Here is a 230,686-nt window from a genome sequence, read left to right as displayed (position 1 = left end):
GATATCACTTGGTGCTGTAAATCCTAAGTCCCCATATAAGGTAGAGTTGAAGTATACGTCTTCAGGGTACACGTACAGGTCGCCTTGTCTAATGCGTAAAATGACAGCTGTTTTGTTGCTGCTTTTGTCTTTCAGGGTTTCTTTCGCTTGTTTGAGGTCTTTCTGATAATCAGAAATGATGTTTTTCGCTTCTTCACTTTTTCCAGTAAGTGTACCGAGCAATAAAAGATTGCTTTCCCAGTCAGAAGAGACATGGGATACTGGGATCGTTGTTTGGACTTTATCCAATTTTTTGATTGTTGCAGGTGGAAACTTTGTTGATCCGAGTATCACGTCTGGTTTTAGTTTTAAGATTTTTTCTAGATTCGGTTCTGTTTTTTCACCGATGCCTTCTGTTTTCGCTGTGATGTCTTTAAATAATTCAGGGAATGCGCCGCCTACTGTAGAAGCACCAATAGGCTCGATATCAAGTAATTTTGCATCTTCCATTGATTCTAGGCTTCCAGCAATGACAATTCGTTTCACTGGCGTTTTGAGTTTGTACGTTTGATCTAAGTAATTGATGCTTGTTTCTGCTATTTCAGCTGACTTGCTTTTGGTTGTGTTTGAAGCAGGTTTATTTTCTGCAGCACCACAGGCAGCTGTGGTGATCGTCATGATACAAAGGATAAGCAATGCTAACCATTTTTTCATTTGTTTTCTCCTTTAACTGATAATTGTTCTCAATTAAAGATTGTATTAGGCTTTTGTCCTTTTATCCATAGACAATTCTCTGTCAAATGATGGACTTTTTACGGAAAAAAAAGATAAAAGGTCCTGAATGACTCGTTGATGACTGGCTGCTGTGTATTCACGCCAAGGGTCAGATGCTAGTGGATAGACTGCTTGCTGCGTCACAGCTTTGAGATTTTGCCAATCTTCCTGTTGCTTTAACTTTTGATAAAAAGCAAGGGTTTTTGGCTCCTTATGCAAGTAGAGGAAGATGGCGTCTGGATCTAGCTGTTGTATGGAGCGAATGGTGATTTTCTTTTCTATTAGCTGTCCATCATTCTGAAAAGCTGGCAGAAGACCAATATCATGAAAAATCACTTCTGACATGGTGCGATTTACAGACAAGTAGAGTTGATCTTGAAAGATGCGAAGAGGCAGGACGGTTTTTGGTGGATGATCAAAAAGGCATGTCTTTTTCGCCTGAATGACGAGCTCCTCATAATGAATCAACCATTCTTCTGCTTCCTTCGCTTCGTTTAGGAACATAGCTGTTTGTCTGAATTGAGTGCGCCAATCCAATTGGGTGAATGGAACAAAGTGAACAGGACAGATGGTTTTCAACACTTGTTTTTCTTCTTCTGTCACATGATCATTGGCAATGATCAGCTCAGGTGTTGTTTCCTTTAATTGCTGTAAATTGGATTCAGCGTGCTCGTTGATCCGATGTGCACTCAGGTGAATCGGGATTTCTTCTGCATGATGCTCAAAATCATGTGCTGTCCATTTAGGATGAAGAGGGGCAGCATACGGGATGATATGAATGGGTGTGAGCTGACCGAGTATGGAATGGCCATAGGCTGCAATTTTCCGCTGACGGCTTTTCATATAAGTAGAAGGGGTCATGCCCGTTTTTTTCTTAAAGATGCGGCTAAAGTAATAGGGATCTTGATAGCCGATTTCCAGTGCAATGTCTTTGAGCTTTGCGTTGCCTTTTGCCATTAACTGTTTGGCTCTAGCCATCCTTTTCTTGGTGATATAATCAGTGACACTCACATTAAAATGCTTTTTAAATAGCTCACTGTAATGATTGGCGCTGATGCCAGCCATTTGAGATAGACTTGTAAGGCTGAGGGGTTCTTCGGAATGTTGATCAATATATTGTTTTGTTTTGAAAAGGGCATGTGTCGTGTCACAAATATCTTCATTATGCAGTGTGAAAAGCTGCAGGATGAGCTGTTGAAAAAGGGTTTGGCTTCTAAAAAAGCTAACGGATTCATGTCTTTTCCATTCCTCTGTCATTTCGGACAGTAAAGAATGAATTTGTTCAATTGAGCTAATATCGATAAATTGCCATACATTCAGTAAAGACCGGGCATGTTCAGTTGATACTTCTTCTAGGTGTTGACCTTGCGGCGTGAACATTTGAAAGCGAAGCAGATAGAGCTCGTGTTTTTGATAAGGCTTTGTTTTTAACATAAATGTCTCATCAGACAGAATTGTATAGAGTGTTAAATTTTTCAATCGCCATTTTTGATCGTTCAGCGTGAGTAAGCCGCTGCTGCTTATGCTAATGAGGAGGCAAAATGTATCTGATAATTGCTGCTCCTTATGCGGAAGCTCTGCATTCTTTACTTTTTCAGCAAATGTCAATCGATAGATGAATTGTTCGGCATTTGCCATTGTACGTAATTGATTGTTTCCCATGAAACCACCTGATCTCTTATTTGTTGATAAACATTCTCAATTAAATTGTAGCAGAAAGAGCGGAATGATGGTGATGTTTATTCTGTCAAAAAAGCACCCTGAGTCAGATCAGGGCGCGATGATTTAGTCTGTTTTTCCATGTGCTAGCACAGGTTCTTTTGTTAAGCTTAATGGCTGTAAGTCCTGCCAGTGTGTCTGGATATAATCGATGCAGGCATTTCTAGTGTCTTCACCAAAGACCTTTTCCCACCCATCTGGCACTGGTGCAAATGATGGCCAAAGTGAATGCTGTCCTTGTTCATTGACAAGCACAAGAAATACACCGTCTTCACGATCAAAGGGATTTGTCATTTGTCATCTCTCCTTTATTCTTAGTGCTTTTGTTTGACCCGATGCAGAGCGTTGTCTAAGATGACACCAATTTCTGCTAGGGGTTTAGGCTGGCACATGTCTTTGTGCCGGCAATGAATGTCGTGCTGTTCAATGGTTCCGTTGATATAAGGTGCCCATGCTTCGGGATCAATTGGTGTAAACCAATCTGGGATAATGGTAGATCTAAAGAATAATATGTCCCCATGATAAGTTTTTGGCTGATATTCTCCGAGCAATCGAACTGAATTGACATAGGTTTCCTTTAGATTTCTAATGGCATCTTCACTTAAGCTTGCTAGTGCACTGCCGTCTTTCTTCAAGATGTCGACAGCACTTTTCATCGTGAGCGGTTCACCTGTTAAGGTATCTGGATCATAACCGCCAAGTGCAAGAAGAGCGATTAGTGCTTCTTCTTCATCGGGTGCTTCTTTAATCGGTAAGAAATGGTTTGGATAGGCATCAAGCATCGCAACGAGAGCGATTTCTTCACCTTGCTGCTGGAGCTGTGTAGCCATTGCCTGTACAACGTTTCCACCAAGTGACCAGCCAAGAAGATGATAAGGACCTTTTGGTTGAATCGTTCGGATATGCTTGATATAATCCGCAGCCATATCATCTAATGTGTACGGGTAGTCATCTTTTCTTGCAATGCCTCGTGCTTGTAATCCATAAATTGGGATGTCTTTCTCTAATGTATTCAAGAGACCTGCATAGCACCAGCTAAGGCCACCAGCTGGGTGAACACAGAAGAGAGGATATCTTTCTCCATTTGTTCGTAGCGGCAGCAGGATTTCTAGTGCGTTTTCATCACTTCCGGTTTCTAGTTTCTCTGCCAAACTTGCAACGTTTGGTGCTTCAAACAACGTTCCGATGCTTAGTTTGACACCAAGTGCATCACGAATGCGGCTGATTAAACGAACCGCAAGTAATGAGTGCCCGCCAATATCAAAAAAGCGATCGTCAATGCTGATTTTTGGCAAATCAAGCACCTCTTCAAAGAGGTGGCATAGAACTTCCTCTTTCGGGTTTCTTGGACCGCGGCCATCCGTCTGCTGTATGTGCAATTGAGGTGCCGGAAGTGATTTTTGATCAAGCTTCCCGTTTGCTGTAAGTGGCATCGTATCAATCTGTACATAAGCCGCAGGCACCATGTAATCAGGAAGACTGGCTGACGCAAAATGGCGAAGATTCTCTGTATCGAAACGGTCTTCTTCAGTTGTGACGATGTATGCGACTAATCGTTTGTCGCCAGGCTGATCCTCTCGCATAATCACGGCAACTTGTGCAACTGCATCGTGGCGTGATAGAACGGCTTCGATTTCTCCAAGTTCAATTCTAAACCCGCGTATTTTAATTTGATGATCAGCTCTGCCAATGTAATCAAGTGCCCCTTCTTCTGTCCAGCGAGCGAGGTCGCCAGTTCGATACATCCTTGTGCCAGGTGCTCCATAAGGATCGGCAGGGAATCGATCTGATGTCAGGTCAGGCCTGCCTAGATAACCTCTTGCCAAACCAGCTCCAGCTACATACATTTCACCTGTCGTCCCAGGTGGAACAGGCTGTAGGTATTCATCTAGTACGTACACGCGTAAATCAGGAATCGGTTCGCCTATTAAGCTGCTGGATTTCTTTGCGATCAGGTCTCGATTGAGTACATTGTACGTAACGTGTACGGTGGTTTCTGTAATGCCGTACATGTTAATTAGCTTTGGCTTGCAGTCTGAGTGACGGCTGTACCAATCTTCTAATCTGCTAAGCTCTAATGCTTCACCGCCAAAGATGACATAGCGGAGTGATAATGCTTGACCAAGTGTTTGTTGTTCCTTGTCTATCTGCATGAGCTGATAGAAGGCAGAAGGTGTTTGATTAAGCACAGTCACACCTTCATCGACTAGAAGCTGCAGCATCTCTTCTGGAGAACGAGAGATGGTATGAGGAACAATGACAAGCCGACCGCCATATAAAAGGGGTCCCCATATTTCCCAAACTGAAAAGTCAAAGGCATACGAATGGAACATTGTCCAAACATCCTCTTCATCGAAATGGAACCAATGTTCAGTAGATGTCAGAAGACGTATGACATTTTGGTGTGGGATGACCACTCCTTTTGGTTTTCCTGTAGATCCGGATGTATAAATAATATAGGCCGGATGCAGAGGAGATAGCGGCTCAAGTCTGTCTATATCAGCCGGATTGTGATTTGGCGTCATCTGTAATTGATCATTTGTTTCTTTTTCGTCTAACAAAATCAAATCGCAATCAGCAGGGAGATGCAATGCAGCTGCTTTTGTTGTGATGCTGCAAACTGGTTTGGCATCTTGTATCATGTATGCCAGCCTGTCTACTGGATAATCAGGATCAAGCGGAACATAGGCTGCGCCTGCTTTATGAACGGCTAATAGGCTGACGAGCATATCGATTGATCTAGGCAGGGCAAGTGCAACGAACTGTTCTGGTCCAACGCCTCTTTCTATTAATAAATGAGCAAGACGATTGGCTTTGTTGTTTAACTCTTCATAGGTAAGCTGCCTCTTGCCATCCGTTACTGCCACTCGATCAGGATATTGCTGCACCGTTTTTTCAAATAAGGTCGGGAGACGATGTGCTTGGTCTAACTGAGCGAATGTCTTTTTGTCAGGTAGAAATCTTTGCCGCTCTTTATCTGATAAAATGTTCACTTGACCAATCGGCAGATGTGGGCGCTCAGCTACCTCTGTTAAAAAGCGCTTCATTCTGGCAGCGATTGCTTGAATGGTACTTTGTTTAAATACATCTGTGCTGAATTCAAACAATCCTGTTAATCCTGCTGCTGAACCAGTTTCAGTTCTTTGTTCTGTTAATTCGATGGTTAGATCAAATTTAGCTGATCCTACTGGTTTCACGTAGAGATCTGAGTCAAGTTGTGTCAGCTTCATTTCCGCCTTCGGTGTATTTTGGAAGGCAAGCATGACCTGGAACAATGGATTGCGTGATCTGGAGCGGGTTGGATTTAGAATTTCCACTAGCCGTTCAAATGGCAGATCCTGATGCTCATAGGCTGCTAAGTCAACGTCTCGCACTCGCTTCAATAGCTCACTAAAGGTTGGATTACCAGCTGTATTTGTACGTAATACTAGTGTATTCACAAACAATCCCACAATGTCGTCAAGTGCATCGTCATTCCGCCCAGCAATTGGACTGCCAATAGGGATATCTGTTCCCGCCCCAAGACGTGTCAGTAATGCTGCAAGTGATGCTTGAAGCACCATGAACAAGCTCACCTGATGCTGCTTTGCAAGTTCAAGGAGCAGCTGGTGTAAAGCGGGCTCAATCGTAAAGTCGATCGTAGCACCGTTGAAGCTTCCTTCCTGTGGACGCGGGTAGTCATAGGGAAGCTCCAGTTCTTCAGGCAGGTCATGTAAGGCACCTGTCCAATAGGTAAGCTGCTTGGCAAATAGACTATCCGTCTCTTCTTCACTGCCCAACAGCTTCTGCTGCCAAATAGCATAGTCAGCATATTGAACAGGTTCGGCTGGCAAGGAGATTGATTTTCCTTGTATACGGGCTTCGTAAGCAGCAGCTAAGTCTCGTGTCAATGGTGCAAGTGACCAGCCGTCACCAGCGATATGATGCAGCAATAGAAGCAGCACGGATCGATTTGCATCAAGTATGAATAATTCAGCTCGAAGTGCAGGTTCTTCTTCAATATTAAAGCTATAGCGAATGGCTTCGTTTAACTGATGATCAATTTGTTGATCACTTGAACCTGTGACGTGGAGTTCAGGCTGAACACTTTTCGGGTGTAAAATAACCTGTCTTGGCATGCCGTTCTTATTTGGAAAGATGGTTCTAAGGGTTTCATGTTTTTCAGTGATATCTGCTAAAGCACCAATGAGAGCTTTTTGATCTAATGTACCTGTCAGCTGAATGACAAGTGGAATATTGTAAGTTGGACTTGGCCCTTCAAGGCAATGAAGGAACCAGAGCCGTTTCTGAGCAAAGGATAACGGAATCTCATCTGGCCTTTTTTCTACCTGAAGCGGCGGCCGAATGTCCTTTGCTTTATCTAAGTGCTGTGCAAGCTCAGCGACTCGAGGTGATTCAAAAATGGTGCTCATGCTTAAGTCTGCACCGAATGTATCGCGTATACGTCGAAGCAGACGAGCGGCAAGTAAAGAATGCCCGCCTAAATCAAAGAAACTATCATCTATGCCAATTTGAGATACGCCAAGGGTTTCTGCAAATAAACTACATAACATGTCTTCTTGGGGTGTTCTAGGTGTACGCTCAGAACTAACTAAAGACATATTTGGCACTGGCAATGCTTTGCGATCGATTTTGCCGTTTGGTGTAAGTGGCAGTTCCGGCAAAAAGACAACAGCAGAAGGCACCATGTAGTCTGGAAGTAACGCAGCCACAAACTGCCTAAGCTCTGAAGGGTGAAGAGAAGAGTCGTCTGTCAGCACAACATACGCACAAAGCAGCTGTTGTCCAGGTTGATCCTCCCGAACGATAACGGACGTATGCTTTATGGCTGGGTGCTGCATAATGACTGTCTCAATTTCACCTAGTTCAATACGGAAGCCGCGAATTTTAATTTGATGATCAGCACGGCTAATATAATCAATCGAGCCATTCTCACGCCATCTGGCTAAATCACCAGTGCGATACATTCTCTTGCCTTTTGTGCCGAATGGATCAGCGACAAATCGTTCAGCCGTTAAGTCATAACGTCCAAGATATCCTCTGGATACTCCTTCACCTGCGATATAAAGTTCACCGATTGATCCTGCTGGGACTGGGTTTAGTCCTTCATCTAAAATGTAAATGCTCGTATTCCAAATGGGTTTGCCAATCGCCGGTCCACTATTCTCTCGATGTGCTGTGACATTTTCCATGGTAGACCAGATCGTCGTTTCTGTAGGTCCGTACAAATTGGTAATGTCGCATTGAAGAGATTGTAATGTGTGCAAAAGGGAGGCAGGGAGTGCTTCTCCTCCAACAAGAACACGCATACCTGTTATCACGTCAGGGTAATCATCTGCTAACGCATACCACAACGTTGGTGTTGCCTGCATGATTGTGACATGATGAGAACGAATCATGTCTGAAAGCTTTGCTGGTTCTTGTATTGTTTCTTTTTTTGCTAATAATATAGCGGCACCATGTAAAAGCGGGAGGAACATTTCCAGCCCGGAAATATCAAAGGCAATGGTCGTTACCGCTAAAAGCTGGTCCCCTTGATCTAATAAAAATGAATCTTGCATGGACAATATAAAGTTGATCACATTTCTCTTTGTTACAACAACACCCTTTGGTTTACCTGTCGATCCTGACGTGTAGAGGATGTAAGCCGGGTGATGCGGGGAGCCTTCGTTCCAAGTCGGATTAAGGCGCGGACTGCCAGCTATCTCCTGATGAGTAGTTGCATCATCCAGTTGAATGATGTGTGAATGGTCAAAACGATCTGCTGTCTCTTTGACTGTGAGCAAGCACGCCGGTTTGGCATCTTCTAGCATATAGGCGACACGATCGTTAGGATAATCAGGGTCTAGTGGCAGATAGGCGGCCCCTGTTTTGACGACGGCTAATAGACTTACGACCATATCGATGGACCGAGGCAGAGCCATTGCGACAAATTGTTCTGGTCCAATGCCGCGCTTTTTCAAATAATGAGCTAATTGATTAGCCCGCTGATTCAACTCTTCGTAGGTCAAAGTGATTTCGTCAAACTGTAATGCTTTTGCTTGTGGGGTTTTGCTGACTTGTTTTTCAAATAGTTCTCGTAAAGATTCTTTTGGTAATTCTCGTTTTGTATCATTCCAGTGCTTGAGAATGTTCTCTTTTTCTTCAGACAAAAGAAGGTTGAATTGACTGATTGTCTGATCTTGCTCTAGTCCGGTTATTTCCTCCAGCAATTGAAGAAAACGCTGCTGATGAGCGTCAATTGTTTGCTCTTTGTAAACGGCAGGGTTTGCATCAAAGTCGATTTGAAATCCGTTCCCATCTGCGCGGTCGTATATGTTGATCGATATATCATCTACGGGTCCTGCTGAAAGATTATGTGCTTGACCAATGCTCTGATCGAACTTGAGATCATAATCAAATGGCATGATATTGATCTGCGGGCCGAATAATCGTTGATTTCTTCCGATGAGTTTAAAGTCTCTCCGCATGTCTTCATGACGATATCTTTGATGAGGACGAATGGCTTTCAGTTCATCAGATACTTGGTGAACAAGTGCTGAGAGCGTCATTTCTGGTTTGCATGTTAAACGAAGCGGTACCAGGTTCATGACCATTCCGGGTGTTTGCAAGGCGCACGATCCAAGGCGCATCATAACAGGTAATCCTAAAACAATATCATGTGCACCCGTCATACGATGCATATATAGAGCGGATGCCGCAAGAATCATTTCATGCCACGTACCACCGAAAAATTGAGCATTTTTTTTCATTTTGCTTACCTTTTCGGCATCGCAGCTAGCCGTTTTGCGGATAAAATGATCCGACGTTCTTGGGGCAAGCTCAGCAAGACTGACAATTTCAGGTTGATCAGCAAAGCGATTTTTCCAAAAAACTCGATCATCTTCATACCGATTGGACTGTTGATAGGTGATCTCCTCTTGGACTACGTCAAGTAAGGCTCCAAATGTTTGAGGAGGCACAGAAGTCCCTTTCGATAGGGCTGAATAGATCTCAGCAACACGACGTGCAATGAGCGAAAAGGCGAATCCATCAATGGCAATGTGATGAATGCGCTGATACCAGATAAAACGGTCGTCAGCAAGTTGAAAAAGTATTTCACGGAATAATACATCTTTCTCTAAAGAGACTGGTGTTGCAAGGTCTGTCTTCATCCATGCTTTAGCCGCATCAAACGGCTGTTTTTCATTTTGTAAATTGATATATTGAAATGGAATCTCTTTCTTAGATATCAACCATTGCTTTGGACCGTCAGTATCCTCAACGAAGCGCATATACAAGGAATCTGCTTCTATAACAGTCTTTCTAATGGCTGCTTCAAAGTGTACGGGATCAATTGGACCTTTAATATCTATATACTCAGCTGTATTGAAAATAGGATTAGATGGATCAAGCTGCTGCGCATACCAAATGCCTGATTGGGCACCGGTTAGTGGGAATGAATCGACTGACTGGATCGACAAGGGTCTATACCTCCTTTACAAGTAATCGATATTTGGGATAGATGGCTGTTTTTCTGGGAAGAGAAGAGTCCGCCAAGACGTGAGCGTTGGATTTGCTGCAAGCTCAACGAAATTGACTGTTGCCCCTTGCTGTCTCCATTTTTCCGCTAGACTCATCATTCTAATTGAATCAAGGCCAAGGTAGACGAGATTCTCATCAAGCGGTATTTCATTTGGATTGATTTGGAGATACTCAGCTACTTGGTGAACGATGGTATCAAAGGATAGGTCATCTTCTGCTTCCTGTCCTGTTAAACGACGAATGATTTGATTGGTCGTTGTGGTCACCGCACAGCGTTCAGCTGCATAGGTCATTGCCATTTTGTGATGCTTAAGTGAAAAGTCAGCAACGGCATCGGCGACAAAAAAGGTTTCAATATCGAGCATGAATGCTTCTGCGGCTGTTAGCATACAGCCAATATGTGCATATACGCCAGTAATGATCAGTTGATCACGTCCGCCTTCGTGAAGAAGATCTAAAAAGTTGGATTTTTTGAATGCGCTATAACGCCATTTTGTCAGCATTGTATCTGCTTCAGATGGAGCAAGCTGATCAATGATTTTTGTCAATGCTTCATCATCACCAAGTCCAGGCCCCCAAAAATCTGTTAATAAGGCACGATCCTTCGGGTCTTGGTCACCAGGTTGAGCTGTATAGACGACAGGAATGCCAAGTTCTTTGCATGTATCACGTAATTGTTCAATATGTTGCACTAACTCTGTGATCGGTGATGTATCTTGTTGAAATGCATTTAAAAAATATTGCTGCATGTCATGTATCAGCAGGACAGCACGCTTCGGATCAGGGATCCAGTTCACTTTATTTTCGGGTAAATCTTGTATGCTTGGCATTGGATACGCAGGAATAGTAGGGATTGCCATGGTTTTCACTCCTCTTTTTTTATACGTTGGCAGTATGGATTGAAGCTAATTCTCTTAATGCTTTTTTGCTGACTTTGCCTACACCTGTTTGTGGGAACGCATCGATCCATTCAATGCGGTCGGGAATTTTATAGGCAGCGAGCCCGCGTTCTCTTAGAAATGACTTTAAGGCGTGTGGTGCTGGCTTGTTGTTTCCTTTCGCAATAACAAAGGCACATGAGCGTTCGCCAAGAAACGGATCTGGCATGGACACCATGGCGGCATCATGAATGTCAGGATGCGCAAGTAAATGATTTTCAACTTCTTCAGCGGCAACCTTTTCGCCGCCACGATTGATTTGATCCTTGTCTCTGCCTTCTACTACCACATTTCCTTCTTTTGTTAATCGCACGATGTCACCTGTTCTGTAAAAGCCATCGGGTGTAAATGCTTTCTTGTTTTGTTCATCGGCTTTATAGTAGCCGCGAATCGTATAAGGTCCTCTTGTTAAAAGGTGTCCAGCCACTTCATTCGGGACGGGCTTGTCCTCATCATCTACCACTAGTACTTCATCATATTCAGACATTGGACGACCTTGTGTATGGATAATGACATGTTCAGGATCATCCAATCTGGTATAGTTGACCAGACCTTCTGCCATGCCAAAAACTTGCTGTAACTTACACCCAAGGGCAGGCATCACTCGTTTTGCTGCCTCGGCGCTTAATTTAGCACCACCGACTTGTAAGACCTCAAGACTCGATAAGTCATCTGATCGATGTGGAGCGGCTTCTAGCCAGATCAATGCAATAGGCGGAACGACTGCGGTAATTGTTGCCCGTTCTTTTTCAATGAGTGGAAAGACGACATCAGGACTTGATCCAGGTGCAAGAACGACTCTTCCACCTGCGTATAACGTCCCAAGGACTCCAGGCGAGCTTAATGGATAGTTGTGCGCAACTGGAAGTGTAGCTAAATACACACTATCTTTTGTGAGCTCGCACACCTCATTGCTTTTCCAAAGACTATACATATAGTCATCATGTGTACGAGGTATGAGCTTAGAAAGGCCTGTGCTGCCTCCTGATAACTGAAGAAATGCAATATCACTTGCCTCTACATGAATTTGAGGATCAAGTGCTGGGTCCTTGCGCAGATCATCCAAGTCAAGGAATTCCTCAGCCTTCCCTGCAACAATGACATGAGGGAATGAGGGAAGCTTTTCTTTCACTTGACGTGCGAGTGATCGATAATCAAAGCCATCATGGATATCTGGTATGACATATGCGTCTGCTTCGGCAAAATCAATAAAATAAGTGATTTCGCTGCTTCTATGAGATGGCAGTGAGAAGACGGGTAAAGCACCGATTCGAAATAAAGCGAAAATGACTTCAAAAAAAGCAGGAATGTTAGGAAGCTGCACGACAACTCGACTGCCCTTTTGAATTCCAAGCTGATGGAAACCGGCGGCAAGACTGCTGACGCGCTCATCAAGTTCTTGGTAGCTCATGTGCGTATCAGCGTATGTAATCGCAGTTTTATTCCTTAACGATACGGCACGTTCACGAAGCATACCGCCAAAGGTTTCTCCACGCCAACAGCCGTTTTCACGGTAGCGTTTTGCAAATTCTTCTGGCCATGTAGGTGGTTGAACAAACATGTCTTTGTCATCTCCTATGTATTTTTATAGCTGATAGATGCCCATCGCACGAAGCATCGTGTTAAATTTTGCAGATGTTTCGGCTAGCTCTTCTTCTGCTTTAGATCCTTTGACCACTCCTGCACCAGCAAAGAGGCGAAGGGATTGACCCTCAGCTTCTGCACAACGAATGGTGACAATCCAATCACCATCACCATTTGCATCTGCCCAGCCGATCATTCCTGTGAAAAATCCTCGATCGAAGGGTTCAATCGCTTGGATTGCTTCACGTGCATCTGCTGTAGGTGTTCCGCATACTGCGGGTGTTGGATGAAGGCTCAGCGCTAAATCAATTGAGGATACACTGGAATCTGCTAATTCACCTTTTACGACAGTAGATAAATGCCACATCGTTTCTGTTTGTATGACGGATGGTGATACAGGCACATCTAACTTACTACAGTAAGGAGTAAGCGCTTTAGTGACAGCGTCGACAACCACTGCATGCTCGTGTAAATCCTTCGCTGAAGTAAGGAGTTCATCGTGACGGCGCTGGTCTTCTACTGGATCTGAACTACGCGGCCGAGAACCAGCGAGTGGATTGGAAATCACAGATGAACCCGTTTTTGAAAGAAGCAGCTCAGGACTTGCCCCAAGAAGTGTGCGCTTTTGGGGAGATTTCGGATCAGCTACATTTGCAGCAAACGTATAGCCAGTCGTATTGTGACGAGCCAGCCGTTCGAGTATTGCTTTCGTATGAATGTCTTGATTTGATTTGAGATGGAGAGATCGAGAAATGACGATTTTGCTAAGCTCTCCTTTTTCAATTTTAGCTAACCCTTCGTTCACACCATTCATGTAGACTTCAGGAGAAGGGACAGGTGTCACCTCATAGGATGGCGATGTCACTTCCGATTCCTCATCACCTTGATGAAATTCGAGTGGGTCACTAAACTGTACATGGATTGGCACATTTAAACGAACGGGTTGCGCCGGATCAAACGGAACAGCACCAGCAATAATTGGTGATTGAATACCAGCTTGTTTGGCAGTGTCAAATACGTGCGCTACCCTTTTGGAGAGTTCATTGAGCTGATTGGTTTCAATATGCTGGAAAATCCCTTCTGCAAGTATTGTACGTTTAGGGGAAGCAAGGAAAAAAGCGCCTGGCTGATAGTCTTGAATCAACTGTACTTTTTCTTCTGACGGCAATAATGAATGTTTCATGAAAAGGCCTCCTTTTTGATGAAATGCTAGATTCCGAGTGTTGCGCCACCATCAATCGTGAGATTCTGCATCGTAATATGACTGGATTGTTCAGACGCAAAGAAGATGACTGCATCAGCGATGTTTTGAGGATCAGCGATTTTTTGTAATGGAATACCGGTTTTATACGTCTCTAATGACCCTTTGATCACATGGTCTGCTCCTTGTTCATCAGACCATAAAGCCCATTGCATAGGTGTTGCGGTAGAGCCAGGAGAGACAACATTGCATCTGATTCCATAGTCTGCCAGCTCTAATCCAAGCGTTTTTGTAAAGGAAGTAGCTGCTGCCTTTGAAGCGGCATAGGCAGCCATGTTCATTCTAGGAATGGCACCTGCGTTAGAGCTGACGGTCACAATGACCCCTGCTGATCTTTTCATCATGTATTTGGAGACAGCTTGTGATACATAAAAGACACCATGTGTGTTGACTGCGAAGGTTTGTTGCCAGTCCTCTGCACTAAGCTGGTCAATGGAACTGATTCGAAGAATGCCTGCTACATTGACTAGTAAATAAATGGGTCCAAGCTGTTTTTCAATTTGTTTGACAATGTGCTGAACAGATGCTTGATCGGTAATGTCACCTGGATAGGCAAAGGCACGTAAGCCTTCATCATTCATTTGATGGACGGTGCTTTGAAGCTGATCTTCATTTGCGTCAACTGCTGCAATGATCGCACCTTCATCGGCTAGTCTTTTTGCGACTGCTTGTCCGATACCTTGCCCTGCGCCTGTGACAAGGGCAATCTTTTGAGATAGACCACTATGTTTCATACGTTCACTACCTTTCTTTCATGTCTGTGGTTGTTAAAAGATCATCATGATAGAGCGCAAAACGAAAAGCGTAATTCATCAGCACCGGTAAAACGGACGTATGTCCTTCTTCAGGGAACTCGTGATAAGCCGTATGTAAGCCATATGAGGATAAAGGCAGCATACGATTTGCTAGTGACTTTGCATGAGCATTCATTTGACATGGATGATGTTTTTCTAACTCACCTACACCTACAAGCAGCCTGACATTCATAGGCACCTGACGTATGCGGTTGGTGAATTGGTGTTCTTTTTCTAGAAATAATTTTTTGTTCCAGTGGATAGAAGGACTGCCTGCAATATATGTCTGATAAGCATCAGGGTGCTCAAATAGTGTGTGTAATACAAAAAGACCGCCAAGAGAATGCCCAAAAAGTGTTTGACGACTCTTGTTGATCGGAAAGCGTTGCTCGATATAAGGCTTCACAGTCTTTTCTAAAAAAGAAAAGAAAGCAGAGGCCCCGCCATATGTATGGATGGAGAAGTCTTTTCTTTTGCCCCCGATGGAAGCGTCAGGGCTGGTAAGAGTGAGATCATAATGCCTGAGCGGATGATAGGGCGCATCTGTCTGATAGCCAATTCCAACAATGATGGCAGGTACAACACCTGTTTTTTCAGGTCTTCTTGACTGTAAACGAATGGCTTCGACCATTGTGCCAAAAAGTGAATTCCCATCAAGCACGTACATGACTGGAAAACCAGCCGCTGGAGGAGTAGTATTCGGTTTAAATATAAAAAGTCTGTATGGGTGTGCTGTGATATCTAGTTGCTCCGTCTCGGGTATAAAAAAAGGACGGCTTTCTCCGAAAAATGAATCCTCAGTACCCATTCCTTCAGGGCGTTTGGACATATGTGACAAATCTCCTTCCTCAAATTCGACTCTCATACGATGATAAAAGCAGGCTTGTAGCTATGGGATGAGTGTAGTACTTGAAGAATGGCTCCTCCAAATGAAAATGATTCTCAACTATCCGCAAACAAATGATAATGGTTATCAATTATGAAGTCAAATGTTCATCAAGTTGTGTACTTGGTTTTTTTATTCTAATATTCAGAAAATAAAGGACTAACTCACTAACAAATGATTTGAAATAGGGAATATCGGACCTTGTCATTTAAAAATAGGAGAAATGTCAAAAGACCTTGACTGCCTCGGGATTTTTACATTTTCTTCTGTTTGATACAGGAATAAATATGGGTTTTTCTTCTTGAAATGATTTTAAGGAAAAATAAGTCTATAGACTCACTTGTATTTTTAGGGAGATTGAGGAGGATTTTGCGAAAAGTAGATGGTCTCATATCTCAAAACTGATTCAATAGTATGTACAGCTTTTTTAAGAGTGGCGAATGATAACAATTAAAAAAAGTAAGGGATGTACCCTTACTTTTTAATTCTGTAAACACCATTCAATTAGAATCCATCTGTGACATCATATTCGTAACGGATATCGGCTTTGACATTGCTCATAGTAGATCTCGCTGTAGCCTTTGCGTTGTACTTAAAGCTCCATTTTTGCGCGACTTTTAATTGATCTTCAAGAGAAATACGGTAAGAACCACTTGTTGCAGATGAAAAAATGGATTCGTTCCAAATCTTGTTTTCATCAGCCATCAGCTTGTGTGTGACATTTCCTTGGTTAGGCGATTGTGTACTCGTTGTTGAAATTGATTTAACGATTGCACTTCGGGGAATAGCCGTATGATTAGTTAAATCCATTGTAATGACAGAAGAATCAACTCCTAAAAAATTCAAAGAAGTATTCCCCAAGTTGGTAGCGGCCCCCGTAAAGTTGAATGTCCCATTTCCAGATTTAATTCGATCTTGAATGGAAACAGTAAAGTACATATTCCCTGTATATGTACCACGGGTCACTTTTACAAAATAAGTTTCTGAAGTTGAAGTAACGTCACCAGTATTAGCAAAAATAAATGGTGTAATTGAATCAGGATTTATAACCTCGGACCCTGTCATAGATTGTTTTGAATTATACACTTCTATTTTCATACCTGTATAATTCTTATCATATGAGCTTCGCACATAAACCCTTTCACCCTTATTGATCGTGAACTGATAATAAGCTTCATTTTCACCTTCAGGTAAGATTGTCGTATCTGGACGACTATATTTCCAATATCCCATTAAGCTTGCTGTGTTAGGATTGTTATTCCCCGTAATTGCTGCTTCTGCTGAATTAGGTGCAAAAAAACTAGTAACAAGCACTAATAATAATGCAGGTAATAAAAAACGTTTGAATATAGTATTTGGCATATTTTAACCCTCCTTGTAATAATTACTATATCGGATCAAAACTAACAAATTTTAACTGAATTGCCGATATATTTAATAATCACTAATTTTTCAAAAAGGAGAATCAAAATGAATATTAATACGTCATACAGGGCAGCTACTTCAAACACTCATAAAGAAACAGATTCTAAAAACCAATCGACTATTAAAAGCACAAACGAGACGATGACCGAAGCAGATAAACGAATGAAGATACTTGATGAGAAATATCAAAAAATTAATGAACAAAATAAAAGATTCAATGATCCTCAAGACCACATATATAATAAGTATAGAAATCCATACTCCTCTTATTTCAGAAGTGATCTAACCAAGTCTGAAAGAGAAGCTGCGTACACTATGGAAATGAGTTGGGCAAGGAATAATAAGGGTGGGCAATATGACTTTAATGACGCCATCTTCCGTAACGAAAAACGGTACGATCCTACTCAAGAAAGCGTAGAAAAGAAAATATTCAATCGACAAAAGGTCAACGAACAATTGCAAGATTTATTCTCTAAAAACGGTATAACCATTCCTAAAAACACAAATTTAACTTTTACCATTGACCCAAATCATTTCAAATTAGTGGTGAGTGGATCAACAGATGAATCGCTAACCAAACAAATAGAAGACCTATTAAATACAAGCAACAATACAAGAGAATTATTTTTTCATATTATGAAAAGTAGAAATGATGATTCTACTCAATTCACGCCTGATTCTCTTGCAAAGTTCCATCTTGTGAATCAAATCAAAACGGTGACAGGCTACAATTTAAAGGATTTAAGCATTGTAAATGGTCAATTTGTAACGGATAAAGGAACGAATATTTTTGATATATACAAAGAAGATCTCCTGAAAAATCCATACACAGCAGAACATGCACGAATTGCCGCTTCACATTACGGAGCACAGCTGTTTGATCTAGCGAAAAACGGGTTTGATTCTATTCCCGATTTGGTGTTATCAATTGGTTATCAAAACGGGTCTTTGCATGACATTGGACAAAAAGAAAATTATGGAGTGAAGAAAACGATAGATTAATAACATGTGAACGGCAACAGATACAAATCCCATTAGCGGTAATGAAGGACTCTATAACAACTTATGTTACAGAGTCTTTTCTATTGAAATGCGTTAGTTGGCTGTTCAACGAAACATCCTCATGGTAATTTTGACTATAGTCGATGTTTTTCACTTTTTTATTGATGAAAATGTTAAAATGATGAGTAGCGTATTTTTTTATGAAAGGACGGTGCTTGGCATGACGGAACTTCTCGATGACCGGCTGCCGCCGCAAAATATAGAAGCCGAGCAGGCCGTATTAGGTGCTGTTTTTTTAGAACCATCTGCGCTCACGCTCGCTTCTGAGGTATTAATTCCAGAGGATTTCTATAGAATGTCGCATCAAAAGATTTACAATGCGATGCTTGTACTTGGTGATAGAGGGGAACCGGTCGATCTTGTTACGGTGACTTCTGAACTGGCCAATACAGATTTACTAGAAGAGGTAGGCGGGATTTCGTATTTAACCGATATTGCGAACTCTGTCCCAACTGCCGCAAACATTGAATACTATGCAAAAATTGTAGAAGAGAAATCAATTTTAAGACGTCTGATCCGCACGGCGACAACCATTGCACAGGATGGGTACACGCGTGAGGATGAAGTAGAGGATCTGTTGAGTGATGCTGAAAAGACCATTATGGAAGTGGCGCAGCGTAAAAACTCAGGAGCCTTCCAAAACATTAAGGACGTGCTTGTTCAGACATATGATAATATTGAACAGCTTCATAACCGAAAAGGCGATATCACAGGGATTCCAACAGGTTTCTCAGAGCTTGACCGGATGACAGCTGGATTCCAGCGAAATGACTTAATCATTGTCGCGGCTCGTCCATCAGTAGGGAAAACGGCTTTCGCATTGAACATCGCACAGAATGTTGCGACCAAAACGGACGAAAGTGTCGCCATCTTTAGTTTAGAGATGGGAGCTGAGCAGCTAGTGATGCGTATGCTTTGTGCAGAAGGGAATATCAATGCACAGAACCTAAGAACCGGTAATCTGACAGAAGAGGACTGGGGCAAGCTGACAATGGCGATGGGCTCGCTATCAAATAGTGGGATTTTCATTGATGATACACCAGGAATTAGAGTAAGTGAAATTCGCTCAAAATGCCGCCGTTTGAAGCAAGAAAACGGTCTTGGCATGATTCTGATTGACTACTTACAGCTCATTCAAGGGAGCGGACGATCAAGCGATAACCGTCAGCAAGAGGTGTCTGAAATCTCTCGGGCATTGAAATCGCTGGCAAGGGAGCTTGAAGTTCCAGTTATTGCTTTGTCTCAGCTTTCACGTGGAGTAGAGCAGCGTCAGGACAAACGCCCGATGATGTCAGATATTCGTGAATCAGGAAGTATCGAGCAGGATGCCGATATCGTGGCATTCCTTTATCGTGATGATTACTATGACAAAGAATCAGAGAATAAGAACATTATTGAAATCATCATTGCCAAACAGCGTAACGGCCCAGTTGGTACAGTATCACTGGCGTTCGTCAAAGAATATAACAAATTCGTCAACCTGGAAAGAAGATTTGACGATGCGGGTGTTCCGCCCGGTGCTTAAAGCCCAGCTCAAGAAGCTGGGCTTTTTTTGATCAATCTACATCGAAAGAATGATTGAAAAACGATCGAAATGAGGAGGAGAGAAAGAGAGAGAAATCGTATACTAAAAGGAGAAAAGGAGTGATGACTGATGAAATTTCAACAGTTCGAAGCCGCTCAATTACGCATCGCACGCCCAACAGTCAACATGGAAGAGGTTGTGTCCTTTTATGAAGAAGGCTTAGGACTCAAACGAATAGGTTCGTTTGATCAGCATGAAGGATATGATGGAGTCATGCTGGGGCTTCCTCATCAGCATGTTCATTTAGAAATCACGAAGCATGAAGAAGAAGAAAGCCTGCCCGCCCCGCATCCAGAACAGCTTCTTGTGTTCTATATTCCAGATGCTGAGGAATTCAGGCAAATGAAAGAGAGATTGCTCTCATTTGGCGGACGGCAAGTCACCTCTACAAATCCATATTGGGAACGTGGAGGAGCAACCATTGAAGATCCAGATGGGTATCGCATTGTGCTCATGAACACAGATGGAATCACCCCCGTTTAAAAAAAAGACTCCCATGCCCGGGAGTCTTTTCTGTTATGAACGAGGTGTGACACGCAGTTTCAGCTCTTTCAGTCCATACATGCTGCTGCTTGTCATCGGAACGTAAGAGAGGAGCTCTAGCGCCTCATATCGTTCTATTAAAAACTTTATAGCTGTACATGCTTCAAGACGTGCCAGTGGTGCGCCAAGACAGAAATGGATACCGTGCCCGAAACCAATATGAGGATTAGGGTGGCGGTGTATATCATATTCATGTGCGTTTGAAAATTGACGCTCATCTCGGTTGGCGGAAGCAAGAAACACAATCACATTGTCTCCCTTTTTCAACACTTTACCTCCAAGCTCTGTGTCTTTTGTGACATAGCGGACGATCGCAGGAGCTGGTGCACGAAAACGGACGGCCTCTTCCACCGCACGTGGGATGAGTTCAGGTGATTGGGAGAGCGCTTCATACGCACCCGGCTGTTCTAACAAGCTGAAAATCATATTGGAGATCAAGTTGGTGGTTGTTTCGTTGCCTGCTAAAAGAAGAAGATTACAGAATGGTATTAGTTCATCCGCTGACAGTTTTTCTCCATTCTCCTCCGCTTGAATGATGAGGGAAATCAAATCATCACCGAGATTGTGACGTTTCTTTTCAATGGTGTCTGCAAAAAACGCCATCATGTCAGCTTCTCCTTTGTCACGTGTTTTCTGCCATTCAGCTACATCTTCCTCGTTTTCGCTTTTAGGCATGCTGACGAGAATATCTGACCATTCTTTAAAGGATTGTTTATGCTCTGATGGCACACCTAAAAGCTCTGCAATGACAATGACAGGAAGTGGATAAGAGATGTCTTGCACTAGGTCTATCTCTTTTTTTCCTTCTATTTGTGCCATGAGTTCATCCATTAATTCTTGAATACGAGGCTCCCACAATTTCATGACTCGAGGGGTAAAGGCTTTGCTGACAATGGAGCGGATGCGAGTGTGATTGGGAGGATCCATCATCACCATTGTTTTCATCAGTGAATGCTTCCGTTGGTTTTTAGGAGGCTGACTCGAAAAGGTATCTTTATCGATTGTCACACGCTTTGCTTCCTCATAGGTGAATACGCTCCACGTTCGGCTGGCTTCGTCAAAATGAACAGGTGATGTCTGGCGCATGTTGGCATACCAATCAAATGGGTGATACGGGTCCTGCTTGTTCTTTCCTCTTAATAACGTTTTTTGCACGGCACTTGGGGTTGTTGTTTCCATGATCATCACTCCTTATAGGTTGTCAGATGATTCCTTTTTTTCATTGTGTTAGATTAAAGTTAATTCATCAGCCTGGAGGATTCAACCAACAGAAAAGCGAAATCTGTTGAAGAAAATAGGAAGGGGAGAGCGGCTTGTGGCGGACTGCTACAGAGGGGATAAGCGCGCAACGGAATCAAAGCAGCAATTAAGAAAAGCATTATTTCAGTTATTAAGTGAGAAAGAATGGGGGAAGATTTCTGTACAGGATTTTACAAAAGTGGCAGGTATCCACCGCACGACCTTTTATCAACATTATGAGGATAAATTTGATCTTGCCCAGCAGGTGATGGATGAGATGTTTGATGTGATGAAATGTGCCATTTTTGCGCCTGTACAAGAAGATGATTTGGAAAAAGAGCATGCGGCATATGTATATATTTTTCGATTTTATCAGCATTTGCAGGAACATGAAGAGGAGTATCAAATTCTCTGGAAACGAGGGAGAGAGCTCAATATTCATGAAACGGTTCGTGCTTTTTTTGAAGAAAGCTTTTCTTTGGGGGTAGAGGGGGTTGCAGGCTCAAAGCCCGATCCGCATCTCGTTCCTATCGACATGCAGAAGCAATTCGTTATTTCTGCTTACGTTGGAACAGCTGAATGGTGGCTGAGGACAGGGCGACCGTACTCACCTGATTTTATGGCAAGCTCGATGATTCATTTAATTGAAAATCAATAGAAAGTAAGAACAATCAAAAACGTTGGTTTTACTCAAAATCTCCCTTTTTAAGCGCTGAAGAAGTGAGTAAAGCGCTTTTTCTCATATTTAAAACGAACAAAATTTGATTTCGAGATATTAATGTTCGGATTTCACGTTGACTTTTTCGTTTTGCATTGATAAAATAAATGTGTTTGAAAGAGATAACGTTTTGAAAGGTTAACGGAGGTGCACGATATGTCTTCAGTAGTCGTAGTAGGTACGCAGTGGGGTGACGAAGGGAAAGGGAAAATTACCGATTTCCTTTCAGAAAATGCAGAGGTGATTGCCCGTTATCAAGGGGGAAACAATGCAGGTCACACGATCAAATTTGATGGAGTGACTTACAAGCTACACCTCATTCCGTCCGGTATTTTTTATCAAGAGAAAACTTGTGTCATCGGTAATGGAATGGTGGTTGATCCTAAAGCGTTGGTCACTGAGCTTGCGTATCTTCACGAACGGAATGTGAGTACAGATAACCTCAGAATCAGCAATAGAGCCCATGTGATTTTACCTTACCATTTAAAATTGGACGAGGTAGAAGAAGAGCGGAAAGGGGCTAACAAGATCGGTACGACGAAAAAAGGAATCGGACCAGCTTATATGGACAAAGCAGCTCGTATCGGTATCCGTGTCGCAGATCTATTAGATCGTGAAGTATTTGAAGAGAAGCTTGCGCGTAATCTAGAAGAGAAAAATCGTCTTTTAGAGAAAATGTACGACGCAGAAGGCTTCAAGATTGAAGATATTTTAGACGAGTATTATGAATATGGCCAGCAAGTGAAAAAATATGTCGTGGACACATCTGTTGTCTTGAATGACGCACTAGATGAAGGCCGCCGCGTGCTATTTGAAGGAGCACAAGGTGTTATGCTTGATATCGATCAAGGGACATATCCATTTGTTACGTCATCTAACCCAGTGGCTGGGGGAGTGACGATTGGTTCTGGTGTAGGACCAACAAAGATTCAACATGTGGTCGGCGTGTCAAAAGCGTACACAACACGTGTTGGAGATGGCCCATTCCCGACAGAACTCCATGATGAAATTGGTGATCAAATCCGTGAGGTTGGCCGTGAATACGGTACAACAACTGGACGCCCGCGCCGTGTTGGCTGGTTTGACAGTGTGGTTGTCCGCCATGCTCGCCGTGTGAGCGGGATTACAGATCTATCTCTTAACTCAATTGATGTATTGACAGGGATTGAAACATTGAAAATCTGTGTCGCTTATAAATTGAACGGAGAAATCACAGAAGAATTCCCAGCAAGTCTAAAGGAACTAGCGAAATGTGAGCCTGTCTACGAAGAAATGCCAGGATGGACAGAGGATATTACAGGCGTGAAGAATTTAAGCGAACTGCCTGAAAATGCCCGTCATTATTTAGAGCGTATTTCACAATTAACAGGTATTCCACTTTCCATTTTCTCAGTCGGACCAGATCGTTCCCAAACGAACGTTGTCCGCAGCGTGTACCGTCCATAATCATAGACTGATCAAACACCAGTAAAATTGCACATTTTACTGGTGTTTTTTTGTTTAAATATTTCTTAATTTCAGTAGAACAGGCTTCCGGTCATTACCAAAATATGATAACTGTATAGGGGGAAGGAGCGTTCTAGTGAAAGAAAGAATAAGATTATTAGATATTTTAAGAGGTTTCGCCATATTAGGCACATTGGGAACGAACGTCTGGTTTTTTGCGTATGCAGGGGATACCTTTGCGACAGATCAGATTGCAGATGAATATGAGAATGGCAGTTTTCTAGAAAGCCTTGTTTCCATGTTCGTCTACGGGAAAATGCTATCGCTGCTCACGATTATGTTTGGTGTAGGGCTAGAGCTGAAATATCAGCAGGCGAAAAGAAAAAATACGCCTTGGCCGGGTACATATTTGTGGATTCTTTTATTCTTATTTATTGAAGGCTTTGTCCATTTTGCACTTGTGATGGAATATGATGTACTCATGAGTTACGCTGTCACCGGTCTGCTTGTGGCATTTATTGTACGAGGAGGGAGCAAACGAATCAAAAGAGGCATGATCTTCTCTGGAGTCATTCATCTGCTTGTTCTGTCCTGTCTGATGGTGTTCGCCCTCTCTGAAATGGAAACAGCATCGTATGATCAAGGTAGTGAACCCGCGCTGGAAGAGCAGCTGCCAGAGACATGGATCTCGCAAGTTCAAGAACGATTACAACACTTTTTCATGTACCGGGTGGAAGCGATCTTTATCATTCCAATGAACACATTTTTGTTTTTATTAGGTGTGCGGATGATGAGAGCCGGTGTATTTTATGCAAATGAATGCGGGCAGTCTCTACGGAAAAGATTATTTCGAATCGGTCTATGGGTGGGGTTGCCGCTGAATGCACTTGTCTTCGTTCCGAACGAACTAGTGGAATTCGTGGTTCGCTATGCGTTTTCGCCATTCCTTTCTCTTTTCTATATCGCTATTATTGCGAAGCTCCTGGCTCACACAGAGTCATGGTTCATGTGGAATTGGTTCGAATATGTAGGGAAAATGGCGCTTAGCTGTTACATCCTGCAAAATGTCATCTGCTCGGTTCTTTTTTATAGCTGGGGATTGGGTCTTGGCGGACAAATCAACGCCCCTCTTATCGTATTGTCATGGCTGCTTATTTCTCTTCTGCAAATCGCCATATCAGCATTTTGTCTAAAGCTTTGGAGAATTGGTCCAATGGAATATATTCGTTCGCGGGCACTTCGCCGGGTGACGATGAAGAAAGCAGTATAAAGGGGAATCGTTACAATGTTTTTCAAAAAAAGTACGCAAAGAGAACAAGCGAATGCACATAAAGCAGCAGTGGCGGCATTTATTTTTTATCTTCTCGCATTAGGAGGACATGCGCTGTACTCTTATGTCCAGGATGATAAACCGCCCGTCACCTTTGTCATTCTCATGTCGGGTCTTCTTGTGTTTTTTGCCGCAGACCGGTTATATCATAAAAGGAATTCATAAAAAAAGCCCTCGTCTTGAGGGCTTTTTTCTTATTTCACGCTTTTATATTGACCTTTTAAGTTTTTGCGGATGTACTGAATGATTTTGCGCAGTTCGTTGGCATGCGGTCTGCCAAACGGACTTGTTTGTCTTTGCTGATAGAGGACTTGGCCCTTTTCGTTTAGTAAGAAATAGGCAGGTTCCCCGTGTACTCCGTGATCTTCATAAGGAGCATCTTCTCCATGATAGTGGACTTCATATGCTTTTATGGAAGTGAGGTCCTTGTCAGACATGATTGGGAAGGATAGTCCTTCTTTATCCGCAAATTCCTTCAAGTCATCAGAATGATCCGTTGAAATCGCCATTAAGTGGATATCCTTGTCTTGAAAGTATGATTGCTGCTGTTCAAGCTCTTTCAATTCTTCTACACATACCGGGCACCATGAGCCTCTAAAGAAGACGATGAGGTGCCAGCTTTGATGCTCCTCTAAATGTTTGTGAAAATCAATATGTTCGCCCTGAATGGTTGGGAGTGAAAAATTGGGCATTTTATCTCCTAATTTGAATGAACTCATACTGCTTCCTCCTTTTTCAATCACAATGTCACTTGTTTCATGTATAACCAATTTCGGGCGGTCTAAAACGTTTCTATGTGCTTGAATAGGCAGAGGTCATGAAAAGAGGCAGTGAAAATGAAGGCGGTTGCAAGCAGAAGGGATTTGGCAGGAGATTTCAAATCCGACACTTTTTTTTAAAAAATGTCGAAAAACGTATTGCCATATGTAATTACTCTATGATATTATAAATCTCGTTGTTGCAAAGGTCTCTGAAACTTGTTAGGATGCGATGTTCCAGCTTTTTTAAAGCGATTGGTTTGACGCAGTACAACTTCTTCAGAATTACTTTTCACAAACCGAGAGCCATTAGCTCAGTTGGTAGAGCATCTGACTTTTAATCAGAGGGTCGAAGGTTCGAGTCCTTCATGGCTCACCATGTATTGGCCCGTTGGTCAAGCGGTTAAGACACCGCCCTTTCACGGCGGTAACACGGGTTCGAATCCCGTACGGGTCATTGATTTACTTTAGCGTTAAGCTAATTTTTCCTCACTTGCTTGGAAGAGCACCACGATTGCTTTTTCGGGCAAGTTACTGAGGTCCGGTAGTTCAGTTGGTTAGAATGCCTGCCTGTCACGCAGGAGGTCGCGGGTTCGAGTCCCGTCCGGACCGCCATTTATATTTATTCATCTTTTTGATGATGGCTCGGTAGCTCAGTTGGTAGAGCAACGGACTGAAAATCCGTGTGTCGGCGGTTCGATTCCGTCCCGAGCCACTTCCAAACGCATCTGCAATCGCAGGTGCGTTTTTCTTATGAAAAGAAGGCATAAAAAGGGAGAAGCCGGACCTAGGTAGGGCCCGGCTCCATAAGAAGAAGACGTTACATCTATATAGACGATCTATGACTGGAAAAGTTTCAATAAAAAAGGAAAAAAACCATCATTTTTTTGAGCGTCGTCTTCTTATCCAACGATTGCTAGAAAAGAAAGCCGTTATTATTTTTATCTTTGCCACGTAAAACGTTATAATAGACAGTGAGCCTTTTTTGCTCAAATGAAAAAGGTCTGATGAGACATGCAAAAATGAATGACATAGATGCTAAAAATGCAGGAGGAAATCACAATGGAAAAAAAGATTCTTGTCGTAGACGATGAAAAACCGATTGCTGATATATTGGAGTTTAACTTAAGGAAAGAGGGCTATGAGGTTCATTGTGCATATGACGGAAATGAAGCCCTTGAAATGGTAGAAGAAATCCAACCAGACATTATTCTGCTCGACATTATGCTGCCAAACAAAGATGGCGTTGAGGTATGCCGTGAAGTGAGAAAGAAATATGATATGCCGATTATCATGCTGACGGCAAAAGACTCTGAAATTGATAAAGTCATCGGTCTTGAGCTTGGCGCAGATGATTATGTGACGAAGCCATTTAGCACGCGCGAGCTGCTTGCCCGTGTGAAAGCGAATTTAAGAAGGCAAATTGCTACGCCGCAGACAGAGGAAGAATCTGAATCAAATGATATTGAAGTTGGATCACTTGTCATTTATCCAGATGCGTATGTGGTGTCTAAGCGTGAGGAAACGATTGAATTGACGCACCGTGAGTTCGAATTGCTTCATTACTTAGCGAAACATATCGGACAAGTCATGACACGTGAGCACTTGCTGCAAACCGTATGGGGCTACGATTACTTTGGGGATGTCCGGACAGTAGACGTCACCGTCCGCCGTCTTCGTGAGAAAATTGAAGACAACCCTAGCCACCCAAGCTGGATCGTGACAAGACGAGGCGTCGGCTATTATTTAAGAAACCCAGAGCAGGACTAAGATTCTTATGAATAAAGTAGGTTTTTTTCGCTCGATTCACTTTAAATTGACCTTGATTTACGTGCTGCTGATCATCGTTGCCATGCAGATCATTGGCGTGTACTTTGTGAAGCAGCTAGAGCAGTCCTTAATTAATTCATATGATAATTCCTTGAATCAGCGAATCTACTCGTTATCGTATTACCTAGAACAAGATTCATCGAAAAGTAAGGCAGAATTAAAAGAGGATGCTCAAAAGATATTAAACGACTTTAATAACAAAGATGAGTCTAATGAAATTTCTGAAGTCAGCTATATTGACGAAAGCAGAGAGGTGATTGCCTCTGTGAATAACGGCAGTCAGGAGATTGCCGGCAAGAAAATCACAGATCAAATCATTAGCCGGATTTTCGCAGTAGGCAAAGACTATGAAAAGAAATTCTATGACCCAGAATCAAATAAACGGGTGCGTATTTCTGCGACAGCCGTGAAAAATGAAAACCAAGAAACTGTCGGTGTGATTTATGTTGTGTCTTCGATGGAGAGCGTGTTTAACCAAATGCGAACCATTAACACCATTTTGGCGACGGGGACACTGATCGCCCTTGGGACGACCGCACTACTTGGGATTTTCATCTTTAGAACCATCACTCATCCTATTTCGGATATGAGGAAGCAAGCGATTGAACTCGCCAAAGGGAACTTTTCCAGGAAGGTTCGAAAGTATGGACATGACGAAATTGGCCAGCTTGCGACAACCTTTAACCATCTGACGAGAGAGCTGGAGGAAGCGCAGCTGATGACAGAGGGAGAGCGGAAGAAACTTTCTTCTGTCATTGCCTATATGACAGATGGCGTCATCGCTACGAATCAAAACGGTGCGATTATTCTATTAAACAGCCCAGCATTAGAGCTGTTAAATGTTTCACGTGAAACAGCACTAGAGATGCCGATTACGTCCTTACTGGGCCTCGAGGACACGCATACCTTTGAAGATTTAGTCGAAAATCAAGATTCCATGCTGCTAGAAATCGAACGCGAAGATCAGCTGTCTGTTTTGCGTGTGAATTTCTCAGTGATTCAGAAAGAGCACGGAAAGATTGATGGTTTAATTGCGGTTATTTACGACGTCACAGAGCAGGAGAAAATTGATGCAGAACGCCGTGAATTCGTTGCGAACGTATCACATGAGCTGCGCACCCCGCTGACGACGATGCGAAGCTATCTTGAGGCGCTGGCTGAAGGTGCAATTGGTGATAAAGAGCTTGCACCAAGGTTCCTCAGTGTCACGCAAAATGAAACAGAGCGCATGATTCGGCTTGTCAACGACCTGCTGCAGCTGTCTAAGTTCGACAGCAAGGATTATCAATTCAACCGTGAGTGGACGAATTTTATCAGATTTATCTCATTGGTCATTGATCGTTTTGAAATGACAAAGGAGCAGCATGTCGAGTTTATCCGCAATCTTCCGCAGCGTGAAATATATGTGGAAATTGATCAAGATAAAATCACACAAGTGCTCGATAATATCATTTCCAATGCCATGAAATACTCTCCAGAGGGTGGACATATCACGTTTACCGTTGATCTGGATGAGGAGAAGGGCCTTGTATTATTCAGCGTCAAAGACGAAGGAATCGGTATTCCTAAGAAGGATATGGATAAAATCTTTGAACGTTTTTATCGAGTGGATAAGGCGAGAACAAGAAAACTTGGCGGAACCGGCCTAGGCCTTGCGATTGCAAAAGAAATGGTTCAGGCTCATGGCGGAGATATTTGGGCTGACAGCATTGAAGGGAAAGGAACAACAGTGACCTTTACCCTTCCGTACAATGAAGAACAAGAGGATGATTGGGATGAAGCGTGAGACCTTTAAAACCATAATATTGACAATCCTAATTGCGATCAGTCTTGTGTTTACGTGGAATATTTGGATGTTCCAGCCCGTCATGCAGGACCAGGCAGATGCCGGCACTAAGGTCGTGGAAACGAAGAAGATTTCAAGCGACGAGCCGCGGAGCCTCATTGATGTCGTGAAGCCGCGCGAGATGTTCATCCATTCAAATGGGGAGCATTTGAAAGTGGATCAAAAGGAACTCTTTCAAAACTTCTGGAATGATGTGAGCCTTTGGGATGTGAAAGAGATTTCGGATGTGTCAGATCAATATTCGGAGCAGAAATTTAAGAATTTCTTCTATGGAAACGGAGGACAGGGGAAGACATTGGATCTTGTGTTCAATGACCCGATTCCGATTGATATTTTCCAAGCGCTGTTTAAATGGCCGAACAAGTCCATTGAATACAACTCGTTTGATCGGATGATTGTGCCGTTCTCCCAGCAGGATAAGGCCAATAAGAAAGTTTATTTGGTTTCATACAGCAAGGAAACGGTGCTTGAGCTGACAATAGAGTCCGCTAACTATCGAAATCTCATGGACAGTATCGCAGCTGCTCAAAACGAGATGCCGCGCTACGATCTCTATACATTCTCAGCGAATTCGAAACGAGATTTCCTCCTTCCGAGAAAGCAAAAGCAGCTTGAAGCGAAAATGTTCTTTATCGAAACGATTAAGACAAGCAAATTCAAGGACGCTCTGTTTACGGACCCGAGTCTAGTCGGTGAGGAGTCTAATTTAAACCGGACGGTGTACACAGATGGCACAAGTCGTCTTGAAGCCAATCAAAAAGACCACCGCATCCAATATCAGCACCGCAATATCAATTCCAGCACCGTTTTCCAAACGGGCGATTTGATCAAGCGAAGTGTGAAATATTTCAATGATACGGGGAGCTTTACCGATGACTATCAATACTTTGGCATCAATAGCAACCAGCAGCTTTCCTTTAATATGTTTATGGATGGTCTGCCGATCGTCAACAGTACAAAGCATCCATTTGGGATGACCTCTCTTGAAGTACAGTGGGCGAATGATGACATCTTGAATTACAAGCGTCCAAACTATATTCTAGGCAACAAAGCAAGTCAGAGTGAACAGGTCAAACTGATGAATGGGACAGAGCTGAAAGACTTAATCGTCAAGCAGACGAAATATGATGACCTTGAAAAAATTGAACAAATTTTTCCGGCCTATCAGGCTGCTTCCACTCCATCAGATCAAGATCAAGCGATGTTTGTCTGGCTGGAGCCAGTATGGTGCATGAAATACAACGGCAAAACCGTGATTCTATCGCATGATTTGTTGACAGAGGGGAGCGAGAATCATGGAGTGGAATAAGACCAAAACGATCTTTATCCTAGCCTTTCTCGTTCTCGATATCTTTCTGGGTTTTCAATACTTTGAAAAACGATCAACCGATCATTTTGCGATTATCGAAAAAACGGATACGCTGGAAGAAATGAAGGCAGACGGGATCAAATATGGCAATCTATCAGATGAAGCGAAGATTGGCTACCGCATTACAGCTGAAAAGAAGCAATATACGAAAAAGGATGTCGACGAATTAGCTGATCAAAAGGCGAAAAGCACATTCCCGAAAACAGACAAAGATGATCCTGTCACGCTGCTTGAAATGACCTTCAATAAACCAGTGGCCTTGCCGAAAAAAGATATGAAAACAGCGGCGGCAAACCTGGTGAACCAGCGTTTGCTAGATGGGAAGAATTATAAGCTGTGGAGTATTGATGAAGAGGCAGGGAAAATCGTCTTTTTCCAAACGTATAAAGGGAAATACATTTTCCAAGAGGGGCTTGATGACTCCGAAACCATCGGAAAAATCACCCTAGATCTAAATGATAAAAACGAGGTCGTATCGTATCAGCAGTCGATGGTGATATCGATTAATGAAGTGAGAAAAGAAACCCTTGTCCCAGCGCTTGAAACCGTGAAGGACTTATATACGCAAAACATGCTGAGCCAAAACACGACCGTGAAAAAAGTAGAACTGGGCTACTATACGCAATACCCAGGTGCAAGCACGCAGGTCATGGTGCCTGTATGGCGAGTCGAGCTTGAGGGCGTATCAACTGGTTCAAAGAAAAAGACAGAAGAAGAATATTTGATCAATGCCATTGATGGCTCAACACTTGATCATATAGAGAAAGATGACAAATCTTCAATGGAGTGAGAGAACATGAGCTTGCAGTTCAGTGTACTAGCGAGCGGAAGTACGGGGAACGCTTTTTATTTAGAAACAGACGAGCATGCTTTTCTTGTAGATGCGGGTTTAAGCGGCAAACAGATGGTTGAGCTGCTTGGTCAAATCGATCGCAAGCCTGAAGACTTGGACGGCATTTTTGTGACACACGAGCACTCAGATCATATTAAAGGGCTCGGTGTCATGGCAAGAAAGTACAAGCTTCCTGTCTATGCAAATGCGAAAACATGGAAGGCGATGGAGTCTCATATCGGAAAGATTGATACAGAGCAGAAATTCCATTTTGATATGGAAACCGTCCAATCCTTCGGCGGTCTCGATGTTGAGTCCTTTGGCGTCTCACATGATGCGGCTGAGCCCATGTTTTACGTGTTCCATTATGGCGGGCGCAAACTTGCCCTAATGACGGATACAGGCTATGTGAGTGACCGTATGAAAGGGATCATTCAGTCAGCCAATACATTTGTATTTGAGAGCAATCATGATGTCGGTATGCTGCAAATGGGCCGATACCCGTGGAGTATTAAGCGTAGAATTTTGAGCGATGTCGGACATGTTTCAAATGAAGATGCCGCTCTTGCGATGACAGATGTCATTGGAGATGCCACCTCACGCATTTACTTGGCTCACTTGAGTCAAGACAACAACATGAAGGATTTAGCCCGTATGGCGGTCCAACAAACGCTTGAGATGAAAGGCTTTGTTGTCGGGGATGGCTTTGATTTATATGATACGGACCCGAAAAAGGCAACCCCGCTTTGCGCCGTATGATTTTTACAATCGGATGATTAAGATAAGAGCTTCTTACCAACACTATATACATCATCTATTCACTGAAAGGAAGGAAACATAGTGGATTATCGCGATGTAGAGTGGAAGCCGAGACGAAGCAGAAAAGGATATTTCCTATCTGGTCTGATCGGCGTATTGGTAGGAGCTTTTTTAATGGGATTCTTTTTCCCCTATGTATCAGGTCAGAGCGGCAGTCCCTTTGGGTGGCAGCAGAACGGAGATGGGCAAGCAGCACAGGGTCCTTTAAAGACCATCAATGTGAACGTCAATGATGCGGTCACAAAAGTCGTATCTCATATGTCGGATACGGTTGTCGGCGTCATTAATATCCAAAAGTCGAGCTTTTGGGAAGAAGGCGGAGAGGCAGGCAGCGGGTCAGGTGTGATTTATAAGAAAAAGGGTGACACCTTTTATATCGTGACCAACCATCACGTCATCAAAGGTGCCAACCAGCTTGAAGTGAGTCTTCAGGATGGGACAAGAATTGGCGCCAACCTTGTCGGAAGCGATCAGCTCATGGATTTAGCGGTTCTCACCGTTAAAAGTGATAAGATCAAGCAAACCGCTGCCTTTGGAAATTCAGATCATGTGAAGCCCGGTGAGCCAGTGATCGCCATTGGAAATCCATTAGGGCTTGAATTCGCAGGCTCTGTCACACAAGGTGTCATTTCAGGAACGGAACGTGCGATTCCTGTAGACTCGAATGGAGACGGACAGGCGGATTGGAATGCGGAGGTACTGCAAACAGATGCCGCCATCAATCCAGGTAACAGCGGTGGTGCCTTGATCAATATGGACGGAAAAGTGATCGGCATCAATTCAATGAAGATTGCTGAATCAGAGGTAGAAGGCATCGGGCTGTCTATCCCGGCGAATCTTGTCATCCCTGTTATAGAGGATTTAGAGCGCTACGGAGAGGTGAAGCGTCCGTATCTAGGTGTTGGCATGAAGTCTTTAGCAGATATTGCGAGCTATCACTGGGAGGAAACGTTAAAGCTACCGTCTAAAATCACATCAGGCGTTGTCGTGATGAGTGTCGAGCCTTTGTCTCCAGCAGGAAAAGCGGGGCTAAATGAACTGGATGTCGTCACCTCCTTTGATGGCAAGAGTGTACAGAATATCGTAGACCTTCGTAAGTATTTATATCAAAAGAAAGTCGGCGACAAGGTAAAGGTGCAGTTTTACCGAAGTGGAAAGAAAAAATCAGTAGAGATCAAACTTTCTCAAACCGACCGATTCGGCGGATAACCAGTTCCTTGATGGGACTGGTTTTTTTTGCATGCTCATCATATGATGGAGGAAAGGGGGCGATACGATTGGTTACATTACAGCCAATGTCACAGACGGATTACGATGTATTGATGGAGAAGGCCATTCAGAGGTACGCAGAAGAAAAGGTACTTGCAGGGACTTGGGGAAAGGAAGAATCACTTGCAAACGCCGAAGAACAATTTGATCGGCTGCTTCCTGAAGGACTGCAGACAGAGCATCATGAGCTATGGAATCTCTTGAATGGGGAGGAAGCGATTGGCTGGGTTTGGCTTTGTTATGACCCCAATCACCCGCAGAAGGAAGGATTCATTTATAACTTTTTCTTATTCGAAGCTTATCGAGGGAAAGGCTTTGCAAAGCAGGCCATTGCTGCATTAGAGAAGCAGGCAAAGTCATTAGGAGTGCAGAAACTCTCGCTGCATGTCTTTGCTCATAATCAAATTGCCCGTTCATTGTATGAGAAGACGGGATTTGAAGAAACCGGAATCTATATGAGTAAACCTTTATCATAAAGAAGAAGCACCGTGCGGGATCGCATACGGTGCTTTTTTATGAGGAGCTCATGGCATCCTGAGCCGTGACTCTGTATAAATCAACTTTGCATTTCACGAAAGCGCGGATGATTGATGGAACTTGAGCTTCTGAACGAATCAACAATGAGGTCTCGTCATCACTGATCACAAGATCTGTTCCCACAGTTTGTAAGTACTGCGTGAGAACAGGCTTCACCTCATCATCAATCCACGCATGCTTGAAGGTTGCACGTATGTTTGAGGATGTGATGGTTTTCTCTTGAGGGAGTGTATGGGGGGACACTAATTTTCCTTCAGAAATAAAAGCAGTTTTGGTACAAATACTATTTGTGAACCTTGGGCGGTCAGCCGTTAAAAAGACGGTTTTCCCTTCATGTTTTAACGTGTCAATGACCTGCTGGATGTGCAAGATCGAATCTGCGTCAATATCGGCAAAAGGCTCGTCGAGTAAAATAAATTCGGGCCGATGGGCGATGGCCTGCGCCATGCCGAGCCGTTTCTTCATACCGGGTGTGAAGGAACCGACCTTTTCCTGCTGATAGTGATCCAAGCCGACAAATTCGAGCAGTTCTTCATAATCACTCGTTTTCTGGCGCGTACCGGTGATTTTTGATAAGTAGGCAATATGTTCAAGTGCCGTCAGCCCTTCATATAAATCCGTATATTCAGGCAGAACACCGATATGCTGTCTCACCTTTTTTAATGAAGGCATATCCATCATCGTAAACGTCCCAGAGGTTGGCCGGGAAATTCCCGTAATGATATTGAAGAACGTTGTCTTACCAGAACCCTTCGGTCCAATGAGTCCGAAGATATCGCCTTGATTGACATCAAGGGTGATGTGATCTATTGCGACTTTTGTCCTGTATTTTTTTGTGAGTTCTTTTGTATATAGCATTTAGACATCCCTCCTTTGAAATAGGAGTGCTGTTCCAAGGAGTAATACAACGGTTAATGCTGTATTCAAGAGTATATAGGTCAGCGGTTCACTCAAGCGCGCATAATAATAAGGCGTGATATATTGGAACCAATGAATCAATCGTTCTGAAGAAAGAACAGATATCATACTGACGATCGGGAAAAGAAAGGAAAACAACATCCCAACAAACATAGATTTCTGCGGGGTTGGAAAGAGCATGGACAAAAATAAAGCACATGAGATACCGACACTGATGAAGGTTAAGATTTTTAACGCATCAGAGAACAGAAAACGATGTGAAATCACCATATTCAGTACGTAGGTCGTCATAATACAGCTAAGCCAAAACAGCATCAGTCCAAGATATTTCCCGATAATAATGTTCAAACGGGTGGTTTTACTGACGAGAAAACGAATGGTTTTCAAATGGATTTCTCTGCTTAAAATATCGTGAGACAATAAGAAAATAAGGAAGAAACCAAATAGAGACATCACCAGTTCATTCCCAATGGAATAAGGATCCTTTGCCTGCTCCCATTTGTCCTGATGAGCAGCAATAAACGGTAGAGTTGAAACAAAAGTAGATAAAATGAAAATAATAACAATTGTTAAAATAGATTTTGTGCTTTTGAAGAGCTGCTTAAACTCATTCATACAGATGGTCCACACACGCTGTACCTCCCTTCATCTTTATTATACCGCTAGAAAGGAAAGACACCATATCTCGCTCTTTAACATTTGCTTAAATTTTATAAAAAAGAAGACTCTTCCAGAACAGTTAACTCATTTTTTAAAATGTTCAGAAAAATATCTTGATTTATCAAAAAACATCATGTATGATAGCTTTAATTCAAGATAGTTAAACAGGCAATGACGAGAGAAAGTACAATCATCAATTTTTCCACAGAGAGCTTCGGCAGCTGAAAAGAAGCAAAAATAATGATTCGAAAAATGGTCTCTGAGCCTCGTGCTGAACATATCCATGATATTAGTAGGACACGACGAGAGTTGGTACTCGTTATCAAAACCACAGTATATGAGCCAAATTGGAGCTTTGTACTTGTAGAGGCTGTTTAGCGCGAGCAAACAGTAAATAAAGGTGGTACCACGAGACAAATACCTCGTCCTTATGATTCAAAGATAAGGATGGGGTATTTTTTATTGTCCACTTTTTTCATACAAATGTTCAAATGTTCCACGTGAAACACCACATCCATTTTTTCAAATGAAAGGGAGATTGACATGAGTGAACATGCATTGGTTTTACAATCAGATTTCGGCATTGATGATGGAGCGGTCAGCGCCATGTACGGAGTGGCAAATACGGTCAGCAGTAGCATCCGCCTTTTTGATTTAACACACAATATACCGCAATATGACATTTGGGAGGCATCTTACCGCCTGCTCCAAACCGTCACATACTGGCCGGAAGAGACGGTATTCGTATCCGTCGTTGACCCAGGGGTTGGGTCAGAAAGAAAGAGTCTTGTCGTCAAAACCACAAGCTCGCACTACATTATTACCCCAGATAACGGAACACTCACACACGTCGCACAGGATATAGGCATTGTAGAAGCACGTTATTTAGATGAAACCATTAACCGGCTGCCGAAGTCGGGAAAATCACATACATTCCATGGGAGAGACATTTACGCGTATACAGGGGCGAGAATTGCTTCAGGAGTGATTTCTTTTGAAGAGGTTGGGCCAAAGGCGAATATTGATGAAATTATTCACCTTCCAGTCGTACAGGCTTATGCGAAAGAAGAAGTAATCACAGGAACAATTGATATTTTAGACGTGCGGTTCGGAAACCTATGGACAAACATTCATCACACGCTATTTGAACAGCTTTCAATCAATTATGGGGATGCAATAGAAGTTACCATTGCCAACGGGCCAAAAAATGTGTATAAAAATATCATGACCTATGGACGATCTTTTGCCGATTTAAAGGTAGGCGAACCACTCGTATATGTCAATTCACTCGATCATTTAGGCGTGGCGATCAATCAAGGGTCATTTGCAAAGGCTTATAATATCGGGACAGGCACAGGCTGGCGCCTTTCGATTCGCAAAGCTCCGCGCATTATATACGAATAAGAGGAGGATAACATCATGGCAGGTAAACAACTTTCAACGAAAACTGTCGTTGCCATCGGAATTGGCGCAGCCGTCTTTGTGATTTTAGGACGCTTCGTCTCCATTCCAACTGGGATTCCGAATACACAAATTGAGACATCGTATGCATTTCTTGCATTAATGGCCGTGCTATTTGGTCCTGTTGCAGGCGCGCTGATTGGGTTTATTGGTCATCTTATTAAAGATGCTACTACATTCGGTCCTTGGTGGAGCTGGATTATCGTTTCAGGTGTTGTTGGGTTATTGATCGGATTCATTTCAAACCGTTTAAAAGTAGAAGAGGGCGACTTTGGCTGGAAAAAAATCACGCTCTTCAACGCCGTACAAGCAGGCGCACAGGCATTGGGCTGGTTTGTCATTGCCCCAGTACTCGACATTGTGATCTATGCAGAACCTGCGAACAAAGTATTTGTTCAAGGCATCGTGGCAGGAATCTCAAACATCATTACAGTCGGTGTACTAGGAACCATCATCATTGCAGCTTATGCAAAAACGAGAAGCAAAAGCGGCAGTCTATCGAAAGAAACATCATGAAGCAAGGTGGAACACATAAATGAAGAAACCGATGATTCAATTCGAACATTTCGGATTCCAATATCACAGTCAGGCAGAACCGACATTGAAAGATATCAACCTGACCATCTATGAAGGCGAAAAAGTCCTCATCGCAGGCCCGTCTGGTTCGGGAAAAAGCACACTAGCCCATTGCATCAATGGGCTAGTTCCTGCGTCTTATAAAGGTTCTATGGAAGGAAGTCTTCACATCGGCGGGAAAAATGCAGAGAAAGAGAACATTTTCTCCCTTTCACAGCTTGTCGGAACGGTGCTTCAGGACCCTGATGGACAATTCATTGGGCTGACCGTTGGAGAAGATATCGCGTTTACGCTTGAAAATGATCAAGTCACACGCGAAGAAATGAAAACACGTGTCGAGGAAGCAGCAAGATTAACAGAGGTAGACGGCAAGCTGGCATCGTCCGTGCATGAGCTGTCAGGCGGACAAAAACAACGTGTCGCCATTGCGGGCGTACTTGTTAACGAAGTCGACATTTTGTTATTTGACGAACCACTCGCAAGCCTTGACCCCGCAACAGGCAAAGAAGTGATCGACCTTATTGACCGACTACAAAAACAAACGAAAAAAACCGTCGTGATGGTCGAGCACCGATTAGAGGACGTTCTTTTCCGCCAAGTCGACCGCATCATCGTCGTTAATGACGGCACGATTGCAGCAGACATGACACCAGATGAATTGCTCGCCTCAAATGTATTAGAAGCGGCGTATTTACGTGAGCCTTTATATGTGAGAGCGATGAAATATGCAGGAATTCCGATTGAAGCAGGAGATAAAATCGCTAATTTACAGCATCTCACCTTAAATGACGAGGCAAAAGAGAAAATCGAGCAATGGATGGAAGCATCTGAGCCGTCAGTCGAGCAGAATGCAGCGCAGGATTTACTAGAAGTGCGTGAGCTGAGCTTTGACTATCCGACAAGACCAAACACGCTGAACAACATCTCTTTTACCGTCAAAAAAGGAGAAATGATCAGCATCGCTGGAGCCAATGGGGCAGGCAAGACGACACTATCCAAGGTGCTCTGTGCATTTGAAAAGCCAACGAAGGGGTCCATTCTTTTAAATGGTGATGACATCACAGGAGATACGATCAAACAGCGCTCCGAACGAATCGGTGTCGTTATGCAAAATCCAAATCAAATGATTTCTAAACAAATGATTTTTGATGAAGTCGCATTTGGTCTCGTTTTAAGAGGCGTAAAGGAAGAAGACATCAAGGAACGGGTGGAGCGAGTCTTAAAAGTATGCGGTTTATACCCATTTCGGAACTGGCCGATTTCTGCTCTCAGCTTTGGACAGAAAAAGCGCGTCACGATCGCATCAATTCTTGTATTAGAACCAGAAATCATTATTTTAGATGAGCCAACCGCCGGACAGGATTTTAGACATTACACAGAGATGATGACGTTTTTAGAGCAATTAAATCAGCAGGGTGTCACGATTTTGATGATCACCCATGATATGCACTTGATGCTTGAATACACAACAAGAACCATTGTCATTTCAGATGGAGAAAAAATCGCAGATGATACACCAGCCAAAGTGCTGACAGATCAGCTGCTTGTTCAAAGGGCGAGCTTAAAGGAAACGTCGCTGTATGAACTAGCGCTGAAAGCAGACTGGCCGAATCCAAATGAACTCGTGGATCGCTTCATTGAGGTTGATAGAAAGGAACGAATGAAATGGCTGTAGACATGCTGTCCTATATCGATCGCCCGTCGCCGATTCACCGGCTGACTGGTGCAACCAAACTCATTTTCTTTATCCTCTGGTCGTCCGCAGCGATGCTCACGTATGATACAGGGGTATTAGTGTTTATGCTAGTTGCCAGTATCGTGTTCTTTCAGCTATCAAACGTACGATTTCGTGATATCTCCTTTGTAGTAATCGTCTTGGCGATTTTCCTTGTCATCAACAACATTGCCATTTACATCTTTGCACCCCAGCAAGGCGTCGCGATTTACGGAGCAAAGCATGAGCTGTTTCACATTGCAGGCTGGTACAACGTCACACTTGAACAGCTTTTCTATCAATTGAACATCACACTGAAATACATGACCGTGATGCCAGCAGCGCTTTTATTTATCGTGACAACAAATCCAAGTGAATTCGCCTCATCGCTCAGCAGAATCGGGGTCAGCTACCGGATTTCGTATGCGGTAGCGATTGCTCTGCGCTACATTCCAGATATTCAGCGTGATTTTCGAACGATTGCCATTTCTCAGCAAGCTAGAGGCATTGATTTATCGAAGAATGAAAAACTGGGAAAACGAATTAAAAATGCGCTGTCGATTGTGATGCCGCTGATTTTTTCCAGCTTAGAGCGGATAGAGACGATTAGCAATGCGATGGAGCTGCGCGGGTTTGGAAAGCATAAAAAACGCACATGGTTTACGGCGAAAGACTTTCAAAAAGCAGATTATGTGGCGTTATTGTTTGTTGGCGTGGTGCTGATCGTGTCGCTTGTGATTACATTTGTTAGAGGAACGAGATTTTATAATCCTTTTCTATAGAAGGAAGCCTTCACAGGAGTGGAGGCTTTTTTATTTGGTTTGTGGATAAAAGATGTGGAAAATGGTAAAAGACTATTAACATGTGAATAAATCGGTTATATTGAACAATGAGCGAAACACTTGTGAATAACCAAACAACATATTGGAGGAATTAGAAACTTATGAACAAATCACTTTATGCTTGTGCAGAACATATAGAAACCGTACTAGACATGTACATAGATGATCACGAAACACCGCCAGAATTCAGAAAAATCGAACATACACACAGCTTATCCACAACCTGTGAATTGTGCGATGAACCTGCAATATATATAGTGGGGAACGAATGATCGGACACAAAATACACAAATTTTATCCACAATTGTTGATAACTTATATGAATAACTTGTTCTTAAGGTGGGGATGACCTGTGAATATATCAATTATCACAGTAGGAAAATTAAAAGAGAAATATTTAAAGCAAGGCATAGCCGAATACACAAAACGATTACAGGCTTACGCAAAAATCGAGATCATTGAGCTCGCGGACGAAAAAGCACCCGAGAATCTTAGTGATCAAGACATGAAAATCATCAAAGACAAAGAAGGAGAACGCATCCTAAGCAAAATCAACCCAGACGCCCACGTCATCGCCCTCGCCATCGAAGGAAAAATGAAAAGTTCCGAAGAATTAGCCGATACAATAGATAAGCTGGCAACATACGGAAAAAGCAAAGTATGTTTCGTCATAGGCGGATCACTTGGATTAAGTGATGCTGTGATGCAGCGGGCGAATGAGAAACTGTCGTTTTCGAAGATGACGTTTCCGCATCAGTTGATGAGGTTGGTGCTGGTGGAGCAGGTTTATCGGGCGTTTCGGATTGTGCGGGGGGAGCCGTATCACAAGTAATATTATACAAAAAGTGGATTTTGTGTATAATAATACAAAGGGGTGATATCTTGCAAAATACAAAAAGAAATATTTTCGGTATTGAACTATTAGAACAGATTGATTTAAGTTGTAATGAAAAAGAATTAAAAAAAATAATGGTAGAGTATTCTTTAGAAATAGAAGAAATTACACAAATGCAAGATGACTTAATAGAAAAAGAACTTTCAAATTTTAAGGATAAAGAGACAGAACAATTTGAAGTTTACTTAAAAAATTTAACATATATAAAGCAGTCTTACTTTATTATGTTAAAAGAACCAGAAATTAATTCAAATAAATATGAATTAGAATATTTAAAAGATATTAAAATAGAAGAAATAATTGACTTAGAACAAGAATTAGATGATGGGAAATTGATTTTAGATTACAGCAAAATAAACAATTTAGTAAATATAAGGAAAGAAGAAGAAGAAAAATGGAAAGAGTATAATATTCCGCATACACTTTCCGAAATGCTGGGCATAAATAAAGATGAGATTATATATATAAATAAACTTAGCGAATATATTGACTTTGTCTCGAAACTAGAACCTGCTGAAAACTATGTCTCAAGAGGACAAAAAAACTGTACAAACAAATTAATCCCCTCATTACATAGAAGGTATACAAAGGATTTTGAAATATATGCAGATAAGTATGAGAGTGCTTTTAAACAAAAAATTGTATTTTATGATAGAGATATTATAGGGAAGTCAAAAGAAGCATTAAGAGCGGAAGGCCAACATTTTGGCTTACCTACAGAGTATTTAGACTTTACTGAAGCACACTTGATTTCCTTATTATTTGCAATTGAAGACTATGAATATAGGGAACATCATTCTATAGTATACTTTATTGACGCTCTCTCTTATAATGATGACACAATTAATAGGAAAGAGAAATTAATAGATTACTCCGATACTAACGTGGTAGATGGTTTGAATAAATTTTCTGCCAGGTCATATTTTATTAAATTAGGTAATTCAAATGAAAGAATTCATTTTCAAAAAGGGTGTTTTTTAAAAGTATCTACACAAGATAGAGAAGATTTTGAGAGAAGATTATTTGAGTTTGGAAAAATTGTAATAATAAATAAAGAAGCGAAGAAAAATATGTTGAAAGAGCTTTTTAATCTTGGTATTACTTTTGAAAATATTTATCCTGATAAAGATAATGTAGTTAAATCTATAAACTTTCAACACGAGATGATGAAGGGGGATGATATTTGATGATGAGCTCTAAATTTAAAGAGTCCATGAGAAATATAAAATCAAATAGACCGTTAATATCGGTTCAAGATATCGTTACATTTATTGAAAAGGGAGAAAAGTATCTAAAATTAGATGTCTTAACTGAACAAGAAGAGATAGAGATATTACATGGAATTGTTTTAAGTCCAGATTATCAACGTAAATATCGTTCTTCCATTCGAGAAGAGAGCTCAATTATTGAATCACTATTGATTGGAATACCAATACCAGAAGTTTTTCTGGTTATTTCTGGTGAAAATGATGCCCAAATTAGACATGTAATGGACGGACAACATCGTTTAAATGCGATTTTTAGATATATAAATAATAAATTTCCATTGAAAAATCTGGAGATAATAGGGGAAAATCCAGCATATGATAATAAAAAATTTTCTGAGTTAGATAAAAAAGATAAAATTAAAATCTTAGGGAGTCATTTATCAATTCTAGAATTTGAAAGCTTTGAAGATCCAGAAGTAGAGATAGAATTATTTAAAAGATATAATAGAAACACAAAACCTTTAGAAATACAAGAAATTGAAATGGCAACTTACTTTTCAGAAACGAGTAAATTTATAAGTAACTTTATTAATTCTTTGATTGAGGATAGTGAGGATAATCTATTTCATTTCGATAATTTAAGAGAGATGAAATTACTGAAACTTTATAATATTACGAAAGGTAGGAACGATAAGCAAAAAAATCACCAAGAAATATGTATAATATTTAGTGTTCTAGAAAAGGGGTTACAAGAAAATATAAGGGATGGAATTACTGCTTCGAAAGTCTTTTTAGAGAGAAAATCCAAATTTTTCAAAAAAAATGAAGATGAAGACTTAATAGAAATGAGAGAAAGATTTGATGATTTTAATGAACTAATTATAAAGATATCAAATGAAGTAGAATTTCCATTTTCAATGAGTATGGTTTCAGATAAAAAAGAAAGACAGAGTAAGTTTATAGTAGGGGTATCTATTATACTAGCAGCAATATATTATTATTTTGAAATTAATCTTAATGATAAAAAGCTTGTAGACGATATTAAAACAATAATTTCATTTTCCCCTATAGCTGACATAGAATATAAAGCCTCATCAACTAATATGAAGAATATAATGAAATATTTATTTATAGATAATAAGATACAAAAAAGAGAGTTTTCTTCATTAATTTTAAAACAAAGCAAAAAAACAGAAATTGAGAATTTTATTAGAAGTAATATTGAAAAGAATATTAAATAGGAAAATGAAAATCTTTTTAATTCTAATGGCAATTGTTACGCTTAAAAGTCTACTTATAAAATTTATAAGTAGACTTTTTTGTTATCATCCATAATAATTATACGCTTGAATAAAAAATTGGGATTGCATGTAAAAGCGTATCAAAATAGCGAAATCTACAAGACAAAAGCGATATTGAAAAGCAAACTTTTGAATATCTCAACATTAAAGAAGAACAACAAGAAGCCCGCGAGATCGCAAAGGAACATAAAGCCCTCGCGAACCGTCCTTGGTATGAAAAACGCTCAATTATGGTGGAAATATCGTGAATGAACTGACAGGTGTGAACGATGCAAAACGTGCCGCGACAGGCGTTGATCTAATCACGGGCGAGGAACTCACCGCAGACCAGCGAGTCGTGGCAGGAGGCATGGCAGCAGGTTATATTCCTATCGTCGGCTGGGCAGGACGCATTTTCAAAGGCGGAAAGGCCGTCTATAAAACAACCCAAGCCACATCAGCCGCAGTCAAGGCGGTCGATATCTACAAGACATCTCAAAAATCTTTTGACGCCCTCAAAACATCTCAAAAAGGTTTATATGGCCTCACTGCCACCAAGGGCTTCAGCGAAGCGATCACAGGCCGAGACATGTTTGGAAACAAGATCTCCAAAGAACAGCAGGAAGCCAGTATGAATGCGGCGCTTGGAATGCTTTTGCCGTTTGGGACGAAAGGGTTTCAGGGGAAGATGGGGACTAAGGGTACAAATTGGATTCAAACAGGTAGTAGGGAAATTTCAATCGATGATTATCTAAAACAACTTGATAGAACAGAAGAAATGTATGCTAATTTTAGAAAATCTAAAATTGATGTTCAGTTAATTTCTAAAAATACAGGAATGACTAAAGAAAGAGTTCAAAGAATTAAAGAGCATTTATTTATTAAGGAACACATACAGGAGCATGGTGTTGGACGCTCTTTGACTCTGATTATGAAATTGCACAGGCATGGGGTAGACTACAAAAAGGAAGTTATAATAAGAATGATATTGCACTATTAAATCATGAAATATTTGAATCAAAGTTCGAGGGCATTTTTAAAACTAATTATAGGACAACACATGATAAAACAGTAGAGTCTGGTTGTCCTTGGTATCATTTAAAGGAGGAATGAAGATGGCTTCATACGTCTTGCTACTAAAAGAATTTGAAAGTAAAGATGTAGTCATATATAGATTTGGTCCAAATGAAAATAGTATGGGGAAAATTGAATTGAATAAATTGACGAGAAAAGTTTCAGAAATAGAAGCTTACCAGATGAGAATATTGCCACAAAATTTTATTTTGATAGAGCTGCTCAAAGATTAGCAGTTTGCCTAATCAGAGAGGGAGGAGTATTCCCAGAAAGAACTGCTTTTGAGTCATAAAAAAGGTTTAACCAAAACTCATATATCAAGAAATAATAAGATGAGATACATGAGTGATTTACAATACCATGCATATTTTCTCGAGAGTCATGAGTTCCATGTTTCACGGCAGGAGGTCATGAACAGTGGCATTAAATATTCTACGAAGTCAAATCATAGATATAGTAATGGTGGAAGAGTGAAATTAGAGATAACAGAAAACTTAAGACCTTCTAATATCCCTAAATGGATTAATTTCAAAGAAGCAATAGGCGCTGATATAATCAATCGTTTTTCCGAGTCTTTTTGTTTCCCTATATTTACGGACAAGATATTTGTATTTGATAGTGAAATTTCACTTTCTATTTATGATCAAGCATTTTATGAAGATATGAAAGAGTTTGATGAGGAAGCTTTAAATTTTGACACTGGAGAAACGCTTGATTATTGGATTGAGCAGTACTGGAAAAGTATGATCCCACTCAAAGATTATTTGAGAAAAAGGCTTTATCCAAAGCCAGAGGTATTAATATTTGAACCTGTACCGAAGGAAATCATTAGTTTTTGTGAAGAGTGATAAGCAATTTCTAATTTAAATGTAGTTCTAGAGAGTTTCTAACATAAAATAATATTTTAAGAACCTTGGTAGAGGTTGGTCTCCACCAAGGTTTTTTAATAACCTCATTTAAAGGCATCACGGTGCCGTACCATAGGAAGAAGGAAAATAGAAAGTTGTAAGGAATCTCCAACAACACATGTTGACATATCGTTATTTATCGATATAATGGTTTGTATGGAGCCAATAGAAGTTTTCAAAGCCTTATCCAATGAATCCAGATTGCAAATTTTACAATGGCTAAAGGAACCTGATCGTCATTTTACACCCCATGAAGGGATTGATATGAATACTACAGGGGTATGTGTTAGTCAAATAACAGATAAATTGAAAATGACGCAATCAACAGCATCTCAATACCTTTCAATTTTACTACGAGCTGGATTAATTACGACAGAGCGTATAGGTAAATACACGTATTATAAAAGAGATGAAAATGCCATAAAAAAAATTGCTAAGATTCTAGAAAAAAATATTTAATAAATGAACTGAATTCATACATCAGAATTCAGTTTCATTTATTAAATACACATCGACTTATCGTAATATGTTTTTTTGTCCATACATATTAACAATTCTAGATATGTAAATGTATTATATATAAGGAGTGATCTACAATGTCAAACACTGTAAAGATTTACATTTTAGCTATTGTAAGTTTTTTAGTTGGTACATCAGAGTATATCATCTCTGGTATTTTGGATAATATTTCTGAATCATTAGGAATTACAATAGCTGCAGCTGGCCAGTTAATTACGATTTTTTCTCTTGTGTATGCCATCTTCACCCCAGTATTAATGGCTTTAACATCGGGAATGAATAAACGCAAGTTAATGTTATTTTCACTTAGCGTTTTTATTCTAGGTAATATTCTGGCATTCGTCCTCCCTGGGTATCAATTATTTATTGTGTCAAGAATTATTATGGCTCTTGGAGCGGGGATGGTCGTAGTTACTGCATTAACAATAGCTGAAAAAATTGCACCAAAAGGTAAGCAAGGTACCGCTATTGCTACAGTAGTAATGGGATTTACAGCATCATTGATCATTGGAGTCCCACTGGGCAGAATGACTAGTGATTTCTTTGGTTGGAAAGCTGTATTTGGAGGAATAGCCTTACTCGGATTATTAGCTATGGCTATAATTTCTCTTACGATTCCAAAAATCCAAGGGGATAAACCTGTACCTTTAATTCAACAACTCGCTCTTTTTAAAAAACCAAAAGTAGTGTTGGGATTAGCCATCACCTTTTTCTGGCTTGGTGGTTATTCAATTGCCTATACCTATCTATCCCCTTACCTTTTAAATATATCAGGTGTAAGCAGCAAATTGCTGAGTGGAGTTCTTCTCATATTCGGGATTGCTAGTCTAGTTGGGTCAAAGTTTGGTGGATTTAGTACCGATCGATGGGGTGTGAATTTTACTCTGATTAGTGGAATGACATTACATGTCATCATGCTCATATTGCTCTCACTAGTTACGCATTCTTATGTTGGAGTATTGCTCATTTTAATATTATGGTCATTTGCTGCATGGTCTTCTGGCCCGACTCAACAATATCACTTAGCTAAAATGGAGCCAGAGTCATCAGGTATACTATTAGGTCTCAATCAGTCAATGATGCAATTGGCGATGGCTGCAGGTGCAGCTATTGGAGGTATCTTTGTAGAGAAAGTTTCTCTATCTTCCGTTACTTGGGTAGGGGCTTTAGGCGTTGCAATCGCGATCATTGTCACAATATTGGCTTCACGTGCTACTTCGAGTAATGAAATTCGATATACTTAATCATAAACAGCAGAACGTTGGGAAAAATCGTGATTCAATTTAAAATATAATGACAGAAAGTAGGAAGCACCTATGCACTCAATTAAAAAAACAGGTCAGAGTTTTTGGTACATCACACCAGTATCACTCACCGACCGCCCCATCCTAGGTATGGTCGTAGGCAATAACAAAACATTAATGATCGATGCCGGCAACTCGGAAGATCATGCGAACTATTTTATCCAGAAAACTTTAAAATACGAGAACGCCAAGCCTGATATGGTGGTCCTCACGCATTGGCATTGGGATCATATTTTTGGTCTGCCGGCGCTGTCTGATGCGGTTTCAATTGCTTCTGCAAAAACCAGAAAGGAAATGGAGAAGCTTCTTCCGTTTTCTTGGTCAGATGAGGCGATTGATGATCGGGTGAGGGAAGGAACGGAGATTGAGTTCTGCGCGAAGGCGATAAAAGAAGAATATAAGAAACATCGAGATATTCAGGTCGTTTTACCGGATGTCACGTTTGACCGTCGGATGGAAATTGATCTTGGCGGGGTCACTTGTGTTGTGCAGCATGTTGGGGGCGATCATGCGGCAGATTCAGTGATCGTGTATGTGAAAGAAGAGAAAATCCTGTTTCTTGCTGATTGCATTTATCCGAAAATGTACGCCGAAAAAGTACATTATACGGTGAAAGAAATCTTGTGTCTTTTAGATGAGTTAGATGCTTTTGATGCAGATACGTATATTCCTTCACATCAAAGACCGTGGACAAAAGAGGAGTTTCGTCAGGAAAGAGACAAGCTTCGGATGATGGCGAAATACACTGATCTTTATGGTGGAGATCGACAGAGAATCGTGAATGAATATCAAGCACATGTGAACAGAGAACTGAAAGAAGATGAGTTAGAGACGATCGTTTATTTTGTAAATGGTTATGAAGGATTGGCAGAGGGATAAACCTCTGTTTTTTTTATTTTCATAGCTCGTCCTTTTCCTCGAGTTTATATCAAGTTTATATACGAGCGATATACTCGAACCGGTAAGAAAAGGAGGAGAACAATGGATGAATGTATTTAGATCATTTATTGATAAAATGTCTACAAAAAAAGGAGCTTGGCTGACTGTTATCATTTGGCTTGTTCTCATGATCGGGTTGAGTGCTGGGCCTAAACTGGGCGATTATAAAGTGAGCAATTTTCAATCTTTACCTAGTGATGCTCAGTCCATCGTGACCCAAAAGAAGTTAGATCAGTATTTCCCGAGTGACAAAGGGACACCGGGATTATATGTGTTCCATCATCCTAATGGAAAGCTAGCTATTCAAGATGTAAAAACAATCATAAAAGGAATCAAAGAGGCAAAAATTCAGGGGATTGAAGAAATTGTCGATGTGTCCGCATTGCCTCCTCAAGCGTTATCCGCATTTTTATCAGAAGATCAATCGACCATGATTGTGCCAATGAATTTGAAAGCCGGATTAGGCAATGCTGATTATGCAAAGATTAATGATGAGACAACAGAAGTCGGTACAAACATAGCGAAGGGGCTAGATGCTGATTTTTATATTACCGGCCCAGCTGGTATAGCAGGGGATACGGTGAAGCTGTTTGAATCTGCCGATTTGAAGCTGTTATTCGCCACGGTTGCGATCATATTGTTTTTATTAATCGCCATTTATCGTTCCCCGTTATTAGCGATCATCCCATTATTTGCAACGGTGATTGTCTATCAAGTGGTGAATCAAGTCGTGGCTTTACTTGGCGTCGGTGGACTTGAAATCAATAACTCGACCACTTCCATTATGAGCATTTTATTATTTGCGGCTGTGATTGATTATTCATTGTTTGTTTTCTCTCGCTATCGTGAAGAGTTGAATCATGATGAAAATCAATTTGAAGCGATGAAAGTAGCGATGCGTGCAACGGCAAAACCCGTATTATTTGCAGGCGGTACAGTATTCGCGGCAATGATCATTTTATTTGTGGCAGATTTCCGTGATTATCAAAACTTTGCTCCAATCTTCGGTGCTGCGATGGTGATCATTATGATGGCTTCTGTCACACTGATCCCAGCATTATTTGCGTTATTTGGCCGTAAAGCATTTTGGCCGAAAGTGCCCAAATATGGTGAAGCGAGAGAAGTGAAACATGGCATTTGGGGGCCTATTGCAAAGTTTGTTGTTCGAAAACCAGGATTGATTGGCGGTGCTGTCTTACTGTTTTTACTTGTGACAGGGGCGAATGTTTTCAATTTACATTATGAATTTAACTCAGTGAAAAATTTCCCGAAGGATTTACCTTCTCGTGTCGCATTTGAAATCGTCGAGGATCAATTTAATAAAGGAGATCTAGCCCAGACAACGGTGCTAGTGACCGGTCAAAACCTATCTCAGGAACATTTACAAGAAATCTCTTCTCATTTCTCAGAAAATGACCAAATAGGGTCGGCTCGTCCTTCGGGAGTTACCAAAGATGGAGAGCATGGCAAAATGACGATATCATTGAAGGTGAATCCATACAGTATAGAGGCCATTGAATTTTTAAAAGAATTCCGTACAGATCAATCCACGTATCGTTTATCAGATGGTCAAGAGGTTCAGCTATCTTTTGCGGGCACAACGGCTAAATTAGTGGATGAACAACAAGTGAATCAATCAGATATTCAAAAGATTGTTTTGCTGGAAACGTTACTCATTCTTCTCTTGTTACTCGTTCTGACACGCTCGATCAAAATGTCGATTTATATGATGGCGACGATTTTAATCTCCTTTGTATCTGCTTTAGGGTTAGGCATTTTCTTAGTCGATGTATTATTTGGCTATGATGCCATTTCCACTCGTGCCCCTGTGTATGCTTTTATCTTTTTAGTGGCTTTAGGAATTGACTATAATATCATCCTTGTGAGCCGTTTCTTAGAAGAACGTAAAACGTTACACGTCAAAGCTGCATTAGAAGTGGCGATACGAAACACAGGAGGGGTCATTTCTTCAGCGGGAATCATTCTTGCCGCGACGTTTGCCGCATTAATGACCATGCCCATTACAGACTTATTTATCTTTGGATTTATTGTCGCTATTGGGATTATCATCGATACATTCTTAGTTCGAGGAATGTTGCTGCCGTCGCTTATATTATTCTTTGAAAAAGACAAAGCTAAGGTGATAAAGGAGGAAGGTTAATTGCATGTATTGGTCGTGGATGATGATGAAGCCATTTTGCAATTAGTGTCCATCCATTTAGAGCAGGCAGGATATCACGTGACAAAAGCAAGCAATGCTGAGGCAGCGCTTGCTTTTTTGCAACATCAATCATTTGATCTCATGATTATTGATGTGATGATGCCTGGAATGGATGGCTTTCAGCTGGCTAGCATTGTGATCAAACAATATGAACTGCCTGTCATTATGCTGACAGCGAAAGGACAAATTGAAGATAAACAGCAAGGATTTGAACAAGGGATTGATGATTATATCGTCAAACCATTTGAAACGAAAGAACTGCTATTCCGTGTAAATGCCATTTTACGACGATATCGTAAATCCATAGAAGCTTTAACAACTGCGGGGAATATTCAGATTGATACGAACCGTTGGGAATTAATGATTGAGAATCAGCAATATATTTGGCCCATGCGGGAATTAGAAATCCTCCATTATCTGCTGCAGCGGGCAAACCGCAATGTGAGCCGCTGGGATTTAATTGATGACATTTGGGGGGATACGTTAGAACAACCCGAATTCACATTAAACACTCACATTAATCGCATTCGTGAGAGATTAAAAAGAGCTAAAGCGAATGTTGAAATTGTGACAATTCGTGGTTTTGGCTATCAACTAGAGGTAAAAGAATGAGACTACAACAACGATTTATGTTATATACGTGTTTGATTGTTTGTATCAGCATCTTTGTTGGGTTTATTTGTTCGAATCTGATTTACAATGCCTTTGTAAAAGAGCAATTAAATGATCGTTATTTAGTGATTGCGGAGCAGTTAGCGAAACAAATCAAAGAACACGAAATCACATTACAGGCATCTTCTGATTTTCTGCAAACCATGAGCGATCTAGGGTATCAAATTGCATTGGTTAAAGAAGATGGAGAAATGCGGATGTTTGGGGAACCCTTTAAAACGACACAATGGAATGACCAAATGCACGCCTTATTTGAAGGCGGAAAAGCGTACAATGGGATCAAATCCTTTAAAAATTCATATTTAATCATGAGTCATTTCGCAAATGATATAGAAAATACAGTGGGAACGAAAATAGAAATTGAAGGGGAAGAATGGGGATTATTTTTACGTCCGAATAATATTAGCCTTTTCACAGAATTTCATTTGATTATATTTGGGTTTATATTCGCCGTATTTATTAGCAGCATCATTGGCATTTTATTGATGTCTCGAAAGGTCACCCAATCCCTTTCAGAATTGACCAGCGCCACGCAAGAGATGGCCAACCATAACTTCCAGTACCCATTGATGATTAATCGAAAAGATGAAATTGGGCAGCTTGCCGATAGCTTTCGGATGATGCAGCAGAAGCTAGAGAATACAGATCAAGCGAGAAAGAAATTCGTGAATAACGTCTCGCACGATTTCCAATCGCCGCTGCTCAATATCGGGGGGTATTCTGAATTACTGGATGGGGAGCTTTCGTCAAGCGAAGGGAAAAAATACAATTACATTATTCAAACAGAAGCGAAGCGATTATCAAACTTAACGAAACAACTTCTCATTCTTACCTCAATTGATCAAGGGACATATCCAACGAATAAACAGCTAGTCAGGATCGATGATCAACTTCATCAAGTGGTTCATTCAATGCTATGGCGGATAGAAGAGAAGGGGTTAGAAATTAAAATCGATTTACAGCCTGTCACTGTATATGCTGACCGTACATTGCTGATCAACGTATGGGAGAACTTAATTGGCAATGCGATTAAATACAACAAAGAGTACGGAGAGATCAGTATTCATTGTGAAGAAAATGAATCAGAAGCGGTCGTGAAGATCAGAGATACGGGGATTGGAATAGAAGAAGAGACATTGGAAAAAATATTTGAACGATTCTACAGGGTAGATCAAGCCCGAAATAAAGAAGGGATGGGGCTAGGATTATCGATTGTACAAGAAGTTCTCTCTTATCACGATGCTTCTATTGAGGTAGAAAGCAATGCGGAAGGAACGACTTTTACGACGTTTTTTCCAAAGGAGTAGTTAGTGAAGAATAGTCTCATTTGCGGTGTGTCAAATGAGACTTTTAAATGTCTATGGCAAGCCTACAACATCTTCTGAATCACGAACTGTAACAGACATGTTTTTAGCATTAATCATAATGACACAATCCCACGTTGGCTTCATTTGCAGTTCATCATTCTCATCAATACGGATAATCCCTTTAAATTCAACAGTCTGTTCTAGAAAGACCATTTTCTTTTCTGTATCATCTTTGACAGCTGTTAAATGTTCAGGATAGTGAACTGCCCAATCATAAAAAGTGATTTTCTTCATAGTTCCTCCTGCTTTTTTCATTCGTACACTTCTCCGAATACTTCTTCTGTTTGCCGGATTGTTAGAGTTTTGTTGGTTGGATCGATTGTAATGACACAATCCCAAGTAGGTTTGATTTGTAGCTCGTTGTTTTCATCTATCCAGATCACACCGTTTAATTCAATGGATGGTTCTAAAATGACCATCTTCTTTTCATGATGATCTGTTATTGCCGTTAAGTCTGCTTGTAATTGAATGGTCCAGTCAAAAAACGCTATTTTTTTCATGAGGTCTCCTCTCAATTTTGTTTATATTTCCATTATAACTTGCATGAGTTTCGACATGTTATTTGATCATTCTATTTTTTGGTATAATTAGATGTAAATAAAGAATGGATAAATGACTGATAAAAGTTTGAATTTAATCGGAGGTACGTATGAAGCAACTATACATGAAGCAGAAAGTATTTAGTCTAAGCGGCAGGTTTACAGTAAAGGATCAGCAGGAGAACGATGTGTATGTGGTCGAAGGCAGTTTTATGAAGGTACCGAAGACGTTTACCATTCTGAATACAGAACGAGAAGAAATTGCTGTAATTACGAAGAAAATGTTTAGCTTTTTGCCGAAGTTTTTAATAGAAGTTGGTGGTCAAGAGGTATTGACAATCAAAAAAGAGTTTACGTTCTTTAAAGCAAAATATTCAATTGATGCAGCGGGTATAGAAGTGCAAGGTAACTGGTGGGATATGAATTTCCAGGTGCTGCAGAATGGCGAAGTGATCGGCCAGGTGAAGAAGGAATGGTTTACTTGGGGTGATAGTTATAAGGTTGATATTTTGAAAGAAGAGATGGAGCCTGTGATGATTGCGCTCGTTGTTGCAATTGATTGTGTGAAGGCTGATGAAGCAGCGTCTAGGTCTTCGTCGTCGACAACGATGAATAATTAATTGGAGGGCTAAAAAATTGGCCAATCTCACCCGCATTTTAAGATTAAGAGATGCAGAAATATGGGAGTATGAATTTCTCGATAATCAAGACATCATCATTTATTTCTCCATTACAGATGTGAATAGAAAAGCAACAATTCACGATAATCCGCTAGCTACCCAATCAGAATTGGATGAAAGAGATAATTACCTTTCAATTGATATTCATAGTCATGTGGATCTTAAAAAAACGATTGAAGGAGATGCATTTGAGGATTTTATCACGGAGATTTCTTTTTTAGTAGAACATATGCATGATTTTCACAATGCTCATGTTTTTATGAAAATGCATGTTCATGACAACATCGATTTAACTGATTTTCAGTTAGAGGAAGATGAAGACTTGCATGGAGATGAAAAAGAACAACTTTATACATTTAAACATTTATGGATTAAGCAGACATGCTTTCAACTAATAGAACAACAGTTAAATCGAAAAATCAAAGAAATATCTAACAGTAGATTTTGCCAAGATCTAATATAAGTTTGTGAGGTGACCAAACTGATCACATTCCAATACAAAGTATTTCTAACAGTCGTCGAGTGCGGCAGTTTTACAAAAGCCGGGGAGAAGCTTGGACTAACGCAGTCTGGAGTCAGTCATAATATTGCGAAGCTTGAGTCAGAGTTAGGGGTTGTGCTGCTTCGGCGAAATCGAAACGGGTTGTCGTTAACGGACGCAGGTGAGCGGGTGATGCCGCATCTTCGGCAAATCATTCATCATGCGTCATTGCTTGAGCAGGAGGCGGCGTTGATTCAAGGGATGGAAGTGGGAAATATCAAGATCGGAACGTTTTCTAGTTTTTCTTCAAAAATGCTTCCGCAGCTGATTCACCGTTTTACCAAAGTGTATCCCAATATCCAAGTAGAGTTATATGAAGGTGGTTATGAGGAGATTGAGGAATGGATTGCATCTGGTACGATTGATGTTGGTTTTTTAACGCAGCCATCGAGAGAATTCGAAACCATTCCACTTTTCCAGGATGAATTGGTGGTGCTCATGCAAGAGGCTCATCGCTTTAATACGAAGAAAGTGATAGAAGTTGACTCGTTCCATGATGAGGCATTCATTATGCCAAAAGCGGGCTGTGACCTGCTCATTAAGAAATTATTAAAAGAAAGAGGCGTGAAGCCTCATGTTTTGTTTGAAATAGGAGACAACAATACGCTCATTTCTATGGTTCAAGAGGGACTTGGAGTGACCATTATTCCGACGTTAATTTTGCCGCAACAGATGTCTCATACGAAAGTGATTCCACTTGAGAAAAGCGTATATCGTGAGATCAACTTGGCGTTCAAATCATTCAAAGCGGCATCCCCATCGGCTATAAGATGGATCGAAGTGGTCAAAGATCATTTTAAGTAGAATCAGCTTGAACAGGATGTCTCCCATTCAAGCTGATGGCTTATAAGGTCAACACGCCGCGAATAGTGATAACCGCCGCGCCTGCCACTTTGATCACAGGCTTTGATTCATTCGGAATGACCGTGATACGAAGGATGCCAGATCTGCCGATGGCATCCCCTTGGGCAATGTGTAGGAGAGTGGTTTCTTGCTGAGAAATGATACCTTCCAAATAAAGATAGCCAGCCAATGCTCCGTTTGCTGCCCCTGTCACCGGATCTTCGGGTATCCCAATCCCAGGTGCAAAATCCCTCGTGTAAAGATCAACCTCTTTTGTGGTGTGAAATGAATAAAGGTGAGTCGTTGTGATATTTTGTTCTTTATTCATTTTCCCTAAAGCGGCTAAGTTCGGTGCCGCTTGATCGATGTCTTGCTGGTGCTTCATTGGAACGAGTAGATGCCAGTTTCCGGTGTTTGCTAATTTGATAGGATACGATGGATCAATGCGGTCACAGCTGATACCAAGCATGTCACTAAGCTCTTCTAAATCGATTATAAAATCCCGCGTTTTCGGTGTCACCTGCGTCATTTCCACATCGATGACTTTGCCATTTTCTTCGTGCCACACAACAGGAACCTTGCCAATCTTCGTTTCTAACACGACCCCTGTTTTCTCTTTTGCCAGTCCAAGCTCCGTCGCCAAAAGCCAAGTCAATCCAACAGTCGCATGCCCGCAGAAATTAACCTCTTCCGTCGGTGTAAAGTATTTGACGCGATAATCGGCTTCCTTATCATGGGCAGGAAGCAAGAAGACGGATTCCGGTAAATTCAACTCCTTGGCAATGCTCTGCATCTCATCCTCCGTTAAAAGATCACCATCCAACACGACCCCAGCAGCATTTCCTCCAAATTTCTCAGTTGTAAACGCATCGACATGGTACACCCTAACATCTCTCATATAATGAATCCCCCTATACATTCTTGTTACGTTTATCATAAGTTTGATTAATGCATTCGTAAAATGAATCTTTTTGATACTTTAAATCGGAGGTGTTTATGTAAGAGAATGAAATTTACAGTATCTATTAAAATAGTAATTAGATAAGTCTTTAGTCACGCTATTAACTCTTGTGCCTACTTTGGATAAAATGTATAATATTTGTATATTAAAACATTAATAGGAAAAGAGGATAACTTTATGAAAATAGTCCTGAAAATAGCAGCTTCTATTCTCTGTATGATGATGTTAACTTTCAATATACAGGAAAATGTGAGTGCCGCAGAGGGTGGAACGAAAACAACGATTGATCGTTATCAATATGGTGATAATTATCTAACAGGTAAAACAGCGCCAAACGCAATCGTTGCATTCGTAGATTGGGGTGTTCCGAGTAACTGGAAATCTAAATATATGCACTACGCAAAAGCAGATAGTAACGGAAACTTTAAGTTGTTTTCTCAGAACTTTAGTTCAGGCCAAACGGTGGAGTTAGATACGTATGACCAAAATGGGACAAAGCTTTCTTCAAACAAAGTGTATGTTTTCAAGGAATCGTTTACCTCATTAGATCCGATATATGATACTTCTCACGAGCTAACTGGAAAAACAGTGAAGAACACAAAAATAGAGGTCATGAATGATGGCAAAGTGATTGCATCAGGCACATTCAATGATGACATTCATTTAAAGCTGCCTGCCCTATATGCAGGCACATTTCTAACAGTGAAAATGACGACTGGCAGCAATATCGACGTTTACAAAAAAATTGTTAATCCTAAGAAAATCTCACTTATTCCTACGACGAAATGGTCTAAATCAGTGAAAGGCCAAACGGGAATTCCTTATGCAAAGATCGTCTTTAAAAATCAAAAATCAAGTGACATCATTCAATCGATGACTGCAGATGGTGATGGCAACTTTGAATTGAGTGTGGACAAAAACACAATAAAAGCATTGGATCAAAGTAAATTTCAAGTGATGGAACCCTCTTTTGATAATGCTTTATATGAGACCACTTTCCGACTTAGATCAACAGCTCCGACTCTTGATCCATTTACTCAGCTTTCCACTTCAGTAGCTGGGACCGCAACTCCTAAAAGTATGATCAATATTTTAGATGGAGAGGGAAGAGTCATTGGGGAAGGTCAGACAAACCCTAATGGACACTATGATGTTCCTGTTTCAAAATTAATCGGTGGTGACTTAATCACAGTCAAGTCGTTCATGGCAGATAACCCGAATGAAACGGATCAATCTCAGGAAGATGTACAGAAAGTTTTTGTGGAAGAAATTGATGATTCAAGTGATACGATTAATGGTATCAGTACGTTTGGTGATCAAGCTGTTGTAGAGGTGCAAACTGATAACACAATAAGAGCTATGTCGAAACTCAGCTCAAGCATAACGAAAAAGAAATATGGACCGTTTGCCATTACACCGGGGAAAAACTTCAAATTAAAAACAGGAAAATTAACAAAAGGATCTAAAGTGATCATCACGTTGCAAAGTGGGAAGAGAAAGGTTGCCCTGCCAGCTGTTACCGTTAAAAAAGTCATCACATCTCCACTTCTATCATCTCAAGTGAAGGTGACAAACAACAAAGGAAAAAACGATACGGTGACGATAAAAGGAATCAAAAAACAATCCGTCATTAAAATCTTTAAACAAGCTTCTGGTGGAAAAGCAATTGCTCAACAAACTGCATCTAGCTCGAACATGACGATTTCCTTGAAACAATTAGGCCAAACAAATGGAACACTTTATATTAGTATGAAAGAGCCTGGTTTAAAAGAGGGCAATCGAGTACCAATCCGTTATCAGGGTGAAAAATCAGATGTTTTAAAAGCCAATCAAGTCAAAATCAATAATCTTAAAAATAAAAAAGACGTCATTACAGTGAGTAAGATCAAGAAAAAAGATGTCATCAAAGTTTACTCAACAAATGGAAAACTACTTGCCACATCAAAACCAGCGAACAGTTCCTCTATCAAATTGTACGTTAAACAAGTAGGGGCTAAGAGCGGCAAAGTGTATGTGACGCGTAGCGGAGATAAGATGCTGGAAAGCGGAAAGCAAGCCATTTCTTTTAAAGGTGAACCCTCTGCTGCGCTAAAAAGCAATCAAATCAAAATCGTGAACAACAAGAAGAAAAAAGACGTTGTCACGATCAGTCAATTAGCGAAACAAGATGTTGTCAAAATCTATCATTCATCAGGGAAGCTGATTGGAAAATCAACGGCTTCTAAAGACAAGGCTGTGAAAGTCACTTTTAAACAACTAGGTGCCAAGGGTGGAAAGCTTTACTTCACCGTCACTGGGAAAGGCATGTCGGAAAGTAGTAAGACAGTAAAGAAGTTTCAGGCTGAAAAGTAGAGTGTTCAATCGCCATTCATTTAGGGTGGCGATTTTTTAAATAGCTAAATGCTAAAAATTTCGATAGGAGCGTGTTTTTTTGAAGAAAATAAAGTATATTACCCTGATATCTGTCATTTTTTTGTGTATGTGGTCAACTACTGTTCAGGCTCAATCAGGATATTTCAACACGTATACAACGTATTCTGCAATGTCTGGTTCTGGGTTTTACACTTCTATGCAAGGGATGGCTGTAGATCGTAATAATAATACGATTTATTCTGCAAAAATAAATACGTCAAACCATCTGACGCAATTGTACGCGACAAAAATGAACAACTCGTCCAGCAAAAGAATGTTTAAGCTCCTTAAAAACTCTGACATCAACAGTACTATCAATGATTTAGGACATGCGAATGACCTAGCTGTGAAAGCTCAAAAAGGTGATGAACAAGTTAGCTTATATGTAGCGCCGATGACCGATGGTGTAAAGTATGTAAAAAAATAGTGAAGTTAAGTGTGAACACGAAGAAAAATACGTACAAAGTGGCTAAATCCTATGTCCTGCAGTACCAAGGGGCGAATTTATCAATTAGCGGCATCACATATTCTGTTGGAACCGATAAGTTTATTGTAAGGTCTGGCAATCGCTTTTTTATTGGGAATTTCAATGACAAGAAAGGGCAGTTTGAATATGAGGCAACATTTGCATTAAATTATACAAAAGCTGTCGTAAACCAATCAGTGGTTGATGTGTCCAAATACATTCTTCAAGGAATCTCATTCTATCAAGGAACATTATATGTACCTTTATCTAAACCGGATACTAACGGAGGAGCTTCTAATGTGAGTGTTATTCTCACATATCCGCTAAATATTAATCAAATGATCAAAGAGCAAAAGGAGACACCTACAAAGGATTTTTCAAAAGAATTGTTTACGAGAAAAGATCTTTCATTCCGAATTACGAGCAGTGCATTTACTCTTTTTGAAATAGAAGCTGTCGATTTTGATGACGGAACATTATATTTTAATACGAATCGTGGAAAAAAAGGAACACAAGAAGATATGATAGCAACGTTTAATGACTATAACTATTACAAATAAAATGTCCACTTTAAAAGACCCCTCAGCTATGAGGGGTCTTTTCCAACCATCACCCATAATAATTATTCGCTTGAATAAAAAATTGGGATTGCATGTAGTTATATGTAATTTTAGAGAAGTCGAAAGGCTGGCCGTTTGTGAGATGAAAGACGGTTTCGACGCGGAGAGCGGGATCGTCTTGTTTAAGGCCGAGGTGTTTTGCTTCGGTTTCATTCAGTTTGCCTACTTGCAAGTACATATCGGAAAAGCCGACTTTGAGCCCAAGGCCTTCACTGATAAATTTAAAAACAGAATCGGCGGCAATTTCTGTGTTGAGATAGGGAATGATGGTTTTTCTGTAATAGGATTCTTCTAGACATAAGGTTTGTCCATTGATGTAACGGATGCGTTTGAGGTAAAAAACATCCTCATCTTGTTCAATATTCAAATTAAGCGCTGCTTCTTCGGGCGGTTTGGTGGTGTCTAGCTTTAAAACCTCTGAAGTCAGTTGAAATTCCTCTAAATCTTTTTTAAACCCTTGGTTGGATAAAAGGCTAATGTAGCCTTTGCGCCTGTGTCTTCGAACAAAGATACCACTGCCCCTCACTTGATAGATAATTCCTTTTCTTTCGAGTAAGTCTAATGATTTGATAATGGTGCTTTTGCTCACAGCAAATTGGCTCATGAGGGTTTCGAGTACAGGAAGCTTGTCCCCTTGCTGCAGCTCATGGGTGACAATATATTTTTCAATATCGCTCGCAATTTGTTGATACTTTAACATAGCCATTCCTCTTTGTTTTCACGATTTATTGTCTTAGATTATAGCACATACCAATTTTTCTTTGATATGTTAATTGAAATTATATATGTATTGATAAATTGTACCGGTATAATTATAATATACATATACTAGTAGTGTTACAGCCAACGGACGTCATGATCACAATTGTGAAATAGGAGGAATAGATAATGACATTACCAAAAGATTTTCTATGGGGCGGGGCATTAGCTGCACATCAATTCGAAGGTGGATGGAATGAAGCAGGGAAAGGTCCAAGTGTTGTGGATGTAATGACAGCTGGTGCCCACGGAGTACCGAGACAAATGACGGAGACGATAGAAGACAGCAAATTTTATCCGAACCATGAAGCAATCGATTTCTACCATCGTTACAAGGAAGATATCGCGATGTTTGCTGAAATGGGGTTAAAATGCCTGCGTACATCGATCGGCTGGAGCCGAATTTTCCCAAAGGGGGATGAAGCGGAACCGAATGAAGCAGGTTTACAATTCTATGATGATGTATTCGATGAACTTCTCAAGCATGGCATCGAGCCTGTGATTACACTGTCCCACTTTGAGATGCCGCTTCACTTGGCAAGAGAATACGGCGGATTCAGAAGCCGAAAAGTTGCTGAATACTTCACGAAATTCGCAGAAGTGTGCTTCAATCGATACAAGGACAAAGTCACATACTGGATGACATTTAATGAAATCAATAACAAAATGGATGTCAACAACCCACTGTTCCTTTGGACAAATTCAGGGGTATCAGTCAAAGAAGGCGAAAATGCCAAAGAAGTCATGTATCAAGCAGGACACCATGAATTACTTGCAAGTGCATGGGCAGTAGCCAAAGGAAAAGAAATCAATCCTGCTTTTCAAATTGGTGCAATGGTATCTCATGTGCCAATCTATCCATATTCCTCAAATCCAGAGGATGTCATGCTTGCTGAAGAATATATGAGACAACGCTATTTCTTCCCAGATGTACAAGTTCGGGGCTACTATCCGAGCTATGCACTGAAAGAATTCGAACGCGAAGGCTATCATATTCCGTTTGAGGAAGGCGATGAAGAAAGCTTAAGAAAAGGGAAAGTAGATTATCTTGGCTTTAGCTACTACATGTCGACAACGGTTAAAAGTGATGCGGTGTCTGATAACGACGGAGACATTGTCAACGGAGCCCTTCCGCATGGTGTAGATAATCCTTATATTAAATCAAGCGACTGGGGCTGGTCCATTGACCCGACAGGCTTAAGATATACGTTGAATCGTTTTTACGATCGTTATCAAATCCCGCTCTTCATTGTTGAAAATGGGTTTGGTGCCATTGATCAAGTGGAGGAAGACGGTTCCATTCATGATCCAGAACGAATACAATATCTCGCTTCTCATATCGAAGCACTGAAAAAAGCCATCGAATACGACGGTGTTGACCTGATTGGCTACACACCTTGGGGTATCATTGACATCGTGTCATTCACAACAGGCGAAATGAAAAAACGCTACGGCATGATCTATGTTGACCGCGACAACGAAGGCAACGGTTCAATGAAGAGACTCAAAAAAGATTCGTTTACTTGGTACCAAAACGTCATTGCCACGAATGGTGAAGAAGTGTAATAAAGAAAATAATAGAAGCCCGGATGAGCGTGGTATATGCTTGTTCGGGTTTTTGCACTCTTTCGGAAAAACTGGTGTGTATATCCTTTTGTTCACTAGAAATAAGTCTTATAATTTAGTAAGAAAGAAGAAGAGTGGAATGGGAGAGATCGTAAATGATGAAATGGTGGATGGTTCGTGCAGGCGACCAGAATGATTTAATTCCGATGTGGGAAGAGAAAGGCTTAGCATCAATCGGTTGGCCGAAATTAGGTAATCCAAAACAATATCAAACAAAGCAAGAGATGAATGCTCGAGCTGATGTCATCTTCGCCGAGAACAAACCTTTTACAAGAAGAAGCTGGGTTAGTCAGGTATGGAGGTTTAGTAGAGAAATTCAAAAGGGAGATCGGATTATTACATACATAAAAGAAAGCCGTGAATATCGAGTTGGTACGGTGACTGCTCCACATTTTTTTGATGAAGCTGCAGGAGATAAAATGTACCCAAATCATATTCAAGTCAACTGGGAACCAATCGCAGTGAAACGAGATTCTCTCAGCCAATCAGCTAAAAACAGCCTCGGTTCTATATCAACTGTTTTTCGTGTAGATGATTGGGGGGAAGAAATTGAACACCTACTGAAAAACCCTACTTCTATACCAGCATCCGAAGATGAAACCGAAGAAGATGAAATTATTGAAGATTTAGTTAGCAAAGCAACTGTGATGATTGCAGATAAGGTGGATAAATTAGACCCGTGGAAGATGCAAGACTTAGTCGGGGGCCTATTGCAAGCTATGTCATACAATGTTCGTGTGAGTCCAAAAGGTCCTGACGGCGGTGTAGATGTATTAGCTTATAAAGATGCATTTGGGTTTGAAAAACCTATTATTAAGGTACAAGTCAAGCATCGAAAAACTTCAGCCAGTGCACCAGAAGTGCAACAATTATTAGGAGCCAATCCCATGAATGCAAATAGTTTATTTGTTTCTACTGGCGGATTTACCTCTCATGCCAAAGCTGTTGCGAAGCATAATGAAGTTCATCTATTGGACTTAGAAGAACTCGTCAATCTTATTGTACATTGGTATGAGGACATGCCAACAGAGACAAGATCTTTATTACCTTTGAAGAAAGTGTATGTGCCAGAGTGATTTTTTATTGTTTAAGTTTTATTAATGCCTGAATACAAAGAAAAAAGAGAGTAATAGCGACAAAATAGTTCATTGGATTGTGAAGGATATTCATGTTCAAGGATATTTGAAGAAGAATCCAAAGGACGAATATTACCATAACAACAGGAATGATTTTTTTATACATATGGATACTCCTTTTGAGAGTGGTTTGTTTTTAGTTAGCATTGTCTCATATTGGTGCAGAGGTTGAAAAGAGATAAAGAAATGAATAGGTTTCATTATATGATTTGGTATAATTGATCTATAAAAACGTTAAATGGTAGATAAAGAATAGGAGTTGTTGTAATGAATCACACTCTGCAAATGGGAGCCAATACCGTACTAAACTCTCCAAAGGGGCAGGTATCCATCAGCTATGAAGTATCATCTGACATTGATATTTCTTTAACGGCGTTTCTTTTAACAGATTCGGATCAGGTTGAAGGAGATCATGGCATTATTTTTTACAATCAACCAGAGAGCGCTTCTGGTGCAGCGGCACTTCTGCCAGTAGAGGTATCAGGTCAATTGAAAAGGCATCAATTGAATTTTGATATGAGCAAAGTGCCTGCTGGAATCACAAAAATGGCTATTACATTAACAGAAGATCAAGGAACGGGCTTTTCTCAAGTGAAGCATTTGCAAGCAGAAATTCGAACAGTCGACGAGGTGTTTTATCTAACACCAGTAAACTTTACAAATGAAAAGGGCATTGTCGTAGTGGAGCTGTATATAAGAAAAGGTGATACGAAGGCACGATCAATCTGGCGTGGTTTCGATTCTGGGTTGGAAGGCCTATGCAAGCTTTATGGTGTGGAGGTTGAACCAGATGAACAGGAGATTTCTACACCTCCAATGGCTCCTGAAAAACAACCAATTGATGATTCTGCTCAAATGAAGGCAACGGCTAAAGAGAAAGCTGTTGCACCTATCAGTTTAGAAAAAGTTCAGGGCAAAATTAGTCTAGACAAAGGTCACAAACCGATCATAATTGAGAAAACGCCTGAGATCACAGCGACAGTATCTTGGGAGTCTGGCACCGATTATGATATTTATGCATTGGTCTACACAAAGTCAGGAAAGCAAGTGGATGTGGCTATGTTTGGTGCGAAAGGAATTCCTGCTCTCAAAAGTTACGGCAACGGAGCTGTTGAGCATATGGGAGATGTCGGTAGAGACCATGAATCAATGAAAACAGAAGTTATTAAACTTCGTTTAAATGATGATATCCTAGCTGTCGTTCCAGTTGTTTATTCTGCTCAATCAAACGGGACAGGTTCTTTTTATAGATATAGAGTATCTATGAGTATCGATAATCATCAAGGAACATCTGTGACGATTCATTCCAAACATGCCAATGACAATGATCGTATTTATTCTTGTGTGCCAGGTATGCTTCAAAATACAAATGATGGTGTAATCATCCGCCCACTTGAACTTTACAGCAAACCAAACTCTGAGCGCAGACCGAAATTAAAAATGAAGTCTTCTAATGAAATTGAGGTATTGTTGGATAAAGGCCCTGTCAATGATTATAAATAAAACGGATGTATGGCTAGCTCAAAAAAGGTGATTTCTATGAATAATAACCCCCAAAAAATTGAAACGCTAAAAAGAAGAAGCAGAAGAAAGCACTTAATGAACGAATTAAGCTATATGACACTACCAGAAAACGCATTTTTAGATATCGAAGAAAATCAACTGTTTTGTCAAAAGGTTTTTACTTTCCTTCAATCAAGAGAATATAAAATTCAAATACATGGAAACCACTACCGAGAGCGTCTCAATTCCCTCAAATTTAAGCAATTCACTATCATTACTTTTCACATTCATATAAAATAAGAGCAGTGAAAAATTGAAGAAATGCTTGATACATGAAGGGCATGTAAGCTGCGAGCTGCATGACATGATGAGATGTATGAACGTGAAGGCTGTAAAGCTGTTCTTCCTCACACATGAGATCTTATAAGCGGTCACTTCATTGCGATGGTGTTGAGGGGTGTGTCAGGATGAGGAATCCGTATGTGAGAACGGCTTCTAGTCTGTATATTAATTACTTTTTATTAGGTATGGTCAATATAATTTTGGCTTCCAATATGCCATTTTTAATCAAACAGTTAGATACCAATAGTGCAGGAATTAGTTATATGATTTCGGCGCTTGGCATTGGCAGGGTACTTACGTATGGTTTATCGGGCGTGCTGTCAGATCGTTTTGGGCGGAAGCCGGTCATTTTGGTTTCGGGTGTGCTCATGGCGGTGTTCCTGATCGGAATTCCATTGTCTCCGAATTATCAAATTGCGTTTGCGTTTGCGATTTTGGCAGGAGTCGCGAATTCAGCGATGGATGCTGGGACATATCCTGCATTAATGGAGGCTTTCCCGCAAAACTCGGGATCTGCGAATGTGATGGTGAAGGCCTTTATATCAATTGGGGCAACCATTTTGCCACTCGCGATTTTCTTTTTGGCAGAGCATGGTTTGTTTTATGGAATGGCATTTTTTGTTCCTGCTCTGATCTACCTTGTGAATGTTTTGATGCTGTGGACCTTGCCATTTCCGAATCATCGCAAGGTAGAACAAGTCCAGGTAACGGACCATGACGGACTTCCACGCTTCTCGACAGAGCCTACATTTTGGAGAGAAGGGATCGCACTCATTGTGATCAGCTTTACGTCAAATGGGTTATATGCTTTGCCGCAAATTTGGCTTCCTACGTACGGTGAGGCTATATTGGGGATGGCATCGGGCAGTGCTGTGAAACTGCTCAGTTACTATAGCATGGGCGGGCTGCTGTCTGTCGTGATGCTCGCATTTCTGTTGCGCCGTTTTGTCCGTCCGGTCACTGTGCTGCTGATCTATCCAATCATTACACTTGTTTCCATTTGTGTGCTCTTGGTCGTGAAATCCCCAGTCATCGGAACCGTCAATGCGTTTGTATTGGGATTTTCAACAGCAGGAGTCTTTCAGTTGACGTTAACTGTGATGGCTGAATTCTTCTGGAAAAACAAAGGGACGATGACAGGGATTATCTCCACGGCGGGCGGCGTGTCGGCTATCGTCATCCCAGTTGTAACAGGTTTAATTCAGAGTCACTCGTCCATTTTACAAATCTTTATGTTCGATGCAGTGGTGGCTGTTGCGGCCATTATCGGCGCATTGTATATCCTGTATCGATACCGCCAAATCATGGTACATGATTAAAAAAAGACGACCTCCGTTCAGGGAAGTCGTCTTTCTTTTGTATTAGAATCGGTCATTTTCAAAAAGAATTTGTTTTACTTGATCAACTGGCATATCTTCACCAGTAAAGAGTTTGTAAGCAAGTGCACCTTGCCATAGCATCATTCCAAGACCATTAATGGTTTTGGCGCCAGCTTCCTGTGCTTGCGCAAGTAGCTTTGTTTTTTGCGGGTTGTATACGACATCTGTCACAATCAAATCTTCACGAAGTACATCAAGTGTATCATCGATAATGCTGAGTTGATCTAGTGGTTTCATGCCAAGGCTTGTCCCATTTGCTAGAATCGCGCTTTCTGCTACTTCACGGCGGAACGCGTCTTTGTCTTCAAGTGGGAAAATGTTTGCTTTGACACCGAAAGATTTCATTTCGTTGTTGATATAATTTACATTTTCTTCTGCTTGAACAAAGTATTGATCATTACGAGCGAAAATACTAATTTCACGAATGCCAGATTGTGCAAGCTGAATCGCAATCGGAGTCGCCGCACCGCCAGAGCCAACGAGAGTGACCTTTTTACCGGCTAATTCAACGCCATGTTCAATCAAGTTTCTCACATACCCAAGACCGTCTGTGTTGTAACCGATGAGCTTACCATCCTTGTTGACAACGGTATTGCTTGCACGTGTGTATCTTGCAGAATCGTCTAGTTCGTCTAAGTAATCTAGTACTTTCATTTTGTTCGGCATAGAGACGTTAAATCCAGCTGCACCCATTGCTTTCATACCGTATACGGCTGCTTCTAGTTCATCGTTCCCTACTTCAAATGCGAGATAAGCATAGTTGATCCCTGTTAGTGTATAGCCAAGGTTATGCATCCGTGGTGAAAGGCTGTGCCCGATTGGTGTAGCAAGAAGACCGACTAATTTTGTTTTCCCATCAATATTTCGTTCATGTATGTTTGTCATGATTGACATCTCCTTAATTATCTAAATAATTTTTTCATGCGTCCAAGAACAAAGACCGCTAGCAATACGCTCATAACCGCAATGATCATATCGAAAAATAACGTCATTTTAATATCGTACGTGCTGACCAATCCACTTGTAATGAGCGGCACGAGAATAAACGCGGAGCTTGCCGCAATGTTGACGTAGGATGAAGCCGTTGCTTTGTTTGTCGGGAATAGTTTCATCATAATACTCATCGCCAGCTGGAAGATTCCCGCTGTAAATAGCCCTAAGAAAAAAGTGCTGATAATGACAATGCTGTATGCTTCGATTTGGAAAAGTGAAAGCATTGCAAGGAACGCCCCAATTGGATAAATGATCGCTACCATAATCGGTGAAATGAATTTATCTAAGACGATCGATAGCAAGAGAACAGATACCAGTGCACCGATACTAAAATAAGATAGAAGCTGTGTGGCTTGTTCTGTGCCAAGTCCGATTAATTTTAACCCGAGCTGCGGAAGCCATGTCTGCCATACGACAAATAATGCAGTTGACGTGAATCCCATGAGTACAACAGCTAAGCCTTCGCCAAGCATTTTTGGTTCTTCTTTCAGCTGCTCCTGTACTGGAAGAGCGTCTTGTGAAGAAACTTGCTTATGGTTCGGGAAGGGCATAAAGATTAAGTAAATCCCAACAAGTAAATAAAGAAGTCCTAGTCCAAAGAACGCCCAGCCCCAAAAGATGTCATGTGCCACTAGGAACGCCAAGATAAATGGAAGAACAGTCGCACCAATGGATACAGACGCCTTCACTAAAACAGACGCCGAACTTGCTTTCTTCGGAAATGACTCTGTCAAAGCAGGATAGGTTCCTGAATCAAGCAGTGAATTTGCAATACCTGCTGAAATCGCAAGGATGAATGCCAGTGTATAACTCGTTGTCGTTGGAATACCGATTAAGAATAATAAGTAAAGAAAATTTCCTGTAATAATGACAGGCTTACGTCCCCAACTGTCGGCTAACCGGCCTGAGAAAAAGAGAGCAATGAGTTTACCAATTCCGATCGCCGATACAAGCAAGCTGATTTTCGGAATATCTACATGGTAACGTTCAGATAAGCTGTCCATGTTAGAAGCTACAATAATATTGATCATGCCAAGCATGAAGTAGTTTAAATACATTCCAAGTGATGATTTAATATAAGGATTTTTCATGTTCCCACTCCTATATTTGAAACCCCTTTAAGGTTAAATTCTTTGTATACCCTTTGATATTTCCTTACATGTACATAAGTCCATCACAACACCCCTTGTGTGATTGATGAGTAAAATAATGAATATTCATCTGTTCTTCAATTAAGTACATCGTTCTACTAAAATACAAAAAATGATACCAGTCATAATTAGAAAACGACACTTCATGATTTGATCAGAATCATAAAAAATCAATTTCTCCTGTTTTTCAATAGAAATAACGATAAGATGAAATAGGTATAACGATATACTAAAAGAAGCAACGTGATAAATATACTCCTGTGTTTTAAATGTGTCAAGTTTATGACTTTGTGATTTAAAAAAAGAAAAATGAAACAAAGAAATCATTGACTTGATCAATAAAAAGAGAGAATTGCTGCATGCAATTCTCTCTTTCATCATGAGGGAGCGGTTTCTCTAATATGAAGTTGAGGCTTTAAGATCAATCTCTGCAGTTCTTCATCCTGTTCGTTCATTTTATGATATAAAAGGTTCGCTGCTTTTACCCCGATGGATCGGGGGAAGGAGGAAACAGTGGTGAGCGGCGGATGGTACATCTCCGCTTCAGGAACATTATCGAATCCAACCACATCGATATCTTCACCAGGCTTAATGTCCCGTGCTGACAGTTCTTGAATGACCCCAAATGCGACTAGATCGCTAAAACAAAAAATAGCAGTAGGAGGCTCAGGCTGATCAAGCACTTGGCCAAGTGCTTCTTTCCCGCCTTCACGAGTAGGTTCTATGTCAATAATAAGAGAATCATCAATCGTCAGATTTTCTTCGTCATGGGCTTTTTTGAAACCTTTCATCCGCTCAATCCAAGTCGATGAGGTCTTGATGCCGCCTAAGAAGGCGATACGCCGATGCCCCTTTTGAAGAAGATGATGAACCGCCATCCAAGCACCTTGTTCATAATCAACACCGACATAGTCACATTGCACATCTGATAATTCACGATTTGCCAGTACTTTTGGGGTGCGAATTTGATTTAATTGTTTGACCGTTCGTGCAGAGCTTTTTGAAGCTGGGTTTAAAATAATTCCGCCCACTCGGTGCTCTACCATTGTGGAAATGAGCCGCTCCTGTTTATCGACACTGTCAAAGGTCGTACCAAGTAGAACAGTATAGCCCAGTGACTCAAGTGTGGTTTGCACGCCAATTAAAAACTCAGAAATAAAGGTGTTAGAAATATCCGTGACAATCACGCCAACGATATTTGAGCTTTTTGACCGCATGTTGGCAGCAACGCGGTCGTATACGTATCCTAAGTCCTCCATGGATTGCAGTACTTTTTTTCGAGTGGCTTCAGAGATTCTAGGATTATTTCGAACAACAAGTGATGCCGTTGAAGTCGAAACACCGGCATGCTTGGCGACTTCCTGTAATGTGACACGCTGTTTGTTCATTTTTTTCATTTGTTTTCACCAACTTCCATGGATTGCCTAACTTTGTTCTTGATCAAGAGGGATTTCTCCATCAAACGAGCCGAACATCTTTTGATTTATTATACATGAATCAAGGGGGATTGATGAAGTGAAGTTATATGGCTGCCACCGTCACTCATAAAAGATTTCCATTGACAGCTTTCTTTTAGAGGCGTAAAATATGAAATTATTCAGAAATAGCAACATTTTAAGTAAATAACGAAGGCTATGATTGCTGTGGGTCACACTATAGCAGGAGCAGCTTCTGGAGAGACCGCATGTATGTGCGGCGCCGAAGGGTTCACAATCTCAGGCAAAAGGACAGAAGAGTACGAAATATTGTATTTGTAATGCATGGATGAAGCCGTGTATTGCTTTTCTCTATTTTGCTATTCTTTTATGACCGTGAGATTGGAGCGCATCCAATCTCTTTTTTTATGGACTTTTTGAGAGTTCATTATTTCAGTATAAGATCGTGTCGTAGGAGGGCGTTAGCATTGGAACAACAAGAATTAAAACGAGATTTATCAAACCGCCATGTTCAGTTGATTGCAATTGGCGGAACCATTGGAACTGGGCTGTTTTTAGGCTCTGGAAAGGCCATTCAATTGGCAGGTCCATCGATCATTTTTGCTTATTTAATTGTCGGAATGGCGATCTTTTTCGTCATGAGGGCACTTGGTGAACTACTCTTATCGAAGACAGGCTATCAGTCATTAACCGATATTGCAGAGGATTACCTTGGTCCGTGGGCATCCTTTGTGACAGGGTGGACGTATTGGTTTTGCTGGATTATGACCGCGATGGCGGATGTTATTGCGGTCGGAGTGTATGTGCAGTATTGGTTTGACATCCCGCAATGGATTCCTGCTATCATTTGTTTGTTGATTTTACTAGGGTTTAATTTATTAACGGTGAAGCTTTTCGGAGAAATGGAATTTTGGTTTGCACTCATTAAAGTGATTACGATTCTATTGCTGATCGGAGTTGGAATTGTCCTTTTAATCATTGGTTTCCAAACAGATGCAGGGCCGGTGACGGTAACGAATCTTTGGTCACACGGCGGACTATTCCCGCATGGTGTCACAGGCTTCTTACTGTCATTCCAAATGGTCATCTTTGCGTATGTGGGAGTGGAACTGGTCGGTGTGTCCGCAGCAGAAACAGCCAATCCGCAAAAAAACATCCCATCTGCGATTAATAAAATTCCATTAAGAATTCTCTTTTTCTATGTGGGCGCCATTTTTGTCTTACTGTGTATCAATCCATGGACTGAACTCAGTGCATCAGAAAGTCCTTTTGTGAAAACCTTTGGGCTGATTGGAATTCCAGTAGCAGCGGGACTCATTAATTTTGTTGTCTTGACGTCTGCGGCTTCGGCTTGTAATAGCGGTATGTTCTCAACGAGCCGAATTTTGTATAATCTCAGTCATCAAAAACAGGGCCCATCTTCCTTTGGCCGCCTGAACAAGCACGCTGTTCCAAGTAATGCACTATTCGTTTCAACGATTGTAGTTTCGGTCGGTGCTCTTTTAAGCAAGCTGATTCCAGAACAAGCCTTTGGTATTGTCACAACCATCAGCGCCATTTGTTTCATTTGGGTATGGAGTATAATTCTAATTTGCCATTTGAAATATAAAAAAACAAAGCCTGAACTGCATGCAGCATCTACCTTTAAAGCACCGTTCACACCTTTTGTAAACATTTGTGTTCTTGTCCTTTTTGCTGCCATTCTTGTGATCATGCTGTTTGCGGATGCAACACGTCCGGCGCTCTTGTTAACACCGGTTTGGTTTGGTTTCTTATTATTGATTTATGCACGAAAGAAACGCCGTGCGTCATAATGGACAGAAAAAAGCACAGCCTTTGTATTAGGCTGTGCTTTTTGTTTATTTAACGATTTCTAATCCTGAACATATAATTTGCATTCAAAATAATTAAAACAAGTCCAATCACGATGATTGAAAAGAGCTGAGAGTGATTGGCTCCAAGGGAATACACGATTAGAATAAACATGGCACCGGTCAATAAGATGTTCATCATTTGATACGTGTGAAACAATCCGCCAAGCATCACATGCTTTTCACCTTCGTCGGAAATAGCAAGCAGTTTTTTACTATAATCTTTGTCAGAAGGGCTTGGGAGATTGCGATTAGGGTAGACAAGTTTTAGAACGGATATCGCTACGTAAGAACTGATAATGGTGACGATAAATATAGCAATATTGACGAGAATCAGCCAAATAGGCTGTTCGGTGACGATAGCCATACCGATGGCAATAATGGATAAAATGGTACTCACCGTATTGGCTAAAGTCGAATCAGTAAAGGTGCGATACTGTTTTACTTCGAGTTCATCCTCTTCATCTCCAGATACCGAAAGTGATACTCTTTTCTTCATACGTGAAATCCCTGAAAAACAATAAACAATCAATACAATCGTCAAGCCGCTGATGACAAGAGTCGCTTCAAATGCAACATCAAGAAGGGTCATCTCAAATTCAGCTGCAAGCAGACAGTAAGCACCGAGAAAGCCAAGGAGAGCACCTAAGAGCATTTTGTATACAGTTTTCATGATAGTTCATCCTCCTCGAATAGAAAAATACGTTCAATGGGTTCCTGAAAAATTCGTGAAAGCTTAACAGCGAGCAAGAGAGATGGCATTAGTTCATCTCGCTCCATTAAGCTGATGGTCTGACGAGAAACTTTTGCACGATTGGCAAGCTCAGTTTGGTTCAAACCATCACGCGCACGAAGCTCTTTTAATCGATTTTTCATTCTGTCACCTCAATTTGATCTGAATCTTTCTTTGATTGTAAAGCATATTATTCAATTTGACAAGTAAAGTTGTCAAATTGATAAAAATAATTGTCAGAAAGATCATCTTTCTTCAAAAGATGAACCATGATACGCTAAAAGAAAGAGAAACAGAAAATAGGTGATGCCCGTGTTCATTGACCAATTAAAAAATGACTTACATCAATCTCAACCGTTATTTATTGGAGAAGAAACAGCGTTCAAAGCTGCAGTCCTTGTCCCTTTGGTGCAAGTAAACGGAGAATGGCATATTTTATTTGAGGTGCGATCGCTCATTATGAGAAAACAGCCTGGCGATATTAGCTTCCCAGGAGGCAAACTCGACGGCGGCGAAACCGCACAAGAAGCTGCACTGCGGGAAACATATGAAGAACTAGGGATTCCGCCCGAATCCGTCAAGGTGTTAGGACAGCTCAGTCCTTATATTGCCTCTCCATCCTTTGTGGTATATCCATTTGTCGGAATCATTGATGAACAGCAGGTCAAACATTCCTTTAATCAAGAAGAAGTAGAGGAGACCTTTACTGTGCCTCTATCATGGCTCATCCAATACGAACCGTACTTACACCATGTATCGGTGCAGCCAACACCAGGAGAGGACTTTCCTTATGAAAAAATCATGAATGGAGAAAAATACAGCTGGGGGAGTCGTTCGATTGAGGAGTGGTTTTATGATTACGATCGTTACACCATTTGGGGGTTAACTGCCCGCATATTAAAACATTTTGTGATGGTTGCAAAAAGAAATTCCTAGAGAATCAGCTCTAGGAATTTGTTGTAGAAAGGCGTTCTTTTGCGGTTTCTTTTCCTTTCCCTTTTCCAATTAGGATGGGCGCTTTAGCTTGGCTCAATCCATATGAAGGCATGTTCACGTAGATAGATTCATATGAGCCGGCTTGAATTTGATACGTTTCATGATAAATTCCGACAGCGTCATTATTTCGTGCTCTTTGGTTAAATCCTTTCCAAGCAGCCAAATGCTTCTCCATCTTGGCGTAGGCAAGGAGGTCCTCTGTTGATTTCCAATATTGGATCATGGTGGTGGTGCGTAAACCGAAGTAATTTTCTGTCCCTAGAAAACCAAGTTCTTCTTGATGTGTATAAAGTTCTTTGATCATCCCCGGCATCGCCTTAAATACTGGCAGCCATTGATGGACAGCCCAGCGTTTATTGATTCTCATTCCGATAATGAACACAACAATCGGCTCAGAATTGTCTGTTGTATACCTGCCAGCACGTATATTTTTTTTCACTTGTTCACCCTTCTTTCTTCATCGATTCACAGGTCTCCACGCACCAATCAATTCCGGCCTGCGCCACTTTCTTTCCGTAATCTAACGTATACAGCCAATACTTCGCATCAGCTTCATCTGGATACAGCTCTTGAATGTTTTGTTCAATCGCAACATATGTCTCATAACGGATACGGAGCTGCCTCTCATAATCCTGTAAAAGCACCAATTTTTTCTCAAACGAAAGATATTGACCAAAGAATAACTTTAATAACACTTCATTTCGTTCTGATGGTACTTGATCGAGCGGCTGCGCCAGCCATTGCCTCAACGTGTCCAGCCCTTTTTCAGTCAGATGATACTCCCGCTTGTCTGAGCGCCCAGTTGTAGAAGCGGGTGAAACCTTCGCAAGCCCTTCCTCGACTATTAACTTTAAAGCTGGATAAATTTGTCCATAACTAATTTTCCAAAAGTGATGCAAGCTCCTATCAATTAATTGCTTCACTTCATACCCAGACTTACAATCTGTCGTTAAAATCCCCAAAATCGCATACGTCGTATCATTGTATTTTTTCATTGATCAACACACCTATCTAAAAGATATATCATTTAGATATATAATAAACGATGTATAACTGCAGATACAAGAGGTATGAGAAAAAAATAAATGCTAGAAAGGAGGTGAAGAGATCACTGATTGGTTAATCAATAAGATGAATCCTTCATATAGAGTGAACGATCATAGTTTGGGGGGGGACATATGAGTAAATCAAAAATCTGGATCATGACTATTCTGGCGGTACTACTGATTGGTGGAGGCGGCTGGATAGCCTATCAAGCAATCGCAAAAAAGAGTGGTTTGAATCATCCCTACGCCTTTGCATATAAGACTCATGATCGTGTGAACTGGTTCAAGGTAACGGAAAGAAACGGAAAAGTAACAGGTCATCTGAATGAAACCATTTTAGAGGAAAATCCGAAAAGGCATTATGATCCCAATATGTTTATCAACAAATATCAATTAACTGGGAAATCAATTGAAAACGGTTACGAATTTTATGTGAAGCAAGGGAAAGAAACGGTCACATATGAAGTTCACCTTGCCGAAAAGGATCTTTCTGTGAAAAAACAAGGTGAAAAGCACAGCATCACATACAAAGCAGTTGATCAAAAAAACCTACGTGCTGTTCAACAGGACATTCATACTCGATATGAGAAACTGATGGATGACACGGAAAATAGATTTCATGATTATGTACGAAACTTCATTAAGAAAGTAACAGGCGCTTATGGTTATCTGTATACGGCAGAGGATGGTTCGTACCAACTATTTCTAAAAGTAAAACGAATGTATATGCAGTCTGAATGGGCAGGTTCTTTTCTAATGAGAAAGACCCCAGGAGATGGTGGTGAACCTTATAAAGAAACGAAACATACAGCTGGTGGAGTTTCAGATGGGATGATGTTTGATTTGAGTACTTATCCTGCAATTGAAAAGGGTTTTATTTTAGGTGAAACTGACCGAGACGCAACATACATTAAATTTCCTTTTAAAATGGCAGGCGGGACAATAGAATTTAAAGCGGTCACGAAAGAGGAATATCAAGAACAAACAGAAGAATTCAAAAAGAAGGCGAAAGAATTGCAAAAGTAGATCGTGTTGGAACAGATGAATGTTGTGAATGGCATTTCAGGGCGATCAGAATTTAGTTGAATATCTAAATAGGGATCATGAAGGTTTTTTAAATCATATATTAGTGGAGGTACGTATGAGTAAATTGAAAATGTGGGTCGTGTCTATCCTGGCAGTACTCATCTTAGGTGGAGGCGGCTGGACAGCATATCAAGCAATCGCACAAAAGAATTCATTGAATCATTCCTATGCATTTGCGTATAAAACGAAGGATAGCATGAGCTGGTTTAAGGTATCTGAGAGCAAAGGGAAAGTAACAGGGCATTTGAATGAAAAGTATATAGAAGAAGAAAGATGGTATCCGCATATCTATAAAAAACAATTTGTCGTATCCGGCAGTTCAAAAGAAAATGGGTATGAATTCAGAGTCACACAAGGTAAAGAAACGATCGTATACGATGTTCATTTTTCAGGAAAAAACCTTTCAGTGAAAAAACAAGGCGAAAAGAAAAGCACGATTTATAAGGCAATCAATCAAAAAAAGCTAGAGAAATATCATAAAGATATCCAAAAACAATATGATTATCTATTTGATACCGCGGAAGATAGGTTTTATGATAGTATGAGAAACTTCAAGGAGAAAGTGGCAAAGGTATATGGCTTTCTCTATACGGCAAAGGACAAACAATTATTTTTACAGGTGAAAACGATGCATATGGAACTTGGATGGTCCGGCTTCCTTCTAATCACAACTGTTCCCGGAGAAGAGTGTAAGCCTTATAAAGAAATGAGATTAGAAGTCATGGGTGATACGGATGGAAGAACTTTTGTAATGGGCCATGAGCCTTCAATTGAAGATGGGATCATTCAAGGTTCCACTGATCGAGATGTAAAATCAATCAAACTTCCATTTAAAATGACAGGCGGTACCGTAGAGTTAAAAGCGGTTACGAAACAGGAATACCAAAAACAAGCGAAAGCATTCAAAAAGCAGGCAGAAGAAAGAAAAAAATAGATGATGGAAACCAGATGAGTAAACTTATCTGGTTTTTATAATGGAGATAGTTCTTAGTGATGATAAAAGGATATCGATGTATAAACAAGCGAGAAAGGTTGTTTTAACTAAATCAAAGAAAATCAATTTAGGTATATAGACCTTAATAAATTTCTGAAAAATAAATGTTGACGCTTTCATATAATCAATATATACTAAAATCAAATCCAATATAAATAAATTAGACATGTGACTGGTCATGCAGGCAGGATCTAAAAACGATGAATTTCTTTAATTTGTCGTTTTAGGTCCTTTTTTTATTGCCAAAATATAGGTCTCATGTATGAGGAAAAGGGGGAGGAAAAATGAATTATACACAAGTTGCCAAAGACGTTTTACAGCATGTAGGTGGTAAAGAAAACATTGCGCACCTTGAGCACTGTTCAACTAGACTTCGCTTCACGCTAATTGATCAGAAAAAAGCAGATGTACCAGCACTAGAAAAAACACCAGGTGTCATAGCTGTCAGAATGTCAGGACAATGCCAAGTGGTGATTGGGAATGACGTGATTGAAGTGTATCAAGAGGTAACAAGTCTAATGGGTGGCAGCTCATCGGGGCAAGTCGTGCCATCAAATCAGCCAAAAGAAAAAAGAAAAATAGGCACAGTTCTGTTAGATTTCATTGTCGGTGTCTTCCAGCCGCTTGTTCCAGCTATCGCAGGCGGAGGGATTTTAAAATCATTTCTTCTCCTTTTCTCTCTATTAGGCTGGATGGATGCAAAGGGTCAAACCTATCAAATATTGAACATGGTAGGGGACGCGCCGCTTTACTTCCTGCCTTTACTAGTCGCTGTAACGACGGCGAATAAACTAAAGGTGAACCCACTGGTCGCATTATCAGCAGTCGGTGCGCTTCTTCTTCCGAACATGACGGCTATGCTTACTGAAGGTGCGCAATTGCTGTCATTCGACGTGAAAAATATAGCTTATGCGTATCAAGTGTTCCCAGCAATCCTTTCTGTATTGCTATACGCTCAAATGGAAAAATTCTTTACACGATTTTCACCAAAACCAATTCGGATTTTCTTTGTTCCAATGATGTCATTGGTCATTACTGTACCAATTACATTACTTCTATTAGGACCGATTGGTTTTACAGCAGGACAGGGTTTTTCATCCATCATTCTCGCAATGTTTAATACAGTAGGCTGGGTAGCTGTCGCGATTTTAGCAGCAGTCCTCCCATTCATGGTCGCATCAGGTATGCACAAAGCAATGGTCCCTTATGCAGTCACAACGATGGGAACCCTTGGGAAAGAAGCACTTTATTTACCTGCATCACTTGCACATAATATTGCGGAAAGTGGAGCGTGTTTCGCTGTAGCACTACGCACAAAAGACAAGGTACTCAGATCAACAGCCATTTCGGCAGGGATTTCAGCATTTTTTGGTATCACAGAGCCTGCTTTGTATGGTGTGACACTTCAAAATAAGCGAGTTCTTGGAAGTGTCATGATTGGTTCGTTTGTTGGCGGGATCTTCATTGGATTAGTTGGTATACAAGCCTTTGTACTTGTTGGCCCTGGATTAGCAAGTATGTCAATGTTTATATCAGATGAGCTCCCACGAAATCTAATGTTTGCTGTCATTGGAGCAATCATTTCCTTTATTGTCGCTTTTATCGCTGCTTTTGTATTAGGTAAGGATAAAACAGTAGTAGAAGAAAAGAAAAATGACCAAGCTGCATTTGCTGAACAAATTGGAGCGGGTGAAACATTCAAAAGTCCTGTGATTGGTCAAATGATCTCTCTATCTGAAGTGAAAGATGATATTTTCTCTTCAAAGGTCATGGGAGACGGGATTGCCATTGTCCCTTCAGAAGGTGCGCTTTACGCACCAGTAGATGGTGAAGTGACCATGCTGTTCGAAACAAATCATGCACTTGGTATGAAAACGGACCAAGGGGTTGAAGTATTATTCCACATTGGCCTTGATACCGTTCAACTGGAAGGACAGTATTTTCATCCAAAAGTGCAGGCAGGGGAACGTGTTCAAGCAGGAGATTTACTGATTGAATTTGATGTAGAAAAAATCATAGCAGCAGGTTATGATCCAGTTACACTTGCTGTCATCACAAATACAGATCAATATGAAATAAAGGTACAGCCATTACAAGAGGTCAATCGTCAAGATACATTGATGGTTGTCACACAATTAGGAGGCTAAACAGATGACAACAATTAAAGGTTTTCCAAAAGGATTTTTATGGGGCGGCGCCATTGCCGCCAACCAAGCAGAAGGCGCTTGGAATATAGATGGAAAGGGACCATCAGTTGCAGATATTGCAATGTATCGTTCCAATTTAAGTGTAGAAGATTATGAAGGACATCTTGCTGTGACTTCTGAAAATATAGATCGTGCAATAAAAGACCCAGACGATAAAAAGTACCCTAAACGCAGAGGGGTTGATTTCTATCATCACTATAAAGAGGATTTGGCTCTATTTGCTGAAATGGGCTTTAAAACACTTCGCATTTCTATTGCGTGGAGCCGGATCTTCCCTACTGGAGAAGAAGCTGAACCAAATGAAAAAGGGCTGCAATTTTATGATCGTGTATTTGCCGAAATGAAAAAACTCAATATAGAACCGATTGTGACACTCTCTCATTATGAAATGCCTTTAGCCCTTAGTGTGAAATATAACGGCTGGGTGGAAAGAAAAGTGGTCGATCTCTTTGTGAAGTTCGCCAATGTATGTTTCGAACGTTATCAACATGATGTGAAATATTGGCTCACCTTTAATGAAATTGATAGTATTCACCGCCACTCATTCATTACAGCAGGAATTATTCCTGATCGTTGCCCAGAAGGCAAAGTAGAAGAGACGGTGTATCAAGCACTTCATCATCAATTTGTTGCATCTGCTCTTGTCACAGCTGATTGCCATCGTATTATCCCAGGCAGCCAGGTTGGGTGTATGCTGACAAAATTGACAACGTATCCGCATACGTGTCACCCGAATGATGTGGAACAAGCCTTAAAACAAAACTTAGAAAACTATTTCTATGCAGATGTTCAGGTGTTTGGCGAATATCCACCACTGATTACACGGATGCTTGAGAGAAAAAATATTCATATTCATATGGAGGCAGAAGACCTCAACATTCTAAAAGAAAACACAGTCGATTTCATTTCATTTAGCTACTATATGTCTTTAACTGAATCAGCTCAAGAAGGGTTAGAACAGACAGAAGGAAACACGATTCGAGGAGTCAAAAATCCTTACCTGCCTTCAACTGACTGGGGCTGGCAAATTGATCCGGTTGGTCTGAAAATTTCTTTAATTGAACTGTATGATCGCTATCAAAAACCTCTTATCATTGTCGAGAATGGAATGGGCGCAAAGGATGTAGTTGAAAGTGATGGCTCTATCCATGACGACTATCGGATTAACTATTTTAAAGAGCATTTCCGTCAGATGAGAGAAGCGATTGAAGAGGGCGTCGATCTCTTTGGATATACGAGCTGGGGCTCAATTGATATTATTAGTGCAGGTACATCACAAATGTCAAAACGCTATGGCTTTATTCACGTAGATCAAGATGATGATGGAAACGGAACGTTAAAACGATCTCGAAAAGACTCATTTTATTGGTACCAAAAAGTCATTGAGACAAATGGTGAATCGCTTGATTGAACACCACAATCATGAAAACAGGTGATGACGATGTTTAAAATCAAAAAAGTTTTAAACTCGAGTGTGGTCCTGGCTGAAGATCAGAACCAACAGGAGATGGTTTTGTTTGGCCGTGGGATTGGCTACGGACAGAAACCGGGTCAAATGATAGAAGAGAAAAAAGCGGACCAAGTCTTTATGTCAGTCGATAACATGAGAGCAAAGGAATTTCTTCAATTGTTAGATTCAATGCCTCAAGAGTTTATCGATTTAACTCAGCGCATCGTCCAATATGCAGAAAAACGGTTAAATTCAAATCTAAATTCAGGGGTTTATTTTACCTTAATGGATCATTTGAATTTTGCTGTTGAACGACATAAAAAGAATATTAATATTACGAACCGCGTGTACTGGGAAATCAAAAATTACTATACTGAAGAATTTGAAGTAGGGAAGTACGCTCTTGAGTTAGTCAATGATACATTGGGCATACAATTGCCAAAAGAAGAAGCTGCCAATATCGCCTTTCACTTAATCAATGCATTAGGTGAAGAATCCGATTCGAAAGATAGCATGAAATATGCCAAAATGATCGGAAGCATTGTCAATCTTGTGCGCTATACACTGAATATGAAAATGGACCAAGAAAATATTCATTACAGTCGGTTCATTACACATGTGAAGTTCTTTGTAGAGAGGTTTTATGCAAATAAATTACTTTCGGATCAAGAAAATGAGTTGTTTGAACAAATTGCACACTTGTATCCTCAGGCGATGGATGTTGCTTTTAAAATCAAAGATTATATTAAACAGGTGCATAGTATCGTCATTCCTAATGATGAGCTTACTTATCTTGCGGTACATATACACCGCCTCATATCTTATCAGCAATTAAAATAATGGTGGAACCACTTGCCTTGTGATCGGGCAAGTGGTTCTTTGCTGTGATCAATTTTATATTAAGTTCCGATAGGTCGTTCTGTTGTGCCAGAATTCGTCTCATTTAACGAATTGAAAGACACTGTTTGTCCGAAAACGACGATGGTTAATGCGATGATCAATAAACTCATTTTTTTCATTAGAATTCCTCCATTCAAATATAGGATGGTTCATGTGATAGGCTTCCTTCAAAAAGAGATAGGCTTGATGAATGGCACCTAAATCTTCAAAGTGTTTTGCAGCTAGTGCACTTAATTCACAGACACCTTCAGCATCCTTTAATTCTTTTAGAATACTGATTTCCTCGAAACAGGCTTGAGCTTTTTGAGACATATCCTCAGTAAAGTATAGATGGTAAAGCAAATTCATTTTTGCTGTATAGATGGGGCATTTCTCTGATTCATGTTTTTGTTTGACCAATTCGAAGTAATAGAGAGCTTGTGTTCTTTCATCAATAGAGAGCAGCTCTTTGACTAACATAAACATGGTGTGATGGAAATAGCACGATGAGAGGTAGTTTTCATCACTTAGAGCCTTTTCTAGGGCATCGATACATTTTTTCGATTCTCCAGCTTCGGCATACAGAATACTGATATTATGAAAAAGCTGTGAAGTTAGAAAATGATCATTTAGACTGTCAGCGATGTGTAATGCTTTTTTGTAGTAGTTTTCTGCTCTTGTGAAGTCACCAATATCCATATAATTAGCAGCAGCGATGACAATGGCTGTCGCTAGTCTTCTTTCATACCCTTCATGACTTTTGAAAATATCTATAGCATTCTGAATATAGTGAAGAGAAATTAGGCTCTGACGAAGTAGCATATATAAGTTTGCGATTTTCGTATGGAATTCAGCTACTTCTATTTCATCCGGAATGTTTTGCAGTTTTTTCTCGGCAATTTTAAATAGTCCAATGGCTGATGCATAGTCTCTGTTATATGAAGCGTAAAGGGCTTTGTATAGGTAAAAATAGTATTCAATTAAGTCGTTTGTTTTAGAGGGGCAATCTAGCTCTGTCTGTTCATTCAGTTTTTTACCTCTTCGTTCATATATCATGAGTTTATACTTGCCTTCTAGCAATGAATAATACGTCAATACCTCCTGATTCTCTTCCATTTCTTGAAGCAATTGCTTTAATTCTGTGTACATTGCGTTAGCACTTTGTACATCATGTTTGCGAATCGCAATTCGCCAATCATTTAAACGGTTCCCCACCTGTTCAGCAGAAATGATAGCCATGAAATTTCACCTCTTTAAGATCCTTTCACCTGTTTCATAAAAAACGATATCACAATTTTTGGAAAAATATAATCATTTCTGTGAGGTGATTGCCAAGAGGTAATAAAAAGGACCTATGGTCATGTGATGTACGAAATTGTAATGATGATTGAATGTTTTTACAAATAATTAAAATCTTTTTTTAATCGTCTAAAAAAGGAATATATACAATGGGTTTTATGATTATGATCGAAAATATCACTGGTATATTACAAATAAAGAGATTTCAGGTGATCAGTGGTTAAGTTGGAAGGTCGATCTATTAAAGAAAATCAGTTATGATGATGCTAGATCAAATTTGGAATAGAAACTGATAGAAGCAGACAAAATAAATAGCAAGCACAAACACTAGTTTGTCGGAAAGGATGTTGGTATGAAAAAAAGATTTAAAATCTTAAACTGGCAAATCACAGTGATTATGGCGACACTGTTACTTGTTTTATTGACTCTGTATATGTCAAAGAGATATTTTTATAGCAAAGAAATAGAATTGCTGACAGAATCTTGTCAACAAGTAGGCGGCAAAATCATATTAGAAACTAATAGTTTGTCTATGGATTATTCATTTGAGTGCCAGGAAAAGTAAAACAGGCAGAAAGCTGCCTGTTTTATTCCAACTTAAAAACCTAAATCTTGAAGCCATTGATTTAATCTGGTCTCCCGTTTCTCGGCACTTGCCTCATCAAATTTCCCTAAATGTAAGCTGGCTGTTATTTCTCCGTCATTCATAAACATGATTCTTTCAGAACGAAGAGCAACCTTTGGGTCATGTGTGACAAGCAATAGTGTTGCTCCTTCAGAATGGATTTTCGAAAATATATTCATCACATCTTTCGTTGCATGAGAGTTAAGAGCACCTGTTGGTTCATCAGCAAAAAGAATGTCTGGTTCATTCATAAGCGCTCGACAGATAGAGGCTCTTTGAAGCTGACCTCCTGATACTTCTGACAAATATCTATCTGCTAAATGATCAATATCAAGTTTCTCCATTAAATATTTAGCTCGTTCATTCACTTCTTTTCTTGGCTTTTTCTTTGTTAAGTAAGCTGCAGCAATGATGTTATCAAACAGATTAAGGTTTTTTAGTAAGTGGCTGTGTTGAAAGACAAATCCCATATCTGTTAAACGCAGAGCAGTTAACTGTTTATCTGTCATTTCTGATAGTAAATGGCCCTTATATTTGATCTCTCCTGTTGAGGCTGTTTCTATCCCGCTAAGCTGATAAAGCAAGGAGGTTTTCCCGCATCCGGAAGGGCCCATAATCGTCACAAATTCCCCAGGATGTATCGATAAATGGATATCTTTAAGAATGATTAAAGAATCAATTTGCAAAGACAATCGTTTTGTTTCAATCAAGTGTTCCATGTGAAACATCTCCTTATGAAAGTGTATGACGAGTAGTTTGACTAGTAAAAAACGTCTTCAATAACGAAGCGGTTAAAGCTAAGCTGACAATCAACAGTGTGATTGGGTACACAACTGACACCCATTGTGGTGCCAGCCACTGAAGGCTTGATGCCCCTAAGGATGCTCCACCTAAACTCATTAAAGCTGGTCCAATTGTGTGGACAGCGATCGTGCCAATAAAGGTGCCCAAAGAGATAACGACGATAAAACTTGTCATATATTGTACTGTTACATCTTTTTTAGAAAATCCAATCGTTCGTAATAAATGGTTTCGACTTGAATCTTTTGCTTTTAACATATGCAGAAACATGAATAACATCAAACTGGCAGTTCCAAAAGCAGCTAATATAGACAAAAATGCAACGACTTTTACTAAAGATGCTGTGCTGCCGATTGTTTGATGAACGTATTCTTTCATATCTGTCACTTTTGCAGGAGATATCTCTTTTTCAAATACTGTCTTTTTCTCCGCAATTTCTATTCCTTGGTTTAGTTGAATTTGAATGGTTTTCCAAAGGACTGATTGAGGAAAGGGCTGTGTTATTGCTTTTGCTGTTTTCCCACCGTTGGTGACATCCTGATAAATGCCAGTCACAGTTTTTTGAATTTCCTGTCCATTTGTTACGAGAGTAATTTTTTCTCCTATCTTTTTTTGGAGTGAATCTGAACTGAGCACTGATAAGGCAATTTCTTTCTTCTTTATAGGCTGTCGCCCTTGTAAATAGGTGAGAGGAAATGCTGAGAGATTCCCTGTTTCTAAATAGAGTGTTTCTAATGAATTCTCCTTTGATTTTGCCTGAAGAGAGGTTGTTTCATATATGGCTGATGCATGAATATCTCGATCTTCACGGATCATTGATTCTATGTTAATAGTATTTTCTTCTAGATGATTTCCTTGTCGTATATCAATTCGAAGGTCACTTTGACCAGAGCCAAGATATGTGATGAAATCCGGTGATTGTAAGGTGTACCATAGTTGAATAGGCAGCAGCATCAAAAATGTACAAAGGGCGATAATACAAGTAATTGTTGTGTACAACTTCTTTCGTGATAACAGATCTTTTAAACCAAGCCAAATATTGACTGAGATGAACCTGTTTTTCTTGAGATGCAAGGGTATTTGTTTTTTATCATTCGTTGAAATGACGCTGTCTTGAATTGCTTGAGCGGCTGATACTCGGCCAAACTTTCTTAGGACAGTATAGCTGCAAGAAATGATAATCATTGCTATCACAATAGAAACACAAAGCGGGATGAACCAAGAAGTAAAAGAAGGCTGACTCCCCATGTATCGCTGAATATTGGCTGTAAACATATCACCAAATATAGGAGATAATCCATATCCTGCTGTACACCCTATACCAGCAAGGAAGGCATATTTTCCAACGTATAATTGCTTGATTTTTGTTAAAGGAATCCCAAGCACCTTCAATATTCCAATTTCACGTTCGTCCTCTTCTATAGAAGCAGTCATAGCAAGATGAAGAGAGAGAAGAGCTATACCGATGAGCAGCATGCAAACAAGTAGGAGAATGGCGATCACCATTCCATCTGTCAATGCGTTCAGCATACGCAGCAAAGGTAATGTGACAGCTGGCCCTTGTTGTGGAAGCTGTGATGACTGGTAGATTGCTTGAAAGGCATCTGCCTGAGCGGCATCATGCAGTAAAAATTCAATTAAATATTCCTTTTTATGAAACACTTGATTCATTGCGTCCCAATCTTTGTGATGAAGAAGGAATCTTTTCGAACTAACAAGACTAGGGTTCATTTGTGCATCTCGCAAGAATGCTTTAATGCGGAAAGAGAATTGATGAGCCCCTTTCCCAATCAGTAACGTTTCTCCTATTTTCAGATGATACCTTTGCTGAAAGTAGATAGGCACAGCCACTTCACCTTTACTGACAGTGAGCTTTTCATTTTGTTCATTTAAAAGAAAATCAAAATAACGATTTTGTTTTACAAATAAATGATCCATCACACCTGCTTTGGCGGGTTCGTTTCCGAACTTGATATTTGCATGTTCAATTGGAATCATTGGGACGATTTGATGTGCTTTTACCATGGACTGCTTTCTTGAAAATGCCTCAATATCTTTTTCCTTTAGGCTGCCGTCATGCATTTGGACAAAGTCTGGTGCCTTGGCTGAATGGAGCAGATTAGAAATGGAACCATTCAGCTGTACTATCATTTGAGCGGCACTTGTTGCTAGAAATGATGTCATCATAATGCAAATGATTAAACCGATGGAAATGAGACGATGGCGGGTTAAGTCTTTCTTGATAAACGTCAGTCTCATGAGGCTGATTCTCCTTCATGTTGCAGCATATTTTTTGTTAAATAGGCAAGGGCAAACATGAAAGTACTGACTATTAGTACTGTCACATACATGTTTGCTGAAAACGTATTGAACAAGAACCCATACATCATTTGACCAAGCGGGGCAGCACATTGAGAAACCATTGTCAGATTGGCCATCACTTTTCCTAATTGACTATTTGGCGTTTTCTTTTGAACATGTGAAATCACAACGATTGAGATCATTGTAAGCAGCATAGCAATTGGAAGACATCCTGCTAGAAAGAGAAAATAAGCTGGATAAGTGCCAAATTGAAGAGCCATGTTGGATGTTGAGAATGCGACAGGTAGCAAGATGATCGCGATGACGATCAGCCAGCGATATAAAGTAGGGATGCGCCAATGCTTTGCTACAAGTCCAACTAGCAGAGCTCCTGCGATGACAGCGAACTCAATTAAGCCCATGCCTACACCATACATGATGTCACTGCTTTTCATTGTGACCCTTAAAATAATTGGACCACCTACGATAAAAAATGGCGTGAGGATGAAATTTAACATTGCAGCAAGCAACATGGCTCTTTTTAAAAATGGCTGACTGCCAATATAGGAAAATCCTTGTTTCATATCTTTTACGAGCACTTTGCCCATATTTTCCGTTAAGGGGCTAGGGGAGAAGGAGATGTTTAACCGTAAAAGCATGCATGCTGATAGAAAAAACACGATGGCACTGGCACCTATGATGGATTGACTTCCAATCAGTCCGTACAGAACTCCGCCGATAATAGGAGCGAGAACACCTGAAAGTGCCTGCACGCCATTAACGATCCCGTTTGCTTGTTCTAAGTGTTCCTGTTTTACTAACTGTGGAATGCTGGACATCACAGCGGGAGCATAGAACGTGCTCATCACACCAAGAAGCACCATGACCGCTCCGATCATAAAGAGTGAATCATTGCCTGAGAATAACCAAAAATAAAAAGCCAGAATCATGATGCCGGTGAGAACATCAAATAAAATCATCAAGTTCCTTCTGTTATACCGGTCAGCGATTGCGCCTGCTAAGGGGGAAAGAAGGAGCGGGACATTGGATAAAGCGAATAGTAAGGCATATAAGTCAACGCGCTGAGTCATATCCAGCACGTGTAAAGATAGAACAAACCGAATTAAGGAAGACCCAAAAACGGAAATAATCTGTCCGAGCACGAGGTAAATAAAGTCGGATGAACCTCTTTTAGATAATAAAGACATGGGTATCACTCTCCTTTTAGACCGACCGTCAGTCTATAATGTATGCAGGATTGGTATTGAAGTGACCAATCACTGATTGTGTTCATCAAGCTCTCCAGTTAAACGTTTCAGAAGAAAGGAGAAGCTCCCCTTTTCTGCATGTAATGAGGATTCGAGGATATCAATAAAAGCTAGCGCTCGCTGCATACTCTCTTCGGCTGTCCATTGAAAAAGGCCCTCATCAAATATGACCTGTGCAGAAGCAAGAAGGAATTCCACCGTTTCTTGCGGGTAATTTGTTTTAAATGTTCCTTCTTCCACCCCTTGCTGAATGACATCAGCTAAAACGGGTGATAGTTCTTTAATCGCTTTGATTAAGCTTTTTTGGTGCATCTCTGCATTAGAAGGCTGGTGAAATTGTTCAATCATGCCCTGTTTATTGCTTCCTTGCTTTGGCGATTGCGCCATGATGATGCGAAATAGTTTGTCGACGACTGGAAGGTCTGGCTCTGCCGCAATACGCTTTGCCACGATGATATCTGCTTTGATGATCCTGTCAATAATGGCATCCATCACTTCTTCTTTGGATGAAAAGTAATAATAAAAAGTGCCTTTTGCAATGCCAACAGCTTTCAGAATGTCGATAATCGTTGTTTGCTGATAGCCTTTGGTAGAAAAGAGCTCTTCTGATGCGTTTAAGATGTCATTTTTACGTTCCTCAGGATGTTTAACGGTTCTCATAAAGCCATCCTTTCTTTTGACTAGACTGTCGGTCGGTCCTTTGATTTGATTAAACACTTTTCAATGTACCTTTGTCAATGGCTCATTTTTAAACACTTTGCATTTATTGTGCAATGACACTATGTTACATTGAATGAAAACACCTTCAGGAGAGATGCCTCATGCAATTTTTAACCACTGAATTGGCACAAGAAATGGTTGAACGTACGATGCGTATTTTAGATAAAAATATCAATGTAATGAATGCGGATGGTGTCATCATTGGTTCTGGTGAACGAAAAAGGATTGGTCAGAAACATGATGGTGCACGACTTGTGCTCACAAACGGGAACAGTATGGAAATTGACCACGATGCGTCCTTGCACTTAGAAGGAGTAAGACCAGGAATCAATTTGCCCATTTGCTTTCGTGAACAAGTGGTTGGTGTGATTGGCATTACTGGTGAGCCAGAGGACATTCGGCATCATGCCGAGCTGGTGAAAATGGCAGCTGAGCTAGTGTTAGAGCAGTCTTTTCTGCTTGAACGAGTGCAGTGGCGGCAGCGGATAGAGAGTGAGATTGTCAATCAGTTAATTTCTGATTCGGACGTTGGTAATCATCAGCTAAAGAACCGAGCTGCATGGCTGGGAATGGATTTAGATAAGCGCCGAATGGCCATCATTTTTCAGCCAGTTCCATCCTCAGAAGACGCTGTGCATAAAATGATGCATGCAATTCAATACGATAAGAATGCGGATGATTTGCTTGGCATGACTTTTCGTCATGAATTGGTTCTTTTAAGGCAGCCGATTTCTGATCATCATTTAAAGCATGTGGTTGGGCAGCTGCAAAGAACAATGGAAAATGCAGTAGGAGGCCAGGTGCTGGTGGGGATAGGAACTGTCGCAGACGACATAAGCCGGCTGTCATTGTCCTTTGAACACGCTAGAGATTCATTGCGGTTAGGGAAGGCTCTTGATCCGGAGGAAAGTATTTATTTTTTTGAATCTTATCAGCTGGAAAGGCTATTCATCGCTGCAGGAGCTGTTGAAGAAAACGGTAGTTGGGCTGACTTTTACAAGCCATTAACACAAGAAGAGGAGCTTGCCCACACATTAAGAAGTTACATTGAAGAGGGCGGTGATTTACAAAGAATTGTTGATCGTTTATATATTCACCGGAATACATTGAGATATCGTTTAGATAAGATACAAGCTTTGACCGGAAAAGATCCCCGTCATGTAAAACAGTTGATGGAGCTTTATATGGCGCAGTTGATGTATCAATTATCTTGATTGTGCATATGCACAATGAGATGAAGTGATAAATGAAAAAAGTTCATCTAGATTCACAACCCGATTCCGATTAGTAAACGCTTACAATAAAAGAAAGACAATTTTGGGGGGATCGAGGATGAATGGTGATGTGACTGTAAGTACACTGGGAGCCATTATGGCACTGGTTATTGCGATTGTTCTTATTCTAAAAAAAGTATCACCTGCGTATGGCATGCTGGCAGGTGCATTTATAGGCGGTTTAATTGGCGGCGTAGATATTGCTCAGACCGTCAATGTCATGATGGAAGGTGCTAAAGGCATGATTCCGGCTGTCCTTAGAATTATGGCGGCAGGGGTGCTTGCTGGCGTTTTAATTGAATCGGGTGCAGCTTTATCTATCGCTGAGGCGATCGTGAAAAAGCTTGGAGAGGCGAGGGCGTTATTAGCACTGGCACTGGCAACCATGATTTTAACGACAGTGGGCGTTTTTGTAGATGTAGCTGTTATCACGGTAGCGCCTATCGCCCTTGCCATTGCCAAACGGGCAAAGCTGTCAAAAACGGGGATTTTACTCGCCATGATTGGAGGCGGGAAAGCAGGGAATATCATGTCACCGAATCCGAATGCCATTGCCGCTTCTGATGCGTTTGGTGTACCGCTTACTTCAATGATGGCAGCAGGTATCATTCCGGCTATATTTGGCTTAGCTGTCACATATGTGTTAGCCAAAAAGCTTGCTAAGAAAGGAGCGCCTGTACTTGAAGAAGAAGTTAATCAAAGCCAGTTTCAAGTACCTGCCTTTTTACCAGCGGTGGTCGGTCCACTTGTCACCATTTTATTGTTGGCTTTAAGACCGCTTTTTCAAATTAATATAGACCCAATGATCGCCTTACCGATCGGAGGCATTGTAGGCGCTCTTTTCATGAAAAAAGGGAAATTTATTAATGATTATGCGATGTCCGGGCTGAACAAAATGTCGGGTGTAGCGATTATGTTATTAGGGACAGGCACACTAGCAGGAATTGTATCAAATTCTTCCTTAAAAGATGTGTTTATTCAAGCACTTGATGCATCGGGATTACCTCCGTATTTACTTGCACCAGCTTCAGGGATCTTTATGTCTGCCGCCACTGCTTCGACAACAGCAGGAACAGCAGTAGCGAGTGGCGTATTTAGCGGTACGTTACTTGGCCTCGGCGTATCGGCTCTTTCAGGGGCAGCGATGATTCATGCTGGTTCAACTGTGCTTGATCATATGCCGCACGGGAGCTTTTTCCATGCAACAGCAGGAAGTGTTCAAATGGATATCAAAGAGCGGTTGAAGCTCATGCCTTTTGAATCGTTAATTGGTTTGACATTAACCGTCGTATCGACCATTATATTTGGCGTTTTCCAGTTGTTTGGCTGATGACATTTGATAAGAAACGAGGGGCTTTAGGATGAAAATTGTGATTGCACCAGATTCATTTAAAGAAAGTTTATCTGCATATGAGACAGCCTGTGCCATCGAACGGGGATTTCATGCGATTTTGCCAGACGCTGAATATATCAAACTTCCCATGGCAGATGGAGGAGAGGGAACTGTTCAATCGCTAGTTGATGCGACGGGTGGGTACATAATCAATCATGTGGTCACAGGCCCGCTTGGTGACCCCGTCGATGCCTTTTTTGGCATGTTAGGAGACGGTGAGACGGCCGTTATAGAGATGGCCGCAGCCTCTGGGTTACACCTTGTTCCGCAAGAAAAACGCAATCCGTTACTCACGACATCGAGAGGAACTGGGGAATTAATGCTTGCGGCGCTAGATCAAGGAGCAAAGCATGTCATCATTGGGCTTGGCGGAAGTGCAACAAATGATGGCGGCGTTGGGATGATGCAAGGATTAGGTGCAGTTTTTCTTGATCAAGCAGGACAGGAGCTGTCGCCAGGCGTTGGGACCCTTCATCAATTAGCTTCAATTGATCTAACTGGACTTGACCCTAGACTGCAATCCATTCGGCTGGAGGCAGCCTGTGATGTGGATAATCCTTTAACGGGTGAGAGAGGAGCGTCTGCTGTGTTCGGCCCTCAAAAAGGTGCAGATGAACATATGGTTCAAGTGCTAGACAAGAATTTAGCTCATTTTGCTCAAATAGCAGAAAAGCAGTTTAATGTATCTTTTGAAGATGCAGAAGGGGCAGGAGCGGCAGGAGGACTTGGTGCGAGTTTATTAGGCTTTTTACACGCTGATTTGCAGCGAGGCATTGATATTGTGCTGAAGGCAGTACAGTTTAATGATGTCATCAAGGAGGCAGACCTAGTTGTTACTGGTGAAGGCCGAATTGACCAGCAAACCATTTATGGAAAAACCCCAATTGGTGTAGCCAAAGCAGCAAAGCAGTATCACCTGCCTGTGATCGGCATCGCGGGCTCTCTCTCAAAGGATAGTGCAGTCGTACATGAGCATGGCATTGATGCCCTTTTTAGTATCGTTCCAGGTGTCACTTCTCTTTCTGAGGCGATGAGAGATGGGGCTATTCATGTAGAGAGAACCGCTCGAAATATTGCGGCTGTTATATCAATTGGAAAAAATAAGTAAATGATGAAAAATGTTTCCTTTTCTATCACATTCTTTCTATAGAAATGTGGTAAAATTGTATGAAATGAAATAGAAAGTTGGAGGAAACACAAATGTCTAATCTACCAAATTGTCCTTCATGCAGTTCAACGTATACTTATGAGGATGGCAGTCTGCTGGTTTGTCCTGAATGTGCGCATGAATGGTCACTTGAACAAGAACAAGCGGCAGATGAGCAGCTAGTGGTCAAAGATGCGAATGGAAATCTATTAAGTGATGGGGATACGGTCTCTGTCATTAAAGATTTAAAAGTAAAAGGCTCTTCTTCTGTCTTAAAAATAGGCACGAAGGTCAAAGGCATTCGTTTAGTGGAAGGCGATCATAACATTGATTGTAAAATTCCTAGCTTCGGTGCAATGAAGTTAAAATCAGAGTTTGTGAAAAAGGTATAATGAGAGAAAAGAGGCTGTCAGTCAGAAGCCTCTTTTTCTTTATTTATAGGTGAAAGGAATAAACTTAAACAAAATTCCATACATATGTACCTGTTGAAAATAATTCATTTTTAAAAAATCAAGCCTCTTTTCACATAAAAAATGGTTGTTTTCTTAACCCTACCTTAAAAAAGACAGATGATTCACTAAATTTTGGCTCATCCCCTTCACAACTTTTGGGCATTGCTGTACCATATGGAAGTGTTCTTCTATTTTTAACGGATCATGGTGTTTATTTGGAAATAGATGATAGATGATACTTAGACAAAGAAGGAGAGGTAACGTGACGAACGTTTTAGAACTGCATAATGTATCTAGGCATATTCACGGGAAAAAGATCGTTCAAGACTTGAGCTTTTCTGTCCAAGCGGGCGAAGTTTTTGGCTTCTTAGGACCAAACGGCGCAGGGAAAACGACAACCATTCGTATGATGGTCGGTCTTTCTCCAATTACATCTGGTGACATTCTGATTAATGGTCATAGTATTCAATCTTCATATCAGCATGCCATCCAAGATGTTGGTGCCATTATTGAAAACCCAGAAATGTATAATCATTTAACAGCCAGACAAAATCTTGTTCACTTTGCCAGAATGAATGGGAAAGTGGATGAAGGGCGAATTGATGAGCTGCTAGAACTAGTTAGTTTGCAGCATGTGAAACATAAGCGTGTCCGTACGTTTTCATTAGGAATGAAGCAGCGTTTGGGGATTGCTCAGGCATTGATACATAAACCGAAACTGCTAATCTTAGATGAGCCGACCAATGGACTTGATCCAGAGGGAATTCGCATGATACGAGATTACTTGAGAAGGCTTGCAAAGGAAGAAGGGCTAGCTGTCATTGTTTCAAGTCACCTCATGTCAGAGATGGAATTGATGTGTGATCGTTTTGCGATTATCCAAAAAGGCAAGCTGATAGCGATTGAGGATCAGCGTGCAGAGACGAATCAAGACGAATTGGTCAATTATCGAATGAAGGTCGCATCTGGTGAGCTGGAAGAAACACAGAAGCTCATTGGTATATTTGAGGAAGGCACGACTGTAAGAGAAGAGGAGCAGTATTTATTCTTCTCCTTGTCAGAAGAGAAAATGCCGGAATTGATTCGTCATTTAAGCGGCGCGTCCATTCATTTGTACGAAATCAAAATTGAAAAACAAACCTTAGAAGATAAGTTCTTAAGCTTAACAAGTAAAAAGGAGGCAGACGTATGATTCGCCTCATTCAAAACGAGTGGATGAAGATCAGTTATCGTATTGGAACTTGGATTATGGTTGGACTTCTTGTTTTAGGGATGATTGCCACGTTGATCTTTGCGGTTAAGACAAATGACGGAGATCAGGCATCAGGTGATTGGAAGATTGAGCTGCAATCGATCAATAAAGCAAAGAAACAAGAATTGAAAGAGGATAATATAGGATTTTATAAGAGATCTCTTGAAAAGGATATAGCGATCAATGAGTATCGAATCAAGCATGATTTGCCTCCTGCGGATCAATTCGGTAAAAATGCATGGGCTTATGTGAAGATCAATGCTGATTTGCTGCAGCTGGTCGGTGTGTTTGTGATTATCATTGCAGCCACCATTGTCTCGGCTGAATATAAGCATGGTACAATTAAATTATTGTTAATTCGTCCACCATCAAGAATGAAGATTCTCTTATCTAAATACTTTACTGTTCAACTTTATTCTCTATTTCTTATCGCGGTGTTATTTATCCTATCATTTATCTTAGGTGCGATATTCTTTGGACTAAATCATGACTATGTGCATTTGGCTTATCAAAATGGTGAAGTCATTGAGCGGTCTCAGTTTGCAAATATGGTCTCTTATTATTTGGCACATTGTGCTATGTTTGTTGTATTAGGGACACTTTCTTTTGCCATCTCAACGGTATTTAGAAGTGAGGCCATTTCTATCGCGATCAGTGTGTTAGCGTATATTGTTGGAGCATCCATCACAAGCATTTTGATGTTCTTCTTTGATTGGGCGAAATACTTATTGTTTGCCAATGATCCTGCACAATATTTTGCAGACACACCTACTTTTATCGAAGACATGTCTCTAGGATTCTCACTAATCGTCCTAGTCATCTATTGGGCTATTTTCTTAGCCATTGCCTTAATTGTCTTCCAAAAACGAGAAGTGAAAACAGGCAGTTAAATTTTAAAAATTTTTAGGAGGTTTACACATGATTAGTCGTAAAGGTGAAAAAATTATGGGGATTATTAGTATTGTCCTCAATGCCATTGGTGTTGGATTTGGAGCCTTAATCCTCTCGGTAGGTCCATCATTTTATAATGAAATTAATGAAGTGTTACAAGAGGAAGGCGAAACATTACCGATTGAAACGCTTCAAGCTTCAGTCAATGCATTTGGTACGCAGTTTATGGTCGTTTCTGGAATTGCAGCAGTGCTGTCGATTGTCGCTGTGATTCTTTTGAAAACAGACCGCCGTGCCGTGATTTCAGGTGTTCTTTTCTTGGTGTCTGCTGTGACTCTTTTAATTGGAACAATCGGTCTTGCATTCGCTCCAATGGTTCTATTGTTTATCATTGGATTAATGTCTCTTATTAGAAAGCCGAATACAGACATTCACACTAATGAATATCCTTCATAAATAAAAAAGACATGCGTCGCTGTGCGCATGTCTTTTTTTATTTAAATAATGCCTATCAGTTTGGCAACGATCAGTAGAACAATACTGAATCCCCACATCCAGAAGAAAGAGTAGCGAATATGTTTCCCCATATCGACTCCTGCAAGACCGATCGCAAGCCAAACGGCTGGAGCGAGAGGACTGACAAAGGTTCCTATGATGTTTCCGATCATCATGGCATACGCCGCGGAAGTGCCCGTCACACCAACCTCAGATGTGATGGATTCGACAATTGGCAGAAGTGCATAATAATAAGCGTCTGTACTTGTCAGCATATCCAGTGGTACCCCAAACATCCCGACAATGATATGTAAAAATGGAAGCAGGAAAGCAGGTAGAATTTGAATGCTGTCCACAGCAATAGCTTTTAGCATTCCCGTTCCTTCGAGAATGCCTAGAAACGAACCTGCGGAGAAAATAACAGCGGCCATCATGAGTGCACTAGGTGCATGCGCCTTGATTCTCTCCATTTGTACATCCACTTTCGGATAGTTAATTAATAGTGCGAGAGAAAGACCAATCATAAACATATAACTAGCCGGAATCACGTTGAGCACAAGAAGGACAACTACGGCTATAAACAGAATGAAATTCACCCAAATCAAGTGATAACGTTTTAAAGCAGCATCACCTGTCTCGCTAATAGATTGAATAGCCCGGTCCCAATCTGCGCCTTCTAATTGAACAGCAGCGATTTCATTTGCGGCGATTTTGACGCGAATGCGTTTTTCTTCTCTTTTTCCTAAAATAAATGCCATTCCTAATACGAGAACGACCCCAATGAGCTGAATGGGGATGAGCGGCACCCAAAGTTCGGATGGGTCCATGTTCAACACACTTGCTGCCCGTCCTGTGGGGCCAGCCCACGGCACCATATTCGTTAAGCCGGCACTCGTCCCGATCAAAAGCAGCAATAAGTACGGACTCATATGTAATTTTTTATAAAGTGGAAGCAGTGCAGGTACAGTTAATAAAAATGTAGTCGCTCCTGCTCCGTCTAAATGAGCGATGACTCCTATTAGAGCTGTCCCCATCGCAACCGTGACTACATTTCCCCTAGTCAGTTTAATCAGCGTTTTTATTACAGGTTCAAAGAACCCTGTATCTTGTAAAATGCCAAAAAATAAAATGGCGAAAATGAACATGGTCGCCACTGGCAGTACTTTGATAATCCCTTCTTCAAAGAATGTTTGAATGTCATTAATCCCAAATCCTGCGATGAATGCCCCGATTAAAGGCACCATGACCATGGCAACAATCGGACTTGCTTTCCCCCAAATCAGCAATACAACAATCGTTAAAATAATCAACAATCCAACAAACGTTAACATAAGTCCCTCCCCCTACAATAGACCGTTTACATTTTCTTGCTCTTTTTATGACAATGCAGTCCCATATCTGCATTGAAAAAAAGGGTATCAAAAATATGAGTATTAGGCAACCGCTTTCATACCTATAAAATGGTGAAAAAGGATGGGCGAACCAGTATTGGCGCAGGATGAAACATGTCAAAAAATTTAGATAAAATATAAAGGTTCAAGTTTATATTTAAAATACATAAATTTATATAGGTATTTAGATTCACCAAAATGAAAGAAGCGTCCAATGAGTAGACGCCTCTTTCAATCTATTTTTTCATAATAATGTACTCGTAAGGATCAAGGTGAAGCTCTTGAGGCACATGTTGCCCTGTCAGCATATTTTGATAGCTCTCTTCTGAATCTAGTGAAAGGAGCTGCTGTTTTTCCGTGAAATTCATCATAAACACATAGTCCTGCGACCCATCTGTTCGTTTTTGGACACTGACTCCCTCTGGAATCACCGCTGATAGGACGGGCTGTATCTCCATTCCTGTGATGAGATCCTCGTAAAACTCATCATAAAAAATCTGCTCATTTTCGGAAGCCATATAGTATGCCTTTCCATCTCCAAAAGGATGGACAGTCAGGGCTGGCTGTCCTTCGTAGCAGCCATTCTCAAAATGTCCTAACACAGAGGCCGTTTCAGGATGGATGGATTCGCAATATTGCCCGACATGGTAGGTGCGTCCATTTCCTGTGGTCATTAATACGTGTTCATCTGGCATCAATGTGTTGATTTCTTCCGCCCAAATGCCAAGTACATGGCGAAGAGGACCCGGGAAACCGCCGAGGAAACAGAGGTCATTTTCGTCGACCATACCGCTCCAATAGGTTGCGATAAAAATGCCGCCCGCTTTAACAAAGGCTTCAATTTTTTCTGCAACGCCTGGTTTGATCATGTAGAGCATTGGACCAATGAGCACACGATAGGATGAGAAATCCTTTTCCATGCCGACAATGTCAACAGGGATGCCTTTTTTCCAAAAGCTTCGATAATGAGTTTGACAAGCCTCTACATAGCGTTTGTTTGTATTATTTAAGCCTTGCGCATCATCAATGGCCCAGTGGTTTTCCCAATCGTATATGATGGCGACTTCTGGTTGAACGGATGTCCCTGCGATGGGCTGCAGCTGCTCCAGCTGTTTCCCTAGATCAGCGACTTCTTGAAACACGCGCGTATGTTCATGTCCAGAATGATCGACTACGGCGCCATGGAATTTCTCGGAGGCACCTCGTCCTTGGCGCCACTGGAAGTAAAGCACAGAGTCTGATCCGTGGGCAATCGCCTGTATGGCAGAAAGGTGTGCCATGCCTTTGTGTTTGACCTTATTCACTTCATGCCAGTTCACAAGGCTAGGTGTACTCTCCATCACGAGAAATGGCTGACCGTCCTTTAATGAACGATATAAGTCGTGAACGAAGGCTACGTTTGACGCTAATTCAGCGGTTGTTTCTCTGCCGCTATGCCATGCTGGATAACTATCCCATGAAATTACGTCGACCTCTTTTGCAAATTCATGATAATCCAGTCCGAGAAATGGGCGCATATGCGGGTAGTCGCCCATAAAGTTGGTGGTCACTGGGATGTGAGGCGTCAATTCCCGCAGCGGTTCAATTTCATTTTGATAAAAATTGATCGTTTGCGCTGTGACAAAGCGTTTCCAGTCTAGGTTCATTCCGTGAATCATGTGCTCCCCGTGTGGTGCAGGTGATTCGATTTGTGACCAATCACTATACGTGTGGCTCCAAAACCCCGTCCACCATGCTTGGTTTAAAGCTTCAAGGTCATGATTGTACTTGTCTTTCAAATAGCCTCGAAATGCTTCCTGACAGAGATCACAATGACATTCGCCGCCGTACTCATTCGAAATGTGCCACATGATCAGTGCTGGGTGATCTTTGTAGCGTTCAGCGAGCAAACGATTGAGCGTATTCGTTTTTTCTCGATAAACTGGTGAGGTGAAGCAATGATTATGGCGCAGTCCATGTAAATTACGCTGACGGTTCGCTTCGACGCGCAATACCTCAGGATATGCTTGTGACAGCCAAGCAGGCCTAGCTCCGCTTGGTGTTGCAAGAATGGCGTGTGCCCCCTGAGCTGCCAAGCGGTCCATAATGTCATCCAGCCATGCAAAATCATACTGACCTTCTTTTGGCTCTAGCTTACTCCATGCGAAAATGTTGATGGAGAATGTTTGACAATGTGCAAGCTTCATTAATCGAAAATCTTCGTCAATGATTTCTGGCATATGAAGCCATTGATCTGGATTATAATCGCCACCATGCAAAAAGCCTTTCACATTTGGGTGAACGAGTGGGTAACGCTTTCCCATTTTGTCACGTCCTATCCTTTTAATTACGGTGTCATTTGTTTAAATACGTCTAGAGAAGGCAGTGCTTTTCCGTTGAAATCAAACATCGCTTGATTTTCCCAAGCATTTCCGACTGTACCGGTTGTTTGGATATAAGCCAGCCCATATTGACTTGACCACGGGGCACCTTTCGCTGGAATCCAAAGCGGCTCCCAATAAAAGAACCCTTTCCCGCGATTGTTTTTCACTTGTGAAATTTTTTCTGATAGATCTCGTATAAAAGATGCCTGGCCTTGAGGTGAAGCTGGGTAGCCAGCAGTATTGACTGAATCTTGGTTAAATGAGTTTTCTAGGTTGTCGCCATTTGCTGTTGTGAAGCCATAGGCGGTTTCTACCACGATGACGTCTTTGTGATAGCGGGCGCTAATGTCATTCATATTGTTAGTAAGACCGCTAAATTCCCCGTCCCAATACGGGTAGTAAGATAAACCGATCGTATCGAATGAGACGCCTCTTTTGGTGATTTCATCAAACCACCAGCGGGAGGCCCCGTTGTCCCCGCCATGGGCAAGGTGAAGCATGACTTTCATGTTTGAATCGACAGAGCGAACCGCATTTGTTCCCGCTTTTAGCAAAGCAGCAAGCCGGTCAAATTCACCCCCGCCTTCACCCCAGCTTTTGCCGTTCGGCCAGAGCATACCTGAGTTCAATTCGTTTCCAACCTGTACCATGTTCGGCAGTGCATTTTGGGCTCTCATCGTTTTGAGTACATCCCCAGTGTAAGTGCCAACCGCTTTTACCAAATCGTTTTGTGAAAGAGATGCCCATGCTTTCGGTTTGAACTGTTTACCAGGATCGGTCCAGAAATCACTGTAATGAAAATCAAGCAGTACTTTCATATTTTGTGCTTTTGCGCGTTTCGATAAAGCGATGGCTGTATTAAGATCATTTGTCCCGCCATTATAGGCACGACCTTGGTTGTCGTATGGATGGTTCCACAGTCTAATGCGCACATAGTTGACGCCTTTTTCCTTTAATAGCTTGAGCGGGTCCACCTGTGTTCCGTTCTGGTCGAAGTATCTGCCCCCGCTTCTCTCCACCTCCGCAAGCATGGAGATATCGGCTCCTTTAATGAAATCACCTTGCAGTCCATTGATCGGCTGAACGGAAATGGCATCCGCTTTTGCTTCAGGTAAAATCCCTAACCCCATCAAAAAGAAAACGATAACCGTCACAAGCATCCATTTCTTCATCAAATCTCCCCTTATCCTTTTGTCCCACCTTGTGTGAGGCCGGACACAAATTGTTTTTGTAACACAAGGAACAATAAAGCGACTGGAATCGCAATGAGTAAAGCCCCGGCTGCAAAGGTCGTGTAGCTGGCCCCCATTTTGTCTGACACTAGATTGTACAGACCGATCGGGAGTGTATACATTTCGGGTGAGCGGACAATGACACTGGAGATGATGAAATCACCCAGTGGTCCTGTAAATGAGTTGATGGCGACAACCGCCAAAATGGGTTTAGCAAGCGGCATAATAATTTGGATGAAAATTCGGAAATGCCCTGCGCCGTCCATTCTGGCCGATTCATCAAGATCTTTCGGAATCGCATCAAGATAGCCTTTCATTAAATACGTATTCATCGGAATTTGTCCGCCTGCATAAATCAAAATCAGTGCAAGATGGCTGTTAATCAGTCCAAGCATTTGAGCCAAAACGAAAATCGCAATCAGCGCTGAAAATTGAGGAATCATTTGCAGCAGCAAAAAGAGCATCAGCCCATTTTTCCGTCCTTTGAAACGGAATCTAGAAAAGGCATAGCCTGTAAAACTAACAAGAATCAACGTTAACAACATTGTGGCAATACTGATCTTCATGGAGTTCCAATACCATTTTGCATAAAGTGCGCCTTGGCCAAAGAAGAGCTCGGTAAAGTGACTGAACGTTGGATTCTTCGGAAACATACTTGTGCTCATGAGGCTGTTTCCAGGATTAAAGGAAGCACCGATTGTCCAAAGCAGTGGATATAGAATACAAATGGAGGCAATGAAAAGGATAAAATAAGTAATGCTCAGGCGAATGAGCTTGTTTTGTTTTGATCCCATATCACATCATGTCCTCCTCTTTGAATGAATTCGTTCTCTTAAACTGCCAGAGTGCAATGGCGATGACAAAGATTGAAAGTAAAATCGTGACAGCCGCAGCGAGTGCATATTGAGAGGACCGCATTGTGAGTTTATAAATCCAAGATACCAAGATGTCCGTTCCTCCAGCGGTTGACCCCGCAACAGGCGGTCCTCCGCCATTAAATAAGTAGATGATATTAAAGTTGTTAAAGTTAAACGTATATTGTGTGATGAGGATGGGGGCAATGGAATAGAGAACAAGCGGTAACGTGATGGACCGGAATTTCTGAAAAAAATTGGCTCCATCAATGGTCGCAGCCTCATATAAATCCTCGGGAATTGCCTGCAAAACGCCTGTTGTCATAATGAAAACGAAAGGAAATCCAAGCCAAGTCTGCATCGCAATGAGGGCGATTTTGCTCCAAAATGGATCTGTCAGCCATGGTTTTGGATCAATCCCTATCGATGCAAAAAGTGTATTGTTAATGGCCCCGAATGTATCATTGAACAGTCCAGCAAACACCAAAATGGTCACAAAGCCTGGAACAGCCCAAGGAAGAATCAAAATGGTTCTGAAAAACCGTTTTCCCTTTAAATCCTTCTGATTGAGCAGAACCGCTAAAAAGATGCCGAGGGCACATTGAAGGGTCGATGCAGCCAAAGTCCATACGACGGTCCAGCCAAGTACATCAATGAAGGTGTCTCTCCAAATATCAATGGAAAAGATATTTTGAAAGTTCTTGATTCCTACCCAGTCGATCAGATTGGCAGGAGGTGAGTGGTATAAATCATAGTTCGTAAAGGCAAGCGCAAAGCTGAACATAATAGGAAAGACAACAGAAAATAGAAGTAAAAAGAAAGCAGGAGTGCTCATTAAGTAAGGGAAGCCTTGATCGATGAGCTGATGATATTGAGCACGGATGGAATGAAGTGGTACCCCTTGATCCCGTTTCTTTCCATTCATAAAAGCATCACGCATCATGAGTACATAAAAGCCGATACCAAAACCAGCTGTTAACAGCGCAATAATCCCCTTTGCTAAAAGAAAAACAGAGTTGTCACGAGGCAGCATCGTCCCCAGTGTGAACAGTCCCCAGAAGCCAATATTGAATAAATCATAAAATACAATCAAAAAAGCGATGCCGAACAGGAAAAAGAGTGCCCCTTTGCCGTACTGTTTGTTGTATATCTGCCCCATCCCGGGTATAAAGGAGAACATTAGCGCCCGTCTCCGGTGTGTCTTTGATTCCACTGTGTGTGTGCGGTCTAGTTCAAGGTTACCCGTCACGTCTAACACCTACTTCATATGAAATTAGATCAACTACGGGCAGTTTGATAAACTACCGACTACCCGCATTTGATGTTATTTGGAGTGATTTGCTTTAATTTGAGAGTCGATTTGATTGACCGCATCATCAAATGCCTTTTTCACATCTGTACGACCAGTTGCAATGAGACCTAATGCACTGTCAATCGGCTTCCACACCTCTGCCATTTCAGGATTGTTCGGTGTCAGTGTGGCGTATTTCGTTTGTTTTGAAACAGCATCCGCATTCGCGTTTTCCGTAATGATTGGATCTTTCATCAGTTTTTTCACTGGTGGAATTTCCTCTGTCAATTCAAAGCGCTTCTTCGAATTTTTTTCATTCGTGATAAATTCAACAAATTTCTCAGCTAGTTCTTTATTTTTAGAATAAGAGGAGACGTTGTAGCTCTTCACACCTAAGAATGAGCTCATATGTTTTCCGTTAGGGAGTGTTGGCAGCTCGGCCACACCATAGTCAATACCCGCCTCTTTAAATGGACCAAATGACCATGGACCAGAAATGACAGCAGCCGCTTTTTTCTCTGTGAATAAGGAGTTGAGGACGTTGATTCCTTGTTCACCAATGATGCCTTTCGGGAAAAGTCCTTCGCTAAAGAATTTTTGAATGTATTCTCCGCCTTGGATGGCGCCATCATTGTTCAGACCAATGTCATTGACATCATAAGAGCCATCGCTTTTCTGCTTGAAAATATAACCCCCAGATCCGCCTAAAACACTTTGTGCGTAGTAAATTTCATCCCATTTCGCAACAAAACCGTACTTTCCGTCTTTTGTCAGCTTTTTCGAAAGATCATACCAGCCATCAAGTGTCGTTGGTGCCTTTTTGACAAGATCTTTATTATAGAAAAGCACTGTCGTTTCAACGGATTTAGGAAGACCATACAGCTTGCCGTTTACCGTTTGTGATTGAATGGATTCGTCTGTGAAGGAGTTCATCACTTTTTGATCGGGCTTCATTTCCTGTAATAGCCCTTCAGTGACAGCTGATCCAATTTGATCGTGAGGCATCGTGATGACATCTGGACCTGTCCCAGCTGCTCCATCTAGGCGGAGAGCTTCAATTTGGTCGGCATAAGCTTTTTCGACCACTTTGATTTTCACATCATGTTGTTTTTCGAATTCTTTTACAGCGTCTTGAATCCCATCAGATTTTTTGACATCCTCCCACACTAGCAAGGTCTTTGTACCTGTAGATGCTGGCTGTGTTCCGCTTGAATTGTCATCTCCCGGTCCGCAAGCTGAAAGCAGAAGCACAGCAGTCCCAACGACTGCTGATAATGTCGCCCATTTTCCCTTTTTCATTCGTAATCCCCTCTCGTTCTTTTTTCATAGATAATAAGAAAACGCTTTCTTAATGTGAGAATATCAACTTGAGTAAAAAAAGTAAACATGTTTTATTAAATTTATTAAGTAAAATTTTTTACTCATATAGAGAGAAAAGAAGCCCTCCAGATTGGACGGGGCTTCCAGTTGTTTAGATTGTACTTTTTCGAAAGACAGGCTCTGAGGCAATCAGCACAGTTTTCGGTAATGTTCTGCCGTCTACAAGTCTTTCTAACAGTAAATCGACTGCTGTTTCACAAAGCAAAGATGTGTGGATATGATACGTGGTGAGCGGTGGTGATACATATTGAGACACATGAATATCGTTGATACTAAAGACGCTCACGCGGTTCGGCAGAGAAAATCCGCGCTCGTTTAATGCTTGTAAGCAGCCGATGGCAAGAGGATCACTAGCGACACAAAATGCGGATGGCAAGTCATCTCCAAGCTCATCAATCGCCTTCATCATCAGCGCATAACCTTCATCCACTGAGAAATGGTGACCGACATAGACCAATCGCTCATCAAGGACATTGTGAGCCATCATATATTCACGGAAAGTCGTTTCACGAATATCTGGAATATGCATATTCGTATTCAGATCAAGGTCTGTGCCGCCAACAAATCCAATGGATGTATGTTCTTTTTCAATAAAAGAATCGATGATCTTTTCAACAATGCGTTTCAGGTTTGGCTTTACAGAATCAAAACGGTCTTCATCTGGTGACGTATCAATAAAAACGATATGCTGGGTGATCGCATATAATTGGTCAAGCTCTGACTTTTTAAATCGGCCGATGGCAATGATCCCTTCTGTAGAAGGATCAATGGAGTGAAGCCCGTCAGATGGTTTGTAAGCGGTGACATTTAAACTACGAGTATTCGTAAGTTCCTCAATGCCCAGACGGATGGATTTAAAATAAATATCTTCAAGCTCTTCCTTTTCTGTCATCCAATAGAGAAAGGCGATTTTTTTTAATGAATGTTTGAATGTCTTCTTTTGATAGGACAAAGCTTCAGCGGCGGCGTATACTTTCTCGCGTGTTTGATCCGTGACAGATAGGTTGGGGTCTTGGTTCAGTACGCGAGATACAGTCGCAATGGATAATCCGGCTTTTTCAGCAATGTCCTTTATTTTAGCTGCCAAATCAGCACCTCCTATAGAAAATATCTCCTTCTAGTATAGAGTCTTTAAAAAAATTAGTAAATATTTTTATTAAATTGTTTTCAGTAAAGCGCTTCTTTACGCACTGGGAAGGAATTAGTAAGATATATATAAGAAAGGTTTTGGATTAAGATTTCTGATAGGAGAGGGACCGATGTATTACGATGCACTGAAGACATTTGTGACAGTTGTGGAAGAGAAAAACTTTACAAAGGCAGCCCAAAAGCTGCGGATTTCTCAGCCGAGTGTCAGTCTTCATATTAAGAACTTGGAGCAGGAATTCCAGACCGTTCTGCTCAATCGTTCGCCAAAGCAACTAACTGTTACACCAACTGGGGATATGCTGTACCATCGATCAAAACAAATCATTCGTTTATATGAACAGGCGAAGCAGGATATTTATGAGCATCATCATCTGGCAAGAGGGAAGCTGACAATCGGGGCGAGTTTTACCATTGGAGAGTACGTGCTGCCGCAAATATTGGCAGAGTTTCATCAGCTCTATCCGCATGTGGACATTGAGGTGGTCATTGATAACACAGAGGCGATCGCCAGTCATGTCCGCTTATTCCATGTCGACATCGGTTTGATCGAAGGACAGACGAATGACAAAGAATTGACAGTGGAAACTTTTCTAGAAGACGAGCTTTATATCGTCGCACCATTAGATCACTCCTTTGCTAAGAAAAAGGATGTCACGATTGATCAATTGCAAAACGAAACATGGATCACGAGAGAAGAGGGATCAGGTACCGGAGAATACTTACAGCACGTCCTGAAATCAAATGGACTGAAAGCCCGGACATTTGTAACATTTAGCAGCAATCAAGCGATTAAAGAGGCTGTAATTCATGGAATGGGGCTTTCTGTTTTATCTAAATATGTCCTCCAGCGAGGCAGCATTGGGGGGGAATTGGCTGTCCTTTCTGTGAGAGGAATGGATTTCAAACGAAAATTCTCCTATGTCGAGTCACCTATGACAGGGGGAAATAAAAATAAGGAATTGCTTGTTGAATTGTTAAGGAAAGAGAAAAAAGATGCTTCTCCTCGGTAGGAGAAGCATCTTTTTTATAACCCTTTAATGGTGATTTCATCAACTGGAAGGAAGATTTCACCTGTATCTGTGTATTTCATGGCGACCTGATCGCCTTCTTTTAAATAAATGACGAGAGGTTCTTTTTCAGATGACATGGTGTAGCTTTTTCCATCGTCTAGCAGGAAGGTGACGGTTGTATAATCACCGGTCTTTTCTTTATACACTCGTTTGACTTTCCCTGTAGTTTCTTTCTTTTCCTGCTTAGAGGAACTGTTAACGGTACCGCCGCCTTTTTGCAGAGCTGTCTTATAGGCTCTCAGTGCTTCGTTTGGTGTAGAAGCGTACGCAGCGATTTCTGGATTGGCTGCCGACACGATAAAGTAGTTTTGCAGGAATCCATTTGAATCGAGAACCGGCGTGAGCCAACTGGCTTCTCCATAGAAATTATACAGAATCGGCATGCGGCCTTTCCATTTCTTCTCGATGAAACGTTTCTCGATAATTTGCAGAGCGCCTTGAGAATCCATATAGGACGCTTCAAGATTACCGGTATAATAAGTCGCTTTTCCTGTTCGGGCATTTGTCAGGGCATATCCAAGCATCGAATCAACGCCCTCTTTCGGACTTGTGAAATCTGTGAAGTAGTACATATCTCCTTTTGAATCAAATACTGGACTCACATTGGCTTCTGTTCCTTCATCTGAAGGCAGCTTCACATCTGATTTTCCAAACATGCTGTTCCAGAACCCGTGAATATAGTTTCCGAAATAGCTGTTTTGCAGACTAACGGCCTCTGGTGAAACAGCGCCATCAATAAAAGCAGGTACTTGATCTAGCGAATATTTCTTCGTTGCACCTGTTTTGGCATCAACAACGACCACGCCGGAAGCTTTAAAGCCGTTTCGGGCAGAGATAAAATCGCCATACGTACGAATGTAATAAGGCTTTCCATCATCATTGATTTCCAGCTGTGTGTCGCCGTAGAAAATCAAATCAGGGTATTGAAGGCGGATATGCCGCTCAATTTCTTTGTTGAAATAAGAGGAAGGTGTGTAGACCATCTCTGTTTTCACAAACTTTGGATTGGCAGATGAGTCGGTCGCACTTAATGTAAAGTAACCCGGCGTACTCCCTGAACGAATCCATTTAAAGAAATCCGAGAATTCCACTGGGGCGATGTATACATACTCACCGTTGACCTTCTGGATTTGCAGACTGCCAAGCTCATAGTAGCTTGTGTTCGGAACCTGTCCGAACGATTTCTTCATTTTGTTCCGAGCAAATTGAGGCGGTACACTTGCAGGTGTTTCCGTCTCATCAAACGCTTTGATTTCTACCTTTTGTTCCATTTTGGAGACATCAAATTTCTCATTCGCATTGAATAGAAAAGCTGTCGACATATAAACACCGAGCAGTAAGAGAATAAGAAACAGCACGCCTTTGATCTTACGCTCCAATCCAACTGATAAAAAGGCGCCTGCTGCTGTCACAACAAGTCCAATCAACCAGAGGGATGAAGGATTGCGATCCAAATTGGTGATGTAATAGAATACAAAAATTCCGACCATAAACAGTAAAGCAAGGCCTGCAATCCACATAAGCGGAACCTGCTGTTCTGTCCCTTTCTTTCTAACGATTAATCTGAGCGGTGTGAGCAAGAGGGTCAAGACAAGACCGATCACAACCGAAAATAACAAAATATATCCCACAAACAGATCTCCTTTCAAATCAATTACTCTTTTAGTATATACGAGTGAGACGGGGAAAAGATTCATCGAACGGAAGGTTCATCTAAATGCCAATCGAGTCGATGGCGGATTGAACATCTTCTTTCAGTTCGTAAAACTTGAGTCTTTGCTCGATTTTCTCTGTTAAAGCGTCAATGGCTTGTCCTGACATATGCGAATGGATGCGCTTTTGATGTTTATACACTTTGTTCTGAAGTTCATCAATTAGATCTAAAATTTTTCCCGCTTCTTGGCGGTCTTCTGCAAATTCATGTTGCAGCTGATGCCGGATGGCTCTGCTTAGCGCTGTTTTCTGCTCTTCTTTGATCTTTGCTTTCAAAGCAGCCAGTTCTCCTGGTGTCATGTCTTCAGTGCGAAAGTTTGTTTGAGAAAAGACGGAGCTTGATGTATGCGTATCTGTCATTCGTTGCAAAAAACGGTCTGCATCTGTTGGTTGTTTCTTTGAAAATTCCATTCCTCGTTCTCCTTATGAAATGCCCATATTCTTTGCTAGGGCTGTATCTGCATCATGGTATTCTTTCCCTAGCTGGCTCATATCATCTGATATTGAGTCCAGCCACCTTTTTATATTCATCGCGCTATCAATCGCTGTATCATACTCTTTGACGGAATAGAACTCATTCTCAAGTCCCTCCGTTTTTAAATGACGAATCACGGCATCCACATCAGAAGCCGTCAGCTGATCATAGGAACCAAAGCCAACAATCTGTTTGTATCTCGAGCGTACCTGTTCCACAGATTGATCCACTTTGTCATCGAGTTTCTCGATTTTGCGGATAATTTGCTGCATATGGTGCTCGGCATATGTCGAGAATTTACGACCTGTGTTCATGAGAACATGGGACTTGATTAAAATTGCCACCACACTTTGCGGATGAACATTCGACTGACTCAATTGATGTAACATGGCGGCAGTGAGAGAAGGGTTTTTTCTCAACATGTCATCAATGGTTTCAACGGAGCCATCTGATGGAAAGGCATACCGATCTAAGCCATGGCTGCCAGCAAGGGCTTCAAGAAACAAATTTGCATCCAATGAAGGATTAACGCTCATTGCCCGATTGAGGAGATTTTTCATAAATTGGACGGCTTTGGAGGGGTCCTCGGAGTAATCGACGCCTTCAGGTAAAGCGGCATCATACATCACTTTCACACGACCGATTTCTGTCGTATGTCGATTTAAAAGAGAAAGCCCGTCATTGAGATTGATATATTCTGTTAATCTACTGCGGTAATCACCTTTTAATGCTTTGGCTTGGAGGCCATCCGATAGATTGGGGTAAATATTCGGATTCTCAAAGGTGACCCCGCCTTTAATAAAATCATTTTTAACAAGAACATAGGACGCATTCGACCCGCCGAGTGAATGACCTGTCACATACATCTTGGCATTTGGCATTTTCTTATGTATTTCTTTCGCATACCGATCTGCTTGAACCATTTGATTCTCTGTACCATGTTCAAAGGGAATATTTTTAATCAAATACTTTGTATCTGATATCAGCCAATCTTGCACAATCTCATTTGTATAGGTCGTTGTCCCTGTCGCCACCTTCGTCGTGACTTCCTTTGACGTCTGTGACTGACGAAAAGGAGGCGGCTTCGTCAAAATGGTAGAAAGAAGATCATCTGACTCTTTTTTCCATGTTTTTTAATGGTATCTTTATATTGGCCAGCGCCAATCGGTTCTGACCCGCGGTAGGCGATGACTGCGTTTTTGATTTTGGTGAGGTCTTTGCCTTTGTTAGAATTACGATAATCCTCTCTTGAGACTAGGGTTAGAGCGTTAAGACCTTTTTTTGTTTCTAAATGGTCAATGACATACATGGTTTTACCGCTTTTTAAGCGTATATCTTTCGGAAATGTATAATTAGAAATATCATAAGACTCTGACGATATATCATTATAATCTTTATCGCTAAGTTGATTAATTGAGCTCGTATAGGACAATATTTACACTCCTGTAATTTTTATCATAAATATTATATTATAGAGAGAAATAAATATCTATTATAATTTTTTAATAATTAAGTAATTTAGAGATGAATGATAACTTTTAAAAGGTGGAAGATATTTCATATGAAGAAAAAAATCAAACTTTTGATTGTTTTTATTACCCTTATTACTATTATTTCAGTTACATTGTTTCTTTTAAAAGGTAAGCAATCTCAAACAAACGAATCTGGAGGAAAGGTCATCGTGCAAGAAAAAGAGAAAAGTGAACAACAGAAGGCAGAAGAATTCGCAGAGAAAATGAAGCCGAAAATAGAAAAACGTTTGCACAAAATGGATATTCATAATTTTATTGAAACTATATCTTTTAAAAAAGGAGTAACCATTAATCCAATGGGATATATAAGAGTGAGGGGATATGTGAATGGCGAGCCAGAAAGGTTTGAGTTTTCTGCATCATTAGAATATAGATCTAATGAAGTCGGTTCTATGAGCATCTCTTCTGATTTATCAGACCGATTCGAGAATTGGGCTGATTTTGACCCACAAGTGAAAGAAGATTTTTTGAATAGCCTTTCTAAAAAAGAACGTGAACAGTATCTTAAGGATATTGGAGAAAAAGAGTAAAGCAGGTACTCACCTACCTGTTTTTATTTTTGCCAATTTCATAGATAGATTGATTAAAAGTTCATTAAGGAGTTTTTGCTTTTTATGAAAAATACAATGAAGTTTTCTATCATTATTGTGGTCGTTATCATCTCAGTAACTGTGTTCATTGTACAGTACATTAATCAGAGTCTGTCAGATGATGTAGTGCAAGAAAAAAGCGATCAAGAAAAAGCAGAAGAGTTTGCAGAGAAGATGAAACCAAAAATCGAAGAAGATTTACATAAAATAGACATTCACAACTTTATAAAATCTATTACGTTCGAAAAAGATGTGACTATTAATCCCATGGGGGATATTGTTATTAACGGGTATGTGAATGATGAGCCGGTAAAGTACAATTTTTCAGCATCCCTACAATATAGGTCTAAAAAGATAGGTTCAATGAGTTATTCATACGAGTTATCAATTCGATTCAGGGACTGGGAAAAATATAAAGATGAACCGGAATTAAAAGAAAATTTCTTGAAAAGTCTTCCCAAAAAGGAACGCGAACAATATCTGAAAGATGTTGGTGAAAAAGAGTAAAAAACATTCGTTAACCGTTTGTTCTCTAAAATGATGACCAAAGCAATATGCTATCATTCCCCTAACAACACTTTCAAATAAGGGAGAGATTTCAACCATGGCAAATAAAAAGAAATTGATCTTAGATGTAGACACTGGAATTGATGATGCGATTGGGATTTTGCTGGCGGTGAAAAGTGAGCAGTTTGATATGTTGGGGATTACAACGGTGTGTGGGAATGTGTCTGTCGATGCGGCTACATTGAATACGTGTAAAGTGCTTGAGCTGGTTGAGGCAGATGATATTCCTGTCATCAAAGGTGCAGCAACGCCTCTTTTAAGAGCGCCTCATTATGAACATCGGGTGCACGGAGAGGATGGGATTGGCGGTGCTTTAAAGGATGCTCAGCCTATGAAAAAAGCAGATGCTGGTTTTGCGCCTGATTTTATCATCGACCAGGTGATGCAGTATTCGAAGCAGGTTACGCTTGTGTTGACAGGACCTTTAACGAATTTAGCCCTTGCAGTGAAAAAGTGTCCCGAGCTGATTCATCACGTGAAAGAAGTCATTTTTATGGGTGGTGTCGTTGAAGGACAGGGGAATGTCACGCCGGTTGCGGAATTTAATACATATGCAGACCCAGAAGCGGCAAAGTTAGTGCTGAATGCAGGGTACCCTACATTAACTCAAGTGGGATTAGATGTCACGAGACAGGTCTTGCTTACGGATGAAAGAATCGATGCGATTCAGAATGAAACAGTAGCCCATTATATTAGAGAGAGCACAAGCATTTACCGTCAGCGCTATTTTGAGCGGAATGGTGTATGGGCGTGTGCCATGCATGATCCGCTTGCTGTCAGTCTTGCCATTGACAAGCAGCTCGTAAGCATACAGGCCTTTCATGTGGATGTCGAGACGAAGAGTGAGCTTTGTGATGGACAGATGATCTGTGATTTTCAGCATCAATGGGAGAAAGAACGAAACGTTCAAGTGTGTACGGATGTAGATGCTGACGCTTTCTTTGATTTATTGATCAAAACAATGAGCGCTTAAAAAAGAAGTCTGTGCAAACAGGCTTCTTTTTTATAAGATGGGGACATGAGGAAATGTATGCGTTCACATGAATAAGGGAGGAGTGAAGTCAATTGGCTTCTGTTAGTTTAAGTAGTATTGAAAAAATACGAGCAGCAAGCAGAGGGTTGCCGCCAAAGCTGAAAGCAATTGCAGAACATATTACGAGTGAGCCCCGCGACATCATCCATTTGTCTATCGTGGAACTTGCGAAAAAGACCGCAAGCTCAGAGGCAACGATTTTTCGTCTTTGTAAAAGGCTTGGATTTGAGGGCTTTCAAGATTTGAAGATTGCTATTGCCCAGGAAATAGACCAAACAAAGCCTAATTATGTAGATGAAGAAATGAGTCTTGATGATGATATGGCTGTTTTTATGCAAAAGGTTTTTCAGAAGAATATATCTGCATTAAAGGATAGCTTTCAATTATTGAATCCAGGGGATGTAGAAAAGGCCATCCAAATCATTCATGAAGCAAAACGCTTAGAGTTTTATGGGAGTGGTGGGTCTGGCCTCATTGCGACTGACGCTTTTCACAAATTTATGAGGACAGGCATCAACTGTATTGTTCACACAGATTCTCACTTTCAAGCGATGTCTGCTGGTCTTCTTGACCGGCACAGTACAGTGATCGGTATTTCTCATTCTGGACGTAATAAAGATTTGCTTGATGCGATGAAAACTGCAAAGGAAAAAGGAGCCAAAACCATTGGCATTACAAGCTATCAGCGCTCTCCATTGAGCCAGCTTGCAGATGTCACGTTGTATACAGCAACGCAAGAAACGGCTTTTCGAACAGAAGCAATGTCCGCAAGACTTGCTCAGCTGACGGTCATTGACGTTCTATATTTTGCACTTGCTCATTTAAGGCAGCAGGAAACAATAACGAATTTAAAACAAATGCGAGAAACCATTTCACAAAAAAGGGTGTAATGATTCCAAAAATAAATTTTTCTGATAATGAAAAATGCTGATGTGGTAACGATTGTGAGCTTTTTATTGAAAATAATTTTCTTTTCGGTCGTTGAATGTCGAAAAAATTATTTTTATAATGGGATTTAGCAGGCATTCAAAAACTACATATGTGACTTCAAATCAATGATTGGGCGTGATACAGATGAAGGGGAACCAGGCGGTAATTGGTTTGGATATAGGAACAACAAGTACAAAGGCGGTTCTGTTTGGACCTCAGGGGAAGGTATTATCGAAGCATTCAGTTCCTTACGAGCTCATTCAGCCCCAGCCAGCATGGGTTGAGCAGGACCCTGAGAAGATATTAGAAGCCGTCATTGCGAGTGTAAGAGGTGCATTGACGGAAGCAGCATTTGATGAAGAAAATCTTATAGGCATCGGGATCAGTACAGCGATGCATTCCTTAATTGTGATGGATCAGGATGGAAAGACGCTAACGAACAGTATCATTTGGGCAGATAACAGAAGTGCAGAACAAGCGAAACGAATTAAATCAGATATGGATGGCTTCCACATTTATAAAAGGACAGGTACTCCGATTCATCCAATGTCACCGCTTTCAAAAATACGTTGGATGAAAGAAATGGCACCACATGTCTTTAAGAAGGCAGCAAAATTTATTTCGATCAAAGAATATATTCTTTATCATTTCTTCGGTCAGTATGTCGTCGATTATTCAATCGCTTCAGCAACGGGCATGTTTCATTTGGAAACGCTTCAATGGGATGAGAAGGCGCTTCGTATTGCTGGAATTGAAGCCAGTCAACTATCCGAACTTGTCCCAACGACATATCAACTGAGAGGACTTCAGCCAGAGATTGCACTGCGCATGGGCATTAAAGAAGATACACCATTTGTCATTGGTGCGAATGATGGCGTTCTAGCGAATTTAGGTGTGGGCGCGATTGGTCAAGGAGAGGTAGCTGTGACGATTGGGACAAGCGGTGCGGTCCGTACGGTTGTGGACAAACCAATTACAGATGAGCAATCAAGAACGTTCTGCTATGCCCTGACAGATAAGCATTGGGTTGTAGGAGGACCGACCAATAATGGCGGGATCATGCTGAGATGGCTGAAGGATGAATTCGGGTCGTCAGAGGTTGAGGTAGCAAAGCGTCTAGGGGTGGACCCTTACGATCTGATGATGGATATCGCGGAAAAGGTTCCAGCTGGTTCTGAGGGTTTGCTGTTTCTGCCATTTTTATCAGGTGAGCGTGCACCTTATTGGAATCCAAATGCGAGAGGCACCTTCTTTGGAATCGGTCTTCAGCATAAGCGGGAGCATTTTATTAGAGCTGTGTTAGAAGGCGTCATTATGAGTGTTTTCTCGATCGGTGTTGCCTTAAGAGATTTAACCGGTTCAGCAAAGGATGTCAGAGCTTCGGGCGGATTTGCACGATCTCCGCTGTGGCGGCAAATTTTAGCGGATACGATGGGTAGAGAAGTGCTTGTTCCAGAAAGCTACGAGGCGTCAGCACTGGGGGCTGCTGTCCTTGCACTTCATAGTTTAGGTCATATGGAAGAGATAGAAGAGGTTCAAGAGTGGATTCGAATCTCTGCTCGTCATGAACCTAATATGAAGAACAATGAAACTTACATAGAGCTGTTTTATTTATATGAGCGCCTCTACGACAAACTGAAGGATGAATTTGATGTCATTAGTGCGCTGCAATTAAAACAAAATCGTTAAACATCAGGGAAAAGGTGGGAGAACATGCTTTTATTCATTGTGATTGCGGCGATTGTCCTTTTACTCATTCTCATTACAGTTGCTAAGTTGAATCCGTTTGTGAGCTTAATTATTACTTCGATGCTAGTAGGCTTTGCGACGGGGATGGATTTGCAGGAAATCATTCAATCGATTAAAACGGGATTAGGCAATACGTTATCATTGCTGGCTATTGTTCTAGCGCTTGGTACCATGCTTGGGAAAATGATGGCTGAATCAGGGGGAGCAGAGCGAATAGCGCAAACTCTAATCGGGCGGTTTGGGACGAAAAATGTGCATTGGGCAATGATGTTTGTTGCTTTTATCGTGGGGATACCTGTCTTTTTCCAGGTCGGTTTTGTTCTTCTCATTCCTTTACTTTTTACAATTGCCATTGAAACAGGCATCTCGCTCGTGACCATTGGGATCTCGTTAATCGCTGGCCTGTCTGTCGTGCATGGGCTAGTCCCGCCTCATCCAGCGGCAATGGCAGCCGTTGGCATCTATCATGCCAACGTGGGGAAAACCATTTTCTTCTCTATTATTGTGGGATTGCCGACAGCGATTATTGCTGGACCGCTGTATGGTAAGTGGATTGGAAAACGTATACATAAACCCGTTCCGGAGATGCTGAGAAAGCAATTCACTGAACGCAATGAAGATCGAAGACTCCCCGGCTTTGTGAATACGATGTTTACCATATTGGTGCCGGTGATTCTGATGCTTCTTGCCACATTGGCGGACATCATCTTACCAGAGGACAATATGTGGTTTCAGGTATTCAAGTACATCGGAGACCCGATAACAGCATTGCTGATTGCAACGGTTTATTCTTTCTTCAGTCTTGGCTTTATGCAAGGAATGAGCCGTGACCGGGTGCTTTCCTTTAGTAATGAGTGCTTAGGTCCGATCGCTTCCATTTTGCTTGTTATTGGAGCAGGCGGAGCTTTCAACAATGTGCTCATTGATTCGGGTGTTGGTGATTATATTGCAGATTTAGCCAAACACTCGCCGATTTCACCGATTTTGCTTAGCTGGCTGATTGCTGCAGTGATTCGTGTGGCAACAGGATCTGCGACGGTATCCATGATGACGGCAGCAGGTATTGTAGCACCAATTGCTGCAACTATGCCGGATGTGAGCAGGGAGCTGCTTGTGTTAGCAACAGGAGCGGGTTCGTTAATTTTATCTCACGTCAATGATTCTGGTTTTTGGCTGATCAAGGAGTATTTTGGTATGACCATTAAAGAGACGTTTTTGACATGGACGGCTATGGAGACGATCATTTCCGTTAGTGCCATTGCATTTATTATGATGATTAATATGTTTATATAGCGAACAAGCAGTCTGATTCATATGAGTCGGGCTGTTTTTGTGTGTTGTGATACCACTTTCTTCAGATTGGGGTAAAATAATAATATTGAGATGTGGGAGGCGGACACGATCGAACCATTAAAACATGTGTACAATGAATTATTTATCCAAGAATTAGCGGAGAAACTTGCGCAGGCTTCGTCTGGATTTGATGCTGAGCGATTCAAGCGGCTCGTATTTCAAGAGGATTGGCAGCAGCTTGAGTTAAAAGGGCGGATGCGACGAGTCACTGAATCGATGCATGCCTGTCTGCCTCAAAACTATGAGAAGACAATTGAGGTACTGCGTCAGGCAGCCCCGCATTTTTCAGGGCTTAGTGCGCTCGTATTTCCAGACTACGTCGAGACGTACGGCCTTGCAAACTGGGACATCTCGATCAAGGCGCTCGAATTCTTCACACCCTTTTCCACTTCTGAATTTGCCGTTCGGCCATTTCTGATTCAAGATCAGGACAAAATGCTGGCGCAAATGCTCGTATGGTCTCAGGATCAAGATGAGCATTTGCGGAGGCTGGCTAGTGAAGGCTGCAGACCGCGTCTGCCATGGGGCTTATCTGTCCCTTCACTTAAAAAGAATCCTTCGGTCACGCTGCCCATTTTGGAAAACTTGAAGGCTGACCCATCTCGGTATGTGCAAAAAAGTGTAGCGAATCATTTAAATGATATCTCTGCAATTCAGCCAGATTTGATGAAGCAGACGGTTCAAAGCTGGTATGGAACCAACAAACATACAAACTGGATTGTCAAACATGCATCTCGTACCTTACTCAAAAAAGGAGATCCAGCTATTATGGCGTTGTTTGGCTATGGGGACGATCCATCCGTTCAAGTAACGGATTTGAAGATTGTACAAGATCCTATTCGAATCGGAGAGAAAATGACATTTCGTTTTACCCTACAAGCTGATAAGCCGCTAAAGCTGCGTGTAGAGTATGCCATAGACTACGTCAAGGCTCGGGGGACCCGCAATCAGAAGGTATTTAAAATCACAGAGTTTGAAACAGACGCAACGTTACAGAGAGAATTCGTCAGGTCACAGTCTTTTCAAAATATGACGACGAGAAAACATTACGAGGGGACTCATACATTAACAATCATCATCAACGGCATACCGAAAGCGTCTGTTGATTTTGAAGTGACAGAAGACAGCAGTTTATGAAAAAACCCGCCTCAATGGCGGGTTTTAGTGTTTAAGCCTTCTTTTTCATTAAGAATGAAGCGATGATGGCTGCGATTAAGAAACCGATGCTGATAATCGAGCTAGGCAAGTTTTCTTCTCTGAATAGAAACATCACAAAACTCACACTTAACACAAGACCTGCAAATAATGTCAAATACGGAAACAGCCACACTTTGAAATACGGCTCCTGTGGATATTTCGGGCGAAGTTTCAGATGTGCCATGCAAATGCTAATCCAAATAAGTGAAACAGCAAAACCAGGAATAGCCAGCATATAACTGAAAATTTGCTCTGGATATAAGTAAGCAAAGAATGTTCCGATGAGAAGAAACAGAACGGTCACCCATAAACTCAAAATGGGGACGCCTCTTTTGTTGACCTGTGCCAGTTTTTTCGGACCGCCATCTGATTTAGAGAGAGAATGCATCATTCTCGTTGTTCCATAAATGCCAGAATTGGCCGCCGATAGAACCGCTGTAATCAATACAAAATTAATGAAGTGAGAGGCGCCTTGCATACCGGCTGCTGAAAAGACTTGAACAAATGGACTGTTATTTGGATCAATTTGATTCCAAGGAATGAGTCCGCAGATGATCAAAATCGGCAAAGTGTAAAATAAGATAATACGCCACATCATACTTTTAACAACACCAGGTAAGACCTTTTCGGCATCCTTTGTTTCTGTAATGGTCAGCCCGATCAATTCAGAGCCCCCATAAGAGAAAATAACAACTAATAAAGAGGCAAAGATCGCACCCCATCCGTTCGGGACGAAGTTTTGATAGTTGGTGAGTGCCGATGTGCTTTGTTCGTTCGGAATGATCCCAAATAATAGAGCTGCACCAAGAATAATAAACACAATAATAACGAAAATCTTCATTCCAGCGAACCAAAACTCAATTTCACCAAAGTATTTTACATTATTTAAGTTAATTCCGATGACTAAGAGAGAGCAGAGTAAACATAGTGACCATAGCGGCACGTTCGGTAACCAGTATTGAAGCAGGCTGCCTGCCGCAATAATCTCGATGACACACACAGTGAGCCACATGAAACAGTAAACCCAGCCGACAACAAATGAAAAACGTTGACCAAGCGCAATCTGTATCAGGTCGCGAAGGTTATTTCCCGGATAGACAATCGCCATTTCAGCTAAGGCTGCCATTACGATGAGCAATAATAATCCAGCAAATACATAGGAAAAGATAACCCCAGGACCTGCTAAACCGATTGTATCGGCACTTCCTTTAAAGATTCCTGTACCAATGACCCCGCCCAATGCAATCATGCGAATGTGACGCGGTGATAAAAGCTTTTTTAATTCTTGTTGTTCCTGATTCGCGCTCATAACGTTCTCCTTTTTTAAAAATGCTTATGTTCCATTTTCTTTTTTCGAGACGTCAGTGTCAATATAAAAAAAGAGATTTTTCAGACAAAAAAGGCGGTTGATTCTATCAAATGAGCCGTTTTTTTCCATAGATCCATTCATGACCCATCCCCAAAATCTGAAACTTCGTGAAAAAATGAACATTTGCCTTCATTCTGACATAAACAATTTTCAGTTTTTGTCGATATATCTTTTGTATTACTAAAGTCCTAATAAAGAATTGTTTATAACTGTAAAATATTTCAAAAAAGTATGAAGGAATGAAAGGAGTTATGAAAGATGTTTATGAGAAAAGCAAATGATTCATCGTCGGGAACCCTTTTAAATGAGAGCAGTCGATTAGTAGAACGAATTGAGAAGGGAGACCTTTCAGCAAGAATAGATACTGCTGCATTCTCTTCAAGTCAAACGATTGAAGCAGTAGCCCAAATAAATGAAGCTTTGCAAAAGATGCAGGAAGTAAATGAAGATATTCAAATGCGGATGAATTTAGTGACAAAAGCCATTCAAGTTGGTTTATGGGATATGGTCGTGATCGCTGGAGATCCAGTCAATCCAAAAAATGAATTCACATGGACGGATGATTTCCGCAAAATGATCGGCTTTCAAAACGAGCACGATTTTCCGAACGTTTTAGACAGCTGGGCATCTCGAATTCATCCGGATGAACAAGAATATACCCTAAATGCATTCTCTTCGCATTTATCGGATCATTCGGGACGTACACCATATGATATCGAATATCGCTTGAAGTTGAAGAACGGAGATTATCGCTGGTTCAAAGCAACTGGCACGACCATTCGTGATCGAAATGGTGTCCCTCTTCGTGTGGCGGGAGCTCTTTTTGATATTCATGATCAGAAATTGAAAGAAGAAGAACTGCAAGCATTCGTGACGAGATATGACTTAATCAACCGTGCGCTTGTGGAGGCTCCTTGGGACATGGTCGTAGAGGCCGGCGATCCAGTCAACCCGAATAACGAGTTCTGGTGGTCCCCGCAATTCAGAAAAACGCTTGGTTTTACGGACGAAAAGGATTTCCCGAACGTATTAAGCAGCTGGAGCGACCGCCTGCATCCTGAGGATCAAGAAAAAGCTCTCCAAGCTTTTGCAGATCATTTAAATGATCACTCTGGACGCACACCATTTGATATTGATTACAGATTGCAGAGCAAAAATGGCGAGTATCGCTGGTATCATGCCGGTGGTGAAACCATTCGTGATGAAAAAGGTGTTCCTCTTCGTGTGGCTGGAACCATTCGTGACATCACGTTAGAAAAAAACAAAGAGAAAACAGCGAATGAAATGGCTTCACAAGTAGAACAGCTATCAAGTTCAATCAGCGAGATGGTATCAGGCATCAGCTCTGTGACAAACCAAGCGCAAGAGCTTGCTGTCGCACAGGAGCAGTCAACATCTGCTGCCAATTTAGCAAAAAATAGTGCAGATGAGACGAAAAATATTTCTGACTTGATCAAAGAAGTAGCGAACCAAACGAACTTGCTTGGTCTAAATGCTGCGATTGAGGCAGCAAGAGCTGGTGAACAAGGAAGAGGATTCTCAGTCGTTGCAGATGAAGTGCGTAAACTGGCGCTTCACAGTGCCAATGCAACGGAGAATATCGAATCTAGTTTAACGGAAATGAAAACACAAATTGATGAAATTCTTGAAAACATTTCGAACATGACAGCTCTTACACAAACACAGGCTGCTTTAACAGAGCAAGTAAATGCTTCAGTCGATGAAGTGAACCACATGTCTCAGCGCCTAGTTGCCTATTCAAAGAGTATTTAATCATCAAAAACCGCCCTCTCATAGAAGGCGGTTTTTTCATTAAAATTGATCTGCTGGGAAAACAATACCTGCATCTTTTCTTGCGGCATCAAGGACTTTCATGACGGAGAGACTTTCATCAAGCCATGCATAGCACTGTTCATGATTATTTGTTTCAATGATGTGCTGAAAAGCCTCTGCTTCATAAAACAGGCGGTTTGAATTTGTTTGTGCATTGAGTGAGATCACCTGGTCATTCACATGAAGCAGCACTTCCTCGCAGCCATTCGCCCCATTTTTCACATGAATGAAGCCCTTTTCTCCTTGAATCAATGCAAAATTCATGCTGCTTGTATCCTTACTGCCGGCACTTGTCGCAATGAAATCATTGTAGGTGAAAGTTAAAACACCAGATGTATCGATGCCATTTGGGTGACGGTTTGCCTGGTAGCGGACCTGCTCCGGTGATCCGAAGAGATTCATGATGAAATGGACATTATAGATATTAATGTCCATCAATGCTCCTCCTGAGAATTCAGGGTTAAAGACATTTGGCGTTTCGCCGGCTAGCAGCTGATTATATTTGCTTGAATATTGACTATAGTTGCATTGAACCAGTTTGATTTTACCTAATTGATGAAGGTGTTTTTTGATTAAATGATAGTTTGGCATATGAACAGTCGTAATGGCTTCAAATAGGAGAAGCTGCTTTTCCTTTGCGAGTGCGATTAAGGCTTCCAGCTCTTTGACATTAGAGGTGAAAGGCTTTTCGCAAATCACATGTTTTCCGTTTCTTAATGCAGCCGTGGCATGTTCGCTATGTAATCGATTCGGTGATGCAATATAAACGGCTTCAATATTTGGATCTTCTAGCATAGCCGTTAAATCTGTATAAGTCGTTTTTACACCAAATTGGTCTGCGAGCTTCTTTGCCGTTGCTTCCTTTCTTGAATAGACGGCATGACAAGAAGCGCCGTCAAGCTGGTCAATCGCTTGCAAGAAGCTTTCCACAATCACACCTGTTCCAATGGTTGCAATGTTCATTCTATTCAAAACCCCTTCCACTCGTTTGATATCAAGTAAAGCTGTCTCTAGTATAACTGATGTTTGAATTGCACGCGCACTTGGCACCTGGGCGGAGAGGGGCGCCAGCGGCAAACACTGGCACATCTTTGGCAGCCCTTACTTAGCTGATGTTCGCTAATGTTTGTTTTGTTAACAATTGAATGGCAGCTTTCCTCTTCTTTAACTCATGAATGGAGTGTTGAATATCCTCAACCTTTTGTTCGAGCAGCTGTTCAGCTTCTGTCTTTGATTGTTTTTCAAATAGCGATTTGATAATTTCGCGAATTTCTTTGAGTGAGAAATCTAGCTTTCTAGCTTCTGTGATAAAGGATAGCATGAGTACATATTTTTTATCATATAAACGATAGCCATTGTGTGCTCTCTTTGGTTCGGGGAGCACACCCTCATTTTCATAAAAACGAATGGTTTCAATATGTACACCAGACATTTTTGACAATTTACCTCTAGTAAAAGTAATCATTCCCTGCACCTCCTTTCTTTGCTATCCATCATACAATTAGATTTGCTAGTTTCAAAATATTCAGTGGTGAACATTTGTCTTCATTTTCACGTTGGAAAAAGGCAGAAACTCTATTTAAAGCAGGATGAATAGAATACGATATAATAGAGAAGGCTTATGACAATTTTGTTACAGGTGAGAACAAGTAGACAGCGTGATGAAAAAACGATAGGCTAAAATAGGTAAATAGTAATGATATAACCTGTCATCATATAGATGATGGCTCAAAATAGTGCAGCACGTTTTTGCTGAGAAAAGGGGACCAGTGAATGTATAAATTAGTTGCAATTGATATGGATGGTACGTTATTAAATGATCAACATATGGTGCCGGATGAGGTGTTTGAAGCCATTCAACAGGCGAAAGCAGAGGGCGTTAAAATTGTATTATGTACAGGACGGCCTATTGGCGGAGTGAATCGCTATCTAGATGATCTTCAGCTCAATCAAGAGGGAGATTATGTGATTGCCTACAATGGGGCGCTTGTTCAAAACAGTCACACAAATGAAGTAGTGTCAGAACTGACGTTATCCTATGAGGATTTAACTTCTTTATATAAGCTGAGCCGTGAGCTTGATACACCGATGCATTATTTCGATTCCGCTCATTTGTACACACCGAATCGTGATATTAGTGAGTACACAGTACTTGAATCTTATTTAACAAAGCTGCCGCTTAAATATTTACCTGTTGAAGAGGCAGATCCATCAATGAGACTTCCGAAGATGATGTATATTGATCAGCCAGAACGGTTGGAAAAGACGATACAAGCCATTCCATCTGAAGTAAAAGACAAGTACATGATGGTGAAAAGCACAGATTTCTTCCTTGAAATCCTGCATCCTGAAGTTAGTAAAGGGAATGCCGTGAAGCTTCTAGCGAAAGAGCTGGGGATTGCTCGTGAAGAGGTCATGGCCATTGGTGACAATGGGAACGACGTATCGATGCTGGAATTTGCGGGCTGCGGCGTTGCCATGGGAAATGCCATTGATGATGTCAAATCAGTAGCGGATGTTGTGACAAAATCCAATAATGAAGCCGGCGTTGCACATATCCTGCATGAGTTAGTTCTAGGAAAATAAACAAAAAAGCGGTCTACCAGTGAGGTAGCCGCTTTTTTTATATGTGAGAGAAAAAGTAAACAAGCATCCGTCTGTTGCTCAAATTTGTCTTTTGCAGCATCGCCTTCACATGGTCATGGACGGTATGGGTTGAAATAAATAAAGTACTGGCAATTTCCTTTGTAGACTGTCCCTTTAATAAGCAGTCTAGGACGTTCATCTCTCTTTCTGTCAGCTTGTACGTTTTTGCCGCATAAGGAAGAATATCATTGGTTTGGGCTCTCTTGATGTGAATCATGACAGCTTCTTCCTGCCCTGCTGCCTGAGTTAATCGAAATGCTTGAAGAGAGAGGAACAGCCCCGTAGGCAATCGTGTCATACTTGCCGCTGTTTGCTCAATACCGCCGTATAAAAGTTTAGCCCCTAATGCTCTAAACGGGCGCGGCATAATCGCCTTGTCATGGATTTGTTCAAAGGCTTGAAACGTCTGAAGCCAATGAAGACCCGTTTCATTTCCATAAAGAAGGTTGTAATCGTGCGAGAGAATGAGGAAGCCTTGCTGCTCCGCCGCCGCGTCCTCTTCCGTATCTCTTTTCTTGAAAAGTTCATCTCTCAGCTTGGCTGCGAGTCTAGGCGTTTGTTCGATGACCATTCGGATATCTTTTTCTTGAAAAGGTTCCTTGTCCTTTAGACGATAGAGGCTGGCAATGCCCCAGCATTCTCCTTGAATTACAAGAGCTGCCCGCAATTCATCAGACCATCCTTTAGGTAACAAAATGTCTTGGTAGCGCTCACTGTCGAGATATTCCCCGCTTTGGACTAGGCTAGCAGCATGAACAGGGCCTTTGGCTAGAGTCTCATGCTGATGCACGTCCTTTTTTAAGAACTCATTTTGAAACAGCTGGTCATGAATTTCTTCAATCGGTTCATCTGTGAAGGAACCTGTCGAGAGGAGAGTGGCTGGATCAATGGTCGTGATACAAGCGGCATCAAAATCAAGGACGGCAGCAAGTTCGTCCCGAATGTGTTGTCTCAGCTGCTGAAAATGAGTGGCTGGATTGGTCACATGATCTCCTCCTCAAAAATCCCCACTTTTAGGGATCGTGTTTTCTGTTGTCTCTTTTTACAATAAAGATGTCATACCGTTAGTGTACAGGAAACGATGTAAAGCGGAAAGGAACTGAGGAGAAGGATATGAAAGGAAATCAGCATTGGCACGATCCCGTTGCTGAGTCATATGCAGCGACGATTGCCCATAAAGTACCCGGCTATCAGCTATTGCATGAGATGACAATAGACGTATTAGAAACTGAATTAAAGGGGGAGGCTTCCTGCATCCTGACTGTTGGAGCGGGCGGGGGCGAAGAGATCATCAACATGCTTCAAAGAAAGGAAGACTGGCTCATCACAGGGGTCGATCCGTCACCTTCTATGCTGGACATGGCGAAACAGCGAGTTGCACAGCTTCAGTTGGAGGCGTGTGTCACATGGCATGAGGCCTCATTAGATAAAGTTTCAGCTGAAACTGTTTACGATGCAGCGGTGAGCTTGCTTGTCATTCATTTTATAGAAAAGCGCCAGCCCTTTTTAGAGGAGGTTGCCCGCAGGCTTCAACCAGGTGCGCCGTTTGTCTTGGCATTTATACAGGGAGAGTTGAAGTCCCAAGTATTTCAACAGGAGCTTCACATGCTTTCTCTTTTCATGCAGCGACAAGGCCTAGAAAAAGAAGTGTTTACGTCCTTTAAAAACAGGCTGGGACACACGACACACCCTGTTCCCGATGAAGAAATAAAAGAGCATTTAATCAAAGCAGGATTTGAAGACATCAGACCTTATTTTCAGGCAGGAATGATTAAGGGGCTTGTTTGTAAGCGAGGTCGTAGAGAGGCGGATGAGAAATGAGATCACAGGTGATGGTAATAGGCGGCTATGGACATGTTGGACAGCAAATATGTCTTCAGCTAAGCGAAGTGTATCCCGGGCAAATTGTAGCGGCAGGCAGAAGCTATGAGAAGGCAGAGAAATTTTCACGCCAGACAAAAGGGAAAGTTCTTCCCTATCAACTAGATGTCAGTGAGCCGTTATTTTCGGACTGGGTGGATCAAACAAAACTGGTGATCATGTGCCTTGATCAAGAAGATCCGTCATTTGCCGAAACAGTTCTGCGGTCAGGTATTGATTATATAGATATCTCTGCGAAAGGGTCGTACATGGAACAGGTGGCAAAGCTGGATCAGCAGCACACCCGTGCAACGGCTTTACTCAGTGTCGGGCTTGCGCCTGGTCTTACGAACTTATTGGCAGCAAAAGCATCATCTATGCTCTCATCAGTGAATCAAATAGATATAGGGATTATGCTTGGATTGGGTGATCAGCATGGAAAAGCCGCCATTGAATGGACGCTTGACAATGTCCATACTGACTATGTGATTACTAAGCATCATCAGCATAAAAGAGTCAAAAGCTTTACCGGAGGCAAGCGTATAGATTTTGGTGTGAAACTTGGAAAGCGGCAAGCCTATCAGTTCCCTTTCTCTGATCAGCAAACATTGCCTTTGACGCTCAGCGTGCCTTCTGTGACAACAAGGCTTTGTTTTGATTCTCGCGCGGCGACGCGGGCATTTGCCTTCACAAGGAGCCTTGGAATGACGTCCCTCCTCAATGTGCCGAAAATCAAGGAACGTGCTATTTCCATGATTCAATCTGCTCAAATGGGAACAGATCAATATGCAGTGAAAGTGGAGGCGACAGGAATGGAGGGGAACAAGATTCATCAAGCAGCGCTTGGAATAAAAGGGCATGATGAGTCTCAAGCAACAGCTCAAGTCGCCTCTGCTGCGGCACTGCATTTATTGAGCAGGCAGTTTCAGACAGGTGTGTTTCATATCGAACAATTATTTTCATTAGTGTATGAGAATGGTGATTTTGCGTTGGTGGATCAAAAAACGAAGGGAAAGCGTGTGTTAGCGCTGAAAGCCAGCCTTTTAACGGCATAAAAGAAGACTAGCAGGATGCTAGTCTGGGTAACGAGATGAAGACATCTTCACTCTAAGGTATGTGTCAGTTCAAAAGAATAGATCAGTCATGTGGCAGCTTTATTCATGATCTGATTGAAAAACAAGTTGTCCTCAATGTAAATGGCCGAGATTGAAAAAGATTCGAATCGAGGATTGTAGGCTGAACTGATATAATGGTTACATTTTGCAAATAAATCTCAAGTGGGTGTTTACAATTGCTAGATACAGAACAAGATGTAGTGAAGAATTATATAGATTCACCCCAAAAATTGAAAAAATTATTTAAACGAGTATTGTTCGTTGTCAGTCTATCGCAAATATTTGGAGGGGCTGGTATAGCCGCAGGAATTACGGTAGGTGCACTTTTAGCTCAACAAATGCTTGGAACTGAAGCCTATGCAGGAGTCCCAATCGCTTTATTTACTTTGGGGTCAGCTGGGTCAGCTTTCATTGTAGGAAAGCTTTCGCAACGTTATGGACGGCGCATCGGTTTATCGACAGGTTTTGTTGCTGGAGGGCTAGGAGCAATTGGTGTTGTGATTGCAGCTATGATGAATAGTGTCATTATATTATTTGCATCGCTCTTCATTTACGGCGCAGGAACAGCCACAAATTTACAAGCTCGTTATGCTGGGACTGACTTAGCGAATTCTAAACAACGTGCAACTGCAATTAGTATGACAATGGTCATGACAACATTTGGAGCAGTAGCAGGTCCCAATTTAGTTGAAATGATGGGTGAATTTGCAGTATCAATTGGTGTTCCAGCACTTGCGGGTCCCTTTATTTTATCAGCAGCAGCATTTATTGTAGCAGGTCTTGTCCTTTTTATCCTGCTGCGTCCTGATCCGTTAGTCATTGCCCAAAAAATAGCAGCTTACAAAGCAGAGCATGGGCATGGAAATAAACGAGATTCTGCTGATCAAAAAATAGATAGAAAAGGGCTTACAGTAGGTGCCACGGTTATGATTTTAACTCAAATCGTCATGGTTGCACTCATGACCATGACACCGGTGCATATGCAGCATCATGGTCATGGGTTAGCCGAAGTGGGCATTGTGATTGGTTTTCATATAGGTGCGATGTATCTTCCTTCACCTCTCACGGGTGTACTTGTAGATAAACTAGGACGAACAGCTATGAGCATAGCGTCGGGCATCACATTGTTACTTGCTGGTTTATTCGCAGCATTCGCACCAAGTGATTCAATGATTCTATTAATCATTGCTCTGTCTTTACTTGGATTGGGATGGAACTTTGGTTTAATTAGTGGTACTGCTCAAATAGTTGATTCTACAGAACCATCAACCCGGGCAAAAACCCAAGGAACACTCGATGTTTTTGTGGCGTTAGCAGGTGCTTCTGGCGGTGCTCTTTCAGGAATGATCGTTGCGAATACGAGTTATGCTGCATTATCTTTAAGCGGAGGAATTTTATCGTTAATTCTCATACCTGTCATAGTTTGGTCTTTTAAAAGTAAAACATAATGCAGCTCCGAGTGCAGATGCTCCTGCCATCCATCACAAAAAAGACATGCCTCCAATCATGGGAAAGCATGTCTTTTTTTCATCTTCTATTATTAGTAGAGCAATTGCACAAATTTCTTCACAGGATGCTAGTCTTCTTATGATGACGATGACACATCTCCTTTTTTCTTGATGCTCGCTGTAATGAGCTGGGTCAATGTATCAGAGCCTTTTGTTGAAAGGTGAACACCATCAGGCTGAAAATAAGATGGCTGTCCGGTAGCGGCTGAATGCCAATCGACCAGGGTCACATTGGAATGTTGATCGGCTACTCGCTGAATGACGGCATTCACATCATTTTCCCAAGACCTCGGGACTCTCGTGTTCACAAGGAAAATGTGCGCCTTTGAAAATTGCTGAATAAATGTGGTCAATGTGCCCTCAGTAAAATAGCCATTCGTGCCAAGCTCAATAATAACAGCGGCATTAGAATGATTAAATGAAGCATACTGAGGAGCGATGCTGACGGCTTCGTTCATTTGTCTGCCAACCTTTGCATCGATGGTGATTTGTGCATATGCTTTTTCAAGATTCGGCGCTATGTCTAGCATGACGGAATCACCAATAGCAAGGATTTGGTGAAACTGCTTCTGATCTGCTTTCTTCTCGTGTGTTTCTTTCTTTTTCTTCGTTTTTGATTCAGCAGAGTCTCCTGCCTTTTTCGGTGCCGTCTTAATTTGTGTCACTTCCTTGGCATGTGGAGATGTATGGGACGAGCTGGACATGCCAATGGTAAATAAGATTAAAAGAGCTGCAGTGATTCCAAGGAACACTTTATGAGACGTAGACCATTGTTTGAACCCCTTTTTCCAAATAGACCAAGAGGCAAAATATTGTCTGAAGCCAAGCCGGCGAATCGGCTGCTCGATGAAGCGGTAAGAAGCCTCTGCAATGAGTAAAATGGCAATGATCTGCAATGCGACACGCCCTATAGAAGGCTGTCCAATTTCAATGACAGGGGTGGTCAGCACGATGATGGGATAATGCCACAGGTAAATACCATAAGAACGCTTTCCAAGCCAGACGAGTGGCTGATAGGAGAGCCATTTTCCTAGTAGGCTTGCAGGGTGACAGATACACGCAATTAAAATCGCCGCATTCAGACAGAATAAAAGCATGCCGCCTTGATAGAGGAAACCGTCAAATTCGTCCACTGCATAAACACATAGAAGAAAAATCGCAAACGAACCAAAACCAGCGATATGTAAAATACGTTTGCCAACAGGAAGTAGCTTTTTGCTGGACAGTCTTTGCATGGGCCATACAAATGCCAGGCTGCACCCAATCAGAAGTGCAAATGCACGAGTATCTGTTCCATAATAAACCCTGCTTGGGTCCGTATCTGGTGAATAAAGAATCGCCATCCATAAGGCGGAGACAAGTGCAAGGCCAAAGGTGATCATTGGCAGATGGGATCTATTTTTCACCCATTTTAGACCTGCAATCAGTAGTACCGGCCAAATGATATAAAATTGCTCTTCTATCGCCAAAGACCACAAATTTTTCAGTGGAGATACAGCATTGAAGCTATCAAAATAAGACAGCTGATGGAAGATGTACCACCAGTTACTGACATAAAAAAAGGACGATAAGGCATCGCCACGAATGGACAATAGTGCATTCGAGCCCGCAATCGCACACCAGCTGACGGTTAAGAAAATCATCACATATGCAGCAGGAAGAAGCCTTCTGATCCGGCCCATCCAAAATGGCAAAAGCTCTTGATAGCTTAGATCCTGTTTATGTAACAAGATCGTCGTGATCAAGTAACCAGAGATTACAAAAAACAAATCAACGCCAAGAAACCCGCCGCTCGCAGGTCCAATATGTAAGTGATAAGCAATGACCGCCAATACAGCAACGGCTCTTAGCCCATCCAATCCTAATATATAACGTAAACGATTCTCCTTGCTGTTCATGAAAATGAATCCCCCATCAATTGTAAAGAAACCTGTATTTAATAATGGTTACTCATATATTGTATATATAATAGACGTCAACGCATAATATTTAGTTTGAATTTATTCAATAAATTTTTATTGTAAACCAAAATATTAATATATAACATATCTGGTTTTATATTGACTAAAAACCATAATATAGAATAATATATGAAAAAAGGAGTGGTGATGAATCAATAGTTTGATAAAGAGATTTTTGATAATATTAATAGTTCTTTTAATTTATTTTAAGTGCTTTGAATTGCACTCAAAAAATTTAAACTACACTAGTAATATTCATCAACAGATTCCATGGAGCATAAAGTTAACAAAAAAATATGTGGAAAATAATAGGGAAGGAGAAAGTGTACGAATAGCAATAATTGATAGTGGGATAGATGGGACACACCCTGATTTGGTAGGTAAAGTTAAAAAAGGACTTAACACAATTGGTACAGGAGGAGAACAAGAGGACAGTTTAGGGCACGGAACTGCTGTAGCTGGAATAATCACAGCTAATGATAATGAAATTGGACTTGTGGGAATAACACAGAATGTAGAGTTATATCCTGTTAAAATTCTAGATTCAAAAGGCAAGGGTTCAATAAAAAATTTTGTCAAAGCTGTTCAATGGTGTATTGATAATAAAATTGATGTTATCAATGCTAGTTTTGGATTAATGAAAGATGATCCATCTGTTAAGAAGATTATAGACAAAGCAATACAAAGAAACATAATTATAGTAGCTGCTGTTGGTAATAAGTATGGAAGGAAAATGGATTACCCAGCTGCTTATGAGAATGTTTTTTCTGTAACCGCTGTGGATAAGCATAAGAAGGTAGCTGAATTTTCATCTAAAGGAAATTACAATTTTGCTGCTCCTGGTGTAGATATACCAGTTCTAAGACCTCATAACAACTATGCGATTGAAAGTGGCACCTCTTTAGCGAGTGCTCATATTACAGGTGTAGTAAGCTTAATATTACAGTACCGGGAACGTTTTAATATTAATTCTGAAGAAAGTTTAAACCAACAAATATATAAAATCTTAAAAAAATGGTATTGATAAACAGGAAACTCGGAGGTTTAGTTTAGGATGAATAAAATAAGTAAGTTATTCTCAATTGTTATATGTCTATCGCTGGTTATAACTTTGTTTTTCCAATTTCCGAATAAAACAGAGGCTGTTACCACAAAAGATTTTCATGTTTTAGAAGATAGTAATGAAAAATATATAATTTCACAGGAGCAAGACGGAGTAACTGGTATTCTAACTCTAAATAAAGAAACAACAGAAATCAGTTATAAAACTGAAGAAATTAGTAGTGAAGGTGAAAAGGTTTCAAAGGATTATGAAGTTGACTTGCAGACACTTATAAATGATAATTTAGATGTTACGTTTAAAGATACAAAAGATGATAAGAAATATGAAGTGAACTCTGAAGATATTCAAGCATCTTTTGCATTTGTTATTCCTATTGGTATTGCTATTGGTGCAGTTCTATTAGAACATTTATTAGCTTTGGGACTTGCAGTAACAGTAGTAGGTGTTACCTATATTGCTTATTCTGAATTTATAAAAAGGAAAGACAATAAACATAATCACTTTATTGCTTATCGAGACAAAAATAAACCTCATTTGTTTATTGGAAAAGGGATAAGTCGAGCAAACGCTGTAAAAAGATTAGCTCAGAAAAAAGATACATGGTCTACTTCCAAAAGCAATGCACAATCTATTGCTAAAGCAGCCAGTCCGATTGGAAAAGTAATAGGTGCGGAAATTGACAAAAAAGGCAAAAATAAACACTATCACTATCATCCAGTTTATAAATTAAAAGGTAAATATGAAAGAACTGGAGCACATGCTTTTTTTGGCGCTCCTAGATAAGAAATCCAGATAGAGGAGGTTTTCGATGATTGTTCTTAATCGTCAACCAAGAAACAAGGAATACAATGCGCTCATCGATTTATGTTGTGAAGTATGTGATGAATTCCAATTAGTTTTTAGAAAAGATTTAGCTGATTTTGATGATTATCGTGAAATTCTAAATAAACTTTCACCATCTCTTAAAGAAATGAAGGAAGAGTCTGAGTGGGCTACCACGATTCTAGGAGATGGTCAAACAGCTTATGTTTATTATTATTATGCCAATGAACACACAAAAAATTTGTTAAAAGAACTTTCGAACTCTCTATACGGGTGGGTTCACCCTAATTTACTGGAGGATTTATCATTCTTCAAAAATGGAAAAGAGTGGATGGTTTCAAGCTCACATGAAGAGGAGAGCTATATTTTTCCTGAAAACGAAGAAGAAATTGAGAGTTTAAAACAAATCAAAGGTCTTAAATGGACTATACAAGAAGATGATGAATAAGTTATTTTAAAGGCTTTTCCCTAGAAGGGAGAAGTCTTTTTTATTATAAATAACTCTTTTATACTCAAAACCAAAATCCCTGTCATAATAAAAGAAGATGGAAAGGGGATGTGTGAAATGAGAAGACTTGAAAATAATCAATTATTGATTCAAATCAATGAGAGAGGTGCCGAGGTCAGAGAGGTGCTTCACAAGGAAAGTGGACGTCAATATATGTGGTCTGGCGATCCTGCTTACTGGGGCAGGGTGTCGCCTGTCTTATTCCCGATTGTTGGACGATTAAAGAATGACCAATATAAGATAGGTGATCAAACCTATGAGCTCACGCAGCATGGATTCTTGCGTGATGTTGATTTTGATTTACATGAAGAAACGAAACATACAGTGACCTTTCAATATGAATCAAAAGGCCGTCACATCGAGCAGTATCCTTATGAATTTACCGCCCGTATTCGGTACGAGCTATCAGAAAATGGTCTGACGATTTCCTGGGAAATTGATTATGCCGGGGATGACACGATGTATTTCTCCATCGGAGGCCACCCTGCATTCCAAGTCCCGCTTGCTGAAGGAGAGCGCACAGCAGATTACTCTCTGACATTGACGCCTTCTACTGAGCATCTTCCTGTCCAATATGAACTGAAAAATTCACTTGTCAGGGAGAAAGAAAAAAGCATTCAGCTTCAACCAATTCAGCTTCGACCAGAACTTTTTCAGCATGATGCGATGATCTTTAGTCATATCAATCGAGTGTCATTGACGTCTCAGGCAGGTCACGGGCTTGAGGTTGATCTCACTGGTTTTCCGTTCGTTGGTATTTGGTCACCTTATCATCAAGAAAATGGCACAATGGCTCCTTTTGTTTGTATTGAGCCTTGGTACGGTATTGCCGATGTTGAAGGGACGAACGGGCAGTACAAGGAAAAGTTCGGTATTCAAACTTTAGAGAAGAATGAGACCTTCCAAGCCGCCTATACGATTTTCTTTAAATGAACATTTGTGCATGATAGTTTGAACAATTTGTTATGATAGAAGAAAAAAGGAGGCGTACGAATGGATCGGGAGAAACAACAACTGAGTATTGAAGCGGCAAGGCTATATTATTTATCAGATTACAGCCAGCAGGAAATTGCCAAACAGCTCGACCTGTCGAGACCAACTGTATCTCGGCTGCTTCAATATGCAAAGGAGAAGGGGTACGTCCAGATAACGGTAATGGACCCGTTTGAAGACTTGAATGAGCTGTCTTCATTGCTTAAGGAAAAATATGACCTGCTCGAAGCTCATGTGGTATTTTCGCCCAAAGATGATTATCCAACGATCACCGAATACTTGAGCCAATTTGGTGCCGAGTACTTGCAAAACACAGTAAAAGACGGTGATATCGTTGGGGTGAGCTGGGGAACTACCATGTATCAAATTGCCCAAAAGATGCAACCTAAACAGGTCAAAGGTGTAGAAGTTGTCCAGCTGAAGGGTGGGATTAGCCACTCCCATGTGAATACATATTCTGCGGAAACCATCCAGCTGTTTGCCGAGGCCTTTCAAACAGCACCCCGCTATTTGCCGCTTCCTGTTGTATTTGACAGTGCTGCCGTCAAAGAGATGGTTGAACAGGACAGACATATTCAGCGCATCATTGAAATGGGCAAACAGGCGAATATTGCTGTGTTCACTGTTGGAACGGTAAGAGACGAGGCCCTTTTGTTTAGACTTGGTTACTTCCGTGAAGAAGAAAAAGCACTGCTCAAAGCAACCAGCGTTGGCGACATCTGTTCGCGCTTTTATGATCAAGAAGGACGCATTTGCAGCGAAGCGATTAACAACCGTACGATTGGCGTGGAGCTTGATGATTTAAGGGCAAAAGAACGTTCTATTCTTGTTGCTGGTGGACATCGCAAGGTTGCTTCTATCCACGGGGCACTAAGAGGAAAATATGCGAACGTATTGATTATTGATCAGCATACAGCAAAGGCTCTTTTAAATGTCACAAAATAGATGAACAAAATTTCATAACTATGTTTACAATTGTTCATCGGTCATATATGATGAAAGTATCATAAATAAAAGGAAGTGTAAGCATGACGATAGCAAAGCTCATTGATCATACAGCACTAAAACCAGATACATCGAAAGCTGCAATCATGCAGTTACTTGAAGAAGCAAAGACTCATCAGTTCGCATCTGTTTGTGTGAATCCAACATGGGTGTCTCTTGCGGCGAAAGAACTAGCAGGAACAGGCGTTGATGTTTGTACAGTCATCGGTTTCCCACTAGGTGCAAACACAACAGCAGTGAAAGCATTTGAAACAAAGGATGCCATTGAGAACGGTGCAACCGAAGTGGACATGGTCATCAATATCGCGGCATTGAAAGACGGCGAATATGATGCAGTTGAGCAAGATATTCGTGCAGTTGTAGACGCTGCAAAAGGGAAAGCACTTGTGAAAGTCATTATTGAAGCGTGTTTACTCACAGATGAAGAGAAAGTCAAAGCTTGTGAGCTTTCAGTGAAAGCTGGCGCTGATTTTGTGAAAACATCGACTGGATTTAGTACAGGTGGTGCAACTGCTGAGGATATCGCATTAATGCGTAAAACAGTAGGACCTGACATAGGTGTGAAAGCATCAGGCGGCGTGAGAACAAAAGAAGATGTTGATGCAATGCTAGCTGCAGGCGCTACCCGAATTGGTGCGAGTGCAGGTGTTTCTATTATCAAAGGGGATCAATCAGCTCCTTCGAAAGACTATTAATTCATACGATCCTATGGTAGGATAACATTCGTGACTCATAAATAATGAAAAAGTCATATGCGGGAGGATCTCACTTCTGGGGATTTCTTCCGCGCTTTGTTTACGAAATAGGGTTTGTTCCATACAAGCGCATTAATGTAAACGAATTCATTCGAGGAGGAAAAACATGAAATACGTGATTGGTATCATCGGTTTGCTGGTGATTCTCGCCATTGCATGGCTTGCTAGTAACGGCAAAAAACGAGTAAAATTCCGTCCAGTAATTGTCATGATTGTACTGCAATTTATTTTAGGTTATATTCTGCTCAATACAGGTGTTGGGAACTTCCTAGTCGGGGGCTTTGCAAAAGGATTCCAAATGCTTTTAGGCTATGCCGGTGAAGGAATCAACTTCGTATTTGGCGGATTAATGAATGATAAGGCATCAACTTTCTTCATTAACGTCTTACTGCCGATCGTCTTTATTTCAGCATTGATCGGTATTTTGCAGCATTGGCGTATCCTTCCGCTTATCGTACGCGGAATCGGTTATTTGCTCAGCAAAGTAAACGGTATGGGGAAACTAGAATCTTACAACGCAGTAGCGTCTGCAATTTTAGGCCAATCAGAAGTCTTTATTTCCATTAAGAAGCAGCTTGGATTATTACCTCAGCAGCGTCTTTATACATTATGTGCATCCGCAATGTCGACCGTATCGATGTCTATTGTCGGTGCGTACATGCAAATGATTAAACCAGAGTACGTGGTCACAGCACTTGTGCTGAACCTATTTGGTGGATTTATTATTGCGTCTATTATCAATCCATATGAAGTAGCTAAGGACGAAGACATGCTCGAAGTCGTTGAAGAAGAAAAGCAATCCTTCTTTGAAATGCTTGGTGAATATATTATGGATGGTTTCAAAGTAGCGATTGTTGTTGCTGCGATGTTGATTGGATTCGTTGCATTAATTGCCATGATTAATGGAATCTTTACAGCTGTTATCGGTGTTTCTTTCCAAGATGTACTTGGTTATGTATTTGCCCCATTTGCTTTTATTGTTGGTGTACCTTGGAGCGAAGCAGTACAAGCAGGAAGCATTATGGCAACGAAAATGGTTTCCAACGAATTTGTGGCAATGCAAATCCTGTCCGGTGATGCTTTCCATTTCACTGCTCGTACAGAAGCGATCATTTCTGTATTCCTTGTATCATTTGCGAACTTCTCTTCTATCGGTATCATTGCTGGAGCAGTCAAAGGCTTAAACGAAAAGCAAGGAAACGTGGTTGCACGCTTTGGATTAAAGCTTCTATTTGGTGCAACACTTGTCAGCTTCTTAACAGCAGGTGTTGTCGGTTTGATTTACTAATTTAAAAAAAGGAATGGTGAAAACAATGAGAATGGTAGATATCATTGCGAAAAAACGTGACGGAAAAGAATTATCTTCAGAGGAAATTTCTTTCTTTGTCAAAGGATATACGGACGGAACAATTCCTGACTACCAAGCAAGTGCCTTGGCTATGGCGATTTTCTTCCAAGATATGACCGATCAAGAACGTGCTGACTTAACGCTCGCTATGGCGAACTCAGGAGACACGATTGACCTGTCTGCCATTGAGGGCATTAAAGTAGACAAGCACTCAACAGGCGGTGTAGGTGATACAACAACGCTTGTACTTGCTCCTCTTGTGGCTGCACTTGATGTACCTGTTGCGAAAATGTCTGGCCGCGGTCTTGGACATACAGGCGGTACAGTGGATAAGCTTGAAGCGGTAAAAGGCTTCCACGTAGAAATTACAAAAGATGAATTCATCGAGCTCGTGAACCGTCATAAAGTAGCGGTCATTGGTCAATCAGGCAACCTGACACCAGCAGATAAAAAGCTTTATGCCCTTCGTGATGTAACAGGAACCGTTAACTCGATCCCGCTCATTGCAAGCTCGATTATGAGTAAGAAAATTGCTGCTGGCGCAGATGCAATCGTATTAGATGTGAAAACAGGTGCAGGTGCTTTCATGAAAACACCTGAAGACTCTGAGAAGCTTGCAAAAGCCATGGTCCGCATCGGAAACAACGTTGGCAGACAAACGATGGCTGTCATCTCTGATATGTCTCAGCCGTTAGGATTAGCGATTGGAAATTCCCTTGAAGTGAAAGAAGCGATTGACACACTTAAAGGCGAAGGCCCTGAAGACTTAAACGAGCTTGTGCTCACTTTAGGAAGTCAAATGGTCGTTCTTGCGAAAAAAGCAGAAACGCTTGATGAAGCAAGAGAAAAGCTAATTGAAGTCATGAAAAACGGTAAAGCACTTGAGAAATTCAAGGAATTCTTAGAAAACCAAGGTGGAGACGGCTCGATTGTAGATCAACCAGAAAAACTGCCGCAAGCCCCTTACCAAATCGAAGTGCCTGCAAAAGAAGCAGGTGTCGTTGCTGAAATCGTCGCAGACGAAATCGGTGTTGCAGCGATGATTCTTGGAGCAGGGCGTGCAACAAAAGAGGACGATATCGACCTATCTGTTGGTATCATGCTGAACAAAAAAGTCGGCGATCGTGTTGAAAAAGGAGATTCACTCGTGACACTTCATGCAAATCGTGAAGATGTTGCGAATGTCATGGAGAAAATTTATGACAACATCCGCATCGCAGATCATGCTGATGCACCAACTCTCATTCACACGGTGATCACAGAATAAAGAAAAAAGGACAAAAGTGCTTCGTCGCTTTTGTCCTTTTTTTATGTAAGATTTAGGTGGGGATTCCCACCTGTATGGTGTTTAAAAAGGCGGGCGTTCAGCTCGTCTTTTTCTATTGAGATAAAAAATTTCACTTTATGAAACAAACCTCTTGCAATCATGAAATAATGGGTGTATATTAGTTGACGAGTCAATGATTGATATATCAACTAATTGATCTGAATAGAAAAGAGGGGATGGCATTGACTGCATTTTGCTCTGAAGAAGCAGAGGTATTATACCGTTTGCAGTGTGTGAACCGTATGATGGGCGTGAAGTTCGAAGCATGCACGGGCATCAGCCAATCAAGACTAGAGTTGCTCTCACTGTTATTTCAAGCAGACGAAATCAGCCAGTCAGATTTGCAGAAAAAAGTAAATATTGATAGTGCGGCTGTGACGCGTCACTTAAAACAGTTAGAAACAAAAGGAATGGTCACGCGCAGAAGAAAGCCAGAAGATAATCGAGTCACGCTTGTTCGTCTGACAGAAGAAGGCAGAACGAGAATTGAAGCTTCTAAAAAAGAAAAAGAACGATTTATCTCAGAAATGCTTGAAAACGTAAGTGACGAAGAACGAAAGCTTCTCACTGATGTGCTCATCCGAATACAACAAAACATCGAAAAGATTCAAACAACCTAAAGGAGTGTTTCAACATGGCTACAACATTAAAAACAAACGATTTTATGGAAATTATGAAAGGACGCCGCTCCATTCGTAACTATGACCCAGCTGTGAAAATCAGCAAAGAAGAAATGGCAGAGATTCTAGAAGAAGCAACAACTGCACCATCGTCAGTGAATGCACAGCCTTGGCGCTTCATGGTCATTGACAGCCCAGAAGGAAAAGAAAAGCTTGCACCACTTGCAAAATTCAACCAAACACAAGTGGCAACATCATCAGCTGTCATCGCAGTGTTTGCAGATATGAAAAACAATGAATACTTAGAAGAAATTTATTCAAAAGCAGTAGAAAATGGCTACATGCCGCAAGAAGTAAAAGAAAGACAAATTGCTGCATTAACTGCACATTTTGAAGCTCTTCCAGAGCAAGTGAATCGTGAAACGATCTTAATTGACGGTGGACTTGTGTCTATGCAGCTGATGCTTGCTGCTCGTGCTCATGGCTATGATACAAACCCGATTGGCGGATTTGATAAAGAAGTCATCGCTGAAACATTTGGCTGGGATAAAGAACGTTTTGTACCAGTGATGCTGTTATCAATTGGGAAAGCTGCTGACGAAGGTTATGCATCTTACCGCTTACCGATTGAACGCATTACAGAGTGGAAATAATATTTTTTAAAAAGGAGACGATTAGATGATTATTATTCATGCAGGGATGACCATTCATCCAGAAAAAGAAAACGTATTTCTAGAAGAAATCAATGCATTAATGAAAGCTTCACAAGCGGAAGAAGGCAATGTATCCTACAAGCTGTTCAAGGATACAGATAAGGAAAATACCTTCTTAATGGTAGAAGTGTGGAAAGATGACGCTGCGGTTCAGAGTCATAATGCGAGTGCTCATTTCCAAGCTTTCGTCGCGAAGGCAAAAGAATTCTTAGCCGCTCCACTTGACGTTGTTGCCTTTCAAGGCCAGCAACTTTCATAGTAAAACAACAAACACCCTAGGCGGTTATCGTCTAGGGTTCTTTTATTTTCGACACCTTGTTCCACCCATTTCATTCCCGTATTGTGCATTTTCCACAAAGTTTCTGAAAATAAAATGTTTTTCGACTTAAGTATATTGGAATATGCTAGAATTAGATATTATTTATTACCAAATTAGGGAGGAACCAATATGAAAAAAGGGAAATGGACGAGTATTGCACTAACGGCTGTCCTCAGTTTAGGCACATTGGCAGCTTTCAGCACCCCTCTATCTGCCCACACCACAGAGAAATCAACATCCTCAGATGGCGGTCATTATTCAGGTATTCCATTTGACGCAAGTGTCGTGAATGAAGACCGTCTCATCAAAGCCTTGAAAAAACAAGGAAAGATCAAAAAGAATGCCAATGAAGCAGAAACCCAAAAAGCACTAAAGAACTATCTTAAGAAAAAAGAAGAATCTGCTATGAAACAAAGTGCAAGCACTTTAACAGAAGAGCCTGAATTTCTGAAAGAATACAAACAAAAGGTACATAACAAATTAGCTAAAAAGAAAAAGTTAAAGAAGCATAAAGGAAAAGAAAGCAATCATGTAAAACCGGTCAAAAAGGAAAAGTATAAAGGCGAAGTTCGCAATGATAAGGTATTAGTTTTATTAGTAGATTTTAAAGATTATAAGCATAATAGTATTAAAAAAGAAGAGACTGATATGTACTATGACAAGTACGATCAACAGCACTATCAAGACATGCTTTTCGGAAAAAATGGCTACATCGGTCCAGATGGTAAAAGAAAAGTTTCTATGAAGCAATATTATGAAAAGCAGTCTGGCGGCAGTTACACGATCAGTGGAACGGTTGCTGGCTGGTATACTGCGAAGCATGAAGCAGCCTATTATGGCGGGAATGTACCTGATGAATCAGGCAGTGACGGCAGACCGCGTGAATTGGTGAAAGAAGCACTCGAAGCAGCAGCAAAGGACCCGAACATTGATCTCGGTGAATATGATCAATGGGATCGATATGATATGGATGGCGACGGCGTTTATAACGAACCAGACGGCATCATTGACCATCTGATGGTCGTTCATGCTGGCGTAGGTGAAGAAGCAGGCGGCGGACAACTTGGCTCTGATGCGATTTGGTCGCACCGCTGGTCACTTGGTGATGTATTTGAAATTCCAAACACTGAATCTGAAGTCGGACAAGGCGGAAAATTAGGCGCGTTAGATTACACCATTGAGCCTGAAGATGGCGCGGCAGGCGTATTCACACATGAATTCGGACATGATCTTGGTCTTCCTGATGAGTACGATACACAGTACACAGGCGGAGGCGAACCTGTTTCCTACTGGTCGATCATGTCAAGCGGAAGCTGGGCAGGTAAAGTCCCTGGTACGGAACCAACAGGCTTTAGTCCATATGCGAAAGAAATGCTTCAAAACTTGCATGGTGGTAACTGGCTTACTGGACAAACCATTGATGGTAAAACATTAAAGAAAAGCAAAACAGTGCTGATTGATGAAGCAGCAACAAAAGGAACGAACCATGATGCGGTTCGAGTGGATTTACCAGATAAAGAGATTGTGGTCACAAAACCTGCTCAAGGACAAAATGCGTACTTTAGCGGAACGGGTGACAATTTAAATGCGACCATGACGACAACAGGTATCGATTTGTCGAAAGGGAGCAAAGCAGAGCTGACATTTAAAGCATGGTACGATATCGAAGAGGATTATGACTATGCGTATGTAGAAGTTCGTGAAACAGGAACTGATCAGTGGAAGACCATTGCTGGTAACATCACGAACGATCGAAATGAAGCTGGAGCGAACGAAGGCAATGGCATTGATGGAAAATCAGACGGATGGGTAGATGCAGCCTTTGATCTTTCTGCTTATGCAGGGAAGAAAATTGACCTGCAATTCCGCTACACAACCGATGCAGGCTATTCATTGCCTGGGTTATTTGTAGATGATTTAAACATCACTGCAGATGGAACGAAAGTGTGGTCAGATGATGCAGAGGGCACGTCTACTTTCACCTTTAACGGATTCTCGAAATCGAATGGAAAACAATATGCAGCACAATATTATTTACTAGAGTGGCGCTCATATGCTGATGTCGATAAAGGGTTAAAGCATATCAAACGAGGGGCAAGCCTCATGAGCTATAATAACGGTTTGGTCGTGTGGTATGTCGATCAATCCTACAGTGATAACTGGGTAGGAAAACACCCAGGGAACGGTTTCCTTGGGGTAGTAGATGCAGATCAGCAAGTATTGAAGTGGAGTGACGGCTCCATTGCTGCTACAGGTTTCCAAGTACATGATGCCGCATTTTCTTTGAATCCAAGTACGAAGCTCAATATTGATTATACAGCGACAACTGGCTTAACATTGGTAGATCGCTATATTCGCCCGACTCGTACATTTAGTGATAAAAAGAATTATGTGAATCCAAATAATCCAGATGCAGGGCGTGATGTCCCAACATACGGTCTATCCTTTAAAGTTGTTGGACAAAGTAAGGATCGTTCTGTTGGAAAGGTATTAATTTCTAAAAGTAACTAAATAGAAAGCCGGATTCTACCATTGAATCCGGCTTTTTGATGTGATAATAAACTGTTTTTGATGAAAAAGGCGGCTTTTTGGTCGAATGTCTGTTCTTTTTTATTTTGATATCCGAATGAAATCATTATATAATAGAGACTGGAAGGTTTTTCTTTCATACATGGTTCTTTTTAGCTGTTAAAACAAAGGAAAGGATGAGCGTTACCAATGAGTTGTGTCACTGCTAAGCAATTAAAGGTGATAAGAGGGACGATGCAGACTTTTTGCAGCCATTTGGAGTATGATGGTCACGGTAAGCTTCATATCAATACCATCATGGCTTTTATTAAAAAGGAGTTTGGTGTGAGGAAAATGAAAGACATTCCACAAAGCCGCTTTACTGAAGCGCTTGAATTAATACAAGACTTTGATTTATACACGGATAAAATAGAGATTCGTGATCGTCTATCAGAAAGGAATTAACTAAATTGAATATTTTAGCAATAATACTAGTAGGAATTGTCGCATTAGAACACCTTGTCATTATGTTATTAGAAATGTTTTTTATGGAATCAAAGATGGCAAAGAGATCCTTTAAGCTGCCAGAACACTTGCAAAAGGATCCAAATGTAAAAGTGATGTTTGCCAATCAGGGGCTTTATAACGGGTTTTTAGCTGCAGGATTGATTTGGGGGCTCATTCTCGGTTCGAATACTGTTGGATATATGATTCAGCTATTTTTCATTCTTTGTGTGATCATCGCTGCGGTATTTGGCGGTGTGACCTCTAATAAATCAATTATTGTCAAGCAAGGAATACCAGCGCTTCTTGCGTTAATTGCGCTTATCCTAGCAATTTAACCATAAATAAAACCGCTCTAGTGAAGGGCGGTTTTTATCTTTTTCGAAGACCCATCAGACGAATAATGGATGTCAGACATAGTGCAACGGCAACAGCCAAAATAATTTTTCCATACATGACCCCTGTTAAGTTCATCAAAAAGACAGCCAATATGATACAGAGCGTGATGATGATCATCACAATCGAATAGGTTTTCATCTCTTTTCCACTCCTTTAAAAGTCCCCTTACATCCGTGAGGTCTATCCATCTTACTTCATATGATATCACTCAATGACAATTTTACATGAAATTCCCTGCCAATAGAATGTGACATATTGATTAGATTTGATGTCATGCCATAATTTTCAGGAAATCGGGTATACCATAAAGAGTTACATCGAAGTTAAATTGTTTGATATTTAATTGTGCGAAATGTAAAATAGCCACATGATAAATCGAAAGGATGATCAAGGTGAGTAAGAAAGTGTTATTAGTATCGACAAGCAGTTCAGAAATGAACGGACATCCAACAGGCTTATGGCTAGAAGAATTGGCAGAGCCGTTTCATATTTTTAAAGAAAATGAACTAGATGTTCAAATAGTCTCTATTCAAGGTGGAACTGTCCCGATTGATAAAAATTCAATTCCAGAAGGTGTTCCAGCGCAATATGAAGATGTATATGAATTACTTCAAGACACAAAGGCGCTTACAGATGTGAACCCAGCTGATTATGATGGCATCTTCTTTGCGGGAGGACACGGTCCAATGATCGATTTTGCGTCTAATCAACTGGTAGCTGATGCAATCTTAGCTATTTCAAACAAAAATGGTGCAGTCGGAGCTGTTTGTCACGGCGTTTCAGCATTCATTGATGTGAAGGATCAAGATGGAAAATCATTTATCGAAGGTAAAAAAGTGACAGGCTTCACAAACGAAGAAGAGGAAGCTGTTCAGCTGACATCAAAAGTTCCATTTTTACTGGAAACAAAACTTCGTGAGCAAGGGGCAGCGTTTGAAAAAGGAGATGCCTTTGCGCCATTCGCTGTAGTTGACGGACAAATCATTACTGGACAAAACCCAGGGTCTAGTGCAGAAACAGCACGCCTGTTTGTTAAAACCATTTCATAAAGTGATCAAAAAACCAGTCGTAGCAAAAACGGCTGGTTTTTTTGTCATAAAAATTTCCTAAAAAAGTCCAAAAATAGAATAAAACAATGGTAAAATATTCACAGGGTATAAAACCCAATTAAGGAAAAAGGGGATGTTCCTGTGAGAGCAATTTTTGGAAAAATCACTGCAGCTTTATTATCCATTCTACTCGTCACAACAGGTTTATTTTCACCAGCATTAAAAGCAGAAGAAGCACCGAAATCAGATGGGAAATTGTCACCACTGACGGAAAAAGCCATTCAGCAAGTGCAAGACTCGTTTTTGAAACAGGATGAAGGAACCGCTATCCAAAAGAAGCAGCTAAAAAAATCTTTTAAAGTAGATAAGAAAAATGGAATCAGTATCAAACGAAAAGCCGCTAAAGATGGTCAGATGCGTACATCTTCTGTTCGCTCCATTGATGGACTAGCCATCAACCAATCGGTTGTCTTATCAGAAAATGACCCAGTCGATTTATGGTTGTTAAGTACGACTTCACCTCAGGCACTCATCAGCCGAATTACCTCTTCAAATCCCGATTATTTCGTACAATTATTTGTTGTTGATTATGAAACTGGACAAGCTTATCCGACGGACTTGATTCAGCCGGCAGGCAGTCTCCTTGGTTTGACTAATTTACCAGCAGGTGACTACGCATTCGGTATCACAAGTGGTGGAGATTTCGGGGACTCTTACACGTTACAAGTGAATGCAAAAAACCCACCCAATTTCACTGGGGCTGTTTCCCTCTCCTCAACCTTGCAATACTTTGTAGCTGAGTATGCGAATGGGGATGTTTTCGCTAATGGGACTAAAGTGTATAACAAACAATCTAAGACCGCCGATTATAAATGGGAGCGTGTATTTTATTTCTCGTATGACGGAAAATATGATCAGAGAACCCATTCTGTTGAAAGTGTGAAAGTGAAAAGTATTTCTGCACCAGTATCGTACTCTGCTCCTTATGCGAGTTCATCTGAGGCTATTCTCGTCTACTTAGATGTGGAGACGTTATTTATGTATCATGAATCATCGTTTGCTAGCGGGCAATACTACCATAGTAGCTTTGTTGATACACTTGGGAAGACAACGCCAAGGCGTTTAGATATTGATGATATGACAAATTACGGCGATCATATTTTAGCTGTTGATTTGAAAACGGGAAAACCAATTGATTTCTTCAGTGTCCTTAATTTTTACTATGCTGCAGGGATCGAAAAGCTGCCTACGATCAGAACGTTGAATTAAGAAAGGCGGTTGACAGCAAATCTCCACATGTGTAGAGTAAAGATAATTAAATGACAAAAGTCCACTAGGGGAGTCATGTATGACTGAGACAAGAGGAAATCTTGGACCCTTTGAACCTGATCTAGTTTGTACTAGCGGAGGGAAGTGGAGCTGGACCTCGTCTTATTCATGATTGAATTGATAAGAAGGCCGCTCCATTCGGGGTGGCTTTTTCATTTATTCAACTGAAGAAGAGGAGGCTTTTTTTATGACGTTTTCAGCGCAATTAAGAGAAGAAACAGAACCATTATTTGAAGCCATTTATCAGCATCCGTTTGTCAGAGGGCTGGCAGCAGGAAAGCTGGAAAAGGAACAGATCATTCATTACGTCAAACAAGATGCAGAATACTTACATGCTTTTATTAAAATTTATGCAGCGGCTCTTAGCAGATGTGCAGACAAAGAAGATATTTCCTTCTTCCATCAGCAGATTGCGTTTGTACTAGATAGCGAGACACACCCTCATCAAAATCTTTGCCGAGTGGCAGGTGTATCTTATGATGAGCTCCAAGGTGCCCCGCTTGCTCCGAGCGCTCATCACTATATTCATCATATGCTGCAAGTCGCCAAGGAAGGCACGCTTGGGGAAATCATCGCTGTCCTGCTTCCATGCCCTTGGACATATTGGGAAATTGGAAAACGAATGCTCGCAGATGTGCAGCCTGCCCCATCACATCCGTTTAATGATTGGATCACATTTTATGGAGGGTTAACCGACTCTATTACAGTAGAGCTTTGCAAGCGGCTCGATCAGCTGGCGGAAGCAGCAAGTGAGAAAGAAAAGGAAAAAATGAAACAGCACTTTATCTTAAGCTGTCAGCTTGAGTACAAGTTTTGGGACATGGCGTTTACGGTGGAAGAGTGGCCAGTTCCATTGGAGGTGCATTCATCATGACATGGAAGATGAAAGAAGTTGTCCTTGCTGTTATTTTATCCGTTGCATGTGGTGTCATCTATTTAGGGTGGTCCACACTTTACTTACCCATTACAGCACTTGTTGGCCCAGCAGGAGGCAACATCATGTTTGGCATTTGGGTAATTGCCAGTCCAATCGTCGCGTATATCATCCAAAAGCCGGGAGCAGCCCTGATTGCAGAAACAGCCGCTGCCGCTGTGGAATTATTGACAGGCAGCCACTTCGGTCTTTCAGCCCTGCTGATTGGTGTATGCCAAGGACTTGGGGCAGAAATCGCCTTTGCTCTTTTTGGTTATAAACAATATCGCATGTGGACACTGATGCTGTCAGGTGCCTTTGCAGCTGTTGGAGCAATGGCTTACAGCCTCGTCGCAAATGGCTTTGGTTATTACACGCCTCAAGTTTTACTCATCACACTGATGACTCAAATCATTAGCGGAATGATACTGGGCGGATGTTTAGCGAAAGTAGTGGTGGACGCATTATCTAAAACCGGTGTACTAAATCAATATGCCATCATGAAAGAAAAACGAAACAAAGGTGAACAGCATGGATTCATTTCTCGCGTGCAATAATCTCAATGTCCGTTTTTATGAACAGCCTCAGCCCGTTTTGCATCAAATCTCTCTTTCCATTCAAAAAGGAGAAAAGGTGCTTATTTTAGGACCAAGCGGCAGCGGTAAATCCACGCTCATCTCCGTTCTGGCTGGCATCATTCCAGAACATTTAGAAGCTGACATGCAGGGTGAAGTGATATTGCAAAGACATACAGGCGTCATGTTTCAGGACCCTGATTCCCAGTTTTGTATGCATCGCGTCAATGAAGAAATTGCCTTTAGCTTAGAGAACCGCTCCGTCCCTCGTGACGAGATGGATGGCATCATTCAACAGCTCATGCAAAAAGTTCAACTCGATGTCGATCCGAATACAGACATTCACACATTATCTGGCGGCATGAAACAGCGATTGGCGCTTGCTTGTTTACTAGCATTAGAGCCAGATGTGCTGTTCTTTGATGAACCAACCGCACAGCTTGATCCAGCAGGCAGAATGGAGATATTTCAACTTCTACAGCAGCTTGCAACTGATGAGCGGCAAACGATGATTTTTGTAGAGCATGTGTTAGATGGTGTCATCGAATGGATGGACCGGGTGATTTTATTAGACGATCAAGGCAGCATTTTAGCAGATGGTTCTCCAAAAGATGTGCTCGTGACATATGAAAAAGAAATGAAAGAGGCAGGAATTTGGCGGCCGAAATTATTTCCCGAGAAATGGTCTACGATCCTTCAAGATCCATTTCATCCGATGAGTCACACGCTTAAGCAAACCTTTGAAACGAGAAAAGAGCAGCATAAACAAGTGCCGTCGACTGAGCGTGAGACCATCATTCGCTCAGAAGATCTTCAATTAAGCTACGGGAAAAAAAGGATTATGAATGATCTTCAGCTTGATATCAAAGCAGGGGATTGGGTGGCGATCATTGGGGAAAATGGAAGCGGGAAAAGTACATGTCTTAAACATTTGGTTCGTTTAGAGCCTGCGAAAAAAGGCCGTATTTTTTTAAAAGAGACACTCCTAAAAAAGTGGTCTGACCGAGAACTATATGAAAAAGCAGGCTTTGTGTTTCAAAATCCGGAGCTTCAATTCATACAAGATACAGTGTTCGATGAAATTGCATTTGGTGGAAGGCAGCGTAATTGGCCAGAATCCGTTGTGCAAGAAAAAACAATTCAGCTATTGAAAGAGTTCGGTTTAGAAAAACATGCAAAAGCTCATCCTTTCACTTTAAGCTTAGGCCAAAAAAGAAGGTTGAGTGTGGCCACAATGCTCCTTTTTGATCAGGATGTCCTATTGTTAGACGAACCAACTTTCGGACAGGATGAAAGAACAGCGAAGGAATTAATCAGGCGCTTGAAAGAGCGTCAACGCCAAGGTACCACAATTTTAATGGTCACACATGATATGGACCTTGTCGATGAGTGTGCCGATCAAGTGCTTCTTTTTCATCAAGGAAAGCATGTGTATGATGGCACGCCTTATGATTTGTTTTCAAATCAGGAACTTGTCGATGCTTATCAGCTGAGAGCCCCGCTGCATTATCGCTATGTGGCTGAAAGAAAGGACGTGCTGACGATTGCAAAGTAATCACTCCTTTCTTTCCACTGTGAATCCAGTCATCAAATTACTCGCTCATCTGCTTGCAATGTGTTGTCTCATGGCGATATCTGATCCTAAAACAACCTTCATCATCTGGCTGTTTGCACTTTGTGTTGGACTTGTCTTAGGCGGATGGAATTTGAAGTATCTTTTCACAAGGCTTGTCCCTTATCTGCTCTTTTTTATTCTCGTGTTTTGGATGATGGCGGCCTTTGGCAAGGGGGATCATACTGTTTGGAAATGGGCATGGTTTCATATGACAGAGGAGAGTTTAAGAAATGGACTCACCATCGCTCTCAGAATGCTTGGCTTTGTGACATTCGGTCTTTTGTTTACGTCCACAACAGATTTGACAGCATTTATGATGAGCCTCATTCATCAGTGCAAAATGTCGCCAAAATGGGCGTATGGAATGCTTGCTGGCTTCCGGTTTATTCCGTTATTTCAAAGTGAATTAAAGCAAATGAAGGCGGCACATAAAATCAGAGGCTATAAGCAAAAAAACAGCTGGAAAGCCTTTATGCGTTATGCACTGCCACTTTTTACACAGGGCGTACGAAAATCAGAACGTTTGGCCATTGCGATGGAAGCAAGAGGCTTCACGGGTGAGAGGGAGCGGACGTATTATCATGTCATCAGCACTTCATGGATCGACTATATGTATCTTTTGCTCATCGTTATCAGTGTCTTGATATGCATGACCTTTTTTTAAAAACCCCCACATTCTCTTGATAGAATGTGGGCTTTTTATATGTCTTAGATCATTTGATTGATATTAGTACACATTACAGGCTGTAATAGATCTTATAACGAACCGATAAAGAGGATGTACTGAGAAAAAGAGAGGATGAACGTGAGCGAATGTCACAGAAAATTGATAACATAATAGACGCTTTACCAATCATTGGACTAGCTATGAGAGAGCAACTAACCTTTTCTGTTTTAGGGAAAGAGAAGGTTCTTTATTATCAGCAACACGGAAACATTGACCTAGGGTTTAAAGCTGGAGATATCGTAGCTCCAGGATTCGAAAACTTTTCTATGTTGAAAAATGGGAGAGAGCCATCGTTTATTCAAATTCCGAAAGAAGTATACGGGATTCCAATGGATATTGTAGCCGTTCCAATTAAAGATGAAACGGGTCAAGTAGTCGCTGCTTTCTGCGTGGCCTATGACCAGACCAATCAACAACGATTAGATGACATCATGACAGAGAGCAACCAAGCTTCCGAAAAACTAGTCGCAATGGTACAGCAAGTTGCTGCACATTCAGAGGAACTACAAGCGACAAGTGAACAAATTCTACAAAACACGAAAACCACTGTAGAAAATTCCTCTAAAATCAATCAAGTGTCCAATCTTATCAAAGGTATCTCTGATCAAACGAACTTACTTGGACTCAACGCATCAATAGAGGCTGCAAGAGTAGGTGAAGCAGGAGCAGGCTTTGGAGTGGTCGCAACGGAAGTGAGAAAGCTGTCAACTCATGCGAAACAAGCGACGACTGATATTGAAACAGCGTTAAAAGATGTGCAGGGATCGATTAAAGGAATGGAAGAAGAAATAGCACAAATTGTCGCTTCTTCTGAGCATCAAGCAGAGCTTGTAGGCACGTTCACAAAAATTATTGAAGGCCTTCATGAAACAAATGAAACGATGAAATCACTCGCAGAAGACTTAGTGAATTATCAAGTGAAATAAAAAATAGATTGACCAAAACCTCCAAATAAAATGGAGGTTTTTTTCGTTTTAAGGTGGGAAAGTTGTTAGGATATTGACCGATTTATCGCTGACAGGCAGGGTACACTTCTGTATGATAGAAAAAGAGATACTAGTCTGGTCAGTAGACCCATACATAAGGAGGAAGACCATCGTGACACAATCAGCGAAGCTGCAAGAAATCATAGCACCTTACCGTAAAATGTTAGATCAAACTGAACAGCCAACGATTCAACTAAAGATGAAACAAGGAAAAACAAGACCATATGACAGCAAAATTGCAGGTGATCCTTACTTCCCTAAAAACGATGAATATCCAGTTGATGGTGAAGGACACCCTATGAAGCTTTTGGCACAAATTAATTTTGGCCAGCTGCCGAAGCTGAAAGATTATCCAGAAACAGGACTTCTGCAAATTTTTATTTCTGTGCATGATGATCTTTATGGGATGAATATTGACCATAAAACAGAGCAAAAAGATTTTCGGATCAAATTTATTGAGGAACCTTTCTTGGCAGAAGAAGAGTTGTTGACTGATTTTTCTTTTGTGAAAATTCCTGATGATTTTTATTTTCCTGTAACGAAGGAAGGCGCCATTACAGGTGAACGATCAAGTGAAATGATTAGTGTAGGAGATTTCCGCTTTGAGAAAATCACAGGTAAGCGGAGCTGGGACCTATTCGAAGATGTTGAAGGTATTGATGGAGATGAAGCGGATGCTTTGTTAGATGAATTTTATGAAACAGAGAGTGGCTTTGGTCACAAATTGGGTGGATATCCAGGCTTTACACAAGAGGACCCGCGTACCTACGAAGATCAGGAACATACCGTTCTGTTATTACAAATCGACTCAGATGATGAATTGGATATGCTGTGGGGAGATTGCGGAATCGCCAACTTTTTTATCAAACCAGAAGACCTCAAACGAAAAAATTTCGAGAATGTCGTCTATAATTGGGATTGCTCCTGATTTTGTAAAAAACACTCTTTATAGAGTGTTTTTGTGTATGTTTTTAGACTTTTTTGCCCCTATTTCGTCATTTTTGAGAGGTAATATGTCATTCTTTCTAGTTGACCGTATCAAAAAAAAATGTAAAATCATCTTAAAGTCCTCTTTTTTGAAAATAATAATAACATGACATATCAATCAACAATGAGATGCTCGAAAAAGCGGAATGTACTGGGGGGTATCAATTGATCATTTCGAAAGTAATCAATAATAATGTGGTCAGTGCGTATGATGACGAGCAGCATGAGCTGGTCATTATGGGCAGAGGGATCGCTTTTCAAAAGAAAAGTGGAGACCCGATTGACGAAGAACGTATTGAAAAAGTATTTTCCATTCAAAATAAAGATATATCAGAAAAATTCAAAACCCTGCTTTATGATATTCCAATCGAGTATATGCAAGTGTGTGAAGCGATTATTGATCATGCGAGAACAACCCTTAATAAAAATTTGAATGACAGTATCTATGTAACACTGACAGATCATATCACCTTTGCTATTGAACGTCATCAAAAAGGAATGGACATCAAAAATGCCCTACTCTGGGAAATTAAGCGGTTGTACAAAGATGAGTTTATGTGTGGTGTAGAAGCGATTCGGATTATTCAGGACAAGCTTAATATTCATCTTCCTGAGGATGAAGCAGGTTTTATTGCGATGCACATTGTCAATGCAGAGCTCAATGAAGAAATGCCGAACGTAATTCAAATTACTAAACTCATTCAAGATATTTTAAATATCGTTAAGTATCACTTTCAAATTGATTTAGACGAGGAATCATTAAACTATTTCCGTTTTGTCACGCATTTGAAGTTTTTTGGACAGCGTCTGTTTAACGAAACACAAATGGAAAATCAAAATGAATTCCTGTATGAAGTCGTAAAAGAGAAAAACACTGCAGCTTTCCAATGTGCTGAGAAAATTAACGATTATGTTCAAAAAGAACACAACCGAAGTCTCATAGAAGATGAGATGCTATATTTAACTTTGCATATCGACAGAGTGATAAAAAGAAAATAAATTTAAAAAGAAAGCGTTGACATCATAAAATTAACATGATACTTTATAACTATAAACAACATAACCCACAATCTTTTAGGATTGTTACTGGTCAAGCAGGCAAAACCTAAATCATTGTCCCTATCTTTGATAAGGCGTGATTTAGGTTTTTTTGTATCCAAAGACTTATAAAAATTAAATAACGATCAATCGCTATGAAGGATTGTTACTGGTTAAGCAGGCAAAACCTAAATATCGATTAATGTCTGAATCGCTATTTTTCGGACATTAATGGATGTTTAGGTTTTTTCTATATCATGATTTAATCAACGATTGGAGGGTAATACAATGAACCACAAACAAACAGCAAAAGAAGTTCTAGAGCTTGTCGGCGGTGAAAAGAATGTAAAGCAAGTCACGCATTGTATGACAAGACTTCGCTTCAACTTATACGATGAAGGCAAAGCGGATAAAGAGAAGCTGCAATCAACAGACGGGGTCATGGGTGTGAATCAAAGCGGAGGTCAATATCATGTCATTATTGGCAATGATGTTTCAAATGTCTATCAAGCGATGATTGCTGACTCAGGCCTGTCAACAGATGTAAAATCAGGCGGTACAGAAGAAGCGTCAAAACAAAATGTGATATCTAAGCTTTTCGATTTTATCTCTGGTGTCTTCACACCGATTCTTCCAGCCATTGCTGGTGCCGGTATGATCAAAGGGATCTTGGCACTCATGCTTACGTTCCAGTGGATATCGGATAAAAGCAGCACATATGCAATTTTAACAGCTATCGGCGACGGAGCCTTTTACTTCTTACCGATTCTGCTTGCTGTAAGCGTAGCCAAAAAAATTGGCACAAATCAGTATATCGCCGCTGCCATTGCAGCCGCCGCACTGCACCCGCAGTTAACGGCTTTACTAGGCGCAGGAAATACAGAATTTCTAGGGCTACCAGTGGTTGCCGTTGTGTACTCTTCATCGGTCATTCCGATTCTACTCACCATCTGGCTCGGCTCATATGTTGAAAGATTCGCGGAAAAATATAGCCCAAAATCATTGAAGATTATCCTTGTTCCAACGGTCACACTTCTTGTCGTAGTACCAATTATGCTTATTGCAGTAGGACCGCTTGGTGGGATTATCGGAAATGGCCTTTCAGGTGGAATTGATTTATTGTTCAAACATGCAGGTATTTTGGCTGGACTCTTGATCGGTGGCTTCATGTCACCATTGATCATTACGGGCATGCACTATGCACTACTCCCAATTATGATCAACAACATTACGTTAAACGGTTTTGACTTCATTCTTCCAATGATGTTTGTAGCAAATATGGCACAAGCAGGCGCAGCATTCGGTGTCTTCTTAAGATCAAAAAACAAAACATTTAAATCATTGGCGATGTCTACAAGTATCACTGCATTAATGGGTATTACTGAACCTGCTATGTATGGTGTGAACATGCGATTGAAAAAACCGTTCCTTGCAGCCCTCATTGGTGCAGCAGGCGGCGGCGTGTTCATGTCGATCTTTAAAGTAAAATCATATGTGATATCTGGATCAGCAGGTCTCCCGGGTCTCCCGACATTCATTGGCCCAACATTTGTCTACTCTATAATCGGCTTAGTAATTGCCTTTGTCTTAGCAACGATCATGACACTTGTTCTAGGATTCAAAGATGTACCAGTGAAAGATGATACAAAAGCAGACAAACCAGAAGAAAAGAAAGACACAGTAACACTTCAAAATGAAGTGGTACAAAGCCCGCTTGAAGGTCAGCTAAAGCCGCTAAATCAAGTAAATGATGCAACATTCTCTAATGAAATCATGGGTAAAGGTACAGCTATTGTCCCAGCAGTTGGACGTGTAGTAGCTCCATTCAACGGCAAGGTTGAAACCATTTTTCAAACGAAACATGCCATTGGCTTAAAGAGTGACCATGGCACTGAGCTTCTCATTCATGTTGGAATTGATACGGTGAAGCTCGGCGGAAAACATTTCACAAGTCATGTAGAGTCAGGTGATCTTGTTCAAGCAGGAGATGTGCTCGTTGAATTTGATATCGAGGGCATTCAGCAAGAAGGCTATGATGTCACCACACCAATTATTGTGACTAACACAAACGATTTTGCACAAGTTGATGCGAAAACAGAAGGCACGATTTCAGTACAAGAGACACTGCTCACAGTCAGTGTAGAAGAAAATGAGGAGGGCATTCAACATGAACAAGTTAGAAAAAACATTTCCTAAAGGTTTCTTATGGGGCGGCGCTGTTGCGGGCAACCAAATTGAAGGTGCTTATAATAAAGATGGAAAAGGCTTATCGACAGCTGATGTATCACCGCACGGGATTATGCATCCATTCGATGAATCAATGAAAGACTTAAACTTATATCATGATGCGATTGACTTTTACCATCGCTATAAAGAAGATATTGCACTCTTTGCAGAAATGGGATTCAAATGCTTCAGACTCTCTATTTCTTGGCCGCGTATTTTCCCAAATGGCGACGATGCGGAACCAAATGAAGCAGGTCTTGCTTTTTATGACAAAGTATTTGATGAACTGCATAAGCATGGAATTGAACCAGTTGTCACAATTTCTCATTATGAAATGCCGCTTGCACTTGTGAAAAACTACGGCGGTTGGAGAAACCGTAAGCTTGTCGATCTTTATGAAACATATGCGAAAACGTTGTTTACTCGCTTTAAAGACAAAGTGAAGTATTGGATGACCTTTAATGAAATCAACGTCGTGTTACATGCGCCTTTCACTGGCGGTGGACTTGTATTTGAAGAGGGTGATGACGAGAAGAGCATTCAATATCAAGCAGCGCATCACCAATTTGTTGCAAGTGCTTTAGCTGTCAAAGCAGGACACGAAATCATTCCTGATGCGAAAATCGGCTGTATGATTGCAGCGATGACAACTTATCCGTACAGCTCAAGACCAGAAGATATGTTTGCTGCAATGGATCAGGACCGTAAAACATTGTTCTTCTCAGATGTACAGGCAAGAGGCTACTACCCAGGTTACATGAAACGATACTTCCGCGAAAATGGAATTCATATTGAGATCCAAGATGGTGATGAAGACATCCTAAGAAACCATACAGTGGACTATATTGGCTTCAGCTATTACATGAGCTTTGTGACAAGTACAGATCCAGAGGTTCTTGGACAAGTGACTGGCGGTAACCTATTTGAAGGCGTGAAAAACCCTTATCTAGAAGCAAGTGATTGGGGATGGCAAATTGATCCAAAAGGACTTCGTACAACACTAAACCAACTATATGACCGCTACCAAAAACCATTGTTTATCGTAGAAAATGGATTGGGAGCTGTCGATCAAGTAGAAGAAGACGGTTCCATTCAAGACGATTACCGAATTGATTACCTCAGAAGCCATTTGCTAGAGGCGAGAGAAGCCATTGCAGACGGAGTAGACTTGATGGGTTATACAAGCTGGGGCCCAATTGACCTTGTCAGCGCATCAACAGCTGAAATGAAAAAACGCTACGGCTTCATTTATGTCGACCGTGATAACGAAGGAAAAGGTACATTAGATAGAAAGAAAAAGAAAAGCTTTGATTGGTATAAACAAGTGATTGCGACAAATGGTGATCATTTAGATGCATAAAAGAAAAAGGACAAACCGTTTATACTGCGGTTTGTCTTTTTTTCGTCAAGGGGACTATGAAGTCCACACTTGATCTGCAATCTCAATCACATGACGAAGCTTTTCCCATTGCTGCTCTTCTGTTAACAGATTGCCTTCCTCCGTTGAGGCGAACCCGCATTGCGGACTCAAGCAAATCTGGTTAATATCGACGTATTGAGCCGCTTCCGCGATTCGTTTTTTAATCTGTTCAGCCGGCTCAAGCTCACCGTATTTTGAAGTGACAAGCCCTAGTACGATTTGGAGATTTGGGTTTTTCACATAGCGAAGAGGTTCAAAACCGCCAGAACGATCATCGTCGAATTCTAAAAAGAGACCATCCAGATCTAAGCCAGCAAAAATCGTTTCTGCCGCTGCTTCATATCCGCCTTCAGCTGCCCACGTCGATTTAAAGTTACCACGGCAAATGTGCATAGTGATCACCAAATCCTCTGGACGATCAGCAACCGCTTCATTGATTGTCTTTGCAAATGACTCACGCAGTTCATCTTCTTCTCGGCCAAAGGCTTTGATTTGTTCATGCCCTTTTTCAGAAAAGAACACGGCCCATGCTGTATCATCCAGCTGTAGATAACGGCAGCCTGCATCATAAAAAGCACGGATGGCTTTCTTATACGCTTGTGCCACATCATGGTGGAATGCCTCTAGGCTGTCGTATACTCCTTCTTCAAGCTTTCCACGGAAAAAGAGCATATTCGGACTTGGAATCGTCATTTTAGCTGTATGATCACCAGCGATGCTGTGAAGGAATCGATAATCCTCCAGCATTGGATGATCGGTAAAGTCGATCTTGCCCGTTACCTTGATGCCCCGCGCTTTTGTCGTTGTATTGTGGAATTGAATACCTTGATCCGCTTCAAATCCTTCGACTCCATCTAATCCCTCAAGAAAGTCAAAATGCCACCAAGCACGTCTGAACTCTCCATCTGTGACAACCTCTAATCCAATCTCCTTTTGCTTCTCGACAATACGAGTAATTTCTTCATTTTCAATTTGTCGGAGCTGCTCTGCTGTGAGTGTACCGTCTGCTTTTTGCTTGCGTGCTTCCTTGATACGTTCTGAACGAAGTAAACTGCCTACTTGATCTGCGCGAAATGGCGGTTTCGTTGTTTTCTTTCCAATGGTTTGTACTTGTGTCATGCTGAATCCCTTCTTTCTACAGGTTAAAAATCAAATAAAAAAGCTCTTCCTTGGATAAGGAAGAGCATCATATACTGAGAGAACTCTGCCTTATCTTCAAACAAGCATCTGCTTGCTTAAGGAATTAGCACCATTCTGTTCCAAGGAACAGCGGTTGCCGGGTTTCACAGGGCCAGTCCCTCCACCACTCTTAATAAGGTTACCTTTTGATTCAATTTTCTTAATAAACATAATTATTCAACTTTTTCGAGAGAAAGTCAATGGTTTTTACAGTTAATTTTCTACATGAACAAATCAGCGACGAGAACACCTGCTAGTCCGACAAGTGAAAGAACGGTCACCATCAAGGTCCACGTTTTAAAGGTTTGGGCCATAGACAGGTTGAAGTATTCTTTATAAATCCAGAAACCCGCATCATTCACGTGAGAGAACGTAATACTGCCGGCACCTGTTGCGATCACCATTAATTCTGGGCTCACACCTGTCAATCCAATCAAAGGAGCAGAAATGCCTGCCGCTGTGAGACCGGCGACAGTGGCTGATCCTAAAGATACACGAAGGACCGCGGCAATCAGCCAGGTGAGAAGCAGTGGAGAAAGTGTGCTTCCTTGCATGACTCCTGCAATGTATTGATCAACACCGCTATCAATGAGCACCTGTTTAAAGGCGCCGCCACCTGCAATAATTAATAAAATCATTGCAATAGAACCGATAGAATCTGTGATCGATTTCATCACATCCTGCATGCTCTTGCCTCTGCCAAGTCCAAACGTGTAGATAGCAAGAAGCACGGAGATTAACAGTGCAATGGCCGGTTCGCCTAAAAACTCAGCGGTTAGCAGTAATGGAGAGGACGGGAAGAAAATTTCTAAAAATGCTCTGAATGTCATGAGCAGTACAGGCAAAACAGCGGTGAAAATGCTAATGCCGAAGCTTGGCATTTCTTCTTCTGTAAATTCCTTTGGATTAAACAAGTTCTTTGGAATATGTGCGTGTAACTGATCTTGTTTAAATAGCTTCGTAAAGAGAAGTCCGCCTACTAAAACAGCAGGAATCGCTAAAATAATCCCAACTAATAAGGTTTGTCCCATGTTTGCTTGAAAGACATTTGCAATGGCAGTCGGCCCTGGATGAGGAGGGAGGAAGCCATGTGTGGTGATGAGTGCAGCGACGAGGGGCATACCCACATAAAGCACAGGAAGTCTTGCAGCTTGTGCGATCGTAAAGACTAGTGGAATTAAGATAATGAATCCGGTTTCATAAAATAGAGCAATTCCGATGACAAATCCAGTCAGCATCGTTGCCCATTGAATTCTTCCAATACCGAATCGGTCAATGAGTGTCATCGCAATACGCTGAGCTCCGCCAGAATCAGCCATCAATTTACCAAGCATCGCACCAAAACCGAGAACGAGTGCGAGGTGCCCGAGCGTACTGCCGAGTCCTTTTTCGACAGAAGCAATCGCTTCAAGTGGTGACATTCCTTCTAAAACAGCAACAATTAAAGAAACAATAATCAAAGATATGAAAGCGTTTAACTTAAAGACAACCATGAGTAAAAGCAATAATAAAACGCCAAGTCCGATAAACACTAACGACATCATCTTTCCTCCTTTGTGGTGCATAAGGGAGCGCGAAAACACCCCCTATGCTTTATCCTTCAAGTATGTCTACAGCTTCTTTTAACGTATCCCTTGAACCAACATTTCCCGGGAAAATCACATAAGACATAAAAGGGAATTTACTATCTTCGCCTGTTTGCCACACGGGAATCCCTGGTCTGATCTGCCCTGCTACGGTTGCACGTTTCACGTGAAGTCCTCTAGTACCAATATCGCTCGAGGTAATGCCACCTTTGGCAATGAGATACTTAGGACGAATTGTGAGACGCTGGACAATGCTTGTCACAGCATCACTAATTTTTACAGAGAGCTTCAATTCTTCCTCCTGACGATCATTCCCAAGATCAAGCCGTTCTCTTCTTGTATAAACAGCCACAGATTGACCAGATGCTAATAATGCTTCAGTTTGCTGAATCACGCGGTCAATTTCTTGTTGGAATGCTTCAGGCTCTAGCACGAGGTGTGTATTGAATTCAATAAAAGCTACCTCTTTATTTTGTTGAAGCGCCTTTAATTGATCTGTTGTCTTCTTCACATGAGACCCAATCATAATGAGACCACCGTGCGAGCTTTCTTCCTGTATCAAGTCATGTCTTGTTAATAAGGCACGATCCCCTATACCGCCAAGAACTTTTGTAAGTGCCGCCGCACTTCTGAACATGAGTTGCTTTCCTGCTTGAATGGCCTCAATGAGAGCGGTGACAAAGACTTTGACATCGTCATAGTCCACAGCGTTTACAACCACCTTTTTAAAATCGGTCACACTCAAGAGCTGTTTTTTTATTTCATCAATTCGTAAAGCCCGTAGATCATCTAACGAAATGTAGGTGGTGTTCTCTTTCGTGAACAATCCGTCTGACTTTTCTTCAATCCATTCTCCGAGATGAGATGATTGAAAGCCGAATGTGCGGTCTCGTGCAAATTCTGTGTCACCAGCAGGAATGAATTCGTGTCCTTCTTGGACGTAATGAATATTGTTGATCGTCAAGCGTCCACCTTCTTGGAAAAAAGGAAGAAGGATTTCTCCATCGAATTGGCGGGAACTTTGTTGTTCAATCGTGGTTCTGAGTACGTCAGTTTCCAGCGGAAAGTGTCCACGAAGAGTGGAATCTCCTCGGCTGATAATGATGAAATCCTGATCAACCCGTTCCGCTACCTTTACAATGGTTGAAGCGATTGTTTCGTGCACAGCCGCCGTTTCCTTCTCTGTCATACTGCGAGAGTTGGTCAAAATAAAGAACATGCGGCTGTCTTCAAGAAAACCGGCTTCGATGCTTTCTTCTGACCAATCGGTGAAAACAGAGACGCCATGTACGGTTTGAATCCCTGTTGGATCATCATCTAATACAATGACTTTATGATGAAAGCTGTTCAGTGCTTGTTCGTATGCTGATTGAATAATCTTTACATCCGTTTTCGGAAGGGCATTCAGTATGTCAGTGCTTTTCTTCATGACTATCTCATCCTTTCTTCACTTCGACATGAGCCATTTTTTCGTAATATTGAACGATGCCGCCATGGTCAAGCCCAGATTTTCCGTCCGCTTTGAGCGCGTGGAAAATTTCGAGCAGCTGGCTAGAAAGCGGGAGAGGAACGCCGATATCATGAGCAGTTTCCATCACATTGGTTAAATCCTTTAAGTTGATGTCGATACGTCCGCCTGGTTCAAAGTTTCGTTCTAAAATGAGAGGGACCTTTGCATCGAGAACAGCACTTCCTGCCAGCCCACCGCGAATGGCTTCATACATTTTGTCAATGGCAATGCCCGATTTAGCAGCAAGAACGAGCGCCTCGGACATAGCGGCAATATTTAAGTTGACGATGATTTGATTGGCGAGCTTCGCTGTTGTTCCGCTTCCATTTGTGCCAACTAATACAACCTCTGTGCCCATCGCAAGCAGGACATCCTTCACTTGCTCAAAGATGGCTTCTTCGCCGCCAGCCATGATGGCAAGTGTTCCGTCTATTGCCTTCGGTTCTCCGCCGCTGACAGGCGCATCGATAAATTCCACCTGATGCTGTTTTGTAAGAGCAGCTAAAGCTCTAGAAGTAACAGGGGAAATTGAGCTCATATCTACGACAATAGTGCCAGGTTTAGCTGTAGCTAAAATACCATGATCACCTGAAACAACTGCCTCTACATGCTCTCCTTTAGGAAGCATTGTAATAATGATATCGCTTTCAGTAGCGGCATCAGCTGCTGAAACGGCACCTTTTGCTCCGGCTTTTTGTAACGCTTGAATCGCTTCCTCATTTAGATCGAACACAGTCACAGTATGACCGGCTTTTAATAGATTGAGTGCCATAGGCTTTCCCATAATACCTAATCCAATGAATCCAATTTTCTTTGTCACATGGAACGCCTCCTATAGAAAACCCTTACAAAAAGCGCTTTCTTTTTCGTTTGTTAGTATATATACTATCTTTCGTTTTTTATAGTAGTAAATAAACTATTGTTCATTTAATGTACATGACGTGATAGGAATGTGTCAACGGAAAATATGAGAAAAGTCACAAAAAAAGACCGGAATCAGCTCCGGCCTTTTGCGTTCATGTTTTATTTTTAGCTACGGCTAATCGAGATCTTTTCACATTTTCTATGGCATTTGATCCTAGTTCTAAAACAGCGGCAACGTATAGTACATCAATGATCACAAGCTGGTTAATACGGGAGATCATGGAGTCAGATCGATAGGTTGTCTCCCTAGAGGAACTGAGCAGATGAAAGTCAGATCGCTTTGCGAGCTCTGATTTCGGATAGCTGGTGATAGAGGCAACCTTTGCTCCCTTTTCTTTAGCAAATTGCACGGCATCAAGAATTTCTCTACTCTCTCCTGAATGGGAGATCGCAACGATAAAATCGTGTTCCGTGGCGTGAGTTGCAATCATGTTCATCATATGCGGATCACTGCATAGACTCACTTCAAAACCAAGCTGGAGGAACTTATGATAAGCATCCCCAGCAATAAAGCTGGATGCACCGGCTCCGAAGAAGACGGTTTTATGTGCCTGATTCATTTGTTCAATGAATTGCGTGACGGCATGGTCTTCTAATATATGTTTCATGTCTTGAATAGAGTTTGTTGTTAACTCTATGACCTTATGTTTAATGTCAGCTACACTATCGGATGCCTCGATCTCACCGTATATGGACTGGGGTGTATTGGTTGCTATATCCTGTGCGACATGGACACGAAACACTTGGTACGATTCATAGCCAATTTTCCGTAAAAACCGAAAGATCGTCGTTTCACTTGTATTGCATTCAGCAGCGAGTGCACTAATGGAATGAAGCACAACTTTCTGAGGGTTTTCTAAAATGTAATTGGCAATCTTTTTCTGGGTTGGAGACAAACTATGAAACGTCGTCCGAATGTGACTAAAAATATTCTCTTCTATGATAAACACCACACTTCATCTAGCATTCTACATTAAGCATACAGGAACTTATGAAAACGGTAAACAAACCCGAAGTGGAAAAAGGAAGAATAATATGGAAATATTGCTTCTTTTGGTTCTTTTGTCATGGTATACTCAATTGGTAATAGACAAAAATGGGGGTTTTTACTATGACAATGAAAAAAGGCCTAACGATCAGTCTGCTCATTTTTTCACTGATTGTTTCGTTGTTTGCGCCAGTTGGATCTGCGGATGCCAAACAAGCAAAAAAAGCGAAAGTAAGCACACACTATTATAAAAAGAAAAAAACGTTTAAATATGCACAGGTGAAAAACCTAAGTAAGGCGCATATGAAAACCATCAATCGTGATTTAAAAGAAGACATCGCGTTCTCTTATTCTACTTACTTGTTCTTAAAGGACGAAGCGAAAAAGGAAGGCTTTGGGAAGATCACGTACGAAAGATCGTTTAAAACGAAATTTAACAATGGGAAGAAACTCAGTATCTTAAACTATGACTACATGAATGATGGTGGAATGCACGGCGATACGATGGTTTCCAGCATGAACTATGTGCTAACGAAGAAAAAGACAAAGCAAGTGTTCTTGACAGACGTTGTGAAAACAAAGAAAAAGCGTACAAAAGTAAGAGATTATATTTATAACTACACAAAGAAACATAAAAGCAAATTCTATGCGAACCTGAAAAAAAGAGACATTGAAATTAACTACAACACGCAGTATTACTTCACGAAAAAGGGAATTGCTGTTGTCTTCCAACCATATGAGATTTCACCTTACTATGTAGGAATTCCGATGATTCAAGTTCCTGCGAAGGTATATAAATAAAAAAACGACCACTGTATCTGGTCGTTTTTTGCTATTTACTCAATCAAAAAGAGCCCCTTATGAGGCTCTTTTTTTAGATTTATACTTGTTTAGGTGCCTCGTTTAGTGGGTGACGGCGTTTTCCGTTGTAGTGGCGGCGCATACGAAAGATTTCAAACTCCGAAAGCTCTGCGCTTTTTCGTTTTGGTGTGCGGTTATCTTTTTTGAAAGAGAATAGTAAGTAGCAGCAAAGTGAAGCGATAATCAATAAAATCATCATATGACATTCCTCCAATTCATCCTATTCTTTAAGTGTAGACAGGGTGAGTGATGTTTATAACTGAAAATAAGCAGCAAATCGGTTTAGTTCTTAAGGTTTAGATGATCTGCTAATTTAGGTCTAAAATACCGGTTGTTTTTAACTATTATATTTCCAGTTATTGCACTCGTCAAGAAGAATTTTTCTGGGGTTGTCTCTATTAGTACGAATAAGTGTCATAAAAGTTTCAGAAAATTGTAAACTTTTATTAAAAAACCGTTCCCGAACAGGAACGGTTTTAAACATATCTATGCTTTTTCTTCAAATAGACGGGCGATTTCAACGATGACTTCTGTTGCTTTCACCATGTTCTCGACAGAAATAAATTCATATTTACCGTGGAAGTTTTCCCCGCCAGTAAAGATGTTTGGCGTTGGAAGACCTTTATATGAAAGCTGGGAGCCATCTGTACCGCCGCGGATCGGTTCGATCACAGGTGTCACTGAGCGGTTTTCCATTGCTTCATGGGCAATATCCACAATATGTTTCACCGGCTCAATTTTTTCTCTCATATTATAATATTGATCTTGAATTTTGAGATTGATGCTGTTTTCTCCGTAAATGGCTTTTAAGTCATTTGCTATTTTTTCAAATAGTGCTTTGCGATCGTTAAATTTGTCTTTATCAAAATCACGAATAATATATTGCAGCTCTGCTTCTTCAACTTCTCCTACAAACTTCGTGAGATGGAAAAATCCTTCGTAGCCTTCTGTGTATTCCGGAGATTCATCAGAAGGAAGCTTGTTATGGAAGAGCATCCCAATCTTCGCAGCGCTGACCATTTTGTCCTTTGCTGTCCCAGGGTGGACGTTGTTTCCTTTAATGGATACTTTCGCACCTGCTGCATTGAAGCTTTCATATTGCAGCTCCCCGAGCGGTCCTCCGTCAATTGTATACGCATAGGAAGCGCCAAAGGCATCCACATCAAATTTGTGCGGCCCTCTGCCAATCTCTTCATCTGGTGTAAAGGCGACGCGAATTTTTCCATGCTTGATTTCTGGATGCTCGATCAGGTAATGCATGGCAGTCATAATTTCTGCGATACCCGCTTTGTTATCTGCACCAAGCAAGGTTGTGCCATCTGTTGTGATCAGCGTATGTCCTTGATACTTTTGTAAATTTGGAAACTGTGATGGAGATAAAACGATATGTAAATCTTCATTTAAGGTGATGTCGCCGCCTTGATAGTTTTCATGAAGCTGCGGTTTCACATTCTTGCCAGTGAAGTCAGTCGCTGTGTCGATGTGAGCCAGGAAGCCAATAGTGGGTACGTCTTTTTCTGTGTTAGACGGGATCGTTCCCATGACATAGCCGTTTTCATCCATTGTCACTTCTTGAATTCCGATGGACTTCATTTCTTCAACTAGCTGTCTCGCTAAGTTCAACTGTCCTTCAGTCGATGGGCAGCTTTCCTTATCTGCATCCGACTGTGTATCTACCTTCACATAACTTGTGAATCGCTGAATCATTTCTTCTTTCATGTATACGTCACTCCTTTTGTAGAATACGTTCATTTTATCACGTCTTGAATGCGCTTCATAACAAGAAAGGCTTTCTCTGGCAATTAGAGAGGAAAAAGACCTACTTTCATTTTGTGATGTGTTGAATGGTTCTTTAGGGTGATTTTTTTGGGTGTCTTTTTATTTATAATGAGGACATATAAAATCATCCATTTGTACGTTAAATTGGGAGAAAGGGGTGCGAAAGTTGGATTCTAGTCAAACGCTGGCACTCGCTCAAAAGTTTCAGGAAGCAGCTGAGGAGATTCGGCAGTCAAAGCAGTTGCTTGTGAATCGGCTCAAGGCAGTAGGATCAGGCTGGCAGGGAGAAGCAAGGAATAAATTTGATCAAAGCTTTGAGGAAACAACGGCACGCTATGATCAATTCGAAAAGGATTTGCTTGAAACAAGTCAGGAACTGCGCGATGCAGCAGTTAAAATCGAGGAACGGAAAGCTGAAATAGCCAGAATGGAAGAGCTTGAGCGAAAGAGACAAGAAGAACGGAGAGAAAGAAATCGAGAAGGGAGATGATGTGATGGCACGTGACATAGTGGTTGATCCAGATAAGCTGACAGGGCTGGCGAATGATGTTGTAGGCGAACTTTCTGTCATAGAAACGAAGCACCGCGATTTACATAGTGAACTGGATGGTCTCATTTTAGGCTGTGATCCTCGGTATAGAAGCTGTTTTTCAGGCGTCGGGGATGCATGGGGAGCAGGACAAGCGTTGATCAGTAAATTGAGCAGTGATGATATTGCGATTCGTCATGCAAAAGATAAAATGGTCGAAGCGGATGATATTTTACGGAAATTGTACAGTATCTATGATCAATATGGTACACTCACGAGCTTAGCTGGTATTGTGATGATGCAGGCGAAATACTACGGGCTTGGGATGACAACCTTCATTAAAGACAATGGCCGTTATGCAGCGCAGCATTCAAAGCTGCTGCTTGATCTGACCAGCCGGGTAGAAGGAACGAGATTTGACCGACTAGCAAGGATTTGGCTGAGTAAAAAAGAATTATTAAAACGATCAAACTGGTCGATGGCTGATTTGGTTCATAAGAAATTCACAAAATTTTATCCTGACGATACAGTTGCATTCACGAATAGTGTCCGTGACTTTACAAAAGGAAGTATCAATTGGAAGGACACAGCTGCGATCAAGTCTGTTTTGAAAAATGGATCAAGATTCGCCAAAGGAAATGCCATCATTGCAACGGTTGTCACTGGCGCAACAGAAACGGTCGGTTGTGGTTTGAAAATTGCTGAGAACTATGCAGAATTCGGTGATCAGCCAGAAGTCCTTAAGCGTGAAAATGCGAAGGCTGTTGGAAATGCAGTGAACAATACGGTCTTTATTGCTGGCGGGTCTGTCGCAGGTGCCGTTGTCGGAGGAGCTCTTGGAAGCTTTGCGGGACCGATTGGAACCGTCGTTGGAGGAGCCATTGGTTCCGCAGTCGGTGGATTTATAGGAGAAAAAGTCGCCAAGTTGACATCAGGCTTTGCTGAGCAGGTTGCAGTGAAATTAAAGGATCCAATTCATGCGGTCGTGGATAAAGGGAAACAAGCATTCGAGCTGGCGGGTCAAGGTGTGAAAGCAGTTAATGACACCATTGATCAGGCAAATCAGGTGATACATAAAGGGATAGAAAAAACAAAAGAAACCGCAGATTCGCTCATAAAAGGTGCAGGCGATTTCTTTAAGGGTGCATTTTCTTTTGGATAAGGAGAGATCAAGTTGGATCAGCTAAGTCTAAGTATTGAGGAACTCATCTTTAGTTTTTACAGTGAAGGCTATTTTGAACAAGGCATGTCCTTAAAGGAAGCCTATTATCCTGATGTAGAGGACGAGCGCCTAGGGTTTTTATTTGAAATTGCATGTCGCTCTTTGCTCGCAAAAGGTGTACTTGAATTTCGAAACAGACAATATCGTTATAAAGCGGAATACCGTCATTTCATCCAGGCGATGAATGACGCATCTCACACCGTCAAGGCGTCTCGATTTGGGGATGAAGATGAAGAAGTCAGTACCTCCTTTCATACGACACAGATGGGCGTATATGCGCACCATACGCTGTATGATCAACAAGTCCATCAGATTCAAAAACTGAAAGACGACCAGCAGGCAGAGAAGCAAGTGACGGCCTTTTTCAACATAAAGATGAGTGATCACCCTGAATCTGTCATTACTCTGCAAGCAGAGGAATTTGAAAAGCTATTAGAGCAAGCAAGTGAGGCGAATAATGAGTGGCCCTCCTTCCTTCATCGAGCAGAGAACGAAGAACTCGTGCAGGCATTTGTTTCTGATGTACAGAAGAGAAAAGGAAAGATGGACTCCCTAATGAAGGTCGTCTACGACAAAAATAATACGCCTGATGTGGAATCCATGTTATTTGTCATTCCAGGTGAGAAACAGTCGTGGCTTGTGTCGGGAATAAAAGAAAGTGAATTTCGCGTGGAGACGGCTCATAGAGACGGATTACGTTCTATATTCTAATGGAGAAAAGGAGAATGACGCTTGAATCCAAGTGATGTAATAGAAGTGAGAAGCAGGACCTTTCTAAGGGTATGGGCATTCTTAGCAACGGGCGGCTTCGGTATCATCGGTATTTGGCTGTTTTCAGAAGCTCTTACATTTGAATCGAATTATACATTGTTTTTATTTTTAGGCGGATTATTAGGCATTTTCTATGGCTTGATCTCTTTTTTGATGATTCTACCGGCTTTTACGAAGAGGGGAAACGTGATTTTTCGCATTCAGCGCGGAAAAAATGGTGCTGTTCTGCATCGAGAGCGGACGATCCCTTTTCATGATATTCAATCCATTGATATGCGCAGGCATCGGTACAGTGTAAGAGGATTTCTCTTCATGGATGTGCTCATTCGGACAATAGATGGGAAATTGATTAAGATTCCAGCGTACAGTATTTTAGATGAAGAAGTATTCGAGCAAACCGTCAAACAAGAGATCTACCCACATTTAAATCAGGCAGCCCAAGAGAGCTGGAGACAGCAGCATGGTCAGGTCGAAGAATAGATTAACTAGGTAGTATTTTCCAATATTCTAAAGGATGAGGCGCCACTTTTTCGAAAAAATCGTGTATGATGTCAGTAAACACTGAACACTCGGAGAGGTGATGAGAGATGGATAAAGAGATGGTAATCGACCTCGTCACAGAACAAATGGCACGGATTCGAAAAGAAAAGAATTATACGCAGGACCGCATGGCTGAGGTACTTGGTTTATCGAAACGGCATTTGCAGCAGGTTGAAAAAAACAGGCTTCGCCTCAATTGGACGCAAACTGCGGCCGTATGTGCATTATTCAGGGACAGTGACATTTTAAAAGGGACACTTGGGGATGATCCGCTTGAGATTCTGGAAGTTGTGGCACATGATGAATTGCATCTATCGGTGGAACGTACAATCGGCGGAAAGGTTTGGTGGCGGACGTCTATCAAAAAAGGCACATTTCGTCTTCAGCAAAATGTGCTGAGTCAGCATTACCGCATCTTAGATGATGAGAATTATCGCTATTATAGTTCATTTAATAAAGAAGAAGCGAAGCGGCGCTTAGAGGAATTAAGTCAGCTGTCTTCTCCTTATTCTTAAGCAGCTGAAAAAGGAAAGAGAGGCACCCGATTAATAGGGGCCTCTCTTTTCGGTGTTTTATACTTTTAGGGTGTTTTTCGCCCGAATAAAGGCAACAAGCTGTTTGATTTCTTCATCATTTAGGGGAACCCCGTCTACAAGGATTGTTCCTTCTTTTGCTTCCGTCAGTTCAATTTTGATATCAGAGATTTTACGTTGTATCTCTGGCTCGTCCGTTCTACCAAGTAAAAAATCAATGGACGTATCATACAAATCAGCCAGGCGCTTCACTGCTTCAAGCGAAGGTCGTCGGTACCCAGATTCGTAACCGGCATAGGTGCTTTTGGCGATACCTAGGCGATCTGCCGTATGCTGGAGAGACCATTTTTTCTTTTTTCTAAGAGTGGTTAAACGATCGAGTATCATTACATGAACGCTCCTTTATATACAACAACAGTATATCATATTTTGTAATAGAATGTACGCGTTATGCGTAATAATTTCTTGATTAATTCGCGTTATGTGACTATAATGGCAATGAAGGTACGCGTAAAGCGTATATTATAGAATAGCACAAGCTGGCTTATAATATGTGTGACAAACGAAGTAATTTTACTGAAAGAGGTGGACCTGTTGAAGAAATTATTGCTTTTAACCACTGGAGGGACAATTGCATCTGTAGAGAGTGAAAATGGTTTGGCTCCAGGTGTTAAGGCTGAGGACCTTTTAAGCTATTTAAACGAAATTAATGCAGATTACACAATGGACACAAAGTCCCTAATGAGTATAGATAGTACAAATATGCAGCCTGAATACTGGGTGGATATCGCAACAGCCATTTATGAAAATTATGATCAATATGACGGCTTTGTCGTCACGCATGGAACCGATACAATGGCCTATACATCAGCAGCACTATCTTATATGCTGCAAAATCCGGATAAGCCAATTGTCATTACAGGCTCACAAATTCCGATTACGTTCAAGAAAACAGATGCAAAGAAAAACATTACCGATGCCATTCGCTTTGCATGTGACGGCGTAGGCGGCGTGTATGTTGTCTTTGATGGCAGAGTGATTCAAGGGACACGCGCAATCAAATTAAGAACGAAAAGCTATGATGCATTTGAAAGTATTAACTATCCATATATTGCATCGATTGAAAACCATCAAATTGAATACAATAGCAAAGTAAAAAGATCGTCAATGAAACCGCTTAAATTAGACGCATCCTTAAACACCGACGTTTGTCTCTTGAAATTGCACCCAGGTCTAAAGCCTGAATTCTTAGATGCAATCAAAGGTGTATACAAAGGAGTCGTCATCGAAAGCTACGGCAGCGGCGGAATTCCTTTCGAAGGAAGAAACCTTTTAGAGAAAATCAACGAATTGCTCGAAGAAGGCATTTCTGTTGTCATCACAACACAGTGTCTTGAAGAAGGAGAAGACATGAGCGTGTATGAAGTAGGACGCAAAATCAATCAAGAACTAGTGGCACGTTCACGAAACATGAACACAGAGGCCATTGTGCCGAAACTCATGTGGGCACTAGGTAAAACAACAGACCCAAGAGAAGTGAAAAAGATTATGGAAACGCCGATCGCAGAAGATTTAGTGATTTAACTATTCTATAGAAAGCAGGTCATATCAGATGGTTCAAGCAACTTATCGCTATGAGAAGGATTTTCTTGGAGAAAAAGAAATTCTGGCAGACGTGTATTATGGAGTTCAAACCCTTCGTGCAAAGGAAAATTTCCCGATAACTGGATACCGCATGCACGAGGAACTGATTAGAGCCTTTGCCATCGTGAAAAAAGCAGCAGCTCAAGCCAATATGGAGGTTGGGCGTTTATATGAAGGAATTGGAAATGCCATCGTACAAGCTTCTGATGAGGTCATTGAAGGCAAACTGCATGAGTACTTTATTGTAGACCCAATCCAAGGCGGCGCAGGAACGTCGATGAATATGAATGCCAATGAAGTAATTGGAAACAGAGCGCTAGAAATCATGGGACATCAAAAGGGTGAATACATCCATTTAAGCCCAAACACACATGTAAACATGTCACAATCAACGAATGACTCGTTTCCAACAGCGATCCATATTGCTGTATTGAAGCAGTTAGACATTCTGCTTGAGACAATGCAAACGATGCAGGACGTATTCCAAAAGAAAGCGAAAGAATTTGATCATGTGATCAAAATGGGACGTACGCACCTGCAGGATGCTGTTCCAATTCGTTTAGGACAGGAATTTGAAGCTTACAGCCGCGTGCTCAGCCGCGATATTAAGCGGATCAACCAATCAAAACAGCATTTATATGAAGTCAATATGGGGGCAACAGCAGTTGGGACAGGCCTAAACGCAGATCCTCGTTATATTGAGATCGTCGTGAAGAAGCTAGCCGATATTTCTGGTCTTCCACTTGTAGGCGCAGAACATCTTGTGGATGCGACGCAAAATACAGATGCTTACACAGAAGTCTCTGCCGCATTAAAAGTATGCATGATGAACATGTCTAAGATTGCCAATGACCTTCGTCTAATGGCTTCTGGTCCGCGTGCAGGTCTTGCTGAAATTGCATTGCCAGCTCGTCAGCCAGGATCATCCATTATGCCTGGGAAAGTCAATCCAGTCATGGCAGAGCTCATTAACCAAATCGCATTCCAGGTCATTGGGAATGACCACACCATCTGTCTTGCCTCTGAAGCAGGTCAGCTTGAGTTAAATGTGATGGAGCCTGTTTTGGTCTTTAACTTACTTCAATCTATTAGTATAATGAATAACGGATTCCGTTCATTCACAGATCATTGCTTAGTGGACATTGAAGCAAATGAAAAACGTTTGAAAGAATATGTAGAAAAAAGCGCAGGCGTGATCACTGCCGTGAATCCTCATTTAGGCTATGAAGCAGCGGCTAGAATCGCAAGGGAAGCCATTTTGACAGGACAATCGATCAGAGATCTTTGCTTGCAAAATGATGTGTTAACAGAAGAAGAACTTGATATTATTTTGAATCCATTCGAGATGACAAAGCCTGGCATTGCGGGTGCAGAGCTCCTAGAGCGATAATAATATCAAAAATTTTATTTTATTAATATGTAGAATTGCCTGTGAAATAGAGAAAAACAGGCAATTCACTTTCTTTCGAATTGACACACTTTTTTCACAATATTTTGAAAACGCTTAACGCGTACACAAAGGGAGGAAACACAATGAAATCACCACGTCTGCCGTCTATGTTAGAAGTCGTGTCTGTACTTGGCTTGTTTTTAGCAATTGTTTTATCTTTTACTCTTTATTTCAAATTGGATATTCAACTAGCATTGTTTATCTCATGGTTTATGGTTATCGCATTAGGTATTCGATTGGGGCATTCCTATAAGGATCTTCAAAATGCGATCACAAAAGGGATATCGAATGGTTTAGAAGCCATTTTAATCTTAATTGCAGTAGGTGCACTTGTTGGTACATGGATTGCAGGTGGGGTTGTACCTACGTTAATCTATTATGGTTTAGAATTTATTCATCCTAATATCTTCTTATTAGCTACACTTGTCATCTGTGCACTCATGTCCATTGCAACAGGAACCTCTTGGGGGACGGTTGGAACGGCAGGGATTGCGATGATCGCAATTGGTGAAGGGCTAGGTATTCCACTTCCGATCGTGGCAGGTGCCGTCTTATCTGGTGCTTATTTTGGAGATAAATTATCCCCATTATCAGATAGTACAGTGCTCGCTTCCTCTCTTTCAAAAGTGGACGTGCTGGCACATGTTCGAGCGATGATGGTTTTATCCATACCAGCCTTTGTCATTACGGCCATTATGTTTACGGTTACAGGCTTTATGTATGGTGGACGCAACATTGATCAAAATAAGGTAGAATTTTTGAAAAATGCCCTGCATGATACATTTACCATTAACATTTGGATGGTCATCCCAGCAGTAGTGGTTGTATTACTGCTCGTATTTAAGAAACCTTCAATGCCTGTTATTGCCATTGGTGCTCTTTTAGGATCTATTTGGGCGATGGCTTTCCAAGGAATGAATCCAGCAGATGCGATTGGTTCAGCATACAATGGCTTCTCTATTAATTCAGATGTAGATTTCTTAAATACGCTGTTAAATCGTGGTGGTATTGTGAATATGCTTGGATCTTTAGTGGTCATTATTCTCGGGCTTGGGTTTGGTGGCGTACTTGAATATCTAGGAGTTCTAAAAGTGATTGTCTCTACTTTTGAGAAGAAATTATATAATGCAGGAAATGTAACCCTATCTACACTTGTTGTAGCATTCTTTGCCAATATTTTTGGATGTGCAATGTACGTTTCATTAATTCTTACACCGAAAATTATGGAAAAAAGCTACGATAAATTGAAAATAGACAGACGCGTTCTATCTAGAAACGCTGAAGTCGGTGGAACAATGACGTCTGGTATGGTCCCTTGGTCAGATAACGGGATTTATATGGCGGGAATTCTAGGCGTATCCACATTCTCTTATTTACCATTTATGTGGTTGAGCTTTGTTGCCATTGCTCTTGCTATTATTTATGGATATACAGGGAAATTCATCTGGTACGTTAAGAATCCACAAGAATCAGAAGAATCGGCTTCATAAGCCGTTTACAAAAGCCGCTCCTCAACCGAGCGGCTTTTGTTTGTCCTAGGTCTGTGTGACTATATGTGACATATAGCAAATAATTAGGGATTAAGACCTCTTATAAAAGAGGTCTTAAGGGGTAATGAGAAGCAAAATGAAAGCATATTTATCCCATAAAAAGGGTACAAATACCTATTCAAACGTGAGTCTTTGAACCTTATAATAACAATAATGGAAAAAGTGCTATTCACCTTACGCTCGTTTAGATGAAATCTAAGCAGCGTTTTTATTTTTTGTCAGGAGGAGGAACCCATAATGAGCTTATCGGATATGCTGTCTGCCCTAAATGGTGGCATTACAAGTAAAAAAGCAGAAATCGAAGAAAAAATCGCTCGACTGAAAAAGGCGAAAAGTAAGGTCGAACGTGAACAAGATGCGGCAGAAACAGACCTGAAGCAAATCAAGCAGCCAAAGCTTGGGACCTCTTGGAAAGGTGAACGAAGCCAGGATTTCAAATCAGAGCGGAATGAAGCACATGATGCGCTGCAAACGATTGTAAACGATAAGTACCCGCGTTACGTGAGCCGCATCGAATTCAAAATCAGTACGTTGGAAGCCGAACAAGCTGCGTTATCCTTTGCCAGTTCCCTAGCTGGAGACGCCGCACGTCTTGCTGAAAAAGGAGAAGACGCAGTAGAGGACGCCAAACGCTTGATCTCAAAAGCATGGAGCAGCTTATAAGCCCCTTCATGCTGAACAAACCTGGAGGATATCAAGATGGGACAAATTAAATTAAACTACCAAACAGTTATGGATCAACTAGATGAAGTCTCCCAAGCAGTCGAAGCATTAACGATGAAAAAAGCAGCAGATAAAGCAGGTGAAAACAGCCTTGAATTTGTAACCAAGTGGACGGCACGCGAGGCAGAGGTGAACGAAATGGTCTCAAGTTTTAAAGAAGCCTTAACCAAAAATGTCCAGGACACGCGCTCGAATGTGAAAACCTTAAAAGAACAGGACGAAGCGATTGCGGCAAAATAATGGCAATCATTTTTCTAATGGGTTTCATGGTATGATGCGAAATATAGATCTAAGGACTCATATATAAATCGGGATGTAAGACCTTGTATTATTCCTCTTTTCTTCCAAACACGTCACTAAAAGGACACCTTTTCCCTATTTAAGACTGAGGCTTTTCACCTTATACTATACTTAATGAAAGCCAAACGATAGAAATGCCAGGTTTGGAAAAATCAAGTGAGTCGATCGTTTCCAAGGCTCTGATCTGTGCTTTCGTATGAGGTCCGATAGAGGTGGATGACATGAGTTTATCCGAGATGCTACACCATCTGCATATGGGAATTGAAAACAGACGTGCAGAATTTGATGACATGATCTCTCGGTTAAAGACAGCCAAAAGCAATATTCGAACAGAACAAGATCTTGCGCAGTCTGACATAAAGGAAATCAAGAAGCCTGCTCTAGATTCGTCATGGAAAGGTGAGAGAGGAACCGACTTTCATCGCCACCGAAAAGATGCTTATCATGTCATGCATGACATCGTGAACAATGAGTATGAAAAATATATCGCAGAGATTGATCAAAAAATCTTGCACTTTGAATTGAAAAAAATGGAGCTGGCTGTTGCCAGTAACTTTGCCGGAAGAGCCCAGGACGTGATGGAAAAGGGTGAGGATTTTGCACTCGATGTTAAACATCTGATTGAACGGGGCTGGAAGGCTCTTTAAAATAATAAAAACAGCCGTCTCATTAGCGAGCGGCTGTTTTTTTGTTTAGTCACATCCACCACCACTATCCCCGGAATCTCCTCCGCAGGAGGCATCAGAAGCGTGATGAGTATAAGAATCAGTATAGTTACTTGTTGTTGAACTGTGATGTGAAGAACGCTTAGCAGACGTACGCTGATCCTTTGATGTGAATAAATGGGCAATGATTGCTCCTAAAGAAGCCAATATCATCATAATAACAAACATAAAAGAACCCATGATGCATCCCTCCTCTTGTTTTCTATTCATACGAATGAGCCATATCATGGTTCCCGACTTGAAAGAAAAACTGGGCAAAGAGTTCTACTTTCGTTTATGATGATAGGCAAAAGTAAATGCCAAGGGAGGAGAGATCATGCTATCTCTACGTCAGGAGGAGCTTCTGAAACGACTGATGCAAGCGGAACAGGAACTGACTAGTGAAGAAATTGCCCGCATGATTGGCGTCACATCAAGAACGATCCGAACAGATATGAAAGCGCTTAAATCTATTTTAGAAGAATGTGGAGCCGTACTGCATATCAAACGCGGGGCAGGATATACATTGACCGTCGAGGATTATGGGTCTTTTCGTACATTTTTGAAAAAGTCATTGAGAGAAAGAAGCGAAAAAAAGGAACAGATCATTCCCAATCAGCCTGAAGACCGTGTAGCCTTTCTATTGAAAAGGCTGCTTCTATCAGAAGACTATATTAAGTTAGATGCGTTGGCAGAGGAATTATTTGTGAGTGAATCGACAGTGAAAAATGATTTGAAAGCGGTCAGACATTTGTTTTCATTACATGGACTTTCTGTGTCACATCGTCCTAAATATGGACTGCGGCTGACAGGAGATGAAATGAAATTGAGATATTGTATGGCTGAGCATGTGTTTCAGCAAGCGCATGCGAACTCGGCGCTGTTACCTGAAGAAACGTATCAATTGATCCAGGATATCGTGCGTTCACGTACAAAAGCTAGTGGACTTCATCTGTCAGAAATCGGTTTAAGTAATTTAGTCATCCACATCGCCATAGCATGCAAACGAATTGAAGAGAAAAAACTGGTCATGATGCCAGAAACGGAATTAAAAGAGATCCAAGTGCAGCCTGTTTTCCAAGTAGCTCAACAAATGGCAGAGGATATTCGTCATGTCCTAGCAATTGATTGTCCATTATCTGAAATGGCGTATATTGCGATTCACTTGATGGGAGCTAAGATGATGGCTTACGGAGATGCGGGTCATACGCTATTTCACCTTCTAGAAGAAGATCACTTTCGCTTTATCCACCAATTGCTTGCTTATGTAGAGGAGCACATGTCACTTGGTATTCAATTTGATAAAGAATTCATCATTGGATTAAGTCTTCATTTACGTTCCGCTATTCATCGTTTTAGGTACGGTATGAACATTCGTAATCCTTATTTAACGGACATTAAAAGATATTATCCCATTGCATTTGAAGCTGGCGTTTATATGGGTAGATGGCTGAAAGAAAAAGAGGGAATTGAGATTCATGAGGATGAGATTGGGTATTTGGCGCTTCATATTGGGGCTGCAATCGAGCGGACAAAATCACAGCATGTGAAAAAGAGATGCCTGATTGTGTGTGCGACGGGTGTCGCCAGCAGTCAGCTCCTTCTTCATAAGCTGAAAGCAGCTTTTAGCGGAAGGCTGGATATCGCTGGTTCTGCAAGTGTTGGGGAAATTTCTTCGTACGATTTGAGAAGCATTGATTTTATTATTAGTACCATTCCGCTTCAGAACACGTTGCCGGTGCCAGTAATTGATGTACATACGATTCTAAGTGACGATGATATTGTGCGGCTGAAACGGTTTGTGCAGGGTCCGCAGGATACAGGGGTTTTGCGGTATGTAAGTCCGGAGCTGACATATTTTCAGCAAGACCTTCAATCAAGGGAAGAGGTACTGCAATTTTTCGTAAATGTGCTCAAGGAACAGGATCGCATCCCGGAAGAGTTTGAACAATTATTGCTGGAAAGAGAGCAAGTGTCACCGACATCGTTCGGTCATTTAGTTGCGATTCCTCATCCGATTAAGCCAGCAACAGATGACACGTTTTGTGCGATCTGTACGTTGAAAAAACCGGTGTTGTGGGGTGAAAATCGGGTGCAAGTCGTTTGTTTGTTGAGTATCCAGAAGACGTATCAAAAAGAGTTACAGTCACTGTATCAATTTCTTGTACGGCTGACAGAGCGCAAGGAAGTGGTAGAGCAACTCATCAAGGCCGCTTCATTTGAGGAACTGACGGCGGCGCTGCAAGTATTGGAGCATCCAAATGAAAAAACGGGACACCCATTTCCGCATCTGTGAGGAAAAAGATTAGATGTTAATGAAAGCGCTTTTAAAATAACATCAAAGGAGGATGATCACGAGTTTTTGCAAAGGGGGAGACAGATCATGAGCTTTAAGGAGAAAGCGGCAGACGTCATGGGGAATGTGGCTTATCGTATCACGAATCAAAAATATATTATGGCGATTAAACAGGCATTTGTCACATTGATGCCAATCATCATTACAGGGGCTTTTGCTGTATTGGTGGCAAATATGATCATGAGCCCGGAAACAGGGCTTGCTCATTTTGAGATGTTCAGATTTTTAGCGGAGCTTCAGCCAATTATGAAGGCAATCAATTATGCCACGCTGAACTTTTTAACCATTGGGGCTGTGTTCCTCATCGGGATAGAGCTTGGGAAAATCAACGGGCACAAGTCTCTGTTCCCAGGGCTGATGGCATTGATTTCATTTATATCTGTTATTCCAACGACACTTCTTCTTGAAGTGGATGGATCGATGCGTGAAGTTGTAGATGTACTGGCAAGGCAATTTTCCGATCCAAAAAGTTTATTTTTAGGGATGATCATTGCAATCGTATCTGTGGAAATCTTTTGTAAGCTGACCAAGGTGAAATGGCTGCAAATCAAGATGCCGGATTCTGTTCCATCGAATGTGGCAACATCTTTTTCGTCACTTTTTCCTTCGATCATTACGATTACGATCATTAGTTCATTCGGCTTTGCATTTCATCGTTTGACAGGCATTTATTTGCATGAAGCAGTGTATAACGTGGTGCAGCGCCCGCTAGAAAGTGTTGTACAGGGTCTGCCAGGGATTTTAACGTTGATGTTTGTGGCGCAATTTTTCTGGGTGATCGGCATCCATGGCAACCAGATGATCAAACCGATTCGGGAGCCGCTCTTATTAGGATCAATTGCAGTAAATATGACAGCATTTCAAGAAGGAAAAGAGATTCCGAATATCATCACGATGCCATTTTGGGATGTGTATATGAGCATCGGTGGTTCAGGTGTGACCATTGGGCTTTTGATTGCGATTTTTATTGCTGGAAGAAGGGAAGAGATGCGAAGTATTGCCAAGCTCTCATCTGGTCCGGGCCTCTTCAACATCAATGAACCCGTTATTTTTGGCTTGCCTGTCATGTTAAATCCTGTGATGGCAATTCCATTTATCGTTACACCGCTTGTGACAGGAACGATTGGTTACATTGCGACGGCTACAGGGTTTGCTGGAAAAGCCGTCGTGATGGTGCCGTGGACGACACCACCGATTGTGAATGCATGGCTGTCCACCGCCGGCAGCATGGGGGCTGTCATCACACAGCTCATCTGTATTGTGGTCGCAGTCTTCATCTATTTGCCATTTGTTCTCTTGTCTAACCGTAAACCAGAAGCGGCACCAGATTCAGAATAAAAGGAGTGACATGAATGAACATGCAATTCAGGTGGTACGGAGAGGGTGATCCCGTATCACTCGCGCATATACGTCAAATCCCAGGCATGAAAGGCATTGTGAGTGCCGTCTATGATGTGCCAGCTGGTGACCTGTGGCCTGAGGAAAGGATTGCTCATGTAAAAGAACAGATTGAGAAACATGATCTCTCCTTCGAGGTTGTCGAAAGTCTTCCGGTCCATGAAGACATCAAACTCGGTAAACCAAAGAGGGACGTTTATATCAAGCATTATCAAGAAAATATTCGACGATTAGCGAAGCACGGTGTGAAGGTCATTTGTTATAACTTCATGCCTGTCCTCGATTGGACACGAACGCAGCTCGACCTTTCATTGGCTGATCAATCGACGACCCTAGCCTATTTTCAGCATCAACTAGAACATATGGACATAGAGAAAGACCCATTTTCACTGCCAGGATGGGATACCTCTTATACACAGGTGGAAATGAAACAATTGATGGCTGATTACAGGGAATTAGGGGCAGAAAGGCTATTCGAGAACCTGTCTTATTTCTTGCAACATATCATTCCGGTAGCAGAAGAAGAAAAGGTCAACATGGCACTCCATCCAGATGACCCTCCTTGGGATATTTTCGGACTGCCTCGTATTGTCAGTAATGAAAAGCAGTTGGATCGTATTCTTCAGATCGATGGACGCTCCCAGCACGGTTTTACGTTTTGCTCGGGATCACTCGGCTGTCATGCGCAGAACGATGTACCGTCACTTGCACGTAAATATGCGAAAAAAGGACGCATCCACTTTGCCCATTTGCGCAATGTTCTCGTGCATGAAAACGGTGATTTTGAAGAGTCAGCGCACCTTTCATCAGCAGGAAGTCTCGATATGGGGACAATTGTGAAGGCTTTGTATGAAGAGGGATTTGCTGGCTATGTCCGTCCGGATCATGGGCGTATGATCTTTGGCGAGACAGGCAGGCATGGCTACGGTTTATATGATCGGGCGCTTGGGGCTATGTATTTGCAAGGAATTTGGGAAGGACTTCACGTTCAAACGAGGAAAGGAAAGGTGGCGACATGAACAGAATCGAGATTCCAAGAGATTTTATCCTAGGTGCTGCGGCCTCTGCTTGGCAAACGGAGGGATGGAAGGGAAAGGAGGCGCATCAGGATTCGTATATCGATTTATGGTATAAGAATGGGTATCACGTATGGCACGAAGGATATGGGCCGGCTGGTGCGACGAACTTTTACGAGCGCTATCCAGAAGATGTAGCCATCATGAAAGAAATCGGCCTGACTCATTATAGGACATCGATCAATTGGTCGAGATTTTTTATCGATTACGAGAAGGGGATTGTGGATGAGGACTATGCTCGTTACATTGATGATTTGATCAATGAATTAATCGCAGCAGGTGTAGAGCCGATGTTTTGCTTAGAGCATTATGAGCTTCCAGCCGTGCTGCTTGAAAAGTACGATGGATGGTCATCAAAGCATGTCGTCGAGCTGTTTGTTCTCTATGCGGAAAAGGTGTTTAAGCGATATGGAGACAGGGTCAAGCATTGGTTTAGCTTTAATGAACCGATTGTTGTCCAAACACGCGTGTACCTAGATGCTATCCGTTATCCCTTTGAGCAAAATACGAAGAAATGGATGCAGTGGAACTATCATAAAGCACTGGCAACAGCAAAAGTGGTGAAGCTGTTTCGGGAGATGGGATTGAAGGAATCAACAGGTGCAAAAATTGGGGTGATTCTCAATTCAGAAGTGACGTATGCAAGATCCTCTGCTCCGCATGATCAAGAAGCGGCACGGATGTATGATTTGTTTTTCAATCGAGTGTTCTTAGATCCCTCCATCAAAGGGGAGTATCCAGAGGAATTGCTCGATGTGTTGAAAAAGCATGAGATTCTTTTTGATGCGACAGAGGAAGAGCTTCAGGTCATCAAGAATCATACGGTCGATGTCGTCGGGCTCAACTTATACTATCCGCATCGGGTCAAAGCACCGAGTAAGGCGTGGAATGAGATGACGCCATTTCATCCGTCTTATTATTACGATATGTTTGAGCTTCCAGGAAGAAAAATGAATCCATTCAGAGGCTGGGAAATCTATCCGGACATTGTCTATGATATGGGCATGAGAATAAAAGAAGAATACGGAAATATTGAGTGGTTTGTGGCCGAAAACGGCATGGGTGTGGAAAAGGAAGAACGCTTTAAAAGAGAAGACGGTATCATTGATGATCAGTATCGCATTTCCTTTATCAGCCAGCATTTAAAGCGAGCACTTCAAGCAAAAGCAGAAGGCTCAAATTGCACGGGCTATATGCTTTGGGCTTTTACGGATAATGTATCGCCGATGAATGCCTTTAAAAACCGCTACGGATTAGTCGAAATCCAGCTGGAAAATGAACGGAATCGCCAGTTGAAAGCATCAGCATATTGGTACCAGACATTAATTAAAACAAGGGAACTGAAGGTCGAAACAGAAGTCAACTATCGATAGGAGTGTTGGGATATGAAACGAATCATTCTCGCTTGTGCCGCAGGAATGTCGACATCCATTGTAGTGTCCAAAATGAAGGCAGCCGCAGAAGCTAAGGGGCTGGAATATGATATATACGCTATACCTGAAGGGGCTATTGCGGATGAATTAGAAGAGCACGGAGAAGATGTGCAGGTGATTTTACTTGGACCGCAAGTAAGCTTTATGAAAAAGGCAGCAGAAAAAACAGCGGCACCTTACCAAGTACCTGTCGATGTCATCAATGTGAGATTATACGGAACAGCGAACGGAGAAAAAATACTAGAACATGCTCTGAAACTAGCAAATGAATCTTAAGTAATTGGAGGAGAAGCAGATGACGGTATTAGAGGAAATGCAGGGAGCAGCCTTTCAAATCATTGCTCATGCGGGCGAGGCAAGAAGCCATTATGTCGAAGCCATTCGTCTAGCAAGAGCTGATGATTTTGAAAAAGCACAGCAGTTGATTGAAAAAGGGGAGGAAGCGTTTCGAAGCATCCACAACCTTCACTTGTCGCTGATCCAAAAAGAGGCGGCAGGTGAGCAGCTTCCCTTTTCTTTGCTGCTAATACATGCAGAAGATCAAATGCTCACAACAGAGACCATTCATCTGCTTGCCATCGAAATGATTGAAATGTGTAAAAAAATGAACACCCTGTCAAAATAGATATCAGCTAGTAACCAATTTCTGTTATAATCATTCGATAGATAGAGAGAAAGCAGGATTGGTGAATGAAAAAAACATGTATGTTGATGACGGTTGGTCTTTTGGCGCTGCTCATTTCGGGCTGTATGGGAACGAAAGAGCAAACGGAAGGAAACCAGCAGGTGGTCAAAGAGGAAAAGGGTCCATTACAATTAAAAGAAACAGAAGAGATTCAGCAGGCAGAAGCGATAGAGATTGATACACAAAGCTGGATTGAGCAAGAGGAGCCGGTAGAGCTTCCGATTTTGATGTATCACAGCATCTCCAGTGGTAACTCGCTGCGTGTACCAAAGCGCGAGTTTGCGGCTCATATGAAATGGCTGAAGGACAACGACTATGTCACGCTGTCGCCAGAAGAAGCGTACCGCGTCTTCACAACAAATACGAAGCCAAGTGAGAAGTGTGTCCTCATTACATTCGATGATGGATATACCGATAACTATACAAAGGCATTTCCGATTTTAAAGCAGTATGGAATGAAGGCAACGATTTTCATGATTGAGCAATCCATTGACCGTCCGAACCATTTAACGGATGAACAGATGGATGAAATGATAGCAAATGGGCTGTCGATCGAGAGTCATACAATACATCATTTAGAGCTCAATCGTTTATCAAAGGAGCAGCAGAAAGAGGAATTAAAAGGATCAAAGGCATTCTTTGATCAACGTTTTTCTCAGCGTACGCGAATGGTCAGCTATCCTGTCGGGCGCTATAACGAAGACACGCTAAAACTGGCGAAAGAAGCCGGTTATCAAATGGCTGTCACCACTGAACCAGGACATGCGAAAAAGGAACAAGGCATGATGTCCTTGCACCGTGTTCGCATTTCACCGGGACTTTCACCAGAAAGCTTTGGCAGGCTGGTAGAAGGGAATTAACGATAAATGTTTCACATGAAACAATTTACGACAAGTTTCATGGTGATGATGGGTGAATCGACATTGGCGGTTCAAAAGCGAAACAGAACTTTCATGTAAATGGAAGTTCTGTTTTTTTATCATTCATCAAAAAATTCCATATGTGCTTTTTCTTGTTTGTAATAATCGATTCGATCTTTCATGGTACCTGTATGAAACTCAAATTTATGTCCGTCAGGGTCCGTAAAGTAGATCGACTGATGATCTTTTTCATCTCTTGGGCGACCTGGTAAGATGTTGACGTTCAAATGTTTTAGCTTGTTGTGCATGTGATCTATATCCCTTTCATCGATTGAAAAAGCGATGTGTGTGTAAGAGTGCTGGATGTCTTGACGAGGAATGTCCTTTTCCACATTCAGTGCAAGCCATAGCCCATTTAAATCAAAGTAAGCTGTGTTTTTCCCTTTTACTAATAAAGTGGCGTCAAATACTTTTGTGTAAAAATCAATAGAGGTTTCTAAATCAGAAACAGAAAATAACAAATGATTCATTCCTTTTATTGACATCACATTCACCTCAAGCTGTCATTTTAAAAAAGCCTGTAGATGGGGTCTACAAACTTTTTTGTTTATTGATAAACGGGATATCCCGTTATTTTAATATCTTTCCCTAGTGTTTCTACTGAGAGCTGATCGAGTTCAATGGCATCACTCATGAGGCGTATGCCTTCGCCTCCGAAAAAGGAAGGAGAAAGTCTTCCGCCAATGAGTTTGGGTGCCATATAAATGACCAATTTATCTACAAGCTGCTGTTCTAAAAATGAAGCATTGATCTGGCCGCCGCCTTCAATCATGAGGGAGGAGACATTTCTTTCTCCCAGCGTTTGAAGCAATTCTTGCAGGGGCACCCGCGTCTCGCTGTCTGTTACAAAGACGCTGACGCCGGCTGCTTCTAAAGCGTCTCGTTTTTCCTCATCGGCTTGCTTTGTTGTAAAGATCCAAGTAGGTGCCATCTGATCAGTGACGATCTTTGCTGTCAGCGGTGTTGATAGCTTAGAGTCTAAAACAATTCGAATCGGATGATTCCCATTTGGAATCCGTGCAGTTAGTGAAGGGTCGTCATGAATAACCGTTTGAGCACCGACCAAAATCGCATCATTGATACTGCGGATATGATGAGCATCATAACGGGATGTCTCAGATGTAATCCATTTGCTGTCAGACGTAGCAGACGCAATTTTTCCGTCTAAGGTAATACCTGCCTTGAGCGTCACGAAAGGTGTTTTTTTCGTAATAAAATGATTAAACACTTCATTCATGAGAATGGATTCCTGTTCAAGTACGCCTGTAATCACTTGGATGCCAGCATCTTGTAAAATGGCGATTCCGCGGCCAGCGACAAGCGGGTTCGGGTCAAGAGCCGCCACGACAACCGTTTCGACGCCTGCTTTCACAAGTGCCTCCGCACAAGGACCTGTACGGCCATGGTGAGAACAAGGCTCGAGGGTCACATAAATGGTGGCTCCTTTTGCCTTGTCTCCGGCCATTTTAAGTGCATGAATTTCAGCATGTGGTTCACCGGCTTTCATGTGAGCACCGACACCAACAATCTCATTCTCACGCACAATCACAGCCCCGACGAGCGGGTTTGGAGATGTCTGACCTTTCATTGCCCGTGCATTTTCAAGTGCTAGATTCATATATCGCTCATGATGTGGCAATCGTACGCACCTCTTGATCCGCCTTCATGTGACCTGAGCGGTTAATTTTTGTCTGCAAGTATTTTTCATTAAACTCCGAGACATCACCCCAAAGCGGAATACGTCCAGAAAGAGATAAACCTGCATGGCTGATGGCATCTGTCTTTTTCGGATTATTGGTAATGAGTCTGACTGGCTTTGTACGAAGTGTTTGAAGAACCGCAATGGCTTCTTCATATTGACGCGTGTCATCTTCAAAGCCGAGAGCTTCGTTCGCTTCTACTGTATCGTAGCCATTTTCTTGAAGGATATAAGCCATGGCTTTCGTGAAAAGTCCAATGCCGCGGCCTTCATGGTTGGCTAAATAGAACAGGGCACCTGCACCATTGTCCTCAATCATTCGCATGGACTGCTTCAATTGGAATCCGCAGTCGCAGCGCTTGCTTCCAAAAATATCACCAGTATGGCAGATGGAATGCATGCGGATAAGAGCTTCGTCAGCGTGCTCGAAATCTCCATACACTAGCACGCTTGACTGCTGATGATCGGCAAGCTGGCGGGACGAGAGGCTTTCGATTAAAGCTTCATCTGACAATGGCTCTAATCCGTCGTCTTTTAACCATGAATACCAGTTGAACATCACCGTTCTGCCGTCTAAATTCACTGGCAATTTAATGGGTCCAGTGATATATATATACCCGTCTTCTTGCTGTACTCGTTTGATTTTATCTTTTAAAATGGCTGTTTTAAGATCTGTGTGTTTGTCCATATTCTGCACCTTCTTTTTTGTCTGTTTCTTCAATCTGTAAACGAACGAGAACGCCAAATGGATCAACAAATTCGTTACTTTCCCCTATTGTTTTCACTTGAGTGCCTGCTTTTGTTAGGCGCTCAACGACGGACTGTCTGTCTGCTTCTTGTGGGAATACGAGTGTATAGCTTCTAATTCCTGAAAAACGTGGATCAATGGCTCCTTTTCTTCCGCGTCCCCATGCATTAAAGGCAAGGTGGTGATGATAGACGCCACCTGCAATGAATAAGCTTGCTGTGGGAGCCATTCGGATATGAAAACCGAGCGTATTGACATAAAAGGAATCAGCTTCTTCTGGGTTCAGATGGAAATGTAAGTGTCCCATGACTGTCCCAGCTGGAATTCCTTCCCACGTCGTATCAGCGGCTTCTTGCAGGAGACCATCTCCATCAAGAGGTGCATTTCCGCCACCTTTCAGTTCTCCATGCTCACCTACCCAAACGTCCTCAGGGCGATCAGCATATATTTCTACGCCAATGCCGTCAGGGTCACTTAAATAAATGGCTTCACTGAAAAAGTGATCGCTTGCTCCAATTAAAGGATAGCCTTTTTTGATCACATGTGCCAGCCATGTGCCCAGGTTTTTTCTGGTAGGTAATAAAACAGCAAAATGATAAAGGCCTGGCTCATGATCAGGCTTCTCCTTGAGCTGTGCATCTTCTTTTAACAAAAGGATTGGTTCCTTTGCATTGCTTCCAAGAGTGACGGTGGATTCCGTCTGTTCTAATAAAGTAAAACCTAAAATGTCTGTATAAAAAGGCAAAGAACGCTCAAAGCTGGATACATGTAATTCTGTTACACCTAATCTTACCTGCTCTATTGTATTCAAAGCTCGGTCATCTCCTTCATGTTATATGCATCTGCATGTTCAATGGTTTATTGAAAATTGATAAAAATGAATACCTTGTTACTTTTAGTAACTAAACTATATAATAGTTAGTGACTTATTTCAAGTAATTAATTATGTTATAATGAAAAAAAGAGAGAAAAGCGGGAGGGAGTAAGGTATGGCTCAAGTAGATGGCTGTCCAATCACAGATGCCATGGAGATTCTAGGCAAGAAGTGGGTCATTCTCATCATCAATCAGCTTCTGACAGGCCCTAAGCGTTTCTGTCAGCTTGAAAATGAAATGAACATCAGCGGCAGATTATTATCTGAAAGGCTGAAGGATTTAGAGGCTGAAGGACTCGTTGAGAAAAACGTATACCCTGACATTCCAGTACGGATTGAATACGAATTAACAGCGCAAGGGAAGAAAATAGAGCCGATTATTCGTGAAATGTATGCTTGGTCTTTAGAACGTAAAAATAGCAAAAAAGTGGAACATGTTCCTTCCTAATCGATTTCGATCAGTCTGTCTGATCGAAATTTTTTTGTGCGATTTTCCAGAAATCTAAGTCAATAGTATGAAAAATGATGTTGACAATAAATTCACCCATCATATAAGATCAAGAAGAAGAGGGTTCTTTTCCCTGTAATGGAATGGAGGTCATGCCATGGAATCATGAATGGGACAGATTGCCTAAAACACGTGTCAAATCATCATTTAGAAACAGACATCTTTGGCTTTTAAGAAGCAAAGATTTATTTTTTCAACTCAATTGATAATGATTATCATAATCATCTATAAGTGTGTTCAAGCGCTTATGAAGGTTATTTTTTTTATTGTCTGTTGAGAATAATTATCAATATCATTTAGGAGGGTTCACATGAAAGTCATTCGTTCAACATCACACGCATTATTGTTCTTTAGTTTTGTTCTATTATTTGCTCTAGCTCCGATTAGCTCAGCCTCAGCAGCAGGCTTAGCAGATGGTCAACATTCGGCACAATATGTGGTATGGAAGGCAGATAGCGATTCGACTTCAACAGCGAATACGTATTTTGAAAAACCAGCAAAGCTTGTCGTGAAGGATGGAAAAATCAAAGCACAAGTCACGTTAACGAATAGCTCTTGGATCACTAGCTTTAAAACACTTGAACAAGGTGTCTACAAAGATGCGAAGGTGATCAGTACAAACACAGCTGCGAATAAGAGAACAGTAGAATTTAACGTGAACAGCCTGACGGAAGTCGTACCAGCAAAAGTGAGCGTGACTGTACCGGTCATTGGATATACAGGCAATTACGACATCCGTCTCAAGTTTGATGCAGCATCTGTTCAATAAAAAGGGAGGAAATTCGCTTGATGAAAAAAATGATGAGGCTATCAGTCTTCATGACCGCTTTATTATTGGCACTCATGCTGCCTTTTTCAAACGCACAGGCTGCCACGTTAAAGGATGGTACATACTCCGTCAACTATACTGTGCTCAAGGCTGAAGGAAATGCGGTCTCCATGGCAAATGACTACTGGCTGAAGCCAGCAAAAGTGATTGCAAAAAATGGGAAGCTGACAGTACAAATGACCATTAAAAATAGCAGCTGGGTGACGGAATTTAAAGTTCCCGGAAATGGCGGCTATGTCGATACAACGGTTCTCTCAACCAATAAAAAAGCCAACACAAGGATTGTTCAGTTCCAAGCTCAGAGCTTGTCTAAACCAATCAAATCAAAAATTCATGTCACTGTAAAATCTGCTGATTATGATCATGATTATACCATTCAGCTGAAATTTGATGAGAGCAGCATGAAATCACTTTCGTCTAACAGCACAAACAAAACAGCGGGTGAAGCAGAAAAGCAGCAGCCATCAAAAGAATCAACGAAAACATCTGAGTCATCCACGACAAAACAAGAAGAGAATCCTCAAACTGGTGATACAAACCAGACAGGGTGGCTCCTTGTGCTTGCTCTATGCTCAGGCGGATTTTTAGCAAGAAAGTGGATCATTAAGCATTAAGGAAGGAAGTGTCACCATTTGAAACGTCTTTTTCATCTAAAGGCAGCCATTCTGCTCGTTTTATTCAGTTTATTGACTGCATTTCAGATTCCTCAAGGAACGGCACAAGCTGCATCATTTGTTGAAGGTGAATACACGGTCGGATTCACCATTTTAAAAAATGGCAGCACAGAAGCGTCCATGATGGATACGTATACAGAAAAGCCAGCTAAGCTGATTGTGGAAAATGGCAAGACGACTGCCTATGTCACACTGAAGCAAAGCAAAGAGATTACAGATTTCAAGGTTGAACAAAATGGCGCGCTTGTCACCACTGAAACCGTCAGTGAGGATGAAACTGCCAATACACGTGTAATCAAGTTTGATGTTGCCGACTTATCAGCCAAATTAAACGGCTGGGTGAAAATTTACTGGGATTTAGGCGGCCTTATCTATGACGAAGCATATGACGTACAGCTTGCATTCGATCAAAGCAGCCTAACGCTCGTTACACCTGCAAAGCCAGACGATAACGAAACAAAACCAGATGACCAAAATGGCACAAAGCCAGGCGATAGCGAAACAAAACCAGATGACCAAAATGGCACAAAGCCAGACGATAACGAAACAAAGCCGGATGATCAAAATGGCACAAAGCCAGACGATCAGCAGACAACACCAGGCAATAACAATGGCACAAAGCCAGTGGAACCTACGCAAAATCAACTGAAAGATGGCGAGTACCGCATCAATTACAGTGTGCTCAAAGGGGATGAGGATGAGGCATCTCGGATGAACCAATACTTCTCACATCCTGCATCCTTAACCATCAAAAATGGGAAACTAACCATCTCCTTTACGGTGAAGGACGATACATCTGTCGCTTCCTTGAAAACAGAGAAAAACGGTTCTTTTCAAGAAGTGAAGACTGTCAGCACAGATAAAGCAAAGAACACAAGAGTGGTGTCATTTGATGTCGCTGATTTGAAAAAAGCGGTCAAAGGAAAAGTACACGTTGTAGTAGCAGCCGCTCACTATGAGCAAACCTACGATATTCGTTTTCAATTCGATGCAAAGAGTATCTCGCCACTTAAAGGCGGACAGGTAGAGGAAGAAACACCTGCTGCACCAGAAACACCAAAACCAAACACACCATCACCAGGAACAAATAACGGCGGAGCTCCTCAAGAGACGGCTCAGCTTAAAGATGGTGTATACAAGCTTCCTTTCTCAATGAAGAAAGCAGACAAGGATGAGTTTTCTCGTATGAACGATTATGTCGTGAGCCCTGCGACATTGGTTGTGAAAAATGGCCGCCATTTCGTTTCTTATACAGTGAAGAATAGCTCAGCTATCACGTCCTTCCAAGTAGGATCAGGTGGAAAGTTTGAAGAGACGCTTGTTGCAAAAACAGATCAAACATCAGATACACGAGTGATTCAATACGAAGCCAAAAGCTTAAGCACGGCTCAGGCAGCACGCGTGAAAATTGATATTCCAGCTGCGAATTATCATGAGCAGTACGATGTCAAACTTATCTATGACACAAAAGGAATTGCTCTTGGTGAAGGAAGCGGGATTCGATCGATCATCGGAGACGATGAGAGTATCGGCTTTGTCAAAAATCCAAATGATCGCGATTCTCAATCAAATCAACCAAATCAACTTGAGAATTTAGCGCCAGAGGAAACAGGCGCAGAGCAGCTAACATTTACTCCATCAGATGACCAAACCAAGTCTGAGACTGGACAGTTGAATCCAAAAACAGGAGATACCTCTCTTCTTTGGGTGTATATTCTTTTATTCGGCGGGTCATTATTCGTACTCGTCAGAAAGTATCAAACAAGAACAAGATAGATGGTTTAGTTGAAGTGAGATGCGCCGAGATCATCGACGCATCCACTCTCTTTTTTCGAAAGGGGGCTTCTGTTTTTGAAGCATCGAATGTTATGTGCCTTGATCGCTGCCCTTAGTGTGTGCGTGATCTTATCGGGCTGCTCACAGTCAGCTGAAAGCTCAGCAAAAGGCAAAAAAAGCGTAGAATCAAGTGAACGCATTGTGGCAACAACTGTAGCTGCTGTGGAGATCATGGATGCCTTAGAGATCGATCTTGTCGGGGTGCCAACAAGCCAAAAATCCTTGCCAGCTCGTTATAAAAGACTGCCGGAAGTCGGCAATCCAATGAGCCCGGACATGGAAATCATCCAATCACTTCAACCGACAGATGTCCTGTCTGTTACAACCCTTCAATATGATTTAGAGACACCCTTTCAGCAAGCAGGTGTCCCTGCCACATACTTAAATCTCGAGAGCATGGCTAACATGGAGAAGGCGATCACGAAGCTCGGAGACCAGTATGACAGAAAGAAACAAGCCGAGCGCATTGTGTCTGATTTTGAGCAAAAAAAGAAAGACATACAAGAGAAGACGAAGGGAAAACGAAAGCCATCCGTTCTGATTTTGCTTGGTGTACCAGGCAGTTATTTGGTGGCGACAGAGCATTCATATATTGGTGATCTTGTACGTATCGCAGGCGGGGAGAATATTGTCAAAGGTGAGAAAATGGAGTACTTGGCTTCCAATACGGAGTATTTACAAAAAGCCAATCCAGATATCATCCTCCGGGCCGCACATGGGATGCCAGATGAAGTCGTCCGCATGTTTGATCAAGAATTTAAAACAAATGACATTTGGAAGCATTTTCATGCAGTCAAGCAAGACCGAGTGTATGACCTCGAAGAAAGCTTATTTGGGACAACGGGCAATTTAAAAGCAGCTGAAGCATTAGAAGAACTAACGCGTATGCTGTATCCGTTATAACCGGCGAATCTGAATGATAAAAGGACGTTTAAGATGAAAAAAACAGGGATTTTATTTCTGACAGTCAGTGTCTTACTGGTGTGCGTGTTTATTTATTCCGCCATTACTGGGAGCATTCATGTCACCCCGATTGAATTATTGGAAGGGCTCATCACCGGTCAACATGCACAGGTAGAAATCATTAAAGATCTCAGAATTCCTCGCATACTCATTGCCATGTTTACAGGGGCCGCCTTATCTGTCTCCGGTGTACTGCTGCAGTCGGTCATGAGGAATCCATTAGCTGATGCCGGCGTCATTGGAATTTCATCAGGAGCCAGCTTCTTTTCTTTAATGGCAATAACAGCACTTCCTCAATTTTATTTCTACTCTCCTTTATTTTCGGTGTTAGGCGGAGCCATTGCGTGTTTCCTCGTATACGTTCTGTCTTGGAAGGGTGGATTAAGCCCCATCCGTATGATTTTGGTTGGGATCGCCATCAATGCCATGTTTACTGGAATGGCTGAAGCATTTGTGACCATTTGCAGTTATTTCAATATCACGATCAATCAGTCAGGACAGTCGAATCTCACGATGAAAACGTGGGGGGATGTCCGTTTAATCGGAGTCTATGGCGTCGTCGGCCTTGTCGTAGCCCTTTTCTTTAGCAGATGGTGTAACCTCTTGGCTCTTCAGGACAAGACAGCGAAAAATTTAGGATTGCGTGTGACCAGAATGCGCCTTTTGATTTCCATCACAGCTGTATTGCTTGCGGCGGTGACAGCAGCGGTAGCGGGCGTGATTGCCTTTGTCGGTTTGCTTATCCCGCACATTTCAAGAAGACTTGTCGGGTCGGATCACCGGGTACTCATTCCATTTTCTGCGTTAAGCGGGGCGTTGCTGATTCTGACGGCTGATACGCTCGGCAGGACGCTTGTCGCGCCAAATGAAATTCCTGCTTCTACGATCATGGCCGTGATTGGCGGGCCATTTCTGATCTTTTTACTAAGAAGGGGGGATCGTCTCCATGGACATTCGTGAGGTGTCATTCTCATATGACCAGCAGAAGGACATCCTTCAATCGGTCACAACACAGATTGAAAAGGGAAAAATCACAACCATTATCGGTCCGAATGGCTCAGGGAAATCCACATTGCTTTCATTAATGGCGCATAACCATGCGCCAAAAAAAGGGCAGATTCATTTAGATGGCCAAGCGTTGAATGCGTTTAAGCCAAAGGAGCTGGCAAAAAAGCTGGCGGTCGTCCATCAGCAAAACGAAGCACCGCTTGATTTAACGATCGAGAGGGTCGTGGCATTCGGCAGAACGCCGTACCAGACGATGCGAGGTGGAGACAAGGAAGAGGATGAGAGAGCGATAGAGTGGGCACTTTCCAGTACAAAGCTAACGGAAAAACGAAAGGTGCCGCTCGCCTCATTGTCAGGTGGTGAGCGGCAGCGAGTATGGATCGCGATGGCACTTGCGCAAAAAACACCAATCCTTTTCTTAGATGAACCGACAACCTATTTGGATATCTACTATCAATTTGACATTCTTGAGCTGATCCGTGAACTCAATGTCGTACATGGACTAACAATTGTTATGGTACTGCACGACATGAACCAGGCTGTCCGCTACAGTGATGTCATCATTGCGATGAAGAATGGCCGGATTATGAGTGAAGGACAGCCAAGCGATGTGTTAACAGAAGAGAATGTGCGGCACATTTATGATGTGTCTGTCACGATTAAACAGGATGCAGAAACAGGGATGTACATCGTGCCTGTTGGGATATAAGCTGTGCAAAAAGCAGGTGAGACAGTGTGAAAAGAGGAAAACGGGTCTGTCAGCGTGTGCTGACAATCGTCTGTTTAGGTGTATTCATTTATAGTGGTTCGGCCATTGGCTTAGAACTGTTCGGCTATTATCAAAATCGTCAGGTGCTAGCAAAGGCTCAGACGATGTATGGACATGAGCAAGGAATGAATGAAAACCGGGAGTCGGGGACCATTCGTACGTCATTTGATGAACTGCGGAAAGTAAACGATGACATTGTCGGCTGGATCAATATGAAGGACACGATGATCCAGTACCCAATCGTCCAATCTCGCGACAATGCGTTCTACTTAACCCGTAATTACTTAAAAAACGACACCAGGGCAGGCAGTATTTTTATGGATTATCGCAATGATGTCTTGCATGAAAGCCCGAATACTGTGGTGTACGGGCATCGAATGAGGGATGGGTCCATGTTCGCTGGACTCACAAACTATTTAAAAGAGGATTTCTTCGATGAGCATCGGACATTTCAGTACGATACGCTGTATCAAAGCTATGAGGCGGAGATTTTTGCCGTGTATGAAACAACGGTGGACTTTGATTATATACAAACCGATTTTCAAGATCTTGGCGAATATGCGCACTACTTGCAATCTGTGCGAAAAAAATCAATCTACCAAACGAAGACAGACGTGTCCACAGATGACCTTATTCTCACTCTATCGACCTGTGATCATGTGCTTGCACCGAAAAACGGGCGTCTCGTGGTACAGGCAAAGCTAAAGAAAGTTTACTAGAAAAGGAGAGACAGGCGGTTGAAATTTTCACATGTGATCTTCATGGGACTTGTCTTGATGCTTCTCCTCGGCGGATGCAGTCAGGCAGCACCTGTAGAGAAAGGGAGCGGTCAAGGTGCGCTGAAGATTAAGGACTTTGCCGGCAGAACGCTGTCGTTTGAAGAATCCCCTCAGCGCATTGTCTCATTGTCGACTGGAGACATGAGCATCCTATATGCCTTAGGCGGTGAGGTGGTCGGTCGTCCGGCCACCGAATTACCAGACAGCTTACAACAGGCTACATCAGTCCAAACAATTGGTACAACACATCAATTTGATGTAGAGCTCATCACAAGCTTAAAGCCCGATGTTGTACTTGGGAATGAACAATTAAACAGCAAGGACATCTCTACAATAGAAGGAATTGGTTCACAGCTTCTTTTGACAAGTGCCAATTCCGTGAAGGACATCCAGCGCCAAATTACGTTATTCGGAGATTTGCTAGGGAAGCAGCAAAAGGCAAAAGAGCTTAACAAGCAAATCGATCAGCGGAAAAATCAGGTCAAACAGCCTGAGAAAAAAGTGAAGACACTCGTTGTGTACGGGGCACCTGGCACATATATGGCGGCTCTTCCTCAATCCTTAAGCGGAGATTTACTACACATCGCTGGAGGGACGAACATTGCTGAGAATGAACCAGCACTCGAGAAATTCCCTCAATACGCTCAAATCAATGCAGAAAAGGTCATCGAAGCTGATCCTGATCTGATCCTGCTCATGACCCATAGCAATCCTGAAGATGTGAAAGCGGGCTTTATGAGTGAAATGAAACAGAATGCCGCATGGCACGATGTATCAGCCGTCAAACATGGACACGTCGAGATTCTGCCTAGTGATCTATTTGGAACGAATCCAGGCGCAGACGTGATCAGAGCGATTGATGAGCTAGAGAAAAGATTGAAGCGATTGTCATCATGAAAATGAATGCAGAATTAGATTTTCAAAAAAGACAGTCGAGGCGAAGATGGCTGATACCCGGACTATTCATCTCGTTAGTTGTAGGTGCATGCCTAGGGCTTGCATTAGGTTCTGTTCAATTATCACTGCAAGATTTATTCGCTGCTTTGACGGGATCAGGTCAGCCTGTCCATGAGAAAATTGTGATGGATTTACGCCTGCCGCGCGTTCTCATCGGTTTCATCGTTGGGGCCTGTCTCGCGGCATCAGGGGCGATTTTACAAGGAGTCGTCCGAAATCCACTCGCTGACCCTGGCATCATCGGTGTGACGGCTGGCGGCGGATTGGCTGCTGTGCTCAGCATGATTGTGTTTCCGCAATTCACGTATTTGCTGCCAGCCGCTGCTTTCCTTGGCGCTTTATTAGCGGCACTTGTGGTGTATATGCTCTCATTTGATCAAGGGGTTTCACCACTGAAGCTGATTTTGGCGGGAGTGGCAGTCAATGCCCTGCTTGGGGCGGTGATGAATGGGTTTATGGTGCTTTATAGTGAGCGTGTGCAGGCAGTCCTGCCCTTTTTATCAGGAGGATTAAATGGACGGAGCTGGCATCATCTAACCTTCGTGTCGCCTTATGCGCTTGTTGGGCTGTGCCTTTGTTTTTTTGCCATCAAGCCGGCAAATCTTCTTTTACTTGGCGATGAATCAGCTCAGCTGCTCGGTCTCAGAGTAGAGCGCACCCGGTTTTTCTTAATTGCACTGGCGGCACTTTTAGCTGGTGCAGCAGTAAGTGTGAGCGGCCTAATTGGCTTTGTCGGACTGGTCGTTCCTCATTTTATCCGTCTTTTAATTGGAGATGACTATAGGTATCTGCTGCCGATCTCGATGCTGGGCGGAGGCGTGCTTGTGGTTTTTGCAGATACAGCGGCAAGGGTATGGTTTACACCAGTTGAACTGCCTGTCGGTATCCTGCTTGCCTGCATCGGTGCACCTTTCTTCCTCTATTTATTAAAAAAGAAAGGGAGGGGTTAAGGTTGGATGTAATCGCTATGGATGACGTGAGTCTCAGTCAAGGAGGCTTTCAGTTGTCCTCTATATCAGCAGCTGTTCCTAAAGGAAGCGTGACAGGAATTATTGGACCAAATGGATCAGGGAAGTCGACTTTTATCAAAGCAGCCGCACGTCTTACGTCAATCGAAAGCGGCACGATATACATTCACGATATACCGCAAAAAGAGATGACAGCTCAGGAGATTGCAAAGGAAATCGCCGTTCTCATGCAGACGAGAACAGCCATTCCATCTATGACCGTACGGGAGCTGGTCGCACTTGGACGCAGCCCGCATCGTTCGATCTGGAAAAAAAGCTCGAAGACAGATCAAGAAGCGATTGAGTGGGCGCTTGATGTGACCAATAGCCGTATCAATGAAAATAGAATGCTGCATACATTGTCTGGCGGAGAAAGGCAAAAAGCGTATATTGCGATGGCACTCGCTCAGAAGACAGAGACGATTATTCTGGATGAGCCGACGACTTACTTAGATATTGCGCATCAGCTTGATTTACTAGAGCTGCTCAAACAGCTGAATAAGACGCATGGAATCACCATTTTAATGGTTCTTCACGACCTGCAGCAGGCAGCAAAATATTGTGACCGCCTTATTGCGATGAAGCGTGGTCAGGTTTATCAAATAGGGACACCAAAAGAAGTATTAACAGAAAGCTTTTTCAAAGAGGTCTTTGGGATTCAGGCTGAGGTTCACTTAGACGGTGAGCACCCGCTGATTATTCCAATCGCTTCGATCCAACAACAAAAGGGAGATGAACAAAACATGATCATTGTCAACAACCAGGTAAGAGTAGAAAAAGGCAGTGCCGACCACCTCGTCAAGCGTTTTAACAAGCAGGGACAAGTAGAATTCATGGAAGGATTTTTAGGTATGGAAGTATGGGTCACACAGCAGACAACCGATTACGATGAAGTGACCATTCATACACGCTGGAATCGAAAAGAAGACTTTGTGAATTGGACAAAATCTCAGGCATTTGGTGATGCGCATGCTCATGGAAAAGCGAAACCTGAAGGCCTATTAAAAAATAAAATTACGTACTATGAAGTGCAAGTCACTAGACCAGCTTTACAGAAAAAAGCCTAAAAAAGAAACACAGCGCTGCAGCTCACGTGCAGCGCTATTTTTTTACTTTCTGTCACATATTTTTGACAAAGTATTCAAACAACTGACACAATACCATCCAATTTTTAGGTAAAATTTACTTTATTTTTGAAGCGTATGGGTGTAAAGTACAGGTATAAATAACTAACCGAATGAAAAGCAAGAGTAAAATTTCACCGAGTAAATCATTTCAAACAGGCTATTATTTGTGAACCATTGAACAAATAGTGAATATTTTGTGAAGTGATGAGCATAAGCGTTTCCAATCATTCGGCATGTGAAAGTAAGGGAGGATGTAAGGCTGTGAGTGAGCTGTTTTTAGCAAGATTTCAATTTGCTTCAACGACATTATTTCATTTTATTTTTGTTCCTATGTCAATAGGTTTGGTGTTTATCGTTGCATTGATGCAGACCCTTTATGTTGTCAAGAAAAAAGAGATTTATAAAAAAATGGCGAAGTTTTGGGGTCATCTATTCTTACTCAATTTTGCAGTAGGTGTAGTGACAGGGATTCTCCAGGAATTCCAATTTGGGATGAACTGGTCAGATTATTCAAGGTTTGTCGGTGATGTATTTGGTGCACCGCTTGCCATTGAAGCACTGCTTGCCTTTTTCCTTGAATCTACATTTATTGGACTTTGGATATTCGGCTGGGATCGTCTGCCGAAGAAGATTCATTTATTGTGTATTTGGCTTGTTTCCCTTGGTACGATCTTTTCGGCATTTTGGATTTTACTCGCCAACTCATTTATGCAAGAGCCAGTTGGGTTTGTCATTAAAAATGGCCGTGCAGAAATGAATGACTTTGGCGCACTTGTAACAAACCCGCAGCTTTGGGTTGAATTCCCGCACGTTCTGTTTGGTGCGCTTGCTACAGGTGCATTCTTTATTGCAGGAGTTAGTGCCTATAAAATGATCAAAAAACAAGAAATTGCCTTTTTCAAAAAGTCCTTCCAGATTGCCATGGTTCTCGCTTTAATTTCTGGCTTAGGTGTGGCGTTCTCTGGACATGATCAAGCGAAGCACTTAATGGAATCACAGCCGATGAAGATGGCGGCAAGTGAAGCCCTTTGGAAGGATAGTGGAGATCCAGCGGCTTGGACACTATTTGCCAACATTGATACAGATAAAAAAGAAAACTCTGCGGAGATCAATATTCCGTTTGCTTTAAGTTACTTGGCTTATTCGAAGTTTAGTGGAGATGTGCCAGGCATGCTGACACTTCAAAAAGAATATGAAGCAAAGTTTGGTCCTGGAGACTATATTCCGCCAGTAAAAACAACCTTCTGGAGCTTTAGAATTATGGTTGGTGCCGGTATGCTGATGATTTTTGCCAGTATGATTGGCTTGTACTTGAGCTTTAGAAAAAAACTCGAAACGAACAAATGGTTTTTACGTTTCATGGTAGGGATGATTGCATTCCCGTTTATTGCGAACTCAGCTGGCTGGATCATGACTGAAATTGGGCGTCAGCCGTGGACGGTCTTTGGTATGATGACGACGGCTCAATCGATTTCGCCAAACGTATCGTACGGCATGCTGTTATTCTCAGTCATTAGCTTTACGACGATGTATCTGATTCTTGCCATCTTGCTTGCCTACCTATTCATTCGAGAAATTAAAAAAGGTGCACATTCGGAAGAGGATACAGATCAAAAGGATGAAACGGACCTATCTACAGATCCATTTGATGGAGGCGCATATCATGGCATATCTTAACGAGATTTGGTTTATTCTTGTCGCAGTATTGTTTATTGGATTTTTCTTCTTAGAGGGGTTTGATTTTGGTGTTGGGATGTCCATGCAGCTGCTTGGAAAGGATGCGCACGAACGCCGCATTTTAATTAACACGATTGGTCCTTTCTGGGATGCGAATGAGGTCTGGCTGATTACAGCTGGGGGCGCTATTTTCGCTGCTTTCCCTCACTGGTATGCCACGATGTTCAGTGGATACTATATACCGTTTGCGGTTCTCCTCTTAGCACTTATCGGGCGCGGCGTCGCCTTTGAATTCCGAGGGAAGGTTGAGAAAGCCTCTTGGATCAAAGCATGGGACTGGGTCATCTTCTTTGGCAGTCTGCTGCCGCCGTTTTTACTCGGTGTGCTATTCACAAGTATTTTACGCGGGATGCCAATTGATCAAGACATGAACATGTACGCTGGTTTTACGGATTTTGTGAACCTTTATTCAGTGATTGGCGGGTTAGCTGTAACGGTTCTTTGCCTTCTGCACGGATTGATTTTCGTTACACTTCGTACAGAGGGTGATTTAAGAGATCGTGCGAGAAAGCTTGGCAAGCGTGTCCTGCTTATTTCGCTGCCAGTTCTTGTCCTATTTGTTGGTGTATCTATCATGGAGACAGACATTTATACGGTACGCCCGATCATCACCATTCCGTTAACTTTCCTCATTGTGGTTTGTTACGTAGCGGCTCTATTCTTTATGAAAAAGAAACGTGATGGCTGGACATTCCTATTCACAGGTGCAGGCATCATGGTGACAGTGACGATGCTTTTCACTGCATTGTTCCCGCGCGTCATGATTAGTTCAATCAACCATACATTTGATCTGACCATTCAAAACGCTGCATCTGGATCTTATTCACTGACGGTCATGACGATTGTTGCCATTTCTTTGCTGCCCTTTGTGCTTGGGTATCAAATTTGGAGCTATTACGTCTTCCGTAAACGTGTAAGCGGTAAGGAGCCAATGACCTACTAATGGATAAACGTTTGCTTCAATTAAAAGGAATGAGAGGGCTTCTTGCCCTCTTAGGTATTGTGTCACTCATCCAAGGAGCAAGTATTATTTTCCAAGCACAGTGGCTGGCACATGCCATTACTACGCTGTTTGACGGGAAAAGCCTTTCGCAGGCAACGCCTTATGTCCTGCTGTTTCTTGCTGCCTTTCTGGTGCGGCACGGTCTCACCTTGATTCGGGAGAAGGTCATGTTTACCTACTCTTCCCGAATTGGAGCAGACGTCAGAAAACAGCTGTTAGACCAACTCTTTCGTTTAGGTCCTGCTTTCACAAAGAAAAAGGGTACAGGAAAGCTTGTCACATTAGCGATGGAGGGGATTGCTCAATATCGTCAGTATTTACAGCTGTTTTTACCGAAAATGGTGAACATGGCTGTGATACCGGCAATGGTTCTCATCTATGTTTGGACATTAGACGAAACATCTGCCGTCATTTTAATCGTGACGTTGCCGATTTTAATTGTCTTTATGATTTTGCTAGGTCTTGTCGCTCAGCGTAAAGCGGCCAAACAATGGAGATCGTATGAGAAATTATCCAATCATTTCACTGATTCTCTCCGCGGCCTTGAAACGCTTCGTTACTTAGGCATTAGCAAAAAACACTCCCGCAATATTGGAGAAGTGTCAAAGCGATATCGAAAGGCGACCATGAGCACGCTGAAGGTCGCATTTCTTTCATCGTTTGCGCTTGATTTCTTTTCCATGCTGTCGATTGCTACTGTCGCTGTCTTTCTTGGCTTGCGATTAATTGAAGGAGAGCTTCTGTTATTGCCGGCTCTGACGGCGCTCATGCTGGCACCGGAATATTTCCTGCCAGTACGTGAAGTGGGAAATGATTATCATGCCACGCTAAATGGAAAAGAAGCGAATGAGGCGATGCAGGTCATTTTAGAAGAAAAGGGCTTCCGCATGCAGGAGACACAATCAGTGCAGTTGAACGAGTGGAATGAACAATCTGCGCTCACCCTGCAAGATGTGAGTGTCCAGCATGACGAGCATGCCCCTTATTCGATTCAGGATGTAGACCTCACTGTCAAAGGGAAGAAAAAAATCGGGATCATTGGTGCCAGTGGTTCAGGGAAATCGACGTTGACCGATGTGCTCGGCGGCTTTGTTGAACCGACCTCAGGTCAAATCACGCTAAACGGCCAGCCGCTTGTTCATTTACAGATGAAGGAATGGCAAAAGGAAGTCGTCTATATGCCGCAGCACCCTTATTTATTTCACATGACATTAAGAGAAAACATTCGTTTTTATGAGCCGCATGCAACAGATGAAGAAGTGGAAAGAGCTGCCAGTGAAGCTGGCTTATCTCAGCTCGTAGCGCAGCTGCCGAATGGGCTCGATGAGGTCATTGGAGAACAGGGAAGAGGGCTAAGCGGGGGACAGGCACAAAGAATTGCGCTTGCGCGAACGGTGCTGGGCAAGCGGTCCATTATGCTGTTAGATGAACCAACGGCGCATCTCGATATTGAGACAGAGTATGAATTGAAGAAAACAATGCTTCCGCTGTTTGAAGATAAACTTGTGTTCTTAGCGACACATAGGCTCCATTGGATGCCAGCCATGGATGAGATTATTGTCATGGATCAAGGAACGATTGCAGAAATGGGTACACATGAATCATTAATGCAAAGAAAAGGCGTGTATTATCAATTGGTACAGGAGCAAATGGGGGCGGTCACACATGGTAAGTAAAGGCTGGTTTATACCTTATATCAAGGAGAATCAAAAGCTGTTTGCGCTGGTTTTATTTCTAGGGGCAATTGCAGTATTCTCTGCTTCTATGCTGATGTATACGTCAGGATTTCTCATTTCAAAAGCTGCCACAAGACCTGAGAATATACTTATGGTCTACGTCCCAATTGTAGCTGTCCGTACCTTTGGTATTTCGCGCTCAGCTGCCCGCTACGCAGAAAGACTGGCGAGCCACCAGCTCATTTTGACCATGATTGAAAAAATGCGTGTCCGTCTGTATGACATGGCTGAACGAAGTGCGAAACAGACAAAGCTAGGTACAGGTGAAATGCTTGGGCTCTTGTCAGATGATGTTGAGAGACTGCAGGACGCCTATTTAAAAACCATCTTTCCATCCATCGGTGCGCTGCTTTTATATGCCGCATCCATTGGGGCACTTGGTCTATTCTCGTGGCCTTTTGCTGGCTTGATGCTGCTTTATATGGCACTTCTCGTATTTGTTTTTCCATACGTCACAGTGCTAGTGAACCGGGCGAGACAAATTCAAATGAAAAAAGGCAGAAATGAACTGTACAGCCATTTAACAGATGCCGTCATGGGTGTGAGTGACTGGTTGTTTAGCGGCAGGCAGAAAGATTTTGTTGATGAATATGAACAGAAAGAAGCGCAGCTGTTAGCGCTTGAAGCAGCCAAGCACCGATTTATCCGTCTGCGCCAATTTATGGCACAGCTTATCATTGGAGGAGCTGTCGTGCTTGTCGTGTATTGGAGCGGTTCAGTTGTGCAGTCAGGCTCGATGTCACACACCCTGATTGCAGCCTTCGTGCTTGTGCTTTTTCCGTTAACAGAAGCCTTTCTCCCACTCTCAGATGCAGCAGGTGATATTCCAGTCTATCAGCATGCTGTCAGCAGATTACATCATTATGAAAAGCTTTCGTATGAAGGAGAATCTGAGCGCAAGACAGCGGATCAGTCAGCTGTTTCTCAAAATGAAGCTGTTTCTTTTGATCGAGTGTCCTTTGGGTATGATTCGCACCAACACGTGCTAAAGCACCTGTCATTTTCATTGAAGCAAGGAGAATCACTCGCTCTCTTAGGAAAAAGCGGTGCAGGAAAATCGACTATTTTGAAGTTGTTAGAAGGAGCTGTCGTGCCAAATCAAGGAGCTGTCAGTATCCAGGGGAAACCGGTCGAAAGCATTCGAGAGAACGTGTCCACCTATGTGTCAGTACTCAATCAACAGCCGTATTTATTCGATACCTCTGTTTTAAACAATATTCGCTTAGGCTCTCCAAATGCGACAGAGGAGCAAGTAAAAGAAGCAGCGAGACAAGTGCAGCTTCAGGATACAATCGAATCATTGCCAGAGGGGTATCACACCGGTGTGCAGGAGACAGGAATTCGTTTCTCAGGCGGAGAAAGACAACGGATGGCGTTAGCACGGATTTTGCTGCAAAACACCCCGATTGTTGTATTAGATGAACCCACCGTTGGACTTGACCCACGCACAGAGCGTGAGCTGCTTGAAACCATTTTCCGTGTGTTAAAAGGAAAAACGGTCATTTGGATTACCCACCATCTCACTGGCTGTGAGGCATGTGACCGCATTATGTTTATTGAAGATGGACAAATTGAAATGCAGGGGGAGCATCAGGATTTACTGAAAGAAAACCCACGCTATCAAAAATTGTATGAGATGGATCGCCCGTTTTCTACAATATAAATAGATGAAATGACAAGAACGTTCGGACAGAGATTTCTGCCCGAACGTTTTGTGGTTTTAAGGGTTTACTTTTCCGACACCAGCATTTGAGACCACTTCTGATTTGACATTGTTCACGTTAAGCAAAGAGTAGTTATAAGGAGGGTTGTACGTACCTGTAGAAGACGTTGGCAGACTGCCTGAGCTGTTAATATATGAGTTGTTGATGACATGCCATGTACCGACCTGGCGGCTGTCCCAGCTGCCGATCGCATTTTTTGTATTTTCAAATACGTTGTGCTCAATTCTCATTTTTGCGCCCATACGAGAGTTAATCGCAGTTGTATGGATACCTTTATAGTAGTTGTTATACACATGACCTTCCCCAAAGCGCATAGATGGTACACGAGAATTCAGGTTTTCAAAACGGTTGTTGTGGAATGTGATTTTACGGTTGTAGTTGTCGTTATCAGAGCTGCCCATGAGCATCGTTTTCCAGCTGTCATGAACATAGTTCCATGAGAAGGTAATATAGTCGGAGTCATTTTTCACATCAAATAATCCATCATAATCATCTTTACCAGAGTTTAATGTATTGTACAATTCATTATGATCGACCCATACGTTTTTAGAAGCGCCTTCGATTCCGATGGCATCCTTGTCACCGATGTTGCTGTGATGGATTTTCAGGTTGCGGATGATGATGTTATTGGCACGCCATACTTTAATGCCAATTCCATTAAATTCACCTTTCGTGCCTTTGCCGACGATTGAGACATTGTTTGTATCTTTCACATCGATTTTATTGGCAGATGTATTAGAAGGGGTTATCGTCCCGTCGACAACAATTTTTAATTTTTCGTTTGTTCCTTTACTTTTGAGGGCAGCCAATAGTTCATTTCCAGTTTTGACTGTGACGGTTTTACCGCCTTCACCGCCTGTTGTACCGCCATTTAATGTGGAGAATCCTTGTTGATTAAAATTGGCCATAATAGAAGGGCTTTCGGGATACTTTGCTGCCGCTTTTGCCTCCCCATTTGGTGCAAATAATGAAGTCACGAGACCAACCGCTAACACACCAGCTAACATTGGAACTTTTTTCTTCAAAGTCAACATCTCCATTCATTTTTGTTTTGATGTAAACGTTTCCAAAAATAAGCTGCAATTCCACTGCTCCTCCTTTTTTCGCCAGTATCGCCTTTTTCGGAATGTAGGAAGAGCATAGCATGCAAAAAGGTATCATCGGCTAAGAATTGGCGCTGTGTATTCCATGATTTTCTAGAGAACTAAGGCCATGATTATTTTATTTTCATCTAAATGAGACAAGGATCATTGACGATAGGTATTGGGATGACCTAGTGATTATGGGGGGGAGCATCTCCGCTTGACGGAAAATCAGAACGCATCATTTTGTTAGAGACGAAGGAATGTCATAATCATTACATAAGAAAAAACTGGTTATTCAATGCTTCAAATACAACAAGCTAAAAAAATAAAGTCTATTTTGAACGATATCGTCATACGTGTCGTCTCATGAATAAGAGAAGAAAAAGGAAGGAGGGGTGTGTTTGGAGCAGACAGAAGAGACATTATTGATTCAGCGGGCAAAACAGGGGGATGATGCTGCATTTACAGCCCTATATCGTCATCATTATTCCTTTCTTTACCGTTATATAATGAAGCTCACCCTTCAACAAGAGCTTGCAGAAGAAATCATGCAAGAAACGATGCTGAAAGCGTACATGAAACTCTCTTCATTTAGAGGAGATTCCTTATTTTCAACATGGCTCATATCCATTGCATCTAGACAATTTTTGGATCACCAGAAGAAAAGGAAACGTGAACAATTGAGGGAAGGAAAGGCGAATCAAGAGACGATACGTCGTTTTAAATGGGAGGTTCAGCAAAAGGGCTATACATGGCATGAGATGTGGGATGCTCTAAACGAATTGAAGGCTGAGGAGAGAGCACCGATTATTTTGCACTATTATTATGGCTTTACTTATCCAGAGATTGCTTCAATGCTCGGGATGAGAGAAGGCACTGTGAAGTCGAGGGTTCATCATGGATTAAAGAAAATTCGAAAGGAGTGGTCTCAGTGAAGGAAGATCAATTCACAGAACGTTTAAAGGAAGAGTTACAGCAGCTAGATGAACAAATTGAAGTGAAAGAGCCAAGTGAACAGGCTGTCATGATCATGCTGAAGCAGGCGAAGGAACAAGAGAAAAGGCGTTTTAAACAAGAAGTACTGGCGTACGTTCTCATCAGTCTGACCATTCTGGCACTATTTGTCGCTGCCATCACCCATATGCCTATCATCTTCATTCTTCTTCAAGTAGTGAGTGTGCCACTCTGCGTCGTTGTCGGCATCAAGGAATATCAACATATTAAAGGAGGGTCTTCCTTATGAGTCAGACGGAGATGATCATCTTATTGTGCGCATTGCCGTTACTATTTGCGCAGGGCTTTCTTTTATTTATGGATGCAAAGAAAAGAGGACGTTATAAGTGGTTTTGGGGCATTGTCGGTTTAATTAACTTCCCATCGTCTTCTATTTTATATTGGCTTTGTGTCGTGTACCCTGATCGAAAAAAAGAGGAGAAGATCCGAAAAAATTGAGCAGACGGCCTATAAAACTTTAGGCCTTTTTTTCGTGTTGAAGATCAACTAGAAATCATTCATGGTTCATCTAATTGTCAAAGAGTGCGGGATATATAACGTCTAAATCATGATTTCTAGCTCAATAGTCATTCTGTAAGAGATACTTTCTAAAAACGATTGCGGCGGCTGCTTGATCCATCTCAAATCGGCATCATTTTCATCTGTTATCAGTATTGATCAGTTTTTACAAATGGTGTTAAATTAATCTCAATATGCGTTAGAAAATCTAACAGGATAAATGTGTGAAGATATACAAAGGAGGCAGATGAGACATGTTGACCTTAGATCGAGCAGCACAAACAGCACAAAGCTACATCGACCGTGTGTTAGAAGAGGTGGAAAAACGAAATCCTGGTGAGGAGGAATTTCAGCAAGCCGTAAGAGAAATTCTAGAATCACTCGTTCCTGTTTTTGCAAAGCATCCAGAGTATGAAAAACAAGGCATTTTAGAACGACTCATCGAGCCTGAGCGGCTTGTGGTATTTCGCGTACCATGGGTAGACGATGAGGGGAAAGTACAAGTCAATCGGGGATTTAGGGTTCAATTCAATAGTGCCATCGGTCCTTATAAAGGAGGCATTCGTTTCCACCCATCTGTCAATGCAAGCATTATTAAGTTTTTAGGATTTGAACAAATCTTTAAAAACGCACTGACTGGTATGCCGATCGGTGGAGGAAAAGGTGGATCAGATTTTGATCCTAAAGGAAAATCGGATGGAGAAATCATGCGTTTCGTCCAAAGCTTTATGAGTGAACTCAGCCGATATATTGGACCTGATCAAGATGTACCAGCAGGTGATATTGGTGTAGGGGCACGCGAAATTGGCTATATGTTCGGGCAGTACAAGAAAATGCGTGGTGCTTATGAGGCAGGTGTGCTTACAGGAAAAAGCCCTGGATTTGGAGGCAGCTTAGCGAGAAAAGAAGCGACAGGCTATGGATTGGTGTACTTTATGGAAGAAATGTTAAAAGCGCATGGACTTCAATTTGAAGGACGTTCAGTTGTTGTGTCTGGTTCAGGAAATGTGTCTATTTATGCGATGGAGAAGGTCATAGAGCTAGGCGGTAAGGTCGTTGCGTGCAGTGATTCAAGCGGAGCGATTTATGATCCACAAGGCATTTCATTAGAAACAGTGAAACAGCTGAAGGAAGGAAGCAATCAACGAATTGGGGCATACAGAGACATTCACCCGCATGCTGAATTAATTGAAGATTGCGAACAAATTTGGTCTGTTCCTTGTGACATTGCGCTTCCATGTGCAACGCAAAATGAAATATCTGAGATGCAGGCACAGCAGCTTGTGGAAAATGGTGTCATTGCGGTAGGAGAAGGAGCCAATATGCCCTCTACTCTAAAGGCAGTCAAAGTTTTTGAACAGAATGATATTCTTTTTGCGCCGGCAAAAGCGGCGAATGCTGGCGGGGTAGGTGTCTCAGCACTGGAAATGGCGCAAAATAGTGCAAGAATGTCTTGGACTTTTGAGGAAGTAGATGATCAGCTGAAACAAATGATGCAGACGATTTATCGTCAGTGTACAGAGACAGCTGATGAATATGGACACTCTGGAAACTTAATAGTAGGAGCAAATATTGCAGGATTTCGCAAAGTGGCAGATGCGATGATCGCACAAGGCGTGATTTAACTCCTGCTCTCCCGCACCTGTTTATTTCATGACAAGATGGGGAATCTTCTTTGTAAGAATGACAATAAGGAGGCGCGGGAGAAATGAAAAAATGGCTGAAACAAATTTTTAAATGGGCACCTGTGATTTATCCAGTGGTGAGAAAAATATATAAAGAGCGGAAAGCATCTAAACGTCGTAACGTATCAGCCGGATAATCCGGCTTTTTTTTATGCATACATACCGATTGCGCAATGAATGAAAAAAAAAGATAGATTTGAATGATCCAAGTCATGCCTCACTCCGTTAAGTACATAACAAACGGAAAGAGGAGGCAATAACAGATGAACATGAAAAAAGCGATTTTAACCATCCCGCTTAGCGCAGCATTACTATTTCCGGCAGCTCATAGCGCAAGTGCACACGAAGGACATATGCATGGAGAGGCAAAGAAGACATCTTCGTCACAAGAGGTGTCAAACAAAGCAACCGATCTTCGAGCAGCTCTAGACCAGCTGTTTTCAGAGCACGCTTATTTAGCAGTCATCACGATGCAAAAGGGAATTGATGGCAGTAAAGATTTTGATCAAGCAGCGGCAGCGCTAAACGACAACACAAATGATTTATCGGATGCCATCGCCTCTGTGTACGGAAAAAAAGCAGGGAAACAATTTAAAGACATTTGGTCAAGTCATATCGGCTACTTTGTTGACTATGTGCAAGCAACGGCAAAGAAAGATGAAGCAGGTAAAAAGAAAGCCATGAAGCAGCTTGACCAATATCGCATGAAACAAGCCGATATGCTCGATCAAGCAACAGACGGCAGATTGAAAGCTAGCGAACTAGAAGAAGGCTTAAAAATGCACGTCAATGAACTGTTAAAAGCGTTTGATAGCTACACTGAAAAGGATTTTGATACGACCTATGAAACGGTTAGAAAATCTATTCATCATATGTTTGAAGTAGGCAAAGGCGTATCGTGGGCGATCACAGATCAATTTCCTGGGAAATTTGATCACAAATCAGTCGACACACCAGCCGCAGACCTTCGTGAAGATTTAAACTACTTGTTCTCAGAGCATTTGGCGCTTGCGGTCGTTGCTATGCAAAAAGGAAATGATGGCAGCAAGGACTTTGATCAAGCAGCTGCAGCTTTGAACGAAAACACAAATGATTTATCAGATGCGATTGCCTCTGTTTATGGCAAGGATGCAGGAAAACAATTTAAAGACATTTGGTCAAGCCATATCGGTTACTTAGTTGATTATGTCAAAGCGGATGCATCAGGAGACAAAGAAGCGAAAGAAAAAGCTGTGAAAAACTTAGATGCGTATCGAATGAAGCAAGCGAAATTTTTAGATCAAGCGACAGATGGACGTTTGAAGGCAGCAGATTTAGAAGCTGGCTTAAAAATGCATATTGATGAACTGATCAAAACATATACGTCATACCATAATGGCGATTATGATCAGCTTTATCCAACAGTGCGAGAGGCGTACGGTCATATGTTCATGGTTGGACAGGATGTCGCATCAGCAATTGTTGATCAGCATCCTGAAATGTTCAAATCCAAGATGCCTAATGAAATGCCTAAAACAGGTATGGGAGGTACAGCCGGTCCTCTAGGTATGTCATATGAAGCCTTTGCGGGATTAATCGCTAGCTTGATCCTAGCCGGTGGTGCAATGGGTGCGTTCTTCCTTATTCGCCGCAAGACATCAAATTAAGCTCGTAAAAACTAAAGGGGAACGTGCACATTTGTGCCGTTCCTTTCTTTAAAAGGAGGCAGACTGATTTGAAAAGATGGGTGTTTGGTCTTCTGATGCTGCTCACCATCACGGGCTGCGCATCAAAATCAATGGATGATTTGTCATCTGCAAAAACAACCTCATTTCCTGAAAAAATGACAACAAACCAAGCTGCAAAACAGTCTCATGCACAAAACATGTTAAAAGACGAACCGTCCGGTATTGTTCCAGCTGAAATTGCTATTCCAGCGATTGATGTCAAAGCAAAAGTAGAGAAAACCACTTTATCTAAGGATGGCAGTATGGGCGTTCCAAAAAATACGGACAACACAGCTTGGTTTAAAGATGGTCCAAAACCAGGAGATAAAGGGAATGCCGTCATGAATGGTCATGTTGATAATAAATGGGGACCTTCTGTTTTTTATCGACTAAAGGAGCTAAAAAAGGGAAATAAGGTGATCGTGACGTCCTCATCAGGAAAAAAGCGAACCTTTGAAGTCATCAAAGTGCAAAGTTATCCACGTAAAGAAAAGCCACATGCATTTTTCGGGTATGCCTTTACACGGAATCTCAATTTAATCACATGTACAGGGACATTTGATCATGCAGCAGGAACTCACGAAAAAAGATTGGTTGTCTTTACGCAGCTGACCTCTTCATAAAAAAGGCGATGACACGAAGGTGCAGCGCCTTTTTTTCATTTCTTCCAAACGGTCCTACAAAAAGATTCATAGGTCATTAGAAATGGTTTGTTGTATAAATAGGGGCGTTTGTCATATAAATGAGTTGGCAATTTTTATTTCTTTTCAGTAGAATATGAGTAATGAAGAGAACTGCAAGCGTATACAACCTGTCCAGACAAGGCAGATTCTCCACCCTTACATAAGGAGGCCGATCTGATGCTGAGTAAAAGACTGGCGCACATTTTAAGTCAGTTAATGGCAGCGGAGAACCCGCTCACAAGCGCTGCGCTTTCTGTCAGCTTACAAGTGACAAGCCGCACCATTCGTACAGACATCAAGGAACTGAACGACCGTCTCGCTCCTTATCAAGCGTCTGTAATAGCTGTTCGAGGAGCTGGTTATGAGCTGTTGATCAACGATGAGAATGCCTTTCGCCGTTTTATGAAAGAAGAGGTCGAACAGGAAGAGCCGCTGGCTGTTCTGCCGGAGGAGCGTGTTCGGTTTATTTTAAAAAAGCTCCTTCTCGCAGAGTCTTATGTGAAACTGGAAGACTTACAGGAACAGCTGTTTATTAGTAAATCGACGATGAGTAACGATATGAAATGGGTCAAACGCAAGCTTGAGCCTTTTGATCTGAAGCTAGAAGCAAAGCCGAATAAAGGCTGCAGGCTCAAAGGATCGGAGATGAAAATCCGTTATTGTATGTCAGAATATCTATTCAGTGAACGGCGATCTTACCAAACGATGCTGAACACAGCAGTGACCATTTTGCCGAAACATGAATTGGAATTGATTCAGAAAACAATCATTGATTATATCAATAAAGAAAGAATGAATCTATCAGACATTTGCATGAATAATTTAATCGTTCATGTTGCGATTGCCTGCAAGCGGATTAGGCACGGGAACTATGTATCTGTCTTGCCAGAGGAAATCAATGAGATTCCACAGGCAAAGGAATACAAGGTCGCTAAAAAAATAGTGGAATGCCTTGAAGGACTGCTGGACGTTTCTTTTCCACAAGAGGAAATCGTCTATATCGCCATTCATTTATTAGGAACAGCCAAAATGGTACAGTCCTTTTCATCGAGCGGTCAAAAACAAATTGTGGATGATGACACGAGCCGTCTTGTTCAGCTCATGCTGAAAGCCATTGACCAAAAATTGCAGCTGAATTTAGCGGGAGATGCGGAATTGCTGATTGGGCTCAGTCTGCACTTAAAGCCAGCCATGACCCGGTGTAAATATGGGATGAACTTAAGAAATCCGATGCTGGATGAAATAAAGGCGGGGTATCCACTTGCCTTTGAAGCAGGAATTATCGCCAGCCGGGTGATTGAAGAAGAAACGGGTCTATGTATTCATGAGAATGAAATCGGATATATGGCGCTTCATTTTGGTGCGGCTTTAGAACGGAGAAAGATGGAGATTCCACCGAAGCGATGTCTCATCGTCTGTGCGTCTGGTGCAGGAAGTGCAAGACTGCTTCAAGATCGTCTGCGGTCACAATTTGGGTCGAAGCTGACCATTTTAGGCACAGCAGAGCTTTATTCGCTTCCACATGTCTCTTTACATGCGCTTGATTTGATTATTACAACGGTCCCGATTCAGATGGATATATCGATTCCCGTCATACAAGTGAATACGATTTTGGGAGGCGGCGACTTTTTGAAAATTGAAGAAGCCCTGACGAGTGAAACAAGAGTGACATTGGCCTCTCAATATATGAAAAAGGAATTGGTTTTTACAAAACGCGCCTTTCAAACAAAGGAAGAGGTCATCACCTTTCTCACGGAAAAAGTCATCGACATGGGCTTAGCATCAGCAGAGCTTACATCTTCTGTGATGGAAAGAGAAGAGGCTGCTCCCACATCCTTTGGGCATTATACAGCCATTCCGCACCCTATGATGCCGCTGACAGAAGAGACGTTTTGGGCGATATGTACATTAGAAAAACCGATCATATGGGGAGAGAAAAAAGTTCAATTTGTCTGCTTGCTTTGTGTCGAAAAAGAGAATGCAAAAGATTTAAAAGGGATGTACCGTCTGCTGGGCGAGCTTGTGCACAATGTGAAATTCATTCTGCACCTCATCGCCTGTGATACATTTGAAGACATGCTCGATATCATGTATAAAAAGACCCCTTCGTACAAGAATTAACTGTGTGATCTTAACTTTTTCCGCTTCCTAAAGGAAAAAGTATAGGTGTTTATGAAAGCGGTTTCATAATATGATGAATGTGTAAAGAAAAGCTACACACTTTCAAAAGGGGGCGTTTACACATGAACATCTTATTGGTTTGTGCAGCAGGTATGTCAACAAGCTTACTAGTCACAAAAATGGAGAAAAGCGCACAAGAACAAGGAAAAGACTATCGTATTTGGGCAGTATCTGGAGATTCAGCAAAAAATCATATTGATCAAGCCGATGTGCTTTTATTAGGACCACAGGTTCGATATTTATTACCACAAATGAAAAAGCTCGGAGAAGAAAAAGGGATTCCAGTCGACGTCATCAATACCGTGCATTATGGCGTATGTAATGGGGCTGAGGTTTTAAAATCTGCTGAACAGTTAGTGAACGGATAAAGGGGGCGGAAGGGATGAATGGATTCAACCGATTTCTAGAAGAGAAGGTCATGCCGTTTGCAGGGAAGATTGCCGCTCAAAGACATTTACAAGCATTGCGTGACGGAATTGTTTTAACCATGCCTCTCATTATTGTCGGTTCACTGTTTCTCATTTTAGCCAACCTTCCGATCCCAGGATACAGCGATTTTATGGCAAGTATCTTCGGAGCAGAATGGGCCACGAAATTATCCTATCCTGTTAATGCAACCTTTGACATTATGGCACTTGTTGCAACTTTCGGGATTGCCTACAGGCTTGCTGAAAAGTATGCAGTGGATGCCCTATCATCTGGTGCAATCGCTGTTGCAGCATTCCTTTTGGCGACACCATATCAAGTTCCTTTTACACCTGAGGGCTCAACAGAAGCCATCCTAGTAGGTGGGGGAATTCCAGTCACATTGATGGGCAGTAAAGGGTTATTCGTTGCCATGATTATTGCCATGCTTTCAACTGAAATTTACCGATTCATTGTCCAGCGGAATATCGTCATTAAGATGCCTGATGGTGTACCGCCAGCAGTGAGTAAATCGTTTATCGCACTTATTCCAGGTTTTGTGGTCATCACACTGATCTGGGTCGCTAGACTTTTGATTGAGATGACACCATTTGAAAGTATTCATAATATTATCACGGTCTTAATTGGCACACCGCTTTCCATTCTTGGTGGAAGCTTAGGCGGAAGTATTGTCGCCATAGGCGTGCAAATGCTCCTCTGGGCTTGTGGTATTCACGGAGCAACCATTGTCGGCGGCGTCATGGGACCAATTTGGCTCGGTGCGATGGATGAGAACCGTCTTGCATTCCAAGCAGGAGAAGTGCTGCCAAATATCTTCACAGCGCAGTTCTTTGAAATCTTCATCAATGTCGGCGGAAGCGGTGCAACGCTTGCCTTGGTGCTGACGATGATCTTACGTGCCAGAAGTAAACAAATGAAACAGCTTGGCCGACTTGCCATTGGGCCAGCCATCTTTAACATCAACGAACCGATCATTTTCGGAATGCCGATTGTCATGAACCCAATGCTTTTGATTCCGTTTATCCTTACGCCAATCATGATGATCATTACCACATATATCGGAATGAGCACAGGGCTTGTGGCAAAACCGGCGGGGATTGCAGTTCCATGGACGATGCCCCCTATCATTTCAGGCTATCTCGCCACAGGAGGCAAAATCTCTGGCGCTGTCATGCAGCTGATTAACCTGGCGTTGTCATTCGCTTTATACTACCCATTCTTTAGAATGTGGGATAAGCAGAAATTAAAAGAAGAAAGTGAACTAGAAACAAAAGCAACAACTGATGAAAATGTCGTCAGCATGTAATAGAGGGAACAAGGGGGATGCGGCCGATGGAAATGGAACAAATTGTGTTTCAACTCATCTTACACGGCGGGAATGGCAGAAGCTCCGCGATGGAGGCCATTACATGTGCAAAGGAAGGAAACTTTGATGAGGCGAAGCAAAAATTGCAGGAAGCACAAGACGCGTTAAATGAGGCGCATCACGCACAGACAGAGCTGATCCAAGGAGAAATTAGAGGAGAAAAGACCGACATCAGTCTCTTAATGATCCATGCACAGGATCATCTCATGAACGCAATGACTGTTAAGGAGCTTGCGGCGGAAATCATCGAGCTCCATGAAAAAATGAAGCAACTTGGAGGTGTCAATTCATGAAAGATGGAATCAAAATTGTCACAATAGGCGGAGGATCGAGCTATACGCCTGAGCTTGTCGAAGGATTTATCAAACGATATCATGAATTGCCTGTAAAGGAATTATGGCTCGTGGATATTGAAGCGGGTCAGGAAAAGTTAAACATCGTGGGTGCTCTCGCGAAACGCATGGTCGAAAAAGCCGGGCTTCCGATTGAGGTACACCTGACACTCGACCGCAGGGAAGCCCTGAAGGACGCAGATTTTGTGACAACACAATTTCGTGTAGGACTGCTGGAAGCACGGGCAAAGGATGAGAGAATCCCGCTTAAATATGGTGTCATCGGTCAGGAAACGAACGGACCAGGTGGCTTATTTAAAGGTCTTCGAACCATCCCAGTCATTCTAGACATCGTGAAGGATATGGAAGAGCTTTGTCCAGATGCATGGCTTGTGAACTTTACAAATCCAGCCGGCATGGTCACAGAAGCTGTGCTGCGCTACACGAATCTAAAAAAAGTAGTCGGACTATGCAATGTCCCAATTGGGATAAAAATGGGGATTGCCAAGGCGCTTGATGTAAATGTTGAACGGATCGAGGTACAGTTTGCAGGCCTCAATCACATGGTCTATGGATTAGATGTGTATTTAGACGGGGTCAGCATTATGGATCAAGTGCTCGAAGAATTAGGAAATCCGAATAGTCAGTGGTCTATGAAGAACATTGAAGCGAAAGACTGGGAACCTTCTTTTGTGAAAGGCTTAGGGGTCATCCCATGTCCATATCATCGCTATTACTATAAAACAAAAGATATGCTGGAAGAAGAGCAAAAGGCAGCCCAAGAAAAAGGAACAAGAGCAGAGGTAGTCCAGCAGGTTGAGCACGAATTATTTGAGCTCTATAAAGATCCTGATTTATCGATTAAACCACCGCAGCTCGAAAAAAGAGGCGGGGCATATTACAGTGATGCGGCATGTAACTTAATCAGCTCCATCTATAATGATAAGCATGACATCCAACCAGTCAATACAGTAAACAGAGGGGCGATTGCCAGCATTCCGGCTGATTCAGCGGTTGAAGTAAACTGTATCATTACGAAGGACGGACCAAAACCAATTGCGACGGGTGATCTGCCTGTGGCTGTGAGAGGGCTCGTTCAACAAATCAAATCATTCGAGCGTGTGGCAGCAGAAGCGGCAGTCACAGGAGATTACGAGACGGCTCTTGTAGCAATGACGATCAATCCGCTTGTCCCATCTGACGAAATTGCAAAGCAAATTTTAGATGAAATGCTCGAAGCGCATCGTGAATATTTACCGCAATTCTCCAAATCAGTCAAAGCATAAAACAAAATGGCCCCTTTATGGGGTCGTTTTTTTTTCATGGCCCCATATGGAAATTCAAGAAAGAAGTGTATGATAGTAAAAAACAACATGTATGGCTTCAAAGAAGGGACGGTTTGAGTATGGTTGCAATTGGTTTAATGCTTTACGGTTTTGTCGTTCAACCTCTGTTGAGTTATGGCACAGTGGTCTTGTTTTTGTATGGCATCATCGCTTCATTTATTGGTCTTATTCGTCATAGACAGTATGTGTGGATGTATGTTCTTCGCCTGCTCGTTTGTTTTACCATTCCAGTAACCAACCTGTTGATGTATTTCGCAACAATTGGTGGAGATGAAAGAGACTTTGATTTTCAGCCGATGCCGTTTGTTTATTATCTTGTCTTTTTCATAGAAATCATCATCGTCTTTTTACCAGAGATCTTTTTACTAATTGAAAGAAAGCGGAGCATCAAAGGGAAACAGTGGATATATGCAGGGGCGATTGTGGGGGTATCGGTCTTATTTTGGTGCACGATTTGATGGGAGGCTGACTGGACATCTAAGTCTATTTCGCCTTTTTACTGCGTAACCTTTTTCGTCTCACCTTTACAAAAGTAATAGAAAGAACAAAGATAGAAATTCCGAGAAACTTAAATAGAACACGGGTGTGGAACGGTGAATCGTCGAAACCTGTAGCGATGATCATCGATCCGATGCAAATCCCAAAAAACGCTAGTAGATAAGTAAAAAACATACCATCACTCCTTATATGTGTGATTACCATTATAAGGTATATTAGAAAGGTAAATAAACAAAAAAAGAACCCTTCATGAATGAAAGGTTCTTTTACATGCTTAAGCTTGTTTGACGACCGAGTCGACTTCTACTGTCCAGCCGAAGATATCTGGCTGTGTTCCTTTTTGAATACCCGTAATGGCCTCATACAATTTCTTCGATACTTCACCTGTTTGACCATCTTGAATCACATATGGCTGATCGTGATAAATTAATTCCCCGACAGGAGAGATGACGGCCGCCGTTCCAGTTCCAAAGATTTCTTCAAGCTCGCCTGATTGATGTGCTTCAATTAACTCATCAATCGAAATTTTACGCTCTGTCACTGGAATTCCCCAGTGTTTTAATAGCTCAAGTACAGAGTTACGTGTGATGCCTTCTAAAATGCTGCCGTTCAATTCAGGCGTCACGATTTCGCCATTGATTTTAAAGAAGATATTCATACTCCCGACTTCTTCAATGTACTTTTTCTCAACTCCATCAAGCCAAAGAACTTGTGAAAAACCTTTGGTTTCAGCAACTTGCTGTGCCTTGAGGCTTGAAGCGTAGTTTCCAGCTGTTTTGGCATTACCTGTTCCGCCTTTAACGGCACGGACAAATTCGTTTTCAACGGCAATTTTGACCGGATGGATGCCTTCTTTATAGTAAGATCCCACTGGAGATAGGATAATAAGCAGCTTATATGTGCTTGACGGCGCAACGCCTAAATACGGCTCAGTGGAAATAATGAATGGACGGATATACAAGGAAGTGCCCTCTGCATCAGGTACCCAATCCTTATCAATGCGAATGAGTTCATTTAAGCCCTCTAAAACCGTTTCTGTATCAATTTGTGGGATGCACAGGCGGTCATTGGATCTGTTTAAGCGTTCCATATTCTTTTCCGGACGGAATAAGAGAATTTTCTGATCCTCAGAAACATAAGCCTTCAAGCCTTCAAAAACAGATTGCCCATAATGGTAGACCATCGAAGCTGGGTCCATTGGAATGGCTTGATAAGGGATAATTCTTGGATCATACCAGCCTTGATCAATGGAATAATCCATCACAAACATGTGATCTGTGAAGATTTTTCCGAATTCAAGTTGATCAGATTGAGGTTTTGGTTTTTTTGTTGAACTAAGTTCAACGCGGATGGGTTGTTTTGGCATCGTAAATCTCCTTGCTGTTTGATTATTTGAAAATTCTAATAATATGAAATAATTATGATTCTATTCTATACCTTCACAAAATATTAGCAATAGGTTTTCTGGAATTCAGACAAGAAAAATCTGTTAAAGCGCTTTCCTTCTCTCTGCCGTCAGTCTGCCTCATGTCACCCCTTTTTAATAAAGAAATAAAATCCAAATACATTATTAACTGATTAATCTGACAATTTAAAAGCGGATAAATTTCCTGTAAGATATTCTTTCAACCATACACCTTTTGACCAGTACATTGCAAGGGGCATTCTCATATTTTAATCCTCTTTTTTTTAACCGATAAAGAAAGAAGAGAAGCGAAAGGAGCAAACAACAAGATGAAACGAGCGATACCAGGCATTTTCCTTATTTTATTCATGACCGTGATTAGCTTCGGCTGTCAAGCGATGACAGAGGAGGCGGGCGCTAAGCAAAGCACAGCCTATTACGTAGCGACAAACGGAAACGATAAAAACCCAGGAACGAAGCAAAAACCTTTTCGCACGCTGAAAAAGGCATCAAGTATGGCAAAAGCCGGGGCAACTATATACGTGAGAGGCGGTACATACAAAGAAAAATTGATTGTCCGCCATTCAGGTACAAAGAAAGCACCTGTTATCTTTCAAGCTTACGGAAAAGAAAAACCTGTCATTAGCGGGGCTTCACTAAAAGGAAATCAAGCAGATGGTGGTCTTGTCACGATCGATCAAAAAAGTTATATTACCCTCAAAGGGCTGACGGTGGGACATCTCAAGACAAATAAGGAAGATCTGACTCCAGTCGGTATTTTTATCAAAGGAAGCGGGAAAGGCGTCAAACTGCTCAACAACCGAGTGTATGATATTCAGACGACACACAAAAATGGGAATGCGCACGGTATTGCGGTCTATGGAACAAAAGCTCCTGCGGCTATTGAAGACATTGAAATCAAAGGAAACACTGTTGAAAAATTAAAGCTTGGCTTCAGTGAAGCGCTTGTGCTCAATGGGAACGTCAATAAGTTCCGTGTGACACATAACACCGTCCGCCATACTGATAATATAGGGATTGATTTAATTGGTTTTGAAAACGTAGCACCTTCTAAAAAGTACGATCAAGTCAGAAATGGTGTTGTATCAAGAAACAAAGTGTATGAGATTACGAGTGTAGGAAATCCAGCCTATGGCAAAGACATCTCCGCTGGTGGAATTTATGTCGATGGCGGGAAGGACATTGTGATTGATCATAACATCACACATCACAATGACCTTGGGATTGAAGTCACAAGTGAACATAAAGGAAAAATGGCAGATCGTATTCGAATTGAACACAATCAAGTGTATTTGAACCGTTATACAGGCATTTCAATTGGCGGTTATGATAAAAAGCGAGGCGGAACAATAAATACGACGATTTCACATAATATTTTATACAAAAATGACACAGCCGGCTTAGAAGGCGGTCAATTGTTGATGCAATATCAAGCCGTGAACAATCGTATCAAGAGCAATATCATGACAGCGAGTGCCTCGCATTACTTAGTTGTGAATCTTTATGGAGTGAACCAAAAGAATACCTTCGAAAAGAACGTATATGATGACCGCAAAGGTGCGAAGGCATCACAGTGGGTATGGCGCGGGAAATGGATGGAAGGCTACAAAACGTATCTCTCTAAAAGCGGCCAAGATAAAGGATCAGCACACCTCAATCCACAATTTGTGAATGAGAAAAAATATGATTTTCGCCTGAAGAAATCATCACCTGCTAAGAAAATCATCGGAAGTTAAGCATGTCTGAGCCACAAGCTTATTGTTTTAAATTTTCAAAAAAATCATTGACATTGATGTGACATCACATTAAAGTAAAGAAGACATTTCAACTAAAACAAAATTTCATAACGGATCTCTTATCAAGAGAGGCAGAGGGACTGGCCCTATGACGCCCGGCAACCGTTTCTACTATAGAAATTGGTGCTAATTCCTGCAAAGCTGTGACAGCTTTGACAGATAAGAGAGGAAGAATTCCCGATACATGTTTCATGCAACGGTGATCACGCCTCTCTTTCCAAGAGAGGCTTTTTTTCGTCTCTTTTTCAAATGGAAGAACAGTTTACTGGCGTTTTCTCACATTTTTACCTAGTTTTCCGATGTGAAAAATAAAAAACAACTTGAGGAGGAACAGCAATGAAGCGTAAGTATTTTACATCATGTCTTATATTATTAACGGTATTGACCGTCCTATTAACAGGCTGCGGCACTGGATCAAGTGCAGGCTCAAAGGCAAATGCGAACGAAAAGGTCTCCTTTGACAATGTACCGAAGCGATTTGCAAAGGGACAGGGAGCGAAAATTAAAGTCATCCGTAAAATCGGAGGAGATGATCATACAGCACAGTTTTTAGCTGGGACGAAGGCAGAAGGTGAAGCGCTTGGCTTTACGGTAGATGTCTACACCGCAAATGGAGATACAGCGAAGTTCCATGACGCGATCTCTCAGGCGCTGGAAGAAAATTATGATGGCTTTATCATCTCTCATGGGGATGACGAGGCGACCGTCGCTGATGTGAAAAAGATCACATCGAAGGGCATTCCAGTCGTAGCGTTCGATTCAAATCCTAAGCTGAAGGACATCAAAGGAGTCACAGTGACGTCTCAAGATGACGAACAATTAGCGGAAAAATCACTAGATGCACTCGTGTCTGATTTTAAAGGAAAAGCAAATATTGCGTACCTCTGGGTAGATGGATTCCCGCCAATGGTGAGACGGAATAAGGTCTATCAAGAAACGCTCAAACAACATTCAGGGATCAAGGAACTTGACCGCTTTGGTATTGCCTCCTCTGATACGTCTGTTCAAACACAAAATGCAGTGGCAGCGATGCTGAATAAATATCCAAAGGGTAAGCTTGACGCTATTTTTGCCACGTGGGATGCCTTTGCCATTGGCGCAGCAAGAGCGCTAAAGGAAGCAGGAAGAACAGAAGTGAAGATTTATGGGATTGATGTATCAAATGCTGATCTTCAAGAAATGACAGCAAAAGACAGTCCATGGAAGTACACAGTAGCGGTTGATCCGAAGCTTATTGGCGCAGTTGACGTGAGAATTCTTGCGAAGAAAATAGCGGGTGAGAAAACGCCGTCTTCCTATGACCTTGAGGCCTCTCTCATCTCACAAAAACAGCTTCAACAATCAGGAAAAGCCATCAATATGGTCAATCTTGCGGACGAAGTGAAGGGGTTCGGCTCATCGACTGCCTTTGAAGAAGATTGGATGAAGACCTTGAAGAAGCATTATACAAAATAAACACCGTGCACTCTCTTCTATAGAGGGTGTTTCGTTTTTCAGATGATGATCATGAGAAGGAGGACATCCATGACTTCGCCGCTAGTTTGTATGAAACATATTTCGATTGAATTCCCAGGAGTAAAAGCGTTAGATCAAGTAAATTTCACATTAAAAAAAGGGACAGTTCATGCACTGATTGGAGCGAATGGTGCAGGGAAGTCCACGTTAATGAAAGTTCTCTCTGGCGCTCATTCGCACTATGAAGGAAGCATCCAAATCAATGGTCAGGCGGCATCGATTCAAACCCCAAAGGATGCGGCCTCATATGGTGTGCAGACGGTTCATCAAGAAGTGGATACAGCTCTCGTTCCCTACTTAAGTGTTGGTGAGAATATGATGATGCATCAGATTGAGAAAAAAACATTTGTCGACTGGAAAGAGCTGCACCGGAAGGCAGCTCAACGATTAAAAGAACTGGACATCGACATCTCCACAAAACGCTTTGTTAGTGATCTAACCCTTGCGGAAAAACAGCTGGTGCTTATCGCCAAAGCCGTTTCAATCAAATGCAGCATTTTAATTTTAGATGAACCAACAGCTCCGCTAAGTCATACAGAAACAAACAAGTTATTTTCAATGATTGATCGGCTGAAACAGAATGGAACGGGCATTGTGTTTATCTCTCATCGTATGCCTGAAATTTTCACCATCTGTGATGAACTAACAGTGATGCGAAATGGAACCGATGTCGCAGCTCATCTTGTTCAAAATACAAATCCGCAGCAGATCATTGAAGAAATGCTAGGTGCGCCATTAGAGGAGCAATTTCCGCCCCGTACACCTTTGAAGGATGCACCTATTGTCCTTGAAGTGAAGCAGCTAAATGACCAGCATAAATTACGCAACATTCATCTTCATGTGAAAAAGGGAGAAATTCTCGGAATTGCAGGCCTTGTCGGTGCTGGAAAAACAGAATTGTGTAAAGCTCTTTTCGGCGCCTCAGAAAAAAAGACGGGGACTGTAAAGCTTCATGATCAAATCGTTCGCATCACATCGCCTCATCAAGCCGTGAGAGCTGGAATGGCCCTTGTGCCAGAAGAACGGAGAAAGGAAGGGATTCTAACGGAAGAGAGCGTGGGCTGGAACTTAACGGCCGCAAGTCTTCGTTCATTCTCAAGCGTGTTCAGCTTCTTACATCGTTCGAAGGAACAGCGGAAAGCAGACGAAATCGTCAAACGACTTGGTGTCAAAACCCCATCTCTTGAAGCGAAGGTGAAGCATCTATCCGGTGGAAATCAACAGAAGATTGCCATCGGAAAATGGCTGCTTGCTGAAGCGGATGTCTATCTCTTTGATGAACCAACTAAAGGAGTAGATGTTGGAGCGAAAAAAGATATTTTCACGCTGATTGCAGAGCTTGCCGCCCGCGGGAAATCTGTGATTTATGCGTCAAGTGAGCTATCGGAGATTGCAGGTATCGCAGACCGCGTTTATGTGCTGTATGATGGCAGCATTGCCCGGGAAATGACGGCTCCAACGACTGAGGAAGAGCTTTTATATCATTCAACAGGAGGACAATCATGAGTGAACAACAAATTCCAGCCCCTGTACAGCAAACGAAAAAACAGCGGCCATCCTTTCATCTATTTGATTTTTTTTATCGATATGGCACGATCTTAACCATTGCTTTATTGATTGTGGTATTTGCGGCATCGAATCCAGCATTTTTACAAACAGGGAATATCATCAATATTTTACGGTCTATCTCCATTGTGACCATTATTGCGGTGGGTCTTACCATCTCATTGGCAGTCAACGGCTTTGATCTATCAGTCGGATCAATCGCAACGTTATCGAATGCAATCGTGATTTCTATGTTTGTGTGGTTTTCGCAAAACCCGCTGATTGCGATCCTTTCTGCGCTAGCGGCTGCCCTTATTGTTGGTTTACTCAATGCCTTGATGATTGTCAAAATGAAAATTCCAGATATGCTCATGACATTAGCCATGATGTTTATCATTCAAGGTTTGGCTCAAACGTATACGAAAGGGGCGACTATTTCTGAAAACATGGTGCTGCCTGACGGTACATTCTCAACGGGTACAATCCCCGCCTTTTTCAGCAAAATCGGACAGGTGCCATATATCATTCTTTTAATGGCAGTGATTGTGCTATTTGCACATGTTTTCATGACCTACACAAAGCACGGACGATTTATGTACATCATTGGAGGAAATAAGGAAGCGGCTCGATTATCCGGTATTCATGTGAATAAATATAAAATCGCGGCATATCTGCTCTCGGCTTTATTTGCAGCAATTGGTGGTATTGTGCTGGCATCAAGGGTGATGACAGCGGAAATAAATGCGGGCACACCTTATTTAATGGATGGCGTAGCGGCAGCTTTTATCGGTTTTTCCGTCATGGGAGCAGGAAAACCAAATGCATTTGGTACTTTTATTGGGGCTGTACTCATCGGAATTTTGCAAAATGGGCTTGTGATGATGTCTGTCCCTTATTACGCGATGGATATTGTGAAAGGCTCTGTACTCGCGCTTGCGCTGGCGTTGACGTATTACAAACAGCGAGGCTGACGACGTATTTTTTAAAACCTTTCGAGTCTCATCTCCGTCTAGTAAACGGAAAGCGGTGCAGCCGCCGTTTCCCAAAAGGAGATGACAAATAGAAATGAATATGTCAGCAACTCATGTAGAAGATTTGAAAAACGTCATGGAAGACTGGAAAAATGAATTATTAGTATATAAATTTGCATTAGATGAAATGGATACGAAGTTTTCAATCATCAGCCAGGAATATAATTTAATCCATGGGCACAATCCAATAGAGCATACAAAATCACGGATCAAATCCTTTGAAAGCATTGTAAATAAATTAGCAAGAAAAGGATGCGACATCACAACACAATGTGCCAAGGAGTATATTCATGATATCGCAGGTGTCCGCATCATCTGCTCCTTTATTCAAGATATCTATAATATTATGGATGTATTGAGGCAAAGAGAGGATCTGAAAATCCTTGAAGTGAAGGATTATATTCAACATCCAAAACCAAATGGCTACAGAAGTCTTCATTTAATTGTGGAGATCCCTGTGTACTTAACGAATCGTGTGGAACATGTAAAGGTTGAGATTCAGGTGCGGACCATAGCGATGGATTTTTGGGCGAGTCTTGAGCATAAAATCTATTATAAACTGCAAAACGATGTCCCTCATCAGCTAACCGATGAACTGAAGGAAGCGGCTGATATAGCCCATTACTTAGATGAAAAAATGCAAAATATTAAACGAGAAATCGATTAACGCATAAAAAAGAGCAGCTGCGATATTCACAGCTGCTCTTTTTCATGTTTAAGGATTGGTGCCGCGGTCTCTCTTTTGAATGATATCTTGAGATTGTGCAGATTGGCTGTCTTTTTGGATGGAAACGCCAATGGAAACACCTGTTGTTATCAAGAGTGTCAAAATCGCACTTGTGATAAGCCATTTTTTCATCTTACATCACTCCATATCTGTTTTTAAGGACAACGCCTTGTTCGAGAAATAAGTGGATTCTTCATGAAGTCCAAGATCTGTTAAGTAAGCAGCTGCATCCTGACAGATGGCTTCAAGATCGACAAGAAAATTCATAGTTTCTAATTGATTACAATAAGACTTGATTTGCTCTATCATGTTGTCTTGCTGAAGCATAAGTGTTTCTAAAATAGATAATTTAAGTGAAATGTTTCGTTGTTTTAAATTTTCTGCTTTTTGAAGTGAAAGCTGTACATAATAGTGGAACAAATCAGGCTTTTTCAGCTTGAATAGTGCTTTTGTGTAGGCATACATGGCCAGTAAGTAGCCGCCTGGAGAAGACGTTTCAAATGTCTCAATTAATAAAGCTTTTTCTAGGAGCGGCACAGCTTCATTGTATTCATTTCTAAGACTTTTAATAAAAGCTGCATTGCAATACGCATGACCAAGCAAATCTGGATCTTCCATTTGTTCTAGTGAATGAATCACTTTTTTAAATAATGACTCTGCCTCATCATATTTTGATTGATCAGCATAATTCAAAGCGAGCATCATTTGACAGCTGATTGATTTTTTCACATAACATGGATCTGCGTCATAAATAGATGAAGCCATTTTCAAGTGGTGTATGGAGAGGAGCGTGGATCTTATATTATAGTAAAGACATCCTGTTTTATAATAAAATTCTGCTTTTTCAATGTCATCGTGGACGAGATCTAATTTATCCTCTGCCAATTTTAAAAGGTGAAATGCGGTATCCTGATTGCCTCTGCGCATTTCATACATCCCTTTAAAGAAATAGAAATAGTAGCTGAGCATGTCATCTGTACGGATTGCATTTTCATCAACAAAAAGACTATGATCCAGCGAAGCTGTATCTTCAATGAGATCCTTAAAACGGTACTCTAGCAATTGATAGTAAAGTAAGACGTCTTGATTCTCTTCCATGCGATCAAACGCTTGAAGGATTTCTTCTTTTAGCTTGATCGCACCTTGTATTTCTCTTTTTTTCATCATGACATACCAGTCATTTAACATATTCGCTACATCAACGGACGACAAAACACCTGTTTCTGCCAATTTATATCCTCCTTTCTTCATCTATCCATCTCGTTCGATTTCCGTTCATCTGAATTCACTTTCCATATTCAGTATCTTCTTATATTTTAAGCGCTCTCTCGCAATTTGTAAAACATGTTTTTTGATGTAAATTCAACCAGTTGTGAAAGAAATAGGGATCAGGTGTCTATTTGTATGCGCTTACATATTTTTAGGTAAAAAGAGGGTTTTAGAGAAGATATATTACGATATCAATAGAGAGAAGAAGATCATTCAAGTGTCTGTTTTTGTATATTAGAAAAAACGGCGGTTATCAAGGTGATATCTCGTTTTATGTAAGATTATCTCACATTATGATTGTGAATCGCTCTTCTTTTAGAATAAAATGAGTTATTCGCAAAAAAGTAAAATTTAAAGAGACTATTGATCTAGGATTGTATGGATCTTTGGTATTGATAAAAAACATCACACACTATAGCTTTAGCGTGGTATAGTATTATTGGTATTGCGAATATTTAGACAAAACTGACAATAGGGGGCGTGTTTTATGAAAAAATCGATGTTACTGATCATGGGACTCATAGTTGTGCTCGTCATGGCAGCCTGTGGATCAAAATCGGACAGCGGTTCGGGAGAAGGCAAAGACACATATAAAATTGGGATAGATGTAACATATCCGCCATTTGAATTTGAAAAGGGCGGTAAAACTGAAGGAATCGACGTTGATCTGATTAACGCCATCGCGAAAGACCAAGACTTCAAAGTGAAACTTGAAGCGATGGACTTCTCAGGCATTATTCCGGCAATGCAGGCAGGTCAGCTTGATGTAGGGATGGGCGGAATGAGCATTACAGATGAGCGTAAGAAGAAGGTAGATTTCTCAGATCCGTACTTCGACGCTGGATTGACAGTTGTTGTGAAAAAGGACAGCAGCATCAAATCAATTGATGATTTAAAGGGGAAAAAGCTAGCTGTTAAAAATGGGACGACAGGTGCAAAATTTGCATCAGATAACGCAGATAAATATGGGTATGAAGTGGTTCAATTTAATGACAGCCCATCGATGTTCCAAGAAGTTTCAAACGGAAATGCAGATGCCTTAATTGAGGATTATCCTGTCATTACGTATGCAATTGCACAGCAAGATTTAAAATTGAAAACAGTTGGAGACCGATTAAATGGAGACCAGTATGGTATCTCTGTGATGAAGGGGAAAAACCAAGACCTATTGAAAAAGATCAATAAAGGTCTAGAGAACCTAAAGAAAAATGGTGAATATGACAAAATTATTGATAAATATTTGAAGTCATAATACAAGCGAGGCGCGTTCCGAGCGCGCTTTCTTTATGATGCGCCGTATGTGAATTAGGGAGGGAGAAACATGGACACGATTATTAATGCATTCCCGTATTTAATGGACGGTTTGCAAACCACTTTATATATCTTTGTTGTTGCCATCATTTTAGGATTTATCATCGGTTTAATAGTGGCATTATTCCGTCTATCACCTTTTAAAATCTTAAATTTCATCGCACTTGTCTTTGTCAATGCCATTCGAGGCACACCATTTATAGTACAGCTATTCTTCATTTATTTTGGTTTGAATACACTTGAATTCATTTCGCTTGATCGAGTGCCCGCAGGGATTATTACAGTAGCAATTAATGCAGGGGCTTATTTCTCAGAAATTATTCGTGCAGGGATTCAGTCCATTGATAAAGGACAAACAGAAGCTGCGCGCTCTTTAGGCTTTACAGGGGGGCAAAACATGCGCTTTATCGTCCTTCCACAGGCATTCCGTCGCATGCTTCCAGCAATTACAAACCAAGCCATCATCAGCTTGAAGGATACATCTCTCTTATCTATTATCGGAATTGCCGATATTATGCAGCGAGGACAAGTACAGGCATCGGCAACGTTTGATCCTTTGAATGTCTGGCTCATTGTCGGAATCATTTATTTCGTGATCATTTATTTACTTTCTCTACTGGCTAGCTACGCAGAAAGGAGATTTGATATCAAATGAGTATGATTACGGTGAAAAATTTAAAGAAATCCTTTGGCGATCACGAAGTGTTAAAGGATATTAATGCAGTCATCGAAGAAAAGGAAGTAGTGTGTGTGATCGGTCCTTCTGGATCGGGCAAAAGCACGTTTCTAAGATGTCTCAATAAATTAGAAGATATTACAGCTGGTGAAGTCGTTGTCCACGGACATACGATTACAGATCCAAAGGTGAATATCAATAAGGTACGTCAAGAAGTGGGGATGGTGTTTCAGCACTTTAATTTATTTCCTCATAAAACCGTTTTAGAAAACATCACGATCGCGCCGATGAAGGTAAAAGGCACTGACAAGAAGGCGGCAGTCGATAAAGCAATGGACCTGCTTGAAAAGGTCGGCTTAAAAGACAAAGCCAAAAGCTACCCGAACCAATTATCTGGTGGACAAAAACAGCGTGTCGCCATCGCAAGAGCCTTGGCAATGGACCCGAAAGTGTTATTATTCGATGAACCGACATCTGCTCTTGATCCTGAAGTCGTCGGGGATGTATTAGCAGTTATGAAACAATTAGCCGTCGAAGGCATGACAATGATTGTGGTCACACATGAAATGGGCTTTGCACGAGAGGTGGGAGACCGCGTGATCTTTATGGATGGTGGATATATTGTCGAAGAAGACAAACCGGAAGCTCTCTTTGGAAACCCGCAGCATGAGCGTACAAAATTATTTCTTAGTAAGGTGTTATAAAAAAAGAGTAAGAGCATATGGATGCTCTTACTCTTTTTCTTTTATGGGGCATAGCCAGCCTCATTTCCTAGGAAATATTAGCGCTGGAAGAATTCGATCCATTCTTGGTCTGGCCCTCTGAAAAAGAAGTAGCAGTATCCATTTGGCAGCGTCGTAATTTCTTCATCAATCAATTCAATTTGCAGCTTTTGAATACGATTGAATTCAGCATGAATATTGTCTGTTGTAAAGGCAAGATGGTGAACCTTTCCTTCAGATGGCAGGTCGCTGCTGTACCCTTGGATGAGCTCAATTTCCGTTTCTGCCTCATCTTTAAAGCCGAGAAATGCAAGCTCAATCACTCCGTTTGTATGAGTGATGCGATCCTTTAATTTCATGCCCACGACCTTTTCATAAAAATCAATGGACGTATCAATATTTGAAACCATAATACCTGTATGATCTAATCGTAATGTCGTCAAAAAAAGAGCCTCCTCAATGGTGTGTTGATATTTTTCTCCTCATCTTATCATAATAGAAGTAACGTATACATTCATATGATAGGATAGAGAGAGTCAATTTAGGATAAGGATGACACAAATGAAAAAAATCTCATTAAAACAAACATTTGCAGAACAAGTGAAAAAGGGATATCCACTCATTTCTAAAGATGCTGTATCGCATGTAAGCAGTGTGAAAGAAGGCGAGCTAATTGAATGGGTGGATGAGCGAGGCGCCTTTTTAGGAAAAGGATATTATGGTGTGCAAAATAAAGGGATCGGCTGGGTGCTCACCTTTGATGCCAACGAAAAAATAGACCATGCCTTTTTTGTCTCCAAGCTTGAGCAGGCAGCGAAAAGCAGAGCGCATTTATTTCGTGATGCACTGACGACTGCTTTCCGTGTGTTCAACGGAGAGGGAGATGGCATAGGCGGGCTCACGATTGATCATTATGACGGTTTCTATCTCATCCAGTGGTATAGCGAAGGAGTGTATACATTCAAGGCGGAAGTATTGGCTGCACTTGAGCATGTATATCCAGACTATAAAGGTATTTATGAAAAGAAACGATTTGATACGTCGGGACAGTATATAGAAGATGATGATTTTGTAAAGGGAGAGAAAGGTGAATTCCCTCTCATCGTGAAAGAAAATGGCATGAATGTAGCGGTTTACTTAAATGATGGTGCGATGACAGGCATTTTTCTTGATCAACGTCATGTGAGAAAAGCAATTCGAGATCGTTATGCAAAAGGAAAGACCGTTCTCAATACATTTTCTTACACAGGTGCATTCTCCGTGGCAGCAGCGCTTGGCGGAGCGAGCCGGACGACAAGTGTAGATGTCGCGAACCGCAGTTTGAAAAAAACATCTGAACAGTTTGAAGTCAACGATATAGAAGTGGACGGGCAGGATATTAAAGTCATGGACGTCTTTAAGTACTTTCCGTTTGCTGCGAAAAAAGGATGGACCTATGATCTTGTCATCTTAGACCCGCCTTCCTTTGCGCGCACGAAAAAGCACACATTCAGTGCAGCGAAGGATTATAAGAAGCTATTAAAAGAAGCCATCCAAATCACAGCTGAGAACGGCGTCATTGTGGCATCAACGAATAGCAGTGCATTTGGTATGAAAAAATTCAAAGGATTTATTGCGCAGGCCTTTAAAGAATTAGGGCAAAGCTATCGTATTCTTGAAGAATATACCCTTCCTGAGGATTTCCGTACGACGAAGAATTATCCAGAAGGAAATTATTTAAAGGTTGTCTTCATACAAACATAAGAAAAAAGCCATTTTCCGTTAAAGGAAATGGCTTTTTTTATAAGGCAAACGACATGAGGATAGGCGCTGCACATAAAGTAATAATGGCTGAAATAATCATGGATACACTTGAGATCGTCCCTGAGACGGAACTCATTTCAAATGCCTTCGATGTTCCTGCCCCGTGTGCACCTGTACCAAGCAGGACGCCCATGGCAATGTCATTATCAATACGGAAATAACGAATGATCATTGGACCGATGATTGACCCAAACAGTGCGGTTAAAATGACGAATACTGCCGTAACGGACGGCATCCCGCCAATCATTTCTGACACACTCATCGCTACTGGTGTTGTGACCGACCTTGGCACAAGACTTTCAATTAGGCCTGTATCCAAATGAAACAACTTCGCGATAAATGCCGTAGATAGGATCGCAATGACAGAACCGCAAGCCACATTCAAAATGATTTCCACTGCATGCTTCTTCAGAATGTGAAAATACTTATAGAGGGGAATGGCAAAAGCAACAGTCGCAGGCTGAAGCATATTCGTCAGCCATTTCCCGCCTTGATTGTATGCGTCGTAAGGAATGTTGACGATTAACAGAAAGACGACAAGGACAAGCGGTGTCACAAGTAATGGGGATACATAAACCTTCGGGTGTCGTTTATATATCGCTTTTGATCCGAGATATAAAAGAACCGTTAAGATCAGAAATAATGCGCCAATTAACATAGCTTTTTTCGCTCCTTTCTTTTCGCAATCATTTGCGTCATGATACCAGTCGAGAGCATGACGACAAAGGTACTCAGTAAGACGACAAGAACAATACTTGTACCAGATTGAGAAAGCAATGTTCCATAATCAATGACACCAACGGCTGACGGGATAAAGAATAGAAGCAGTTCTCCGAGCAGCCATACGGCACCAAGTTCAATCCATTTTAATTGAATAATTTTAAAATGAAGTAATAAGAAAATGACCAGAATGCCTAAAATCGTGCCCGGAATTCTTAAATGCAAAAAGGCCGCGAGCACATTCATCAATTTCGCAAAAACAAACAAAGCCATAATCTGAAGGACAGCAATCAGCGGCGTTTTGAGCAATTTCACTTTCTGTTCACTCCTTTTTCTATATAAATATTGTTCACTGTTTCACAAAAACATGACAACGTTCCAATTGATTCGCTTACTTTAAAGTGTACAGCACGTTCAGTTATAGGTAAAATACATATATCGAATAATTAGTATTCCTTTTGTCTATAGGAAGGGTGAGTCATGTGGACATTAGACATTTAACATATTTTTTAGAAGTGGCGAGGTTAAAAAGCTTCACAAAAGCATCACAATCTCTTTATGTGTCGCAGCCTACCATTTCCAAGATGGTCAAAAATCTCGAGGATGAGCTGGGGGTGCAGTTGTTTTATCGGAATGGTCGTCAGGTTGAAATGACAGATGCTGGACAAACGATGTATACCCAGGCGAGTGAAATCACACAATCATTTCAAAATTTAACGAGCGAGCTAAATGATTTAATGAATGTTAAAAAAGGGCATATTCGCATCGGGCTGCCACCGATGATTGGATCGAGTTTTTTCCCGAACGTTATGGGAGAATTTCGCCAGCAATATCCTGATGTCACCTTTCAATTAGTGGAGCACGGCTCTATTAAAGTAGAGGAAGGGGTCGAAGATGGTTCATTAGATATTGGTGTCATTGTTCTGCCTGCAAATGATAAAATCTTTCATACATACACCATTATTAAAGAGGACATGAAGCTCGTGACGCATCCCTCACATCCGATGGCAGGTCGAGATAAGGTTGATTTAGCTGATTTAAAGGAAGAGTCTTTTATTTTCTTTCGAGAAGACTTTGTTCTGCATAGCCGGATATTGAATGAATGTATGAATGCAGGCTTCCGTCCCAATGTCATTTATGAAACGTCTCAATGGGATTTCATTAGTGAGATGGTAGCCGAGAACTTGGGAATTGGCCTTCTGCCTGAGCGGATCTGCCGTGATCTTGATCCAGAAAAGGTGAAAGTCATTTCCTTAAATACGTCAATCCCATGGCATTTAGGCGTCATTTGGCGAAAAGACCGCTATTTGTCGTTTGCGGCAAGAGAATGGTTAAAGCATACGAAATCCTATATATGGGGAGCAGAGTAAAAGGGAGGACGATACGGATGAAAACAAGCAGCGCATCTCATTTATTGGAGAAGGTTCGAGAGGAAAATCCACTTGTTCATAATATCACCAATCAAGTCGTGACGAACTTTACAGCAAATGGTCTGCTTGCTTTAGGCGCTTCGCCAGTCATGGCAAATGCCAAAGAAGAAGTGGCTGAAATGGCGCAATTAGCCGATGCGCTTGTGCTGAATAT

At 41.6% G+C, this 230,686-nt stretch carries 215 protein-coding genes, 4 tRNA genes, 3 pseudogenes, 4 riboswitches and 1 other annotated feature (2 of these 227 only partly in view); of the genes and pseudogenes, 155 read left to right on the top strand and 67 right to left on the bottom strand.

What is annotated here, in order from left to right; all coding sequences use genetic code 11:
• The 10 genes from MHI16_RS18830 to MHI16_RS18785 all read right to left on the bottom strand — a co-directional run.
• On the bottom strand, window positions 1–693 hold the 5' portion of the coding sequence (locus MHI16_RS18830; protein WP_058013203.1) for an ABC transporter substrate-binding protein. It extends 273 nt beyond the left edge of the window; only the first 693 of its 966 coding nucleotides appear in the window; the start codon lies at window positions 691–693; its stop codon lies beyond the left edge, outside the window.
• A 45-nt stretch (window positions 694–738) separates the two neighbouring features.
• Complete coding sequence (locus tag MHI16_RS18825; protein ID WP_058013204.1) at window positions 739–2,415, bottom strand: helix-turn-helix domain-containing protein; 1,677 nt, start codon at window positions 2,413–2,415, stop codon at window positions 739–741.
• A gap of 123 nt (window positions 2,416–2,538) precedes the next feature.
• Window positions 2,539–2,766, bottom strand: coding sequence for an MbtH family protein (locus MHI16_RS18820; RefSeq protein WP_058013205.1), 228 nt, complete (start codon window positions 2,764–2,766; stop codon window positions 2,539–2,541).
• Between the two features lie 20 nt (window positions 2,767–2,786).
• Window positions 2,787–9,935 (bottom strand): non-ribosomal peptide synthetase, encoded by a 7,149-nt coding sequence (locus MHI16_RS18815; protein ID WP_268466922.1) that lies wholly within the window; start codon window positions 9,933–9,935, stop codon window positions 2,787–2,789.
• A gap of 15 nt (window positions 9,936–9,950) precedes the next feature.
• The gene (locus MHI16_RS18810) at window positions 9,951–10,856 is read right to left on the bottom strand and encodes an isochorismatase family protein (RefSeq protein WP_058013207.1); all 906 of its coding nucleotides are present in this window, start codon (window positions 10,854–10,856) and stop codon (window positions 9,951–9,953) included.
• Window positions 10,857–10,875: 19 nt separating this feature from the next.
• A complete protein-coding gene (locus MHI16_RS18805; RefSeq protein WP_268466921.1) occupies window positions 10,876–12,495 on the bottom strand; it encodes a (2,3-dihydroxybenzoyl)adenylate synthase in 1,620 nt (539 codons plus the stop codon).
• A 24-nt stretch (window positions 12,496–12,519) separates the two neighbouring features.
• Window positions 12,520–13,701, bottom strand: a complete 1,182-nt coding sequence (gene dhbC, locus MHI16_RS18800) for an isochorismate synthase DhbC (protein WP_058013209.1) — start codon at window positions 13,699–13,701, stop codon at window positions 12,520–12,522.
• Window positions 13,702–13,727: 26 nt separating this feature from the next.
• On the bottom strand, window positions 13,728–14,513 hold the full coding sequence (locus MHI16_RS18795; protein ID WP_058013210.1) for a 2,3-dihydro-2,3-dihydroxybenzoate dehydrogenase: 786 nt from the start codon (window positions 14,511–14,513) through the stop codon (window positions 13,728–13,730).
• 7 nt (window positions 14,514–14,520) lie between these two features.
• Window positions 14,521–15,402, bottom strand: coding sequence for an alpha/beta hydrolase-fold protein (locus MHI16_RS18790; RefSeq protein ID WP_058013211.1), 882 nt, complete (start codon window positions 15,400–15,402; stop codon window positions 14,521–14,523).
• 561 nt (window positions 15,403–15,963) lie between these two features.
• The gene (locus tag MHI16_RS18785) at window positions 15,964–16,821 is read right to left on the bottom strand and encodes a hypothetical protein (RefSeq protein ID WP_268466920.1); all 858 of its coding nucleotides are present in this window, start codon (window positions 16,819–16,821) and stop codon (window positions 15,964–15,966) included.
• A gap of 108 nt (window positions 16,822–16,929) precedes the next feature.
• Here MHI16_RS18785 and MHI16_RS18780 point away from each other — a divergent pair, with 108 nt between their 5' ends.
• From MHI16_RS18780 to MHI16_RS18770, 3 genes are all read left to right on the top strand, one after another.
• Entirely contained in the window at window positions 16,930–17,886 is a 957-nt protein-coding gene (locus MHI16_RS18780; protein ID WP_058013213.1) for a DUF4885 family protein, read from the top strand.
• 220 nt (window positions 17,887–18,106) lie between these two features.
• On the top strand, window positions 18,107–19,471 hold the full coding sequence (gene dnaB / locus MHI16_RS18775; protein ID WP_003214779.1) for a replicative DNA helicase: 1,365 nt from the start codon (window positions 18,107–18,109) through the stop codon (window positions 19,469–19,471).
• A gap of 129 nt (window positions 19,472–19,600) precedes the next feature.
• A complete protein-coding gene (locus MHI16_RS18770) occupies window positions 19,601–20,014 on the top strand; it encodes a VOC family protein (RefSeq protein ID WP_058013214.1) in 414 nt (137 codons plus the stop codon).
• A 33-nt stretch (window positions 20,015–20,047) separates the two neighbouring features.
• Here MHI16_RS18770 and MHI16_RS18765 read toward each other — a convergent pair whose 3' ends face one another.
• Entirely contained in the window at window positions 20,048–21,253 is a 1,206-nt protein-coding gene (locus MHI16_RS18765) for a cytochrome P450 (protein ID WP_058013215.1), read from the bottom strand.
• Window positions 21,254–21,359: 106 nt separating this feature from the next.
• On the opposite strand from MHI16_RS18765, the gene MHI16_RS18760 reads away from it, so the two are divergent.
• The 4 genes from MHI16_RS18760 (at window position 21,360) to MHI16_RS18745 (ending at window position 24,972) form a co-directional block, all read left to right on the top strand.
• Entirely contained in the window at window positions 21,360–21,971 is a 612-nt protein-coding gene (locus tag MHI16_RS18760) for a TetR/AcrR family transcriptional regulator (RefSeq protein WP_235566993.1), read from the top strand.
• 216 nt (window positions 21,972–22,187) lie between these two features.
• Entirely contained in the window at window positions 22,188–23,477 is a 1,290-nt protein-coding gene (locus MHI16_RS18755; protein ID WP_058013217.1) for an adenylosuccinate synthase, read from the top strand.
• Window positions 23,478–23,613: 136 nt separating this feature from the next.
• Window positions 23,614–24,747, top strand: a complete 1,134-nt coding sequence (locus MHI16_RS18750) for a DUF418 domain-containing protein (protein WP_058013218.1) — start codon at window positions 23,614–23,616, stop codon at window positions 24,745–24,747.
• A 15-nt stretch (window positions 24,748–24,762) separates the two neighbouring features.
• A complete protein-coding gene (locus tag MHI16_RS18745) occupies window positions 24,763–24,972 on the top strand; it encodes a hypothetical protein (protein WP_058013219.1) in 210 nt (69 codons plus the stop codon).
• Window positions 24,973–25,001: 29 nt separating this feature from the next.
• On the opposite strand, the gene MHI16_RS18740 is transcribed toward MHI16_RS18745, so the two are convergent.
• The gene (locus MHI16_RS18740) at window positions 25,002–25,526 is read right to left on the bottom strand and encodes a peroxiredoxin family protein (protein WP_058013220.1); all 525 of its coding nucleotides are present in this window, start codon (window positions 25,524–25,526) and stop codon (window positions 25,002–25,004) included.
• A 342-nt stretch (window positions 25,527–25,868) separates the two neighbouring features.
• Here MHI16_RS18740 and MHI16_RS18735 point away from each other — a divergent pair.
• From MHI16_RS18735 to MHI16_RS18685, 11 genes are all read left to right on the top strand, one after another.
• Window positions 25,869–25,944: transfer RNA gene (locus MHI16_RS18735), tRNA-Lys, on the top strand.
• Between the two features lie 6 nt (window positions 25,945–25,950).
• Window positions 25,951–26,022 (top strand) — tRNA-Glu (locus MHI16_RS18730).
• 81 nt (window positions 26,023–26,103) lie between these two features.
• Window positions 26,104–26,180 (top strand) — tRNA-Asp (locus MHI16_RS18725).
• Between the two features lie 27 nt (window positions 26,181–26,207).
• Window positions 26,208–26,280, top strand: a tRNA-Phe gene (locus MHI16_RS18720).
• A 347-nt stretch (window positions 26,281–26,627) separates the two neighbouring features.
• On the top strand, window positions 26,628–27,335 hold the full coding sequence (gene yycF / locus MHI16_RS18715) for a response regulator YycF (protein WP_058013221.1): 708 nt from the start codon (window positions 26,628–26,630) through the stop codon (window positions 27,333–27,335).
• Window positions 27,336–27,342: 7 nt separating this feature from the next.
• Complete coding sequence (gene walK, locus MHI16_RS18710; protein WP_180309766.1) at window positions 27,343–29,181, top strand: cell wall metabolism sensor histidine kinase WalK; 1,839 nt, start codon at window positions 27,343–27,345, stop codon at window positions 29,179–29,181.
• Complete coding sequence (gene yycH / locus MHI16_RS18705; RefSeq protein WP_268466919.1) at window positions 29,171–30,550, top strand: two-component system activity regulator YycH; 1,380 nt, start codon at window positions 29,171–29,173, stop codon at window positions 30,548–30,550. The genes walK and yycH overlap by 11 nt, the downstream gene beginning before the upstream one ends.
• Window positions 30,537–31,400, top strand: coding sequence for a two-component system regulatory protein YycI (yycI, locus tag MHI16_RS18700; RefSeq protein ID WP_058013224.1), 864 nt, complete (start codon window positions 30,537–30,539; stop codon window positions 31,398–31,400). The genes yycH and yycI overlap by 14 nt, the downstream gene beginning before the upstream one ends.
• A gap of 6 nt (window positions 31,401–31,406) precedes the next feature.
• Window positions 31,407–32,201 (top strand): MBL fold metallo-hydrolase, encoded by a 795-nt coding sequence (locus MHI16_RS18695; RefSeq protein ID WP_034660602.1) that lies wholly within the window; start codon window positions 31,407–31,409, stop codon window positions 32,199–32,201.
• 81 nt (window positions 32,202–32,282) lie between these two features.
• Complete coding sequence (locus MHI16_RS18690; RefSeq protein WP_268466918.1) at window positions 32,283–33,470, top strand: S1C family serine protease; 1,188 nt, start codon at window positions 32,283–32,285, stop codon at window positions 33,468–33,470.
• A 68-nt stretch (window positions 33,471–33,538) separates the two neighbouring features.
• Window positions 33,539–34,006, top strand: a complete 468-nt coding sequence (locus tag MHI16_RS18685; protein ID WP_061410149.1) for a GNAT family N-acetyltransferase — start codon at window positions 33,539–33,541, stop codon at window positions 34,004–34,006.
• Between the two features lie 37 nt (window positions 34,007–34,043).
• Here MHI16_RS18685 and MHI16_RS18680 read toward each other — a convergent pair whose 3' ends face one another.
• Window positions 34,044–34,925 (bottom strand): ABC transporter ATP-binding protein, encoded by an 882-nt coding sequence (locus MHI16_RS18680; RefSeq protein ID WP_058013227.1) that lies wholly within the window; start codon window positions 34,923–34,925, stop codon window positions 34,044–34,046.
• The gene (locus MHI16_RS18675) at window positions 34,926–35,615 is read right to left on the bottom strand and encodes an ABC transporter permease subunit (RefSeq protein ID WP_058013228.1); all 690 of its coding nucleotides are present in this window, start codon (window positions 35,613–35,615) and stop codon (window positions 34,926–34,928) included.
• Window positions 35,616–35,807: 192 nt separating this feature from the next.
• Window positions 35,808–36,078, top strand: a binding site (T-box leader).
• A gap of 110 nt (window positions 36,079–36,188) precedes the next feature.
• Here MHI16_RS18675 and MHI16_RS18670 point away from each other — a divergent pair.
• The 17 genes and pseudogenes from MHI16_RS18670 (at window position 36,189) to MHI16_RS18590 (ending at window position 52,565) form a co-directional block, all read left to right on the top strand.
• On the top strand, window positions 36,189–37,049 hold the full coding sequence (locus tag MHI16_RS18670) for an S-adenosyl-l-methionine hydroxide adenosyltransferase family protein (RefSeq protein ID WP_061410146.1): 861 nt from the start codon (window positions 36,189–36,191) through the stop codon (window positions 37,047–37,049).
• Window positions 37,050–37,064: 15 nt separating this feature from the next.
• Entirely contained in the window at window positions 37,065–37,622 is a 558-nt protein-coding gene (locus MHI16_RS18665; protein ID WP_012011871.1) for an ECF-type riboflavin transporter substrate-binding protein, read from the top strand.
• Window positions 37,623–37,641: 19 nt separating this feature from the next.
• Window positions 37,642–39,357, top strand: a complete 1,716-nt coding sequence (locus MHI16_RS18660) for an ABC transporter ATP-binding protein (protein ID WP_268466917.1) — start codon at window positions 37,642–37,644, stop codon at window positions 39,355–39,357.
• Window positions 39,348–40,178 carry an energy-coupling factor transporter transmembrane component T gene (locus MHI16_RS18655; protein ID WP_268466916.1) on the top strand — a complete coding sequence of 277 codons (831 nt, stop codon included), beginning with the start codon at window positions 39,348–39,350 and terminating at the stop codon, window positions 40,176–40,178. Before MHI16_RS18660 ends, MHI16_RS18655 begins: the two co-directional genes overlap by 10 nt.
• Before the next feature lie 161 nt (window positions 40,179–40,339).
• A complete protein-coding gene (locus MHI16_RS18650; protein ID WP_008360116.1) occupies window positions 40,340–40,510 on the top strand; it encodes a CxxH/CxxC protein in 171 nt (56 codons plus the stop codon).
• Window positions 40,511–40,590: 80 nt separating this feature from the next.
• Window positions 40,591–41,070: a 23S rRNA (pseudouridine(1915)-N(3))-methyltransferase RlmH gene (rlmH, locus tag MHI16_RS18645; RefSeq protein ID WP_268466915.1), complete on the top strand. Its 480-nt coding sequence runs from the start codon at window positions 40,591–40,593 to the stop codon at window positions 41,068–41,070.
• A 50-nt stretch (window positions 41,071–41,120) separates the two neighbouring features.
• Window positions 41,121–42,320, top strand: coding sequence for an FRG domain-containing protein (locus tag MHI16_RS18640; RefSeq protein ID WP_058013233.1), 1,200 nt, complete (start codon window positions 41,121–41,123; stop codon window positions 42,318–42,320).
• Window positions 42,320–43,582 carry a DUF262 domain-containing protein gene (locus MHI16_RS18635; RefSeq protein ID WP_235566994.1) on the top strand — a complete coding sequence of 421 codons (1,263 nt, stop codon included), beginning with the start codon at window positions 42,320–42,322 and terminating at the stop codon, window positions 43,580–43,582. Before MHI16_RS18640 ends, MHI16_RS18635 begins: the two co-directional genes overlap by 1 nt.
• Before the next feature lie 126 nt (window positions 43,583–43,708).
• Window positions 43,709–44,297, top strand: a pseudogene (locus tag MHI16_RS18630) (pre-toxin TG domain-containing protein); the annotation flags it as partial.
• Between the two features lie 439 nt (window positions 44,298–44,736).
• Window positions 44,737–44,987 (top strand): annotated as a pseudogene (locus MHI16_RS18625) (hypothetical protein).
• 118 nt (window positions 44,988–45,105) lie between these two features.
• Complete coding sequence (locus tag MHI16_RS18620; RefSeq protein ID WP_306821869.1) at window positions 45,106–45,543, top strand: DNA polymerase III; 438 nt, start codon at window positions 45,106–45,108, stop codon at window positions 45,541–45,543.
• A gap of 216 nt (window positions 45,544–45,759) precedes the next feature.
• The gene (locus MHI16_RS18615; protein ID WP_045034889.1) at window positions 45,760–46,062 is read left to right on the top strand and encodes a metalloregulator ArsR/SmtB family transcription factor; all 303 of its coding nucleotides are present in this window, start codon (window positions 45,760–45,762) and stop codon (window positions 46,060–46,062) included.
• Window positions 46,063–46,199: 137 nt separating this feature from the next.
• The gene (locus MHI16_RS18610) at window positions 46,200–47,366 is read left to right on the top strand and encodes an MFS transporter (RefSeq protein ID WP_058013234.1); all 1,167 of its coding nucleotides are present in this window, start codon (window positions 46,200–46,202) and stop codon (window positions 47,364–47,366) included.
• A gap of 72 nt (window positions 47,367–47,438) precedes the next feature.
• Window positions 47,439–48,305, top strand: coding sequence for an MBL fold metallo-hydrolase (locus MHI16_RS18605; protein ID WP_058013235.1), 867 nt, complete (start codon window positions 47,439–47,441; stop codon window positions 48,303–48,305).
• A gap of 106 nt (window positions 48,306–48,411) precedes the next feature.
• Complete coding sequence (locus MHI16_RS18600) at window positions 48,412–50,526, top strand: MMPL family transporter (RefSeq protein ID WP_268466914.1); 2,115 nt, start codon at window positions 48,412–48,414, stop codon at window positions 50,524–50,526.
• Complete coding sequence (locus MHI16_RS18595) at window positions 50,527–51,198, top strand: response regulator transcription factor (protein ID WP_144461418.1); 672 nt, start codon at window positions 50,527–50,529, stop codon at window positions 51,196–51,198.
• Window positions 51,195–52,565: a HAMP domain-containing sensor histidine kinase gene (locus tag MHI16_RS18590; RefSeq protein WP_268466913.1), complete on the top strand. Its 1,371-nt coding sequence runs from the start codon at window positions 51,195–51,197 to the stop codon at window positions 52,563–52,565. The genes MHI16_RS18595 and MHI16_RS18590 overlap by 4 nt, the downstream gene beginning before the upstream one ends.
• A gap of 51 nt (window positions 52,566–52,616) precedes the next feature.
• On the opposite strand, the gene MHI16_RS18585 is transcribed toward MHI16_RS18590, so the two are convergent.
• Together MHI16_RS18585 and MHI16_RS18580 are read right to left on the bottom strand one after the other, a co-directional pair.
• Window positions 52,617–52,859, bottom strand: coding sequence for a hypothetical protein (locus tag MHI16_RS18585; RefSeq protein WP_268466912.1), 243 nt, complete (start codon window positions 52,857–52,859; stop codon window positions 52,617–52,619).
• Window positions 52,860–52,876: 17 nt separating this feature from the next.
• Window positions 52,877–53,125, bottom strand: coding sequence for a hypothetical protein (locus MHI16_RS18580; protein WP_058013239.1), 249 nt, complete (start codon window positions 53,123–53,125; stop codon window positions 52,877–52,879).
• Between the two features lie 149 nt (window positions 53,126–53,274).
• Between MHI16_RS18580 and MHI16_RS18575 the strand changes: the two genes are divergently transcribed.
• Genes MHI16_RS18575 through MHI16_RS18565 form a run of 3 tightly spaced genes read left to right on the top strand, consistent with a single transcriptional unit; the run spans window position 53,275 to window position 55,189 of the window.
• On the top strand, window positions 53,275–53,784 hold the full coding sequence (locus MHI16_RS18575; RefSeq protein ID WP_058013240.1) for an LURP-one-related family protein: 510 nt from the start codon (window positions 53,275–53,277) through the stop codon (window positions 53,782–53,784).
• A gap of 16 nt (window positions 53,785–53,800) precedes the next feature.
• Window positions 53,801–54,307 carry a hypothetical protein gene (locus MHI16_RS18570; protein WP_058013241.1) on the top strand — a complete coding sequence of 169 codons (507 nt, stop codon included), beginning with the start codon at window positions 53,801–53,803 and terminating at the stop codon, window positions 54,305–54,307.
• A 9-nt stretch (window positions 54,308–54,316) separates the two neighbouring features.
• Entirely contained in the window at window positions 54,317–55,189 is an 873-nt protein-coding gene (locus MHI16_RS18565) for a LysR family transcriptional regulator (protein WP_235566995.1), read from the top strand.
• A 40-nt stretch (window positions 55,190–55,229) separates the two neighbouring features.
• On the opposite strand, the gene MHI16_RS18560 is transcribed toward MHI16_RS18565, so the two are convergent.
• Window positions 55,230–56,126 carry a PhzF family phenazine biosynthesis protein gene (locus tag MHI16_RS18560; protein WP_058013242.1) on the bottom strand — a complete coding sequence of 299 codons (897 nt, stop codon included), beginning with the start codon at window positions 56,124–56,126 and terminating at the stop codon, window positions 55,230–55,232.
• A gap of 240 nt (window positions 56,127–56,366) precedes the next feature.
• Between MHI16_RS18560 and MHI16_RS18555 the strand changes: the two genes are divergently transcribed.
• The 3 genes from MHI16_RS18555 (at window position 56,367) to MHI16_RS18545 (ending at window position 59,627) form a co-directional block, all read left to right on the top strand.
• Window positions 56,367–58,541 carry an Ig-like domain-containing protein gene (locus tag MHI16_RS18555; protein ID WP_058013243.1) on the top strand — a complete coding sequence of 725 codons (2,175 nt, stop codon included), beginning with the start codon at window positions 56,367–56,369 and terminating at the stop codon, window positions 58,539–58,541.
• A 79-nt stretch (window positions 58,542–58,620) separates the two neighbouring features.
• Window positions 58,621–59,028 carry a hypothetical protein gene (locus tag MHI16_RS18550; protein WP_235566996.1) on the top strand — a complete coding sequence of 136 codons (408 nt, stop codon included), beginning with the start codon at window positions 58,621–58,623 and terminating at the stop codon, window positions 59,026–59,028.
• Window positions 59,029–59,039: 11 nt separating this feature from the next.
• Complete coding sequence (locus tag MHI16_RS18545; protein WP_235566997.1) at window positions 59,040–59,627, top strand: hypothetical protein; 588 nt, start codon at window positions 59,040–59,042, stop codon at window positions 59,625–59,627.
• A gap of 49 nt (window positions 59,628–59,676) precedes the next feature.
• Here MHI16_RS18545 and MHI16_RS18540 read toward each other — a convergent pair whose 3' ends face one another.
• Window positions 59,677–60,387 carry a GntR family transcriptional regulator gene (locus MHI16_RS18540; RefSeq protein WP_058013244.1) on the bottom strand — a complete coding sequence of 237 codons (711 nt, stop codon included), beginning with the start codon at window positions 60,385–60,387 and terminating at the stop codon, window positions 59,677–59,679.
• Between the two features lie 185 nt (window positions 60,388–60,572).
• Here MHI16_RS18540 and bglA point away from each other — a divergent pair, with 185 nt between their 5' ends.
• Together bglA and MHI16_RS18530 are read left to right on the top strand one after the other, a co-directional pair.
• Window positions 60,573–62,012, top strand: a complete 1,440-nt coding sequence (gene bglA, locus MHI16_RS18535; protein ID WP_152982310.1) for a 6-phospho-beta-glucosidase BglA — start codon at window positions 60,573–60,575, stop codon at window positions 62,010–62,012.
• 155 nt (window positions 62,013–62,167) lie between these two features.
• On the top strand, window positions 62,168–63,148 hold the full coding sequence (locus tag MHI16_RS18530; RefSeq protein WP_058013246.1) for a restriction endonuclease: 981 nt from the start codon (window positions 62,168–62,170) through the stop codon (window positions 63,146–63,148).
• A 4-nt stretch (window positions 63,149–63,152) separates the two neighbouring features.
• On the opposite strand, the gene MHI16_RS18525 is transcribed toward MHI16_RS18530, so the two are convergent.
• Window positions 63,153–63,314 carry a hypothetical protein gene (locus tag MHI16_RS18525; RefSeq protein ID WP_235566998.1) on the bottom strand — a complete coding sequence of 54 codons (162 nt, stop codon included), beginning with the start codon at window positions 63,312–63,314 and terminating at the stop codon, window positions 63,153–63,155.
• 161 nt (window positions 63,315–63,475) lie between these two features.
• Between MHI16_RS18525 and MHI16_RS18520 the strand changes: the two genes are divergently transcribed.
• Window positions 63,476–64,711: a TerD family protein gene (locus tag MHI16_RS18520; RefSeq protein WP_058013247.1), complete on the top strand. Its 1,236-nt coding sequence runs from the start codon at window positions 63,476–63,478 to the stop codon at window positions 64,709–64,711.
• Between the two features lie 467 nt (window positions 64,712–65,178).
• Window positions 65,179–66,372 (top strand): MFS transporter, encoded by a 1,194-nt coding sequence (locus MHI16_RS18515; protein ID WP_144461432.1) that lies wholly within the window; start codon window positions 65,179–65,181, stop codon window positions 66,370–66,372.
• A 42-nt stretch (window positions 66,373–66,414) separates the two neighbouring features.
• Here the strand turns inward: MHI16_RS18515 and MHI16_RS18510 are convergent, their stop codons facing one another.
• The 3 genes from MHI16_RS18510 to MHI16_RS18500 form a co-directional block, all read right to left on the bottom strand.
• Entirely contained in the window at window positions 66,415–67,317 is a 903-nt protein-coding gene (locus MHI16_RS18510; RefSeq protein WP_058013249.1) for a shikimate dehydrogenase, read from the bottom strand.
• A 17-nt stretch (window positions 67,318–67,334) separates the two neighbouring features.
• On the bottom strand, window positions 67,335–68,516 hold the full coding sequence (locus MHI16_RS18505) for an MFS transporter (protein WP_144461435.1): 1,182 nt from the start codon (window positions 68,514–68,516) through the stop codon (window positions 67,335–67,337).
• A gap of 437 nt (window positions 68,517–68,953) precedes the next feature.
• Window positions 68,954–69,973 (bottom strand): LacI family DNA-binding transcriptional regulator, encoded by a 1,020-nt coding sequence (locus MHI16_RS18500; RefSeq protein WP_058013252.1) that lies wholly within the window; start codon window positions 69,971–69,973, stop codon window positions 68,954–68,956.
• 264 nt (window positions 69,974–70,237) lie between these two features.
• Window positions 70,238–70,317: riboswitch (glycine riboswitch) on the top strand.
• Between the two features lie 162 nt (window positions 70,318–70,479).
• On the opposite strand from MHI16_RS18500, the gene MHI16_RS18495 reads away from it, so the two are divergent.
• Window positions 70,480–71,826, top strand: coding sequence for an amino acid permease (locus MHI16_RS18495; RefSeq protein WP_003214712.1), 1,347 nt, complete (start codon window positions 70,480–70,482; stop codon window positions 71,824–71,826).
• Between the two features lie 49 nt (window positions 71,827–71,875).
• On the opposite strand, the gene MHI16_RS18490 is transcribed toward MHI16_RS18495, so the two are convergent.
• Entirely contained in the window at window positions 71,876–72,556 is a 681-nt protein-coding gene (locus MHI16_RS18490) for a DUF3169 family protein (RefSeq protein ID WP_058013253.1), read from the bottom strand.
• Window positions 72,553–72,759: a helix-turn-helix transcriptional regulator gene (locus MHI16_RS18485; RefSeq protein WP_012011842.1), complete on the bottom strand. Its 207-nt coding sequence runs from the start codon at window positions 72,757–72,759 to the stop codon at window positions 72,553–72,555. The genes MHI16_RS18490 and MHI16_RS18485 overlap by 4 nt, the downstream gene beginning before the upstream one ends.
• A gap of 169 nt (window positions 72,760–72,928) precedes the next feature.
• Here MHI16_RS18485 and MHI16_RS18480 point away from each other — a divergent pair, with 169 nt between their 5' ends.
• Window positions 72,929–73,552 (top strand): CoA pyrophosphatase, encoded by a 624-nt coding sequence (locus MHI16_RS18480; protein WP_058013254.1) that lies wholly within the window; start codon window positions 72,929–72,931, stop codon window positions 73,550–73,552.
• Between the two features lie 10 nt (window positions 73,553–73,562).
• Here the strand turns inward: MHI16_RS18480 and MHI16_RS18475 are convergent, their stop codons facing one another.
• Window positions 73,563–74,051 (bottom strand): DUF4188 domain-containing protein, encoded by a 489-nt coding sequence (locus MHI16_RS18475; protein ID WP_008347392.1) that lies wholly within the window; start codon window positions 74,049–74,051, stop codon window positions 73,563–73,565.
• 4 nt (window positions 74,052–74,055) lie between these two features.
• Window positions 74,056–74,607, bottom strand: a complete 552-nt coding sequence (locus MHI16_RS18470; RefSeq protein ID WP_008347390.1) for a PadR family transcriptional regulator — start codon at window positions 74,605–74,607, stop codon at window positions 74,056–74,058.
• A 183-nt stretch (window positions 74,608–74,790) separates the two neighbouring features.
• Between MHI16_RS18470 and MHI16_RS18465 the strand changes: the two genes are divergently transcribed.
• The 5 genes from MHI16_RS18465 to MHI16_RS18445 all read left to right on the top strand — a co-directional run bounded on the left by MHI16_RS18465 (window position 74,791) and on the right by MHI16_RS18445 (window position 81,235).
• Window positions 74,791–75,684, top strand: coding sequence for a hypothetical protein (locus MHI16_RS18465; protein ID WP_058013255.1), 894 nt, complete (start codon window positions 74,791–74,793; stop codon window positions 75,682–75,684).
• Window positions 75,685–75,799: 115 nt separating this feature from the next.
• Window positions 75,800–76,678 carry a hypothetical protein gene (locus MHI16_RS18460; protein WP_058013256.1) on the top strand — a complete coding sequence of 293 codons (879 nt, stop codon included), beginning with the start codon at window positions 75,800–75,802 and terminating at the stop codon, window positions 76,676–76,678.
• A gap of 344 nt (window positions 76,679–77,022) precedes the next feature.
• Window positions 77,023–78,885, top strand: coding sequence for a beta-glucoside-specific PTS transporter subunit IIABC (locus MHI16_RS18455; protein ID WP_058013257.1), 1,863 nt, complete (start codon window positions 77,023–77,025; stop codon window positions 78,883–78,885).
• A 4-nt stretch (window positions 78,886–78,889) separates the two neighbouring features.
• On the top strand, window positions 78,890–80,356 hold the full coding sequence (locus tag MHI16_RS18450) for a glycoside hydrolase family 1 protein (protein WP_058013258.1): 1,467 nt from the start codon (window positions 78,890–78,892) through the stop codon (window positions 80,354–80,356).
• A gap of 30 nt (window positions 80,357–80,386) precedes the next feature.
• Window positions 80,387–81,235, top strand: a complete 849-nt coding sequence (locus tag MHI16_RS18445; RefSeq protein WP_058013259.1) for a PRD domain-containing protein — start codon at window positions 80,387–80,389, stop codon at window positions 81,233–81,235.
• A 99-nt stretch (window positions 81,236–81,334) separates the two neighbouring features.
• On the opposite strand, the gene MHI16_RS18440 is transcribed toward MHI16_RS18445, so the two are convergent.
• The 5 genes from MHI16_RS18440 to MHI16_RS18420 all read right to left on the bottom strand — a co-directional run bounded on the left by MHI16_RS18440 (window position 81,335) and on the right by MHI16_RS18420 (window position 88,228).
• Complete coding sequence (locus tag MHI16_RS18440; protein WP_058013260.1) at window positions 81,335–82,513, bottom strand: Rap family tetratricopeptide repeat protein; 1,179 nt, start codon at window positions 82,511–82,513, stop codon at window positions 81,335–81,337.
• A 657-nt stretch (window positions 82,514–83,170) separates the two neighbouring features.
• Window positions 83,171–83,917, bottom strand: a complete 747-nt coding sequence (locus MHI16_RS18435; RefSeq protein ID WP_058013262.1) for an ABC transporter ATP-binding protein — start codon at window positions 83,915–83,917, stop codon at window positions 83,171–83,173.
• Between the two features lie 13 nt (window positions 83,918–83,930).
• On the bottom strand, window positions 83,931–86,258 hold the full coding sequence (locus MHI16_RS18430) for an ABC transporter permease (RefSeq protein ID WP_058013263.1): 2,328 nt from the start codon (window positions 86,256–86,258) through the stop codon (window positions 83,931–83,933).
• Window positions 86,255–87,508 carry an MFS transporter gene (locus tag MHI16_RS18425; RefSeq protein WP_058013264.1) on the bottom strand — a complete coding sequence of 418 codons (1,254 nt, stop codon included), beginning with the start codon at window positions 87,506–87,508 and terminating at the stop codon, window positions 86,255–86,257. Before MHI16_RS18425 ends, MHI16_RS18430 begins: the two co-directional genes overlap by 4 nt.
• A gap of 69 nt (window positions 87,509–87,577) precedes the next feature.
• Window positions 87,578–88,228, bottom strand: coding sequence for a TetR/AcrR family transcriptional regulator (locus MHI16_RS18420; protein WP_058013265.1), 651 nt, complete (start codon window positions 88,226–88,228; stop codon window positions 87,578–87,580).
• Between the two features lie 161 nt (window positions 88,229–88,389).
• On the opposite strand from MHI16_RS18420, the gene MHI16_RS18415 reads away from it, so the two are divergent.
• The 7 genes from MHI16_RS18415 (at window position 88,390) to MHI16_RS18385 (ending at window position 95,153) form a co-directional block, all read left to right on the top strand.
• Entirely contained in the window at window positions 88,390–89,502 is a 1,113-nt protein-coding gene (locus tag MHI16_RS18415) for a sugar diacid recognition domain-containing protein (protein ID WP_058013266.1), read from the top strand.
• Between the two features lie 118 nt (window positions 89,503–89,620).
• Window positions 89,621–90,892: a GntP family permease gene (locus MHI16_RS18410; RefSeq protein ID WP_058013267.1), complete on the top strand. Its 1,272-nt coding sequence runs from the start codon at window positions 89,621–89,623 to the stop codon at window positions 90,890–90,892.
• 31 nt (window positions 90,893–90,923) lie between these two features.
• A complete protein-coding gene (locus MHI16_RS18405) occupies window positions 90,924–92,063 on the top strand; it encodes a glycerate kinase (protein WP_342498032.1) in 1,140 nt (379 codons plus the stop codon).
• 92 nt (window positions 92,064–92,155) lie between these two features.
• Window positions 92,156–92,494 carry a zinc ribbon domain-containing protein YjdM gene (locus MHI16_RS18400; protein WP_058013269.1) on the top strand — a complete coding sequence of 113 codons (339 nt, stop codon included), beginning with the start codon at window positions 92,156–92,158 and terminating at the stop codon, window positions 92,492–92,494.
• A gap of 322 nt (window positions 92,495–92,816) precedes the next feature.
• Window positions 92,817–93,746, top strand: coding sequence for an ABC transporter ATP-binding protein (locus MHI16_RS18395; RefSeq protein WP_081042248.1), 930 nt, complete (start codon window positions 92,817–92,819; stop codon window positions 93,744–93,746).
• Window positions 93,743–94,696 (top strand): ABC transporter permease subunit, encoded by a 954-nt coding sequence (locus tag MHI16_RS18390; protein ID WP_058013271.1) that lies wholly within the window; start codon window positions 93,743–93,745, stop codon window positions 94,694–94,696. The genes MHI16_RS18395 and MHI16_RS18390 overlap by 4 nt, the downstream gene beginning before the upstream one ends.
• A gap of 28 nt (window positions 94,697–94,724) precedes the next feature.
• Window positions 94,725–95,153, top strand: coding sequence for a DUF4064 domain-containing protein (locus MHI16_RS18385; protein ID WP_058013272.1), 429 nt, complete (start codon window positions 94,725–94,727; stop codon window positions 95,151–95,153).
• A 41-nt stretch (window positions 95,154–95,194) separates the two neighbouring features.
• Here the strand turns inward: MHI16_RS18385 and MHI16_RS18380 are convergent, their stop codons facing one another.
• The 7 genes from MHI16_RS18380 to MHI16_RS18350 all read right to left on the bottom strand — a co-directional run bounded on the left by MHI16_RS18380 (window position 95,195) and on the right by MHI16_RS18350 (window position 104,790).
• Entirely contained in the window at window positions 95,195–96,523 is a 1,329-nt protein-coding gene (locus tag MHI16_RS18380) for a citrate:proton symporter (protein ID WP_058013273.1), read from the bottom strand.
• A gap of 296 nt (window positions 96,524–96,819) precedes the next feature.
• Complete coding sequence (locus MHI16_RS18375; protein WP_058013274.1) at window positions 96,820–98,886, bottom strand: beta-galactosidase; 2,067 nt, start codon at window positions 98,884–98,886, stop codon at window positions 96,820–96,822.
• 23 nt (window positions 98,887–98,909) lie between these two features.
• Entirely contained in the window at window positions 98,910–100,118 is a 1,209-nt protein-coding gene (locus tag MHI16_RS18370; RefSeq protein ID WP_058013275.1) for a glycosyl hydrolase 53 family protein, read from the bottom strand.
• A gap of 11 nt (window positions 100,119–100,129) precedes the next feature.
• The gene (locus MHI16_RS18365; protein WP_012011808.1) at window positions 100,130–100,972 is read right to left on the bottom strand and encodes a sugar ABC transporter permease; all 843 of its coding nucleotides are present in this window, start codon (window positions 100,970–100,972) and stop codon (window positions 100,130–100,132) included.
• A gap of 1 nt (window position 100,973) precedes the next feature.
• Window positions 100,974–102,212, bottom strand: coding sequence for a sugar ABC transporter permease (locus tag MHI16_RS18360; protein WP_058013276.1), 1,239 nt, complete (start codon window positions 102,210–102,212; stop codon window positions 100,974–100,976).
• 144 nt (window positions 102,213–102,356) lie between these two features.
• On the bottom strand, window positions 102,357–103,622 hold the full coding sequence (locus MHI16_RS18355) for an extracellular solute-binding protein (protein ID WP_058013277.1): 1,266 nt from the start codon (window positions 103,620–103,622) through the stop codon (window positions 102,357–102,359).
• 172 nt (window positions 103,623–103,794) lie between these two features.
• Window positions 103,795–104,790 (bottom strand): LacI family DNA-binding transcriptional regulator, encoded by a 996-nt coding sequence (locus MHI16_RS18350; protein ID WP_058013278.1) that lies wholly within the window; start codon window positions 104,788–104,790, stop codon window positions 103,795–103,797.
• A gap of 172 nt (window positions 104,791–104,962) precedes the next feature.
• Here MHI16_RS18350 and MHI16_RS18345 point away from each other — a divergent pair, with 172 nt between their 5' ends.
• Window positions 104,963–105,862 carry a LysR family transcriptional regulator gene (locus MHI16_RS18345; RefSeq protein ID WP_058013279.1) on the top strand — a complete coding sequence of 300 codons (900 nt, stop codon included), beginning with the start codon at window positions 104,963–104,965 and terminating at the stop codon, window positions 105,860–105,862.
• A 14-nt stretch (window positions 105,863–105,876) separates the two neighbouring features.
• Here MHI16_RS18345 and MHI16_RS18340 read toward each other — a convergent pair whose 3' ends face one another.
• The 3 genes and pseudogenes from MHI16_RS18340 to MHI16_RS18330 form a co-directional block, all read right to left on the bottom strand.
• Entirely contained in the window at window positions 105,877–107,553 is a 1,677-nt protein-coding gene (locus tag MHI16_RS18340) for a hypothetical protein (protein WP_061410062.1), read from the bottom strand.
• An 82-nt stretch (window positions 107,554–107,635) separates the two neighbouring features.
• Window positions 107,636–108,046, bottom strand: a complete 411-nt coding sequence (locus MHI16_RS18335) for a hypothetical protein (protein WP_268466911.1) — start codon at window positions 108,044–108,046, stop codon at window positions 107,636–107,638.
• Window positions 108,047–108,058: 12 nt separating this feature from the next.
• Window positions 108,059–109,542 (bottom strand): annotated as a pseudogene (locus MHI16_RS18330) (lipase).
• 129 nt (window positions 109,543–109,671) lie between these two features.
• On the opposite strand from MHI16_RS18330, the gene MHI16_RS18325 reads away from it, so the two are divergent.
• The 7 genes from MHI16_RS18325 to MHI16_RS18295 all read left to right on the top strand — a co-directional run bounded on the left by MHI16_RS18325 (window position 109,672) and on the right by MHI16_RS18295 (window position 117,001).
• Window positions 109,672–110,172 carry a hypothetical protein gene (locus MHI16_RS18325; RefSeq protein WP_058013282.1) on the top strand — a complete coding sequence of 167 codons (501 nt, stop codon included), beginning with the start codon at window positions 109,672–109,674 and terminating at the stop codon, window positions 110,170–110,172.
• Between the two features lie 84 nt (window positions 110,173–110,256).
• Complete coding sequence (locus MHI16_RS18320; protein WP_058013283.1) at window positions 110,257–110,739, top strand: DUF1433 domain-containing protein; 483 nt, start codon at window positions 110,257–110,259, stop codon at window positions 110,737–110,739.
• 97 nt (window positions 110,740–110,836) lie between these two features.
• Window positions 110,837–111,772: a nucleoside hydrolase gene (locus tag MHI16_RS18315; protein WP_342498031.1), complete on the top strand. Its 936-nt coding sequence runs from the start codon at window positions 110,837–110,839 to the stop codon at window positions 111,770–111,772.
• 92 nt (window positions 111,773–111,864) lie between these two features.
• Entirely contained in the window at window positions 111,865–112,722 is an 858-nt protein-coding gene (locus MHI16_RS18310) for a MurR/RpiR family transcriptional regulator (protein ID WP_342498030.1), read from the top strand.
• 184 nt (window positions 112,723–112,906) lie between these two features.
• Window positions 112,907–114,451, top strand: a complete 1,545-nt coding sequence (gene gntK / locus MHI16_RS18305) for a gluconokinase (RefSeq protein WP_061410054.1) — start codon at window positions 112,907–112,909, stop codon at window positions 114,449–114,451.
• Window positions 114,452–114,475: 24 nt separating this feature from the next.
• Window positions 114,476–115,804, top strand: a complete 1,329-nt coding sequence (locus MHI16_RS18300) for a GntP family permease (RefSeq protein ID WP_180309809.1) — start codon at window positions 114,476–114,478, stop codon at window positions 115,802–115,804.
• Window positions 115,805–115,894: 90 nt separating this feature from the next.
• The gene (locus MHI16_RS18295; protein WP_342498029.1) at window positions 115,895–117,001 is read left to right on the top strand and encodes a DNA alkylation repair protein; all 1,107 of its coding nucleotides are present in this window, start codon (window positions 115,895–115,897) and stop codon (window positions 116,999–117,001) included.
• 31 nt (window positions 117,002–117,032) lie between these two features.
• Here MHI16_RS18295 and MHI16_RS18290 read toward each other — a convergent pair whose 3' ends face one another.
• Window positions 117,033–118,370 carry an amino acid permease gene (locus MHI16_RS18290; protein ID WP_058013289.1) on the bottom strand — a complete coding sequence of 446 codons (1,338 nt, stop codon included), beginning with the start codon at window positions 118,368–118,370 and terminating at the stop codon, window positions 117,033–117,035.
• A gap of 318 nt (window positions 118,371–118,688) precedes the next feature.
• On the opposite strand from MHI16_RS18290, the gene MHI16_RS18285 reads away from it, so the two are divergent.
• Window positions 118,689–120,203, top strand: coding sequence for a PAS domain-containing protein (locus MHI16_RS18285; RefSeq protein WP_058013290.1), 1,515 nt, complete (start codon window positions 118,689–118,691; stop codon window positions 120,201–120,203).
• A gap of 39 nt (window positions 120,204–120,242) precedes the next feature.
• Here MHI16_RS18285 and MHI16_RS18280 read toward each other — a convergent pair whose 3' ends face one another.
• Together MHI16_RS18280 and MHI16_RS18275 are read right to left on the bottom strand one after the other, a co-directional pair.
• Complete coding sequence (locus MHI16_RS18280) at window positions 120,243–121,226, bottom strand: Gfo/Idh/MocA family oxidoreductase (RefSeq protein WP_058013291.1); 984 nt, start codon at window positions 121,224–121,226, stop codon at window positions 120,243–120,245.
• Between the two features lie 142 nt (window positions 121,227–121,368).
• Window positions 121,369–121,728 (bottom strand): MerR family transcriptional regulator, encoded by a 360-nt coding sequence (locus tag MHI16_RS18275; protein ID WP_012011790.1) that lies wholly within the window; start codon window positions 121,726–121,728, stop codon window positions 121,369–121,371.
• A 308-nt stretch (window positions 121,729–122,036) separates the two neighbouring features.
• On the opposite strand from MHI16_RS18275, the gene yidA reads away from it, so the two are divergent.
• Window positions 122,037–122,849, top strand: a complete 813-nt coding sequence (gene yidA, locus MHI16_RS18270) for a sugar-phosphatase (RefSeq protein WP_058013292.1) — start codon at window positions 122,037–122,039, stop codon at window positions 122,847–122,849.
• A 37-nt stretch (window positions 122,850–122,886) separates the two neighbouring features.
• On the opposite strand, the gene MHI16_RS18265 is transcribed toward yidA, so the two are convergent.
• A complete protein-coding gene (locus MHI16_RS18265; RefSeq protein WP_058013293.1) occupies window positions 122,887–123,894 on the bottom strand; it encodes a helix-turn-helix transcriptional regulator in 1,008 nt (335 codons plus the stop codon).
• A 128-nt stretch (window positions 123,895–124,022) separates the two neighbouring features.
• Between MHI16_RS18265 and MHI16_RS18260 the strand changes: the two genes are divergently transcribed.
• From MHI16_RS18260 to MHI16_RS18250, 3 genes are all read left to right on the top strand, one after another.
• Window positions 124,023–124,730 carry a class I SAM-dependent methyltransferase gene (locus MHI16_RS18260; RefSeq protein ID WP_058013294.1) on the top strand — a complete coding sequence of 236 codons (708 nt, stop codon included), beginning with the start codon at window positions 124,023–124,025 and terminating at the stop codon, window positions 124,728–124,730.
• Window positions 124,727–125,824 carry a saccharopine dehydrogenase NADP-binding domain-containing protein gene (locus MHI16_RS18255; protein WP_058013295.1) on the top strand — a complete coding sequence of 366 codons (1,098 nt, stop codon included), beginning with the start codon at window positions 124,727–124,729 and terminating at the stop codon, window positions 125,822–125,824. Before MHI16_RS18260 ends, MHI16_RS18255 begins: the two co-directional genes overlap by 4 nt.
• 236 nt (window positions 125,825–126,060) lie before the next feature.
• Entirely contained in the window at window positions 126,061–127,332 is a 1,272-nt protein-coding gene (locus tag MHI16_RS18250; RefSeq protein ID WP_058013296.1) for an MFS transporter, read from the top strand.
• A 137-nt stretch (window positions 127,333–127,469) separates the two neighbouring features.
• On the opposite strand, the gene MHI16_RS18245 is transcribed toward MHI16_RS18250, so the two are convergent.
• Window positions 127,470–129,290, bottom strand: coding sequence for an acyltransferase family protein (locus tag MHI16_RS18245; protein ID WP_058013297.1), 1,821 nt, complete (start codon window positions 129,288–129,290; stop codon window positions 127,470–127,472).
• 283 nt (window positions 129,291–129,573) lie between these two features.
• Here MHI16_RS18245 and MHI16_RS18240 point away from each other — a divergent pair, with 283 nt between their 5' ends.
• From MHI16_RS18240 to MHI16_RS18175, 14 genes are all read left to right on the top strand, one after another.
• Window positions 129,574–130,377 carry a S8 family peptidase gene (locus tag MHI16_RS18240; RefSeq protein WP_161808665.1) on the top strand — a complete coding sequence of 268 codons (804 nt, stop codon included), beginning with the start codon at window positions 129,574–129,576 and terminating at the stop codon, window positions 130,375–130,377.
• Between the two features lie 30 nt (window positions 130,378–130,407).
• Complete coding sequence (locus MHI16_RS18235; protein WP_058013299.1) at window positions 130,408–131,199, top strand: SAR2788 family putative toxin; 792 nt, start codon at window positions 130,408–130,410, stop codon at window positions 131,197–131,199.
• Window positions 131,200–131,224: 25 nt separating this feature from the next.
• The gene (locus MHI16_RS18230; protein ID WP_058013300.1) at window positions 131,225–131,686 is read left to right on the top strand and encodes a hypothetical protein; all 462 of its coding nucleotides are present in this window, start codon (window positions 131,225–131,227) and stop codon (window positions 131,684–131,686) included.
• Window positions 131,687–131,803: 117 nt separating this feature from the next.
• Window positions 131,804–132,679 carry an aldose 1-epimerase family protein gene (locus MHI16_RS18225; RefSeq protein ID WP_058013301.1) on the top strand — a complete coding sequence of 292 codons (876 nt, stop codon included), beginning with the start codon at window positions 131,804–131,806 and terminating at the stop codon, window positions 132,677–132,679.
• 60 nt (window positions 132,680–132,739) lie between these two features.
• Entirely contained in the window at window positions 132,740–133,684 is a 945-nt protein-coding gene (locus MHI16_RS18220) for a sugar-binding transcriptional regulator (RefSeq protein WP_058013302.1), read from the top strand.
• A gap of 83 nt (window positions 133,685–133,767) precedes the next feature.
• Entirely contained in the window at window positions 133,768–134,439 is a 672-nt protein-coding gene (gene deoC / locus MHI16_RS18215; RefSeq protein ID WP_058013303.1) for a deoxyribose-phosphate aldolase, read from the top strand.
• A gap of 166 nt (window positions 134,440–134,605) precedes the next feature.
• A complete protein-coding gene (locus MHI16_RS18210; protein ID WP_058013304.1) occupies window positions 134,606–135,787 on the top strand; it encodes a NupC/NupG family nucleoside CNT transporter in 1,182 nt (393 codons plus the stop codon).
• Between the two features lie 25 nt (window positions 135,788–135,812).
• The gene (locus MHI16_RS18205; RefSeq protein ID WP_012011779.1) at window positions 135,813–137,114 is read left to right on the top strand and encodes a pyrimidine-nucleoside phosphorylase; all 1,302 of its coding nucleotides are present in this window, start codon (window positions 135,813–135,815) and stop codon (window positions 137,112–137,114) included.
• Between the two features lie 236 nt (window positions 137,115–137,350).
• Window positions 137,351–137,794 carry a MarR family transcriptional regulator gene (locus tag MHI16_RS18200; protein WP_008345718.1) on the top strand — a complete coding sequence of 148 codons (444 nt, stop codon included), beginning with the start codon at window positions 137,351–137,353 and terminating at the stop codon, window positions 137,792–137,794.
• Window positions 137,795–137,808: 14 nt separating this feature from the next.
• The gene (locus MHI16_RS18195) at window positions 137,809–138,447 is read left to right on the top strand and encodes a nitroreductase family protein (protein ID WP_061410039.1); all 639 of its coding nucleotides are present in this window, start codon (window positions 137,809–137,811) and stop codon (window positions 138,445–138,447) included.
• A gap of 25 nt (window positions 138,448–138,472) precedes the next feature.
• Entirely contained in the window at window positions 138,473–138,766 is a 294-nt protein-coding gene (locus tag MHI16_RS18190; protein WP_058013306.1) for a putative quinol monooxygenase, read from the top strand.
• A gap of 189 nt (window positions 138,767–138,955) precedes the next feature.
• A complete protein-coding gene (locus MHI16_RS18185; protein WP_058013307.1) occupies window positions 138,956–141,337 on the top strand; it encodes an immune inhibitor A domain-containing protein in 2,382 nt (793 codons plus the stop codon).
• Window positions 141,338–141,544: 207 nt separating this feature from the next.
• Window positions 141,545–141,799 carry an ORF6C domain-containing protein gene (locus MHI16_RS18180; RefSeq protein WP_012011773.1) on the top strand — a complete coding sequence of 85 codons (255 nt, stop codon included), beginning with the start codon at window positions 141,545–141,547 and terminating at the stop codon, window positions 141,797–141,799.
• A gap of 5 nt (window positions 141,800–141,804) precedes the next feature.
• Window positions 141,805–142,176: a DUF1304 domain-containing protein gene (locus MHI16_RS18175; RefSeq protein WP_058013308.1), complete on the top strand. Its 372-nt coding sequence runs from the start codon at window positions 141,805–141,807 to the stop codon at window positions 142,174–142,176.
• Between the two features lie 34 nt (window positions 142,177–142,210).
• Here MHI16_RS18175 and MHI16_RS18170 read toward each other — a convergent pair whose 3' ends face one another.
• Window positions 142,211–142,375 carry a hypothetical protein gene (locus tag MHI16_RS18170; protein WP_003214630.1) on the bottom strand — a complete coding sequence of 55 codons (165 nt, stop codon included), beginning with the start codon at window positions 142,373–142,375 and terminating at the stop codon, window positions 142,211–142,213.
• A 254-nt stretch (window positions 142,376–142,629) separates the two neighbouring features.
• Here MHI16_RS18170 and MHI16_RS18165 point away from each other — a divergent pair, with 254 nt between their 5' ends.
• The 11 genes from MHI16_RS18165 (at window position 142,630) to MHI16_RS18115 (ending at window position 155,042) form a co-directional block, all read left to right on the top strand.
• Window positions 142,630–143,286 carry a type 1 glutamine amidotransferase domain-containing protein gene (locus MHI16_RS18165; RefSeq protein ID WP_058013309.1) on the top strand — a complete coding sequence of 219 codons (657 nt, stop codon included), beginning with the start codon at window positions 142,630–142,632 and terminating at the stop codon, window positions 143,284–143,286.
• Window positions 143,287–143,427: 141 nt separating this feature from the next.
• The gene (locus tag MHI16_RS18160) at window positions 143,428–144,555 is read left to right on the top strand and encodes a hypothetical protein (protein WP_058013310.1); all 1,128 of its coding nucleotides are present in this window, start codon (window positions 143,428–143,430) and stop codon (window positions 144,553–144,555) included.
• Window positions 144,556–144,611: 56 nt separating this feature from the next.
• Window positions 144,612–144,715: riboswitch (TPP riboswitch) on the top strand.
• Window positions 144,716–144,802: 87 nt separating this feature from the next.
• Window positions 144,803–145,489 carry a thiaminase II gene (tenA, locus tag MHI16_RS18155; RefSeq protein ID WP_058013311.1) on the top strand — a complete coding sequence of 229 codons (687 nt, stop codon included), beginning with the start codon at window positions 144,803–144,805 and terminating at the stop codon, window positions 145,487–145,489.
• Window positions 145,486–146,085, top strand: a complete 600-nt coding sequence (locus MHI16_RS18150; RefSeq protein WP_058013312.1) for an ECF transporter S component — start codon at window positions 145,486–145,488, stop codon at window positions 146,083–146,085. Before tenA ends, MHI16_RS18150 begins: the two co-directional genes overlap by 4 nt.
• Entirely contained in the window at window positions 146,060–147,658 is a 1,599-nt protein-coding gene (locus MHI16_RS18145; RefSeq protein ID WP_058013313.1) for an ABC transporter ATP-binding protein, read from the top strand. Before MHI16_RS18150 ends, MHI16_RS18145 begins: the two co-directional genes overlap by 26 nt.
• Entirely contained in the window at window positions 147,648–148,382 is a 735-nt protein-coding gene (locus MHI16_RS18140; protein WP_058013314.1) for an energy-coupling factor transporter transmembrane component T, read from the top strand. Before MHI16_RS18145 ends, MHI16_RS18140 begins: the two co-directional genes overlap by 11 nt.
• A 149-nt stretch (window positions 148,383–148,531) precedes the next feature.
• Window positions 148,532–149,371, top strand: a complete 840-nt coding sequence (locus MHI16_RS18135) for a methyl-accepting chemotaxis protein (protein ID WP_058013315.1) — start codon at window positions 148,532–148,534, stop codon at window positions 149,369–149,371.
• A gap of 172 nt (window positions 149,372–149,543) precedes the next feature.
• Window positions 149,544–150,359, top strand: a complete 816-nt coding sequence (locus MHI16_RS18130; protein WP_058013316.1) for a YwqG family protein — start codon at window positions 149,544–149,546, stop codon at window positions 150,357–150,359.
• Window positions 150,360–150,583: 224 nt separating this feature from the next.
• The gene (locus MHI16_RS18125) at window positions 150,584–151,417 is read left to right on the top strand and encodes a PRD domain-containing protein (RefSeq protein WP_058013317.1); all 834 of its coding nucleotides are present in this window, start codon (window positions 150,584–150,586) and stop codon (window positions 151,415–151,417) included.
• A 327-nt stretch (window positions 151,418–151,744) separates the two neighbouring features.
• Entirely contained in the window at window positions 151,745–153,652 is a 1,908-nt protein-coding gene (locus MHI16_RS18120; RefSeq protein ID WP_058013318.1) for a beta-glucoside-specific PTS transporter subunit IIABC, read from the top strand.
• Entirely contained in the window at window positions 153,624–155,042 is a 1,419-nt protein-coding gene (locus MHI16_RS18115; RefSeq protein WP_058013319.1) for a glycoside hydrolase family 1 protein, read from the top strand. Before MHI16_RS18120 ends, MHI16_RS18115 begins: the two co-directional genes overlap by 29 nt.
• Window positions 155,043–155,096: 54 nt before the next feature.
• On the opposite strand, the gene MHI16_RS18110 is transcribed toward MHI16_RS18115, so the two are convergent.
• From MHI16_RS18110 to MHI16_RS18090, 5 genes are all read right to left on the bottom strand, one after another.
• Window positions 155,097–156,221: a 5-methyltetrahydropteroyltriglutamate--homocysteine S-methyltransferase gene (locus MHI16_RS18110; RefSeq protein ID WP_058013320.1), complete on the bottom strand. Its 1,125-nt coding sequence runs from the start codon at window positions 156,219–156,221 to the stop codon at window positions 155,097–155,099.
• Window positions 156,222–156,308: 87 nt separating this feature from the next.
• Window positions 156,309–156,421, bottom strand: a riboswitch (SAM riboswitch).
• An 81-nt stretch (window positions 156,422–156,502) separates the two neighbouring features.
• Window positions 156,503–157,822 (bottom strand): gluconate:H+ symporter, encoded by a 1,320-nt coding sequence (locus MHI16_RS18105; protein ID WP_058013321.1) that lies wholly within the window; start codon window positions 157,820–157,822, stop codon window positions 156,503–156,505.
• Window positions 157,823–157,874: 52 nt separating this feature from the next.
• Window positions 157,875–159,296: a four-carbon acid sugar kinase family protein gene (locus tag MHI16_RS18100; RefSeq protein WP_058013322.1), complete on the bottom strand. Its 1,422-nt coding sequence runs from the start codon at window positions 159,294–159,296 to the stop codon at window positions 157,875–157,877.
• Between the two features lie 7 nt (window positions 159,297–159,303).
• Window positions 159,304–160,197 (bottom strand): 2-hydroxy-3-oxopropionate reductase, encoded by an 894-nt coding sequence (garR, locus tag MHI16_RS18095; RefSeq protein ID WP_058013323.1) that lies wholly within the window; start codon window positions 160,195–160,197, stop codon window positions 159,304–159,306.
• 196 nt (window positions 160,198–160,393) lie between these two features.
• Window positions 160,394–161,251 (bottom strand): MurR/RpiR family transcriptional regulator, encoded by an 858-nt coding sequence (locus tag MHI16_RS18090; RefSeq protein ID WP_186306799.1) that lies wholly within the window; start codon window positions 161,249–161,251, stop codon window positions 160,394–160,396.
• A gap of 161 nt (window positions 161,252–161,412) precedes the next feature.
• On the opposite strand from MHI16_RS18090, the gene MHI16_RS18085 reads away from it, so the two are divergent.
• A complete protein-coding gene (locus tag MHI16_RS18085) occupies window positions 161,413–162,090 on the top strand; it encodes a DUF3298 and DUF4163 domain-containing protein (RefSeq protein ID WP_058013325.1) in 678 nt (225 codons plus the stop codon).
• A 79-nt stretch (window positions 162,091–162,169) separates the two neighbouring features.
• On the opposite strand, the gene MHI16_RS18080 is transcribed toward MHI16_RS18085, so the two are convergent.
• Together MHI16_RS18080 and pepT are read right to left on the bottom strand one after the other, a co-directional pair.
• The gene (locus MHI16_RS18080; protein ID WP_041816054.1) at window positions 162,170–162,349 is read right to left on the bottom strand and encodes a hypothetical protein; all 180 of its coding nucleotides are present in this window, start codon (window positions 162,347–162,349) and stop codon (window positions 162,170–162,172) included.
• Between the two features lie 287 nt (window positions 162,350–162,636).
• On the bottom strand, window positions 162,637–163,869 hold the full coding sequence (gene pepT / locus MHI16_RS18075) for a peptidase T (protein ID WP_058013326.1): 1,233 nt from the start codon (window positions 163,867–163,869) through the stop codon (window positions 162,637–162,639).
• 226 nt (window positions 163,870–164,095) lie between these two features.
• Between pepT and MHI16_RS18070 the strand changes: the two genes are divergently transcribed.
• From MHI16_RS18070 to MHI16_RS18050, 5 genes are all read left to right on the top strand, one after another.
• Window positions 164,096–164,419 carry a WXG100 family type VII secretion target gene (locus MHI16_RS18070; RefSeq protein ID WP_058013327.1) on the top strand — a complete coding sequence of 108 codons (324 nt, stop codon included), beginning with the start codon at window positions 164,096–164,098 and terminating at the stop codon, window positions 164,417–164,419.
• A gap of 4 nt (window positions 164,420–164,423) precedes the next feature.
• Window positions 164,424–165,620, top strand: a complete 1,197-nt coding sequence (locus MHI16_RS18065; protein ID WP_268466909.1) for a glycine zipper domain-containing protein — start codon at window positions 164,424–164,426, stop codon at window positions 165,618–165,620.
• Window positions 165,621–165,632: 12 nt separating this feature from the next.
• Window positions 165,633–166,391, top strand: a complete 759-nt coding sequence (locus MHI16_RS18060) for a hypothetical protein (RefSeq protein ID WP_058013328.1) — start codon at window positions 165,633–165,635, stop codon at window positions 166,389–166,391.
• 21 nt (window positions 166,392–166,412) lie between these two features.
• Window positions 166,413–166,931 (top strand): YfjD family protein, encoded by a 519-nt coding sequence (locus MHI16_RS18055; protein ID WP_058013329.1) that lies wholly within the window; start codon window positions 166,413–166,415, stop codon window positions 166,929–166,931.
• Window positions 166,932–167,038: 107 nt separating this feature from the next.
• Complete coding sequence (locus MHI16_RS18050; RefSeq protein ID WP_012011745.1) at window positions 167,039–167,506, top strand: helix-turn-helix transcriptional regulator; 468 nt, start codon at window positions 167,039–167,041, stop codon at window positions 167,504–167,506.
• A gap of 57 nt (window positions 167,507–167,563) precedes the next feature.
• On the opposite strand, the gene MHI16_RS18045 is transcribed toward MHI16_RS18050, so the two are convergent.
• Window positions 167,564–167,911 (bottom strand): helix-turn-helix transcriptional regulator, encoded by a 348-nt coding sequence (locus MHI16_RS18045; RefSeq protein WP_003214932.1) that lies wholly within the window; start codon window positions 167,909–167,911, stop codon window positions 167,564–167,566.
• 207 nt (window positions 167,912–168,118) lie between these two features.
• Here MHI16_RS18045 and MHI16_RS18040 point away from each other — a divergent pair, with 207 nt between their 5' ends.
• From MHI16_RS18040 to MHI16_RS18015, 6 genes are all read left to right on the top strand, one after another.
• Window positions 168,119–169,108: an asparaginase gene (locus MHI16_RS18040; protein WP_058013330.1), complete on the top strand. Its 990-nt coding sequence runs from the start codon at window positions 168,119–168,121 to the stop codon at window positions 169,106–169,108.
• Between the two features lie 28 nt (window positions 169,109–169,136).
• Window positions 169,137–170,558 carry an aspartate ammonia-lyase gene (aspA, locus tag MHI16_RS18035; RefSeq protein WP_012011744.1) on the top strand — a complete coding sequence of 474 codons (1,422 nt, stop codon included), beginning with the start codon at window positions 169,137–169,139 and terminating at the stop codon, window positions 170,556–170,558.
• A gap of 143 nt (window positions 170,559–170,701) precedes the next feature.
• Window positions 170,702–172,108, top strand: coding sequence for a Na+/H+ antiporter NhaC (gene nhaC / locus MHI16_RS18030; RefSeq protein ID WP_058013331.1), 1,407 nt, complete (start codon window positions 170,702–170,704; stop codon window positions 172,106–172,108).
• A gap of 297 nt (window positions 172,109–172,405) precedes the next feature.
• A complete protein-coding gene (locus MHI16_RS18025; RefSeq protein WP_050944558.1) occupies window positions 172,406–172,831 on the top strand; it encodes a DUF5082 family protein in 426 nt (141 codons plus the stop codon).
• Window positions 172,832–172,867: 36 nt separating this feature from the next.
• Entirely contained in the window at window positions 172,868–173,131 is a 264-nt protein-coding gene (locus MHI16_RS18020; RefSeq protein ID WP_058013332.1) for a YwqI/YxiC family protein, read from the top strand.
• A 281-nt stretch (window positions 173,132–173,412) separates the two neighbouring features.
• Window positions 173,413–173,838 (top strand): DUF5082 family protein, encoded by a 426-nt coding sequence (locus MHI16_RS18015; RefSeq protein WP_003214784.1) that lies wholly within the window; start codon window positions 173,413–173,415, stop codon window positions 173,836–173,838.
• Between the two features lie 45 nt (window positions 173,839–173,883).
• On the opposite strand, the gene MHI16_RS18010 is transcribed toward MHI16_RS18015, so the two are convergent.
• The gene (locus MHI16_RS18010) at window positions 173,884–174,096 is read right to left on the bottom strand and encodes a hypothetical protein (RefSeq protein WP_234034825.1); all 213 of its coding nucleotides are present in this window, start codon (window positions 174,094–174,096) and stop codon (window positions 173,884–173,886) included.
• A gap of 136 nt (window positions 174,097–174,232) precedes the next feature.
• On the opposite strand from MHI16_RS18010, the gene MHI16_RS18005 reads away from it, so the two are divergent.
• From MHI16_RS18005 to MHI16_RS17975, 7 genes are all read left to right on the top strand, one after another.
• Window positions 174,233–176,191 carry a BglG family transcription antiterminator gene (locus MHI16_RS18005; protein ID WP_268466908.1) on the top strand — a complete coding sequence of 653 codons (1,959 nt, stop codon included), beginning with the start codon at window positions 174,233–174,235 and terminating at the stop codon, window positions 176,189–176,191.
• An 87-nt stretch (window positions 176,192–176,278) separates the two neighbouring features.
• On the top strand, window positions 176,279–177,589 hold the full coding sequence (locus tag MHI16_RS18000) for a PTS transporter subunit EIIC (RefSeq protein WP_050944554.1): 1,311 nt from the start codon (window positions 176,279–176,281) through the stop codon (window positions 177,587–177,589).
• A 14-nt stretch (window positions 177,590–177,603) separates the two neighbouring features.
• Window positions 177,604–178,668, top strand: a complete 1,065-nt coding sequence (locus MHI16_RS17995; RefSeq protein ID WP_058013334.1) for a mannonate dehydratase — start codon at window positions 177,604–177,606, stop codon at window positions 178,666–178,668.
• Window positions 178,665–180,098 (top strand): glycoside hydrolase family 1 protein, encoded by a 1,434-nt coding sequence (locus MHI16_RS17990; protein ID WP_268466907.1) that lies wholly within the window; start codon window positions 178,665–178,667, stop codon window positions 180,096–180,098. Before MHI16_RS17995 ends, MHI16_RS17990 begins: the two co-directional genes overlap by 4 nt.
• A 12-nt stretch (window positions 180,099–180,110) precedes the next feature.
• On the top strand, window positions 180,111–180,434 hold the full coding sequence (locus tag MHI16_RS17985) for a PTS sugar transporter subunit IIB (RefSeq protein ID WP_058013336.1): 324 nt from the start codon (window positions 180,111–180,113) through the stop codon (window positions 180,432–180,434).
• A 19-nt stretch (window positions 180,435–180,453) separates the two neighbouring features.
• Entirely contained in the window at window positions 180,454–180,783 is a 330-nt protein-coding gene (locus MHI16_RS17980) for a PTS lactose/cellobiose transporter subunit IIA (RefSeq protein ID WP_024423898.1), read from the top strand.
• A 65-nt stretch (window positions 180,784–180,848) separates the two neighbouring features.
• Complete coding sequence (locus MHI16_RS17975) at window positions 180,849–181,703, top strand: polysaccharide deacetylase family protein (RefSeq protein WP_061410013.1); 855 nt, start codon at window positions 180,849–180,851, stop codon at window positions 181,701–181,703.
• A 119-nt stretch (window positions 181,704–181,822) separates the two neighbouring features.
• On the opposite strand, the gene fosM is transcribed toward MHI16_RS17975, so the two are convergent.
• From fosM to MHI16_RS17955, 4 genes are all read right to left on the bottom strand, one after another.
• Complete coding sequence (gene fosM / locus MHI16_RS17970; protein WP_268466906.1) at window positions 181,823–182,248, bottom strand: FosM family fosfomycin resistance protein; 426 nt, start codon at window positions 182,246–182,248, stop codon at window positions 181,823–181,825.
• Window positions 182,249–182,310: 62 nt separating this feature from the next.
• Window positions 182,311–183,402, bottom strand: a complete 1,092-nt coding sequence (gene ribD, locus MHI16_RS17965) for a bifunctional diaminohydroxyphosphoribosylaminopyrimidine deaminase/5-amino-6-(5-phosphoribosylamino)uracil reductase RibD (RefSeq protein WP_061410011.1) — start codon at window positions 183,400–183,402, stop codon at window positions 182,311–182,313.
• A complete protein-coding gene (locus MHI16_RS17960; protein WP_012011730.1) occupies window positions 183,389–184,150 on the bottom strand; it encodes a GTP cyclohydrolase II in 762 nt (253 codons plus the stop codon). The genes ribD and MHI16_RS17960 overlap by 14 nt, the downstream gene beginning before the upstream one ends.
• Window positions 184,128–185,021, bottom strand: a complete 894-nt coding sequence (locus MHI16_RS17955) for a VOC family protein (protein ID WP_058013340.1) — start codon at window positions 185,019–185,021, stop codon at window positions 184,128–184,130. The genes MHI16_RS17960 and MHI16_RS17955 overlap by 23 nt, the downstream gene beginning before the upstream one ends.
• Window positions 185,022–185,199: 178 nt before the next feature.
• Here MHI16_RS17955 and MHI16_RS17950 point away from each other — a divergent pair, with 178 nt between their 5' ends.
• The 15 genes from MHI16_RS17950 to cydC all read left to right on the top strand — a co-directional run bounded on the left by MHI16_RS17950 (window position 185,200) and on the right by cydC (window position 201,680).
• On the top strand, window positions 185,200–185,532 hold the full coding sequence (locus MHI16_RS17950; protein WP_058013341.1) for a helix-turn-helix domain-containing protein: 333 nt from the start codon (window positions 185,200–185,202) through the stop codon (window positions 185,530–185,532).
• Between the two features lie 370 nt (window positions 185,533–185,902).
• Window positions 185,903–186,361: an NEAT domain-containing protein gene (locus MHI16_RS17945; RefSeq protein WP_061410009.1), complete on the top strand. Its 459-nt coding sequence runs from the start codon at window positions 185,903–185,905 to the stop codon at window positions 186,359–186,361.
• Between the two features lie 20 nt (window positions 186,362–186,381).
• Window positions 186,382–187,035, top strand: a complete 654-nt coding sequence (gene isdC / locus MHI16_RS17940) for a heme uptake protein IsdC (protein ID WP_061410280.1) — start codon at window positions 186,382–186,384, stop codon at window positions 187,033–187,035.
• An 18-nt stretch (window positions 187,036–187,053) separates the two neighbouring features.
• On the top strand, window positions 187,054–188,871 hold the full coding sequence (locus tag MHI16_RS17935; protein ID WP_268466905.1) for an NEAT domain-containing protein: 1,818 nt from the start codon (window positions 187,054–187,056) through the stop codon (window positions 188,869–188,871).
• Between the two features lie 75 nt (window positions 188,872–188,946).
• Complete coding sequence (isdE, locus tag MHI16_RS17930; RefSeq protein WP_058013345.1) at window positions 188,947–189,834, top strand: heme ABC transporter substrate-binding protein IsdE; 888 nt, start codon at window positions 188,947–188,949, stop codon at window positions 189,832–189,834.
• Between the two features lie 33 nt (window positions 189,835–189,867).
• Window positions 189,868–190,854 carry an iron ABC transporter permease gene (locus MHI16_RS17925; RefSeq protein ID WP_058013346.1) on the top strand — a complete coding sequence of 329 codons (987 nt, stop codon included), beginning with the start codon at window positions 189,868–189,870 and terminating at the stop codon, window positions 190,852–190,854.
• Window positions 190,841–191,611 carry an ABC transporter ATP-binding protein gene (locus MHI16_RS17920; protein ID WP_058013347.1) on the top strand — a complete coding sequence of 257 codons (771 nt, stop codon included), beginning with the start codon at window positions 190,841–190,843 and terminating at the stop codon, window positions 191,609–191,611. The genes MHI16_RS17925 and MHI16_RS17920 overlap by 14 nt, the downstream gene beginning before the upstream one ends.
• A gap of 26 nt (window positions 191,612–191,637) precedes the next feature.
• Window positions 191,638–192,390, top strand: a complete 753-nt coding sequence (gene srtB, locus MHI16_RS17915; protein ID WP_058013348.1) for a class B sortase — start codon at window positions 191,638–191,640, stop codon at window positions 192,388–192,390.
• Between the two features lie 18 nt (window positions 192,391–192,408).
• The gene (locus MHI16_RS17910) at window positions 192,409–193,347 is read left to right on the top strand and encodes an ABC transporter substrate-binding protein (protein ID WP_058013349.1); all 939 of its coding nucleotides are present in this window, start codon (window positions 192,409–192,411) and stop codon (window positions 193,345–193,347) included.
• Window positions 193,344–194,357, top strand: coding sequence for an iron ABC transporter permease (locus tag MHI16_RS17905; protein ID WP_058013350.1), 1,014 nt, complete (start codon window positions 193,344–193,346; stop codon window positions 194,355–194,357). The genes MHI16_RS17910 and MHI16_RS17905 overlap by 4 nt, the downstream gene beginning before the upstream one ends.
• Window positions 194,358–194,359: 2 nt before the next feature.
• Window positions 194,360–195,481, top strand: a complete 1,122-nt coding sequence (isdG, locus tag MHI16_RS17900) for a heme oxygenase (protein WP_058013351.1) — start codon at window positions 194,360–194,362, stop codon at window positions 195,479–195,481.
• Between the two features lie 321 nt (window positions 195,482–195,802).
• On the top strand, window positions 195,803–197,218 hold the full coding sequence (locus MHI16_RS17895) for a cytochrome ubiquinol oxidase subunit I (RefSeq protein ID WP_003214979.1): 1,416 nt from the start codon (window positions 195,803–195,805) through the stop codon (window positions 197,216–197,218).
• The gene (cydB, locus tag MHI16_RS17890) at window positions 197,205–198,221 is read left to right on the top strand and encodes a cytochrome d ubiquinol oxidase subunit II (RefSeq protein ID WP_058013352.1); all 1,017 of its coding nucleotides are present in this window, start codon (window positions 197,205–197,207) and stop codon (window positions 198,219–198,221) included. Before MHI16_RS17895 ends, cydB begins: the two co-directional genes overlap by 14 nt.
• On the top strand, window positions 198,221–199,957 hold the full coding sequence (gene cydD / locus MHI16_RS17885) for a thiol reductant ABC exporter subunit CydD (protein WP_058013353.1): 1,737 nt from the start codon (window positions 198,221–198,223) through the stop codon (window positions 199,955–199,957). The genes cydB and cydD overlap by 1 nt, the downstream gene beginning before the upstream one ends.
• Window positions 199,947–201,680 (top strand): thiol reductant ABC exporter subunit CydC, encoded by a 1,734-nt coding sequence (cydC, locus tag MHI16_RS17880; protein WP_058013354.1) that lies wholly within the window; start codon window positions 199,947–199,949, stop codon window positions 201,678–201,680. Before cydD ends, cydC begins: the two co-directional genes overlap by 11 nt.
• A gap of 57 nt (window positions 201,681–201,737) precedes the next feature.
• On the opposite strand, the gene MHI16_RS17875 is transcribed toward cydC, so the two are convergent.
• Window positions 201,738–202,775 (bottom strand): pectate lyase, encoded by a 1,038-nt coding sequence (locus tag MHI16_RS17875; RefSeq protein WP_058013874.1) that lies wholly within the window; start codon window positions 202,773–202,775, stop codon window positions 201,738–201,740.
• 452 nt (window positions 202,776–203,227) lie between these two features.
• Here MHI16_RS17875 and sigY point away from each other — a divergent pair, with 452 nt between their 5' ends.
• The 13 genes from sigY to MHI16_RS17810 all read left to right on the top strand — a co-directional run bounded on the left by sigY (window position 203,228) and on the right by MHI16_RS17810 (window position 214,521).
• Window positions 203,228–203,761: an RNA polymerase sigma factor SigY gene (sigY, locus tag MHI16_RS17870; protein WP_058013355.1), complete on the top strand. Its 534-nt coding sequence runs from the start codon at window positions 203,228–203,230 to the stop codon at window positions 203,759–203,761.
• Complete coding sequence (locus MHI16_RS17865) at window positions 203,758–204,069, top strand: YxlC family protein (protein ID WP_058013356.1); 312 nt, start codon at window positions 203,758–203,760, stop codon at window positions 204,067–204,069. The genes sigY and MHI16_RS17865 overlap by 4 nt, the downstream gene beginning before the upstream one ends.
• Window positions 204,066–204,278 carry a transcriptional regulator gene (locus MHI16_RS17860; RefSeq protein WP_268466904.1) on the top strand — a complete coding sequence of 71 codons (213 nt, stop codon included), beginning with the start codon at window positions 204,066–204,068 and terminating at the stop codon, window positions 204,276–204,278. The genes MHI16_RS17865 and MHI16_RS17860 overlap by 4 nt, the downstream gene beginning before the upstream one ends.
• A gap of 314 nt (window positions 204,279–204,592) precedes the next feature.
• Window positions 204,593–205,963: an NADP-specific glutamate dehydrogenase gene (gene gdhA / locus MHI16_RS17855; protein ID WP_058013358.1), complete on the top strand. Its 1,371-nt coding sequence runs from the start codon at window positions 204,593–204,595 to the stop codon at window positions 205,961–205,963.
• An 83-nt stretch (window positions 205,964–206,046) separates the two neighbouring features.
• The gene (locus MHI16_RS17850) at window positions 206,047–206,160 is read left to right on the top strand and encodes a hypothetical protein (RefSeq protein WP_003214702.1); all 114 of its coding nucleotides are present in this window, start codon (window positions 206,047–206,049) and stop codon (window positions 206,158–206,160) included.
• Between the two features lie 126 nt (window positions 206,161–206,286).
• A complete protein-coding gene (locus tag MHI16_RS17845; RefSeq protein ID WP_058013359.1) occupies window positions 206,287–207,669 on the top strand; it encodes a hypothetical protein in 1,383 nt (460 codons plus the stop codon).
• A 68-nt stretch (window positions 207,670–207,737) separates the two neighbouring features.
• The gene (locus tag MHI16_RS17840) at window positions 207,738–208,352 is read left to right on the top strand and encodes a class F sortase (RefSeq protein ID WP_058013360.1); all 615 of its coding nucleotides are present in this window, start codon (window positions 207,738–207,740) and stop codon (window positions 208,350–208,352) included.
• Between the two features lie 237 nt (window positions 208,353–208,589).
• Entirely contained in the window at window positions 208,590–210,533 is a 1,944-nt protein-coding gene (locus MHI16_RS17835; RefSeq protein ID WP_058013361.1) for a BglG family transcription antiterminator, read from the top strand.
• Between the two features lie 122 nt (window positions 210,534–210,655).
• Complete coding sequence (locus MHI16_RS17830) at window positions 210,656–210,961, top strand: PTS sugar transporter subunit IIB (RefSeq protein WP_003214824.1); 306 nt, start codon at window positions 210,656–210,658, stop codon at window positions 210,959–210,961.
• Window positions 210,962–210,975: 14 nt separating this feature from the next.
• Window positions 210,976–212,325 (top strand): PTS cellobiose transporter subunit IIC, encoded by a 1,350-nt coding sequence (gene celB, locus MHI16_RS17825; RefSeq protein WP_058013362.1) that lies wholly within the window; start codon window positions 210,976–210,978, stop codon window positions 212,323–212,325.
• 26 nt (window positions 212,326–212,351) lie between these two features.
• Window positions 212,352–212,678 carry a PTS lactose/cellobiose transporter subunit IIA gene (locus tag MHI16_RS17820; RefSeq protein ID WP_058013363.1) on the top strand — a complete coding sequence of 109 codons (327 nt, stop codon included), beginning with the start codon at window positions 212,352–212,354 and terminating at the stop codon, window positions 212,676–212,678.
• Window positions 212,675–214,003: a 6-phospho-beta-glucosidase gene (locus MHI16_RS17815; protein WP_058013364.1), complete on the top strand. Its 1,329-nt coding sequence runs from the start codon at window positions 212,675–212,677 to the stop codon at window positions 214,001–214,003. Before MHI16_RS17820 ends, MHI16_RS17815 begins: the two co-directional genes overlap by 4 nt.
• 119 nt (window positions 214,004–214,122) lie before the next feature.
• Window positions 214,123–214,521 (top strand): hypothetical protein, encoded by a 399-nt coding sequence (locus MHI16_RS17810; protein ID WP_058013365.1) that lies wholly within the window; start codon window positions 214,123–214,125, stop codon window positions 214,519–214,521.
• Between the two features lie 314 nt (window positions 214,522–214,835).
• Here MHI16_RS17810 and MHI16_RS17805 read toward each other — a convergent pair whose 3' ends face one another.
• On the bottom strand, window positions 214,836–215,927 hold the full coding sequence (locus MHI16_RS17805; protein WP_003215056.1) for a branched-chain amino acid aminotransferase: 1,092 nt from the start codon (window positions 215,925–215,927) through the stop codon (window positions 214,836–214,838).
• 368 nt (window positions 215,928–216,295) lie between these two features.
• On the opposite strand from MHI16_RS17805, the gene MHI16_RS17800 reads away from it, so the two are divergent.
• From MHI16_RS17800 to MHI16_RS17780, 5 genes are all read left to right on the top strand, one after another.
• Window positions 216,296–217,723, top strand: coding sequence for a right-handed parallel beta-helix repeat-containing protein (locus MHI16_RS17800; RefSeq protein ID WP_058013367.1), 1,428 nt, complete (start codon window positions 216,296–216,298; stop codon window positions 217,721–217,723).
• A 116-nt stretch (window positions 217,724–217,839) separates the two neighbouring features.
• Window positions 217,840–217,949: riboswitch (SAM riboswitch) on the top strand.
• 170 nt (window positions 217,950–218,119) lie between these two features.
• Complete coding sequence (locus MHI16_RS17795) at window positions 218,120–219,238, top strand: sugar ABC transporter substrate-binding protein (protein ID WP_268466902.1); 1,119 nt, start codon at window positions 218,120–218,122, stop codon at window positions 219,236–219,238.
• A gap of 69 nt (window positions 219,239–219,307) precedes the next feature.
• Complete coding sequence (locus tag MHI16_RS17790) at window positions 219,308–220,804, top strand: sugar ABC transporter ATP-binding protein (RefSeq protein WP_268466901.1); 1,497 nt, start codon at window positions 219,308–219,310, stop codon at window positions 220,802–220,804.
• Complete coding sequence (locus MHI16_RS17785) at window positions 220,801–221,814, top strand: ABC transporter permease (protein ID WP_058013369.1); 1,014 nt, start codon at window positions 220,801–220,803, stop codon at window positions 221,812–221,814. Before MHI16_RS17790 ends, MHI16_RS17785 begins: the two co-directional genes overlap by 4 nt.
• A 94-nt stretch (window positions 221,815–221,908) precedes the next feature.
• Window positions 221,909–222,541 carry a GTP pyrophosphokinase family protein gene (locus tag MHI16_RS17780; protein ID WP_003215004.1) on the top strand — a complete coding sequence of 211 codons (633 nt, stop codon included), beginning with the start codon at window positions 221,909–221,911 and terminating at the stop codon, window positions 222,539–222,541.
• Window positions 222,542–222,589: 48 nt separating this feature from the next.
• Here the strand turns inward: MHI16_RS17780 and MHI16_RS17775 are convergent, their stop codons facing one another.
• Both MHI16_RS17775 and MHI16_RS17770 read right to left on the bottom strand, forming a co-directional pair.
• Entirely contained in the window at window positions 222,590–222,733 is a 144-nt protein-coding gene (locus MHI16_RS17775; RefSeq protein ID WP_167550618.1) for a hypothetical protein, read from the bottom strand.
• Window positions 222,734–222,739: 6 nt separating this feature from the next.
• Window positions 222,740–223,831 carry a Rap family tetratricopeptide repeat protein gene (locus tag MHI16_RS17770; protein WP_061409967.1) on the bottom strand — a complete coding sequence of 364 codons (1,092 nt, stop codon included), beginning with the start codon at window positions 223,829–223,831 and terminating at the stop codon, window positions 222,740–222,742.
• A 526-nt stretch (window positions 223,832–224,357) separates the two neighbouring features.
• Between MHI16_RS17770 and MHI16_RS17765 the strand changes: the two genes are divergently transcribed.
• The 3 genes from MHI16_RS17765 (at window position 224,358) to MHI16_RS17755 (ending at window position 226,561) form a co-directional block, all read left to right on the top strand.
• Complete coding sequence (locus tag MHI16_RS17765; protein WP_058013371.1) at window positions 224,358–225,122, top strand: transporter substrate-binding domain-containing protein; 765 nt, start codon at window positions 224,358–224,360, stop codon at window positions 225,120–225,122.
• Between the two features lie 69 nt (window positions 225,123–225,191).
• Entirely contained in the window at window positions 225,192–225,836 is a 645-nt protein-coding gene (locus MHI16_RS17760; RefSeq protein ID WP_003215015.1) for an amino acid ABC transporter permease, read from the top strand.
• Window positions 225,833–226,561, top strand: a complete 729-nt coding sequence (locus MHI16_RS17755; protein WP_058013372.1) for an amino acid ABC transporter ATP-binding protein — start codon at window positions 225,833–225,835, stop codon at window positions 226,559–226,561. The genes MHI16_RS17760 and MHI16_RS17755 overlap by 4 nt, the downstream gene beginning before the upstream one ends.
• 77 nt (window positions 226,562–226,638) lie before the next feature.
• On the opposite strand, the gene MHI16_RS17750 is transcribed toward MHI16_RS17755, so the two are convergent.
• On the bottom strand, window positions 226,639–227,022 hold the full coding sequence (locus tag MHI16_RS17750) for a VOC family protein (RefSeq protein WP_012011694.1): 384 nt from the start codon (window positions 227,020–227,022) through the stop codon (window positions 226,639–226,641).
• A 118-nt stretch (window positions 227,023–227,140) separates the two neighbouring features.
• Between MHI16_RS17750 and MHI16_RS17745 the strand changes: the two genes are divergently transcribed.
• The gene (locus tag MHI16_RS17745; RefSeq protein WP_061409965.1) at window positions 227,141–228,322 is read left to right on the top strand and encodes a class I SAM-dependent rRNA methyltransferase; all 1,182 of its coding nucleotides are present in this window, start codon (window positions 227,141–227,143) and stop codon (window positions 228,320–228,322) included.
• A gap of 37 nt (window positions 228,323–228,359) precedes the next feature.
• Here the strand turns inward: MHI16_RS17745 and MHI16_RS17740 are convergent, their stop codons facing one another.
• Window positions 228,360–229,040, bottom strand: a complete 681-nt coding sequence (locus MHI16_RS17740) for a CidB/LrgB family autolysis modulator (RefSeq protein WP_144461526.1) — start codon at window positions 229,038–229,040, stop codon at window positions 228,360–228,362.
• Complete coding sequence (locus MHI16_RS17735; RefSeq protein ID WP_012011691.1) at window positions 229,034–229,417, bottom strand: CidA/LrgA family holin-like protein; 384 nt, start codon at window positions 229,415–229,417, stop codon at window positions 229,034–229,036. Before MHI16_RS17735 ends, MHI16_RS17740 begins: the two co-directional genes overlap by 7 nt.
• Window positions 229,418–229,584: 167 nt before the next feature.
• Between MHI16_RS17735 and MHI16_RS17730 the strand changes: the two genes are divergently transcribed.
• Both MHI16_RS17730 and thiM read left to right on the top strand, forming a co-directional pair.
• A complete protein-coding gene (locus MHI16_RS17730) occupies window positions 229,585–230,472 on the top strand; it encodes a LysR family transcriptional regulator (protein WP_058013375.1) in 888 nt (295 codons plus the stop codon).
• A 17-nt stretch (window positions 230,473–230,489) separates the two neighbouring features.
• A protein-coding gene (gene thiM, locus MHI16_RS17725; protein WP_058013376.1) for a hydroxyethylthiazole kinase crosses the window boundary here: on the top strand, window positions 230,490–230,686 show its start. The gene runs 628 nt beyond the window's last position; only the first 197 of its 825 coding nucleotides appear in the window; it begins with the start codon at window positions 230,490–230,492; the stop codon falls past the right edge of the window.

This window comes from Bacillus sp. FSL K6-0923, assembly GCF_038630825.1.
GTDB lineage: Bacteria > Bacillota > Bacilli > Bacillales > Bacillaceae > Bacillus > Bacillus pumilus.
This window is presented reverse-complemented; position numbering and strand designations above follow the sequence as displayed.

Excerpts from the sequence above, each read along its gene's own strand:
- deoC (WP_058013303.1), top strand. The coding sequence starts at position 133,768 with ATGACGATAGCAAAGCTCATTGATCATACAGCACTAAAACCAGATACA.
- MHI16_RS18200 (WP_008345718.1), top strand. The coding sequence starts at position 137,351 with ATGGCATTGACTGCATTTTGCTCTGAAGAAGCAGAGGTATTATACCGT.
- MHI16_RS18290 (WP_058013289.1), bottom strand. The coding sequence starts at position 118,370 with ATGAGCGCGAATCAGGAACAACAAGAATTAAAAAAGCTTTTATCACCG.
- MHI16_RS18345 (WP_058013279.1), top strand. The coding sequence starts at position 104,963 with ATGTATTACGATGCACTGAAGACATTTGTGACAGTTGTGGAAGAGAAA.
- MHI16_RS18195 (WP_061410039.1), top strand. The coding sequence starts at position 137,809 with ATGGCTACAACATTAAAAACAAACGATTTTATGGAAATTATGAAAGGA.
- MHI16_RS18465 (WP_058013255.1), top strand. The coding sequence starts at position 74,791 with ATGAGTAAATCAAAAATCTGGATCATGACTATTCTGGCGGTACTACTG.
- MHI16_RS17835 (WP_058013361.1), top strand. The coding sequence starts at position 208,590 with ATGCTGAGTAAAAGACTGGCGCACATTTTAAGTCAGTTAATGGCAGCG.
- MHI16_RS18580 (WP_058013239.1), bottom strand. The coding sequence starts at position 53,125 with ATGAAAAAAATAGCGTTTTTTGACTGGACCATTCAATTACAAGCAGAC.
- MHI16_RS18185 (WP_058013307.1), top strand. The coding sequence starts at position 138,956 with ATGAAAAAAGGGAAATGGACGAGTATTGCACTAACGGCTGTCCTCAGT.
- MHI16_RS18375 (WP_058013274.1), bottom strand. The coding sequence starts at position 98,886 with ATGGGAAAGCGTTACCCACTCGTTCACCCAAATGTGAAAGGCTTTTTG.
- MHI16_RS18820 (WP_058013205.1), bottom strand. The coding sequence starts at position 2,766 with ATGACAAATCCCTTTGATCGTGAAGACGGTGTATTTCTTGTGCTTGTC.
- MHI16_RS17995 (WP_058013334.1), top strand. The coding sequence starts at position 177,604 with ATGAACATGCAATTCAGGTGGTACGGAGAGGGTGATCCCGTATCACTC.
- MHI16_RS18230 (WP_058013300.1), top strand. The coding sequence starts at position 131,225 with ATGATTGTTCTTAATCGTCAACCAAGAAACAAGGAATACAATGCGCTC.
- fosM (WP_268466906.1), bottom strand. The coding sequence starts at position 182,248 with ATGTCAATAAAAGGAATGAATCATTTGTTATTTTCTGTTTCTGATTTA.
- MHI16_RS17850 (WP_003214702.1), top strand. The coding sequence starts at position 206,047 with ATGAAAAAATGGCTGAAACAAATTTTTAAATGGGCACCTGTGATTTAT.
- MHI16_RS17845 (WP_058013359.1), top strand. The coding sequence starts at position 206,287 with ATGAACATGAAAAAAGCGATTTTAACCATCCCGCTTAGCGCAGCATTA.
- MHI16_RS18650 (WP_008360116.1), top strand. The coding sequence starts at position 40,340 with ATGAACAAATCACTTTATGCTTGTGCAGAACATATAGAAACCGTACTA.
- MHI16_RS18500 (WP_058013252.1), bottom strand. The coding sequence starts at position 69,973 with ATGAAAAAAATGAACAAACAGCGTGTCACATTACAGGAAGTCGCCAAG.
- MHI16_RS18380 (WP_058013273.1), bottom strand. The coding sequence starts at position 96,523 with ATGTTAACGTTTGTTGGATTGTTGATTATTTTAACGATTGTTGTATTG.
- MHI16_RS18385 (WP_058013272.1), top strand. The coding sequence starts at position 94,725 with ATGATTAGTCGTAAAGGTGAAAAAATTATGGGGATTATTAGTATTGTC.
- MHI16_RS18810 (WP_058013207.1), bottom strand. The coding sequence starts at position 10,856 with ATGGCAATCCCTACTATTCCTGCGTATCCAATGCCAAGCATACAAGAT.
- MHI16_RS18150 (WP_058013312.1), top strand. The coding sequence starts at position 145,486 with ATGACATGGAAGATGAAAGAAGTTGTCCTTGCTGTTATTTTATCCGTT.
- MHI16_RS17800 (WP_058013367.1), top strand. The coding sequence starts at position 216,296 with ATGAAACGAGCGATACCAGGCATTTTCCTTATTTTATTCATGACCGTG.
- MHI16_RS18600 (WP_268466914.1), top strand. The coding sequence starts at position 48,412 with ATGAATGTATTTAGATCATTTATTGATAAAATGTCTACAAAAAAAGGA.
- MHI16_RS17960 (WP_012011730.1), bottom strand. The coding sequence starts at position 184,150 with ATGGACAAACACACAGATCTTAAAACAGCCATTTTAAAAGATAAAATC.
- MHI16_RS18490 (WP_058013253.1), bottom strand. The coding sequence starts at position 72,556 with ATGAAAACTGTATACAAAATGCTCTTAGGTGCTCTCCTTGGCTTTCTC.
- MHI16_RS18555 (WP_058013243.1), top strand. The coding sequence starts at position 56,367 with ATGAAAATAGTCCTGAAAATAGCAGCTTCTATTCTCTGTATGATGATG.
- isdC (WP_061410280.1), top strand. The coding sequence starts at position 186,382 with ATGAAAAAAATGATGAGGCTATCAGTCTTCATGACCGCTTTATTATTG.
- yidA (WP_058013292.1), top strand. The coding sequence starts at position 122,037 with ATGTATAAATTAGTTGCAATTGATATGGATGGTACGTTATTAAATGAT.
- MHI16_RS17975 (WP_061410013.1), top strand. The coding sequence starts at position 180,849 with ATGAAAAAAACATGTATGTTGATGACGGTTGGTCTTTTGGCGCTGCTC.
- MHI16_RS18515 (WP_144461432.1), top strand. The coding sequence starts at position 65,179 with ATGAGGAATCCGTATGTGAGAACGGCTTCTAGTCTGTATATTAATTAC.
- MHI16_RS18225 (WP_058013301.1), top strand. The coding sequence starts at position 131,804 with ATGAGAAGACTTGAAAATAATCAATTATTGATTCAAATCAATGAGAGA.
- gntK (WP_061410054.1), top strand. The coding sequence starts at position 112,907 with ATGAAGGGGAACCAGGCGGTAATTGGTTTGGATATAGGAACAACAAGT.
- MHI16_RS17860 (WP_268466904.1), top strand. The coding sequence starts at position 204,066 with ATGAGTCAGACGGAGATGATCATCTTATTGTGCGCATTGCCGTTACTA.
- MHI16_RS18220 (WP_058013302.1), top strand. The coding sequence starts at position 132,740 with ATGGATCGGGAGAAACAACAACTGAGTATTGAAGCGGCAAGGCTATAT.
- MHI16_RS18590 (WP_268466913.1), top strand. The coding sequence starts at position 51,195 with ATGAGACTACAACAACGATTTATGTTATATACGTGTTTGATTGTTTGT.
- MHI16_RS18010 (WP_234034825.1), bottom strand. The coding sequence starts at position 174,096 with ATGGGTTCTTTTATGTTTGTTATTATGATGATATTGGCTTCTTTAGGA.
- MHI16_RS17745 (WP_061409965.1), top strand. The coding sequence starts at position 227,141 with ATGAAAAAAATCTCATTAAAACAAACATTTGCAGAACAAGTGAAAAAG.
- MHI16_RS18530 (WP_058013246.1), top strand. The coding sequence starts at position 62,168 with ATGATGAAATGGTGGATGGTTCGTGCAGGCGACCAGAATGATTTAATT.
- MHI16_RS18255 (WP_058013295.1), top strand. The coding sequence starts at position 124,727 with ATGAGATCACAGGTGATGGTAATAGGCGGCTATGGACATGTTGGACAG.
- MHI16_RS18785 (WP_268466920.1), bottom strand. The coding sequence starts at position 16,821 with ATGCCAAATACTATATTCAAACGTTTTTTATTACCTGCATTATTATTA.
- nhaC (WP_058013331.1), top strand. The coding sequence starts at position 170,702 with ATGAAATCACCACGTCTGCCGTCTATGTTAGAAGTCGTGTCTGTACTT.
- MHI16_RS18210 (WP_058013304.1), top strand. The coding sequence starts at position 134,606 with ATGAAATACGTGATTGGTATCATCGGTTTGCTGGTGATTCTCGCCATT.
- MHI16_RS17740 (WP_144461526.1), bottom strand. The coding sequence starts at position 229,040 with ATGTTAATTGGCGCATTATTTCTGATCTTAACGGTTCTTTTATATCTC.
- yycF (WP_058013221.1), top strand. The coding sequence starts at position 26,628 with ATGGAAAAAAAGATTCTTGTCGTAGACGATGAAAAACCGATTGCTGAT.
- MHI16_RS18235 (WP_058013299.1), top strand. The coding sequence starts at position 130,408 with ATGAATAAAATAAGTAAGTTATTCTCAATTGTTATATGTCTATCGCTG.
- MHI16_RS17875 (WP_058013874.1), bottom strand. The coding sequence starts at position 202,775 with ATGTTGACTTTGAAGAAAAAAGTTCCAATGTTAGCTGGTGTGTTAGCG.
- MHI16_RS17775 (WP_167550618.1), bottom strand. The coding sequence starts at position 222,733 with ATGAAAAAATGGCTTATCACAAGTGCGATTTTGACACTCTTGATAACA.
- MHI16_RS17755 (WP_058013372.1), top strand. The coding sequence starts at position 225,833 with ATGAGTATGATTACGGTGAAAAATTTAAAGAAATCCTTTGGCGATCAC.
- MHI16_RS18525 (WP_235566998.1), bottom strand. The coding sequence starts at position 63,314 with ATGTATAAAAAAATCATTCCTGTTGTTATGGTAATATTCGTCCTTTGG.
- MHI16_RS18170 (WP_003214630.1), bottom strand. The coding sequence starts at position 142,375 with ATGAAAACCTATTCGATTGTGATGATCATCATCACGCTCTGTATCATA.
- MHI16_RS17785 (WP_058013369.1), top strand. The coding sequence starts at position 220,801 with ATGAGTGAACAACAAATTCCAGCCCCTGTACAGCAAACGAAAAAACAG.
- MHI16_RS17795 (WP_268466902.1), top strand. The coding sequence starts at position 218,120 with ATGAAGCGTAAGTATTTTACATCATGTCTTATATTATTAACGGTATTG.
- MHI16_RS18520 (WP_058013247.1), top strand. The coding sequence starts at position 63,476 with ATGAATCACACTCTGCAAATGGGAGCCAATACCGTACTAAACTCTCCA.
- MHI16_RS18370 (WP_058013275.1), bottom strand. The coding sequence starts at position 100,118 with ATGAAGAAATGGATGCTTGTGACGGTTATCGTTTTCTTTTTGATGGGG.
- MHI16_RS17820 (WP_058013363.1), top strand. The coding sequence starts at position 212,352 with ATGGAAATGGAACAAATTGTGTTTCAACTCATCTTACACGGCGGGAAT.
- MHI16_RS18435 (WP_058013262.1), bottom strand. The coding sequence starts at position 83,917 with ATGGAACACTTGATTGAAACAAAACGATTGTCTTTGCAAATTGATTCT.
- MHI16_RS18755 (WP_058013217.1), top strand. The coding sequence starts at position 22,188 with ATGTCTTCAGTAGTCGTAGTAGGTACGCAGTGGGGTGACGAAGGGAAA.
- MHI16_RS17945 (WP_061410009.1), top strand. The coding sequence starts at position 185,903 with ATGAAAGTCATTCGTTCAACATCACACGCATTATTGTTCTTTAGTTTT.
- MHI16_RS18410 (WP_058013267.1), top strand. The coding sequence starts at position 89,621 with ATGAATGGTGATGTGACTGTAAGTACACTGGGAGCCATTATGGCACTG.
- MHI16_RS18005 (WP_268466908.1), top strand. The coding sequence starts at position 174,233 with ATGCTATCTCTACGTCAGGAGGAGCTTCTGAAACGACTGATGCAAGCG.
- MHI16_RS18335 (WP_268466911.1), bottom strand. The coding sequence starts at position 108,046 with ATGGAATTTTCAAAGAAACAACCAACAGATGCAGACCGTTTTTTGCAA.
- MHI16_RS18585 (WP_268466912.1), bottom strand. The coding sequence starts at position 52,859 with ATGAAGAAAATCACTTTTTATGATTGGGCAGTTCACTATCCTGAACAT.
- celB (WP_058013362.1), top strand. The coding sequence starts at position 210,976 with ATGAATGGATTCAACCGATTTCTAGAAGAGAAGGTCATGCCGTTTGCA.
- MHI16_RS17765 (WP_058013371.1), top strand. The coding sequence starts at position 224,358 with ATGAAAAAATCGATGTTACTGATCATGGGACTCATAGTTGTGCTCGTC.
- MHI16_RS17810 (WP_058013365.1), top strand. The coding sequence starts at position 214,123 with ATGGTTGCAATTGGTTTAATGCTTTACGGTTTTGTCGTTCAACCTCTG.
- MHI16_RS18780 (WP_058013213.1), top strand. The coding sequence starts at position 16,930 with ATGAATATTAATACGTCATACAGGGCAGCTACTTCAAACACTCATAAA.
- MHI16_RS17950 (WP_058013341.1), top strand. The coding sequence starts at position 185,200 with ATGGCTCAAGTAGATGGCTGTCCAATCACAGATGCCATGGAGATTCTA.
- MHI16_RS18560 (WP_058013242.1), bottom strand. The coding sequence starts at position 56,126 with ATGAGAGATGTTAGGGTGTACCATGTCGATGCGTTTACAACTGAGAAA.
- MHI16_RS18100 (WP_058013322.1), bottom strand. The coding sequence starts at position 159,296 with ATGAAGAAAAGCACTGACATACTGAATGCCCTTCCGAAAACGGATGTA.
- MHI16_RS18445 (WP_058013259.1), top strand. The coding sequence starts at position 80,387 with ATGTTTAAAATCAAAAAAGTTTTAAACTCGAGTGTGGTCCTGGCTGAA.
- MHI16_RS18180 (WP_012011773.1), top strand. The coding sequence starts at position 141,545 with ATGAGTTGTGTCACTGCTAAGCAATTAAAGGTGATAAGAGGGACGATG.
- MHI16_RS18205 (WP_012011779.1), top strand. The coding sequence starts at position 135,813 with ATGAGAATGGTAGATATCATTGCGAAAAAACGTGACGGAAAAGAATTA.
- MHI16_RS18245 (WP_058013297.1), bottom strand. The coding sequence starts at position 129,290 with ATGAACAGCAAGGAGAATCGTTTACGTTATATATTAGGATTGGATGGG.
- MHI16_RS18360 (WP_058013276.1), bottom strand. The coding sequence starts at position 102,212 with ATGTTCTCCTTTATACCCGGGATGGGGCAGATATACAACAAACAGTAC.
- MHI16_RS18065 (WP_268466909.1), top strand. The coding sequence starts at position 164,424 with ATGGCACGTGACATAGTGGTTGATCCAGATAAGCTGACAGGGCTGGCG.
- MHI16_RS18825 (WP_058013204.1), bottom strand. The coding sequence starts at position 2,415 with ATGGGAAACAATCAATTACGTACAATGGCAAATGCCGAACAATTCATC.
- MHI16_RS18145 (WP_058013313.1), top strand. The coding sequence starts at position 146,060 with ATGGATTCATTTCTCGCGTGCAATAATCTCAATGTCCGTTTTTATGAA.
- MHI16_RS18485 (WP_012011842.1), bottom strand. The coding sequence starts at position 72,759 with ATGAAAAATCGATTAAAAGAGCTTCGTGCGCGTGATGGTTTGAACCAA.
- MHI16_RS18000 (WP_050944554.1), top strand. The coding sequence starts at position 176,279 with ATGAGCTTTAAGGAGAAAGCGGCAGACGTCATGGGGAATGTGGCTTAT.
- MHI16_RS18045 (WP_003214932.1), bottom strand. The coding sequence starts at position 167,911 with ATGATACTCGATCGTTTAACCACTCTTAGAAAAAAGAAAAAATGGTCT.
- MHI16_RS18450 (WP_058013258.1), top strand. The coding sequence starts at position 78,890 with ATGACAACAATTAAAGGTTTTCCAAAAGGATTTTTATGGGGCGGCGCC.
- MHI16_RS18790 (WP_058013211.1), bottom strand. The coding sequence starts at position 15,402 with ATGTCCAAACGCCCTGAAGGAATGGGTACTGAGGATTCATTTTTCGGA.
- dhbC (WP_058013209.1), bottom strand. The coding sequence starts at position 13,701 with ATGAAACATTCATTATTGCCGTCAGAAGAAAAAGTACAGTTGATTCAA.
- gdhA (WP_058013358.1), top strand. The coding sequence starts at position 204,593 with ATGTTGACCTTAGATCGAGCAGCACAAACAGCACAAAGCTACATCGAC.
- MHI16_RS18655 (WP_268466916.1), top strand. The coding sequence starts at position 39,348 with ATGGCTGTAGACATGCTGTCCTATATCGATCGCCCGTCGCCGATTCAC.
- cydB (WP_058013352.1), top strand. The coding sequence starts at position 197,205 with ATGGCATATCTTAACGAGATTTGGTTTATTCTTGTCGCAGTATTGTTT.
- MHI16_RS17760 (WP_003215015.1), top strand. The coding sequence starts at position 225,192 with ATGGACACGATTATTAATGCATTCCCGTATTTAATGGACGGTTTGCAA.
- MHI16_RS18080 (WP_041816054.1), bottom strand. The coding sequence starts at position 162,349 with ATGATGATTTTATTGATTATCGCTTCACTTTGCTGCTACTTACTATTC.
- MHI16_RS18115 (WP_058013319.1), top strand. The coding sequence starts at position 153,624 with ATGAACAAGTTAGAAAAAACATTTCCTAAAGGTTTCTTATGGGGCGGC.
- MHI16_RS18025 (WP_050944558.1), top strand. The coding sequence starts at position 172,406 with ATGAGCTTATCGGATATGCTGTCTGCCCTAAATGGTGGCATTACAAGT.
- MHI16_RS18805 (WP_268466921.1), bottom strand. The coding sequence starts at position 12,495 with ATGTTTGTTCAACCACCTACATGGCCAGAAGAATTTGCAAAACGCTAC.
- MHI16_RS18620 (WP_306821869.1), top strand. The coding sequence starts at position 45,106 with ATGAACAGTGGCATTAAATATTCTACGAAGTCAAATCATAGATATAGT.
- MHI16_RS17925 (WP_058013346.1), top strand. The coding sequence starts at position 189,868 with ATGAAAAAAACAGGGATTTTATTTCTGACAGTCAGTGTCTTACTGGTG.
- pepT (WP_058013326.1), bottom strand. The coding sequence starts at position 163,869 with ATGAAAGAAGAAATGATTCAGCGATTCACAAGTTATGTGAAGGTAGAT.
- aspA (WP_012011744.1), top strand. The coding sequence starts at position 169,137 with ATGGTTCAAGCAACTTATCGCTATGAGAAGGATTTTCTTGGAGAAAAA.
- MHI16_RS18390 (WP_058013271.1), top strand. The coding sequence starts at position 93,743 with ATGATTCGCCTCATTCAAAACGAGTGGATGAAGATCAGTTATCGTATT.
- MHI16_RS18615 (WP_045034889.1), top strand. The coding sequence starts at position 45,760 with ATGGAGCCAATAGAAGTTTTCAAAGCCTTATCCAATGAATCCAGATTG.
- yycH (WP_268466919.1), top strand. The coding sequence starts at position 29,171 with ATGAAGCGTGAGACCTTTAAAACCATAATATTGACAATCCTAATTGCG.
- MHI16_RS18285 (WP_058013290.1), top strand. The coding sequence starts at position 118,689 with ATGTTTATGAGAAAAGCAAATGATTCATCGTCGGGAACCCTTTTAAAT.
- MHI16_RS18680 (WP_058013227.1), bottom strand. The coding sequence starts at position 34,925 with ATGCTATATACAAAAGAACTCACAAAAAAATACAGGACAAAAGTCGCA.
- MHI16_RS18460 (WP_058013256.1), top strand. The coding sequence starts at position 75,800 with ATGAGTAAATTGAAAATGTGGGTCGTGTCTATCCTGGCAGTACTCATC.
- MHI16_RS18740 (WP_058013220.1), bottom strand. The coding sequence starts at position 25,526 with ATGAGTTCATTCAAATTAGGAGATAAAATGCCCAATTTTTCACTCCCA.
- MHI16_RS18575 (WP_058013240.1), top strand. The coding sequence starts at position 53,275 with ATGAAGCAACTATACATGAAGCAGAAAGTATTTAGTCTAAGCGGCAGG.
- tenA (WP_058013311.1), top strand. The coding sequence starts at position 144,803 with ATGACGTTTTCAGCGCAATTAAGAGAAGAAACAGAACCATTATTTGAA.
- cydC (WP_058013354.1), top strand. The coding sequence starts at position 199,947 with ATGGTAAGTAAAGGCTGGTTTATACCTTATATCAAGGAGAATCAAAAG.
- MHI16_RS17905 (WP_058013350.1), top strand. The coding sequence starts at position 193,344 with ATGAAAATGAATGCAGAATTAGATTTTCAAAAAAGACAGTCGAGGCGA.
- MHI16_RS17985 (WP_058013336.1), top strand. The coding sequence starts at position 180,111 with ATGAAACGAATCATTCTCGCTTGTGCCGCAGGAATGTCGACATCCATT.
- MHI16_RS18765 (WP_058013215.1), bottom strand. The coding sequence starts at position 21,253 with ATGGAAACAACAACCCCAAGTGCCGTGCAAAAAACGTTATTAAGAGGA.
- MHI16_RS18670 (WP_061410146.1), top strand. The coding sequence starts at position 36,189 with ATGAGTGAACATGCATTGGTTTTACAATCAGATTTCGGCATTGATGAT.
- MHI16_RS18275 (WP_012011790.1), bottom strand. The coding sequence starts at position 121,728 with ATGATTACTTTTACTAGAGGTAAATTGTCAAAAATGTCTGGTGTACAT.
- MHI16_RS18295 (WP_342498029.1), top strand. The coding sequence starts at position 115,895 with ATGTGGGAGGCGGACACGATCGAACCATTAAAACATGTGTACAATGAA.
- MHI16_RS18050 (WP_012011745.1), top strand. The coding sequence starts at position 167,039 with ATGGATAAAGAGATGGTAATCGACCTCGTCACAGAACAAATGGCACGG.
- MHI16_RS17920 (WP_058013347.1), top strand. The coding sequence starts at position 190,841 with ATGGACATTCGTGAGGTGTCATTCTCATATGACCAGCAGAAGGACATC.
- MHI16_RS18660 (WP_268466917.1), top strand. The coding sequence starts at position 37,642 with ATGAAGAAACCGATGATTCAATTCGAACATTTCGGATTCCAATATCAC.
- MHI16_RS17815 (WP_058013364.1), top strand. The coding sequence starts at position 212,675 with ATGAAAGATGGAATCAAAATTGTCACAATAGGCGGAGGATCGAGCTAT.
- MHI16_RS17980 (WP_024423898.1), top strand. The coding sequence starts at position 180,454 with ATGACGGTATTAGAGGAAATGCAGGGAGCAGCCTTTCAAATCATTGCT.
- MHI16_RS18280 (WP_058013291.1), bottom strand. The coding sequence starts at position 121,226 with ATGAACATTGCAACCATTGGAACAGGTGTGATTGTGGAAAGCTTCTTG.
- MHI16_RS17830 (WP_003214824.1), top strand. The coding sequence starts at position 210,656 with ATGAACATCTTATTGGTTTGTGCAGCAGGTATGTCAACAAGCTTACTA.
- MHI16_RS18135 (WP_058013315.1), top strand. The coding sequence starts at position 148,532 with ATGTCACAGAAAATTGATAACATAATAGACGCTTTACCAATCATTGGA.
- MHI16_RS18120 (WP_058013318.1), top strand. The coding sequence starts at position 151,745 with ATGAACCACAAACAAACAGCAAAAGAAGTTCTAGAGCTTGTCGGCGGT.
- MHI16_RS18425 (WP_058013264.1), bottom strand. The coding sequence starts at position 87,508 with ATGTCTTTATTATCTAAAAGAGGTTCATCCGACTTTATTTACCTCGTG.
- walK (WP_180309766.1), top strand. The coding sequence starts at position 27,343 with ATGAATAAAGTAGGTTTTTTTCGCTCGATTCACTTTAAATTGACCTTG.
- MHI16_RS17805 (WP_003215056.1), bottom strand. The coding sequence starts at position 215,927 with ATGCCAAAACAACCCATCCGCGTTGAACTTAGTTCAACAAAAAAACCA.
- MHI16_RS18420 (WP_058013265.1), bottom strand. The coding sequence starts at position 88,228 with ATGAGAACCGTTAAACATCCTGAGGAACGTAAAAATGACATCTTAAAC.
- MHI16_RS18510 (WP_058013249.1), bottom strand. The coding sequence starts at position 67,317 with ATGACAAACATACATGAACGAAATATTGATGGGAAAACAAAATTAGTC.
- MHI16_RS18105 (WP_058013321.1), bottom strand. The coding sequence starts at position 157,822 with ATGTCGTTAGTGTTTATCGGACTTGGCGTTTTATTATTGCTTTTACTC.
- yycI (WP_058013224.1), top strand. The coding sequence starts at position 30,537 with ATGGAGTGGAATAAGACCAAAACGATCTTTATCCTAGCCTTTCTCGTT.
- MHI16_RS18440 (WP_058013260.1), bottom strand. The coding sequence starts at position 82,513 with ATGGCTATCATTTCTGCTGAACAGGTGGGGAACCGTTTAAATGATTGG.
- MHI16_RS18665 (WP_012011871.1), top strand. The coding sequence starts at position 37,065 with ATGGCAGGTAAACAACTTTCAACGAAAACTGTCGTTGCCATCGGAATT.
- MHI16_RS18315 (WP_342498031.1), top strand. The coding sequence starts at position 110,837 with ATGGCAAATAAAAAGAAATTGATCTTAGATGTAGACACTGGAATTGAT.
- MHI16_RS18635 (WP_235566994.1), top strand. The coding sequence starts at position 42,320 with ATGATGAGCTCTAAATTTAAAGAGTCCATGAGAAATATAAAATCAAAT.
- MHI16_RS17790 (WP_268466901.1), top strand. The coding sequence starts at position 219,308 with ATGACTTCGCCGCTAGTTTGTATGAAACATATTTCGATTGAATTCCCA.
- MHI16_RS18110 (WP_058013320.1), bottom strand. The coding sequence starts at position 156,221 with ATGACACAAGTACAAACCATTGGAAAGAAAACAACGAAACCGCCATTT.
- MHI16_RS18190 (WP_058013306.1), top strand. The coding sequence starts at position 138,473 with ATGATTATTATTCATGCAGGGATGACCATTCATCCAGAAAAAGAAAAC.
- MHI16_RS18365 (WP_012011808.1), bottom strand. The coding sequence starts at position 100,972 with ATGGGATCAAAACAAAACAAGCTCATTCGCCTGAGCATTACTTATTTT.
- MHI16_RS18325 (WP_058013282.1), top strand. The coding sequence starts at position 109,672 with ATGAAGAAAAAAATCAAACTTTTGATTGTTTTTATTACCCTTATTACT.
- MHI16_RS18455 (WP_058013257.1), top strand. The coding sequence starts at position 77,023 with ATGAATTATACACAAGTTGCCAAAGACGTTTTACAGCATGTAGGTGGT.
- cydD (WP_058013353.1), top strand. The coding sequence starts at position 198,221 with ATGGATAAACGTTTGCTTCAATTAAAAGGAATGAGAGGGCTTCTTGCC.
- MHI16_RS18405 (WP_342498032.1), top strand. The coding sequence starts at position 90,924 with ATGAAAATTGTGATTGCACCAGATTCATTTAAAGAAAGTTTATCTGCA.
- MHI16_RS18470 (WP_008347390.1), bottom strand. The coding sequence starts at position 74,607 with ATGAAAAAATACAATGATACGACGTATGCGATTTTGGGGATTTTAACG.
- MHI16_RS18770 (WP_058013214.1), top strand. The coding sequence starts at position 19,601 with ATGAAATTTCAACAGTTCGAAGCCGCTCAATTACGCATCGCACGCCCA.
- MHI16_RS17990 (WP_268466907.1), top strand. The coding sequence starts at position 178,665 with ATGAACAGAATCGAGATTCCAAGAGATTTTATCCTAGGTGCTGCGGCC.
- MHI16_RS18695 (WP_034660602.1), top strand. The coding sequence starts at position 31,407 with ATGAGCTTGCAGTTCAGTGTACTAGCGAGCGGAAGTACGGGGAACGCT.
- MHI16_RS18540 (WP_058013244.1), bottom strand. The coding sequence starts at position 60,387 with ATGTTAAAGTATCAACAAATTGCGAGCGATATTGAAAAATATATTGTC.
- dnaB (WP_003214779.1), top strand. The coding sequence starts at position 18,107 with ATGACGGAACTTCTCGATGACCGGCTGCCGCCGCAAAATATAGAAGCC.
- MHI16_RS18415 (WP_058013266.1), top strand. The coding sequence starts at position 88,390 with ATGCAATTTTTAACCACTGAATTGGCACAAGAAATGGTTGAACGTACG.
- MHI16_RS18300 (WP_180309809.1), top strand. The coding sequence starts at position 114,476 with ATGCTTTTATTCATTGTGATTGCGGCGATTGTCCTTTTACTCATTCTC.
- MHI16_RS18260 (WP_058013294.1), top strand. The coding sequence starts at position 124,023 with ATGAAAGGAAATCAGCATTGGCACGATCCCGTTGCTGAGTCATATGCA.
- MHI16_RS18610 (WP_058013234.1), top strand. The coding sequence starts at position 46,200 with ATGTCAAACACTGTAAAGATTTACATTTTAGCTATTGTAAGTTTTTTA.
- MHI16_RS18430 (WP_058013263.1), bottom strand. The coding sequence starts at position 86,258 with ATGAGACTGACGTTTATCAAGAAAGACTTAACCCGCCATCGTCTCATT.
- MHI16_RS18745 (WP_058013219.1), top strand. The coding sequence starts at position 24,763 with ATGTTTTTCAAAAAAAGTACGCAAAGAGAACAAGCGAATGCACATAAA.
- MHI16_RS18605 (WP_058013235.1), top strand. The coding sequence starts at position 47,439 with ATGCACTCAATTAAAAAAACAGGTCAGAGTTTTTGGTACATCACACCA.
- MHI16_RS18320 (WP_058013283.1), top strand. The coding sequence starts at position 110,257 with ATGAAAAATACAATGAAGTTTTCTATCATTATTGTGGTCGTTATCATC.
- MHI16_RS18355 (WP_058013277.1), bottom strand. The coding sequence starts at position 103,622 with ATGAAAAAGGGAAAATGGGCGACATTATCAGCAGTCGTTGGGACTGCT.
- MHI16_RS18085 (WP_058013325.1), top strand. The coding sequence starts at position 161,413 with ATGACAATGAAAAAAGGCCTAACGATCAGTCTGCTCATTTTTTCACTG.
- MHI16_RS18020 (WP_058013332.1), top strand. The coding sequence starts at position 172,868 with ATGGGACAAATTAAATTAAACTACCAAACAGTTATGGATCAACTAGAT.
- MHI16_RS18400 (WP_058013269.1), top strand. The coding sequence starts at position 92,156 with ATGTCTAATCTACCAAATTGTCCTTCATGCAGTTCAACGTATACTTAT.
- MHI16_RS18505 (WP_144461435.1), bottom strand. The coding sequence starts at position 68,516 with ATGAAAAATCCTTATATTAAATCATCACTTGGAATGTATTTAAACTAC.
- MHI16_RS18015 (WP_003214784.1), top strand. The coding sequence starts at position 173,413 with ATGAGTTTATCCGAGATGCTACACCATCTGCATATGGGAATTGAAAAC.
- MHI16_RS18795 (WP_058013210.1), bottom strand. The coding sequence starts at position 14,513 with ATGAAACATAGTGGTCTATCTCAAAAGATTGCCCTTGTCACAGGCGCA.
- MHI16_RS17780 (WP_003215004.1), top strand. The coding sequence starts at position 221,909 with ATGAATATGTCAGCAACTCATGTAGAAGATTTGAAAAACGTCATGGAA.